General features: G+C 67.9%; 196 protein-coding genes, 1 tRNA gene, 1 other RNA gene, 1 pseudogene and 1 riboswitch (1 of these 200 cut by a window edge). Of the genes and pseudogenes, 94 read left to right on the top strand and 105 right to left on the bottom strand.

Going from position 1 to position 228,837, the window contains the following annotated elements:
- Window positions 1-95: 95 nt before the first annotated feature.
- From C560_RS0119005 to C560_RS0118990, 4 genes are all read left to right on the top strand, one after another.
- The gene (locus tag C560_RS0119005; RefSeq protein WP_026539396.1) at window positions 96-1,595 is read left to right on the top strand and encodes a CoA-acylating methylmalonate-semialdehyde dehydrogenase; all 1,500 of its coding nucleotides are present in this window, start codon (window positions 96-98) and stop codon (window positions 1,593-1,595) included.
- Window positions 1,595-2,764, top strand: coding sequence for an enoyl-CoA hydratase/isomerase family protein (locus C560_RS0119000; RefSeq protein WP_231494398.1), 1,170 nt, complete (start codon window positions 1,595-1,597; stop codon window positions 2,762-2,764). The genes C560_RS0119005 and C560_RS0119000 overlap by 1 nt, the downstream gene beginning before the upstream one ends.
- Window positions 2,757-3,716 (top strand): 3-hydroxyisobutyrate dehydrogenase, encoded by a 960-nt coding sequence (mmsB, locus tag C560_RS0118995; protein ID WP_026539394.1) that lies wholly within the window; start codon window positions 2,757-2,759, stop codon window positions 3,714-3,716. The genes C560_RS0119000 and mmsB overlap by 8 nt, the downstream gene beginning before the upstream one ends.
- 69 nt (window positions 3,717-3,785) lie before the next feature.
- The gene (locus tag C560_RS0118990) at window positions 3,786-4,565 is read left to right on the top strand and encodes an enoyl-CoA hydratase (protein ID WP_026539393.1); all 780 of its coding nucleotides are present in this window, start codon (window positions 3,786-3,788) and stop codon (window positions 4,563-4,565) included.
- 17 nt (window positions 4,566-4,582) lie between these two features.
- Here C560_RS0118990 and C560_RS0118985 read toward each other — a convergent pair whose 3' ends face one another.
- From C560_RS0118985 to C560_RS0118970, 4 genes are all read right to left on the bottom strand, one after another.
- The gene (locus C560_RS0118985; RefSeq protein WP_026539392.1) at window positions 4,583-7,759 is read right to left on the bottom strand and encodes a bifunctional cytochrome P450/NADPH--P450 reductase; all 3,177 of its coding nucleotides are present in this window, start codon (window positions 7,757-7,759) and stop codon (window positions 4,583-4,585) included.
- A gap of 176 nt (window positions 7,760-7,935) precedes the next feature.
- On the bottom strand, window positions 7,936-8,934 hold the full coding sequence (locus C560_RS0118980; RefSeq protein WP_026539391.1) for a zinc-binding metallopeptidase family protein: 999 nt from the start codon (window positions 8,932-8,934) through the stop codon (window positions 7,936-7,938).
- Between the two features lie 57 nt (window positions 8,935-8,991).
- Complete coding sequence (locus C560_RS0118975; protein ID WP_018775963.1) at window positions 8,992-9,498, bottom strand: MarR family winged helix-turn-helix transcriptional regulator; 507 nt, start codon at window positions 9,496-9,498, stop codon at window positions 8,992-8,994.
- Window positions 9,499-9,500: 2 nt separating this feature from the next.
- On the bottom strand, window positions 9,501-11,261 hold the full coding sequence (locus C560_RS0118970) for an AMP-binding protein (RefSeq protein WP_026539390.1): 1,761 nt from the start codon (window positions 11,259-11,261) through the stop codon (window positions 9,501-9,503).
- 348 nt (window positions 11,262-11,609) lie between these two features.
- On the opposite strand from C560_RS0118970, the gene C560_RS0118965 reads away from it, so the two are divergent.
- On the top strand, window positions 11,610-12,743 hold the full coding sequence (locus tag C560_RS0118965) for an acyl-CoA dehydrogenase family protein (protein WP_026539389.1): 1,134 nt from the start codon (window positions 11,610-11,612) through the stop codon (window positions 12,741-12,743).
- Here the strand turns inward: C560_RS0118965 and C560_RS22805 are convergent.
- The 9 genes from C560_RS22805 to C560_RS0118915 form a co-directional block, all read right to left on the bottom strand.
- The gene (locus C560_RS22805) at window positions 12,740-14,554 is read right to left on the bottom strand and encodes a sensor domain-containing diguanylate cyclase (RefSeq protein WP_026539388.1); all 1,815 of its coding nucleotides are present in this window, start codon (window positions 14,552-14,554) and stop codon (window positions 12,740-12,742) included. The two genes, C560_RS0118965 and C560_RS22805, sit on opposite strands and share 4 nt — an antisense overlap.
- A 68-nt stretch (window positions 14,555-14,622) precedes the next feature.
- A complete protein-coding gene (locus C560_RS0118955; RefSeq protein ID WP_026539387.1) occupies window positions 14,623-15,297 on the bottom strand; it encodes a response regulator in 675 nt (224 codons plus the stop codon).
- Entirely contained in the window at window positions 15,294-17,972 is a 2,679-nt protein-coding gene (locus tag C560_RS22440; protein ID WP_043423418.1) for a DUF4118 domain-containing protein, read from the bottom strand. The genes C560_RS0118955 and C560_RS22440 overlap by 4 nt, the downstream gene beginning before the upstream one ends.
- A 12-nt stretch (window positions 17,973-17,984) precedes the next feature.
- The gene (gene kdpC / locus C560_RS0118945; protein WP_026539386.1) at window positions 17,985-18,614 is read right to left on the bottom strand and encodes a K(+)-transporting ATPase subunit C; all 630 of its coding nucleotides are present in this window, start codon (window positions 18,612-18,614) and stop codon (window positions 17,985-17,987) included.
- Window positions 18,615-18,624: 10 nt separating this feature from the next.
- Window positions 18,625-20,763 (bottom strand): potassium-transporting ATPase subunit KdpB, encoded by a 2,139-nt coding sequence (gene kdpB / locus C560_RS0118940; RefSeq protein WP_026539385.1) that lies wholly within the window; start codon window positions 20,761-20,763, stop codon window positions 18,625-18,627.
- Window positions 20,760-22,427: a potassium-transporting ATPase subunit KdpA gene (gene kdpA / locus C560_RS0118935; protein WP_026539384.1), complete on the bottom strand. Its 1,668-nt coding sequence runs from the start codon at window positions 22,425-22,427 to the stop codon at window positions 20,760-20,762. Before kdpA ends, kdpB begins: the two co-directional genes overlap by 4 nt.
- Before the next feature lie 7 nt (window positions 22,428-22,434).
- A complete protein-coding gene (locus C560_RS23140; protein ID WP_018775954.1) occupies window positions 22,435-22,533 on the bottom strand; it encodes a potassium-transporting ATPase subunit F in 99 nt (32 codons plus the stop codon).
- A gap of 264 nt (window positions 22,534-22,797) precedes the next feature.
- Window positions 22,798-24,774 (bottom strand): amino acid transporter, encoded by a 1,977-nt coding sequence (locus tag C560_RS0118920; RefSeq protein ID WP_026539383.1) that lies wholly within the window; start codon window positions 24,772-24,774, stop codon window positions 22,798-22,800.
- Window positions 24,775-24,913: 139 nt separating this feature from the next.
- Window positions 24,914-25,534, bottom strand: a complete 621-nt coding sequence (locus C560_RS0118915) for a hypothetical protein (protein ID WP_026539382.1) — start codon at window positions 25,532-25,534, stop codon at window positions 24,914-24,916.
- A gap of 294 nt (window positions 25,535-25,828) precedes the next feature.
- Between C560_RS0118915 and C560_RS0118910 the strand changes: the two genes are divergently transcribed.
- Window positions 25,829-27,805, top strand: coding sequence for an amino acid transporter (locus tag C560_RS0118910; RefSeq protein WP_026539381.1), 1,977 nt, complete (start codon window positions 25,829-25,831; stop codon window positions 27,803-27,805).
- A gap of 136 nt (window positions 27,806-27,941) precedes the next feature.
- Here the strand turns inward: C560_RS0118910 and C560_RS0118905 are convergent, their stop codons facing one another.
- The 6 genes from C560_RS0118905 to C560_RS0118880 all read right to left on the bottom strand — a co-directional run bounded on the left by C560_RS0118905 (window position 27,942) and on the right by C560_RS0118880 (window position 34,370).
- On the bottom strand, window positions 27,942-28,145 hold the full coding sequence (locus tag C560_RS0118905; RefSeq protein ID WP_009357211.1) for a cold-shock protein: 204 nt from the start codon (window positions 28,143-28,145) through the stop codon (window positions 27,942-27,944).
- A gap of 148 nt (window positions 28,146-28,293) precedes the next feature.
- A complete protein-coding gene (locus tag C560_RS0118900) occupies window positions 28,294-29,241 on the bottom strand; it encodes an alpha/beta fold hydrolase (protein WP_026539380.1) in 948 nt (315 codons plus the stop codon).
- Window positions 29,242-29,328: 87 nt separating this feature from the next.
- A complete protein-coding gene (locus C560_RS22435; RefSeq protein ID WP_043423416.1) occupies window positions 29,329-32,079 on the bottom strand; it encodes a PEP/pyruvate-binding domain-containing protein in 2,751 nt (916 codons plus the stop codon).
- 165 nt (window positions 32,080-32,244) lie between these two features.
- On the bottom strand, window positions 32,245-32,601 hold the full coding sequence (locus tag C560_RS0118890) for a hypothetical protein (RefSeq protein ID WP_231494397.1): 357 nt from the start codon (window positions 32,599-32,601) through the stop codon (window positions 32,245-32,247).
- Window positions 32,602-32,694: 93 nt separating this feature from the next.
- Window positions 32,695-33,750 carry a zinc-dependent alcohol dehydrogenase family protein gene (locus C560_RS0118885; RefSeq protein WP_026539378.1) on the bottom strand — a complete coding sequence of 352 codons (1,056 nt, stop codon included), beginning with the start codon at window positions 33,748-33,750 and terminating at the stop codon, window positions 32,695-32,697.
- Between the two features lie 41 nt (window positions 33,751-33,791).
- Complete coding sequence (locus tag C560_RS0118880) at window positions 33,792-34,370, bottom strand: TetR/AcrR family transcriptional regulator (RefSeq protein ID WP_026539377.1); 579 nt, start codon at window positions 34,368-34,370, stop codon at window positions 33,792-33,794.
- A gap of 97 nt (window positions 34,371-34,467) precedes the next feature.
- On the opposite strand from C560_RS0118880, the gene C560_RS22430 reads away from it, so the two are divergent.
- Together C560_RS22430 and C560_RS0118870 are read left to right on the top strand one after the other, a co-directional pair.
- Window positions 34,468-35,679 (top strand): MFS transporter, encoded by a 1,212-nt coding sequence (locus C560_RS22430; RefSeq protein WP_051533278.1) that lies wholly within the window; start codon window positions 34,468-34,470, stop codon window positions 35,677-35,679.
- A gap of 11 nt (window positions 35,680-35,690) precedes the next feature.
- Window positions 35,691-36,551: a 3-hydroxyacyl-CoA dehydrogenase family protein gene (locus C560_RS0118870; protein WP_026539376.1), complete on the top strand. Its 861-nt coding sequence runs from the start codon at window positions 35,691-35,693 to the stop codon at window positions 36,549-36,551.
- A gap of 122 nt (window positions 36,552-36,673) precedes the next feature.
- On the opposite strand, the gene C560_RS0118865 is transcribed toward C560_RS0118870, so the two are convergent.
- From C560_RS0118865 to C560_RS0118830, 9 genes are all read right to left on the bottom strand, one after another.
- Entirely contained in the window at window positions 36,674-37,477 is an 804-nt protein-coding gene (locus C560_RS0118865) for an SDR family NAD(P)-dependent oxidoreductase (protein WP_026539375.1), read from the bottom strand.
- 10 nt (window positions 37,478-37,487) lie between these two features.
- Window positions 37,488-39,083: a class I adenylate-forming enzyme family protein gene (locus tag C560_RS0118860; RefSeq protein ID WP_026539374.1), complete on the bottom strand. Its 1,596-nt coding sequence runs from the start codon at window positions 39,081-39,083 to the stop codon at window positions 37,488-37,490.
- The gene (locus tag C560_RS23665) at window positions 39,080-39,352 is read right to left on the bottom strand and encodes a hypothetical protein (RefSeq protein WP_197026192.1); all 273 of its coding nucleotides are present in this window, start codon (window positions 39,350-39,352) and stop codon (window positions 39,080-39,082) included. Before C560_RS23665 ends, C560_RS0118860 begins: the two co-directional genes overlap by 4 nt.
- Window positions 39,340-40,377, bottom strand: a complete 1,038-nt coding sequence (locus tag C560_RS22425) for an MFS transporter (protein ID WP_197026191.1) — start codon at window positions 40,375-40,377, stop codon at window positions 39,340-39,342. Before C560_RS22425 ends, C560_RS23665 begins: the two co-directional genes overlap by 13 nt.
- A gap of 170 nt (window positions 40,378-40,547) precedes the next feature.
- Window positions 40,548-41,705 carry a PucR family transcriptional regulator gene (locus C560_RS0118850; protein WP_026539373.1) on the bottom strand — a complete coding sequence of 386 codons (1,158 nt, stop codon included), beginning with the start codon at window positions 41,703-41,705 and terminating at the stop codon, window positions 40,548-40,550.
- Entirely contained in the window at window positions 41,698-41,934 is a 237-nt protein-coding gene (locus C560_RS0118845; protein ID WP_155855831.1) for a hypothetical protein, read from the bottom strand. Before C560_RS0118845 ends, C560_RS0118850 begins: the two co-directional genes overlap by 8 nt.
- Entirely contained in the window at window positions 41,921-43,123 is a 1,203-nt protein-coding gene (locus C560_RS0118840) for an acetyl-CoA acetyltransferase (RefSeq protein WP_026539371.1), read from the bottom strand. The genes C560_RS0118845 and C560_RS0118840 overlap by 14 nt, the downstream gene beginning before the upstream one ends.
- On the bottom strand, window positions 43,120-43,800 hold the full coding sequence (locus C560_RS0118835; RefSeq protein WP_026539370.1) for a CoA transferase subunit B: 681 nt from the start codon (window positions 43,798-43,800) through the stop codon (window positions 43,120-43,122). Before C560_RS0118835 ends, C560_RS0118840 begins: the two co-directional genes overlap by 4 nt.
- Before the next feature lie 83 nt (window positions 43,801-43,883).
- Window positions 43,884-44,618 (bottom strand): CoA transferase subunit A, encoded by a 735-nt coding sequence (locus C560_RS0118830; protein ID WP_026539369.1) that lies wholly within the window; start codon window positions 44,616-44,618, stop codon window positions 43,884-43,886.
- 249 nt (window positions 44,619-44,867) lie between these two features.
- Between C560_RS0118830 and C560_RS0118825 the strand changes: the two genes are divergently transcribed.
- Window positions 44,868-45,641 carry an IclR family transcriptional regulator gene (locus tag C560_RS0118825; protein WP_018775943.1) on the top strand — a complete coding sequence of 258 codons (774 nt, stop codon included), beginning with the start codon at window positions 44,868-44,870 and terminating at the stop codon, window positions 45,639-45,641.
- A 241-nt stretch (window positions 45,642-45,882) separates the two neighbouring features.
- On the top strand, window positions 45,883-46,788 hold the full coding sequence (locus C560_RS0118820; RefSeq protein ID WP_026539368.1) for an NADP-dependent oxidoreductase: 906 nt from the start codon (window positions 45,883-45,885) through the stop codon (window positions 46,786-46,788).
- Window positions 46,789-46,951: 163 nt separating this feature from the next.
- Here the strand turns inward: C560_RS0118820 and nadE are convergent, their stop codons facing one another.
- Together nadE and C560_RS0118810 are read right to left on the bottom strand one after the other, a co-directional pair.
- Window positions 46,952-47,773, bottom strand: a complete 822-nt coding sequence (gene nadE, locus C560_RS0118815) for an ammonia-dependent NAD(+) synthetase (protein WP_026539367.1) — start codon at window positions 47,771-47,773, stop codon at window positions 46,952-46,954.
- Between the two features lie 553 nt (window positions 47,774-48,326).
- Window positions 48,327-49,352 (bottom strand): LacI family DNA-binding transcriptional regulator, encoded by a 1,026-nt coding sequence (locus C560_RS0118810; RefSeq protein ID WP_231494396.1) that lies wholly within the window; start codon window positions 49,350-49,352, stop codon window positions 48,327-48,329.
- A gap of 206 nt (window positions 49,353-49,558) precedes the next feature.
- Here C560_RS0118810 and C560_RS0118805 point away from each other — a divergent pair, with 206 nt between their 5' ends.
- From C560_RS0118805 to C560_RS0118705, 21 genes are all read left to right on the top strand, one after another.
- The gene (locus tag C560_RS0118805) at window positions 49,559-50,407 is read left to right on the top strand and encodes a sugar phosphate isomerase/epimerase family protein (protein WP_026539365.1); all 849 of its coding nucleotides are present in this window, start codon (window positions 49,559-49,561) and stop codon (window positions 50,405-50,407) included.
- Between the two features lie 38 nt (window positions 50,408-50,445).
- Window positions 50,446-51,453 (top strand): Gfo/Idh/MocA family protein, encoded by a 1,008-nt coding sequence (locus tag C560_RS0118800; protein ID WP_026539364.1) that lies wholly within the window; start codon window positions 50,446-50,448, stop codon window positions 51,451-51,453.
- A 315-nt stretch (window positions 51,454-51,768) separates the two neighbouring features.
- Window positions 51,769-53,295: an ABC transporter substrate-binding protein gene (locus C560_RS0118795; protein ID WP_026539363.1), complete on the top strand. Its 1,527-nt coding sequence runs from the start codon at window positions 51,769-51,771 to the stop codon at window positions 53,293-53,295.
- 6 nt (window positions 53,296-53,301) lie between these two features.
- Window positions 53,302-54,243: an ABC transporter permease gene (locus C560_RS0118790; RefSeq protein WP_026539362.1), complete on the top strand. Its 942-nt coding sequence runs from the start codon at window positions 53,302-53,304 to the stop codon at window positions 54,241-54,243.
- Window positions 54,240-56,099, top strand: coding sequence for a dipeptide/oligopeptide/nickel ABC transporter permease/ATP-binding protein (locus C560_RS0118785; RefSeq protein ID WP_026539361.1), 1,860 nt, complete (start codon window positions 54,240-54,242; stop codon window positions 56,097-56,099). The genes C560_RS0118790 and C560_RS0118785 overlap by 4 nt, the downstream gene beginning before the upstream one ends.
- The gene (locus C560_RS0118780) at window positions 56,096-56,971 is read left to right on the top strand and encodes an ATP-binding cassette domain-containing protein (protein WP_026539360.1); all 876 of its coding nucleotides are present in this window, start codon (window positions 56,096-56,098) and stop codon (window positions 56,969-56,971) included. The genes C560_RS0118785 and C560_RS0118780 overlap by 4 nt, the downstream gene beginning before the upstream one ends.
- Window positions 56,972-57,082: 111 nt before the next feature.
- A complete protein-coding gene (locus C560_RS0118775; RefSeq protein WP_231494395.1) occupies window positions 57,083-57,943 on the top strand; it encodes a sugar phosphate isomerase/epimerase family protein in 861 nt (286 codons plus the stop codon).
- A gap of 25 nt (window positions 57,944-57,968) precedes the next feature.
- On the top strand, window positions 57,969-59,135 hold the full coding sequence (locus tag C560_RS0118770; RefSeq protein ID WP_026539358.1) for a Gfo/Idh/MocA family protein: 1,167 nt from the start codon (window positions 57,969-57,971) through the stop codon (window positions 59,133-59,135).
- A 94-nt stretch (window positions 59,136-59,229) separates the two neighbouring features.
- Complete coding sequence (locus tag C560_RS0118765; RefSeq protein ID WP_026539357.1) at window positions 59,230-60,321, top strand: LacI family DNA-binding transcriptional regulator; 1,092 nt, start codon at window positions 59,230-59,232, stop codon at window positions 60,319-60,321.
- Between the two features lie 84 nt (window positions 60,322-60,405).
- Entirely contained in the window at window positions 60,406-61,812 is a 1,407-nt protein-coding gene (uxaC, locus tag C560_RS0118760) for a glucuronate isomerase (protein ID WP_026539356.1), read from the top strand.
- Window positions 61,809-63,242, top strand: a complete 1,434-nt coding sequence (locus C560_RS0118755; protein ID WP_081801764.1) for a mannitol dehydrogenase family protein — start codon at window positions 61,809-61,811, stop codon at window positions 63,240-63,242. Before uxaC ends, C560_RS0118755 begins: the two co-directional genes overlap by 4 nt.
- Before the next feature lie 208 nt (window positions 63,243-63,450).
- Window positions 63,451-65,262: a beta-glucuronidase gene (uidA, locus tag C560_RS0118750; protein WP_026539354.1), complete on the top strand. Its 1,812-nt coding sequence runs from the start codon at window positions 63,451-63,453 to the stop codon at window positions 65,260-65,262.
- A gap of 58 nt (window positions 65,263-65,320) precedes the next feature.
- On the top strand, window positions 65,321-66,745 hold the full coding sequence (gene uidB / locus C560_RS0118745; RefSeq protein ID WP_026539353.1) for a glucuronide transporter: 1,425 nt from the start codon (window positions 65,321-65,323) through the stop codon (window positions 66,743-66,745).
- Between the two features lie 32 nt (window positions 66,746-66,777).
- Window positions 66,778-68,007 carry a D-mannonate dehydratase ManD gene (gene manD / locus C560_RS0118740; protein ID WP_026539352.1) on the top strand — a complete coding sequence of 410 codons (1,230 nt, stop codon included), beginning with the start codon at window positions 66,778-66,780 and terminating at the stop codon, window positions 68,005-68,007.
- Between the two features lie 76 nt (window positions 68,008-68,083).
- Window positions 68,084-70,312, top strand: coding sequence for a gluconokinase, GntK/IdnK-type (locus C560_RS22420; protein WP_197026199.1), 2,229 nt, complete (start codon window positions 68,084-68,086; stop codon window positions 70,310-70,312).
- Between the two features lie 147 nt (window positions 70,313-70,459).
- Entirely contained in the window at window positions 70,460-71,701 is a 1,242-nt protein-coding gene (locus C560_RS0118730) for an FAD-dependent oxidoreductase (protein ID WP_026539350.1), read from the top strand.
- 14 nt (window positions 71,702-71,715) lie between these two features.
- Window positions 71,716-72,294, top strand: a complete 579-nt coding sequence (locus tag C560_RS0118725) for a dihydrofolate reductase family protein (protein ID WP_026539349.1) — start codon at window positions 71,716-71,718, stop codon at window positions 72,292-72,294.
- 105 nt (window positions 72,295-72,399) lie between these two features.
- Window positions 72,400-72,984, top strand: a complete 585-nt coding sequence (gene pyrE, locus C560_RS0118720; RefSeq protein ID WP_026539348.1) for an orotate phosphoribosyltransferase — start codon at window positions 72,400-72,402, stop codon at window positions 72,982-72,984.
- Window positions 72,985-73,080: 96 nt separating this feature from the next.
- Window positions 73,081-73,890, top strand: a complete 810-nt coding sequence (locus C560_RS0118715) for a GAF and ANTAR domain-containing protein (RefSeq protein WP_231494394.1) — start codon at window positions 73,081-73,083, stop codon at window positions 73,888-73,890.
- Window positions 73,891-73,985: 95 nt separating this feature from the next.
- Window positions 73,986-74,531, top strand: a complete 546-nt coding sequence (locus tag C560_RS0118710; protein WP_026539346.1) for a hypothetical protein — start codon at window positions 73,986-73,988, stop codon at window positions 74,529-74,531.
- A gap of 151 nt (window positions 74,532-74,682) precedes the next feature.
- Window positions 74,683-75,711: a thioesterase domain-containing protein gene (locus C560_RS0118705; protein WP_026539345.1), complete on the top strand. Its 1,029-nt coding sequence runs from the start codon at window positions 74,683-74,685 to the stop codon at window positions 75,709-75,711.
- 24 nt (window positions 75,712-75,735) lie between these two features.
- Here C560_RS0118705 and C560_RS0118700 read toward each other — a convergent pair whose 3' ends face one another.
- Window positions 75,736-76,590 carry an HAD-IIA family hydrolase gene (locus C560_RS0118700; protein ID WP_018776140.1) on the bottom strand — a complete coding sequence of 285 codons (855 nt, stop codon included), beginning with the start codon at window positions 76,588-76,590 and terminating at the stop codon, window positions 75,736-75,738.
- A 53-nt stretch (window positions 76,591-76,643) separates the two neighbouring features.
- Here C560_RS0118700 and C560_RS0118695 point away from each other — a divergent pair, with 53 nt between their 5' ends.
- The 4 genes from C560_RS0118695 (at window position 76,644) to C560_RS0118680 (ending at window position 79,773) form a co-directional block, all read left to right on the top strand.
- Window positions 76,644-77,318: a TrmH family RNA methyltransferase gene (locus C560_RS0118695; RefSeq protein ID WP_026539344.1), complete on the top strand. Its 675-nt coding sequence runs from the start codon at window positions 76,644-76,646 to the stop codon at window positions 77,316-77,318.
- 189 nt (window positions 77,319-77,507) lie between these two features.
- Window positions 77,508-78,182 (top strand): DedA family protein, encoded by a 675-nt coding sequence (locus C560_RS0118690; protein WP_026539343.1) that lies wholly within the window; start codon window positions 77,508-77,510, stop codon window positions 78,180-78,182.
- Window positions 78,183-78,325: 143 nt separating this feature from the next.
- Window positions 78,326-79,345, top strand: a complete 1,020-nt coding sequence (gene fbaA / locus C560_RS0118685; protein WP_018776137.1) for a class II fructose-bisphosphate aldolase — start codon at window positions 78,326-78,328, stop codon at window positions 79,343-79,345.
- Window positions 79,346-79,347: 2 nt separating this feature from the next.
- Window positions 79,348-79,773, top strand: coding sequence for a DUF3151 domain-containing protein (locus C560_RS0118680; RefSeq protein WP_018776136.1), 426 nt, complete (start codon window positions 79,348-79,350; stop codon window positions 79,771-79,773).
- A 158-nt stretch (window positions 79,774-79,931) separates the two neighbouring features.
- Here the strand turns inward: C560_RS0118680 and C560_RS0118675 are convergent, their stop codons facing one another.
- Both C560_RS0118675 and C560_RS0118670 read right to left on the bottom strand, forming a co-directional pair.
- On the bottom strand, window positions 79,932-80,564 hold the full coding sequence (locus C560_RS0118675) for a uracil-DNA glycosylase (RefSeq protein WP_026539342.1): 633 nt from the start codon (window positions 80,562-80,564) through the stop codon (window positions 79,932-79,934).
- A gap of 185 nt (window positions 80,565-80,749) precedes the next feature.
- On the bottom strand, window positions 80,750-81,958 hold the full coding sequence (locus tag C560_RS0118670; protein WP_026539341.1) for a cobalamin-independent methionine synthase II family protein: 1,209 nt from the start codon (window positions 81,956-81,958) through the stop codon (window positions 80,750-80,752).
- Window positions 81,959-82,296: 338 nt separating this feature from the next.
- Between C560_RS0118670 and C560_RS0118665 the strand changes: the two genes are divergently transcribed.
- Window positions 82,297-83,586: an adenylosuccinate synthase gene (locus C560_RS0118665; protein WP_018776133.1), complete on the top strand. Its 1,290-nt coding sequence runs from the start codon at window positions 82,297-82,299 to the stop codon at window positions 83,584-83,586.
- A gap of 85 nt (window positions 83,587-83,671) precedes the next feature.
- On the opposite strand, the gene C560_RS0118660 is transcribed toward C560_RS0118665, so the two are convergent.
- Window positions 83,672-84,346 carry a GntR family transcriptional regulator gene (locus C560_RS0118660; RefSeq protein ID WP_026539340.1) on the bottom strand — a complete coding sequence of 225 codons (675 nt, stop codon included), beginning with the start codon at window positions 84,344-84,346 and terminating at the stop codon, window positions 83,672-83,674.
- A 111-nt stretch (window positions 84,347-84,457) separates the two neighbouring features.
- On the opposite strand from C560_RS0118660, the gene C560_RS0118655 reads away from it, so the two are divergent.
- The 4 genes from C560_RS0118655 (at window position 84,458) to C560_RS23495 (ending at window position 87,838) form a co-directional block, all read left to right on the top strand.
- Window positions 84,458-85,468: a 1-aminocyclopropane-1-carboxylate deaminase gene (locus C560_RS0118655; protein WP_018776131.1), complete on the top strand. Its 1,011-nt coding sequence runs from the start codon at window positions 84,458-84,460 to the stop codon at window positions 85,466-85,468.
- 372 nt (window positions 85,469-85,840) lie between these two features.
- Window positions 85,841-86,356: a hypothetical protein gene (locus C560_RS23500; protein WP_026539339.1), complete on the top strand. Its 516-nt coding sequence runs from the start codon at window positions 85,841-85,843 to the stop codon at window positions 86,354-86,356.
- A 130-nt stretch (window positions 86,357-86,486) separates the two neighbouring features.
- Entirely contained in the window at window positions 86,487-87,035 is a 549-nt protein-coding gene (locus tag C560_RS0118645) for an RNA polymerase sigma factor (protein ID WP_026539338.1), read from the top strand.
- Window positions 87,032-87,838 (top strand): hypothetical protein, encoded by an 807-nt coding sequence (locus C560_RS23495; protein ID WP_026539337.1) that lies wholly within the window; start codon window positions 87,032-87,034, stop codon window positions 87,836-87,838. The genes C560_RS0118645 and C560_RS23495 overlap by 4 nt, the downstream gene beginning before the upstream one ends.
- Window positions 87,839-87,953: 115 nt before the next feature.
- On the opposite strand, the gene C560_RS0118635 is transcribed toward C560_RS23495, so the two are convergent.
- The 4 genes from C560_RS0118635 to acs are packed head-to-tail and all read right to left on the bottom strand — an operon-like array spanning window position 87,954 to window position 93,235.
- Window positions 87,954-88,448, bottom strand: coding sequence for a CoA-binding protein (locus tag C560_RS0118635; RefSeq protein ID WP_018776128.1), 495 nt, complete (start codon window positions 88,446-88,448; stop codon window positions 87,954-87,956).
- Entirely contained in the window at window positions 88,448-89,785 is a 1,338-nt protein-coding gene (locus C560_RS0118630; protein ID WP_026539336.1) for an O-acetylhomoserine aminocarboxypropyltransferase/cysteine synthase family protein, read from the bottom strand. The genes C560_RS0118635 and C560_RS0118630 overlap by 1 nt, the downstream gene beginning before the upstream one ends.
- Window positions 89,785-90,999 (bottom strand): dimethylsulfone monooxygenase SfnG, encoded by a 1,215-nt coding sequence (sfnG, locus tag C560_RS0118625; protein WP_026539335.1) that lies wholly within the window; start codon window positions 90,997-90,999, stop codon window positions 89,785-89,787. The genes C560_RS0118630 and sfnG overlap by 1 nt, the downstream gene beginning before the upstream one ends.
- A gap of 10 nt (window positions 91,000-91,009) precedes the next feature.
- Window positions 91,010-93,235, bottom strand: coding sequence for an acetate--CoA ligase (gene acs / locus C560_RS0118620; protein ID WP_026539334.1), 2,226 nt, complete (start codon window positions 93,233-93,235; stop codon window positions 91,010-91,012).
- Between the two features lie 305 nt (window positions 93,236-93,540).
- On the opposite strand from acs, the gene C560_RS0118615 reads away from it, so the two are divergent.
- The 12 genes from C560_RS0118615 to C560_RS0118560 all read left to right on the top strand — a co-directional run bounded on the left by C560_RS0118615 (window position 93,541) and on the right by C560_RS0118560 (window position 103,030).
- Window positions 93,541-93,966, top strand: a complete 426-nt coding sequence (locus tag C560_RS0118615; protein ID WP_026539333.1) for a CoA-binding protein — start codon at window positions 93,541-93,543, stop codon at window positions 93,964-93,966.
- Between the two features lie 97 nt (window positions 93,967-94,063).
- Window positions 94,064-94,153: riboswitch (SAM riboswitch) on the top strand.
- A gap of 139 nt (window positions 94,154-94,292) precedes the next feature.
- Window positions 94,293-95,102, top strand: a complete 810-nt coding sequence (locus C560_RS0118610; protein WP_026539332.1) for a methionine ABC transporter ATP-binding protein — start codon at window positions 94,293-94,295, stop codon at window positions 95,100-95,102.
- Window positions 95,095-95,760: a methionine ABC transporter permease gene (locus C560_RS0118605; RefSeq protein WP_018776122.1), complete on the top strand. Its 666-nt coding sequence runs from the start codon at window positions 95,095-95,097 to the stop codon at window positions 95,758-95,760. The genes C560_RS0118610 and C560_RS0118605 overlap by 8 nt, the downstream gene beginning before the upstream one ends.
- 45 nt (window positions 95,761-95,805) lie before the next feature.
- The gene (locus tag C560_RS0118600; RefSeq protein WP_026539331.1) at window positions 95,806-97,248 is read left to right on the top strand and encodes an LLM class flavin-dependent oxidoreductase; all 1,443 of its coding nucleotides are present in this window, start codon (window positions 95,806-95,808) and stop codon (window positions 97,246-97,248) included.
- A 32-nt stretch (window positions 97,249-97,280) separates the two neighbouring features.
- On the top strand, window positions 97,281-98,150 hold the full coding sequence (locus tag C560_RS0118595) for a MetQ/NlpA family ABC transporter substrate-binding protein (protein WP_026539330.1): 870 nt from the start codon (window positions 97,281-97,283) through the stop codon (window positions 98,148-98,150).
- A gap of 27 nt (window positions 98,151-98,177) precedes the next feature.
- Window positions 98,178-99,488 (top strand): acyl-CoA dehydrogenase family protein, encoded by a 1,311-nt coding sequence (locus C560_RS0118590; RefSeq protein WP_026539329.1) that lies wholly within the window; start codon window positions 98,178-98,180, stop codon window positions 99,486-99,488.
- Window positions 99,489-99,512: 24 nt separating this feature from the next.
- Window positions 99,513-99,923 carry an MmcQ/YjbR family DNA-binding protein gene (locus C560_RS0118585; RefSeq protein WP_026539328.1) on the top strand — a complete coding sequence of 137 codons (411 nt, stop codon included), beginning with the start codon at window positions 99,513-99,515 and terminating at the stop codon, window positions 99,921-99,923.
- A complete protein-coding gene (locus C560_RS0118580; protein WP_026539327.1) occupies window positions 99,920-100,477 on the top strand; it encodes a DUF1990 family protein in 558 nt (185 codons plus the stop codon). The genes C560_RS0118585 and C560_RS0118580 overlap by 4 nt, the downstream gene beginning before the upstream one ends.
- Before the next feature lie 14 nt (window positions 100,478-100,491).
- Window positions 100,492-101,094: a hypothetical protein gene (locus C560_RS0118575; protein ID WP_026539326.1), complete on the top strand. Its 603-nt coding sequence runs from the start codon at window positions 100,492-100,494 to the stop codon at window positions 101,092-101,094.
- Window positions 101,095-101,224: 130 nt separating this feature from the next.
- Complete coding sequence (locus C560_RS0118570) at window positions 101,225-101,542, top strand: putative quinol monooxygenase (protein WP_026539325.1); 318 nt, start codon at window positions 101,225-101,227, stop codon at window positions 101,540-101,542.
- Window positions 101,543-101,655: 113 nt separating this feature from the next.
- Complete coding sequence (locus tag C560_RS0118565) at window positions 101,656-101,949, top strand: DUF503 domain-containing protein (RefSeq protein ID WP_026539324.1); 294 nt, start codon at window positions 101,656-101,658, stop codon at window positions 101,947-101,949.
- Window positions 101,950-102,088: 139 nt separating this feature from the next.
- Complete coding sequence (locus tag C560_RS0118560; protein ID WP_043423413.1) at window positions 102,089-103,030, top strand: hypothetical protein; 942 nt, start codon at window positions 102,089-102,091, stop codon at window positions 103,028-103,030.
- A 70-nt stretch (window positions 103,031-103,100) separates the two neighbouring features.
- On the opposite strand, the gene purL is transcribed toward C560_RS0118560, so the two are convergent.
- Genes purL through purS form a run of 3 tightly spaced genes read right to left on the bottom strand, consistent with a single transcriptional unit; the run spans window position 103,101 to window position 106,442 of the window.
- The gene (gene purL, locus C560_RS0118555) at window positions 103,101-105,434 is read right to left on the bottom strand and encodes a phosphoribosylformylglycinamidine synthase subunit PurL (protein ID WP_043423412.1); all 2,334 of its coding nucleotides are present in this window, start codon (window positions 105,432-105,434) and stop codon (window positions 103,101-103,103) included.
- Window positions 105,431-106,189, bottom strand: coding sequence for a phosphoribosylformylglycinamidine synthase subunit PurQ (gene purQ, locus C560_RS0118550; protein ID WP_026539321.1), 759 nt, complete (start codon window positions 106,187-106,189; stop codon window positions 105,431-105,433). Before purQ ends, purL begins: the two co-directional genes overlap by 4 nt.
- 1 nt (window position 106,190) lies before the next feature.
- A complete protein-coding gene (gene purS / locus C560_RS0118545; protein WP_018776110.1) occupies window positions 106,191-106,442 on the bottom strand; it encodes a phosphoribosylformylglycinamidine synthase subunit PurS in 252 nt (83 codons plus the stop codon).
- A gap of 277 nt (window positions 106,443-106,719) precedes the next feature.
- Here purS and C560_RS0118540 point away from each other — a divergent pair, with 277 nt between their 5' ends.
- The gene (locus tag C560_RS0118540; protein WP_018776109.1) at window positions 106,720-106,905 is read left to right on the top strand and encodes a hypothetical protein; all 186 of its coding nucleotides are present in this window, start codon (window positions 106,720-106,722) and stop codon (window positions 106,903-106,905) included.
- 31 nt (window positions 106,906-106,936) lie between these two features.
- Here the strand turns inward: C560_RS0118540 and C560_RS23490 are convergent, their stop codons facing one another.
- Window positions 106,937-107,074: a hypothetical protein gene (locus C560_RS23490; RefSeq protein WP_155855830.1), complete on the bottom strand. Its 138-nt coding sequence runs from the start codon at window positions 107,072-107,074 to the stop codon at window positions 106,937-106,939.
- 179 nt (window positions 107,075-107,253) lie between these two features.
- Between C560_RS23490 and C560_RS0118535 the strand changes: the two genes are divergently transcribed.
- Window positions 107,254-110,394 carry a S8 family serine peptidase gene (locus C560_RS0118535; RefSeq protein WP_442853172.1) on the top strand — a complete coding sequence of 1,047 codons (3,141 nt, stop codon included), beginning with the start codon at window positions 107,254-107,256 and terminating at the stop codon, window positions 110,392-110,394.
- Between the two features lie 90 nt (window positions 110,395-110,484).
- On the opposite strand, the gene C560_RS0118530 is transcribed toward C560_RS0118535, so the two are convergent.
- The 4 genes from C560_RS0118530 to C560_RS0118515 are packed head-to-tail and all read right to left on the bottom strand — an operon-like array spanning window position 110,485 to window position 112,869.
- A complete protein-coding gene (locus tag C560_RS0118530) occupies window positions 110,485-110,865 on the bottom strand; it encodes a hypothetical protein (RefSeq protein ID WP_018774399.1) in 381 nt (126 codons plus the stop codon).
- Window positions 110,862-111,842, bottom strand: coding sequence for a hypothetical protein (locus C560_RS0118525; RefSeq protein ID WP_051533275.1), 981 nt, complete (start codon window positions 111,840-111,842; stop codon window positions 110,862-110,864). The genes C560_RS0118530 and C560_RS0118525 overlap by 4 nt, the downstream gene beginning before the upstream one ends.
- Window positions 111,811-112,392: an SSI family serine proteinase inhibitor gene (locus tag C560_RS0118520; RefSeq protein WP_018774397.1), complete on the bottom strand. Its 582-nt coding sequence runs from the start codon at window positions 112,390-112,392 to the stop codon at window positions 111,811-111,813. The genes C560_RS0118525 and C560_RS0118520 overlap by 32 nt, the downstream gene beginning before the upstream one ends.
- A 27-nt stretch (window positions 112,393-112,419) precedes the next feature.
- Window positions 112,420-112,869 (bottom strand): MarR family winged helix-turn-helix transcriptional regulator, encoded by a 450-nt coding sequence (locus tag C560_RS0118515; RefSeq protein ID WP_026539318.1) that lies wholly within the window; start codon window positions 112,867-112,869, stop codon window positions 112,420-112,422.
- A 184-nt stretch (window positions 112,870-113,053) separates the two neighbouring features.
- On the opposite strand from C560_RS0118515, the gene C560_RS0118510 reads away from it, so the two are divergent.
- Both C560_RS0118510 and C560_RS0118505 read left to right on the top strand, forming a co-directional pair.
- Window positions 113,054-113,278: a hypothetical protein gene (locus C560_RS0118510; RefSeq protein ID WP_018774395.1), complete on the top strand. Its 225-nt coding sequence runs from the start codon at window positions 113,054-113,056 to the stop codon at window positions 113,276-113,278.
- A gap of 143 nt (window positions 113,279-113,421) precedes the next feature.
- Entirely contained in the window at window positions 113,422-113,616 is a 195-nt protein-coding gene (locus C560_RS0118505; protein ID WP_043423475.1) for a hypothetical protein, read from the top strand.
- A gap of 235 nt (window positions 113,617-113,851) precedes the next feature.
- Here the strand turns inward: C560_RS0118505 and C560_RS0118500 are convergent, their stop codons facing one another.
- The 5 genes from C560_RS0118500 to ffs all read right to left on the bottom strand — a co-directional run bounded on the left by C560_RS0118500 (window position 113,852) and on the right by ffs (window position 120,330).
- Window positions 113,852-115,204 (bottom strand): aspartate kinase, encoded by a 1,353-nt coding sequence (locus C560_RS0118500; protein WP_018774393.1) that lies wholly within the window; start codon window positions 115,202-115,204, stop codon window positions 113,852-113,854.
- A 612-nt stretch (window positions 115,205-115,816) separates the two neighbouring features.
- Window positions 115,817-116,395 carry a GNAT family N-acetyltransferase gene (locus C560_RS22800; RefSeq protein WP_051533274.1) on the bottom strand — a complete coding sequence of 193 codons (579 nt, stop codon included), beginning with the start codon at window positions 116,393-116,395 and terminating at the stop codon, window positions 115,817-115,819.
- A gap of 7 nt (window positions 116,396-116,402) precedes the next feature.
- On the bottom strand, window positions 116,403-117,002 hold the full coding sequence (gene recR, locus C560_RS0118490; RefSeq protein ID WP_018774392.1) for a recombination mediator RecR: 600 nt from the start codon (window positions 117,000-117,002) through the stop codon (window positions 116,403-116,405).
- A 51-nt stretch (window positions 117,003-117,053) separates the two neighbouring features.
- Window positions 117,054-120,206 (bottom strand): DNA polymerase III subunit gamma and tau, encoded by a 3,153-nt coding sequence (locus C560_RS0118485; protein ID WP_081801761.1) that lies wholly within the window; start codon window positions 120,204-120,206, stop codon window positions 117,054-117,056.
- Window positions 120,207-120,233: 27 nt separating this feature from the next.
- An RNA gene (gene ffs, locus C560_RS23125) (signal recognition particle sRNA small type) lies at window positions 120,234-120,330 on the bottom strand.
- Window positions 120,331-121,160: 830 nt separating this feature from the next.
- Between ffs and C560_RS0118480 the strand changes: the two genes are divergently transcribed.
- A tRNA-Ser gene (locus C560_RS0118480) sits at window positions 121,161-121,245 on the top strand.
- A 56-nt stretch (window positions 121,246-121,301) separates the two neighbouring features.
- Here the strand turns inward: C560_RS0118480 and C560_RS0118475 are convergent.
- On the bottom strand, window positions 121,302-122,213 hold the full coding sequence (locus C560_RS0118475; protein WP_026539315.1) for an oxygenase MpaB family protein: 912 nt from the start codon (window positions 122,211-122,213) through the stop codon (window positions 121,302-121,304).
- Between the two features lie 285 nt (window positions 122,214-122,498).
- Here C560_RS0118475 and C560_RS23120 point away from each other — a divergent pair, with 285 nt between their 5' ends.
- From C560_RS23120 to C560_RS0118455, 4 genes are all read left to right on the top strand, one after another.
- Window positions 122,499-123,941: a M23 family metallopeptidase gene (locus C560_RS23120; protein ID WP_155855829.1), complete on the top strand. Its 1,443-nt coding sequence runs from the start codon at window positions 122,499-122,501 to the stop codon at window positions 123,939-123,941.
- Window positions 123,942-124,079: 138 nt separating this feature from the next.
- The gene (locus tag C560_RS0118465; protein ID WP_018774387.1) at window positions 124,080-124,565 is read left to right on the top strand and encodes a glutathione peroxidase; all 486 of its coding nucleotides are present in this window, start codon (window positions 124,080-124,082) and stop codon (window positions 124,563-124,565) included.
- A 221-nt stretch (window positions 124,566-124,786) separates the two neighbouring features.
- A complete protein-coding gene (fdhA, locus tag C560_RS0118460; RefSeq protein ID WP_018774386.1) occupies window positions 124,787-125,998 on the top strand; it encodes a formaldehyde dehydrogenase, glutathione-independent in 1,212 nt (403 codons plus the stop codon).
- A 243-nt stretch (window positions 125,999-126,241) separates the two neighbouring features.
- Complete coding sequence (locus tag C560_RS0118455) at window positions 126,242-127,183, top strand: phosphodiesterase (RefSeq protein ID WP_018774385.1); 942 nt, start codon at window positions 126,242-126,244, stop codon at window positions 127,181-127,183.
- 43 nt (window positions 127,184-127,226) lie between these two features.
- On the opposite strand, the gene C560_RS0118450 is transcribed toward C560_RS0118455, so the two are convergent.
- The gene (locus tag C560_RS0118450; protein WP_231494393.1) at window positions 127,227-128,765 is read right to left on the bottom strand and encodes a stealth family protein; all 1,539 of its coding nucleotides are present in this window, start codon (window positions 128,763-128,765) and stop codon (window positions 127,227-127,229) included.
- A 190-nt stretch (window positions 128,766-128,955) separates the two neighbouring features.
- Window positions 128,956-129,870: a hypothetical protein gene (locus tag C560_RS0118445; protein ID WP_026539313.1), complete on the bottom strand. Its 915-nt coding sequence runs from the start codon at window positions 129,868-129,870 to the stop codon at window positions 128,956-128,958.
- A 195-nt stretch (window positions 129,871-130,065) separates the two neighbouring features.
- On the opposite strand from C560_RS0118445, the gene C560_RS0118440 reads away from it, so the two are divergent.
- Both C560_RS0118440 and C560_RS0118435 read left to right on the top strand, forming a co-directional pair.
- Complete coding sequence (locus C560_RS0118440; protein WP_026266597.1) at window positions 130,066-130,365, top strand: type II toxin-antitoxin system VapB family antitoxin; 300 nt, start codon at window positions 130,066-130,068, stop codon at window positions 130,363-130,365.
- Entirely contained in the window at window positions 130,358-131,035 is a 678-nt protein-coding gene (locus tag C560_RS0118435) for a LytR C-terminal domain-containing protein (protein ID WP_026539312.1), read from the top strand. Before C560_RS0118440 ends, C560_RS0118435 begins: the two co-directional genes overlap by 8 nt.
- Window positions 131,036-131,058: 23 nt before the next feature.
- On the opposite strand, the gene C560_RS0118430 is transcribed toward C560_RS0118435, so the two are convergent.
- Window positions 131,059-131,697, bottom strand: coding sequence for a TetR/AcrR family transcriptional regulator (locus C560_RS0118430; RefSeq protein ID WP_018774380.1), 639 nt, complete (start codon window positions 131,695-131,697; stop codon window positions 131,059-131,061).
- Window positions 131,698-131,866: 169 nt separating this feature from the next.
- Here C560_RS0118430 and C560_RS0118425 point away from each other — a divergent pair, with 169 nt between their 5' ends.
- The 4 genes and pseudogenes from C560_RS0118425 to C560_RS0118410 all read left to right on the top strand — a co-directional run bounded on the left by C560_RS0118425 (window position 131,867) and on the right by C560_RS0118410 (window position 136,306).
- Window positions 131,867-132,829: a helix-turn-helix transcriptional regulator gene (locus C560_RS0118425; RefSeq protein WP_051533290.1), complete on the top strand. Its 963-nt coding sequence runs from the start codon at window positions 131,867-131,869 to the stop codon at window positions 132,827-132,829.
- Window positions 132,822-133,685 carry an SDR family oxidoreductase gene (locus C560_RS0118420; RefSeq protein ID WP_026539310.1) on the top strand — a complete coding sequence of 288 codons (864 nt, stop codon included), beginning with the start codon at window positions 132,822-132,824 and terminating at the stop codon, window positions 133,683-133,685. Before C560_RS0118425 ends, C560_RS0118420 begins: the two co-directional genes overlap by 8 nt.
- Window positions 133,686-133,860: 175 nt before the next feature.
- Window positions 133,861-134,836 (top strand): annotated as a pseudogene (locus tag C560_RS22395) (aldo/keto reductase).
- A gap of 102 nt (window positions 134,837-134,938) precedes the next feature.
- A complete protein-coding gene (locus C560_RS0118410; protein ID WP_026539309.1) occupies window positions 134,939-136,306 on the top strand; it encodes an MFS transporter in 1,368 nt (455 codons plus the stop codon).
- On the opposite strand, the gene C560_RS0118405 is transcribed toward C560_RS0118410, so the two are convergent.
- Window positions 136,221-137,471, bottom strand: coding sequence for an MFS transporter (locus tag C560_RS0118405; RefSeq protein WP_051533272.1), 1,251 nt, complete (start codon window positions 137,469-137,471; stop codon window positions 136,221-136,223). The two genes, C560_RS0118410 and C560_RS0118405, sit on opposite strands and share 86 nt — an antisense overlap.
- A 74-nt stretch (window positions 137,472-137,545) precedes the next feature.
- Here C560_RS0118405 and C560_RS0118400 point away from each other — a divergent pair, with 74 nt between their 5' ends.
- Window positions 137,546-138,088, top strand: a complete 543-nt coding sequence (locus tag C560_RS0118400; protein WP_026539307.1) for an ArsR/SmtB family transcription factor — start codon at window positions 137,546-137,548, stop codon at window positions 138,086-138,088.
- A gap of 51 nt (window positions 138,089-138,139) precedes the next feature.
- Here the strand turns inward: C560_RS0118400 and C560_RS0118395 are convergent, their stop codons facing one another.
- The 14 genes from C560_RS0118395 to C560_RS0118330 form a co-directional block, all read right to left on the bottom strand.
- On the bottom strand, window positions 138,140-139,462 hold the full coding sequence (locus C560_RS0118395) for a nicotinate phosphoribosyltransferase (protein WP_026539306.1): 1,323 nt from the start codon (window positions 139,460-139,462) through the stop codon (window positions 138,140-138,142).
- 130 nt (window positions 139,463-139,592) lie between these two features.
- The gene (locus tag C560_RS22390; protein WP_043423409.1) at window positions 139,593-140,336 is read right to left on the bottom strand and encodes a DsbA family oxidoreductase; all 744 of its coding nucleotides are present in this window, start codon (window positions 140,334-140,336) and stop codon (window positions 139,593-139,595) included.
- Between the two features lie 55 nt (window positions 140,337-140,391).
- Entirely contained in the window at window positions 140,392-140,928 is a 537-nt protein-coding gene (locus C560_RS0118385; RefSeq protein ID WP_026539305.1) for a GNAT family N-acetyltransferase, read from the bottom strand.
- Between the two features lie 10 nt (window positions 140,929-140,938).
- Window positions 140,939-141,976 (bottom strand): Gfo/Idh/MocA family protein, encoded by a 1,038-nt coding sequence (locus C560_RS0118380; protein ID WP_026539304.1) that lies wholly within the window; start codon window positions 141,974-141,976, stop codon window positions 140,939-140,941.
- Window positions 141,977-141,980: 4 nt separating this feature from the next.
- Entirely contained in the window at window positions 141,981-142,898 is a 918-nt protein-coding gene (locus C560_RS0118375; RefSeq protein WP_026539303.1) for a TolB family protein, read from the bottom strand.
- 164 nt (window positions 142,899-143,062) lie between these two features.
- Window positions 143,063-144,058 (bottom strand): sugar phosphate isomerase/epimerase family protein, encoded by a 996-nt coding sequence (locus tag C560_RS0118370; protein WP_026539302.1) that lies wholly within the window; start codon window positions 144,056-144,058, stop codon window positions 143,063-143,065.
- A gap of 1 nt (window position 144,059) precedes the next feature.
- Window positions 144,060-145,253 carry a Gfo/Idh/MocA family protein gene (locus tag C560_RS0118365; RefSeq protein WP_026539301.1) on the bottom strand — a complete coding sequence of 398 codons (1,194 nt, stop codon included), beginning with the start codon at window positions 145,251-145,253 and terminating at the stop codon, window positions 144,060-144,062.
- A 9-nt stretch (window positions 145,254-145,262) separates the two neighbouring features.
- Window positions 145,263-146,405, bottom strand: coding sequence for a Gfo/Idh/MocA family protein (locus C560_RS0118360; RefSeq protein WP_043423408.1), 1,143 nt, complete (start codon window positions 146,403-146,405; stop codon window positions 145,263-145,265).
- Window positions 146,402-147,157 (bottom strand): sugar phosphate isomerase/epimerase family protein, encoded by a 756-nt coding sequence (locus tag C560_RS0118355; protein ID WP_026539299.1) that lies wholly within the window; start codon window positions 147,155-147,157, stop codon window positions 146,402-146,404. The genes C560_RS0118360 and C560_RS0118355 overlap by 4 nt, the downstream gene beginning before the upstream one ends.
- Window positions 147,158-147,244: 87 nt before the next feature.
- A complete protein-coding gene (locus C560_RS0118350) occupies window positions 147,245-148,138 on the bottom strand; it encodes a carbohydrate ABC transporter permease (protein WP_026539298.1) in 894 nt (297 codons plus the stop codon).
- Window positions 148,138-149,097, bottom strand: a complete 960-nt coding sequence (locus C560_RS0118345; protein WP_026539297.1) for a carbohydrate ABC transporter permease — start codon at window positions 149,095-149,097, stop codon at window positions 148,138-148,140. Before C560_RS0118345 ends, C560_RS0118350 begins: the two co-directional genes overlap by 1 nt.
- An 11-nt stretch (window positions 149,098-149,108) precedes the next feature.
- Entirely contained in the window at window positions 149,109-150,434 is a 1,326-nt protein-coding gene (locus C560_RS0118340; protein ID WP_026539296.1) for an ABC transporter substrate-binding protein, read from the bottom strand.
- A 132-nt stretch (window positions 150,435-150,566) separates the two neighbouring features.
- Complete coding sequence (locus C560_RS0118335) at window positions 150,567-151,418, bottom strand: hypothetical protein (protein ID WP_231494392.1); 852 nt, start codon at window positions 151,416-151,418, stop codon at window positions 150,567-150,569.
- Entirely contained in the window at window positions 151,415-152,512 is a 1,098-nt protein-coding gene (locus C560_RS0118330) for a Gfo/Idh/MocA family protein (RefSeq protein WP_026539294.1), read from the bottom strand. The genes C560_RS0118335 and C560_RS0118330 overlap by 4 nt, the downstream gene beginning before the upstream one ends.
- Before the next feature lie 182 nt (window positions 152,513-152,694).
- Here C560_RS0118330 and C560_RS0118325 point away from each other — a divergent pair, with 182 nt between their 5' ends.
- Together C560_RS0118325 and C560_RS0118320 are read left to right on the top strand one after the other, a co-directional pair.
- On the top strand, window positions 152,695-153,906 hold the full coding sequence (locus tag C560_RS0118325) for an ROK family transcriptional regulator (RefSeq protein ID WP_026539293.1): 1,212 nt from the start codon (window positions 152,695-152,697) through the stop codon (window positions 153,904-153,906).
- A gap of 137 nt (window positions 153,907-154,043) precedes the next feature.
- Window positions 154,044-155,228: an MFS transporter gene (locus C560_RS0118320; protein WP_026539292.1), complete on the top strand. Its 1,185-nt coding sequence runs from the start codon at window positions 154,044-154,046 to the stop codon at window positions 155,226-155,228.
- 220 nt (window positions 155,229-155,448) lie between these two features.
- Here the strand turns inward: C560_RS0118320 and aceB are convergent, their stop codons facing one another.
- On the bottom strand, window positions 155,449-157,122 hold the full coding sequence (gene aceB, locus C560_RS0118315) for a malate synthase A (protein WP_026539291.1): 1,674 nt from the start codon (window positions 157,120-157,122) through the stop codon (window positions 155,449-155,451).
- Between the two features lie 250 nt (window positions 157,123-157,372).
- On the bottom strand, window positions 157,373-158,716 hold the full coding sequence (aceA, locus tag C560_RS0118310; protein ID WP_026539290.1) for an isocitrate lyase: 1,344 nt from the start codon (window positions 158,714-158,716) through the stop codon (window positions 157,373-157,375).
- Between the two features lie 167 nt (window positions 158,717-158,883).
- On the opposite strand from aceA, the gene C560_RS0118305 reads away from it, so the two are divergent.
- The 3 genes from C560_RS0118305 to C560_RS0118295 all read left to right on the top strand — a co-directional run bounded on the left by C560_RS0118305 (window position 158,884) and on the right by C560_RS0118295 (window position 163,796).
- Entirely contained in the window at window positions 158,884-160,368 is a 1,485-nt protein-coding gene (locus C560_RS0118305; RefSeq protein WP_026539289.1) for a helix-turn-helix transcriptional regulator, read from the top strand.
- 172 nt (window positions 160,369-160,540) lie between these two features.
- On the top strand, window positions 160,541-162,289 hold the full coding sequence (locus tag C560_RS0118300) for a pyruvate dehydrogenase (RefSeq protein ID WP_026539288.1): 1,749 nt from the start codon (window positions 160,541-160,543) through the stop codon (window positions 162,287-162,289).
- Between the two features lie 238 nt (window positions 162,290-162,527).
- Entirely contained in the window at window positions 162,528-163,796 is a 1,269-nt protein-coding gene (locus tag C560_RS0118295) for a serpin family protein (RefSeq protein ID WP_043423406.1), read from the top strand.
- Window positions 163,797-163,896: 100 nt separating this feature from the next.
- Here C560_RS0118295 and C560_RS0118290 read toward each other — a convergent pair whose 3' ends face one another.
- A complete protein-coding gene (locus tag C560_RS0118290) occupies window positions 163,897-164,793 on the bottom strand; it encodes a hydroxymethylpyrimidine/phosphomethylpyrimidine kinase (RefSeq protein ID WP_051533271.1) in 897 nt (298 codons plus the stop codon).
- Between the two features lie 157 nt (window positions 164,794-164,950).
- Between C560_RS0118290 and C560_RS0118285 the strand changes: the two genes are divergently transcribed.
- Both C560_RS0118285 and C560_RS0118280 read left to right on the top strand, forming a co-directional pair.
- On the top strand, window positions 164,951-166,384 hold the full coding sequence (locus C560_RS0118285) for an MFS transporter (protein WP_026539285.1): 1,434 nt from the start codon (window positions 164,951-164,953) through the stop codon (window positions 166,382-166,384).
- 283 nt (window positions 166,385-166,667) lie between these two features.
- Entirely contained in the window at window positions 166,668-167,363 is a 696-nt protein-coding gene (locus C560_RS0118280) for a queuosine precursor transporter (protein WP_155855828.1), read from the top strand.
- A 208-nt stretch (window positions 167,364-167,571) separates the two neighbouring features.
- Here C560_RS0118280 and C560_RS0118275 read toward each other — a convergent pair whose 3' ends face one another.
- A complete protein-coding gene (locus C560_RS0118275) occupies window positions 167,572-168,513 on the bottom strand; it encodes a type IV toxin-antitoxin system AbiEi family antitoxin domain-containing protein (protein ID WP_026539283.1) in 942 nt (313 codons plus the stop codon).
- 211 nt (window positions 168,514-168,724) lie between these two features.
- Window positions 168,725-169,738 carry a LacI family DNA-binding transcriptional regulator gene (locus C560_RS0118270; protein WP_026539282.1) on the bottom strand — a complete coding sequence of 338 codons (1,014 nt, stop codon included), beginning with the start codon at window positions 169,736-169,738 and terminating at the stop codon, window positions 168,725-168,727.
- 154 nt (window positions 169,739-169,892) lie between these two features.
- Here C560_RS0118270 and C560_RS0118265 point away from each other — a divergent pair, with 154 nt between their 5' ends.
- Entirely contained in the window at window positions 169,893-171,071 is a 1,179-nt protein-coding gene (locus C560_RS0118265; protein ID WP_026539281.1) for a Gfo/Idh/MocA family protein, read from the top strand.
- Window positions 171,068-172,087 carry a sugar phosphate isomerase/epimerase family protein gene (locus tag C560_RS0118260; protein WP_026539280.1) on the top strand — a complete coding sequence of 340 codons (1,020 nt, stop codon included), beginning with the start codon at window positions 171,068-171,070 and terminating at the stop codon, window positions 172,085-172,087. The genes C560_RS0118265 and C560_RS0118260 overlap by 4 nt, the downstream gene beginning before the upstream one ends.
- Window positions 172,088-172,244: 157 nt before the next feature.
- On the opposite strand, the gene tgt is transcribed toward C560_RS0118260, so the two are convergent.
- The 8 genes from tgt to C560_RS23980 all read right to left on the bottom strand — a co-directional run bounded on the left by tgt (window position 172,245) and on the right by C560_RS23980 (window position 179,971).
- A complete protein-coding gene (gene tgt, locus C560_RS0118255; RefSeq protein ID WP_026539279.1) occupies window positions 172,245-173,564 on the bottom strand; it encodes a tRNA guanosine(34) transglycosylase Tgt in 1,320 nt (439 codons plus the stop codon).
- A gap of 33 nt (window positions 173,565-173,597) precedes the next feature.
- The gene (locus C560_RS0118250; protein WP_026539278.1) at window positions 173,598-174,323 is read right to left on the bottom strand and encodes a hypothetical protein; all 726 of its coding nucleotides are present in this window, start codon (window positions 174,321-174,323) and stop codon (window positions 173,598-173,600) included.
- A gap of 52 nt (window positions 174,324-174,375) precedes the next feature.
- Window positions 174,376-175,470 carry a DUF6707 family protein gene (locus C560_RS0118245; RefSeq protein WP_026539277.1) on the bottom strand — a complete coding sequence of 365 codons (1,095 nt, stop codon included), beginning with the start codon at window positions 175,468-175,470 and terminating at the stop codon, window positions 174,376-174,378.
- Window positions 175,471-175,590: 120 nt separating this feature from the next.
- Complete coding sequence (locus tag C560_RS0118240; RefSeq protein WP_018774344.1) at window positions 175,591-176,130, bottom strand: NUDIX hydrolase family protein; 540 nt, start codon at window positions 176,128-176,130, stop codon at window positions 175,591-175,593.
- Between the two features lie 44 nt (window positions 176,131-176,174).
- The gene (locus tag C560_RS0118235; RefSeq protein WP_051533289.1) at window positions 176,175-176,804 is read right to left on the bottom strand and encodes an RraA family protein; all 630 of its coding nucleotides are present in this window, start codon (window positions 176,802-176,804) and stop codon (window positions 176,175-176,177) included.
- A complete protein-coding gene (locus tag C560_RS0118230; RefSeq protein WP_197026189.1) occupies window positions 176,801-177,259 on the bottom strand; it encodes a RidA family protein in 459 nt (152 codons plus the stop codon). Before C560_RS0118230 ends, C560_RS0118235 begins: the two co-directional genes overlap by 4 nt.
- Window positions 177,256-178,644 carry an MFS transporter gene (locus C560_RS0118225; RefSeq protein WP_026539274.1) on the bottom strand — a complete coding sequence of 463 codons (1,389 nt, stop codon included), beginning with the start codon at window positions 178,642-178,644 and terminating at the stop codon, window positions 177,256-177,258. The genes C560_RS0118230 and C560_RS0118225 overlap by 4 nt, the downstream gene beginning before the upstream one ends.
- A gap of 133 nt (window positions 178,645-178,777) precedes the next feature.
- Complete coding sequence (locus C560_RS23980) at window positions 178,778-179,971, bottom strand: PucR family transcriptional regulator (protein ID WP_026539273.1); 1,194 nt, start codon at window positions 179,969-179,971, stop codon at window positions 178,778-178,780.
- 223 nt (window positions 179,972-180,194) lie between these two features.
- On the opposite strand from C560_RS23980, the gene C560_RS0118215 reads away from it, so the two are divergent.
- The 6 genes from C560_RS0118215 to C560_RS22385 are packed head-to-tail and all read left to right on the top strand — an operon-like array spanning window position 180,195 to window position 188,319.
- Window positions 180,195-181,532 (top strand): MFS transporter, encoded by a 1,338-nt coding sequence (locus C560_RS0118215; RefSeq protein WP_026539272.1) that lies wholly within the window; start codon window positions 180,195-180,197, stop codon window positions 181,530-181,532.
- Complete coding sequence (locus C560_RS0118210) at window positions 181,529-183,169, top strand: thiamine pyrophosphate-dependent enzyme (RefSeq protein ID WP_026539271.1); 1,641 nt, start codon at window positions 181,529-181,531, stop codon at window positions 183,167-183,169. Before C560_RS0118215 ends, C560_RS0118210 begins: the two co-directional genes overlap by 4 nt.
- A gap of 12 nt (window positions 183,170-183,181) precedes the next feature.
- Window positions 183,182-184,609 (top strand): gamma-aminobutyraldehyde dehydrogenase, encoded by a 1,428-nt coding sequence (locus C560_RS0118205; protein WP_026539270.1) that lies wholly within the window; start codon window positions 183,182-183,184, stop codon window positions 184,607-184,609.
- 20 nt (window positions 184,610-184,629) lie between these two features.
- Window positions 184,630-186,405, top strand: a complete 1,776-nt coding sequence (locus C560_RS0118200; protein ID WP_026539269.1) for an amidohydrolase — start codon at window positions 184,630-184,632, stop codon at window positions 186,403-186,405.
- A 9-nt stretch (window positions 186,406-186,414) separates the two neighbouring features.
- Window positions 186,415-187,677: a M20 family metallo-hydrolase gene (locus C560_RS0118195; protein WP_026539268.1), complete on the top strand. Its 1,263-nt coding sequence runs from the start codon at window positions 186,415-186,417 to the stop codon at window positions 187,675-187,677.
- 51 nt (window positions 187,678-187,728) lie between these two features.
- Window positions 187,729-188,319: a class I SAM-dependent methyltransferase gene (locus tag C560_RS22385; protein ID WP_269320036.1), complete on the top strand. Its 591-nt coding sequence runs from the start codon at window positions 187,729-187,731 to the stop codon at window positions 188,317-188,319.
- A 1,150-nt stretch (window positions 188,320-189,469) separates the two neighbouring features.
- Here the strand turns inward: C560_RS22385 and C560_RS22380 are convergent.
- Window positions 189,470-190,357, bottom strand: a complete 888-nt coding sequence (locus C560_RS22380; protein WP_043423404.1) for a helix-turn-helix transcriptional regulator — start codon at window positions 190,355-190,357, stop codon at window positions 189,470-189,472.
- A 213-nt stretch (window positions 190,358-190,570) separates the two neighbouring features.
- Here C560_RS22380 and C560_RS0118170 point away from each other — a divergent pair, with 213 nt between their 5' ends.
- Window positions 190,571-191,968 carry an MFS transporter gene (locus C560_RS0118170; RefSeq protein WP_051533268.1) on the top strand — a complete coding sequence of 466 codons (1,398 nt, stop codon included), beginning with the start codon at window positions 190,571-190,573 and terminating at the stop codon, window positions 191,966-191,968.
- 743 nt (window positions 191,969-192,711) lie between these two features.
- Here the strand turns inward: C560_RS0118170 and C560_RS0118165 are convergent.
- Both C560_RS0118165 and C560_RS0118160 read right to left on the bottom strand, forming a co-directional pair.
- Window positions 192,712-193,260: a GNAT family N-acetyltransferase gene (locus C560_RS0118165; RefSeq protein WP_026539265.1), complete on the bottom strand. Its 549-nt coding sequence runs from the start codon at window positions 193,258-193,260 to the stop codon at window positions 192,712-192,714.
- Window positions 193,261-193,865: 605 nt separating this feature from the next.
- Complete coding sequence (locus C560_RS0118160; protein ID WP_026539264.1) at window positions 193,866-194,645, bottom strand: hypothetical protein; 780 nt, start codon at window positions 194,643-194,645, stop codon at window positions 193,866-193,868.
- A gap of 92 nt (window positions 194,646-194,737) precedes the next feature.
- Here C560_RS0118160 and C560_RS0118155 point away from each other — a divergent pair, with 92 nt between their 5' ends.
- Both C560_RS0118155 and C560_RS0118150 read left to right on the top strand, forming a co-directional pair.
- A complete protein-coding gene (locus tag C560_RS0118155) occupies window positions 194,738-195,337 on the top strand; it encodes a YdeI/OmpD-associated family protein (RefSeq protein ID WP_026539263.1) in 600 nt (199 codons plus the stop codon).
- Between the two features lie 89 nt (window positions 195,338-195,426).
- Window positions 195,427-196,209, top strand: coding sequence for a phosphatase PAP2 family protein (locus C560_RS0118150; protein ID WP_026539262.1), 783 nt, complete (start codon window positions 195,427-195,429; stop codon window positions 196,207-196,209).
- Here the strand turns inward: C560_RS0118150 and C560_RS22375 are convergent.
- From C560_RS22375 to C560_RS0118120, 6 genes are all read right to left on the bottom strand, one after another.
- A complete protein-coding gene (locus C560_RS22375; protein ID WP_043423461.1) occupies window positions 196,162-198,123 on the bottom strand; it encodes a glycogen debranching N-terminal domain-containing protein in 1,962 nt (653 codons plus the stop codon). The two genes, C560_RS0118150 and C560_RS22375, sit on opposite strands and share 48 nt — an antisense overlap.
- A 164-nt stretch (window positions 198,124-198,287) precedes the next feature.
- Window positions 198,288-199,325, bottom strand: coding sequence for an LLM class flavin-dependent oxidoreductase (locus C560_RS0118140; RefSeq protein WP_231494391.1), 1,038 nt, complete (start codon window positions 199,323-199,325; stop codon window positions 198,288-198,290).
- Window positions 199,326-199,644: 319 nt separating this feature from the next.
- On the bottom strand, window positions 199,645-200,835 hold the full coding sequence (locus C560_RS0118135) for an ABC transporter ATP-binding protein (RefSeq protein ID WP_026539260.1): 1,191 nt from the start codon (window positions 200,833-200,835) through the stop codon (window positions 199,645-199,647).
- Complete coding sequence (locus C560_RS0118130; protein WP_026539259.1) at window positions 200,832-202,331, bottom strand: ABC transporter permease; 1,500 nt, start codon at window positions 202,329-202,331, stop codon at window positions 200,832-200,834. Before C560_RS0118130 ends, C560_RS0118135 begins: the two co-directional genes overlap by 4 nt.
- A 110-nt stretch (window positions 202,332-202,441) precedes the next feature.
- Window positions 202,442-203,497 (bottom strand): iron ABC transporter substrate-binding protein, encoded by a 1,056-nt coding sequence (locus tag C560_RS0118125; RefSeq protein WP_026539258.1) that lies wholly within the window; start codon window positions 203,495-203,497, stop codon window positions 202,442-202,444.
- Window positions 203,498-203,677: 180 nt separating this feature from the next.
- Complete coding sequence (locus C560_RS0118120; protein ID WP_026539257.1) at window positions 203,678-204,868, bottom strand: glycoside hydrolase family 76 protein; 1,191 nt, start codon at window positions 204,866-204,868, stop codon at window positions 203,678-203,680.
- 194 nt (window positions 204,869-205,062) lie between these two features.
- Between C560_RS0118120 and C560_RS0118115 the strand changes: the two genes are divergently transcribed.
- Complete coding sequence (locus C560_RS0118115; protein ID WP_026539256.1) at window positions 205,063-205,875, top strand: SDR family NAD(P)-dependent oxidoreductase; 813 nt, start codon at window positions 205,063-205,065, stop codon at window positions 205,873-205,875.
- Window positions 205,876-205,970: 95 nt separating this feature from the next.
- The gene (locus tag C560_RS0118110; protein WP_043423403.1) at window positions 205,971-207,167 is read left to right on the top strand and encodes an acyl-CoA dehydrogenase family protein; all 1,197 of its coding nucleotides are present in this window, start codon (window positions 205,971-205,973) and stop codon (window positions 207,165-207,167) included.
- Window positions 207,168-207,199: 32 nt separating this feature from the next.
- Here C560_RS0118110 and C560_RS0118105 read toward each other — a convergent pair whose 3' ends face one another.
- The 4 genes from C560_RS0118105 to C560_RS0118090 all read right to left on the bottom strand — a co-directional run bounded on the left by C560_RS0118105 (window position 207,200) and on the right by C560_RS0118090 (window position 210,404).
- Window positions 207,200-208,060 carry a DUF1684 domain-containing protein gene (locus tag C560_RS0118105; RefSeq protein WP_043423401.1) on the bottom strand — a complete coding sequence of 287 codons (861 nt, stop codon included), beginning with the start codon at window positions 208,058-208,060 and terminating at the stop codon, window positions 207,200-207,202.
- Window positions 208,061-208,076: 16 nt separating this feature from the next.
- Window positions 208,077-208,697, bottom strand: a complete 621-nt coding sequence (locus C560_RS0118100) for a TetR/AcrR family transcriptional regulator (RefSeq protein WP_026539253.1) — start codon at window positions 208,695-208,697, stop codon at window positions 208,077-208,079.
- Window positions 208,698-208,797: 100 nt separating this feature from the next.
- Window positions 208,798-209,391, bottom strand: a complete 594-nt coding sequence (locus C560_RS0118095) for a TetR family transcriptional regulator (protein WP_026539252.1) — start codon at window positions 209,389-209,391, stop codon at window positions 208,798-208,800.
- On the bottom strand, window positions 209,388-210,404 hold the full coding sequence (locus C560_RS0118090) for an aldo/keto reductase (RefSeq protein ID WP_026539251.1): 1,017 nt from the start codon (window positions 210,402-210,404) through the stop codon (window positions 209,388-209,390). Before C560_RS0118090 ends, C560_RS0118095 begins: the two co-directional genes overlap by 4 nt.
- Window positions 210,405-210,568: 164 nt before the next feature.
- Between C560_RS0118090 and C560_RS0118085 the strand changes: the two genes are divergently transcribed.
- From C560_RS0118085 to C560_RS0118075, 3 genes are all read left to right on the top strand, one after another.
- The gene (locus tag C560_RS0118085) at window positions 210,569-211,249 is read left to right on the top strand and encodes an NADPH-dependent F420 reductase (RefSeq protein WP_026539250.1); all 681 of its coding nucleotides are present in this window, start codon (window positions 210,569-210,571) and stop codon (window positions 211,247-211,249) included.
- 238 nt (window positions 211,250-211,487) lie between these two features.
- Window positions 211,488-214,301 carry a phosphoenolpyruvate carboxylase gene (gene ppc, locus C560_RS0118080; protein ID WP_026539249.1) on the top strand — a complete coding sequence of 938 codons (2,814 nt, stop codon included), beginning with the start codon at window positions 211,488-211,490 and terminating at the stop codon, window positions 214,299-214,301.
- Between the two features lie 282 nt (window positions 214,302-214,583).
- Window positions 214,584-214,889: a hypothetical protein gene (locus C560_RS0118075; protein ID WP_018774310.1), complete on the top strand. Its 306-nt coding sequence runs from the start codon at window positions 214,584-214,586 to the stop codon at window positions 214,887-214,889.
- 12 nt (window positions 214,890-214,901) lie between these two features.
- Here the strand turns inward: C560_RS0118075 and C560_RS0118070 are convergent, their stop codons facing one another.
- Both C560_RS0118070 and C560_RS0118065 read right to left on the bottom strand, forming a co-directional pair.
- Window positions 214,902-215,537 carry a DedA family protein gene (locus C560_RS0118070; protein ID WP_043423400.1) on the bottom strand — a complete coding sequence of 212 codons (636 nt, stop codon included), beginning with the start codon at window positions 215,535-215,537 and terminating at the stop codon, window positions 214,902-214,904.
- 27 nt (window positions 215,538-215,564) lie between these two features.
- Entirely contained in the window at window positions 215,565-216,515 is a 951-nt protein-coding gene (locus tag C560_RS0118065; protein ID WP_026539247.1) for an RluA family pseudouridine synthase, read from the bottom strand.
- A 567-nt stretch (window positions 216,516-217,082) separates the two neighbouring features.
- Between C560_RS0118065 and C560_RS0118060 the strand changes: the two genes are divergently transcribed.
- Together C560_RS0118060 and C560_RS0118055 are read left to right on the top strand one after the other, a co-directional pair.
- A complete protein-coding gene (locus C560_RS0118060) occupies window positions 217,083-217,844 on the top strand; it encodes a winged helix-turn-helix domain-containing protein (protein WP_026539246.1) in 762 nt (253 codons plus the stop codon).
- Window positions 217,837-218,529 (top strand): SRPBCC family protein, encoded by a 693-nt coding sequence (locus C560_RS0118055; RefSeq protein WP_026539245.1) that lies wholly within the window; start codon window positions 217,837-217,839, stop codon window positions 218,527-218,529. The genes C560_RS0118060 and C560_RS0118055 overlap by 8 nt, the downstream gene beginning before the upstream one ends.
- Window positions 218,530-218,772: 243 nt before the next feature.
- Here the strand turns inward: C560_RS0118055 and C560_RS0118050 are convergent, their stop codons facing one another.
- Complete coding sequence (locus tag C560_RS0118050) at window positions 218,773-220,341, bottom strand: aminotransferase-like domain-containing protein (protein WP_026539244.1); 1,569 nt, start codon at window positions 220,339-220,341, stop codon at window positions 218,773-218,775.
- A gap of 61 nt (window positions 220,342-220,402) precedes the next feature.
- On the opposite strand from C560_RS0118050, the gene yczE reads away from it, so the two are divergent.
- Entirely contained in the window at window positions 220,403-221,098 is a 696-nt protein-coding gene (yczE, locus tag C560_RS22370; RefSeq protein WP_231494390.1) for a membrane protein YczE, read from the top strand.
- 28 nt (window positions 221,099-221,126) lie between these two features.
- On the opposite strand, the gene C560_RS0118040 is transcribed toward yczE, so the two are convergent.
- The 6 genes from C560_RS0118040 to C560_RS22360 all read right to left on the bottom strand — a co-directional run.
- Window positions 221,127-221,993, bottom strand: coding sequence for a DNA-formamidopyrimidine glycosylase family protein (locus C560_RS0118040; protein WP_026539242.1), 867 nt, complete (start codon window positions 221,991-221,993; stop codon window positions 221,127-221,129).
- The gene (locus tag C560_RS0118035; RefSeq protein WP_026539241.1) at window positions 221,986-227,166 is read right to left on the bottom strand and encodes an Lhr family ATP-dependent helicase; all 5,181 of its coding nucleotides are present in this window, start codon (window positions 227,164-227,166) and stop codon (window positions 221,986-221,988) included. The genes C560_RS0118040 and C560_RS0118035 overlap by 8 nt, the downstream gene beginning before the upstream one ends.
- A gap of 142 nt (window positions 227,167-227,308) precedes the next feature.
- On the bottom strand, window positions 227,309-227,941 hold the full coding sequence (locus tag C560_RS23660) for a DUF4232 domain-containing protein (RefSeq protein WP_026539240.1): 633 nt from the start codon (window positions 227,939-227,941) through the stop codon (window positions 227,309-227,311).
- A gap of 142 nt (window positions 227,942-228,083) precedes the next feature.
- Window positions 228,084-228,218 (bottom strand): hypothetical protein, encoded by a 135-nt coding sequence (locus C560_RS23975; RefSeq protein ID WP_269320035.1) that lies wholly within the window; start codon window positions 228,216-228,218, stop codon window positions 228,084-228,086.
- A complete protein-coding gene (locus C560_RS0118020) occupies window positions 228,205-228,450 on the bottom strand; it encodes a hypothetical protein (protein ID WP_026539239.1) in 246 nt (81 codons plus the stop codon). The genes C560_RS23975 and C560_RS0118020 overlap by 14 nt, the downstream gene beginning before the upstream one ends.
- A gap of 158 nt (window positions 228,451-228,608) precedes the next feature.
- Window positions 228,609-228,837, bottom strand: partial view of an SRPBCC family protein gene (locus C560_RS22360; RefSeq protein WP_043423399.1) — the final stretch only. Its footprint extends 371 nt past the window's final position; the window shows 229 of its 600 coding nt (coding positions 372-600); its start codon lies off the right edge, out of view; its stop codon occupies window positions 228,609-228,611.

Here is a 228,837-nt window from a genome sequence, read left to right as displayed (position 1 = left end):
CAGCCGGCCGGCTCCGTCCTCTGGAAATTAGTAGGAAGTCCGAGTATATTCGGCTGCAGAGATGATCTAGGTCACATGCAAAGGAGCATTCGGTCATGGTTCGAGAACTATCCCATTACGTTGACGGGCAGCGGGTTGACGGCACCTCCGGCCGGTTCAGCGATGTCTATGATCCCTGCACCGGCGAGGTCCAGGCCCGGCTGCCGCTGGCCAGCACGGAGGAAGTGCGCAATGTCATTGCCAGCGCCGAAAAGGGGCAGGTGGAATGGGCTGCGATGAATCCGCAGCGCCGCGGCCGGATCCTGCTCAAGTTCGTGGACCTGGTCAACGAGCACATGGACGAGCTCGCCACCCTGCTGTCCTCCGAGCACGGCAAGACCTTCCCCGACGCCAAGGGCGACATCCAGCGCGGCATCGAAGTCGTCGAATTCGCCGCCGGCGCCCCGCACCTGCTCAAGGGCGAGTTCTCGGACAACGCCGGAACCGGCGTCGACGTGCACTCGATGCGCCAGCCCCTCGGCGTCGTCGCCGGCATCACGCCGTTCAACTTCCCGGCCATGATCCCGCTCTGGAAGTCCGGGCCCGCGCTCGCCGCCGGCAACTCCTTCATCCTCAAGCCCTCCGAACGGGACCCCTCCGTGCCGCTGCGGCTGGCCGAGCTCTTCACCGAGGCGGGCCTCCCCGACGGCGTGTTCAACGTGGTCAACGGGGACAAGGAAGCGGTGGACGCGCTGCTGGAGGATCCCCGCGTCCAGGCCATCGGGTTCGTCGGCTCCACGCCCATTGCGCAGTACATCTACGCCACCGCCGCGGCGAACGGCAAGCGCGCGCAGTGCTTCGGCGGCGCCAAGAACCACATGGTGATCATGCCCGACGCGGACCTGGACATGGCCGCGGACGCCCTCATCGGGGCAGGCTTCGGCTCCGCGGGCGAGCGCTGCATGGCGATTTCGGTGGCCGTTCCGGTCGGCCGGAAGACCGCGGACGTCCTCGTGGAGAAACTTCAGGAGCGGATCGCCGGCCTCAAGGTCGGCCACAGCCTCGCCAAGGATTCCGACTTCGGCCCGGTGGTGGCGGCCTCCGCGAAGGACCGGATCGAAGGCTACATCGCCTCCGGCGTCGACGAGGGCGCCAGCCTGGTGACCGATGGCCGCGGCCTGAAGGTGGAAGGCTACGACGGCGGCTTCTGGGTCGGGCCCACGCTCTTCGACAACGTCACGAAAGACATGAAGATCTACAAGGAGGAAATCTTCGGCCCGGTCCTCAGCGTGCTCCGCGCCGAAGACTACGACGAGGCGCTCCGGCTCTGCAGCGAACACGAGTTCGGCAACGGCGTGGCCATCTTCACCCGCGACGGCGACGCCGCCCGCGACTTCGCCAGCCGGGTCCAGGTGGGCATGGTGGGCATCAACGTCCCCATCCCCGTGCCAATCGCGTACTACACCTTTGGCGGCTGGAAGGCTTCCGGATTCGGCGATCTCAACCAGCACGGGGCCGACGCCTTCCGCTTCTACACGAAGACCAAGACGGTCACCAGCCGCTGGCCTTCCGGCATCCGTTCCGGCAGCAGCTTCGTCATGCCGGAAGGCAGCTGATGGGGGCGGAAGTCTCGCGGGAAGCGGACATCGGAGCAGCGGACATCGGAGCAGCGGACAGCGGAGCAGCGTCCGGCGAACCCTTGACCGGGGACGTGACGTTTGAACGGCGCGGCCGCCTCGGCGTCGTGACCCTCAACCGGCCCGCGGCCGTCAACGCCCTGACGGCCGGCATGGCCGCCGCCATGCTCGAACAGCTCACGCTCTGGGCCGACGACGACGCCGTCGCTGCGGTGCTGGTCCGCGGCGCCGGCGACAGGGGCCTCTGCGCCGGCGGCGACATCGTGGCCATTTACCGGGACATGCTCGACGGCGGGGATGCCACCGCGGACTTCTGGGCGGTCGAGTACCGGCTGAACCTGCTCATCTCCGAGTACCCCAAGCCGTACGTCGCGTTCATGGACGGGCTGGTTCTGGGCGGCGGCGTCGGGATCTCGGCGCACGGGTCCCTGCGGATCGTCACCGAACGTACCCGCACGGGCATGCCGGAAACGACGATCGGGTTTGTTCCCGACGTCGGCGGCACCCTGCTGCTCTCCGGCTCGCCGGGGGAGACCGGCACCCATGCGGCCCTGACCGGTGCCCACCTGAGCGGCGCGGACGCGCTGTTCCTGGGCCTCGCCGACTGCTTCGTGCCTTCCGGCCGTTTGCCGGAACTGGCGGCCGCGCTCGAAACCGAGGCGGCGGAGGCCGCCGTCGCCCGTTTCGCCGAACCGGCACCGACGTCAGTCCTGGCCGGACAGCAGGAATGGATTGACGCCTGCTACTCCAGCGACGACGCCGAGGAGATCCTGCGCCGGCTGCGGGCCTTTGGCGGAGAGCGGGGCGGGGAGGCCGCCGCAGCCGCGGACACCATCGAGGCCAAGTCGCCGACGGCGGTCAAGGTGGCGCTGGAATCCTTGCGCCGGGTCCGCGGACTGAGCCTGGAGCAGGCGCTGGAGCAGGAGTACCGCGTCGGCCTGCGCTTCCTCGCCGGCCCCGACTTCCGCGAAGGCATCCGGGCCCAGGTGGTGGACAAGGACCGCAATCCCCGCTGGAAGCCCGCCACCCTCGCCGAGGTGACCGGGACGGACGTCGCGGCCTACTTCGCCCCGCTGGGCGGGAGCGAACTGATGCTCTCTCCGAAGGAGAAAAACAAGGAGAAAAGCAAGGAGAAGAACAATGTCTGACGCAGGAGCCCCTGAAACCGGCACCATCGCCTTCCTCGGCCTGGGCCACATGGGCGGCCCCATGGCCGTCAACCTGGTCAAGGCCGGCTACCGGGTGACCGGCTTCGACGTCGTGCCCGCGGCCCTGGACGCCGCCCGGGAGCACGGCATTCCCACTGCCGGGACGGCTGTCGAGGCGGCGGCGGGCGCCGCCGTCGTGCTGACCATGCTGCCCAGCGGCAAGCACCTCCTTGACGCCTACCGCGGCACGGGCGGTGCGCCCGGCCTGCTCGAAGCGGCCGCCCCGGGCACCATGTTCCTGGACTGTTCCACGATTAACGTGGACGAGGCCCGCGAGGCCGCAGAACTCGCGGTCGCGGCCGGTCACCGCGCCGTCGACGCCCCCGTGTCCGGAGGCGTGGTGGGCGCCGAGGCCGGCACGCTCACGTTCATGGTCGGGGCCCTCCCCGAGGACTTCGAGGCCGTCCACCCGCTGCTGGAAGTCATGGGCAAGCGGGTGGTCCACTGCGGCGCGCACGGCGCCGGCCAGGCGGCCAAGATCTGCAACAACATGATCCTGGGCGTCTCGATGATCGCCGTCAGCGAGGCCTTTGTGCTGGGCGAGAAGCTCGGCCTGACGCACCAGGCACTGTTCGACGTCGCTTCCGCCGCCTCGGGACAGTGCTGGGCGCTGACCACCAACTGCCCCGTGCCCGGTCCTGTCCCGACGAGCCCCGCCAACCGGGACTACCAGCCGGGCTTCGCCGGGGCGCTCATGGCCAAGGACCTCAACCTGGCCCTCAATGCGCTGCAGAGCACCGGCGTCGCGGCCCGGCTCGGCCCGCTCGCGGCCGAAATTTACGATACCTTTGCCGCGGAAGGCGGTGCCGGCCGGGACTTCTCCGGCATCATCACCGACATCCGTGAAAAGTCGGAAGCAGGCACATCAGAAGCCGGCACGGCAGGGCACTAGCCCCGGACCGGGGCTCTACCCGCAGCAACAGAACCAGAACCAGACGAGCACCACCTAAGGGGACCACCCATGACGGAACAGTACGCAAACATCCTGGTGGAGCGCCGCGGCCGAGTGGGCCTCGTGACGCTCAACCGGCCCGAAGCCCTCAACGCCCTGAACAAGGCCACGATGGACGAACTCGTGAAGGCCGTCGCCGGGATGGACGCGGACCCGGGGGTCGGGGCCGTGGTGGTGACCGGTTCGGCGAAGGCCTTCGCCGCCGGCGCGGACATCAAGGAGATGCAGTCCAAGGGCTACATGGACATGTACGCGGCGGACTGGTTCCGCGGCTGGGAGGACTTCACCCGGCTCCGCATCCCCGTCGTGGCAGCCGTGTCCGGCTTCGCGCTTGGCGGCGGCTGCGAGCTGGCGATGATGTGCGACTTCATCATCGCCGGGGACAACGCTAAGTTCGGCCAGCCGGAAATCAACCTTGGCGTGCTCCCCGGCATGGGCGGCTCGCAGCGCCTGACCCGCGCGGTGGGCAAGTCCAAGGCGATGGACATGATCCTGACCGGCCGCTTCATGGACGCCGAGGAGGCCGAACGCGCGGGCCTGGTCTCCCGGGTGGTCCCCGCCGCGGACGTCGTCGCGGAGGCGCTGAAGGCAGCCGAGGTGATCGCGTCCAAATCCAAGCCGGTGGCGATGGTGGCCAAGGAAGCGGTGAACGCCGCGTTTGAGACCGGGCTTGCCCAGGGCGTGCTGTTTGAGCGGCGCGTGTTCCATTCGCTGTTCGCCACCGAGGACCAGAAGGAAGGCATGGCCGCCTTCACCGAGAAGCGGCAGCCGGAGTTCAACCACCGCTAAGCGGTGCGTGGCCGGCATCAGGTGAAGATGTCGGCCACGTACCTGCCGTGGGTGCGCTCCACGTCATCCATCCAGGCCTCGGCCTCCGCCTTGGAGGCGCCGGTCGCTTCCTGGTATATGAGGGCGCACGTCTGGCGGACCTGCGGCGCCATGTGCTTGCCGTCGCCGCAGACGTAGACCGTGGCGCCCTGCCGGACCAGCTCGACGACGTCGGCCCGGTCTGCCCACAGCCGGTCCTGGACGTATTTCAGGCCGTCCTCGGGTGCGGCGGAAAAGACCGGCCGCAGATCGAGGTTGGCTTGGTCCGCCCACGACGCAAGTTCCGCGCGGTAGAGGAAATCGGTGTCCGGGGCGCGGCAGCCGAAGAACAGCAGGGCGGGCGCCGGCGTCGTGTCCTCGGCCTCGGCCCGCAGCGCCCTGTCCTGGACGAACCCGCGGAACGGGGCCAGCCCCGTCCCCGCACAGACCATGATGAGCGGAACCGCCAGCGACGGCGGCGGGTGGAAGGCCGCGTTCGAGGGGCGGACAGTAACCGCGACCCTTGACCCGGGCCTGGCCTGGGCGAGGTAGGTGGACGAGGCCCCTTCGAAGACTCCGCGGCCGGACCACGCCGGAGCCTGGATGACGGCGAAGGTCAGGGTCACGTGGTCGGGGCTCCAGAGCGGCGACGAGGAGATGGAGTACCGCCGGGGGGTCAGCTGGGTGAGCAGTTGCAGGAACGAGGTGAACGACAGTTGGCATGACGGGTACGTTTCCAGCAGGTCAAGGATGGAAACGCGCTTGTCGAGGATCTCGGCCGCGTACCGCACGCGGTCCTGCGCCAGGGCCTCAAGTTCGGCGCGGTGGGCAGGATCCGCCGCGACATCGGCCAGGTCCTCGAGCTGGGTGCGGGTGGCGGGGACCGCGAGCTCCACGTAGCTGCTCAACAGTTCGCCCACGGCCACCGGTGTGCCCGTGGGCAGGAACGTGTCCCCGCGCTCCATGGTCAGCTGGACGTGCGAGTCGTAGTCGAGGTTGAAGCGGGCCAGGGCCCGCTGCACGAGTTCGCTGGGATTTAGCGGCAGCACGGCCAGATAGTCCCCGGTCCGGTAACTCATCCCCTCGGGCAGGGCGATCTCGACGTGCCGCTTGGACCGGGCGCCGGGTTTGGCCAGGTCGACCAGTTCCCGGTTCGCGACGACGGTACCCAGCGCCAGCCCGTTCTGGCGCAGCATCGGGTCCCTGACGTTGCCGACGAACTGCAGTTCCAGCTCGGGCTGCGCTGTCGGAGGGCTGGTCCGCTGCCCCAGGGCGGCGTCCACCGCGGGCCAGAATCCCGCGTACCACTCTTCGAAATCGCCGAAGAAGTCGCCGCGGGCGTTGGCTTCGCCCCGGGCATAGATCCGGGTGGCACCGGCAGCCTCGAGCCGGGCGTCGATGGCCTTGGGCACCTCCTGATACGTTCGCGCCCAGTCCTTGTTGCCGTTGCCGAAGACCGTGTACCGCACCCCGGCGAGGGTGCCCGGCCGCAGGCCCTCGGTCCAGGCCACGAATTTTCGGGCATTGTCCGGCGGCTGCCCCTCGTAGGAGGAGGTCACGATCGCGACGAGCCCCTCCGTTGGCAGCCCGCCGGCCGCCTCGTCGAGCGGGCCGATGGTGGGGCTGTAGCCGCGCCGTCCGGCGTCGTTGGCGAGGCGCTGGGCGAAGTCCTTGGACGTTCCCGCGTTGGAACCGTAGAGCACGCGGATCGGGACGCCGTTGGGCGCGGCGGCCGCCGCTGCGGCTTCGGCCTGCCGCGCTTCGACGGCGGCCGTGGGGCCGGCCGCGATGGTGACGTCCCGCCTGCGCACGTGGATGAACAGCCCCTCAGGCTTCATCGTCAGCGTGTGTTTGATCTGCAGCTCATAGCCCGGGTCCGCCGCCGTGACCTCGAAGCGCTGCAGGAGCTTGGCCAGGAAGAGCATGGCCTCCTGCAGGGCAAATCCCCGGCCGATGCAGGAGCGCTGCCCGTTGCCGAAGGGCTTCCAGGCATTGGCGGGGATTTCGGCGGCCCGGACGGGGGAGAACCGGTCCGGATCGAAGATCCCGGCGTCCTCGCCCCACGCTGCCTTGTCCCGGTGCAGCTGCGGGATCAGGACCAGGATGGGCTGGCCTGCCGGGACCTCGTAGCGGCCGCCAAGTGTCGTGTCCTCGTACGGGGCGACGTTGAACGCCGGGGCGGTGGGCCACAGCCGGAGGGTCTCCTTGAGGACCTGGTCCAGGTACCCCAGCCGGGGCAGGTGCTCGAACCGGGCGCTTTCGGTGCCGAGGACCTCGTCCACCTGGGCGCGCGCCTTGGCGAGGACCTCCGGGTGGCGCAGTAGTTCGTACAGCGCAAAGGAGAGCAGGCCGCTGGTGGTCTCATGCCCGGCCACCAGGAAGGTGACCATCTGGTAGCGGACGTTTTCCTCGTCCAAGCGCTCGCCGGTCACCGGATCCGCGGCGTTGAGCATGGTGTCCAGGATGTCTTCGCTGCCTGCCGGGCTGGGGTTGCGCCGACGGTCTCTGATCATCTGGTCGGCGACCTCGAACATGAGGGCGTGGTCTTCCTCGAGCTGGTGGCGTCGGCGCAGCATGATTTTGTTCTGGACCGGCAGCCGGCGGGCCCGTTCCCCTGATTCGACGAGGGAGCGGACCATGGCTCCGACGAAGGGATGCATCTCTTCGCGGTAGAGGCTGTTGAAACGGTAGCTGAACGAGCACAGGGCAATGGTGTCCAGGGTCAGCCGGGTGGTGTTGTCCGGAACGTCGATCCGGGCCGCGGGGCCGAGCCTCTCCCATTTCAGGAGCAGTTGCTCGGCGATGTCGTCCATGCCGGTGAACATCCGTTTCAGCGCGGCGGGCCCGAATGCCGGCATCAGGATCCGGTGGGCCTTTTGCCAGTTTGGTTCTTCGGTTCTTGCCGTGAAAAGGCCGTCGCCAATGAAGTCGCGTACCTGCCGCAGGGAGACGCCCAGCACCTTGCCGAACCGGGACTCGTCGCACACTTCGTTGACGAGTTCCTGGGAGGAGATGGCGATGACGCTGCGGTTGAAGAACTGGATCCGCACAATGGGGCCGTACCGCTCGGCCACCTCGACTATTCCCAGGATTCCCTTGCTGGAGTCGATGTCGGCCAAATTGCCGACCACCGGCTTCGTGGGAGGCTGCGGTATGGGGACGCTGGGCGAAGTCATGGCCACTCCTGGGCGATCGCCAATGGACGCGCTGTGAGCACTGCTTGCTGCGTGGCCGGACGGCACTGTCCGGCTCCGCACCACGATACTCCGGTCCGATCCCGCACAGAATAGCCCCTGCCCGGCATCCTGCCCGGACGCCTAGACGCCTTGGTTGTCAGCGGGCGGGGCGTTCCTTAGCCGGCGGCCGTCGCGGGGGTGCGCAGCCCGTGGACGAACTCAAGCTTGTCGATAACCGCGGCGGAAAGGACGAAGGGGTAGAGATCATCTTTTCCCATGCTGCGGTTGACCTGGTTCAGGGCAAGGGAGAGCGGCAGCCATTCGGTTTCCACACGTTCCTGGAAGGAGGTCCCCCGGGGAGTGCCGGGGATGAGCCCGAATTCCCGGGCGGTGTCGAGGGTGTCGCAGATGTGAAGGTAATGGGCGAACGACTCCGCAAAGTCCTCGTAGGGGTGCATGGTTGCGTACTTTGAGATGAACCGTTCATTCCAGTCCGCCGGGGCGCCTTCGCTGTAGTGGCGGTCTATCTCTGCCTGGTAGTCCTTGGTGTCGTCGCCAAAGAGCTGTCGGGCCTCGCGCGTCCGTCCGTCATCGCTGAACACCATCACCGTCTCAAAATAGTGCCCCACTTCATGCCGGAAATGCCCGAGCATGGTCCGGTACGGCTCATCGAGTTGGGTACGCATCCGTTCCCGATAGGCATCGTCGCTTTCGGCCAGATTGATGGTGATCACACCGTCAGCATGACCGATCACCACATTTTCCGTGACACTGGACAGCAGGTCGAAAGCCAGTCCCCCGTCAGGGTCTTCTGCGCGCGTGATGATCGGCAGGCCCAGCCCATCGAGCTCAGCAATGAGATGACGCTTGGCCCGCTCGGCCGCAACGAACTGCGACAGGCCTTTGGCGTCGCTGTCGTTGGGTCGAGTCCGCGTGAGTTCACAGCTGAAGCATTGGCCGCCGCCCTCCGGGGCAAGCCAAGTGCAACCGGAAAGCAAAGAATTGGCGCACCGGTGCCAGGTTGCTCCCGAAGCATCGGTGTACTGTCCCTGATTGCCTGTCGCGACTATGGCGCGGGCGTTCCGCAGGTAGGCCAAGTCAGTTCCGCAGTGCAGGCAGACCGAATTTTCAAAGTACACGCTCGAACCGCAGACACCGCAGGATTGTTTTTTCACTTCATGATCTTAGCCGCGGCCACCGGGCTTCACCCGTTGCCCGCCATGGCCCGGGCGTCAGCCGCTGAAATCACCGGCGTTCCGGCGGAAGGTGCCCAGGATCCGGATCAGCTGGTCCACGTCCTGGTCTCCGAAGCCGGACTGGCCGAAGACCTCGGAGTTCAGCACCGCCGTCGCGCGTTTGGCCAGGGCGCGCCCGTCGGAGGTGAGCTCGATCAAGGTGGTGCGGCCGTCTGTCGGGTGCGGCGAGCGGATCACCAGCCCGGCCTCCTGGAGCCGGTCCACGGCGTTGGTGACCGAGGTGGGATGGACCTGCAGCAGCGCGCTCGCCTTGTTCATGGGCAGCGCCCCGCTGCGGGCGAAGCTGAGCAACGCGAGCAGCTCGTACCGGGCAAAGGTGAGCCCGAACGGCTTGAGCACCGCCTCGATCCGGCCGAGCAGGATCTGCTGGGTCCGCATGATGGCGGTGATGGCGGCCATCGGGGCGGCGACGTCGGACCAGCCGTGGCGCTCCCAGTTCAGCCGGGCGTCGGCGATCGGATCTCGCGGCAGCGGTGTTCCCATCTTCAGCCCTGACCCTTGAGCCCGGGGAAATCGGAGTCGGAGTACTCGACGCCGAGGCCTTCCGGGACGGCCCCGCCGCCGTGGCGCACTTCCTCGCTGTGCCGCAGCTCCACGCGCCGGATCTTGCCGGAGATCGTCTTGGGGAGCTCGGCAAATTCCAGCCGGCGGATCCTTTTGAACGGCGCCAGGTGCTCCCGGCAGTACCGCAGGATGTCTTCCGCCAGCTCAGGTCCCGGCTGGTGCCCGGCCGCCAGGACCACAAACGCCTTCGGCACCGACAGCTTGAGCGGGTCAGGGGAGGGGACGACGGCGGCCTCCGCCACCGCGGGGTGCTCAATCAGCACGCTCTCCAGCTCGAACGGGGACAGCCGGTAGTCGGAGGACTTGAAAACGTCGTCGCCGCGGCCCACATACGTGATGATGCCGCGCTCGTCCCGGCTCGCCATGTCCCCTGTGTGGTAGTAGCCGTCACGGAACGCCTCCGCCGTCTTGTCCGGGTCGCCGTGGTACGCCTTCATGAGCCCCACGGGGCGGGGGTCGAGGCGCAGGCAGAGCTCGCCGTCGTCGGCCTCCTCACCAGTGGCGGGGTCCACAAGCACGACGTCGTAGCCGGGCAGTGGCCTGCCCATGGCGCCGATCTTGATCGGCTGGCCCGGTGTGTTCGCGATCTGCACGGTGGATTCGGTCTGGCCGAAGCCGTCCCGGATGGTCTGGCCCCATGCGCGGTGGACCTGGTCGATCACCTCGGCGTTGAGTGGCTCGCCGGCGGACACCACCTTGGTGGGCGGATTCTTCAGCAGGGTCAGGTCGGCCTGGATCAGCATCCGCCAGACCGTGGGCGGGGCGCAGAAACTCGTGACCCGCTCGCGGTCCATCTGCTCCATGAGCGCCCTGGCGTCGAAGCGTTCGTAGTTGTAGATGAACACGCACGCCTCGGCGATCCAGGGGGTGAACACATTGGACCAGGCGTGCTTGGCCCAGCCCGGCGAGGCCACGTTGAGGTGCACGTCGCCCGGTTCCATCCCGATCCAGAACATCGTGGACAGGTGTCCCACCGGGTAGGAGGTGTGCGTGTGTTCCACGAGTTTGGCCTTGGACGTGGTGCCCGAGGTGAAGTAGAGCAGGAGCGTCTCGTCGGCCAGGGTGGGGGCGTCCGGGGTGAAGTCCGCACCGGCCGCGGCCGCGTCGGCCCCGTAGTACTGCAAGGCATTGTCCTGGTCATTCTCCTGGGCAGCGGCGGCGGGGTGCCCGGCGCCGCCGCCGATTTCAATCAGGGTGTAGTCGCCGGCGACGTCGGCGAACTTCGCAATGTTGGCACTGCCGACGGCGGCCCAGGCCGCGCCGCCGCGCTCCACCCGGTCCTGGAGGTCGGCGGGCCCCATCAGTGTGGTGGTGGGAATCATGACGATGCCCAGCTTGATGCCGGCCAGCATGAGTTCCCAGAGTTCCACCTGGTTGCCGAGCATGATGATCATCCGGTCCCCGCGCCGCACACCCGCCCCGCGCAGCCAGTTGGCCACCTGGGACGAGCGCCGGGAGAGGTCCGCGAAGCTGCGCCGGGTCGCGGACCCGTCCTGTTCGACGATCACCAGCGCAGGCTTGTCGGCCTTGGCAGGGTCTGCGGCGAGCTGGTCGAACCAGTCCAGTGCGAAGTTGAACTCCTCGAAGCGGGGCCATTGGAATTCGCTGCGGGCGCCGTCGTAGTCCCCGCGCAGGGCCAGCAGCCGGTCCCGCGCGGCCCGGAATTCCTCAGTCACGGTCATGGTGCACCTTTCGAAGTCCTCTGGCGCTGCCGTTCCGGGCGGTCGGTGGCACGGCGCCGTTGCCTGGGTTCCGCCGGCCGGCAGTGCCTGCCTAGTGATCCCCGTCACTGTGCAATATACTAGGACATCCAAGGGTTTGGAAGGGCGGCGCTGCTCTGCAGGCGTTGCATGACGAAGGGATACGTGCCCGTGCAGCCACAAGGACGTGCCAGCGGACCGGTCGCGAGAGCGGAAAATACAGCCGAATTAGACAGAGCGGAAAACACAGCCGTAACAACAGCGGAAACAAACACCGGATCGAGCGCAGCCGTTGCCGCACCGCAGCCGCCGTTTCCCGACGCCGACCTCATGTACATCGTGGACCTGCTGCCGCCGGACGAACAGCTCCGCTACCAGGAGGTCCGGGAATTCCTCCAGTCCCGGATCCGGGCCGCGTCGATCGACTACTGGAACCGCGAGGAGTTTCCCTTCGGACTGCTCGCCGAACTCGGCAAATACGGTTTGGGCGGGCTGCAAACGGACGGCACGTCCAAGCTCTTCAAGGGGCTCATGTATGTCGAGGTGGCCCGCGCCGACGTCTCCCTCTCGGCGCTCGTCGGCATCCACAACGAGCTGATCGTCGGCATGATCGACGAGCTGGGCTCGGCGGAACAGAAGGCACGCTGGCTCCCCGGCCTCACCGCGTTCACCCAGCTCGGGGCGTTCGCCCTGACGGAGCCGGACCACGGCTCGGACATCGCCGGCGGCCTGGAAACAACCGCGCGGCTGGACGGCGACGAGTGGGTCATCAACGGCGCCAAGCGTTGGATCGGCGCCGGCACCATCGCGGACTTCGCCCTCGTTTGGGCCCGGGACGTCGCCGACCAGCACATCAAGGGCTTCATCGTGGAGACGGACCGGCCGGGCTACACTGCCACGAAGATCGCCAACAAGATCGGCCTGCGCATCATGCAGAACGCGGACATCGTCCTCGACGAGGTCCGCATCCCGGCGGCCAACCTGCTCCCCGGCGCCACCAGCTTCTCCAAGGCCAACGAGCTCCTGCGCGATTCGCGGGCCTGGGTGGGCTGGCAAGGTGCCGGCATCCAGCTGGCCGCGTTCGACGTCGCGCGCGCCTATTCGCTGCAGCGCCGCCAGTTCGGCAAGGAACTGGCCCGGTTCCAGCTCGTCCAGCAGCAGCTCGCCGAGATCCTGGGCAACGCGACCGCCTCCCTGGCCCTGATGGCCCAGCTGGCGCGCATCCAGGAGGAGGGCAAGCTCGAGATGGTCCAGGCCGCCATGGCCAAAGCGACCACCACGCGGCTGGCGCGCGCCTCGGTGGCGATGGGCCGGTCCCTGCTGGGCGGCAACGGCATCAGCACCGACTACGAGATGGGCAAGCTCTTCGGCGACGCCGAGATCCTCTACACCTATGAGGGCAGCTACGAAATCAATTCACTGATCGTGGCGCGGGCCGTGACGGGAAAGTCCGCGTTCGTCTAGGCTCCCCGCGTCTGAGTGCCGTCCTGCGCCTGGCCTGCCTGGGTCTGCGCGGCCGGGCTGGCGTGGCCGTAGCGGGACGTGCGGTTGCGGCCGCCGTTCTTGGCCTCGTACAAGGCCCGGTCCGCGCAGTCCAGGAGCGAGCCGGCCGCGGCGTCGCTTTGCTCGCAGACTCCGGCGGAGATCGTCAGGAAACCAACGTCGCCGAACGGTTCTGACGCGATGGCCTCGCGGGCGCGTTCGGCGGCGCGCAGGGCCTCGGCGCCGTCCGTCTCCGGAAGCAGCCACACGAACTCCTCGCCGCCGAACCGGGCGACGATCTCCTTGGCGCGGGCGACTGTCCGTAGCCTCGCCGCGACCTCCGCCAGGACCACGTCGCCCGTCAGATGGCCGTGGGTGTCGTTGACCCTCTTGAAGTGGTCGATATCCAGGACGACGGCACTCAGGCGCGTCCCGCGGCTCGCGGCCTGCGCAACGTGTTCGGCGAGGTGTCGTTCCAGGGCCCGCCGGTTGGGCAGGCCGCTGAGGGCATCGGTGGTGGCCTGCTGCTCCAGGTCGGTCCGTGCCTCCGTGTTGCCGATGGCGATCTCGACGAGCTCCGCGAACTGGGCCAGCCGCTCCGTCATCGCCTCCGTGACCCCGGTGCGCGACTTCGAGGTCAGGCTCACCGCGCCCCACAGGCTGCCGCGGACCCTGATCGGTGCCGCTGCCGCGGACTGGAAGCCTCCGGCGCGCATCTGCTCCGCGGCCTGTCCGCCTTCCGCCCCGTAGACAACCAGGGCCGGTTTGCCGGTCACGGCCACCCGGACGGTGGCGGACTCGTCCGTCGGTGCGAAGATCTGCCGCCGGCTCAGCGTCGGCGGGAGCGTCGGCGCCATGGCGACGATTTCCGCCGAGGTCGCGCCCGTGAACCGGACGACGGCGGCGGAATCGACGTTGAACAGGTCGCGGACAATCGCGGCCACCCGCTCGGAGATGGCTGCGGGGGCGGCGTTGCGGGCGACCTCGGTGGCTATCTCATGCAAAGCCTCCCAAACCTTTTGCTGCTGCAGGCGCTCGGTGATATCAACCGCCACCACCATGCCGGCCGCGGCCTCGTCGTCGGAGAAGACCGGCCCGGCGTTCAGCCGGTACGTGCGGTGGCCGATCTGCCGGTTCCAGGACACGTCGCGGCCGGCGAGGGCCGCCCGGTAGCGCGGCTCGAGCTCGCTGGCGAGATCGCCCTTGAGCACGTCCTGGATGCGCTGGCCTTCGAGTTCTTCCCTGCGGTAGCCGAAGGTCTCCAGCTCCTGGCCTTCGGCGATCAGGTAGCGCAGCTCGGCGTCGAAGAGGAGGACGAAGACGCCGGGGACGCTTCGCGCCAGGGCACGGTACCGGTCCATGTCCTGTTGCCGGCGCCGGTCGGCCAGCACCCGCCCGGTGATGTCCGTGACCACGACGAAGAAGCCCTGCACCACGCCGTCCTGGGTATCGGGGGTGTAAGTCACCTCGGTGAACCGGGACTGGCCCGCGGCATCCACCAGGGTCCGGTCAAACTGCTGCGGCTCCCCGGCGAGCGCCCCTTCGATGTGCGGCCGGTTGGCCTCGAGGACGGTCTCGCCGAGCACGTCCCGGACGTGCATGCCGTGAAGCTGCCGGGGCGCGAACCCGAACCACTCGCAGTAGGCGTCGTTGGCCAGGCGGTTGCGGAGTCCCGTGTCCCAATAGCCCACCATGGCCGGGATCCCGTTGAGGACGGCGCGCAGCTGCGCCGGAATCTCCGGCAACGGCGATGTGCCGGCATCGTCCCTGTTGAGCGGGCTGCGATTAGTCATTGCCCCAGTATCCATGCCCGGGTTGCCTGGAGGGAAACGGCAGTATCACCGGCCGTCTGCGGGCTGGATCAGGGCATGAACCGGTAGCCGATGCCGGCCTCGGTGAGCAAATGCCGCGGGCTGGCGGTGTCCGGCTCCAGTTTGCGTCGCAGCTGAGCCATGTAGACCCTGAGGTAGTTGGTCTCTTTCGCGTAGGCCGGACCCCAGACCCTGGAGAGCAACTGCTGCTGGGTGATGAGTTTTTCCGGATTCCGGACCAGAACCTCCAGAATTTTCCATTCTGTGGGCGTGAGCCGGACGTCCCCGCCGTCCTTGGTCACCCGGTGCCGGCCCAGGTCTACGGTGAAGGCTTCGGTCCTGACCACGGCTTCCCGTTCAGCTTCGACGCTGCGGCGCAACAGGGCCCGAATCCGGGCGAGGAGCTCGTCCAGGCCGAACGGTTTGGTGATGTAGTCATCGGCGCCGGCGTCGAGCGCCTCAACTTTGTCTTCGGATCCGTGCCTGGCGGACAGCACCAGGACCGGCACGCTGCTGAAGCCGCGGAGTTCCTTCAGGACGCTGGTTCCGTCAATGTCAGGCAGGCCGAGGTCCAGGATGACGAGGGAGAGCGGGTTCTGGGTGGCTGCCAGCAGCGCCGAGGTCCCGTCCACTGCAGTGGTGACGGAGTAGCCGTGGGCCTGGAGCGTGATCCGGAGGGCCCTGAGCAGATGCGGATCGTCGTCGACCACCAGGACGGACGTCATGCTGCGTCCGGCCCGGACGTAAGGGGCAGCGCATGAGCCCTGCGCGCCACCTGCGACCGGGGCTCGAACGGAGCCTGGGCGCGGTGCCCGTCATACGGGGTCCCCGTGGACAACGGAAGCCGAATAATCATTGTCAGCCCTCCGCCCGGTGTAGCTTCCGCGGTCAGGCTGCCACCCATGGCATCCGTGAACCCTTTCGCCACCGCAAGCCCGAGCCCGATCCCGGTGGTCTGCGGGGCGTCGTCGAGCCGCTGGAAGGGCCGGAACATTTCCAGGACTCTCTCTGCCGGGATTCCCCGGCCGTGATCGATGATCCGCAACTCGCCGGCGGGGCGCCCTCCGAGTGTTGCCGGGCTCAGCCCGCCGGCCGCCCCGACAAGGACGATGTCCGAATCGGGGGCGTACTTCACGGCATTCTCGACGATGTTCGCAATCACCCGTTCCAGCATTCCAGGGTCGGCTTCAATCTCCGGCATGTTGGGGGGCAGGTCCACGCGCACCCGCCCCGCGGGGACGGCGCTTAGGGAACCCGGGATGACCTCGTACCACCGCACAGGTTTGAGCAGGGGATTGACGGCATCCGAGGTGATCCTGGACATGTCCAGCAGGTTGCCCACCAGGGCGTCCAGCCTGTCCGAGCACTCCTCTATCGTAGCCAGCAGCTCCTGCTCCTCTTCCTTGGTGAAATGAACGTCGTCGTGCCGTAGTCCGCCGACGGCAAGCTTGATCCCGGCCAGGGGGGTGCGCAGGTCGTGCGAGACAGCGCGGAGGATGGAGGTGCGCATCGTATTGCTCTCGGCCAGGCGCAGCATTTCCCGCCGGCTGGCCACCAGTTGCTGGCGTTCCAGCTGCGCTGCCAGATGAACGCCGAACGCCCCGAGCAGGCGCCGGTCGCTTGCCGGCAGAATCCGACCGAACAGCACGAGGCGCGTGGAGGCGTCGATTTCTTCCACATTGTCGCCGGCGGCATCGTCCCCTTGCGGGCCGGCGGACAGGGCTGGAATATCTCCCACGGCGGCCTGAAGTTGCCATCGCCGGTCTGGTCCTGCGCCGCTTGCGCCGCCCCCGGTGCCGTGGCCGAGGCTGAAAACAGCGGCACCCCGCACCTGGAAAACGCTCAGCGCTTGTTCCAGTAATGCCTGAACCGTGTCCTCCGAGCCGGCTGCACTGCGCGTCAGGTCACCGAGCGTCGTGGCTTCGGCGCGGGCTCGCGCGGCCTCTTTGGAGCGGCGGGCCGATAAGTCGACCACAACGGCAACTGCGGCCGAGACGCCCACAAACACCAGCAGGGCCAGGAAGTTCTGCGGATCGTTGATGGTGAGGGTGCCCAGCGGCGGGGTGGAGAAGTAATTCACCAGGAGGCTGCTCCACAGCGCGGCCAGGATGGCCGGCCACAACCCGCCGATCAGGGCCACCGCCACCGATCCGGTGAGCTGGACCAGCATGGCGGCGGCCACATTCTGTTCCGGGTTCAGCAGGGACAGCAGCAACTGCAGGACCATGGGCAGCAGCACGGCGAGGCCGAACCCGACGGTGACCCGGAGGCGGCCGAGGTCGCGCACCCGGGCCGGGCGGGTGCCGCGGCCGCCCAGCGGATGGGAGACCATGTGGACGTCGATGTCCCCGGAATCGCGGACGACCCGGGTGCCGACCCCACCGCCGAGCAGGTTTCCGATCAGGCCGGCGAGTTTCTTGTGCCGGGAGATGCCGACGACGATCTGGGTCGCGTTGACGCTGCGGGCGAAGTCCAGGAGCGCGGCGGCCGGATCCTCTCCGGCCACGATGTGGTAGCTGCCGCCCAGGTCCAGGATCAGGCGGCGCTGGGCCTCCAGCGCCTGGGGCGACTCCTCGGCGAGACCATCGGCGGACCGGACGTGGACCGCCAGCAGGTCCCCGCCGCTGACGCGGTTGAGGATCCTGGCCCCGCGGCGGATCAGGACTTCCCCTTCGGGGCTGCCGGTCAGCCCGACCACGATGCGTTCCCGGGCCGGCCAGCTGGCCTCGATGCCCTGTTCAGCCCGGTATTTGGCCAGGCCCTCGTCCACCCTGTCGGCCAGCCACAGCAATGCAAGTTCGCGCAGTGCCGTGAGGTTGCCCAGGCGGAAATAGTTCGAGAGGGCGGCGTCGATCTTTTCGGCGGCGTAGATCTTGCCGTCGCTCAGGCGCTGGCGGAGCAGTTCGGGGGAGATGTCCACGAGGTGGATCTGATCTGCCCGGCGGACAATGTCGTCCGGCACCGTCTCCGCCTGGTGGACGTCGGTGATGGCGCTGACGACGTCCCCAAGGGACGCCAGATGCTGGATGTTGACGGTGGAAAGAACGTTGATGCCGGCATCCAGGAGGGCATCAACGTCCTGCCAGCGTTTCTCGTTGCGGCTGCCGGGGATGTTGGAGTGGGCGTATTCGTCCACGATCGCGGTCCCCGGGGCCCGGGCCAGGACGGCGTCGAGGTCCATCTCCTCGAACTCCGTGCCCCGGTACGGCAGCTTTCGGGGCGGAATGACCTCGAGTCCCGCCAGGAGTGCCCGCGTCTCGCTGCGTCCGTGGTCCATGGCGAACGCGACCACAACATCCTCGCCGCGCTTGCCGAGCCGGTGGGCTTCTTCGAGCATCTCGTAGGTCTTACCCACCCCCGGCGCGGCGCCCAGGAAGATCCGCAGCAATCCACGTGCCATGCCGTCATTCTCTCACTTGGATTGAGCCGGCTGCGACGGCTGGGCGGCCGCCGCCACGGCGAGGTTGAGGGCGGTCACGTTGACCGACGGCTGGCCGAGAAACGCGACCAGCCCGCTGCTGGTGTGTTGCTCCACCAGGGAGGCGACGGCGTCGCGGCTCAGGCCGTTCGCTGCTGCCACCCGCGCAAGCTGCAGTTTGGCGTACTCGGGTGAGATGTCCGGGTCCAGTCCGGAACCGCTGGCTGTCACGGCGTCGGCCGGCACCGCTGCTGCATCCACGCCCTCAGCCGCGGCGACCGCGGAACGGTTGGCGGCAACGGCGTCGAGCAGTTTCGGGTCGTTGGGACCCAAGTTGCTGGCCGAGGACGACGCCGGGTCCCATTTCACGGCAGAGGGCCGGGCGTGGAACCAGCGCGGATCCTGGGCGCCGGAGTCGTCGGCCGCGGCCTGGGCAATCAGGGCGGACGCGGCCGGGGCGCCGGTGCCGTCTTTGATGATGGAGCCGTTGGCCTGATACGGGGCGATCAGTTGTCCTGCGCCGAAGACGGCCAGGGGGTAGGCGACGCCGAGGACCAGTGTGGCGAAGAGCAGGAACCGCAGGGCGGTGCCCAGTTGACGGAGGTAGGCGGTGAGGATGTTCATGGGGATGTTCCTAGCCGATTCCGGGGATGAGCGAAATCATGAGGTCGATGATCTTGATGCCGATGAAGGGTGCGATGAGGCCGCCGAGCCCGTAGATCAGCAGGTTCCGGGCCAGCGCCTGGTTGGCGGAGACGGCACGGTATTTGACGCCGCGGAGCGCCAGCGGCACCAGGGCGATGATGATCAGGGCGTTGAAGATCACTGCGGACAGGATTGCCGAGGACGGGGTGGCCAGGCCCATGATGTTCAGCAGTCCAAGCCCCGGGAAAGCAGCGGTAAAGAGCGCCGGGACGATCGCGAAATACTTGGCGACATCGTTGGCCACCGAGAAAGTGGTCAGTGCGCCGCGGGTGATGAGCAGCTGCTTGCCGATGCCGACGATGTTGATCAGTTTGGTGGGGTCGGAGTCAAGGTCCACCATGTTGGCAGCGTCCTTCGCGGCCGGGGTTCCGGAGTTCATGGCGACGCCGACGTCGGCAGCGGCCAGGGCCGGGGCGTCGTTGGTGCCGTCGCCGGTCATCGCCACCAGCCGGCCTGCGGACTGCTCCTTTTTAATGACCGCGAGCTTGTCCTCCGGGGTTGCCTCGGCCAGGAAATCATCGACGCCGGCCTCGGCGGCAATCGCCTTGGCGGTGATGGGGTTGTCACCGGTGATCATCACGGTCCGGATGCCCATTTGCCGGAGTTCGGCGAAGCGGGCGTGCATGCCGGGTTTGACGACGTCGGCGAGGTGGATCGTTCCCAAGATGTCCGCCCGGCCGTCCTTGTCCGCCTGGGCGACCAGCAGGGGGGTGCCGCCCTGGGCCGAGATTTCCTGTACCCGGTGCTCGACCTCCGCCGGGGTGTGCCCGCCGAAGTCGGCAACGAATGCCGCCACCGTGGTGGCAGCACCCTTTCGGATCTGCAGCCCGTCAAGGTCTAGCCCGCTCATGCGGGTGCTGGCGCTGAAGGGGACCACGGCAAAATTGCCGGAGGAGCGTTCGAGTGTGGCCAGATCGGCCCCGGTCACGCCCTTGTCCGCGGCGAGGTCCAGGATGGAGCGTCCCTCGGGGGTTTCATCGGCCAGGCTGCAGACCCGGGCCGCTTCGATCATCCGAGTCCGTTCCACATGGTTGGCGGGGAAGAAATTGACGGCGCGGCGGTTGCCGTACGTAATCGTGCCGGTCTTGTCCAGCAGCAGCGTGGTGATGTCCCCGGCGGTTTCCACGGCACGGCCGGAGGTGGCCAGCACGTTGTGCTGGACCAGGCGGTCCATCCCGGCGATCCCGATCGCGGGCACTAGGGCACCGATGGTGGTGGGGATCAGGCAGACGAGCAGGGCGACCAGCACGATCGGGGACGGGGTGGCGCCGGCAAGGGCCGCGAACGGGGCCAGCGACATGGTGACCGCCAGGAACACGATGGTCAGGGACACCAGGAGCACGTGAAGGGCGATCTCATTGGGCGTCTTTTGCCGCACAGCACCCTCGACCAGCTTGATCATCCGGTCGATGAACGTCTGTCCCGGCTCGGCGGTGATACGGATGACAATCCGGTCCGAGAGGACCCTCGTGCCGCCGGTGACGGACGACCGGTCACCGCCGGATTCGCGGATCACCGGGGCTGATTCGCCGGTGATGGTCGATTCGTCGACGCTCGCCAGGCCTTCGATGATTTCGCCGTCCGAAGGGATGACGTCCCCGGCCTCGCAGATCACCACGTCACCCCGCCGCAGCTCCGTGCCGGGGACGTCGCGGGTGCTGCCATCGGGCTGGCGGAGCCGGGCGTGGACGCCTTTGCGGCTGGCGCGGAGGCTGTCGGCCTGGGCCTTGCCGCGACCCTCGGCGATGGATTCGGACAACGTGCCGAAGAGGACGGTGAGCCACAGCCACGCCGTGACCGCGATGCCGAACACCGAGGGCCGGTACAGGGAGATCGCCGTGCACAGGGCGGCCCCGACCAGCACGGTAAACATGACCGGGGAGTGGACCATCTGCCGAGGGGAGAGTTTGCGGACCGCGAGCGGCAGGGCAGCGATGACGGACGTGAACGTGAGTTTTGCCGGGGCCTTGGTGTGGTGCTTGTGTTCGCCAGGGGTGCCGAGGGGGTTGCCGTCGGCGTAGGTCTGGGCGTCGGTGTCCGTGGCTAATGCCGTGTGGGACCGGGTCATTTGAGGAGTCCTTCTGCGAGGGGGCCCAGGGCAAGGGCCGGGAAGTAGCTCAGGGCAGTCATGATCACTGTCACGCCGAGCAGCAGCGAGCCGAACAGCGGGCCGTGGGTGGGGACGGTGCCTGCGGAGGCGGGAATCTTGCCCTGACGGGCGAGGGAGCCGGCCAGGGCGAGCACCAGAACGATGGGGAGGAACCGGCCCAGCAACATGCCCAGGCCCAGCATGACCGACATGAAGGGGCCGGAGGTGGTGATGCCACCAAACGCGGAACCGTTGTTGTTGGCCCCGGAGGTGAAGGCGTAGAGCACTTCGCTGAACTGGTGGGGACCGGTTGCCGGCGCGTTGGCCATGATGTCCGGCAGCAGGACGGTGATTCCGGACAGGGCGAGCACCAAAGTCGGCGTGACCAGGATGTACATGGCGGCAAGCTTCATTTCCGTCGGGCCGATCTTCTTGCCCAAATACTCCGGGGTGCGCCCGACCATCAGCCCGGCGATGAAGACGGAAATGATGGACAGGATCAGCAGGCCGTAGAGTCCTGAGCCGGTTCCGCCGGGGGCGACTTCGCCCAGCATCATGTTCACCATGGCCACCCCGCCGGCCAGCGGCGGCAGGGAATCGTGGGCGACGTTGACGGCGCCGGTGGAGGTCAGCGTGGTGGAGGTGGCGAAGATCGCGCTAGCCACCGGACCGAAGCGCTGTTCGAAGCCTTCGCCCAGCCCGCCGGCGGCTGCCGTCGCCGTGCCCTGGCCGGCGGCGACGGCCCAGCCCATCAGGGCGATGGAAGCCAGCCAAAGGGTGCCCATCACGGCGACCACCGTATAGCCCTGCTTCTGGTCGCCAACCATCCGGCCGTAGGCGTAGGGCAGCGCTGAGGGGATGAGCAGGATCAGGAACACCTCAAAAAGACTGATGAGGGAGTTGGGGTTTTCGAAGGGGTGGGCCGAGTTGGCATTGAAGTAGCCGCCGCCGTTGGTTCCGAGGATCTTGATGGCTTCCTGGGACGCCACGGGACCGCCGGGAATGGTCTGGCTGACCCCGGACGCCTGGTTGACGACGTCCGTAGGCCAGAAGTTCTGCACTACACCGCCGAGGACCATCACCAGTGCCGCGACGAACGCGATCGGCAGCAGGACCCGGAACGATGTCCGGGTCAGGTCCACCCAGAAGTTGCCCAGCCGGTCGGTGCGGGTCCGGGCGATGCCCCGGATGAGGGCGACGACGACGACGATGCCGACGGCGGCGGACAGGAAGTTCTGCACCGCAAGCAGGGCCATCTGCACAAAAATGCCTACCGTGGTCTCCGGTACGTAGGTCTGCCAGTTCGTGTTGGTCACGAAGGAAATGGCCGTGTTCATGGCCACCCACGGATCCACGGGAGGCAGGGAGCCGCTGCCGGGCAGGACGCCCTGAAGACGTTGGAGGCCGAACACGGCCAGAATGGACACAGCCGAGAACGCCAGGACGCTGCGCAGGTAGACGGACCAGGTCTGCTCGGTGTCGGCGTCGATCCCGGACAGCCGGTAGAACAGACGCTCGGGCCGGGACGACGTTTTGCCCTCGAAAACCCCGGTCAGGTAGATCCCCAGGGGCTTGTGCACAGCCGCCAGAACGATAAGGAGTGCCGCCAGCTGGACAGCGAAGGATGCGGGGTTGAAGGTCATGATCCGCTCACCACTTTTCCGGATGGATCAGGACGGCCAGCAGGTAACCGAAGAGGCACAGCCCTGCCAGTAACAGAACGAGCCACATCACTGCATCGGCGCTCACTTGCCACTCTCCGGCCGGTCATCGGCACTGCCGACCATCCCGGCCAGGACGTGGCCGATCCACATAACAAACCCCATGGCAACCATGAGGATTCCGAGAACAGCCAGGTCGGCCATTGCAGGTTCCTTTCATCCGCGCCCCGTTTGCGGGGCTACTGAAAGTCAACCCCTCCCCAGAGGCAAAAGGCCGGTTACTGATGGTTTCTTAACGCCCGGACGGCGGATCTTGATGCCGTCTTAACAGGCGCGGAAACCGGCAACAGGCTCAGCCGACGTGGACCCAGGGCCGCCGTGTGACGTCCGGCTCGGCCTCGCGCAGCACTTCGCGCGTGACTGGGGCGATCTCGCCTTCGCCCAGGAACAGGAACCGTAGGAGGTTCACTACCGGGTTTCCTTCTGTCCAGCGGAAGTAGATGTGCGGCATCAGCCCGGTCACGTCCCTGATGTGGAGCAGCACCGAGGCGATCGTGTTCGGCACGACGGGTCCGTGGACCTCGAGGATCTGGTAGCCGTGCCGGACGATGCCCCGGACCTCCAGCGCCGTTTCAAAGTCGGAGGAATCGTCCACGATGACTTCCAGGAAGAGCGCCTGTTTGTCCAGCGGAAGGTGGCTGACCTCGATCGCGGAGGTCAGTTTGTCCCGGTAGGCCTCAGCACTAAGCCGCAGGGGTTCGTGGGCGATCAGCGAGATGGGCCCCTCCAGGCTGGAAGACATGAATTCCAGCGCTTGACGGTCCAGATGGACGTGGGTGGCATGGAGCTCAAAGGAGCGCCGGACGCGCGAGAGCAGGGAGATCACGATGATCCCGAGGATGAAGAACGAAGCGATCCGGATGCCTTCGGGGCGTTCGAAGATGTTGGCGACCGTGGTGTAGATGAATACGACGGCGATGATGCCGAATCCGGTGGTGCGCTTGCGCTGCTGGCGGCGGCGGGCGGAAAGCGTCACGGCGACGGCGGCGGAGGTCATCAGGACCAGGACGCCGGTGGCGTAGGCGCCGCCCTGGGCGTCGACGTCGGCGTCGAACAGCCACGTGATCAGGAACCCGACGGCGGTGAACACCAGCACGAGCGGCCGCACGGCGCGGGCCCACTCCGGGGCCATGCCGTAGCGGGGCAGATAGCGCGGCACGAGGTTCAGGAGCCCGGCCATGGCGGAAGCGCCCGCGAACCACAGGATGGCGATCGTGCTCAGGTCATAGACCGTGCCAAAGCCGTTCCCCAGGTATTCGTGGGCCAGGTACGCCAGGGCGCGGCCGTTCGCCGGCCCGCCGGGTTCGAAGTCCTGCTCCGGGATCAGGACCACCGTGGTGAAGCTGCTCGTGATGAGGAAGGCGCTCATGATGCCGGCGGCTGTGGTCAGCAGCCGGCGGGCACCCTTGATCCGGCCTGCCGGTTTCTCCTCGGTGTCACCGGGGCGTCCCTGGATCTGCGGCATGACGGCGACGCCGGTCTCGAAGCCGGACAGGCCCAGGGCCAGCTTCGGGAAGACCAGCAGGGCGATGCCCACCACCATCAGTGGGTTCCCGTGCTGGGTGGTCAGGGCGGCCCACCAGTCGCCCACGGCAACCGGGTGGGTGAACGCTTCGAAGAGGGTCGTGATCACCACCACGACATTCAGGCCCAGGTAGATGCCGACGAGGACGACGGCGACGCCGATGGCCTCCTTGAACCCGCGCAGGAACACGGCCCCGAGCAGGGCCAGAAGGAACAACGTCACGGCGACGTTTTGGCCCTGCATCCAGGCGGGGGCGAAGGGGTTTTCGATGGCGTGCGCGGTCGCGTCTGCGGCGGAGAGCGTCATGGTGATCATGAAGTCCGTGGCCGCGAAGCCCAGCAGGACCAGCACGAGGAGTTTCCCGCCCCAGCGCGGCATCAGCCGTTCCAGCATGGCGATGGATCCCTCGCCGCGGTGGCTTTCGCCGGCGACCCGGCGGTACACCGGCAGCGCCCCGAGCAAGGTCACGGCCACCAGCACCAGGGTGGCCAGCGGGGAGATCACGCCGGCGGCCAAGGCCGCAATGGCCGGCTGGTAGCCCAGCGTGGAGAAGTAGTCCACGCCGGTCAGGCACATGACCTGCCACCACGGATGCTTCTTCAGGTGGGAGTCGCTGACCGCGCCGGGGCCCTGGTGGATTCCCTTGGCATCCTGCAGGCCGAACAGCAGCCATCTTCTGAAGTTATCCCCGGCTCCCGGCCGTGCCGCTGAGGGATCCGAAGGCGGCCTGCTCATCGTGGTCATCTTTGCCTCTCCGCGCGATGCCCACCATCGTGTTTACTGCCGACGATAACACCGGGGCCGGGAGCCGCTCCCGGCCCCGGGGCGATCTTGACGGATCCTTAACACGTTCCCGCCGTCGGCGGGCGGCGGAGGAGCGGTCTCAGCGGGCTGCTGCGGCGGCGGGGATTTCGATGTAGAGGATGAATCCGGCGGCTGCCGGCAGATACCAGTGTCTGCGGCGCCTCGCTGGCCGGTACAGGTGCCCGAAAGGATCCGTCACGTGGGCATACCCCAGCAGATCGTGATGCTGGAGCCGGCGGTCGATGTCCGCCATGCCGGACGGGTGCGAGGCAACGCCGTTGATCTCGAGGGACCAGGCGCCCCCGACCGGTTCAGTCCCGCGTTCCAGGGCGAGGGTTTCGAACAGGTCCGAGACCACTTCTTCCCTGGTCAGGGGGTAGAAGCGGCGGAGCCGGTGCCCTTCCGGGTGCGCGTTTTGCGCGTCCAGCCATGCGTGGCGGAGCCAATGGAATTCCACCGGCCCGTAGGTGGGCCCGAGGACCAGGCGACGGTTCGGATCCAAGGCCAGGCGGTGGGCGCTGCCGCTGCGGTCGAGGATGCACGCGGCTTCCCCGACGTACTCGAAGGCCGTCAGCAGTTCCTGTTCCGACCGGTGATACGAAAAGTCCCCGCCGTCATCGACGGCGACGAAATCCCTGGCCGTAGCGGCCCGGGCCGGAAGGCCTGGGCTGTTCTGTGCCGGCCGGGATGTGGAGTTCATGCGGTTAGCTCCTGCTGAGGATCGGATTGCGGTCACTGTGGCGGCAGCGTCCTCGTGCTCCATGACATCACCGGCGGCGCCCCACCGGAACGGTCCTTAACGCTTTCCATATGCCTGCAGGTCACAAATTTGCGTTCCCTTAATGCGTCGGCTCATCCCGGTCCGGCGGGGGCGCGTATCCGAAAGGCCGCGTTAAGGAACCGTCAGGATTGTCCGCCGGAGGGCCGTGGCGGCTGCGGGCGCTGGTACTCTCGCGGACGGAAGCGGCGCGCTGCGTCGCCTGGAAAGGACTACATGACCACCCTCAGCCGGCCACCGGCAGACCCCTCGGCACTGCGGCCCGGCGCCGGGGAGCACTTCAGGAACTGGCTGCTGTTCGGCCTCCAGGACGCCAAGGGAATCCATCAGGGGCCCGGGGCCGTGAGCGACAGCCACCTGAAGAAACATCCGTGGTGGCAGGTCATGTGCCTGACCGGCGTGGACTACTTCTCCACCCTGGGCTACCAGCCCGCCATTGCCGCGCTCGCGGCCGGTGTGATTTCGCCGCTGGCCACCCTGGTCCTGGTGGCCGTGACCTTGCTCGGGGCGCTGCCGGTGTACCGCCGGGTGGCCGGCGAGAGCCCGCGCGGTGAAGGGTCCATCGCCATGCTGGAACGGCTGCTCCCACGCTGGGGCGGGAAACTCCTTGTCCTGGTGCTGCTGGGGTTCGCGGCCACGGACTTCATGATCACCATGACGCTCTCCGCCGCAGACGCGACCGCGCACGCCATCGAAAACCCCTTCGCTCCCGACTGGATGCACGGCCAGAACGTCGCGGTCACGCTGGTCTTCCTGGCCCTGCTGGCCGCCGTGTTCCTGCGCGGGTTCAAGGAGGCGATCGGCGTCGCCGTCGTCCTGGTCGCCATCTACCTCGGACTAAACGTCATCGTCGTCATCACAACGATCATCGAGGTCCTGCAGCAGCCGGTGGCGGTCGACAACTGGTGGCTGGCCCTGACCACGTCCCACGGCAATCCGCTGATGGTGGTGGGCATCGCGCTGCTCGTCTTCCCGAAGCTGGCCCTGGGCCTGTCGGGCTTCGAGACCGGCGTCGCCGTCATGCCGCAGATCCGGGGTCACGCCACGGACACCGAGGAGAACCCTGAAGGCCGGATCAAGGGTGCCCGCCGGCTGCTGACGACGGCGGCCCTCATCATGAGTGCGTTCCTCGTCACCACGAGCTTCACCACGGTGGTGCTGATCCCGGCGCAGGAGTTCCAGCCCGGCGGCCAGGCGAACGGGCGTGCGCTGGCCTACCTCGCGCACGAATACTTGGGGGACGGCTTTGGCACCGTCTACGACATCAGCACCATTGCCATCCTGTGGTTCGCCGGCGCCTCCGCCATGGCCGGGCTCCTGAACCTCGTGCCGCGCTATCTGCCCCGGTACGGCATGGCTCCGGAGTGGGCCCGCGCCGTGCGGCCGCTGGTCCTGGTCTTCACGCTCGTGGGGTTCCTGATCACCTGGCTGTTCGACGCCGACGTCGACGCCCAGGGCGGCGCCTACGCCACCGGCGTCCTGGTCCTGATGACGTCTGCGGCGATTGCCGTGACGCTGTCGGCGCGCAGCCGCCAGCAGCGCAAGCGCAGCATCGGCTTCGGCATCATCGCCGTCGTATTCATCTACACCACGGTCGCCAACATCTTCGAACGCCCCGAAGGCATCCGGATCGCCGCGTTCTTTATCCTCGGGATCATCGTGATCTCCCTGCTCTCGCGCGTCCGGCGCTCCTTCGAGCTCCATGCCACCCATGTGCGCATGGACACCCCGGCCCTGGAATTCCTGGCCGCCAATGAATCCGGCCCGATCGCGATCATCGCCCATGAACCGCTGCGGCTCAGTGCCCAGGCTTACCTGGACAAACTGACGTCCGCGATCGAGGTCAGCCACCTTCCGGTCGACTCCCAGGCGCTGTTCCTCGAAGTGGTGGTGGACGACTCCTCGGACTTCGAGACCGCGCTCGAGGTCCGCGGGGTCACCCGGCACGGGTACCAGATCCTGGAAGTCCACGGGCCTGTCGTGCCGAACACGATCGCCTCCGTGCTGCTGCACATCCGCGACGTCACCGGGCTGATGCCGCACATCTACTTCCGCTGGACCGAAGGCAACCCGTTCACCAACCTGCTGCGGTTCCTGGCCTTCGGCGAAGGCGAGATCGCCCCGGTGACGCGCGAAGTGCTGCGCGAGGCGGAGCCGGACGTCACGCGGCGGCCCTGGGTGCACGTCGGCTGACACCGCGCCCGGCAGCAGGGCCGGCGAGGACAAACACCTGGAGCACAAACGCCCCTCCGGAGGAATCCTCCGGAGGGGCGTTGTGGTCTTCGGGGAAAGTGTCCCGGCCAGGCGGCCGGGGCTTTTTCCGGAGTACTTAGAGCGGGCGGATGTTCTCAGCCTGCGGACCCTTCGGGCCCTGCGTGACGTCGAATTCAACCTTCTGGTTCTCGTCCAGCGAGCGGTAGCCGCTGGTAGCGATTGCCGAGTAGTGGGCGAAAACGTCGGCCGACCCGTCATCCGGGGCAATGAAGCCAAAACCCTTTTCGGCGTTGAACCATTTAACTGTGCCTGTAGCCATGCCTTTATCCTTCTGAAATGCTGCTGATCTCCGGCGGCCATAAGGCCAACGGCTGCGGAGACATTCGTCCGCTGTCCCCAACGTACGGTGCCACGGGCCGCGGTGCAAGGGTCTGACGGGGGTCTTCGTCCCGAACCGGCCGCTTTCGTCAGGCCGAGACGGTGGCGTCGAACAGCGCAATCAGGTCCCGGCTGATCTGGTACGGCGAGGTCTCGGACGGGCTGTGGCCCCCGCGGTAGACCGAAATCCGCGCACCGATTGATTGCGCGAAGCTCCGATGCAACGCCAGCGGCCAGAGGTCATGTTCGCCGACTGCGACCAGCTTTGGCAGCGTCGCGGCCGCCAGCACCCGCCGCAGATCCGGGGTGCGCTTCATGAGGCCGATGATGTCTACCACCGAGGCGCGGCGCGTGAACGCGAACCGGCTCCTGACAAACCGCAGCCGCTGCGGCGCCACCCGCGCAATATTCCTGCGGATGCCCCAAATCATTAATGCGGTGCCGACCCTGGAGCTGACCCAACAGCTGATCCAGCCTGCCAGGCGCACGTAGCGCAGGCTCTGGCCCGGCGCCGGCGGGCAGCTGATCAAGGTCAGGCTGCGGAACTTTTCTGGCCGCTGGGCGAACGCCAGTTGGGCAACGACCGCCGCGAAGGAGTACCCCACGACGTGCACCGCGCCTTCTGCGGTGTCCAGCATGGCCAGGAGATCGTCGCGGAACAGCTCGTAGTCGTAGCAGTTCCGGGGCGGAACGAGGTTTTCGGGCCCGGCCTGGGCGGATTCATACTGCCCGGCAATGTCGCAGCTGAGGACGAAGTAGCCGGCCGCGGCGAGCTCGGGCAGCATGAGAATGAAGTCTTCCTTGGAGCCGGTTGCGCCTGGGACGAGCACGACGCGCGGCTTGCCGGGATCTCCGGCGGCGATCGTCGCCAGGGTCCCGCTCGGTGCCTCGAACTCGCCGCGCATCACGCCTTCCGGAAGGACGGCCCAGTCGAAGTCGGGCAACGCGGCGTCCCGGCGGGCGGCATCGTCCACCAGCCCCGAACCAAAGCCCTCGGGAACCTGGCCGCCCTGTGCGTTACTGCCGGCAGACACCATCTATCTAACATAGCCCCCTGCTGGCGGCGTGGCGGAGGTCCCGCCGCAATTCGACGGCCGGGCACCGGCACGGTCCGAGGTTGACGCTCAGCCGGCCAGGCTGCCGGCGGCCTTCGCGGGCGAGAACGGGGCATCCACCTGCCGCACCGTTCCGGCCGATCCGTCCACGGTCACGGTCTCTCCGGTCCGTAAACGGGTGGTCGCGTCCGGCACGCCCACCACCGCCGGGATGCCGTATTCGCGGGCCACCACGGCGCCATGCGAGATCACCCCGCCCATTTCCATCACCAGGGCGCCGGCTGTCATGAACAGCGGCGTCCAGCCGGGGTCGGTGGAGGGGGCCACGAGGATTTCCCCGGGCTCGAGGTGGGCACCCACCGGATCCAGGATGACCCGGACCGTTCCGGTGGCGCTGCCGGCCGACGCCGGAGTCCCGGTGAGTGCGTCGGAAGCGGGGGACTTGGCCATTACCGCGGCCTCCACATCCGTGCCATCGGAGAGCAGGACCCGGGGAATCCGGCGCCGGCGCAGTTCGACGTCGTAGAGCCGGCGGCGGTCCGCCACGACACCTCTGAGATCCGCACCCCGCAGACCCACACGGACCTCGTCGAATTCCAGGAAAAACACGTCGTCCACGGCGGCGATCGCTCCGGACCGGGCCAGTTCGGCGCCGACTACTTTGAGTTGGCGGCGCATTTCCGCGAGCGTGAGGATGATGTAGAACTTAGGCAGTTCGCGCAGTCCGGACAACTCGCGGGTCCGGCGCAGGCAGAACTCCACCGCCCGGGCGCGGATCCGGCTCCGGACCTTGGTCCGTTCCACCAGGCTGCGGATCCTGGCCTCGGCATGTTCCTCCGCGCGGGCGAACTGCCGGTCGGGCGCCTGCTCTGGATCCTCGACATGGAGATAGTTGGAAATCATGCCGAGGATGTGGTCCGGCTTCTCCGACCACCGCGGCATGCCCAGGTCTATCTCCGCCACGGCGCGGTGGCCGTAGCGGTCCAGGAATCCATGCAGACCGGTCTGCGCCACCGCCGGCAGCGCGCCGGCGGCGTACATGGCGGCCAGTTCGCCGGGTCCGTGGGCCAGGAACACCTCGCGGGACGCGTCATGCGCGCGGATCGTGACGGCCAGTTGCCAGAGCTCGAGGTCCATCTCGGTGGTGACGTTGTTGGGCAGCCCCCGCAATACCGCCTCGAGTTCCCGCGGTTCCGCGATGCCCCGCAGCAGCCGGCGGGCGGCGGCGAGGAGCAGGTAACCAACGGACGGCCCGGGCAGTGTTGCCGGGATCAGCTCGTCCGTGGTGCGCGCCAGGATGCGCACGACGTGGTCCAGCCGGCCGAAGGCGGTTGCGGGTTCGGGCAGGACCAGCTGTGCCTCAAGCCGCTTGCCATAGTCGAAGGCGTGGCGCAGTTCGGCGGAGGGCCGTACCGCGGCCCGCAGCAACGACGGAATCACCCGGACGATCAGAGCCAGATTGGCCATGTTGTCCGTGCTGCGGGCTGCAGCGGGGCCCTTCCCCGTCCTTGCCGGGGCTGCCGTTCCCGCGCCGCCGGCACGCGCCGTGCGCCGCGGCCGTTCCCGGAGGCCGAACCGTGGATCGTCGAGGAGTGCCGGAAAAACCGCGCCCGACCGCCCGTCCGCCAGCGGGAGTATCCGCAGCAGATAGCGGCGGCCGTACTTATTGCGCACCATGAACGTCATGTCGACATACATGCGCAGCCCCGGGTTGACGTATAGCCACGGCCCCTTGCCGTTCCGCATTGAGCCCAGTACGTAAAGCCCCATCGGGGTGAGCGGCCGGGTCAGGCCCTGGAGCAAGGTGCCGCACAGGTACACGCGGGTGTCGGTCGCGGCCCCCAACTCCGCGCCCAGGGGTTCGGGCGCGGCGGGGTCCGGCAACGGATACAACGTGGTGATAGGCCGCGACTGCGTCACCCAGATCCTGCCCGCGGCGTCGATCACCCATTCCACATCCTGGGGTGCACCGAAGAGCTGCTGGACGGTGTCGCCCAGGGCCGTGAGTTCGCGGATCCGGGCGTCGTCCAGGCTCGGCCGCCGCCGGCCCGCCGTCCCCTCCGGTGAACGGAGGAGGATGCGTCCCGTGGCCGTATCCACGACGAAATGGTCCGGGTTCACGCTGCCGGAGACCACCGCCTGGCCGGGCCCGGCGCTCGCATCGATGACCGTTTCGGTCCGGGTGCCCGTCACGGGATTGGCGGTGAAGAGCACACCGGCGCTGGTGGCGGTGATCAGGTCCTGGACGACGACGGCGAGCCCCACGTCACGGTGGCTGATCCCGTTGGCGGCGCGGTAGGCCACAGCCCGTTCGGTCCAGAGCGAGGCCCAGCAGCGCCGGGCAGACTCGACGACGGCATCTGCTCCGGAGATGTTGAGGAAGGAATCCTGCTGGCCGGCGAAGCTGGCGAAGGGCAGGTCCTCGGCGGTGGCGGAGGATCTGACTGCCACTGTGGCCCGGCTGCCCAGCGCGGCATACGCGCCGCGGAGGGCGGCATCGACGTCGGCGGGAATCGGCGCGGTCACGATCATTTCACGCGCCTGCCGGGCGAGTTCGCCCAAGTCTGGTCCGGGCTGGGCCGACCCGGGGCGGCCTGGTTCGCCGTCGTCTGGTTTGTCGTCGTTCCACGAGCCGTACTGCGCACTGTCCAGCCGGGCTGCCAGCGCGTCCAGTTCGGCCGGGGCCGCCTTTCGGTAGGCAACCGTGGTGAGGCAGAATCCGCGGGGTACGCGGAACCCGGCGGTCGTGAGCTTGCCGAGGTTCAGGGCCTTTCCGCCCACGAGCGGCAGGGGAGCGGAACCCAGTTCGCTGAGATCCATGACGAGACTTTCCGGCGCCCTGCCATCTGCAGAACCCATTTCCCTGCTCCCACGTCCTGTCCGCGTCTTCAAGCCACGTGGTCAAGCCACGTATTCAAGCCGCGGGCCGCCGCCGGCCCTGAGTCCGGCGGCGCAGCGGCACCTCTGCCAAGCGAGCCTGCCGGCCTACTGGCCGGCGTCGGCCTCGCCGGTGTCCTCCCACATCAGATCCAGGTTGCGGAAGACCGGAGGGCCGTCACACAGGGCGGCCATCTTCGCGGCGAATTCGGAGGTCTCGGGCCGGTTGGAGTTCTCCATGGCCGACTCGTAGGAGTCGAATTCCACGATCGTGTAGTAGGTTCCGGGGCGGTCGCGGTCTGCGGTGGCCATGATGCGGCGGAAGGTCGGGGCAGTGGATCCCTCCGTCCTGGAGGGCCGGCCGAGCTGCTCGATCTCCTCAATGCGGGAGGACTGAAATTCGATGATCTGCACGAACCTGGCCATGACGGCTCCTTGACGGCGGCGGATGCTGATGCGCTTCACGCTAGACCCTCGTCCTTGCCCGTGCAAGGGCGGGAGCCAGGGCCCGGCGCAGGCGGCCGCGCGGCTAAAGGCGCGGCCGCCGTCGAGACACTGTTACGGGGTCAGGAGGACCTTGATGGCGCGCCTTTCGTCCATCGCGCGGTAGGCCTCCGGCGCCTCCTCCAGCGGCATGACCGAGTCGAACACGCGGCCCGGATTGATGGTGCCGTCCAGCACGTCGGCCAGCAGTTCCGGGATGTACGTCCGGGCCGGGGCCATGCCGCCGCCGATCGAGATGTTGGTGTCGAACAGGAAGCGCAGCGGGGCCTCGGCGCCGCCGGTGGGGACGCCGACAAAGCCGAGCGCGCCGCCCGGGCGGACGCTGTTCAGGGCCTGCTCCATGGATTCCTTGGTCCCCACGCACTCCAGCACGGAATCGGCCAGCACACCGCCGAGCAGTTCGCGGACCTTGGCGACGCCCTCGTCGCCGCGTTCGGCGACGATGTCCGAGGCCCCGAATTCGCGGGCGATCGCCTGGCGGTCGGCGTGCCGCGACATGGCGATGATCCGCTCCGCGCCGAGGCGCTTGGCGGCCAGGACGCCGCAGAGCCCGACGGCGCCGTCGCCGACCACCACGACCGTCCGGCCGGGGCCGGCCTTGGCGGCGAGGGCTGCGTGGTGGCCGGTGGCCATGACGTCGGAGAGCGTGAGCAGGCTGGCGCGGAGGGCGTCGTCCGGGTCGGTGACGCCCGGTACCTTGACCAGCGTGGACTCGGCGAGCGGTACGCGGACGGCCTGGCCCTGGCCGCCGTCGATCCCGTGACCGGTGTCATCCTTGCCGCCCCAGCCGGCGAGGTGGTCGCAGGCCACCGTGACGCCGTTGAGGCACTGCGGGCACGCGCCGCAGCTGACCACGAACGGTGCGATCACGAAGTCGCCCACGGCGAGGTCCTTGACATCCGCGCCGACGCTTTCGACCGTCCCGATGAACTCGTGCCCGATCGCGGACGGTTTGTGGGTGGGCTTGACCCCGCGGTACGGCCAGAGATCCGAGCCGCAGACGCAGGAGGCGGTGACCTTCACGATCACGTCGGTGGGCAGCTGGATCGTGGGGTAGTCGCGGTCTTCGACTCGGATGTCGCCGGGGCCGTGGATGATGGTGGCGCGCATGGGTGCTCCTCGCATTGGTGGTGGATGGGCTGGGAACGATTTTAGTCCCGCGGCGCGGCCGAGGATTCCTCGGGGCCGAGCAGCCGGGCAATCCTGTCCCGGACGCGCAGTTCAGGAGCGGATTCGTGGTTGAACAGGATCCGGTAGATCACCGGCGCCACCACGACGTCGATGATCTCCTGCGCCGTGGGTGCGCCTTCTCCGCGTGTCCGGGCAAGATCCCTGATCTCCTCGACATGGCCCCGCATGAGGGCGAAGTAATCCCGGGTCACCGCGCCGTCGGCGAGCATGTCCCGCAGCACCTGGCGGCCGAGCGGCGAGGAAAACTCCTCGACGTAGGGCTCGAACCAGGCCTCCATGTCCCCTCTCAGCGATCCGGTGTCCTCCACCTGCTCGGGCAGCATCCGGTTGGAGGCGACGGCGGCGAGCAGCCGCTGAAGGTCGCCCCAGCGCCGGTAGATCGTGGACGAGTTCACGCCGGCGCGTTCGGCCACCAGGGGCACCGAAAGAGCCGTGCGGTCCCCGCCGTTCTCCTCCAGCAGGGATCGGACAGCCTCGTGTACTGCCTGCTGGACCCGGGCGCTGCGGCCGCCGGGCCGTGGTGTTGCTGTAGCCATCATCACACCATGTTAATGCAGATTATTCGCTTTAGTGACCCCGCGGAGTGCTAGCCTCTTAATGCACAGATTGTGCGTTTAGCAGGTTGGGAAGAGAGCATTGAAGAACACCGGCACCGCGTTCTGGCTGCACGCAGCCCTCCTGACGGTCTTCATAGGGGCCTCCTCGGCCCCGTCGCCGTTGTACGAGTTTTACGCCCGGGAATGGGGCCTCGGCTCGGCTGCCGTGACGGTCGTCTTTGCCGTCTACGCCGTGGCGGTGCTGCTGACGCTGCTGATTGTGGGCTCCCTCGCGGACCACGTGGGCACCCGGCCGGTCCTCCTGGGGGCGGTGGGGCTGCAGGTGGCGGCCATGATGACGTTCGCCTTCGCACCCGGGCCGGCGGTCCTCATTGCGGCCAGGGCCCTGCAGGGGATTGCCACGGGAGCGGCCATGGGTGCCGCCGGGGCGGCGCTGCTTGCCTTCGAAGGCGCCAGCAGGCGCGGCCGGGGATCTCTGGTGAACAGCGCGGCCTCTCCGGTGGGGTTGTCCGTGGGGGCGCTCGGTTCGGCGTCGCTGGTGCGTTTCCTGCCCGAGCCCACCAAGGCCGTGTACTTCCTCGTGGCCGCGCTCCTCCTCGGCCTGGGGGCAACCCTGCTGTGGCTGCCCAGCGCGGGCCGCAAGGCGCCGGGGGCGGTCCGCTCTTTGGTCCCGGAGGCGAGGATTCCCGTCGCGGCCCGCCATACCATGGCCGCCACCATGCCGGTCGCTGCCGCGACCTGGGCACTTGCGGGGTTCTACCTCTCGCTGGGGCCGGTTCTCGCGCACGCCATGACCAAGAACAGTTCGGTCCTGGTGGGCGGCCTGGCGCTTTTCGCGCTCTTCGTGCCCGGTGCACTGGCCATCTTTGTAGTCCGGCGCTGGTCGGACCGGACCACGCTGCTCACCGGCGTCATTGCGTTGATTTCGGGGATTCTGGTCACCGTGCTGGCGGTCCAACTGGGTTCTGCGCCGCTGTACTTCGCCGGCACGGCCGTGGCAGGCGTCGGGTTCGGCAGCGGCTACTTCGGCGCGATGCGCATGACCCTTCCCTTGTGCGATCCGAACGAGCGCATCGGCATGCTTTCCAGCGTCTACGTCATCTGCTACCTCGGCTTCAGCGTCCCGGCCGTGGCGGCGGGCCTGCTGGTCCCGGTTGCGGGAATGAAGAACACCACACTGATCTACGGGATGGCCCTTGTGCTTGCCGCGGTCCCCGCCCTTGTATTGATCGCCAAGGGCACCCGCGCGGACCGCTCTAACCCGGCCGTTGCATCGGCAGCAGCCTCCTGAAAGGAATCGACATGACCTACACGCTCCCAGCCAACATCGCGGACCGGCCCATGACTGTCATTGGCGGCGGCACCCTGGGCCGCCGGATCGCGTTAATGCTTTCACTCCAAGACGCGGAGGTGCGTGTCTTCGACACGGACCTCGCAGTGGCCAAGGCCGCCATCGAGTTCATTGCAACGCAGCGCCATCGTGCTGTGGAAGAGCTCGGCGGCAACCCGGCAGTCCGGCTCGCGGCCAAGGACGATCTCGCCCGGGCCCTCCAGGATTCGTGGCTCGTGGTCGAGGCGGTCCCTGAGAAGCTTGGCCTCAAGCAGGCGATCTTCGCTGACCTGGATCACCTCGCGGCCCCAGACGCCGTGTTGGCCAGCAACTCCTCCTCGTTTGCCTCCGCAGAATTCATCGGCGGCGTGAGCAAGCCGGAGCGGGTCCTGAACATGCACTTCTACATGCCGCCAGCTGTCCGTTCAGTAGAGCTGATGTCCAGCGGCCACACCGACCCGCAGCTGATGGAGTTGCTCATGGCAGAGCTGCCGAAATACGCCCTCGTGCCGCACCTGGTGCGCAAGCAGAGCACCGGATTCATCTTTAACAGGATCTGGGCGGCGATCAAGCGCGAATCCCTGCTGGTCGTCGCCGAGGGCGTCGCGGAGCCGCGGGACGTGGACGCCTTGTTCGCCGACGTCTTCAAGTCCGAAACCACACCTTTCCGCTTCATGGACGAGGTGGGCCTGGACGTGGTCCTGGATATCGAGAACCACTACTGCGAGCTGGCCGGTGTCGAGAACAAGTCCGCTTCCATGCTGCAGGAGTTCATCGCCAAGGGCTGGCTGGGGGTCAAGAGCGGCCGCGGCTTCTACAACGACTACTCCTGACCCAACAACGACCAACAACGCGGGGTCAGCTACCGCCTGTGAAGCCCCCCGGAATGGGCCGTAGCTGACCCCGCGTTGACTTGGCTAGGTGGCTTCGAGCGCCGGTGGCTGAGACGCCGGGCTCAGAAGCCCAGCGAGATGCCGCCGTCGACCCGCAGTTCAATGCCCGTCACGTAGGCGGACTCGTCGCTGGCCAGGAAGACCGCAGCGTTCGCCACATCCCAGGCCGTGCCCATGTGCCCCATGGGCACCTGGGCGTGCCGCTTCTTCAGCATTTCCTCGCGCTGACCGGCCGCATAGGCGCCGGCCAGCTCTGCGGACTCGGTCACCATCGGTGTTTCCATCAGTCCGGGGAGAATGGCGTTGACCCGAACGTGCCTCGCGGCGTATTCCGCCGCCGTCGTGCGGCTCAGATGGTTCAGCGCCGCCTTGGAGGAGTAGTAGGTGGAGTACGGCACACCGGTCCAGCGGATGCCCGCCAGTGACGAGATGTTGATGATGGAGCCGCCGCCCTGGGCAAGCATGTGCGGAATAACGTGCTTCATGGTCAGGAACGGGCCCTTCAGGTTGATCGCGTGGACCCGGTCCCACTCGGCCTCATCCAGTTCCACCACGCCGCCCACCTTGGCGATGCCGACGTTGTTGTCCAGGACATCGATCCGGCCGAACTCGCTCACGACAGACGCCACAGCGCTGCCCACCTCGCCGGAGTCCGTCACGTCGAAGGCCAGATGCCGCGCCTGGCCGCCCTCGGCCAGGATCAGGGCCTCCGTCTCCTTCGCCGCGGCCTCATTGACATCCGCGCACACTACCGTGGCGCCTTCGCGGGCAAAGGCGATGGCGGTGGCCTTGCCGTTGCCCGTGCCCGGGGCGCTGGAGCCGGCCCCTACCACCAGGGCAATCTTTCCCTGCAGTCTCTTCGTCATCAGTGTTCTCCTAGATCCTTGATTTTTCGTTGCGCCAAAAGGCTTCGCGGATGCTCTTCTTCAGGACTTTCCCGTTGACGCTGCGCGGCAGCGCCGGCACCAGATGCACGGCCTTCGGGGCCCGGATGCTGCCCAGCTCCTGCTTGCACAGGGCAATGACTTCCGCTTCCGTGACGGTGCAGCCCTCGTTCAGTTCGACGACGGCGGTCACCGCTTCGCCCCAATCCGGGTGCGGGGAGCCAACCACCGCACAGTCGCGGACGGCCGGGTGGCCCCAGATCACCTGCTCGACCTCGCTCGGGTAGACGTTGAAGCCGCCGGAGATGATCAGGTCCCGCCGCCGGTCAGTCAGGTGCAGGTAGCCATCATCGTCGAAGACGCCGATGTCTCCGGTGTGCAGCCAGCCGTCCCGCAGCGCCTGGGCCGTCTGCTCCGGGTTCTTGTAGTAGCCCTTCATGACCAGGTCCCCGCGGACGCAGATCTCGCCTGGCGTCCCGGCCGGAAGGGCCCTGCCGTCGTCGTCGCGGATCTCGACCTGGACCAGTGGATACGGCCGGCCGCAGGAGGAGAGCCGGGAGTCCGGGGCGATCGCGCCCGCCACGAAGTGCTCATCCGGGCGCAGGAAAGTGACCGACGCCGGCGCCTCCATCTGTCCGTAAAGTTCCATCATCACCGGCCCGATGACGGCCAGTGCCTGGCGCAGTTTCTCGACCGACATCGGCGCGGCGCCGTAGATCAGGTAGTGCAGCGAGGAAAGATCCCGCGCTTGCTCCTTGAGCACCTCCAGCAGCCGGTAGATCACGGTGGGAGGCAGGAAAAGATCCGTCACCGCGTACTTTTCGATCGCGTCGAGCACCGCGTGCGGGCTCGCTTTGGGAAGGACCACCACAGTCCCGCCACGGGCAGTGGCGGCCAGGCTCAGCAGGCCCGCTGTGTGGGTCATCGGCGCGGCGGCGAGATTCACCACGGCATCCTCGGAGCCATAGTGGGCCGCCATCATCAGGTGCACCACGAAGGCCGACAGGCTCCGGTTCGTGTTCATCACGCCCTTTGGCAGGCCAGTCGTGCCGCCGGTGGGGGCCAGCGAGACCACGTCCTCCGGGGAGGCCTTGACGGCGGGCTTGGTCGCCGGCTGGGCTGCGATCCACTGGCTGAAGGCGGTTGCCGCGGGCGCCCCGGGCCCCTCGGCGTCGGCAGTGCCCGGCCCTGCGGGGTCCGCCCCGAACCGGATCCATCGCCGGACACCTGGCAGGCGGTCCTGCAGCTGCCGGACCGCCTCGTCGAGGCCGGCATGGAAGATCACCAGTTCGGCGTCGAAACCGGCCAGCAGCTGTGCGGTTTCACCCGCGGGGCTTGCCGGGTTGGCCGGGATCCACGTGAGCCCGGCCCGCCAGATTCCTAGCACGCAGATCCAGGCGAGGGGATCGTTCGGGGAGAGTACGGCGACCTTGGCGTCGGACGCCAGGTCCGAGTCCAGCAGCCCGTTGGCGATCCGGCAGGACAGTTCCCCTGCCTCTGTGAAGGTGTAGGCATTCCCCTCCTGGACGTACGCCACCCCGTCGGGGTTGGCGCTCCAGCCGCGGTCAAAGAACCCAATCACGCTCACTGCGGCAGCCCCGTCCGGTAGCTCTCCTTGAGGCGCAGGAAGACCACGGTCGTGATCGCCGCGAGGATGGTCAGGTACCAGCCGAAGGCGTCGATCATCTTCGCGTCGGCCAGCCAGGTGGCCACGTACGGTCCCGTGCCGCCGACGAGCGCCACGCCGAGGGCGTAGGGAAGGCCGATCCCGGCGGCCCTGATCCGGGCCGGAAAGAGCTCGCACATGACCGCGGAAGTGATGGAGGTGTAGCAGGCGAGCAGGGTCAGGGCGGCCATTTGAACGAGCAACAGGGACAGGAAACTGTTCTGCAGCGCGCTGAGCAGGGGATGGTCAGCACGGTGAAGCCGCCGCCGAACGCCAGCAGCAGCGGCTTGCGGCCGATCCGGTCCGAGAGGACGCCCATCAGCGGCTGCAGGACGGCGAAGTAGCTCAGCGAGATGAGGCCGACGAAGAGCGCGTTCTTCATGTCGAAGCCCACGGTGATGTGCGCGTAGGTGGGCAGGTAGGAGGAGAAAACGTAGAAGAACAGGGTGGGTGCGGCGTTGATGCCGAACACCAGCAGGCATTCTTTGGGGTGGGTGCGCATGAACTCGAAGGCCGAGGGGCGGGTGGCCCTGGCGCCGGGATCCGACGGGTCGGCGGCGTCGTCGACTGCCAGGGTTTCTTCGGCGAAGCGGCGGATGAACAGGCCGGCCACCGCGCCGAGGGTTCCGATGGCGAACGGCACGCGCCAGCCCCATTCGTGCATGGCGTCGTCCGGGAGCCCGGCCACGAGGAGCGCCACGGAGCCGATCGCCACCACGTTGCCGAGCGTCGCGCCGATGTAGAGGAAGCTGGAGAAGAAGCCGCGGCGGCCCGCCGGAGCCGACTCGACCAGGAACGTCGAGGAGGCAGCAAATTCGCCGCCGGTGGAGAGGCCCTGCAGGAGCCTGGCCACCACCAGCAGGATCGGCGAGAGCACGCCGACCTGGTCGTAGGTGGGCGCCACGGCCACCAGCAGGCTGCCGACGCCCATCAGCATGACGGTCGCGGTGAGCGCCTTCTTCCGTCCCAGGCGGTCCGCCACCATGCCCCCCAGGAGGCCGCCGAGCGGCCGCATGAAGAAGCCGACGGCGAAGATCGCCATGGCGCTGAGCAGCGGGACCACGGGGTCGCCGGTCTTGGGAAAGAACTGGCTGGAGAAGTACAGCGCCAGCATGGAATAGACGTACCAGTCGAACCATTCGACGATGTTGCCGACCGTGGCGGCCGCGAGTTGGCGGGTCCTGCTGACAGGTGGTGCTGCGGTGATGACGCTCATCCGGTGACTCCCAGATCCGTTGGGCCCGGACGAGGGATGCAGCATCGTCCGGCCCGTGGGGGCGCAGGGGGCAGCGGTTCGTCCGGCTGTGATGCAGACCACGTTACGGAGGCGCTGCGGCCCCGAACATGGAGCCAGCTCAAAGGGAAGCCGGCGGGGGTTGTGGATTCCTACAACGGGCCATCGACGGGCATGGCTGTCCCGTCCTGGCAGGCCTCGAACGCCCAGCAGAGCTCCACGAGGGTCCCGGTCGCGTCGAGCCGGGTGCCGGTGAGCTGCTCGAACTTCTGCAGCCGGTAGCGCAGCGTGTTCTCATGCACAGACAGTGCCCGCGCGGCTGCGGATATCCGGCGGTCGCTGGCCAGGTAGGACCGCACCGAGTCCAGCACGATCCGGCCGAACTCGGTGTCGTCGGCAAACGGTGCCAGATAGCGCCGGCGCAGCACCGCGGTGACATCCGGATCGGCGGCCGCGGTGCGCCAGGTCAGGTCCTCCAGGCAGAACGAGCCCCCGTCCGCCCGCCGCCAGGCGGCGGTGAAGACGCGATCGGCGACGGCGTCGGACTGGGCCAGGGCGGTGAGGGGACGCGGGGGCCCGACGGCGATGGTTGCCGCCGCACCGCCGGCCGGGGGCTTGGCAGCGAGGAAGCCGACGACGTCGCCGGCCAGGACGGTCAGCACCCCGTCGCCGCTGCGCAGCGGCGCCACCAGCTCGCCGAGAAGGTCGTCCGGGGACGTCCCTGGCCTGGCGCGTGCGCGCAGGGCGCGGAATTCGCGCCGCGGATCGATCCCGAAGTCGGCGGAACGGGACACCAGTTCCGCGCCGGCGAGGGTTCCGGCCAGCACGGCACGCAGGTAGCCCTGCCGGAGTTCGTGGTCGCGCACGGCCTGCTGGACACTGCTTTCGCGGTAGGAATGCACCAGGGCGGCCGTGTAGGAATCGCTGACGCCCCAGAGCACCCGGTGCGCGGCGAGGACTTCCCGGTCGCCGAGCCGTAGCTCCTGGGCGATGTCGAGGAAGCGGTCCTGGATCACGGCCATGGAGAGGCGGTACCCGCGCAACACGTCCTCGATCCGCAGGCCCTGGTGGAATCGGACCTGCGCCACTCTGGCTTCGAGGGCGAGCTGCGATGACTCCGGCACGGTCCCGGATTTCACCGCCTGGATGGCCATCCGAAGGTTTTGTTCCACCGAGGAGCTGATGTCCGACTCGGCCACGTCCCGGTACCCGGCCACGTCGGTGACGCAGCGCTCCACGCTGCTGGCCTTCAAGTACTGCAGGTCGCGAAAGAGCAGGTCGGCCACGCTTTCAATGCTGGACTCAGCCAATGTTCGCCTCGCACCACACTTGGGTCCCGTCGGCCTTGTGGAGCATGGCGCGCTCGGCCGAGGTCCAGTACCTGACCCAGAGGATCTTTCCGTCCGGGGTCGCGATTTCCACCGTTGCGGCGGCCGGGACACGGCGCGGCCGGCGCACCATCACGGGTGCGCCGGCCGCCAGGCCAAGCCAGTTGGTGGCCCGCACCATGTCCGCGGGCGGCGCCTCAGACGGCTTCAAGCACGCTGACGTAGTTTGCAATACCCACGCCGCCCATGTTCTGCACCGCGGCCCGGCGCGGGCTGGCCAGCTGCATGTCGCCGGCGGTGCCGGTGAGCTGCATGGCCGCGATGACGTGCTGGGAGACGCCGGTGGCGCCGACGGGGTGGCCCTTGGCCTTGAGCCCGCCGGAGACGTTGACCGGCAGCTTGCCGTCCTTGAAGACCCAGCCTTCCTCGAGCGCCCGGGCGCCCTGGCCCGGCTCGGTCAGGCCCATGGCCTCGTACATGAGCAGTTCGGCGATGGTGAAGCAGTCGTGGACCTCGGCGAAGTCGAGGTCCTCCAGCCCGACGCCGGCCATCGCCAGGGCGCGCTGCCAGGAGGCGCGCGTGGCGGCGAATTCGGTGGGGTCGCGGCGGTCGGCCGGGAAGAAGTCGTTCGCCTGGCCGAAGCCGGCGAGCCGCACCGGAGCGGTGGCGCCGCCGGTCGGGGCGACGCTGAGGACGACGGCGGCGGCGCCGTCGGAGACGGGGGAGCAGTCGGTGCGGCGCAACGGATCGGCCACCATCGGGTTCTTTTCCGAGACGGTGCGGCAGAACTCCTCGCCGAGGTCCTTGCGGAGCTGGGCGTAGGGGTTGTCGACGCCGTTGCGGTGGTTCTTTGCCGCGATGGTGCCCAGGACATCGCCGAGACTGCCGGGAGCAGACCCAGCGCCGTAGCGCTTGCCGTAGTGCTTCGCGACCTCCGCAAAGAGCCCAGTGAAGCCCGTGCTGGAGGGCTTCCCGGCCATGTCATAGTCCGCGCCGAGCAGGGCGGCGCCTACGACGTCGGCGCCGGCCTGGGTCATCTTTTCGGCCCCGATCACCAGGACCGTCTTGGCGGTACCCGCCAGCAGCGATTTGGTGCCCTGCTGGAACGCGGCCGAGCCGGAGGCGCACGCGTTCTCCACCCGTGTCGACGGGACGTTGGCGAGCTGCTCCGAGACCTGCAGCGCGAGCGAGGACGGGAACGCCAACGGCATCATGCCGGAGTTGAACTGGCCCAGGTAGATCTCGTCGATCTGGCCGGGTTCGATGCCGGCGTTGCCAATCGCATCGGTGGCGACCTGCACGATCAGGGACTCGAGGGTCTCATCCGTGAGCTTGCCGAAGCGGCTGTGGCCCCAGCCGGTGAGCAGGACATCCTTGCCGAACTGGTCCTTGAGGCTCATGCCGTCGCTCCCTCAAATTCGAGCGCGACATCGAAGTCGGCCTCGGTCTTTTCGCGGATCTCCTCCACGGTGACGCCGGGCGCGAGGCGGGTGAGCGTGAGCTTGCGCCCGCCGCCTGTTGCGGTTTCCTGCTTATCCAGATCGAAGACCGCGAGGTCGCTGATGATGCGGTCCACGCAGCTGAGCCCGGTGAGCGGCAGCGTGCATTCCTTGACGATCTTGGCGGTGCCGTCCTTGGCGTTGTGCTCGGTGAGGACCACGACGCGCGGGGTGCCGGCCACGAGGTCCATGGCGCCGCCCATGCCCTTGACCATCTTGCCGGGGATGGTCCAGTTGGCGAGGTCGCCGTTCCCGGAGACCTGCATGGCGCCCAGGATCGCGACCTTCACGTGGCCGCCGCGGATCATGCCGAAGGACGTCGCGGAGTCGAAGATGCTGCCGCCGGGCAGGACCGTGACGGTCTGCTTGCCGGCGTTGATCAGGTCCGCGTCTTCCTCGCCCTCATAGGGGAACGGGCCCATGCCGAGCAGGCCGTTCTCGCTCTGCAGGACAACGCGGACGCCTTCGGGCAGGTTGTTGGCCACCAGCGTGGGGATGCCGATGCCAAGGTTGACGTAGTCGCCGTCGTTCAGTTCTTCGGCCGCGATTGCGGCCATTTCATCTCGGGTCCAGGCCATGGTGGTTCTCCTTGGAAAGTCAGGGTGGAAAGGGTGGGGCGCCAATGCCGGCGCGCCCGGGGCGGGCGGTGCCCGGGGCCGGATTAGACGGTGGAGCCGGCGTGCGCCGCTTCTGCTTCGAGCCGGGGGCGGACGGTCCGCTGTTCGATGTCCTTGACGCGGCCGCTGGCCTGGACCAGGCGCTGGACGAACACGCCGGGGGTGATGATGTGGTTCGGGTCCAGCTGGCCGGGCTCGACGATCACCTCGGCCTCGGCGACCGTCACGGCTCCGGCGGTAGCCACCACCGGATTGAAGTTCTGCGCGGTGTACCGGTAGATCAGGTTGCCGTCGGTGTCGGCCGTGTGGGCGTGGACCAGGGCGACGTCGGCCTTGATGGCGCGTTCCTGGACATAGGTCTCGCCGTCGAACTCCGCCAGCGGCTTGCCTTCGGCGACGAGGGTGCCCACGCCGGTCTTCGTGTAGAACGCCGGGATGCCGGCGCCGCCGGCGCGCAGCCGCTCGGCAAGGGTGCCCTGCGGGGTGAACTCCACCTCCAAGTGGCCGGCGAGGTACTGCTCGGCGAAGAGCTTGTTTTCCCCGACGTAGGACGCGATGACCTTGCGGACCTGGCCTCCTTCGATCAGGACGCCCAGGCCCTTGCCGTCCACGCCCATGTTGTTGGAAACGACCGTCAGGTCCTTCACCCCGGAGTCCCGCACTGCCTCGATCAGGTCAGCGGGGATGCCGCTGAGGCCGAAGCCGCCGACGGCGAGCGTCATGCCGTCCCGGAGTACGTCCTGCAAAGCGGCCGCTGCCCCGGATTTCACCTTTGACATTGCATCTCCTCATTGAGCTCGTCTTGCTATCCACGCCGGCAATCCACTTTGTGGACTCCGTGTCTGAGGAAGGAGCCTATGGTGTGTCGCAGACCACTGTCAATGCGAAGTTTCCCTGCGAACTGGCGGAGTTTATAGTGTGGACGCTATCCTTGGGACTATCCATTATGTGGACAGTCGATGCGAGAGTTTGGCTAAAAGCAACTTGGCAAAGGCGACGTTCAGTTCCCGGCCGACGTGAGGCAAGCAATGACTACAACACCTGTCCAGGGCGCCCAGGTGGTCAGCCGGGCAGCCAGCCTGCTGCGCCTGGTCGGCCGGAAGCCGGAGGGTTGCCCTCTGGTGGAGCTCGTCCGCGAATCGGGGCTGACCCGCCCCACCGTTCACCGGCTGCTGAGCTCGCTCGCGGCCGAGGGGCTGCTGGACCAGGACCCGGGCAGCGGCAACTGGGTCCTGGGACCGGAGATCCTGCTGCTGGGGTCTGTGGCCTCGGCGCGCTTCCCCATGGAGGACCTCGCGAGGCCGAGCCTGCGCCGCCTCGCCGAAGAGACCGGCGAAAGCGCGTTCTTCTCCATCCGCCGCGGCAACGAGACCGTGTGCCTGCTCCGGGAGGAAGGCAGCTTCCCGGTCCGTTCCTTCGTGCTGCACGAGGGGGTGCGGTTCCCGCTGGGCGTCGCTTCCGCCGGCACCGCCATCATGGCCTTCCTGCCGGCACAAGAGCAGGAAGAGCTGCTCGCCAACTGGGCCGCCCACGCCGGCAGCTTCGCGGCCGCGCACACCGAAGCCCTTGTCAGGGAGAACCTCGAAGCGACGCGGCAGGCCGGCTATTCGGTCAATCCGGGGCTGGTCCTGGAAGGCAGCTGGGGGATGGGTGCGGCGGTCTTCGACCAGCGGGGGCGCCCCGCCTGGGCACTGTCCCTGACCGGCATCGAGCCGCGCTTCCGGGAAGACCGGCGCCCGCAGCTGGGGCGGCTGCTCATGGATGAGGCCCACCGGATCTCGACGCTGCTGCAGGGCGCCTGACCCTGGTCAAGGGCCTGGACCTCGACCGTGGTGCCCCGGTGCCCGGCCATCGCGGGGCACATTGCCACGGACACGCCGGCAATTGAAGCCGAAAACGGTCCAGCCAAGGCTCAAAGCGCCCCGGTTCGGCTCAGGCCGCCTCGGGCAGTTCATCTTCTCGGGAGACTCTTGCGCAGCCGCCGCGGGTGCCGGAAGCTGGCAGCACAGGCCGCATCGGGTCGAGCCGAAGGAGCAACACCCCATGAAGAACATCAAGATCTCCTTCGATCACTATGGCGGCCCGGACGTCGTCACCGTTGGCGAAGAGGAACTGCCGGTTCCGGGGGAGAACGAGGTCCAGGTGGGAATCCGCGCCGTCGGCGTCAACCCGATGGACTGGAAAGTCGTGGCCGGCTACCTGGAGCGGTACCTTCCCCTGGACTTCCCGGCAGTTCCCGGCTGTGAGGCGGCGGGAATCGTGACCGCCGTCGGCCCCGACGTGACCGGCTACGAGGCAGGCGACGAAGTCATCTGGAATGGCATTTCCGGGGGCTACCGTGCCGTGGCCAATCTTCCGGCCAACCAGCTGATGCCTAAGCCCGCGGGCATCGATTTTGAGCAGGCGGCGTGCGTCGCGATAGCTGGCGGCACAGCGTATTCGGCGCTGGTTCAGCTTGGCATTGGCGCCGGGGACACGGTCCTCATCCACGGCGCAGCGGGCGGGGTCGGCTCGGCGGCAGTCCAGATCGCGCGGCACCTCGGCGCCCAGGTCATCGGCACCGCTTCAGAGCAGAACCATGACTATTTGCGCGGCCTGGGCGCCGAGCCTGTGGCCTATGTCGAAGGGCTCGTGGAACGCGTCCGCTCACTGGGCACCATCACCGCCGTCGTGGACACCTTTGGCGGGGAGGAGGCGACGACGGCGACGGTCCATTTGCTCGGCGGCCACGGCGCCGCGGTGACCACTGTGCCTGGAACGGAGGCCAATGCCGCCGGAATTGCACCGGTCAGGCTGCTGGACGGACGGGTAGCGGAGGCGGCCCGGCTGTCGGCCGATGGAAAGCTCCGCTTCAACATCCAGGAGCGGATTCCCCTCACCGATGCGGCCCGGGCACTGGGCATCAGCCGCGCAGGCCATGTCCGGGGCAAACTTGTGCTGATCCCGTAATTGGAACCCAGCAGGGCCAGAACACTTGGAAGCCTGTCGTGGGGCACTTTGACAGGGACACGCCGGCCGTTGAGGTCAAAAAGGGCCCGGCCACTGTTCAAAATGCCCCGTTTCGGCCCGCAGCCCCGGCCCGGGGCTCGCGGCCTGGGACGCTCGGCTCAGGCTATTTCCACCAGGTGTCGAAAATCGTCACCGGGACCGTGCGCTTGTGGCGGGTCCGCAGGTACATCGCCTCGATCCGTTCGGCGGCGGCATCGGGGACGTCGCGGCCCTCGAGGTAGTCATCGATCAGGTCATAGCCCAGGCCGAGTTCGTCCTCGTCGGTGCGGCCCGGCTTGCCGTCCAGCAGATCCGCCGTCGGAACCTTTTCCCAGATCCGGGCCGGCGCGCCGAGTTCCGCCAGCAGCGCGCGGTTCTGGCGCTTGTTGAGGCCGAACAGCGGCAGGATGTCCGCGCCGCCGTCGCCGAACTTGGTGAAGAATCCCGTGACGGACTCGGCGCCGTGATCCGTGCCGATCACCAGGTAGTTGTGCTCGCCGGCCAAGGCGTACTGGGCAATCATCCTGGTCCGGGCCTTGGTGTTGCCCTTGTGGAAATCGGAGATCTCCGTGCCCACGGTCTTCTCGAACTCGTCCTCGAAGCCATCCACCGCGGCTGAGATGTTGAACGTCCATTCGGTCTTGGCGCGCACGAAGTCAAGGGCGGCCTGGGCGTCGTCCTCGTCGTGCTGGACGCCGTAGGGGAGCCGCACGGCCACGAAGTTCGCCTCGGTGCCCTCGGCCTCGAGTTCCTCGACCGCCAGCTGGGCCAGCCGCCCGGCCAGGGACGAGTCCAGGCCGCCCGAGATGCCCAGGACGAAGCCCTTGGTGTGGGTGGCCGTCAAGTACTCCTTCAGGAACGTCACGCGTTTGCGCACCTCCCCGGCAGGGTCGATCCGGGGCTGCACGCCCATTTCCTCGATGATCTTCGCCTGGAGTTCACGCATGCCTCACAGCCTAGTCAGCACTGTCAACCACGCTCAACTGTTGCAGCCGGACCGGCGGCTGAGCCCGCTGGTGATGGGCGGCGCCGAGCGCTCCGCCGACGGGCGAGGTGCGGCTCCGACCGTTGAGGCGGGGATCCGGCGTCGAAGATACGGCCTCGGACCACGGCTACTTTTTCGGACCGTCGCGCCGCGGATCCCTGGGGCGCAGGTCCGATTTCGGCGCCTGTGTCCGGAACGGCAGCGAAAACCGCACCTCGAGCCCCGTGCTCCGCCGTTGCGCTTGGCTCAAGGATGCCGCTCCGAGTCGCGGAAATGCGCTGCGGCCTCGGACCACGGCTACTTTTTCGGACCGTCGCTACGCGGATCCTAGGTGGGCAGATCCGATTTCGGTGCCTGTGTCCGGAACGGCGGCGACAACCGCACCACTCCGCGCCGACAAACCCACTCCGCGCCGACGAACCGACGCTGCGCCGTCGAACCCACTCCGGCGCCTGGCCAACGAATCGCCCGGCCGGCCGCGCGCTCCAGCCGCGCCGGCTGGTGGACGCCTGGCCTAGCGCTCCTGCCGCACCGGGCCGGTGGAGCCGCGGACCGTGAGGTGGGTGGGCATCACGGACCGGTTTCGGGTGCCGCCGCCGGCGAGCGGGTTCAGCTGGGCCAGCAGCATGGACACCGCCACGCGGCCGGCCTGCTCGATCGGGGAGGCCATGGTGGACAGCGGCGGATTGCAGAAGTCGGCGCCAAAGATGTCGTCGCAGCCCACAATGCTCATGTCCTGCGGGACGCGGATGCCGCGTTCGCGAAGGCGCTGGAGCATGCCGATGGCGATGAGGTCGTTGAACGCGAGGCAGGCGGTGACTCCACTGTGGACGGCGGCGTCCGCGGCTGCAGCGCCGGACTGTGTCTTGGGGGCGAACGGACCGAGCCGGCGCACGTCCACGCCGCGCTCCTCGGCTGCCGCGGACAATGCGGTCCACCGCCGCTCGCTGGACTGCGACGTCGTCGGGCCGGCGACGTAGGCCACCCGGGTGTGTCCCAGCGAGATCAGGTGGTCCAGTGCCTGGCTGGTGCCGGACGGGGTGTCGATCAGGACCGCGGGAACGCCGGGCACGTCACGGTTGATGGCGACCATGGGCATTTTCGCCGCCGCGTCCAGCAGGGCTTCGTCGCTGAGCCGGGATGCGGCAACGATGATGCCATCAGCGCTCTTGCGCAGCTGCTCCACGGTGCTGGCCTCCACCTCGTCGGATTCTTCCGTGTCCACCAGCAGCTGGGTGTACCCGGCCGCCTTGAGCTGGAGCTGGGTGCCCCTGATGAGGTCGAAGTAATAGGGGTTGGTGATATCCGGAACCAGGACTCCCACCGCGCCCGTGCGCCCGGAACTCAGCGCCTTCGCCTGGCTGTTGGGTGTGTAGTGCAGCTGGGCCGCGGCCGCCTCGATCCGCTGCCGCGTCCTGATGTTGACCCTGTCCGGGGTGGAGAGGGCGCGGGAAACCGTGGAGGCCGCCACGCCGCACAGCGCGGCGATGTCGTGGATGGTGGCCGGGCGGTCCACTGCTGCTGGTTGCGTCGTCGCCACGGCGCTCCTCTCTGAACGTGGTGGGCCGGGCTGTGATTGCCGCCACAGGACCGGTCAGCAAAGAATGCCACAGATTGTCAAAGGTTGGCAACCGGTTGTCATTGGACGCGAGCGCTGGCTAGACTAGGCCTACACCGTTTGTGAACTGCGTCACCGCGCCGGAGCCGGAAGCTGCCCGCGGCGGCCGCGAAACCCAGGAGATCCGCGTGAGCAAAACACCACCCGCAGTCTGGTCGCTGTCAGGCTTCGGCGACGAAATAGATCCGGACCCGGCAGTTCAGGCCGCCGTGCTCCTGGCGCTGGGCGCAAGCCACATCGAGGTTCGCAGTGCCTGGGGCACCAACGTCTCCGAGCTGGAGCCCGAGCAGGTCGCCCGACTCAAGGACATCCTGGATGAAAAGGGCCTCAAGGTCTCGGCCGTGGCCAGCCCCATCGGCAAGGTGGACGTGAGCCTGCCGGTGGAACACGAGCTGGCACGGCTCCGCCAGATCATCTCGGTGGCCAAGGGGCTGGATACACAATACGTCCGCATCTTCTCCTTCTTCCGGGCCGAAGGACGCAGCGCGGAAGACATCCGCGAGGACGTCCTGGACCGCATGGGCGCCCTTGCGGCACTCGCCGCGGAAGCCGGCGTCGTGCTCCTGCACGAAAACGAAAAGGGCATCTATGGCGATACGCCGCCGCGCGTGCTGGACATCATGGAGTCCGTGAATTCGCCCGCGCTCCGCGTCGCGTGGGACAACGCCAACTTCGTCCAGGTGGGCGTCAAGCCCTACACCGAGGGCTACGCCCTGCTCCGCCCCTACCTCGAGTACTTCCAGGTCAAGGACGCGCTCGCCACCACCGGGGAAGTGGTCCCCTCCGGCGCGGGCGACGGCGAACTCGACGCCACCATCGCCGCCCTCAAGGCGGATGGTTTCGCCGGTTTCGCGTCGCTGGAACCCCACCTGGCCAGCGCCCACGAACTCGGCGGCTTCTCGGGCCCGGCGGCCTTCGGCGCCGCGGCCCGTGCCTTCGCCGCGCTGGCCGCGAAGAACCAGATCGAACTCGTTTAGCAGGAACGCACCACCACTACGGAAAGAGGGAGCTCCGGATGCCAAAGGCGGCAATCATCGGCTGCGGCGACGTGTCGGTCGTTCACTTTGAAGCACTTGCAGGGATGGACGACGCCGGATTGGTGGCTGTCTGTGACACGGATCCGGGCCGCCGCGCCGCGGCGCAGGAAGCCCACGGCGTCCCCGGCTTCGAGGACTACCGCGACATGCTCGAGGCGGCCGCTCCCGACGTCGTGCACATCACCACCCCGCATCACGAACACGCGGCGATCGCGATCGAATGCCTGCGCCGCGGCGTCAACGTGGTGCTGGAAAAGCCCCTGGCGCACACCCTGGCGGAGGGTGAAAGGCTGCTGGCCGCGGCTGCCGAAAGCACGGCGAAAATTGGCCTGTGTTTCCAGAACCGCTACAACGCCCCGGTGCAGGAAATGCGCCGGCTGCTGGACTCGGGCGAACTGGGCCAGGTGCTGGGGGCCTCGGCCACGGTCATGTGGCACCGGCAACCCGATTACTATCTCAGCCGGCCCTGGCGCGGAAGCTGGGGCGAGGGCGGCGGCGGCCTGATGATGAACCAGGCCATCCACACCGTGGACCTGCTGCAATGGCTGGTGGGCGACGTCGTTTCGCTCGCCGGCAGCGCCTCGACCCATGCGCTGGCTGAGGCCATTGAGGTGGAGGATACGGCGGAGTTCGCCGCGCTGCACAGCAACGGCGCGCGCAGCGTCTTCTACGCCACCCTCGCCAACACCCGCAACGCGCCCGTCACGCTGGACATCAGTACCGAGGCGGCAACACTGAGCCTGCGCGGGGACCTGACGGTCACTTACGACGGCGGGCGCAGCGAGGTGGTGCGTGAGCGCGCCGCCGGATCGGGCGGCCGCTCCTACTGGGGTGTTTCGCATGCCCTGCTGATCGCAGATTTCTATGCCGGGCTGGCGCACCCGGGCCCGTTCTGGATTGACGCCGCCGAAGGGGCGAAGTCGCTGCGGATCGTGAAGGAACTCTACCGGCAGTCCTACCCCGGCTCTGAGGAAAAGGTGTCCTAACCGAAGCCGCCTCCGCGGCCGCGCGCACTGCCCCTGCGGCCGCGCGCGGGCTCCCTACCGCTTTTCCGCTGCGAACGTCGTGCCTGCGAACGTCGTGCCTACGCACTGCGTGCGCGCCTCAGGCGCGCCGTCTTGCGCCGTCGTGCTGCCCGGCCATGCCCCAGCCGCAATAATTCAAAAAGAAATGACAACCGATTGCCAGAAGTGGCAACCCAACGTACGCTGAACCCACAGGCGGCAGTGTGGCTCAGGCCACATTGCCGCCACCATCGTCCGGGTAACGGACCTCGAGAAGCGATCCAAAAGGAGCCAACAATGAAGTTCGGTCCCAAGGCAGCAGCTGCTGCCCTCATCCTCAGCGCGTCCCTCGCGCTCACCGCCTGTGGCGGCACCGCAGCCGGCGGCGGCGCCGCAGGCTCCACGGCCACGTCCCTGACGCTGGGCACCATCCAGGACGTCCGGTCCTGGGACCCGGCCCAGGCGCACGTGGGCCACGTCCTCCAGCCGTACCAGGCCGTCTACGACACCCTGATCCTGCGCGAGCCCGACGGCAAGCTCAGCCCGATGCTGGCCACGGCTTGGAAGTACAACGCAGCCAACACCAAGCTGACGGTGGACCTGCGCTCTGATGTCACGTTCAGTGACGGCGCCGCGTTCGACGCCGCGGCGGCCAAGGCCAATATGGACCACTTCAAGAAAGCCAATGGGCCGCAGATGGCCCAGCTCAGTGCGGTCAAAGACGTGGCCGTTGTGGACGCCGACACCATCGACATCAACCTCAGCACCCCGGACCCGGCCCTGGAATACTTCCTCAGCCAGGCGGCCGGCCTGATGGGCAGCCCGAAGGCGCTGGGGACCGAAGGCATCAAGACCGAACCGGTCGGCTCCGGCCCGTACGTGATGGACAAGGCCGCGTCCGTCAAGGATTCCCAGACGGTGTTCACGGCGCGCAAGGACTACTGGAACAAGGACCTGCAGAAGTTCCAGAAGCTCACCTTCAAGATCCTGACCGATCTCACCGCCCGCACCAACGCCCTCGTCTCCGGCCAGGTGGATGCGACGATCCTGGACCCCAAGAACGGCAAGCAGGCCGAGGGCGCCAAGATGAAGCTGGCCGCCAACGAGGTTGACTGGCAGGGCCTGCTCCTCCTGGACCGCGACGGTGCCAAGAACCCGGCCCTGCAAAACGTCAAGGTCCGCCAGGCCATCAACTACGCCTTTGACCGCAAGACCATCCTGGACCAGGTCATGCTGGGGCAGGGCACGCCGACGTCCCAGCCGTTCGGTAAGGCCAGCGGGGCCTGGACCGAAGAGCTGGAGAACTACTACAGCTACGATCCTGCCAAGGCCAAACAGCTCCTCAAGGAAGCCGGCTATGAAACAGGCGTAACCCTGGAAATCCCCAGCGTCCCCGGGTTCGAAACCCAGATTTCCGTTGTCCAGCAGCAGCTGGCCGACGTCGGCATCACCCTCAAGGTGGGCGCCGCGCTGACCAACACCTTCACATCCGATGTCGCCGCCCAGAAGTACACCACCATGTACTTCTCCCTCTTCCAGGGTGAACCGACGGTCGCGGTCAACCAGATTATCTCCACCAAGGCGCTCTACAACCCGTTCAAGAATGCGACGCCGGAGCTGGACGCCAAGATTGAGGCCGTGCGCGCCGGCGGAGCCGACGCGGGCAAGCTGGCCCAGGAAGTGAACAAGTACGTGGTGGAGCAGGCCTGGTTCGCGCCGCTGTTCCGCGTCAACCAGATGTACTACCACAACGCCAAGGTCAACGTCACGCCCCAGATCCAGCAGGCCGTTCCGTCCATCTACAACTACTCACCCGCCAAGTAGGACACCATGATCAGGTTCATTGCGAAACGACTGGGCAGCGGGCTGGTGGTGCTGCTTGTTGTCTCGGCGCTCACCTTCTTCCTGCTGTATATGTCCAGCGGGAGCATCGCCCGGAACATCCTGGGCGATCAGGCCACCGCTGAGCAGGTGGCGATGAAGGAACACGAGCTGGGGCTGGACCAGCCCCTGCTGACCCGCTACTTTGCCTGGGTGGCCGATGCCCTCAGCGGAAACCTGGGTGCTTCCTGGTTCTCCTCGGAACCGGTGGCTAACTCCCTGGCCACCCGGATTCCGGTGACCATGACCATGGTTTTCGCCGCAATGATCCTGATCGCAATTTGTGCGGCACTCATTGGTGTCATCGCCGCGGTCAAGCGCGGCTGGGTGGACAGGGTGGTCCAGGTTGGCGCCATCGTCGGCGACTCCGTTCCCGGGTTCGTGATCGGCGTCATCCTGGTCACCATCCTGGCCATCCAGCTGGGCCTCTTCCCGGCCACGAGCACCATTTCCCCGGATTCCGGGGCCGACGCGTGGGTCTATTCCATGTCCCTTCCGGTGATCGCCCTGCTGATCAACGGCGTCACCGGGGGCGCGCAGCAGATCCGCAGCGCCGTCATCAAACAACTCGAGCGGGACTACGTCCGCACCCTGCGCAGCCGCGGGATCGGCGAGCGCGAGATCCTGTTCAAGCATGTCCTGCGCAGTGCCGCGCCGGCCGGCCTGACCGTGCTGAGCCTGCAGCTGATCGGCATGCTGGGCGGCGTGGTGATCATCGAGCAGATCTTCGCCCTTCCCGGCATGGGTCCGCTGGCGGTCGCCGCTACCGGGCAGTCGGATCTTCCCGTGGTGATGGGCGTCGTGATGTACACGGTGGTCGTGGTCATTGTGGTGAACCTGCTGGTGGACATTCTCAATGGCTGGCTCAACCCGAAAGTACGTGTGTCATGAACAATTCTTCCGAAGTAGCCGCCGCCCCCGCCACGGCGATTCCCGCCGGGCAAAGCGGCACGGTGGTCCGGTCCACCGTCATCCGGCGCCTGTTCAAGAACCCGCTGGGCATCGTTGCCATGACCATCCTGCTGGCGGTCTCGCTCCTGGCGGTGCTGGCCCCGGTCCTGGCGCCCTTCGACCAGAACTACGCCAACATCGCCAAGACCCTCGCCGCCCCGGACTCCGTGAACATCCTCGGAACGGACAGCGCCGGGCGCGACGTCTTCAGCCGGCTGCTGTACGGCGCGCAGCTGACGCTGCTTTCCGCCCTGCTCTGCGCGGGCGTGGCCATTGCCATCGGCCTGCCGGCCGGCCTGATCGCCGGGTACTACGCCGGTAAATTCGAGGCAGCCTCCAACTGGGTGGTCGGCATCCTCATGAGCCTCCCGGGCCTGATCGTGCTGCTGACCATCCGGGCGGCCTTCGGCCCCTCGGTCTGGATGTCCATGGTCGCCTTCGGCATCCTGATCAGCCCGTCCTACTTCCGGCTGACCCGCACGGCCGTCCAGTCGGTGCGCAACGAGCTCTATGTCGACGCCGCACGGGTCTCCGGGCTGTCCGACCTGAGCATCATCGCCCGGCACATCTTCTCCGTGGTCCGCGCCCCCATCATCATCCAGACCGCGGCGATCGCCGGCGTGGCCATCGCCATCCAGTCCGGCCTGGAATTCCTCGGTCTGGGCGACCCCACCAAGTCCACCTGGGGCGTCATGCTCTCGGAGGGCTTCAAGAACGTCTACCTGAACCCGACGCTGCTGTTCTGGCCGGCACTGGCCATGGCGCTGACCATCGGCGGCCTGGTCCTGCTGGGCAACGCCATCCGCGATGCCCTCGAGGACGGCGAAAAGATCAAGCCCCGCCGCACCAAGGCGCCGGTCACGGTCCCGGTTACAGGCCGAGCGGCGGCGCCGGCCGTCCGCCCGTCGCGGAAGTCCGTGGCCGCCGTCGACCCCGGAACCGAACACCACCTGGTCAAGGTGACCAATCTCGGCGTCGGCTATCCGCAGGCGGACGGCTCCATCAAGAAGGTCGTCGACGACGTCTCCTTCCACGTGGACCGCGGCGAGATCCTGGGTATCGTGGGCGAATCCGGTTCGGGCAAGTCCCAGACCGCCTTCTCCATCCTGGGGCTGCTGCCGGACAATGCCCGCATCGTGGCCGGCTCCATCCAGTTCGACGGCAGCTACACCGTGGCCCCCGGCGAGGAACACGTCAGCCAGGAGCGCCTGTCCAAACTCCGCGGCAGACGGATTTCCTACATCCCGCAGGAGCCCATGAGCAACCTGGACCCGGCCTTCACCATCGGCTACCAGCTGGTCACTCCCATGGTGCGCGTCCTCGGCATCTCCAAGGCCGAGGCCAGGAAGCGGGCGCTGAAGCTGCTCACCGACGTCGGAATCGTCAGCCCGGAACGGACCTTCAACGCCTACCCGCACGAAGTCTCCGGCGGCATGGCCCAACGCGTCCTGATCGCCGGCGCCATCAGCTGCGAACCGGACCTGGTGATCGCCGATGAGCCCACCACGGCCCTGGATGTCACGGTGCAGGCGGACGTGCTGGACCTGCTGCGCGAACTCCAGCAGCGCCTGAACATCGGCGTCATCCTGGTGACCCACAACTTCGGGGTGGTGGCGGACCTCTGCGACCGTGTGGCTGTCATGCAGAACGGCCGGCTCGTAGAGGAAGGATCCGTCCGCGACATCCTGCGCAATCCGCAGGAACCCTACACGCAAACCCTCCTTGCATCGATGCTTGAAGGCAAGGAACCCATGTCCATGCTCGTTTCCACCGGCCAGAAGGAGCCAGTCGCATGAACCCCACCGAAAGCGCTCCGCTGCTCACAGTGGACCAGCTGGTGGTCGAGTACCCCAGCAAGAAGTTCCGGGCCAAACCCTTCCGCGCCCTGACGGACATCAACATCAGCATCGGCCGCGGCGAAACCCTCGGCCTGGTGGGGGAATCCGGTTCCGGCAAGACCACCCTGGGCCGCGCCATCCTGGGGCTCGCCCCGGTGACCGGCGGGAAGATCAGCTTCGACGGCAAGGACATCAGCCACGCCACCCGCAAAGACCGGCGGGTCCTGAGCCGGGACCTGCAGGTGGTGTTCCAGGATCCCTACACCTCGCTGAACCCCGCCCTGGAGATCGGCGACATCCTCGCCGAGCCACTGGGCGTGCAGGGCATGGAGCCAGCGGCGGCCAAGAAGCGTGTCAAGGAACTGCTGGACCAGGTGGGCCTGCCCGCCGACGCCATCCACCGGCTGCCGCGCGAATTCAGCGGCGGACAGCGCCAGCGCGTGGCGATCGCCCGCGCCCTGGCCCTCTCGCCCAAGCTGATCGTCTGTGACGAGCCGGTCAGTGCCCTGGACCTCTCCACCCAGGCCCGGGTGCTGGACCTTTTCCTGCAGATCCAGAAGGACACCGGAGTGTCCTACCTCTTCGTCTCCCACGACCTCGACGTCGTCCGGCACATCAGCCATCGCGTCGCCGTGATGTACCACGGGGAGATTGTCGAACAAGGCCCGTCCGGCGTCGTCACCACCGACCCCGACCACCCCTACACCCAGCGGCTGCTGCTCGCCTCCCCGGTCCCGGACCCGGACCGGCAGGAACAACGCCGCGCAGACCGGCACCGCCTGCTCGAAACGCAGCGGATGCAGCACGAACAAGCGGGTGCCCTCGCCTGAGGAAACCCGCGCCGTCAGATAGAACGGCCGGCTACAACGGCCGGCGCCCTGGCGGCAGCACCTAACCGGCAACGAGGGCCCTAAGGGTCCGGAACACCACGGAGGAATACAGTGGCCAAGATTGGCGTACAAGCGATGATGCTGAGAGAGAGCTTCGCCGAAGTGGGGGCGTTCGAGACGCTCCGCAAGGTGAGCGCGATCGGATACAACGCCGTCGAGATCTCCCAGATCCCGATGACCCCGGAGAACGTCGCCGAGCTGGACCGCTCCCGGAATGAACTTGGCATGGACATCGCGGCACTCTCCGTCGCGGTGGAGACCCCCAAGGGCCGTCCCGGAGATTCGCTGGCGGAACACTTCGACAAGATCGTGGAGGAGGCCAAGCGCCTGGACTCCAACCTCCTGCGGATCGGCATGCTGCCGTTCCCGGCCATGAAATCGATCGCGGCAGTCGTTGATTTCGCCAAGCAGGCCAACGAGTACGCGGAGCGCCTGCAGGAACACGGCCTGAGCCTGTACTACCACAACCACCACATCGAGTTCGCGAAGTTCGACGGCACCTACATGCTGGACATCATCGCCGCGAACTCCCCGGCCATGGGCCTGGAAATCGACGTGCACTGGGTGCAGCGCGGCGGCCTGGACCCCGTCCGGACGCTGCAGAAGTACGCCGGCCGCACGGCCATGGTCCACCTGAAGGACTACCGGATCGGCCAGCTCCCCGAACGCGCCTTCGGGCTCCTGGAAACCGGGGACATCAAGGGCTTCATGGCCGAGTTCAAGGACGTGGTCCAGTTCGCCGAAGTGGGCGAAGGCAACCTGGACTTCGCCTCCATCATTCCGGCCGCCCAGGCCGCCGGTGCCGAGTACCTGCTGGTGGAGCAGGACGAACTCTACGGGCGCACCGTGTGGGACGCGCTGCAGACCTCCTACGACAACCTGGTGGCGCTCGGCCACGCCGACCTTTTCTAACCCCCTGACTATGGAGAATTCACTCATGAGCAAGAAAGTACGCCTCGGCATCATCGGCCTGGGCCAGCAGGGCGGCGCCTACGCCCAGTTCATCACCGACGGCCTGGTCCCGAACATGGTGATCGGTGCCATTTGCGACACCGACCCCGCGAAAAAGGAACTGGCGGCCGCCAGGTACCCCGACGCACCCTTCTACGACGACTACATCGCCATGCTGGAAAGCGGCGACGTCGACGCGGTCGTGACGTGCGTGCCGCACTTCCTGCACCCGGAAATGGGGATCGAGACCCTCAAGCGCAACCTCCACGCCCTCGTGGAGAAGCCGGCCGGCGTGTACACCAAGCAGGTCAGGGAGCTCAACGAATTTGCCGCTAGCAAGCCCGAGCTGTCCTTCGCCATCATGTTCAACCAGCGCAACAACCCGCTGTACCAGAAGCTGAAAGAGATCGTCGACGGCGGCGAGATCGGCGGCATCCGCCGCACCAACTGGATCATCACCAACTGGTGGCGCCCGCAGGGCTATTACAACTCCAGCGAATGGCGCGCCACCTGGGGCGGCGAGGGCGGCGGCGTCCTGGTCAACCAGGCCCCGCACCAGCTGGACCTGTGGCAGTGGATCTGCGGCGTGCCGAAGTCCGTGTACGCCAAGGTTGCCTACGGCTTCCGCCGCGACATCGCCGTGGAGGACGAAGTCACGGCCGTCGTGGACTACGGCAACGGCGCCACCGGCGTCTTCGTCACCGCGACGCACGACCTCGTGGGTACCGACCGCTTCGAGATCCTGGGCGAGAAGGGCAAGATCGTGGTGGAGAACAGCAAGACCGCCACCGTGACCCGGCTGAAGAAGCCCGAGCGTGAACTCAGCGACGGCATGGGCATGGACGATGTCCGCAAGCTCTTCATGGGCGAGCTGGACCCCGGGGAGTACTACACCACCGAAGTCATCGAGTTCGAGTCCGCCTGGGGCGCGCAGCACTCCGGCGTCCTGGCGAACTTCGCCGCCAACATCCTGGACGGGACGCCGCTGCTGGCCCCGGGATCGGACGGCATCATGGGTGTCCGCCTGGCCAACGCCATCCACTTCTCCAGCTGGACCGGCACGGAGGTGGCGCTGGACTTCGACGAGGACGAGTTCCTCGCCGAGCTGAACAAGCGCATCGCGGAGGAGGGCAAGTTCCCCGAGCGCTCCTAGCCCACCCGACCCAGTCGCGGCAGGGGCCGTTTTGAACGCTCAAAACGGCCCCTGCCGCGAGCTGGTTGGGTTGTTTCCTCGTTAGGATGGGGCGGTGACTGAACCCAAGACGCCGGACGCTGCCGCAACAACAGAGCCGGCCAAGAAGCATTCCCGGTCCGGAAAGTCCCACGCCACCATTTACGACATTGCCAAGGTTGCCGGCGTCAATCCCTCCACCGTCTCGCGGGCGCTCAGCAAGCCCGGCCGGGTCAGCGCCAAGACGCAGAAACTCATCGAGGACGCCGCCGCCGAGCTGAACTACCAGGTCAACCCGTTCGCCCGCGCGCTGCCCACGGGCCGCACCAACACCTTCGGGCTGATCGTCGCGGACATCACCAACCCGACGTTTTTCGACATCATCCGCGGGGCGGAAACGACGGCCACCCTGCGGGACTACACCCTGGTGCTGGCCGAGTCGGCCGAGTCCGGCGTCACTGAACTGACGGCAGCACGCCGGATGATGGCCACCGTGGACGGACTCATCCTGGCCAGCCCCCGCATGGACGACGACGACATCCGTGCCATCGCCCGGGACAAGCCGGTGGTGGTCATCAACCGCGAGGTCGACGGCGTGCCGTGCGTTGTTCCCGACGTCAACAAGGGCATCAGCGAGGCCGTCCGCAGCCTGGCCGCCAACGGGCACCACAAGGTTGCCTTTGTTGCCGGGCCGCCGCAGTCCTGGATGTCCGCGCGCCGCTGGGAAGGCGTGCAGGCGGCCTGCGAATGGTCCCGGCTCGAGGCCGTGCGGCTGGAATCCGCCAAACCCACCGTCGACGGCGGCCGCCAGGTGGCGCGCGACGTCCGGGCCAGCGGGGCCACGGCCGTGCTGACCTACAACGACCTCCTGGCCATCGGGCTCATGCAGGAACTCCAGGCCGCCGGCATGGTGGTCCCGGACCAGATCAGCATCGTGGGCTTCGACGACATCTTCGGGGCGGATTTCACCACGCCTCCGCTCACCACCGTGCGCTCGCCGCTGGGGGAGTGCGGCTCGGGCGCCGCCACGCTGCTCCTGGATCTGCTGCACAGAGATGTCCTGCACAGTGATCTCCCGCGCAGCGCGGGGGAACCTTCCGCCACCCTGCGCGTCGAGACGGAGCTGGTGCTGCGCGGCTCGAGCGGGCGGCTGCTGCCCGCGGGCTAGCCGCGCCTGGGGGCCACCCGCAACCAGGTGGCAATTTTTGGCAACCGGTTGACAAATGCCGGAGGCAAGCCGGACCATTGATCTATGTCACAGTCGATTGCCGCCAACCCAGACCGGCTCCTGCCCGCGGATCCCGGAACGCGCAGCATTGCGCGCGACCTCCTGCAGCGCGTCCAGGACCTCCCCATCATTTCCCCGCACGGGCACGTTGACGCCGCGGTCATCGAGCACAACAGCCCCTTCCCGGACCCTGCAGCGCTGCTGGTCAGCCCGGACCACTACGTCACCCGGCTGATCCACGCCAGCGGCGTCCCGCTGGACCGGCTGCGGGGCTCGGCAGCGGCGGAGCCGGACTCCCGCACGGTCTGGCGCGAGTTCTGCAAGGCCTGGCCGCTGTTCGAAGGCACGGCCTCTGGCTACTGGCTTCGCACCCAGTTCAGCAGCGTCTTCGGCCTCCGGCAGGAGATCAGCGCCGAGACCGCCGATGCCAGCTACGATGCGATCTCCGCCAAGCTGCTGGAGCCCGGCTTCCGTCCCCGCCAGCTCTTCAAGGACTTCAACATCGAGGTGCTGGCCACCACGGACGACCCCCTGGACAGCCTCGCCAGCCACGCGGCGATCGCCGAGGACCCCACGTTCCACGGCCGCGTCCTGCCCACCTTCCGCCCCGACGCCTACCTCAACATCGCGCACCCCACGTGGTCCGCGAACGTGGACCGGCTCGTCGCGGCAGCGGGCGACGGCGCCACCGGCTATGCCGGCTACATCACCGCCCTGGAAAACCGGCGCCGCTACTTCGTGGACCATGGCGCAGTCTCGGCCGACCACGGCGTCCGGACCCCGGCAACGCTCAAGCTCGACGCCGGCGACGCGGCCAGGCTGTTCGACCGCGCCCGCTCGGGCCAGGCCACGGCGGCCGACCGCGACGACTTCGAAGCCCACATGATGTACCAGATGGCCCGGATGTCCGTGGAGGACGGCCTGGTCATGACCATCCACCCGGGGTCCTACCGCAACCACCACGAACCCACGTTCAACGCCTTCGGCGCCGACACCGGCCACGACATCCCGTTCGCCGTCAACTACACCGAGGCGATCCGTCCGCTGCTGCAGGACTTCGGCACCGCCAAGGACTTCCACCTGGTGCTCTTCACCCTCGATGAGACCGTGTTCTCCCGCGAACTCGCGCCGCTGGCAGGCTTCTACCCCTCCGTCTACCTCGGCGCCCCGTGGTGGTTCCTGGACGCACCCGACGCCATGCTGCGCTTCCGCTCGGCCGTGACCGAAACCGCAGGATTCTCCCGCTCGTCCGGCTTCATCGATGACACCCGCGCCTTCTGCTCCATCCCCGCGCGCCACGACGCCTCCCGCCGGATCGAGGCCTCCTTCCTGGCGCGGCTGGTCGCGGAACACCGCGTCAGCGAGGACCGCGCCCATGAACTGATCGTCGACATCGTGGACGGCTCGCCCCGACGGGTGTTCAAACTGTGAGCGTCGAACAGCACACCGGGGCCCCGGCCGGCGTGGAACTTCCCCGACTGAGCCGCCGCCTGCGCCCCGGCGCCAAGGCACCCGTGCGGATCGTCCACCTGGGCCTGGGCGCCTTCCACCGCTCGCACCAGGGGTGGTACACCCACCAGGCGTCCGACGCCGCGGACTGGGGCATCGCGGCCTTCACCGGGCGCCGCCCCGACGCCGCCCTGGCGCTGGCCGAACAGGACGGGCTCTACACGATCGTGAACCGGGCCGACGGCGGCGACTCCTTCACCGTTGTCAGCAGCATCGTCGAAGCCGTGGACGGGGCGGATGTGCAGCGGCTCGCGGAGCTGGTCGCCGCGCCGGCCACAGCGGTGATCACCCTGACCATCACCGAGGCTGCCTACCGGCTCCGCGCCGACGGGCGGCTTGACCGCACCGCGCCCGACGTCGCCGCCGACCTTGCGCTGCTGGCGTCCGGCAGCGGAAGCCCGGCGACGCCGCTGGGCCGGCTGGTGCTGGCCCTCGCAGCCCGCCGGGCTGCCGGGTCGGGACCGCTCGCCGTCGTCTGCTGCGACAACCTTTCCAACAACGGCACCGTCGCGCACAACGCCGTGGCAGGCATGGCCGGGGCCTGGGACGCGGGACTGGCCGGATGGATCGACGCCAACGTCAGCTTCGTCAGCACCTCGGTGGACCGCATCACTCCCCGCACCACGGCCGCGGACATCGCCGCCGTCCAGGCCGCGTGCGGCTACCGCGACAATTCGCCCGTGGTGGCCGAACCCTTCTCCAACTGGGTGCTCAGCGGGGAATTCCCCGCCGGGCGGCCGCGCTGGGAAGACGCCGGTGCCGTGTTCGTCGCCGAGATCGAGCCGTACGAGAACCGCAAACTCTGGCTCCTGAACGGCGCACACTCCCTGCTGGCCTACGCCGGGCAGCTGCGCGGCCACACCACCGTGGCCCAGGCCCTGGCGGACCCGCTGTGCCTGCGGGCCGTTGTGGAGTTCTGGGACGAGGCGGAGGCAAACCTGTCCGGGCCGGAGGGACATGCCGCGGACCTGCAGATCCCGGCCTACCGCGCCGCCCTGCTGGAGCGATTCGGCAACGCCCGGATTGCCCACCACCTCGCACAGATCGCGATGGACGGCAGCACGAAGCTGCGGATGCGCGCCATTCCGGTGCTGCGGGCCGAGCGTGCCGCGGGCAGGCCCGGCGCGGCGGCCGCGCTCATGATTGCCGCCTGGATGGACTACAGCGCCGCCTCCGCCGCGTTCCAGGATCCGCTGGCCGGCGAGGTGGCCGCAGCCAACCGGCTCGCGGGCGCCGAGCGGACCCGTGCCTTGCTGGCCCTGGTGGATCCTGCCCTGGCCGGAGACAGTTCCGCCGTGGACCTCATTGAAGGCTTGCGCGGAACGTTCGGGGAGCAGGCTGTCTCCCCGTAACGCCCTGCGTGCAAGGACTGCTGCCCGGCCCCCCGACCACGGGGAGCCGGGCAGCAGTGTTCCGATGAACTTTCACAAAATTATGGCAACCGCTTGCCATTTGATTGCCAAGTGATTAGGATTACAGCAAGAGCACAAACCGGCCCCGCGGCCGGACCCCAAAAAATACTCCCCGGCACTGCCCGCAAAGACGCGATAGGACCTCCCAATGCTCAAGCCCCAGGCCAGCGAAACCCGCGAGATCGTCAATCTCGACGGCCTGTACCGCTTCAAGGTCGACTTTGACCGCTCCGGCCACCGGGACGAATGGTTCAAGGCGCCCCTGGAAACCGGGCTGGAAATGGGCGTCCCGGCCAGCTACAACGATGTCTTCCCCGACAGGGCCGTCCGGGACCACGTGGGCTACGTCTGGTACCAGCGCGACGTCCGGGTCCCGCGCGGCTGGGCGGGGGAGCGGATCCACATCCGCCTCGACTCGGCCACGCACGAGGGCATGGTGTGGGTGGATGACACCCTGGTGGCCCAGCACACCGGCGGGTACATGCCTTTCAGCGCGGACATCACAGACCTCGTGACACCGGGGCAGATCTTCCGCCTGACGGTCTCGGTCAACAACGAGCTCACGCAGGCCACCATCCCGCCCGGAACCATCACCGTCACCGGGGACGGCCGCCGCCAGCAGAGCTACCTCCACGATTTCTACAACTACGCCGGCCTGCACCGCAGCCTCTGGCTGTTCAGCACCCCCGCGGTCACGGTCGATGACATCACCGTCGTCACCGGCTTCGAGGGAACCACCGGCAGCGTCGGCTATACGATTGCCACCGCCGGCGGGACCGGCAGCGAAACGGTCACCGTTTCCCTCCGCGACGCCGACGGCGTCGAGGTCGCCCGCGCCGACGGTGCCCGCGGCGCGCTGGCGGTCGCCGACGTCGTGCTCTGGAAGCCCGGCGCCGCCTACCTGTACAGCCTCACCGTGCAGATCCGCGACGGCGGCCGGCTGCTGGACAGCTACACCCTGCCGGTCGGCGTCCGCACCGTGGAAGTCAGCGGCAAGGAATTCCTCATCAACGGCGAACCGTTCTACTTCACCGGCTTCGGCATGCACGAGGACCACGTGGCCATCGGCAAGGGCCACAGCAACGCCCAGATGGTCAACGACTTCCAGCTCCTGGACTGGGTAGGCGCCAACTCGTTCCGGACCTCGCACTATCCCTACGCCGAGGAAGTCATGGAGTTCGCGGACCGGCACGGCATTGTGGTGATCGACGAAACCGCCGCCGTCGGGCTGCACCTGGGCTTCGGCGCCGTCTTCGGCGGCATCGCCAAGAAGACCTACGTCGAGGGCGGTGTGGACGCCAACACCGCCGCCAACCACCGGCAGGCGATTACCGAACTCGTCGCCCGCGACAAGAACCACCCCTCGGTCGTGATCTGGTCGATCGCCAACGAACCGAACGGTTCCGAGGAAGGCGCCCGCGAGTACTTCGCACCCCTCGTGGAGCTGACCCGCAGCCTGGACCCCACCCGGCCCGTCGGCTACGTCAACGTCCTGTTCGACACCCCGGACAAGGAACTGCTCGGGGACCTGTTCGACGTGATCATGCTCAACCGCTACTACGGCTGGTACGTCGACAACGGCGACCTCGAAACCGCCGAACAGCACCTCGAGAAGGAGCTGCGCGAATGGGAAGCCAAGTACGGCAAGCCCATGATCATGACCGAATACGGCCCGGACACCATGCCCGGCTTCCACTCCATCTATGAACAGCCCTGGAGCGAGGAATACCAGGCAGCGTTCCTGGCCATGTACCACCGGGTCTTCGACCGGGTGGACGCCATGGCCGGTGAACAGGTCTGGAACTTCGCGGACTTCCAGACCTCCAACGGCATCATGCGCGTGGACGGCAACAAGAAGGGCGTCTTCACCCGGGACAGGCGGCCCAAACCCGCCGCCTATGCCCTGCGCCAACGGTGGACGGCACTGGCCGGCACCAAGAACAGCACCTCCAAGGCGTAGGCCTTAACGCACATTTTTCGCCGGACCCAGGTCCGGCAACGGGTAAAGGAGCCCAATCATGAAAAAGCTGAACAAGCTCAGCATCATCGGCTATGGCGCCGGCGACGCCGCAAACAATCTGGCCTTCACCACCGCCACCATGTTCCTGCTCGTGTACTACACGGATGTGGCCGGGATCTCCGCCGCGGCCGCCGGCACCCTGCTGCTGGTGGTGCGGATCTTCGATGCCTTCGCGGACGTCTTCGCCGGCCGCGTGGTGGACCGGACCTACAGCAAGCGGTTCGGCAAGTTCCGTCCGTTCATCATGTTCGGCTCCATCCCGCTGCTGCTGCTGAGCGTGGCCACCTTCTCCATCCCTGAGCTCGGCGAGTCCGGCACCCTGCTCTACGCCTACGTCACGTACGCCGCCCTGGGCCTGGCCTACAGCCTGGTCAACATCCCCTACGGCTCCCTCGCCGGCGCCATGACCCAGGACCCGGCGGAACGCGCCAAGCTCGGCTCCGCCCGGATGATCGGCGCGCTGCTGGTCGGCTCCGCCCTGGGCATCTTCGTGGCCCCGCTGATCAAGCCCGGCGCCGACCTGCAGGCAACCTTCACCACCATCACCCTGTCGTTCGTCGTCATCGGTGCGGCCCTGTACTTCTTCACTGTCCTGACCGCCAAGGAGCGGGTCTACCGCGCCGTCCCCAACGTCACGTTCAAGCAGAGCATGGACACCCTCAAGGGCAACCGGCCGCTGCTGATGCTGTGCCTGAGCTCCTTCTTCTTCCTGACCGGCTACCTGGCCCTCACCTCGGTCCAGCTCTACTACCTCCGCGATGTCCTCGGACGGCTGGACCTGTACCCGGTGCTGTCCATCATCCAGCTCGTCCTCACCTTCGTGCTGGCCGCCTTCATGCCCAGGCTGGTCCGCAAGCTCGGCAAGAAGCGGGTCTACATCCTCTCGTCGCTGCTCACGGTGATTGGCGGCGCCGTCGTCTTCTTCACCCCGGCCAGCCAGGTCTGGATCGGTTTCACCGGCCTGGTGGTCAGCCTCGTGGGCGTCCTCGCGGTCAACATCGTGGTGTGGGCCCTCGAAGCCGACACGGTCGAATACGGCGAATGGAAGACCGGCGTCCGCACCGAGGGCATCACGTACGCGCTGTTCTCCTTCACCCGCAAGACCGGCCAGGCAGTCGGCGGCGCGCTCGCGGCCTACGCCCTGGCCCTGGGCGGCTACAAGTCCGGCGCCGTCCAGACCCCCGACGCCGTCTTCGGCATCCAGCTCGCCGCCGGCGCCCTGCCGGCGGTCATGACCATCCTGGCCGTGATCGTCATGGCCAAGTACACGCTCACCGATACCATGCACGCCCGGATCCTCACCGAGATCCAGGCCCGCCGCACCGGCGGCGAAGGACCGTCGGCCGGCGACCGGCCCTCCGGTTCCGACGGCGCCGCCCCCGCCGTTTCGCCCGGCGCCGCGCCGTTGGCGCCGGGCAATTAAGACATCCCCGTTAGAGCAGATAAGGACCTGTTGTGAAAATCATTGCCGCTGAAGTGTTCGTCACCAGCCCCTCCCGGAACTTCGTGACCTTGCGGATCACCACCGAGGACGGTGTGACCGGGATCGGGGACGCGACCCTGAACGGGCGCGAGCTGGCCGTGGCCGCGTATTTGAAGGAGCACGTCGCGCAGCTGCTGATCGGCAAAGACCCGCACCGGATCGAGGACACCTGGCAGTTCCTGTACCGGTCCTCGTACTGGCGCCGCGGCCCGGTCACGATGGCCGCGATCGCCGCGGTGGACATGGCGTTGTGGGACATCAAGGGCAAGCTGGCCGGGATGCCGGTCTACCAGCTCCTGGGCGGGGCGTCCCGGAACGGGCTGCGCGCCTACGGGCACGCTTCCGGCGCGGACCTGCCCTCGCTCTTCGACTCGGTCCGCGAACACCTGGAGCTGGGGTACAAGTCGATCCGGATCCAGACCGCGGTCCCCGGGATCAAGGCCGTTTACGGCGTCGCGGCCCAGGCCCAGGCCTCCGGGGAGCGCTACGACTACGAACCGGCCGGGCGCGGCGCGTTCCCGCAGGAAGAGGACTGGGACACCCGCGCCTACCTCCGCCACCTGCCGACCGTGTTCGAGGCGGTCCGGAACGAGTTCGGCCCGGAAATCCCGTTGCTGCACGACGGGCACCACCGGATGACCCCGATCCAGGCCGCGAAGCTGGGCAAGGCGCTGGAACCCTACGACCTGTTCTGGCTCGAGGACTGCACCCCGGCCGAGAACCAGGAGGCCCTGCGCCTGGTCCGGGCGCACACCACCACCCCGCTGGCGATCGGGGAGATCTTCAACACCGTGTACGACTACCAGGCCCTGATCAATGAACAGCTGATCGACTACGTCCGGGCCGCGTCCACGCACTTCGGCGGGATCAGCCCGCTGAAGAAGGTCATGGACTACGCCGCGCAGTACCAGATCAAGTCCGGCTTCCACGGCCCCACCGACATCTCCCCGGTCGGGTTCGCCGCGCAGCTGCACGTGGGCCTGGCGATCCACAACTATGGCATCCAGGAATACATGCAGCACTCGGACAAGACCAACGAGGTCTTCGAACAATCCATGACGTTCGTGGACGGTTACCTGCACCCGGGCGACAAGCCCGGCATCGGCGTCGAATTCAACGAGGAAGCCGCCGCCGCGTTCCCCTACCAGCAGGCCTACCTGCCCTACAACCGCCTCGTCGACGGCACCGTTCATGACTGGTAACCCGGCCATGAAAAGTACCCCGGCCACGACCGGTGAGCTGAAGCCCGCCGGTCCCGGCCGCCGCCACCTCGTGGTGATGGGCGTGACCAGCTGCGGCAAAAGCACCGTGGGCGCGGCCATCGCCGACCGTCTCGGCGCGGAATTCCTCGACGGTGACTCGCTGCACCCGCAGTCGAACATCGACAAGATGGCCTCGGGTACCCCGTTGGACGACGACGACCGGGCACCCTGGCTGGCCGAGATCGGCAGGCGCTTCGCGGCGTCGGACTCCGGCCTGGTCATCGCGTGCAGCGCGCTCAAGCGTTCCTACCGTGACATCATCCGCAGCGGGGACTCCTCCGTGGTGTTCGTGCACCTGCACGGGACCCGGGAACTGCTCAGCAGCCGCATGGCCGCGCGTCCCGGGCACTTCATGCCGCTCTCGCTGCTGGATTCGCAGCTGGAAACCCTGGAAGAACTCCAAACCGACGAAGCGAGTGTTGTAGTGGATATCGCCACGCCAGTGAACCAGATCGTTGACGACACCGTTGCGGCCCTCGACGGGCTGCAGGGTGGGGCTCCCCGGTTCCTGGTGGACCTGAAGACCGCGCCGTTCAACCTCGACGATGCCGCGATTGCGTGGGTGGAGTCCACCATCGGCTCCATGTCGGATGAGGAAAAGATCGGCCAGCTGTTCATCAACCACAACAACGACTACTCCCCGGAATACCTCGACGGTGTCCTGGAGCAGTACCACGTGGGCGGCATGCGGTACCGGCCGGGGCCGTCGGCCGAGGTACAGGAACACATCCGCTACGCGCAGTCCAAGGCACGGGTGCCGCTGCTGATCGCGTCGAACCCCGAAATGGGCGGCGCCGGCAGTTGCGACGACGGGACGTTCGTCTCGACCCACCTGCAGGCTGGCTCGCATCCGGACAAGGGCATCGCCCGCCAGATGGGGCGCGTTGCCGGGGTGGAGACAGCCGCGCTGGGCTGCAACTGGGCCTTCGCGCCCATCGTGGACATCCACTACAACTGGCGCAACACCGTCATCTCCACCCGGGCCTTCGGCAACACCCCGGAAATCGTGGTGGAACGGGCCAAGGAATACTTCGACGGCATCAGCGAATCGCCCACCGTGTGCGCCATGAAGCACTTCCCCGGTGACGGCCTGGACGAACGCGACCAGCACGTGGTCACGTCCTACAACACGTTCGGCTACGAGCAGTGGAACCAGACCTACGGGCACGTATACCGGGAGATGATCGGGCACGGCGTGCAGTCCATCATGGTCGGGCACATAGGTGCGCCGGACCTGTCACGGCATTTCCGCCCGGGCCTCGCGGCGCAGGACATCCTGCCCGCGACCCTGGCGCCGGAACTCCTCCAGGACCTGCTGCGCGGCGAGCTCGGCTTCAACGGGCTGGTCCTCACCGACGCGTCCCAGATGATCGGCCTCACCCAGGCCATGAAGCGCAGCGAGCTGGTCCCGGCCACCATTGCGGCCGGGTGCGACATGTTCCTGTTCTTCCGGAACCCGGCCGAGGACTTCGGGTACATGCTGGACGGCTACAAGTCCGGGATTATCACCGAGGCGCGGCTGCATGACGCCCTGCGCCGGATCCTGGCCCTCAAGGCCTCGCTCGGACTGCACCTGAAGTCCCGGGAGGCGCTGGTTCCGCCGGTGGAGGCGCTGGCACGGATCGGCAGCGAGGCGCATTTGGCCATCGCCGCCGAAGTTGCGGACAAGACCGTCACGCTGGTGAAGGACACTGCGCAGAACCTGCCCATCACCCCGCAGACGCACAAGCGGATCCGGCTGTACGGCATTTCCGGCGGCGCGGACTTCACCATGGCGGATCCTCTGGCCTACCTCGATGTGGTGGCCGGGGAACTGGAACGGGCCGGTTTTGAGGTGCACCTCTTCAAGACGGCGGCGCAGCGCAAGGCGGCAGGGGAGGAAGGCGTGAATTTCATGTCCGTCATCTCCGAGGAAGCCACCGGGGACTACGCGGACAAGTATGACGCCGCGTTTGTGTTCGCCAATGTGAAGGGCTTCGCGCAGGAGGCCGCGATCCGGATCAAGTGGTCAACGCCGATGGCCGCCGAGATCCCCTGGTACACCACCGAGGTCCCCACGGTATTCGTCTCGCTCAACCAGCCGAACCACCTCATTGACGTGCCGATGGTCAGGACCGCCATCCACGCCCACGCGGGCACGCCGGCAGCCATCCGGGCCGCGATCGAGAAGATCCAGGGCAAGTCGGAGTTCCAGGGCACGTTCAACGAGAACGTCTTCTGCGACTCCTTCGACACCCGGCTCTAAACCACGCTGCGTTTTTGACCTGACGCGGCGCCAAATACCCTGCGCTAAGAGGATTCTCGTAGCGCAGGGTATTTTGCGCCGCGGACGCCCGAAACTGGCCGCGAAAACCCTCTCCCGCGGCACCCCGCGCAGGCGTAGCGTGGGGCCATGGAGAAGACCGGATGCGCGGTGGTGGGCGGTGGACCTGCGGGGATGATGCTGGGCTTGCTCCTGGCACGGGCCGGGGTGCGGGTGACGGTGTTGGAGAAGCACGCCGATTTTCTGCGCGACTTCCGCGGCGACACCGTGCACCCGTCCACCATCCGGCTCATTGACGAACTCGGACTCGGCCAGGAGTTCCGCCGGCTGCCGCAGAGCCGCCTGAAGAATGTCGTTTTCCCGGTCCCGGGCGGGGCGGCCGTGACCATGGGCGACTTTGACGCCCTGCCGCCGCCGTACAACTACATCGCCATGATGCCGCAATGGGATTTCCTGAGCTTCCTCGCCGACGCCGCGGCCCAGGAGCCGGGGTTTACGCTGCTCATGAGCCACACCGCCACGGGCCTGGTCCGCAACGGAGGCCGTGTCCGCGGAGTCCGCTTCCGGACCGCCGACGGCACGCAGGACGAACTCCTGGCGGACCTGGTGGTTGCCACGGACGGCCGCCATTCCGTGCTGCGCACCGCGGCCGGGCTGGCGCCAAAGGAGTTCCCGGTGCCCTTCGACACCTGGTGGTTCAGGCTGCCCCGTTATCCCTCCGAAACGGGTGAGGTGGCCGGGCTCGTGCCGGCGTTCGGCCCCGGCGAGGCGCTGCTGGCCCTGTTCCGCAACGACTACTACCAAATGGGCTACCTCGCCGCCAAGGGCGCCGACGCCCGGATCAGGGCGGAAGGCGTCGAGGGCTTCCGACGGCGGGTCGCGGCCCTCCGCCCGGACCTTGCGGACCGGGTTGACGCCATCGCGTCCCTCGATGACCTCCACTGGCTGGACGTGCGCCTGAACCGGCTGCACTCGTGGCACATCAACGGGCTGCTGTTCATCGGGGACGCCGCGCACGCGATGTCCCCGGCCGGAGGCGTCGGAATCAACCTCGCCATCCAGGACGCGGCAGCCGCCGCCGAGTACCTTGCCCCCGCACTGCTCCGGGGCCGGGTGACCACGGCAGACCTGGAGAAAGTCGAACGACGGCGCCGGCTGCCCACCGTCATTGTGCAGAGCGTCCAACGGCTCATGCAACACGCGATCTTCGGCCCGATCCTGACCGGGAAGCGGACAAAATTTCCGGCGGCGGCACTCTTCTTCGCCCGGCACGTTCCGGCGTTCCGCAAGATCATTCCCCGCTTCATCGCCTTTGGTCCGCGCCCCGAGCACGCACCCGCCTTCGCGCGGCGTGCCCCGCAACACAGCTAGCAGAGGAACCGAACGTGGGGCAACTGGTAGTCCAGGAATTCGTCACGGCCGACGGGTTCGCGGCCAACACCAACAATGAGTTCACGGCCTACGAACTGATAGAAGGCGGCACCGCCGAGCTCGACCAGAGCCAGCTCGCGTGGCTCGAGACCGTCGACGCGATGGTCCTCGGGGCAACCACCTACCGGATGTTTGCTGAATTCTGGCCGACTCCCGCGTCCGAGGGGGAGATCATTGCGCCGGCGATTAACGCGCTGCGTTGCTACGTGTTTTCCCGACATCTCCGGAGCGCGCCGTGGGGCGGCTTCCCCGCGGCGACCATTGAATCGGGCGATGCGGTCGCGGCGATCCGCCGGATCAAAAGCGAGGTCAGGGGCACGATTGTGGTCTGGGGAAGCCTGACCCTGAGCGAGGCGTTCTTCGCGGCCGGCGAAGTGGACGCCGTGCGCCTCGTTGTCCTGCCGGTTGCGACCGGCGCGGGGCGCGGCGTTTTTCCGGCCGGCCAAGACCCGACCTTGTTGAGGCTGCTGAGCGCGAAGACGTACGACGCCGGGCTGATCGAGCTCGAATACGCCGTTAGTGCGGGCCGGTAGGTCTAGGGCGTAGGACATCGAGGCCACCGCTGACATCTGGCCGTCCGCCGACATACACGGCTCCGGCTGGGAATCCGCGGCGGACCACCCACTAAACTGGGTGCCATGACTGCCACCCGTGACTTCGCAGCCGACGCTGCCACTGCCCGTGCCCGACTCCTGGAACTGATCAAGGAACTGGCCGTAGTCCGCGGCAAGGTCATCCTCTCCAGCGGCGCCGAGGCCGACTACTACATCGACCTGCGCCGCATCACCCTGCACCACGAGGCGTCCAAACTCGTCGGACAGGTCATGCTCTCCCTGATGGAGGACGCCGGGATCGATTTCGAGTGCGCCGGGGGACTCACCATGGGGGCGGACCCGGTGGGCACCGCCGTCATGCATGCCGCCGTCGACGCCGGCCGCCCGGTGGACGCTTTCGTGGTCCGCAAGGCGCAGAAGTCCTACGGCATGGGCCGCCAGGTGGAAGGCCCCTCGGTCGAGGGCCGCAAGGTCCTGGTCCTGGAGGACACGTCAACCACCGGCGGGTCCGCGCTGACCGCCGTCGAGGGCGTCCGCAAGGCCGGCGGCAACGTGGTGGCCGTCGCCGTGATCGTGGACCGCGACACCGGGGCCAAGGAAAAGATCGAGGCCGAAGCCGGTGTTCCGTATCTCTTCGCCTTCGGCAAGGGCGAACTGGGCCTTAGCTAGGGTTTCGGCGCCCGACGCCAAAGGTGGACTGGGTATGGGCCGTGACTTATCATTTGTCCCATACCCGTCCATCCTTTTATCTGGAGAACACGCGCCATGCTCCCGTCCGAAAAGTCCCTGAACAGCGGTGTGAATCGCGGCCCTGAAGGGCAGGGCGCCGACATCTCGGTGGGCACGGTCGACCAGATCCAGAACCTGATCCTGGACAGCGCGGACTTCGAAGAGTTCCTGAACGAACTCGCGCGTTTTTCCGCGCACCAGGTGGCCGGGACCGGCGACGACGCGCTGTGCGGAATCACCCTGCTCCGGGACCGTAAGGCTGCCACGATCGGGTGGAGCAGCGACTCGGCCCGCGAAGTGGACGAGATCCAGTACTCCCTGTCCCAGGGCCCCTGCCTGACCGCCGCCAAGGAAGAACGGGAAGTCTACGTCCCGGACCTCTTCGACGAGGACCGCTGGGGTCCTGACTACGCCTCCGCCGTCGCCTCGCATGGCTTGCGCTCGGTGTTGTCGGTGCCGTTCCACCTCCAGGGCGAGGCCCAGGCGGCGCTGAACCTGTACTCCGATGTCCCGCACAAATTCGACGGCGACGTCGCGATCCGGGCCCGCGGCTACACCCGTGAAATCTCCCAGGCGCTGCGGCTGGCAGTGAGGTTCTCACTGCACACGGACAGTGCCACGAACCTGCGCGCCACGCTCGAATCCCGGACCGTGATCGACATGGCGATCGGGATCGTCATGGCGCAGAACCGCTGCGACCAGGAAACCGCGGTCCGGATCCTCACCGACGCCTCCAGCAACGGCAACGTCAAACTCCGCGACATCGCCGCCTCACTGGTGCAATCCGTCGGCGGAACGGCTACCCGGACGCACTACGAAGAGCCGAACCGGCGACAGGCTGGCTGAACCGGCAGCGGCCTATGACTTGTGTGCGACCACAAGCGCGGATACGCTGAATGCGGTTGAGCCGTCGGCCATAGACATCCTTATTTGGAGTACCTATGGACCAAACACTGCAAGCCCACGTCAAACTCGATGTCGTCGCCGACGTCGTCCGGATTAGTGTCCGGGGGAGCCTCACGCAAGCCTCCCGCCCCGCCCTGATGCAAATTATCCAGCGCGTTCGCCGCATGGGGATCATCTCGCACATCCGCGTCGATCTCGGCCTGGCCGCATTCGTGGAATCTTCGGCGCTGGCCGGCCTGCGCAACGACCTCAACGCGATCGACGGCGGGACCCCCGGCTCGGAGGTCGCCGGCATGCCGGCCCCCGGCGGCGTCTCCCTGGAACTGACCGCGCACCGCGACGATTCCGCCGGATTGCCCACACTGGACATGGCCGGGGAATTCATGGCTTCGATCGATCCCTCAGGCACCCGGAAGCTGACCCGGTTCTCCGACGACGAACTCTTCGCCGCGAGCGACTCGGTGTTCGGCCTCCTCGATGATCCCGCTGACATGGCCCGCTCGGAACTCCTGGCGACCTATGACGAGATCGGCATGGAAATCAGCCGCCGCGAGGTTGGCCGCGAGCCCGAACCCGCGTAGCCGGCAACGGCGCCAACCGCGCGCCAGCGGCCCTCCAACCGCGCTCCAGCCGCGCGCCAACCGCGCTTCCAGACTGACCTGCGGGCCCGCCGGATGGTCCGGTTTCTCATCCCCGCCGAACCGTGGATACGGTAGAGATGTGCCGGCCGAGATGGATCCGAACCATCCGCGAGGCCCCGGTGCGTCCGAGGCCCGCATGCTCCGCCGCGCCGTCGAGCTTAAGCGGGTTTCCCGGCGATCGTTCCTGATCGGCGCCGGGTCCGCGTCGCTGCTGGCGGCGGACATGCTGTTCACGCAGCGCGTGCAGGCCGAACGGCGTGCCAGCCGGATCCTCGAAGTACCTGATGACGTTGCCGAACTGTATTACCCCCACGCCAGCTGGATCCTGTTCCCCGGCTACAAAACGAGCTGGGAAGAAGCCCTGTGGATCCTGAACGCCCTGCGCGGCTCCCTGAACAAGAGGGGCCAGCTCGCCGCCGTCGGGTATTCCAACGAAGGCCTGGACATCGACGAGGTGGTCATCGCCGTGATCGAGCACGTCCGGGCCCACAATCTCACCACCCTCTACTTCTACGGCCATAGCTTCGGCGGCATGGTGGCAACCCAGGTGGCGGCCCGGCTGCGCGAACTGCACGGCGTCGAAGTGGCGTTCATCCTCCTCGACTCCAGCCCGTCGAGCCGCCACGACGTGCTGGATCAGAGCTGGTTCGAGGGCGTGGTGCTGCTCTACGAAAGCGGGTTCCGGTTCCCCACAGTGCTGCGCGGCGGCTACGAGCTCGGCGAGCGGATGCTGCACAAGAATGAGCGCAGTTGGGGCCAAGTGGTGGACCAGACGCTGGAGCAGCTGTCCCCGATCGCGCCATCCAGCGTGCTGATCCAGTCCGAATCCGCCTACATCTATCACTTTGAGGCCAGCCGTTTCATCGGGAAGCTGGGCGAAACGAAGATGGCGTTCATCGGCAACCCCCGGGACAAGACGGTGGATTACGAGACCGCCCGGGACACCTGGTCACTGTCCTTCAAAGCCAACATGGCCTCGGATGACCTGCGCACCGACGGGGCGAGGCCGGAGCACGCGAGCCCGGGCTGGAGCCCGTTCATCTACCGGCCCATCATCGAAAAACTCCAGGACGGCCTCTTCCCGCTGCCGGGCGGCGGCGGGAAGAAGACCGCGTTCTGAGGTATTGCGTTCCGGGGGTGTTGCTCAGATCTGGTTCTTGAGGTCCGCCACGGAATTCAGGATCTGGTTCGGCCGGAACGGGTACGCGGCGATGTCGTCCCGGTGGGTGATGCCGCTGAGCACCAGCACCGTGTGCAGGCCCGCCTCCATGCCGGCAATGATGTCCGTGTCCATGCGGTCGCCGATCATGGCCGTGGTTTCCGAGTGCGCGTCGATCTGGTTCATCGCCGACCGGAACATCATCGGGTTGGGCTTGCCCACAATGTACGGTTCCCGGCCCGTGGCCTTGGTGATGAGGGCCGCAATGGCCCCGGTGGCAGGCATGGGGCCGTCCTTCGAGGGCCCGGTGGCGTCCGGGTTGGTGGCGATGAAACGCGCGCCGGCGAGGATCAGGCGGATGGCCATGGTGATGGCTTCAAACGAATAGGTGCGGGTCTCGCCGAGCACCACGAAGTCGGGGTTCTGGTCGGTGAGGATGAAGCCGGCCTCGTGGAGCGCCGTCGTGAGTCCTGCTTCGCCGATCGTGTAGGCGCGGTTCCCCGATTCCGAACCGCGGACCTGGTCCTTGAGGAACTGGGCCGTGGCCAGGGCCGAGGTCCAGATGTTCTCCTCCGGGATTTCCAGGCCGGAGGAACTCAGCCGGGCCGCGAGGTCCCGGGGCGTGAAAATCGAGTTGTTGGTCAGCACGAGGAACCGCTTGGAGGTGTCCACCCAGCGCTGGATCAGCTCCGATGCGCCCGGGATGGGCTGGTTCTCGTGGACCAAAACGCCGTCCATGTCCGTGAGCCAGCATTCGATTTCCTGGCCGCTGCGGTACATCGAGGCGTATGAACGGCCTTCGTCTGAATCGGTACCCTGCTCTTCGCGCTGATCTGCCATGCTGTCCTCCGCCTAAGTGTGCCGCTTCCTGTCACCCAGTCTAATGTTGAGGCGTGACTGAACCCGAGATCCCCGCCCCTGCCCTTCCCGCCGCAGAGGAAGGGCCGGAACCGAAAGCGGAGGTCGGCGTCGGACCCTGGGAAGGCGAAGTTCCCCAGGGCGAGCACTGGGACCCGGACCTGCTGGCGGACGGCGACCGGCGCAACGTGGTGGACAAATACCGCTACTGGAAGCACGAGGCGATCGTGGCCGACCTGGACTCCAAGCGGCACAACTTCCACATCGCAATCGAGAACTGGCAGCACGACCTGAACATCGGCACCGTGGTCCGGACCGCCAACGCGTTCCTCGCCAAGGAAGTCCACATCATCGGACGACGCCGGTGGAACCGCCGCGGAGCCATGGTCACCGACCGCTACCAGCACGTCCGCCACCACCCCACCGTTGAGGACTTCGTGGCCTGGGCGCAGGGGGAGGGGCTGGCGATCATCGGGATCGACATCTTCCCGGACTCCGTACCGCTGGAGACCTACGAACTGCCCAGGGACTGCGTCCTGGTCTTTGGCCAGGAAGGCCCGGGCCTGACCCCCGAAGTCCACGAAGCTGCGCTGGACACCCTGTCGATCGAGCAGTTCGGCTCCACCCGCTCCATCAACGCAGCCTCCGCCGCCGCGATCGCGATGCACGCCTGGATCCGCCGCCACGTGTTCGGCCAACTCCCGGGCTAAAGCCACTCTTAGGCGTCCGTAGCCACGGGGGTTCCGTACCGACAAGCTAGCCGTTGACTTGGGTCACAAACCAGCAGACGCTGTCGGTGCAAGGCGAACGCGCGAGGAGGAGGATGTGGAGCAGCACCGAGGACATCACCGTTGCACGTCGGATGAGGCCGTCCCGTTCGGCAGGGGAGCGGAAACCCGGTGAGTGGATTTGTGGACAGTGTCCTGAATGTAGACCCGCGGCTGGCCCTGATCATCGTGGGCCTGCTGGTCTTCGCCGAGGACGCCCTCTTCGTCGGCTTCGTTGTCCCCGGGGAGACCGCCGCGGTTCTGGGCGGGGTCGTGGCCAGCCGCGGGGTCCTGCCCTTGTGGTCCGTGATGGTCGTGGTCGTGCTGGCCGCAATCATCGGGGACTCAGCCGGATACGAGGTCGGCAGACACCTGGGACCGAGACTTCTGAGTCTGAACGTCATGAACAGGCGTCTGGCCAGACTTGAAAAGGCCCAGGAATTCCTGCGCCTCCGAGGCGGGTCGGCGGTGTTCCTGGGCCGGTTTGTGGCATTTTTCCGCGCCGTCATGCCCGCACTGGCCGGCAGCTCACGGATGCCCTACCTGAAGTTTCTGGCCTTCAACGCCGCCGGCGGCCTGGTGTGGGGTGCAGGATTTGTCCTGCTCGGTTACCTGGCCGGGAACTCCTACGACGCGGCAGCCACAACTGCCGGACGCGGCGTCACCGCGGTGGTCGCGGTAGTCGTCGTGGCCGCCGTGATCACGTGGCGGGTCCGGAAAGCCCGTGCCACGCGTAACGCCAGCGCCCGGCGCAACGCCAGCGGCGAGGCCGGCGCCGGGCAGTCCGCCGGCAGGCCGGAACAATGACCGAAGTGCCCGGCCGCGAGTGTTACAGGGCCCACGTGACCGGAGACACGGCCCCGGCGCAGGAATGGCTAGGATGGTTCCTAGCCGACGAGGTTCCCTCCAGGATCACCAGCCCGTAGACGAAATTCACATGAGGAGTCAGCATGCCCATTGCAACCCCAGAGATCTACTCCGAGATGATCGACCGCGCAAAGACGGGCGGCTTCGCCTTCCCGGCGGTCAACGTCACGTCCTCCCAGACCCTGAACGCCGCCCTGCGCGGCTTCGCCGAGGCCGAGTCCGACGGCATCGTCCAGGTCTCCACCGGCGGTGCGGCCTACTGGTCCGGCGCCGCCACCAAGGACATGGTTGCCGGTTCCCTCGGCTTTGCCGCGTTCGCCCGCGAGGTCGCGAAGAACTACGGCGTGAACATCGCCCTGCACACGGACCACTGCCCCAAGGACAAGCTGGACGGCTTCGTGCTCCCGCTGCTCGCCGCCTCCGAGGCCGAGGTCAAGGCAGGCCGCAACCCCCTCTTCAACTCGCACATGTGGGACGGCTCCGCCGAGACCCTGCAGGAAAACCTGCGGATCGCCCGTGAACTGCTCGAGCGCACCGCGGCCGCCAAGATGATCCTCGAAGTCGAGATCGGCACCGTGGGCGGCGAGGAAGATGGCGTCGAGAACGCCATCAACGACAAGCTCTACACCACGGTCGAGGACGCCCTGGCCACCATCGACGCGCTCGGTTCCGGCGAAAACGGCCGCTACATCACGGCCCTGACCTTCGGCAACGTGCACGGCGTCTACAAGCCCGGCGGCGTCAAGCTCCGCCCGGAGATCCTCAAGGACATCCAGGAGCAGGTCGGCGCCAAGATCGGCAAGGCCAACCCGTTCGACCTCGTGTTCCACGGCGGCTCCGGCTCCTCGGACAAGGAAATCGCGGACGCCGTCTCCTACGGCGTCATCAAGATGAACATCGACACCGACACCCAGTACGCCTACACCCGCCCGGTGGTGGACCACATGTTCCGCAACTACGACGGCGTGCTGAAGGTCGACGGCGAGGTCGGCAACAAGAAGCTCTACGATCCCCGCGTCTGGGGCGCTTCGGCCGAGGCCGGCCTGGCCGCCCGCGTGGTCGAGGCCGCCCAGCAGCTGGGCTCCACCGGCAAGACCTTCTAGCCATGTCCGACGAGTTCCGCAAAAACCTGATGGGTCCCGAACCCACGCTCCTGCCTGCCGAGAGCGAGATCTACCAGCATCTCGCGCTCGGCCAGGAAGCCGTGGACCTCGTGGCGAAGCACCCCACCTCCTCGCTCCTGTGGGCCATCCTCGCCGAGGAGGCCTGGAACGAGGGCCGCACCATCGATTCCTACGCGTACTCGCGGGTCGGCTACCACCGCGGCCTGGATTCGCTGCGCCGCAACGGCTGGCGCGGGGTCGGGCCGATCCCGTGGGAGCACGAACCCAACCGCGGCTTCCTGCGCTCCCTCTACTCGCTTGGCCGCGCGTCCGCGGCGATCGGCGAGGCCGAGGAGCCGGAGCGGATTGAAAAGTTCCTGAAGGATTCCGATCCCGGCGCGAAGGCGGCCATCGAAGCCGAAGGCTGAGGCGGGCAATCAACCCCAACGCGGGGTCACTTACGGCCCATTCCACCCCGGTGGATGGGCCGTAAGTGACCCCGCGTTGGGGTTTAAGCGGCGACGGCGGGCTCCCACCTTGAGGTGGAAGCCCGCCGTCGTTTAACTGTTCAGGGTGCGGGTGGGGACTAGCTGGCTTTGGTCAGGCCCGTGCGGGCCATGGCATCGGCGTACGCGGTGTGCATCTCCGCCAGGTATTCTTCCTGCCGGGCCGGGGTACCGGCGAACGCCCGGCCGCTGAGCGAGCGGACCTTGTAGGTCTTCAGGCCGCGGCGCCAGATCATGGGCACTTCGGTCTTGAGCAGCAGGTTGGCCAGGCGGTTGGCCTCGGTGCCGTGGGCCACGATCACGGAGGCGCGGGGCACGAGGGCCAGGAACTTCAGCAGCGGCTTCAGGCCCGCCGAAATCTGGTCCGGCGTGAACTTGCCGTTCGGCTCGCCGGGGACGTGCCACGGGTGGACGTTCCACGGCATGACGAATTCGGGGCGCAGGCCCAGCTTCCACTGGATGCCCAGCATGCGGGTGGCGGCCTCGTCGTCGCCGGCGGTGATGAAGCCTGACGCGTCCGCCGTGCCGATGTTGGAGTACAGGCTGATGATCCGGCATTCGTCGACGTCGTGCATGGGGTCCACGTAGGGGACAGCGGTGCCAGCTTTGGTTGCCTGGAGGACGTCAAGGAGCTCGTTGACGGGGGCGACGTTGGGTTCGTACCGGCGGCTCAGAAGCTCTTCGCGGAAATTTTCGGTGGCCAGGGCTGTCATATGTTGCTGGGTCTCCTGCGGGATTGGCAAAGCTGCCACACCGGATGCAGGCACGCCGAATACGGGCATGCGGAGCAATGGTGTGGTTTGAAAATGTGGTGTGGACCGATTCCTGGTCGATCCTTATCAGTCTATCAAGCCCCGCGAAATGCAGCGCCGGACGGGGCCCTGCCGCCTCCGCGCTGCTACCAGAGCCGCTTGGTGGCGCGGCGTGCCCCTTCGCCGAGGGCGTCCAGCTTGGCGTACGCGATTTGGGGATGCACCCTGCCGCCCAGTCCGCAATCGGTGGACGCAATCACGTTTTCACGTCCCACGAGCTCGGCGAAGCGCACGATCCGGTCGGCCACGAGGTCCGGATGCTCCACGACGTTGGTGGCATGGGAGACGACGCCGGGGATGATGACCTTCCCCTCGGGAAGCTTCGCATCCTCCCAGACGCGCCATTCGTGCTCGTGCCGGACGTTGGCCGCCTCGAAGGAGTAACCGCCGGCATTGATCTGCAGGACTGAGTCGACGATGTCCGCGAAGGGGATGTCCGTGGTGTGCGGGCCGTGCCAGGAACCCCAGCAGACATGCAGCCGGATCTGCTCCTGGGGAAGGCCGCGCAGCGCCCAGTTGGTTGCTTCGACCCGGAGCTGGATGAACTTCAGGTAGTCCGCCAGGCTCGGCTCGGGGTTGATCTGGTCCCAGCTCTCGGCCAGGGAGGGGTCGTCGAGCTGGACCGTCAGGCCCGCGTCGATGATGGCCTGGTATTCCTCGCGCATCGCGTCGGCGCAGGCGTAGAGGAGTTCCTCGTCGTTGCCGTAGTACTCGTTGGCCACCCGGGCGCACGAACCGGGGGAGAGGGAGGCGATGAACCCCTCGGCGAGCCCGGCCGCGGCCAGGCCGGTCTTGAGGTTGGCAATGTCCGAGGCCACGAGCTCCTGGCCCGTGTACGTCAGCGGCCCGGCGATCTTCGGCTGCGTGACGGCCTTGCGGTGGGCCAGGATCCCGGAGGAGGGGTCGTCGTAGGCGTCTTCGAACTTCTGCCGGTCCCGCCGGTCGGTGAAGGAGGTCAGGACGATGTGGCCGGGAGAGGAGCGGTGCACCCTGGCGTCGGCCCAGCGGTCCACGTCGGTCGGTTCCAGGCCGCCGAGCCTTGAGAAGGAGTAATTCCACCAGGCGCCGTAGTCCACGGAGCTGGACATCGTGTGCCCGTACTCGCCGTCATTGGGGATGTCGATGCCCAGGTCCTTCTGGTGCTGGACGATGTCCACCACCGAGGTTTCGAGCAGGTCCAGGAATTCGGGCGTGATGCCGTCAGTTTCCTTGGCCTCGTTCGCGGCGATCAGCTCCGGCGTGCGGGGCAACGAGCCAGCATGGGTCACACGGATGTGGTCGGTGGTCCGGGACATGGCGCGGTTTCCTTTCAGCCGTTCGGGATTCTCACTCCCACTCAATTCCACACCGCGCGGTCCCGCAAGAGGTGCCCGCTATGTGTCGGCCGCGGCGTCGCCCGCCCTCGCGGAAGCCGCCCTGGCGTTCACCACCGGCCAGGCGGCGCGTCCAAGCAAGGACCCAAAGCGATGCCAGCCACCGATTTCGGCTAAACTTGGGTGGTAAGAGCCCCGGAACTCTGGCGTTGGATACGAACACAGCGATAGATTCGGGGCATTCTCATGAACGGCGCTGAGCTGCCGTGACCGCCTGGTCATTAGACGCAGTTCGGCCCGAACGAATGGGGGAGGATCCCATGCCAGCAATCGTGATCGTCGGAGCCCAATGGGGCGACGAAGGCAAAGGTAAGGCCACTGACCTGCTTGGCGGCCGCGTTGACTATGTCGTCAAGCCCAACGGCGGCAACAACGCCGGGCACACCGTCGTCGTAGGCGGTGAGAAGTATGAGCTCAAGCTCCTTCCGGCCGGCATCCTGAGCCCGAACGCGATTCCGATCATCGGCAACGGCTGCGTGGTGAACCTGGAAGCCCTGTTCCAGGAGATCGACGGACTGGAGGCCCGCGGCGCGGACACGTCCAAGCTGCGCGTCTCCGCCAACGCGCACCTCGTGGCGCCCTACCACCAGGTCCTGGACAAGGTCACCGAGCGGTTCCTCGGCAGCCGCGCCATCGGCACCACCGGCCGCGGCATCGGCCCGGCCTACATGGACAAGGTGGCCCGCCTCGGCATCCGCGTCCAGGACGTCTTTGACGCCTCGATCCTGCGCCAGAAGGTAGAGGGGTCGCTGCGCCAGAAGAACGAGCTCCTGGTCAAGGTCTACAACCGCCGCGACATCGAGGTGGACGAGATCGTGGAGTACTTCCTGTCCTTCGCCGAGCGCCTCCGCCCTCTGGTGATCGACAGCACCTACGTCCTGAACACCGCCCTGGACGAAGGCAAGGTGGTCCTCATGGAGGGCGGCCAGGCCACCTTCCTGGACGTTGACCACGGCACCTACCCCTTCGTGACGTCCTCGAACCCGACCGCGGGCGGCGCCTCCGTGGGCTCCGGCATCGGCCCCACCCGGATCTCGCGTTCCATCGGCATCATCAAGGCCTACACCACGCGCGTGGGCGCGGGTCCGTTCCCGACGGAACTGTTCGATGAGATGGGCATGTACCTGCAGAAGACCGGCGGCGAGTTCGGCGTCAACACCGGCCGTCCCCGCCGCTGCGGCTGGTACGACGCCGTGCTCGCGCGGCACGCCTCCCGGGTCAACGGCTTCACGGACTACTTCGTCACCAAGCTGGACGTGCTGACCGGCATCGAGCAGATCCCGGTCTGCGTGGCCTACGACGTCGACGGCGTGCGGCACGACGAAATGCCCATGACCCAGACCGAGTTCCACCACGCCAAGCCGATCTTCGAATACTTCGAAGGCTGGACCGAGGACATCACCGGCGCCCGCACCCTGGAGGACCTGCCGGAAAACGCCCGGAACTACGTCCTGGCCCTCGAAAAGCTCTCCGGCACGCGGTTCTCCGCGATCGGCGTCGGCCCGGACCGCGACCAGACAATCGTGGTCAACGACCTCATCAACGATTAGCACCGACTGACACCAACTGACGCGTCACCAGCTGGCGCACGACGGCGGCGGGCCACCTGACAAAGGCGGCCCGCCGCCGCCGCAGTTAAGGCCGGGTCTCAGCGGGGTCCTCCGCGGACGTGAACTGCAGCGAGAGCCAGTTCTCCCGGCATGCCCTGGCGGCGGCCTCGGCGTCGCCAAGGCGGGCGAGCCGGATGATTTCGGCGTGCTGCGCCACCGATTCCCGGGCGGCAAAGGAACCGAAGCGCATCCGCTCCACCCGGCGCAGCACGGGGGTGGTTTGTTCCAGGAGTTCCTGGAGCACCGGGTTGCCACTGACCGTGACAAAGACGGCGTGGAAATCGTCATCGGCCTGCAGCGCCGACTCGACCTCCGCGGCCTGCAGGGCCTGTTCGAAGCGCGCATTGGCCTCGGCCATGGCGGAGAGGTGCTCCGCCGACAGGAGCGGGACGGCCAGGCGGGCGGCCAGTTCGTGCAGTCCTGCCACCACCTGCTGCGTGCTCAGGGTCGACGCCTGGTCGCAGGGGGCGACGATGGTCGCCTTGCCCGGCAGTGCAACGATCAGTCCGGCGCGTTCCAGCCGCAGCAGCGCCTCCCTGATGGGTGTCCGGCTCACGCCCAGCCAGGCTTTCAGTTCTGTGTCTTTCAGCCGTTCGCCGGGTTCGAACGTGCCATCGACGATCGCGTTCCGGATCGATTCAAAGACGTTGTCCCGCAGCAGCGGCCGCTTGTGGACTCCGGCGAGCGAGGGAACGGGCATGCAACATATCGTATATTGCCCTTGCCCTCCCCGGGCAGGTATCCGACAATGCAATATATTGCATATTTGTTGCTCACCCAGCCGTTTCCCACCGCGAGCGAAGGACCGACGATGGCCATCACCGATTTTGAGCGCTACCCCCTGATGTTTGGACCGAGCCCCATCCACCCGCTGCCGCGGCTCAGCGCGCACCTGGGCGGGGCGCAAATCTGGGCGAAACGGGAGGACGTCAACAGCGGCCTCGCGTTTGGCGGGAACAAAACGCGCAAGCTTGAATACTTCGTCCCGGATGCCTTGGCGCAGGGTGCGGACACCCTCGTCTCGATTGGCGGCTACCAGTCCAACCACACCCGTCAGGTCGCGGCGGTGGCCGCGAAACTTGGCCTCAAAGCCCGCCTGGTTCAGGAAAACTGGGTCGACTGGCCGGATCCACTGTCCGACCGGGTAGGCAACATCCTGCTCTCGCGCATCATGGGCGCCGACGTCCGGCTGGACAGTGCGGGCTTCGACATCGGCATTCGCAGCAGCTGGGAGACCGCGATCGAAGAGGTTGAGGCCGCCGGTGGCAAGCCGTACGCGATCCCGGCCGGCGCGTCCGACCACAGGCTGGGCGGGCTGGGCTTCGCCAACTGGGCCTACGAGGTGGAAGAGCAGGAGCGCGAGCTCGGCATTTTCTTCGACACGATCATCGTCTGCACCGTCACCGGATCCACCCACGCCGGGATGATCGCGGGTTTCGCCGGCCAGGACAAGCCGCGCCGCGTGATCGGCATCGATGCTTCCGCGACGCTGGCGAAGACCCGCGACCAGGTTGAACGCATCGCCCGGAACACCGCCGAGCTGATCGGCCTGGGCCGGGAACTCCGCGACGACGAAATCAACGTCATGGAGGGTTGGGCCGGGGACCGTTATGGAATTCCCGTCGAGTCCACCCTGGAGGCCATCCGCCTGGGCGCCTCGCTCGAGGCCATGATCACCGACCCCGTCTACGAAGGAAAGTCCCTCGCCGGGCTGATCGACCTCGTGAAAAGCCGGGAGATTCCGGCCGGCAGCAATGTCCTCTACGCCCACCTCGGCGGCCAGATCGCCCTCAACGCCTACAGCGGCCTCTTCCGGTCCTGACACGGCGCACGACGGCGGCGGGTTCCCTGGCGGGGCCCGCGGTCGTCGTTATGCCCCGCCAGCGCCGGCTAAAAAAAGAAATCAAGAAAATTCCGATCGGTGCGTAACCTTTCGAGCCCGCCCAGCGATTACCTCTTTGTAAGCGCCGCCGGAGTTCGGACCCCCCACCAGACACCGGCTGGCCTTCCACCGTAAGCGCCGACCGGCGCCTTCCCCCCATCTGGTCTCCGGTCGGCCCTTAACCGTAAGCGCTTGCCGGCGCCTGTCCCCATCGGGCGCCGGCCAGCCTTCCATGGCGAGAGCGGGCTGTCGACTGCCCCCATGGGGCCTCAGCCCGCCTTCCACCAAAAAAACAAAGGATGTACTGCTGTTATGAAGAGTGTTAGCAAGACCACCAAGATTGCTGTCGGCGCCGCCATCCTGGCAGTCGGAGGTTTCTCCGGCATCGGACTGGCCAACGCGGCCCAGGTCTCCAGCACCGAGCAGACTGAAGTGAAGCACGCTACGCCCGCCGCGCCGGCTGTCCCGGCGGTCCCGGCCACTCCGACGCTCCCGGCGAAGCCCGCCGTCCCCGCCATCCCGGCCACTCCGTCCACTGACGGCTCCGCCAAGGGCCACAGCGACGCCGACGCCGACGCCGACGTTGACGGCACCGAGGGTGCCGGCGAAGGCTCCGTCGATGCGGACCAGGAAGGTGCCACCGTCAAGGGCGGCGCCAGTGTCAAGGGTGCTGCCGGCGAGGCGCACGCCAACGCCAACTTGAACGCCGCAGTTCCGGCAACCCCGGCCGTCCCCGCGGTTCCCGGCGCCAACGGCGTTCCGGCAACTCCCGCCGTGCCGGCCGTTCCGGCCCAGCCGTCCGTCGAGCTGCCCCAGCACGACAAGTAATTTTCCGGCTGGTTAGCCTGGACCCGGCACGGGTCTGAAAGCAAGGAGGGAGTCCTCATTTTGCAGGGCTCCGGGGTGCGGCCACTAGACTTGCGGGGCCGCACCCCAGCAGTAACGGAAGGACAGCCTCTTGGCGCAGCAGCTAAGCGACGACGAATTGTCAGCCGCCTTAGCTGGTGACCCCTCTGGATTCAGCGCCGTGTACACGGTGATTTCCCCGGCCGTGCTGGGCTACTTCCGGGCCCGGGGCGTGGACGACGCCGAGGCCCTGACCCAAGACGTGTTCGTGGACGTCCTGCCAAAACTGGCCGGCGTCACCGGCGGCCACGCAGGTCTCAGGACATTCATTTTCTCCGTCGCCCACGCGCGGCTGGTCGACTACAGGCGGCGGGCAGAACGCACGCCGCAGCTGGCCGAATACGACCCCCTGAACGACGCACGGTACTCGGCATCGGCCGAGGATGAAGCGCTCGGATCCCTGGGCGGTATCTCGGACACTCTCGCGAGGCTCAACGAGGAGCAGCGCGAAGTTCTGGTCCTGCGGATCGTCGCGGACCTTTCCATCGAACAGGTGGCCGGCATCATGGACAAGACGCCGGGTGCCATCAAGCAGCTTCAGCGCCGCGGGCTCAGTGCCCTGCGCGAACTCGTAACCGAAAAGGACCACGCAGCATCATGACCGGCACCCGCGACCCCCAGCAGGATGGCACCATCCAGGCGATGCTGGGCGACTCCGGCCTCGAATCCGCGGCCGAGCTTCGGAGCGCGCTGGAACAGCTCCGCGCCGTGGTCCCGGATGCGGCTCCCGCACCCCGCGCCGACCTCGCGGCCCTGCTCACCGCCGGAACGGCCGGAGCAGCCGGTCCAGCCGCCCCTGACTCAGCCACGACGACGGCGCTGCCCACGGTCGCGTCCGCGAAAAATGACGCCGATGCATCGCTGCCAGCCGGGGTCACGAGCCTCGCCGAGCGCCGCGGCCGGAAGCGTCGGCTGGCCATCGTTGGCGGCGCCGTCGTGGGTGCCATGACCCTTGGTGCCGGCGCCGTGGCGGCATCCAGCGAGGACTTCCGGCACAGCGTCAGCCACACCGTCGGGGTTATCTTCCAGCCCCCGGGCCACGGCGCGCCGGCCCCGGAGCATGTCCAGCCCTCGCCGTCCACCATCCCCGCCCTTCCCATGCCCGGCGCCACGCCGGGTCCCGGGACGCCCGGCGCCGCCCCGTCCGGAGCATCGACGCGCAGCAGCTCCAGCACTCCGGGCTCCCCGGCGGCCGGACACAAGCCGCCCGCCACACCGCCCGCCGGCGGCCGCGACGGCATCCTGCCCACCCCCGGCCAGCAGCCCGGAGCGCCGGGACTGCCGGCATCACCCGGTCTTCCGGGCGGCGGCGGAAACCCAGACAAGGACCTGCCGCGCGTTCCGGGCCACATCACGCCAACCCTGCCCGGCGTCGTTCCGACCAAGGCCCCCGGCCAGCCATAAACCGCCCTTAGACCCCTTTGTTAACCCGGTTGCGCTATCACGTAGGGCGGTCATCAGCGCTGAGAACGACCCTAAGTGATAGCGCAACGGGTGGGTTGGCGCAGGTGGGTTGGACTTAGGCCAGGACCTGCCGCTTGGAAGAGATGACGCCGGTGTCGAACCCGGCCAGGTGCAGGCCGCCGTGGAACCGGGCATGCTCAATCTTCACGCAGCGGTCCATTACGACGTCGAGCCCGGCGGCCTCGGCCTCCTTGGCAACGTCCTCATGCCACGAGCCCAGTTGCAGCCAGAGAGTCTTGGCGCCGGCGGCGATGGCCTCGTCCAGGACTCCCGGCAAATCACCGTGCTTGCGGAACACGTCCACAATGTCCGGGCTCTCCGGCAGGTCCGCGAGCGACGCATACGTCGGCTGACCCAGGATTTCCTTCACCACCGGGTTCACGAAATAGACCTTGTACCGGGTGGAGGACTGCAGATAGGTGGCCACGAAATAGCTCGCCCGCGACGGCTTGTCCGAGGCGCCCACAATCGCGATCGACTTCGCCTGCCGCAGCAGGTTCAGGCGCTCCGGCGCCGACGGTCCGGTCCAGGTCCGTTCTTCAACGCTCATCAGTTCGCTCCGATCGTGCAGGCTTCAGCCTCTGATGCATCCGGGGCTGCTGCCTCCGAAGCGGCGTCCAGCGCCTGGTCCAGGTCCCAGAGGATGTCGTCGATGTCCTCGAGGCCCACGGAGATGCGGACCAGGTCCTCGGGGACACCTGCTGACTCGAGCTGTTCGGGGCTCAGTTGCTGGTGGGTGGTGGACCCGGGGTGGATGACCAGGGTCCGGGAGTCGCCCACATTGGCCAGGTGCGAGGCCAGCTGCAGGGACTCGATGAACTTCTGGCCAGCGGCCCGGCCGCCCTTGACGCCGAAGGAGAACACCGAGCCCGGACCCAGCGGCAGGTACTTCTTCGCCCGCTCGAAGTGCGGGTGCGAGGGCAGGCCGGAGAAGTTCACGTAGGCCACGCGCTCGTCCGCTTCCAGCCATTCGGCCACGGCTTGGGCGTTCTTCAGGTGCGCGTCGAGGCGCTGGGGGAGCGTCTCCACGCCCTGCAGCAGCTGGAACGCCGACTGTGGGGACAGCGCCGGGCCGATGTCGCGCAACTGTTCGCAGCGCAGCTTGGTGAGGAACCCGTACTCGCCGAAGTTGCCCCACCAGGACACGTCTCCGTAGGAGGCCACGGGCTCGGTCATGGTCGGGAAGTTGCCGTTGCCCCAATCGAAGCGGCCGCTTTCGACGATCACGCCGCCCAGGGTAGTGCCGTGGCCGCCGAGGAACTTGGTGGCGGAGTGGATCACGATGTCCGCCCCGTGCTCGATCGGCCGCACGAGGTAGGGCGTGCTCAAGGTGGCGTCGACGACGAGCGGTACGCCGGCGTCGTGCGCCACCTTCGCGAGGGCCGCGAGGTCCTGGACCTCCGAGGATGGGTTGGCCACCACCTCCACGAAGATCGCCTTGGTGTTCTCCCGCACGGCGGCGGCGTAGTCCGCCGGATCGGTGCCGGCGACGAAGGTGGTGTCCACGCCGAAGCGTCGCAGCGTGACGTCCAGCTGGGTCACCGTGCCGCCGTAGAGCTGGGAGGCGGCCACGATGTGATCCCCGGATTGCGTCAGGGCGGCGAACGTGATGAATTCCGCGGCCATGCCCGAGGACGTCGCCACCGCGCCGATGCCGCCCTCGAGGGAGGCGATGCGCTCCTCGAACGCGGCCACCGTGGGGTTGCCGATCCGGGAATAGATGTTGCCGTATTTCTGCAGCGCGAAGAGGTTCGCAGCGTCCTGGGTGTCCTTGAACACGAAGGAGGTGGTCTGGTAGATCGGCACGGCCCGGGCGCCGTGCTCGGCGTCGGGCGTGCCGCCGGCGTGCAGGGCGCGGGTGCGGAAACCGAATTTGCGGTCAGCCATTACGCGTTCACCAGCTTGCTGGTGGTGCCGGTTGCCGCCGGGGTCCGGGACAGGTCCAGCTCGACGCCGTTCTTCCGTGCGAGGTCGGCCTCGAGTTCGCGGACAATCGGCAGGACGTCCGCACCGAACGCGGCGACTTCCTCCTGGAAGTGCAGGTAGCCGGTCAGGAACAGGTTCACGCCGATCTTCTTGTACTCCACGATCCGCTCGGCGATCTGCTCCGGGGTGCCGATCAGCTGGGTCTTGAAGCCGTCGTTGTACTGGACCAGGTCCTCGAAGCTCGAGTCGGCCCACATGCCCTTGCCGTCCTTGGTGGACGCCCCGGCTTCCTGGACGGCGGCGCGGAATCCCTCGACGGCGGGCTTGTGCGCCTTCTCGACGATCTCGCGGAGGGTGTCGCGGGCGTCCTTCTCGGAATCCCGGGCGATCACGAAGCCGTTCAGGCCAAACCTGGGAGAGGGGAGTGTGGGCAGGGCGTTCCCGGCCCCGCGTCCGCTGTCGCCGGCGGCGGCGACGACGCCGGCGATGTTCTCCTTGAACCCCTCGAGGTCCTTGCCGTTGGAGAAGTACCAGTCAGCCACCCGGCCGGCGGTGGCCTGCGCGGCCGTGGAGTTGCCGCCGAAGAAGATCTCCGGGTGTGCCCGGCCCGGCACGTCCACCGGTGCCGGGTTCAGGGTGAAGTCGGTGATGTTGTAGTACTTGCCGGACTGGCTGTAGTCCTGCTCGGTCCAGAGCCCGCGAAGGACCTTGATGAATTCCTCGGTGCGGACGTAGCGCTCGTCGTGTTCGAGCCATTCGAGGCCGAAGTTGGTGAATTCATCCTTGAGCCAGCCGGAGACGATGTTCACGGCGGCGCGGCCGTTGGAGATGTGGTCCGCGGTGATGATGTACTTCGCCAGCACGCCGGGGTGCCACATGCCCGGGTGGACGGCGGAGATCACCTTGAGGCGCTCGGTGGCGGCCAGCAGCGCCAGGCTGAACGAGGTGGCCTCGTGCTGCTTGTCCGCGCCGTAGGATGCGGCGTACCGGGTTTGGGTCAGGGCGTATTCGAAGCCGGAGTCTTCCGCGATCCTGGCCAGCTTCTTGTTGTACTCGAAGTCCCAGCCGGTGCGCTGTTCGATGGTGGACACCACCAGGCCGCCGGAGACGTTGGGGACCCAGTAGGCGAACTTGAGCGGTTCGGAAAGACGGGCGACGTTGCTGATCTCAGTCATGGGTGTTCCTTTACTTCCGGGTGGGGCTTGCTGTTGCCAGGAATTCCGCCGCGCGGTCGCGCAGCACATCCTGGATGCCCGCGATGGATGGTTCGTTCTGCAGCGAGGTGGTGTCACCGAGCGTTGTACCTTCGAACAGCTGGGTCAGCAGCCGGCGCATGATCTTGCCGCTGCGGGTCTTCGGCACATCGGGAACGACGACGACGTCCCGGGGCTTCGCGATCGGCCCGATCTGCTTCGCGACGTGCGCCTTCAGGACACCCTGGATGTCGGGGGTGGCCGCCGAATCCTTCAGCACCACGAAGGCGACGATCGCGTGGCCGGTCTTTGGGTCCGCGACCGGGCAGACGCCGGCCTCCACCACGTCCGGGTGGGAGACGAGCGCCGATTCGACCTCGATCGTGGAGAGCAGGTGCCCGGAGACGTTGAGGGTGTCATCCACCCGCCCGAGGATCCAGATGTCGCCGTCGTCGTCATACTTGGCGCCGTCACCGGCGAGGAACCAGCCCTGCTCGGCGTATTGGCGCCAGTACGAATCGAAGTACCGGCGCGGGTTGCCCCAGACCGTCCGGGCGATCGCGGGGCCGGGGGAGTCCACCACGATGAAACCCTGGACGCCGGGCGGCACCGTGTTGCCGGCGTCGTCCACGATCCGCGTGCTGACGCCGGGCAGCGGGCGGGCCGCGCAGCCGGGTTTGAACCCGGGGTCCGTCGGCGCGGGGGAGAGGATGGTGGCGCCGGTTTCGGACTGCCACCAGGTGTCCACCACCGGGGCGGTGCCGGCGCCGATGTTGGCCCGGAACCAGCGCCAGGCCTCGGGGTTGATGGCCTCGCCCACCGTGCCGAGCAGACGGATGGAGGAGAGGTCGTACGAGTCCGGAACGCCGTCCGGGAACCAGCCCATGAGGGAGCGGACCAAGGTGGGCGCGGTGTAGTACTGCGTGACCGCGTAGCGTTCGATGATCTCGAAGTGCCGGCCCGGGTGCGGGGTGTTGGGTGAGCCCTCGAAGATGACCTGCGTGGCGCCGTTGGAGAGCGGGCCGTAGAGCTCGTAGGTGTGCGCGGTGACCCAGGCGAGGTCGGCCGTGCACCAGTGCACGTCCTTCTCCCGCAGCGCCGGGTCCGGGTTGCTGAACAGGTGCTCGAAGCTCCAGGACGCCTGCGTGAGGTAGCCGCCGGAGGTGTGGACCAGACCCTTGGGCTTGCCGGTGGTGCCGGAGGTGTACATGATGAACAGCGGCGTCTCGGCGTCGAACGCCTCGGCCTCGTGAGTTTCGGAGGCGGACCCGACGGCGTCGTGCCACCACACGTCGCGGCCCGCGGTCATCGGGACCGTGTCCAGTTCGCCCGCGGGAGTGGTCCGGTTGACCACCAGGACGTGTTCGATGGCGTTGTCGCCCGAGACGGCGGCGTCCGCGTTGTCCTTGACCGGCACGGCGGTGCCACGGCGGAATTGGCCGTCGGTGGTGACCAGGAGCTTGGCGCCGGTGTCCTCGACCCGGAACTTCAGGGCCTCCGCGGAGAACCCGCCGAAGACCAGGGAATGGATGGCGCCGATGCGGGCCACGGCGAGGGTGATGATGACGGTTTCGGGGATGACGGGGAGGTAGATGACCACCCGGTCGCCCTTGGTGATGCCCAGGTCCAGGAGGGCGTTGGCGGCTTTGGAGACCTCGCGCTGGAGGTCGGCGTAGGTGACGGCACGGCGGTCACCGGGCTCGCCCTCGAAGTGCAGGGCCACCTTGTCCCCGCGCCCCGCCGCTACGTGGCGGTCGACGCAGTTGTAGGCGACATTGAGTCTGCCCCCTTCGAACCAGGTGATCTGCGGTCCGACGCCGGCCTCGACGTCGGCCGGGACCCGGCGGTGCGCGGTGTGCCAGGGCTTGGCACGCTCCGTTGCGGCGCCGGGCACGTCGGCCCAGTCGAGGCGGAGAGCCTGGGTTTCCCAGAACGCAACCGTCTCTGCCTGGGCAGTTCCCGCGGTCGCGGCGGCGCCGTGCCGGGGAGGGTGGTTTCCGGGGGTGGTGCTGCGGTGACGCGCCGGCCCGTCGGTGGGGACGCCGTGCACTGCGTCGTCCGTGGGCTCGTTCAGGGACCATCCCGAAGAGCCGCGAGAGGAGCCGGGCGCGTCACGCGGCCCTGCTTCGTTCGCCGTCGCGTCCGAAGTGGTTTGTGGGAATGCCTCGGACGCAGTCCGGGCAAAGGTGGGCAGGGCGGAATAGTTCTCAGGGGTCATTGCTGCACTCCATCGGTCCTGGCAGTAGCACCCTTGGTCCCTCCGGTTCCCTCGAATTTCCTCGAAGGAGGGCGGAACAGTTCCGTGGGAATGGTCGTCTCACGTCACCGGGGGTTGCTGCGGCGTCATCGATCCAGGTCTCTCGGCCGCTCGGGATGGTCATTACCTACTAGAGCCGAGATGCGGGATTCCACAAAATCGACGCCCGGGACCGCTGTAATATTCGTTCACCCGGCCTGCGCGCGGTCGAAATCATTCATTTATTCGACGATTGTCCGCAAAGGCCGCAGGAGTAAGGTTGATGCATGGCCCATGTTAACGATCCGGCAGTCATTGACCGCCTCATGCGAACCAAAGGCACGTGGGCGGTGGTGGGCCTGACCACCAACGAATGGCGCTCGGCGTACGAAGTCTCCCTCTATGTCCGGGACCGTATGGGCATGACCATCATTCCGGTCAACCTTCCCGGCGACGACGTCCACGGGGAGAAGGGGTACCGTTCCCTGGCGGACATCCCGGCGGAGAAGCACCCGATCGACGTCGTGGACTGCTTCGTCAACTCCCACAGGGTGGGGGCAGTCATAGACGAGGCCATCGCCGTAGGCGCCAAGGCCGTCTGGCTGCAGCTGGGCGTCTTCGACGACGCCGCGGCGGACCGCGCCAAGGCCGCCGGGCTGGACGTCGTCGTGGACGCGTGCCCGGCCCGCGAAGGCTGGCGCGTGGGCATCTAACGGCCCGGGAATGACGATCAACAGGTTGGGAAGAGTCGGTTACAAAATGTGACCGGCTTTTTCCGTATCCGCCGCATTGCCGTGTGAGATGGACTCGTAACCATCCCGAGCGGCTGAGAGATCTGGCTCTGTGACGCCGCAGCAACCCCCTCTTTGAGGACGGTGCTACCGCCAGGACCGATGGAGAACCACTGTGTTCTGAGGCTCCGCGGCTTCGCTCAGCGCTGCCCGGACGCCAGGACCCAGGGCTTTCCTCGGGCGAGCCCGGAGGAAATCATGAACACGCAGACAGCGGCAGCGCCGCGGCCCCGAGCAGGTGGGGGCCAGTGATCGAGATCCAGAATGTCAGCACGTCCTTCGCTTCGGCCGCAGGCCCTTTCACGGCCGTCGACGACGTCAGCCTGCACATCAGGCGGGGCACCATCCAGGGCATCATCGGGTTCTCCGGCGCCGGCAAATCCACGCTGCTGCGCAACATCAACCTCCTCGAGCGCCCGACGTCGGGACGCGTCCTGGTGGACGGCGTGGACCTGGTGACCCTCTCCGACGCCGAGCTCCGGACCAAGCGGCACGACATCGGCATGATTTTCCAGCACTTCAATCTCCTCAACAACCTCACGGCCCAGGAAAATGTGGAGCTGTCCCTGAAGTTCGCCGGCGTCGGGAAGGCAGAACGCCGCCGGCGGGCCGCCGAAACCCTGGAAATCGTGGACCTCGCCGACAAGGCGGGGACATATCCGGCCAAACTCTCCGGGGGCCAGAAACAGCGGGTGGCGATCGCCCGCGCCCTCGCCACCGGTCCCAAGGTGCTGCTCTGCGACGAGCCGACGTCGGCCGTTGATCCTCGGACGACGTCATCGGTCCTGCAGTACCTGGCCGACGTCAACGCCGAATTCGGCATCACGATCGTGGTGGTCACCCACGAGATGAACGTCATCAAGGCCATCGCGGACAACGTCGCGGTCATGGAAGAGGGCCGGGTGGTGGAGCAGTTCGATCTCACCGAACTCCAGCGCCCCGGCTTCCACCCGGCGACGTCGATCGGCCGCTACCTGGTCTCCGATGAGATCCAGCTGGACCGCTCCGGGAGGGGCACCCACACCACAGCCGCGTCGGAGGGCCTGATCAATGTTTGACCGCATCCTGGAAGTCCTGCCCGAAATCGGCGTCGCCATGGGGCAGACCCTGACCATGCTGCTGGTGGCCATCCCGCTGGCGGTGCTCCTCGGGACACCGCTGGGTGTCCTGCTCTACACCATCGGTCCCAACGGGCTCAAGCACCGGCCAAAACTGCACCGCGTCCTGGACGGACTGGTCAACCTGCTCCGCTCGTTCCCGTTCCTGATCCTGCTGATCGCGATCATTCCCGTGACCAGGTTCATCGTCGGCACGACCATCGGCACGGCCGCCGTCATTGTCCCGCTGACTCTCAACGCCATTCCCTATTTCGCCCGTTTTGTGGAACAGAACCTGAGCCAGCTCGGCGGCGGAGTGGTCGAAGCGGCACGGTCCATGGGCGCCAGCCGGTCCCAGATCGTCCGGGACGTCCTGATTGTGGAGGCGAAGCCCGGACTCGTCAGCTCCATCACCATCATGACCGTCAGCTTCATCTCCTACTCGGCGATGGCCGGCCTGGTGGGCGGCGGCGGAATCGGCGACTTCGCCATCCGGTACGGCTACTACCGCTACGAAACTCCGCTCATGATCACCGCGATTGTCCTGATGATCCTGCTGGTCACCATCGTTCAGCTGGGCGGGTCCTATGTTGCCCGGCGCCTGGACAAGCGCCTCTGAGCGCCCGCAGCACCCTCTTCCCACCTCCCCAGCGGAAAGCACCCCATGACTTCAACACCCAGTACCCGCTTCGACGGACCCCGCCCCCGCCTGCTGATCAGCGCCTTCGTGATGAACACGTCCAGCCACATCATGGGCGGCCAGTGGCGGCGCCCGGAAGCCCAGCAGCACCGGTTCAACGAACTCCAGCTCTGGGTCGACCTGGCCCGCCAGCTCGAGGACGCCAAGTTTGACGCGATCTTCTTCGCCGACGTCGTCGGTCTCTACGGCGACTACGACGGCGGCTGGGCGTCGCTGCTGAAAAAGGGCCTGCAGGTGCCCTCCAACGACCCCCTCATCCTGCTGTCCGCGCTCGCCACCGGAACGCGGGAGATCGGACTGGCCGCGACGTCGTCGGTGATCCAGAGCCACCCGTTCCAGTTCGCCCGGCAGATGTCCACGCTGGACCACATCAGCGGCGGCCGCGTGGCCTGGAACATCGTCACCAGCGTGCTGGAAAACGCGCACCGGAACTTCAACGCCACCGAGCTGACCAAGCATGACGAACGCTACGACTGGGCGGACGAATACGTCGAGGCAGCCTACAAATTGTGGGAAGGGTCCTGGGCAGACGATGCGCTGCTCCGGGACAAGGAGACCGGAGTCCACGCGGACCCGGAGAAAGTCAGCAAGATCTACCACCGCGGACCCCGGTACTCGATCGACGGGCCCCACCTCGCGGCCCCGTCGCCGCAACGCACCCCGGTGCTTTTCCAGGCCGGGAGCTCCGGCCGCGGCCAGCAGTTCTGCGCCGCCAACGCCGAGGCCACCTTCACGCTCGCGCCGAGCACCGAGGTGGCCGCGAAGTACACCGCGGCCGTCCGGGAACAGGCCGTTGCCGCCGGCCGCCATCCGGATGACGTGAAGTTCCTGCAGGGTATGCACTTCGTGGTGGGCGGCACCGAAGCCGAGGCGAACCGCAAGGCCGACGAACTCGAGGACAGCCTGGACATTGAGGCCCTGCTGGCCCACGTGGGCGGCGGATTCGGCGTCGACCTCGGCGGCCTGCCGCTGGACACCCCGCTCGGGGACCTGGAGACCGAAGGCAGCCAAGGCCATCTCACGGCCATCCGCGCCTCGGTCCGCGGCGGCAACCCCACCCTCCGCGACATTGCGCTCTACCGCAGCCGGGCCAACCGGGTGGTGGGAACGCCGGATCAGATTGCCGACCGCCTCGAGCAGTGGCAGGACGCCGGAATCGACGGCATCAACATCATCAACCAGACCATCCCCGGCTCCTACACCGACTTCATCGACGGGGTGCTGCCGGAACTGCGCAGCCGTGGCCTGGCCCAGACCGGCTACGCGCCGGGAACCCTGCGCGAGAAGCTCTTCGGCGCCGGGCCGCGCCTCAACGGCCGCCACCCCGCCGCCGCCTTCCGGGGAGCCTTCACCGAATTCTCCGCGGCGGCCGAAAACCAGCCCGCGACCGTCACCGCCCAGTCATAGCTCAGCGCGAACCACCACAAAGGACCAAGACCATGCAGCGTAGAAATTTCCTCAAGTATGCCCTCGCCGGCGCCGGCGCAGTGTCCGCCGCCGCACTGACCGGCTGCGGCCTCACCAACCCGGGCGGTGCCGGCGCCAGCGGCGGCAAGACGATCAAGATCATCGTCACCGAGTCCGCCCCGTACCAGGAACCGACCAAGCTGGCCCAGAAGCTGCTCGCGGCCCAGGGCTGGACCCTGGAGCCCACGTACGTCACGGACATCATCCAGCCCAACCTGGCCGTGGCCAACGGCGAATTCGACGCCAACTTCTTCCAGCACAACGCCTACCTGAAGCAGTTCAACCAGGACAAGGGCCTGGAGAACGTGGGCCTGTTCTACGTCTACAGCGCGCCGGGCGGCATCTGGTCTGACAAGTACAAATCCCTGGACGAGCTCCCGGACGGCGCCAAGATCGGCATCCCCGTGGACCCGGCGAACAACGGCCGGGCCCTGTTCATGCTGCGCGATGCCGGCCTGCTGGAGCTGTCCGACGCAACCGTGATCCACACCTCGCAGAAGAACATCACCGCCAACCCGAAGAAGCTGCAGTTCGTGGAAGTGGACCAGCAGTCCCTCGCCAAGACCCTTCCCGACGTCGACGCCGGCTTCCTCGTCGCCCGGATGGCCGCCGACGCGGGGCACAGCAAAGACGACGCGCTGGCCTTCGAAACGGATGCGGACCAGGTCCCGTTCCGGATCGTGGTTGCCGGGCGGAAGGATTTCGCCGGGTCGGAGAAGGCCGCGGCCCTCAAGGCCGCCTTCCAGTCCCCGGAGGTCAAAGCCTGGTTTGCCAGCTACCAGAAGGGCATCCTGCCCACCCCCTGGGACCAGGATCCCGCCGCCGACGTCGCCAAGCTCTAGTCCGGCCACCAGCAACCGAGGGAACGCATGTCCTACGCACCAGAGACCACAGCCCCCGCAGCGCCACCGGCCGCCCCGGCATCGGCCGGAGCACCTTCGGCTGAAGCGGCTTACGAGACGCTCGCGCAGCGTTTCCGGCCCGTGTTTGCCCGGATCGCGGAGGGCGCGCTGGCCCGTGAGCAGGACCGGGTCCTGCCCTTCGAACAGGTCCGCTGGCTGAACGAGGAAGGCTTCGGCCGGCTGCGGGTGCCCACGGAACACGGCGGCGACGGCATCGGCTTCGAGCCCTTCTTCCGGCTGCTCATCGAACTCGCCGCGGCGGATTCCTCCGTGGCCCACCTCTACCGCTCCCACTTCGCCTTCGTGGAAACCGTCGGGCTGGAATCAGTGGCTTTCCGGAACCGCTGGTACCCGAAGGTGGTGGCCGGCGAGATCTTTGGAAACGCCGCCACGGAGAAGTCCGGAAATGTCCTCGGCACCACCGGGACCAAGCTGACGCGCCACGGCGGGGACTGGCTGCTCAACGGCAGAAAGTATTACACCACGGGCACCATCTTCGCCGAGTGGATTGCCGTCATGGCCAGCACCGAGGGCGTGGAGGGCCGGCAGTACGCCGTGGTCAGCACCACCCAGCCGGGGGTTGAGATCCTCGACGACTGGGACGGTTTCGGCCAGCAGCTGACCGGCACCGGCACCACGATTTTCCGCGACGCCGTGGTGCCGGACGCCAACATCATCCGGCGCTCGGAATCCACCACGCACGAGCCGGCCTTCTTCCAGCTGGTCCTGCTCGCCGTCCTGGCGGGCATCGGCCGGGCGGCACTGGCCGACGCGAAGGCACTCGTGCGCGACCGCAAGCGCACGTTCAACACCGGGTCCGGCGACCTGTTCCGCAGCGACCCGCTGATCCTGCAGCTCGTGGGCCAGCTCTCGGCCAAGGTCTTCGCGGCGGAATCCGTGGTGCTGGCCGCCGCCCGGGAGCTCGACGCCGGCGCGGACCGAAACCTGGATCTCACCCGGGAGCAGCGCTACGTCCGCGGCGAGATCGCCGTGGAAAAGGCCCAGCTGCTGGTGCCCGAACTCGTCCAGTCCGCGGCCCAGCAGCTCTTCGACGTGACCGGGGCATCCGCCACGTCGAAGTCGAAATCCCTGGACCGGCACTGGCGCAACGCCAGGACCGTTTCCACCCACAACCCCGCCGTGTTCAAGGCGCGCACCGTGGGCGACTACGAAGTCAACGGCACCACTCCCGAAGGGCTGCACAGCATCGGCGACGCCCGCACTGCCGGGCAGGCTGCAGCCGGGCAGGCTACAGCGGGGCAGGCCGCAGCCGGATAGCCCGCAGCCGGATAGGCTCGTGCCATGGACGTTGCCACCCTCCGTGAGATCTGCCTGAGCTTCCCCGGCGCCTTTGAGGACTTTCCCTTCGGGCCGGAGACATCCGTCTTCAAAGTGCGGGCTGCCGTCGCAGGCGGCGCGCGGCAGGATGCCAAGATGTTCGCGGCGTCGGCCATGGACCCGGCCGACTGGTCCGTGAGCCTCAAATGCGAGCCGGCCCTGGCCGAACAGCTGCGCGCCCTCCACCCGGAAATCACCGGCGCCTGGCACATGAACAAAACGCACTGGAACGGGGTCCGGCTGGACGGCTCGCTGCCGGATGACATGATCCGGGACATGGTGGAGGACTCCTACGACCTGGTGGTGGCATCGCTCAGCCAAAAGCAGCGGGAGCAGCTGGGCTGGGCGGGCCTCGCCCGGGGCGACGGCGCATGAGCGGCAACCCCGCCGGCCGCATCGCGCGGGGCGCGCTGAACTATCCGGGCATTGGCTCCACCGAGCACGGCCAGGCCCCTCCGGGATACCCGTCCCTAGTGTCCCGGACCTACCTCGGCGACGGGCCGGAAACCTATCGGAGGGTGGCGCAGGGAATCCTTGCCTGGGAGCTTCAGAAGCGGTCCGGGCTGCGCGTCCGCACCACCTCCGACGCCGTGGTGCCCGGAGCGCGGGTGGTGAGCGGATTCGGCGTCGGGCCCTTCCGGATCAACGCGCCCTGCGAAGTGGTGTGGGTGCGCCGGCCGGTGCCCGGCGGCGGGCCGCAAAGCGCGGGCTTCGGGTACGGCACACTGCCGGGTCATCCGGAGCGCGGCGAAGAGGCGTTTGAAGTGGAGATCGACGCTGCGGGGCTTGTTTTCCTGACCATCACCGCCTTCAGCCGGCACTCCAACTGGTTCTACGCAGCCGGCGGCCTCCTGGCCCGGTCGGCGCAGCGGCACATCACTTCCCGATACATTGAAGGGGCACGTCAACTCGCCGCAGGTGAAAGCTGATCAGGAGCAGATGGATGCTGGAACAGAAAACCCTTGACCAAATGTGGAACTTCGAGGACCCCGCCGGGTCCGAAGCCCGGTTCCGGGCGGCCGCGGCGGATGACAGCTACGACGCCGACGAACGCGCCGAACTCACCACCCAGCTGGGGCGGGCCATCGGGCTGCAGGGCCGCTTCGAGGAAGCCGACGCCCTGCTGGATTCGGTCGACGCCGACGAGCCTACCGTGGCCGTGCGGGTGCTGCTGGAACGGGGCCGGGTGCTCAACTCCAGCGGCCACCCGGAGATGGCCGTGCCGCTCTTTGAACAGGCGGCCGAACTGGCAGACCACCTGGGCGAGGAATTCCTGGCCGTGGACGCGCTGCACATGCTCGCCATCGCCGACTCCGCCCACGCCGAGACCTGGACCCGGAGCGCCCTGGAGTATGCCTCCACGGTCCACGACGAGCGGACCAAACGGTGGGTGGTCTCGCTGCACAACAACCTCGGCTGGACGCTGCACGACGCCGGCCGCTGCACCGAGGCCATGGTGGAGTTCCAGCTCGCCGAACAGTGGGCCGACAGGATCGGCACCCCGCGGCAGCAGGAACTGGCCCGCGAAGCGATCAAGGCCTGCTGATTCCGCCCTTCAACTGCAACGCGGGGTCACTTACGGCCCATAGATGCCCCCGGAATGGGCCGGAAGTGACCCCGCGTTGGGTTGTTGCAAGAATGGAAGACCGTCCCGCCGCACCGAAAGGCTTCAGCCAATGATCTTCATCGTCGTCAAATTCAAGGTCAAGCCGGACTGGTCGGAGCGCTGGCTGGGACTTGTGGACGGTTTCACCCAGGCCACCCGCCAGGAGCCCGGCAACCTGTGGTTCGACTGGTCCCGCAGTGTGGAGGACCCGAATGAATTCGTCCTCGTAGAAGCCTTCAAGGACGACGCCGCCGGGGACCACGTGAACAGCGCCCACTTTCAGCAGGCAATGGCGGACATGCCGCAGGCGCTGGCCGAGACGCCCCGGATCATCAGCCGGCAGATCGACGGCGACGGCTGGGACCGGATGGGCGAGCTCACCATCTGACCCCAACTCACCCATCTCGCCCGCCTCACCCCGTCGATTGCTCCGTAACCGCCCTTTTGAGGCCTGAAAACGGCGTTGGGCCGGTGGGGAGCAATCGATGGGAAAATTCAGGCATGTGGATCGGCTGGATTGAATTCGACATCCTTCTGGGCGACGTTCACAGCCTGAAGGAGAAGCGCTCCGCGGTGCGGCCGCTCCTGGCCGAGCTGAAGCGCCGCTTTGATGTCTCCGTGGCCGAGGTCGGGGACCATGAGCAGCACCGGCGCACGCAGTTGGGCGCCGGCCTGGTGGCAGCAGACCGGGCACACGTCGTGGAGGTGCTGACCGCCGTCGAACGCTTCGTGGCAGCCCGGCCCGAACTCGAACTCCTCAGCACACGGCAACGGGAGCTCCGCAGCGACGACTGATCCCCGCGGATTGCTCCGCCACCCCCGTCGATTGCTCCGTAGTCGCCCTTTTGAGGCCTCATAACGGCACTTATGGAGCAGTCGATGGGCGTTGTGGATAACTCCTGCGGCGTACGCGCCGAACTGGTCTGATGAAGCCATGAAGACCGCGCGCCCGCTGCCGGACGATTTCCGGCGACGCCCCTTTACCGTCGTCGAAGCCGCTGCGGCCGGTGTGTCCCCGAAAAGGCTCCGCCACCGGTCCCTGGCCGCGCTGGGCCGGGGAATCCGGGTGCAAAGCCCGACGCCGGGGCTTCCCCTGTGCGTGCGAGTGCGGCCATTCATTGAGGTCAATGAGCGATGCGCCGCGTCGCACCTCACCGCGGCGGAGCTTGGTTCGCTTCCCGTGCGGCAGCAGAAGGAGGCACCACCGATGTACCACGTGATCAGGCCCGAGGGCGCGGCCCATCTCAACCGGCCACACGTAATCGTCCACCGCATGAAGCTCTACGACGACGAGGTCACGCTGCTGGACGGGATTCCCGTCACCACCCCGGAGCGGACCTGGCTGGATCTGGCCGAAATGCTGACCGTAGACCAACTCGTCGTGGCCGGCGACAGCTGCGTCCGGATGCCCCGGCCTGAGCTCGACGGCAGGGATGCGCCGCTGTGCAGCCTGCAGGATCTGCAGCGGATGATCGACCGGCACAAGGGAAAACGCGGGCTCCGCAAGGCGAAGGAAGCCATCGCCCTCATCCGGGTGGGCTCGGATTCGCCGCAGGAGTCCTTGCTGAGGCTGGCCATAGTCCGCGCCGGTCTTCCCGAACCAGAGCTGAACGTGCCGATCATCGACGATGCAGGAACCCGGCACCACGAACCCGACCTGTCCTACCGGAAATACAGAATCGGCATCGAGTACGAGGGCGAACTCCACGGTGAGGAGGGCCAGATCGTCCGGGACATCGCCCGTTCGGAGAAGTACACGGCCCTCGGTTGGACCGAAGTCCGGATCTCCAAGCGGCACATGCACGATGATGCCAAGGCCGCGGTGGCCAAGGTCCGTGCCGCGCTCCTGCAGGCGGGCTGGCGGCCCGGCCGTTAACGAACGATTGCTCCGCAACTGCCGTTTTGAGGGATCAAAAGGGCAGCTGCGGAGCAATCGATGGAACTTGTTAGCCGAAGTACTTCGGCAGGGTCGCCTCGTGGGCTTCGCGGAGCGCGTCGAGGTTCATGGTCTCGACGCCGTTGATCTCCAGCGTGCCGCCTTCGGCGTCCACCACACCGATCCGGACATGCGCGAAGCCGCGGGCAGTGCACATGTCCGTGAAGCGGATCTCCTCAGAGCGGGGCACAGCGACGACGGCGCGGCCCTGGGTTTCGGAGAACAACGCCGTGAACAGGTCCACGCCGTCGCGGTCCAGGACGTCCTGCAGGGCGATCCGGGCGCCCACGCCGTAGCGCAGGGACGACTCCACGAGGGCCGCGGCAAGGCCACCTTCGGAGAGGTCGTGGGCTGAATCCACCATGCCGTCGCGGGAGGCGTTGATCAGGATCTGACCGAGTTCACGCTCGGCGTCGAGGTCAACCTTCGGCGGCAGGCCGCCCAGGTGTCCGCGCATGTTGGACCATTCCGAGCCGTCCAGTTCAGCCGCCGTCGTGCCCAGCAGGTAGATGGCCTGGCCGTCTTCCTTCCAGCCCGACGGGGTGCGGCGGGCGACGTCGTCGAACTTGCCCAGCACAGCCACCACGGGGGAGGGGTGGATGGGGGTGGTCCCGGTCTGGTTGTACAGCGAGACGTTGCCGCCGGTGACCGGGATGCCGAGGACCATGCAGGCGTCGGACAGGCCGCGGATGGCTTCGGCCAGCTGCCACATGACGTCGGGGTCCTCCGGGGAGCCGAAGTTCAGGCAGTCGCTGACGGCCATCGGCACGGCGCCGGAGGTGGCGACGTTGCGGTAGGCCTCGGCCAGGGCCAGCTGCGCGCCGTGGTACGGGTCCAGGTAGGTGTAGCGGCCGTTGGCGTCGGTGGCCAGGGCCACGCCCAGGCCGGTTTCCTCGTCCACCCGGACCACGCCGGCGTCGTCCGGGAACGCCATGGCGGTGTTGCCGCCGACGTAGCGGTCGTACTGCTTGGTGATCCAGGACTTGTCGCACATGTTCGGCGAGGCGACGAGTTCGGTGATGGCGGCGGCCAGCTCCGCGGGGGCGGAGGGGCGTCCGGCGTCCTGCACGGACCCGGTGAAGGAGTCGGCCTGGACGGCGTCCTGCCATTCGGGGCGGGCGTACGGGCGGTCGTAGACCGGACCGTCGTGGGCCACGGTGCGCGGGTCGACGTCGACAATGACTTCGCCTTCCCACGTGATGATGAGGCGGCCGGTATCGGTCACCTCGCCCAGCCAGGAGTACTCCACCGCCCACTTGTCCATGACCGCTTCGAACGCGGCGATGTTCTCCGGGGTGACCACGGCCATCATGCGTTCCTGCGACTCGGACATCAGGATCTCGCCCGGGGTCAGGGTGGGGTCGCGGAGCAGCACGGAGGTCAGCTCGACTTCCATGCCGCCGTCGCCGTTGGAGGCGAGCTCGGACGTGGCGCAGGAGATGCCTGCGGCGCCGAGGTCCTGGATGCCTTCGACCAGGGATCCCTTGAACAGCTCCAGGCAGCACTCGATCAGGACCTTCTCGGCGAACGGGTCGCCCACCTGGACCGCGGGGCGCTTGGACGGCTTGGTGTCATCGAAGGACTCCGAGGCCAGCACGGAGGCGCCGCCGATGCCGTCGCCGCCGGTGCGGGCACCGAACAGCACCACCTTGTTGCCCTTGCCGGAGGCGTTGGCGAGGCGGATGTCCTCGTGTCGCATCACGCCGACGGCCAGCGCGTTCACCAGCGGGTTGCCCTGGTAGACGGAGTCGAAGACCATCTCGCCGCCGATGTTGGGCAGGCCCAGCGAGTTGCCGTAGCCGCCGATCCCTGCCACGGCGCCGTGCATGACGCGGGCGGTGTCCGGGTGGTCAATGGCGCCGAAGCGCAGCGGATCCATCACCGCGACCGGGCGGGCGCCCATGGAGATGATGTCGCGGACAATGCCGCCGATGCCGGTTGCGGCGCCCTGGTAGGGCTCCACGAACGACGGCGAGTTGTGGGACTCGATCTTGAACGTCACGGCCCAGCCGTCGCCCAGGTTGGTGACACCGGCGTTTTCGCCGATACCCACGAGCATGTCCTTCTTCATTTCCTCGGTCACCTTGTCGCCGAACTGGCGCAGGTGGTTCTTCGAGGACTTGTAGGAGCAGTGTTCGCTCCACATCACCGAGTACATGGCGAGTTCCGCGCCGGTGGGGCGGCGGCCCAGGACCTTGACGACCTCGTCGAACTCGTTCTGCTTCAGGCCCAGTTCGGCCCAGGGGAGTTCGGTGTCCGGGGTTTTGGCCGCGTTCTCGACGGTGTCGATGTTGAACTTCCGGGCGGTCTCCGCGGGCGCCGCCACTGCGGGTGTCTCCGTCATTTGTTGTCTCCCACGATCTTGTTCAGGACAGAGGTGAAGAACCCGAGGCCCTCGGTGCCGGAACCGAGCTCGGGGCCGAAGCCGGCCTCCACGGCGTGCTCGGGGTGCGGCATGAGGCCCACCACGTTGCCGGCGGCGTTGGAAATGCCGGCGATGTCGCGGCGGGAGCCGTTCGGGTTGAAACCGACGTAACGGAACACCACGCGGCCTTCGGCCTCAAGCGCATCCAGGGTCTTCTCGTCGGCGATGTACTGGCCGTCCTGGTTCTTCAGCGGCACGGTGATTTCCTGGCCGGCGGCATAGTCCCCGGTCCAGGCCGTCGTGTTGTTCTCCACGCGCAGCACCTGGTCGCGGCACATGAACTTCAGGTGGTCGTTCTTGATCATGGAACCGGGCAGCAGGTGCGACTCGGTCAGGATCTGGAAGCCGTTGCAGATGCCCAAAACGGGCAGCTTGGCCTCGGAATTAGCGGCGTCGATGATCTTGGACATCAGCGGCGCGAAGCGGGCGATCGCGCCGGCGCGGAGGTAGTCGCCGTACGAGAACCCGCCGGGAATCACGACGGCGTCAACGTCACCCAGGGTGGTGCCGGCGTGCCAGAGCTCCACCGGGGTGGCGCCGGCCAGACGGACCGCACGGGCGGCGTCGCGGTCGTCGAGGGTGCCGGGGAAGGTGACGACGCCGATCTTCGCACCGGCCAGCCGGGGGTTGGCGGCGACGGCGACGGCCTCGCCGATCAGGGGGAGTTCAGTCATTTCAGGCCTCAACGACCTCGACGTTGACGACGTCCTCGATGACCGGGTTGGACAGCAGGGTCTCCGCGGCGTCGCGGGCCTGGGCCAGGATCTCCTCGGTCACCTCGCCGTCGACCGTGAGTTCAAAGCGCTTGCCCTGGCGGACAGAGCTGAATGCGGTGAAGCCCAGCCGGGGCAGAGCACCGACGATGGCCTTCCCCTGCGGGTCCAGAATCTCGGGCTTGGGCATGACGTCGACAACGATCCGGGGCATCCGGCAACTCCTGTGCGTGAGCGTTGGGTAAGGGCGCAGCGGAGTGGTGCCGTCTCACGCCGATCCGCTGTGTGTTGAGGACTGCCTGGTGAATACAGCGTGAAAGGGCGCTCCGCGAGCTTGCATGCCCATTCTACCGGCCACGGAGCGTCCGGCCGTATTCGGGCTGGGAGTGTGAACGCAGCCTCCGTGGCAGGGTCTTGAGCTGGAGAAACGGCGTCGCGGGGGCCGGCTGCGCCCTATGGTCGGGGCTGCCGCGGGTCAGTAGGATGTGCGCATGGCTGAGAATCCGAAATCCGTGGTGTTGTCTGTTGTGGCCGTCGCAGTGTTCGCCGGGCTGGGCCGGATGGTCCTGCAGAAGATCAAGGCCGACCGTGCGGCGAAGGCGACCAAGGTGGCCGGGCCCCTGGATGAGAAGACCCGCGCATGGATCAGCGACGTGGTCCGGACTCCCCGAAAATAGGCCAGCGGGTCACGAGCGGGTCACGAGCGGGTCACGAGCGGGCCGGCGGCAGGCCCTGGGCCATGACGGGCCGGTTCCCTGCGCGCCGGGTACCGCGGGGTGCGGCCGCACCCGGCCGGACCTTCCAATTGACGCAGTTCAGCGACGTCGCCGTCGCGTCGTGTCGCATTGCGTGACAAATTTTAAATACCCCCTTGTGGTCTATGTCATATCTCGCTCTCAGTCTGTACTGTATGAATCGGCTGGTATCCGTGGGGGCGGGCCGGGCGACCGCCCGGTGAGTTCCCGCCAGTCCGTTGGGCCCGGTGTTGCAGCCGGGCCGTTCCTTTACGAAAGGTTCAAACACTCGTGACATCACCAGGAAAGAGCTTCCTTCGAAGCGGGGGACTCCGGAGGGCCGCGGCACTGACCCTGGGCTTGCCGGTTCTTCTGTCCAGCATCGCGATCGCCCCGGCCAACGCTGCCCCGGCGCAAGGCCAGACCGTGGCCGGCGTCGCACAGAAGAATGTTGATCCCAACAACTACAAGGACGGCCGCTACATCGTTGTCCTGACCGAAAAACCGGCTGCCACGTATGCCGGCGGGACGGCCGGCATGCCGGCCACCAAGCCCGCGCCCGGCAAGAAACTGGATGCCAACCGGGCCGAGGTAAAGAAGTACGAGGCTCACCTCGAAAAGAAGCAGGCCGACGTAGCAGGCAAGCAGAACGTCAAGATCAATCGGCAGTTCACCGCTGCCCTCAACGGATTCAGCGCAAACCTCACCGCGGATCAGGCCATCAAACTGGCCAAGGACCCCAGCGTGCTGACGGTTGCCCCTGACACGGAAAACGCTCCGGACTACTCCAGCACCGATTTCCTGAAGCTCAGCGGGCCCAACGGAACCTGGAACACGAAGTTCGGCGGCCAGGACGGCGCCGGCAAGGGCGTCGTCGTCGGCGTCATCGACACCGGCTACACCCCGTCCAGTGCGTTTTTCGCCGGGGAAGAGGTCAAGCCCCTCGTCGGGAAGCCCGTCGTCGGTGTGCCGTACAGGATGGCGGACGGCAAGATCGCAATGCTCAAGTCCGACGGCGACACTTTTATCGGTGAGTGCCAGAAGGGCCAGGACTTCGACGGATCTGCCTGCAACTCCAAGGTCCTGAGCGCGCACTACTTCGCCGAGGACTTCCTGAAGTACGTACCCCCGGGCGACCGTGCTCCGGAAGAACTGCTGTCCCCGGTCGATGTCGCCAGCCACGGCACCCACACGGCCAGCACCTCGGCGGGCAACGCCAACGTCGAGACCTTCGTCGACGGGCGCAGCTTCGGCCTGACCAGCGGCATCGCGCCGGCCGCCAAGCTCTCCGTGTACAAGGTCTGCTGGGAAGACACCGACCCCGACACGGGTGGCTGCTATAGCTCCTCGTCCGTTGCCGCCGTCGACCAGGCCGTCAAGGACGGCGTCGACGTGCTGAACTACTCGATCTCCGGTTCTGCGACGTCAGTTATCGACCCGGTCTCGATTGCCTTCCTGAACGCTGCCTCCGCAGGCATCTTCGTCGCAGCATCGGCCGGAAACTCCGGTCCGACGGCGAGCACCGTCAACCACGGGGGCCCCTGGGTCACCACGGTTGCGGCCAGCAGCTTCTCCCAGGAGCTTCAGGGCACTGTTGAATTCGCAGACGGCACCAAGTTCCGCGGCGCCAGCATCATGAACAAGGAAGTCAAGGACGCCGGCGTGGTGCTTGCCGCCAACGCTGCCGTGGCGACCCCGCCGTCGAGCCCTGCACTGTGCGGGCCCGGCACCCTGGACCCGGCGAAGGTCGCCGGCAAGGTCGTCGTTTGCGACCGCGGCGTTGTCGACCGCGTCGCCAAGAGCGCCGAGGTTGCCCGCGGCGGCGGCGTCGGCATGATCCTGGTGAACCTGAGCAATTCCTCGCTGGACACCGATCAGCACGCAGTCCCGACCGTGCACGTGAACCCGCCGGCCACCGAGGCCATCAAGGCCAAGGTAACCGCCGCCCCGGATATCAAGGTGTCCCTTGTCAACAAGGACACGACCGGACTGCCGCTGGAGGCGCAGCCGCAGATTGCCGGGTTCTCCTCCCGGGGCCCGCTGCTGGCCACCGATTCGGACCTGCTGAAGCCGGACGTTACCGCGCCGGGCGTTGCAGTCCTGGCCGGTGTGTCGCCGATTGGCGCTGGTGGTGCAAAGTTCGGATTCTTGTCCGGCACCTCCATGGCGGCACCGCACGTTGCCGGTTTCGGCGCGTTGCTCCTGGGCAAGAACCCGAACTGGTCCCCGGCTGCGGTCAAGTCCGCCATGATGACCACGGCAGGCAACGTGGTGAACGCCGACGGCTCCAAGAACACCGACGTCCACGCCACCGGCGCCGGCCAGGTGGATCCGGCACGCATGGTCGACCCGGGTCTTGTCTACGACGCTAACGAAGAGGACTACTGGAAGTTCATTCAGGGCACGGGGATCAACCTCGGCCTGGCGTCCAGCACCCTGCCGCGGGACATGAACGTCCCGTCCTTCTCGCTCGGCAACCTCACCGGCAAGATCACCGTGACCCGGACCCTGACCGCCCTGACTCCGGGCGTCTACAAGGTCAAAGCCGATGTACCCGGAATTCAGGTCAACGTGGCTCCGGCGGCCCTGAACTTCAAGGCCGCTGGCGAGAAGAAGACCTTCAAGGTCAGCTTTGAGAACAAGAGCGCTGCCCTGGGCAAGTTCGCCATGGGTTCACTGAGCTGGGAGGGTGCAGGCAAGACCGTCACCTCGCCGATCGCAGTCCGGCCTCAGTCTGTCGTCGCCGCGAAGGATGTCTTCCTGAGCACCGAATCCGGCACCGGTTCGGGCGACATCAGCGTTGTGTCCGGCACCAACTTGCCCGTAAACATGACGCTGGACGGCCTGTCCAAGGCGGATTCTTCTGCCGTGGAGCTGGTTCCCGGTCCCTTCGCGGGCCGCGCCGATGCCTCGACGTTCGTCAAGACCGTGAAGGTCCCGGCGGGTGCTCCGCTGGCCAAGTTCTCGGTCATCTCCTCTGACCCGAACTCGGACTTCGACATGTGGGTTGTCACGCCACAGGGCGTCGAGCAGGTGGCGACGTCGTCGTCCAGCGAGACGCTCTCGATTGCGGATCCCGCTGCCGGCACGTACACGATCTACGCGAACCTGTACTCCAGCCCGGGCGGCAAGGCCACGAAGGCAAGCGTTGATGCCGCGATTCTCGGTGCCAACGAGAACAACGCGACCATCTCGCCGAACCCCCTGGTGCTGCCGAACGGTGAGACGGGCAAGATCACGCTGAACTGGACCGGCCTTAAGCCTGGCTCCTACATTGGCCGGATCACCTTTGCCGGTGCGAGCGAGCCGACGTTCGTCAGCGTCGTCGTGAACGCTGCAGGGGTTGCCTCGGTGGCGCCGACCTCGGAAGGCGCGGCCCCGCAGTCCAAGTTCCAGAACCAGGAGCTTGAGCGTCCCAACAACGCCATCTAGGCGCAGCTCAACCTGACAACAAAGGCAATGGCCGGCGGTTCGCACCGCCGGCCATTGCTGTTTCGTGACGCCTGTGAGGTTACGTGTGGTTCAGATTGCCCCGGTGGAACCTGCAACCCCGCCCAGCAGCGGCGCCATCGCCCGCCAGCGGGCGATCTCGCAGCCATCGGTGCGGCTAAACGTGCTGTGGACTTCCCGGCCCAGGAACCAGCCGGTCACCACGGCGACCTGCGGACCGCCGTACTGCTGCGTGCACATCTTCGGCGGTCCCGGCTTGGGAAAGAAGATGGCCTCGCCGTGCTGCGTGACCGCCGCGAGGGCGGCCGCCGAATCCGGCAGCGTGGACGCCGGGGCGACGCTGCCGCCGTCGGCCGCCAGGCGGAAGGTGTACTCCGGCGCTTCCGGGGCCTCCCTCAGCAGGACGGTGAGATCGATGTCGTGGCGGCTGTGACGCTCGTGCGTAGCGTTCATTGCTGTCCTTCCGTGCGTTCGGGGGCAGGGCCGGAACCCATCGACTGGAGCAGGGGAGAAAGCTCCTGCAACAGCCGCTGCCGCAGTTCTTGTGATTCGGCGGAAAACCCCCGCTGGTGCTCAACGTACTCGGCTTTGCCCTCCGGTGTCTCGATCCGGATCGCCGGATACCCCCAGTCGGCGAGGTCGTAGGGCGAGGCCTGCATGTCCATGGCCCGGATCCGCCACGACAGTTCGAAACAGTCCATGACGAGCTCGCTGGGCAGCAGCGGGGACAGCTTGTAGGCCCACTTGTAAAGGTCCATGTTGGCGTGCAGGCAGCCCGGTTGCTCCATGGCGCGCTGGTTCTCCCGGCTGGGGACCATGCTGTTCAACGGAACGGCGTCCGGGGTGTAGAAGCGGAAGGCGTCGAAGTGCGAGCACCGGATCCGGTTCTCCTCCACCACCTCGTCGGTGCGCCCGGACCCCAGCCGCAGCTGCAGGTACTCGTGCCGGAGATCGAACTTGTCCTGCCGGTAGACCATGGCCCACTCGTGCAGCCCGAAGCAGCCGAACTGGGCCGGCCGCGCGGCGGTCCCGGCCAGGATAATCCCTGCGAACTGCAGTGCCTCCCGGCGCTCCCTCAGGAAGGCGTCGACGTCGACCGTCACGGCCGGCGACTCCGCCGGCAGTCCGGCGGCTGCGAGTTCCGCGGCATCGGCCGCGCGGTAATACTTCCACCCGGTCCGCGCCACAGCCTCGGGGCCGGAGAGCACGACGCCGGCGCCCGGGTGCCAGCGCAGCAGCTGTCCGGGCTTCTGGGTGTAGTAGGTGAAGAGGAAATCCTCCACCGGGTGCTTCCGGCCGGCGGAGCGCCGCTCGAGGTAGGGGTCCGCGTAGCGGCGGACACGTTGGACGTGGGCGGCCTGGCGCGGCAGCCACTCTTCCTGCTGGAGGTGCAAGGGCTTAGCTCGCCCCGCCGGATGAGCCCAGAACATCTTTGGCGGCGTTCCAGGCGGCGATTTCACAGCCGTTTGTCAGGCTGAAGCTCGCCTGAACCGCCCTGCCATCCACGACGCCGGTGACGGTGGCCACCTGCGGGCCGCCGTACTGCTGGGTGCAGGTCTGGTTCTTGGCGGGCGGGGCGGGGCTGAGGATGGCCGGGTTGTTCTTGATGGCGATGCACGCGGCGGCGGCGTTGGGGTGCTGGCTTTCGGCCGCCGGAACCCCGTTCTGGCAGACCAGCGTGAGGTTGGCCGCGGTGCCGGTTTCGGACGGCTTGACCATGATGGCGAGCTCGGCGTTGCCCTGGCCCGGGCCGGACGGCAGCGGGACCGCGGACGGGGACGGGGCCGGCGAGGTCGTCTCCGTCTCCGGGGACGGGGAACCGGACGGTGCTGTGGGTGACGGGCTGGAGGGGGTGCCCGTCGTGGTGCCGGAGGAGGGAGAAGGGGTGGGTCCGCCGTTCGGCGTGCAGGCGGTCAATCCGGCCACGGCCATCAGGACGGTCGCCAGAACAAGTGCCGGGCGGCCCGATTGCGTGCGCATCAGCAGTCCTCCTCTGTTTTGCCCAGTCTACCGCCGGGGCGCGTCGTCCGGGCCTGGCCGCGTGGCAGCGATGAGGTCCATCATGGACGCATGCAGCTGCCCGACCTGTTCGCGTGTCAGGCCGAGCCGGGCCATCATGATGCCAGGGACTTCGGTGGCCTGCTCCCGAAGGGCGGCTCCGCGCGGCGTCAGCCGGACGTCCAGGGTGCGCTCGTTGCCTTCCATCCGCTGGCGGGTGATGAAACCGGCAGCCTCGAGCCGGCGCAGCAGAGGCGAGATGGTTGCCGGCTCCTGGGCCAGGGCCTCGCTGATGTCCCGAACCGACCGCGGGCTCGCTTCCCACAGGCACAACATGACGAGGTACTGCGGGTGGGTCAGGCCGAGCCTGTCCAGGACGGGTTTGTATGCGCCCACGACGCTTCGGGAGGCAACCGTCAGGGCGAAGCAAAGCTGTTGTTCCAGCAGGAGGTCGTCCAGTGCAGCCTGTGCTTCCTGTGATTCCTGTGATTCCTGTGCGGCCGGGGAGTCCGGTGCTCCCGGCGTGACTCGCTTGTCCTGGATTGCTGGGGTTCCTTCGGTCACACCGACTCCTTCGAATGATTAGTGCACTAATGATTAGCGTACACTGGGAGCATTGTCTTGTTCCCAGGAAAGGATAGCCATGGCCAAGGAGAATGCCGCCGAGAGGTTCATGCGGGCAACCGGTAAGCTACGGGCGGTGTTCGGGCCGGCCAACCGCAGTTCACTCGGCCACGAGATGACCGACCAGAACCAGCGGCTGCTGGCGATGCGGCAGGCCGAGACGGAACAGTGGGAGACGCTGCACCGGCCCGATGGCAGCACCTATGTGGTGCCCCGGAACCCTGACGACAAATCCCTGCGCTAGGCCCCATTTGGCGGCACCCCACCCGGGCCATTTCCCGCCGTCGGGCGTAAAATGAGGGCACTGACACACCGCAGTGCAGGATCCTGAACGACCCGGGACGAGGAAAGGGGGTGGGACTAGTGACACGTGCTGTCAGAGCTTTTATGGAAAAGACAGACAAGCTGAGGCTACTGTTCGGGCCCGCAAATCGGGGCGATACGGCGGCGCCCGTAGTTCACAAGCACGACGACTTCGAGCACGCCTCGGAAGACGACCTGGCCGGCTTCGAGGTCGAGACGGATGATCAGGGACACCACTACGCTGTCCGTAAGACGGATCTCGGGAAAGAAGAGGTCTGACGAGGCCCGCTTCGCCGATTCCGACGGTTCCGGGGGACCCTGGTGCCGGGGGCATCCGGGGCGGCCGCGCAGTACGCGGCCGGAAACGCGGGAATTCGGCCGGAGATGTGGGGACGCGGCCGACGACGGGCGGAGATGGGGAAGGGAGCGGCAGGCGCCGCTCCCTTCCCCATTCCTTTTTGTTGCCTGTGTGCTGCCTATGCGGTCCGGGATTCCGCCCAGGTTGCGGCGCGGCTTAGCGGCCCGTGCCGCCGTAGACCGTGGCCTCGTCCTCGCTGTCGAGGTCAAACGCCCTGTGGATGGCGCGGACGGCGTCGTCGAGCAGATCCGCGTGGGTGACCACGGAGATGCGGATCTCCGAGGTGGAGATCATGTTGATGTTGATGCCGGCCTCGGAGAGGGCCGCGAAGAAGCGGGCGGACACGCCCGGGTGCGAGCGCATGCCGGCGCCGATCAGCGAAAGCTTGCCGATCTTCTCGTTGTATTCGATGCTCTCAAAGCCGATCCGGTCCTGGGCGGCGTGCAGCGCGGCCAGTGCCTCGGCGCCCTCGACGATCGGGAGGGTGAAGGAGATATCGGTCCGGCCCGTGCCGTGGGTGGAGACGTTCTGGACGATCATGTCGATGTTCGAGTGCGCGTCCGCGATGACCTGGAAGATCGCCGCTGCTTTGCCGGGGATGTCAGGTACGCCGACAACCGTGACCTTGGCTTCGGACCGATCGTGTGCAACACCGGAGATGATTGGCTGCTCCAAGGCAACTCCCTCTTGAGTCGTGATCTTGTCGTCGGCGCCGGGCAGGACCCAGGTGCCTTCGTTCTGGCTGAATGAGGAACGGACGTGCAGGGGCACCCCAAAGCGGCGGGCATATTCGACACAGCGCAGGTGCAGAATCTTAGCGCCGGACGCGGCCAGTTCCAGCATTTCCTCGCTGGAGATGCGGTCGATTTTCCGGGCCGACGCGACCACGCGCGGATCGGCCGTGTAGACGCCATCGACGTCGGTGAAGATCTCGCACACGTCGGCGTCAAGCGCCGCGGCGAGGGCCACCGCCGTCGTGTCCGAACCGCCGCGCCCGAGCGTCGTGATCTCGTTCGTCGTGTGGCTCATGCCCTGGAACCCGGCCACAATCGCGATATGCCCCTTGTCCAGGGCGGTGCGGATGCGGTGCGGGTCGACGTCGATGATTCGGGCCTTGCCGTGGATGCCGTCGGTGATCATGCCGGCCTGGGACCCGGTGAAAGACTGGGCCGAGGCGCCGAACTTGTTGATGGCCATGGCCAGCAGCGCCATGGAGATTCGTTCGCCGGCGGAGAGGAGCATGTCCATCTCGCGGGCGGGCGCGGAATCGGTGACCTGGCCGGCGAGGTCAAGGAGCTCATCGGTGGTGTCGCCCATGGCGGAAACCACCACCACCACCTCGTCGCCGGCGTTTTGGGCGTCCACCACCCTCCGGGCGACGCGCTTGATGCCTTCTGCGTCCGCCACCGAGGACCCGCCAAATTTCTTCACGACAAGGTGCTTGGTGGCGGCGGCCGAGACGGGCAGCGTCTGCGATCCGGGCTGGACTTCGGTAGTGGGCAAACTCATTCGCGCACCCTCACTGGATCATCGGGGTTCTGGGCCAGGCAACCAAACGGCGCGACGGCGTAACTTCTCACCCCAGTTTATCGCCGTGCTGCCCGCGCCGTTGAATTGTGACCGAATGGCAGACACTCCCGGTCTGTCTCCACGGGACATGCCCAGTGCTGCGGGCAAGGGGTGGGCATGTTCACCGGTTCCGTGGGGCATGCTCATTCTTGGCGGCCTGGAGTGGACATGAGGGCATTGTGTCCATTCCTGGGTGCGGGCGCTGGACATGTCCGCCGGGCCGGGTGGGGGAGTGCGGGCAAGGGGTGGACATGTGCACGGGTGCCTTGGGGCATGCTCATTCTTGGCGGGCTGGAGTGGGCATGAGGGCATTATGTCCGTTGGCGGGCGCGGGCGCTGGGCATGTCCGCTGGGCAGGGCGCGGGCGCGGGGCATGTCTGCTGGGCCGGGTGGGGGAGTGCGGGCAAAGGGTGGGCATGTTCACCGGCGCCCGTGGGACATGCTCATTCTTGGCGGGCAGGAGTGGGCATGAGGGCATTATGTCCGTTGGCGGGCGCGGGCGCTGGGCATGTCCGCTGGGCCGGGTGCGGGAGTCGGCGCGGGGCACGTCCGCTAGCCGCGGTCCAACCGGTAGCGCCAGGATGGCAGCTGCTTACCCGCGGTGTCCTCGGCAACCGGGAAGAAGCGGTCCTTCCGGAAGCCCAGGCCCTCGAGGAGCCTGCGTGACGGGAGGTTGGGTTCGTAGACGCCCGCAAAAATGGTCGAGCTGTCGCGGCCGCCGAAAAGCCAGTCGACCAGGGCGCCGGCGGCCTCCCGGCCGAGGCCGAGCCCGTGGTGTTCCGGGTGCAGAACGTAGCCCAGGCTGGCTGAGTTTGCGGGAATCCGGCCTGGCGCCGGGGGTTCCTGCGTGTTCCAGGTTCGGGCGTCCCCAATGACTTCACCAGTAGCCCGGAGCTCGATCGCCCAGCCGAAGTGAAACCACTCGGCTGTGGAGGATGCTGCAGCGGACAGCGCCTGCTCAAGCCGGGCGCTGTTCTGCGTCGGAGTGAGCGGACCATGGGACAGGTAGCGAGTAGCTGCCGGGTGGGCACGGAATCGAAGCAGGGCGTCGGCGTCGTCCGCGGTCAACGGACGCAACAGCAACCGCCCGGTGAGGAGCGGGGCCCGGGTGTCGCCGCCGGTGGCTGCCACGAGTCCGTCAGCTCAGGGCGTTGCGGCGGCCCTCGAAGGCCCGGCCGAGCGTGACTTCGTCGGCGTATTCCAGGTCCCCGCCCACGGGCAGGCCGGACGCCAGCCGGGTGACGGCGATGCCGATCGACTTAAGCATCCGGGCCAGATACGTCGCCGTGGCCTCGCCCTCGAGGTTGGGGTCGGTGGCGATGATGATTTCCTGGATGGCGCCGTCGTTGAGCCGGGTCAGCAGTTCACGGATCCGGAGTTGTTCCGGACCGATCCCGGCGATCGGATTAATCGCGCCGCCGAGTACGTGGTACCTGCCGCGGAAGGACCGCGTGCGCTCCACCGCCAGGACGTCCTTGGATTCTTCGACGACGCAGATCACCGTGGGGTCCCGGCGCGGGTCACGGCAGATGTTGCACAGTTCCTGCTCCGTCACGTTCCCGCAAACGGTGCAGAACTTGACCCGTTCCTTCACGGTGGTGATGGCATCGACAAGCCGTTTCATGTCCTGGGGATCGGCCTCGAGGATGTGGAAGGCCAGCCGCTGGGCTGACTTGGGCCCCACCCCGGGAAGGCGTCCGAGCTCGTCGATCAGCTCTTGAACTGCGCCTTCGTACACAATGTCCTCGTTCGTTTGGAGTGGGGCCGGTGCCAGCCGGCTGGGGGTCTGCTAGAAGCGGGGCGGCAGGGGGCTTCCGTCCAGGGAGCGCTCCTCCACCAGTTTCCCGCCCAGAATGCGTTCGACGGCGGCCCGGCCGAAGACGCCCGATTCCTCGATCGTTTCGTCGTCGGCGCTCGGGATGTCCTGTACGTAGACGGTGGTCGCGGTAGTTGCGCGGGCGGGGGCTTTCGCCCGCCCGGCCTCGGCCTCGGGGCTGTTCGACAGCCGCTGGTACAGGCTTTGCCGGCCCGTCGGGGCAGCAGCCTCCGGAATGGCGGCCACGGCAACAGCCTCCGCAACGGCAGCGGGGGCTACCCGCGGCGCAGCAGGCTCGGCAACGGCCGTAGCCGCTTCGGCCCGGGCCGGGTGTTCCGAGGACAGTGCCGACGGCGCGGACACGACGCCGGCATACTCCGGGATCTGTGCCGCCGCCGGCTCGTAGTGCACCGGAGCCGGTTCGGGCTCGGGCGCCGCGGGCTCGACTTCCGGCGTCGGGTACCGGCCGAGGTTCGACTCTGTGCCGACCGTCCAGACTCCGGGTGACTGCTCGACGGCGCGGGCCCACGCGTCAGCCGACGCGTCAGGGCTTGCGGGCGAGGTCCCGGCCAGGGAGCGGGCAGGGTTGGATGCCTGCGCGGCCGGGGACTTGCGGGCCGGAGCCGCGGGTGCAGCCGCGGACTCGGCGCGGCGCGGCGGGGCGGCGGGTGACGGGTCCCAATCCAGCGGCGGTTCTTCGTCGAGCGGAGGGGCGTCCTCGTCCCGGGGCGGTCCCCAGTCGTCGTCAGGGGCGGAATAGGACCCGGAAGGCTCCGAGGGGCCGTCCGATTCGGCTGCCGTCGCGACAGCGCGGACCTGGACCGCGGGGGCAGGCGCCTGCCGCTCCGCTGCCGGCTCGGCTACGCGGACCTGGACCGCGGGGGCGGGCGCGTGCGGTTCGGCTGCCGGCTCGGCTCCCGTGGGGGCCGGAGAGGGTTGCGCCGATGGCATTGGGGCGGCGGGAACGGGGGCCTGGGCTACCCCCGAGGGGACGGCTTCAGCAGTTTCGTTGGCCGGCGCTGCCGGCTGCTGGGGGGCCGGGCTCAGGCCCCAGGCGACGTCGGCCGAAGTCGCCTGCGTCGCAGACGATGCCGGGGTCTCCGGGCTAGCCGGCGCTTTTGGGTTTGGCTCAGAGCTCGCTGGGCTGTTGCTGCCGCCGGCCACGGCCCGGATCTGGCAATCGATGCCGATCGTCTTGTGGATCGCCTGCCGGAGGTTCTCAGCGTGGTCGGCCCGGCCGAAGGCACCCGCCAGCCCCGTGGTGGTAAACGCGAGGGTCAGGACGTGGTCTTCGAAATGGCCCACCTGGGCGTTGGGTTCCACCAGCGCCCAGGTGCTGCGTTTGATCTTGGTGAGCGTTTGCAGGATTTCGGGCCAGGCGCGGCGCAAAACCTCCACGTCGGCCCCGGGGCCGGCGGCAGGGCCGGGCGCAGGGCTGGGAACAGCGGCAGGCGCCCTACCCGGCTCGGCAGGTTCGGGCCGCGCAGGCATGGAGGGCGTGGGGGCAGGTGCCGTGGCGGCGGAAGATGCGGCGGCGGACGGGGCCGCCTCCGGTGTAGCCATACGTGCGGGCTCGGCTGCCGGGGCGGCAGCCACCGGGGCAGTCCCTGACGCGGGCAGGGACGGAGCCGCGGCTGCGGGACCTGCAGCGGGGGCGAGCCGGCTGGCCGCCGCGGGTTCGTCCACCGGCCAGTCGCTGGTGCTGACCCGTGGTGCCGTCAGCGGTGCACGGACGGGTTCGTCCCGCCGAGCGGGCGCGGTGGCTGCGGCTGGCGTCTGCTCGCCCCGGGGCGGGGCGGGTGGGGCGTTGGTGGCTGCGGCAGCCGGTGCCGCGTGTGACGGCGCGGCGGCCACGTGCGCTGCCGGCAGCTGTGGCGCGACTGCCTGCTCCGTGCGTGCAGGCGAAACGGCGGCAGGTGCGGGGGCGCCGGCGAGGGGAGCTCCGACGTCGTTCCCGGCGTAGTTCAAACGACGCTCGACGCGGTCGATCCGCGCCGCGATGCCGCGCTCGGTCTGTTCGGAGCTGGGCAACAGGATGCGGGCGCACAGCAGTTCCAGGTGCAGGCGCGGCGAGGTGGCCCCGGTCATGTCAGTGAGGGCGGTATTGGTGACGTCCGCGGCGCGGGAGAGTTCGGCCGCCCCGAGGTTGTGCGCCTGGTTCTGCAGCCGGGCGATCTGGTCCGCGGGCATGCCGCGGAGGATGGACTGGGCGCTCTCGGGCATGGCCTGGACGATGATGAGGTCGCGGAAGCGTTCCAGCAGGTCCTCGACGAAGCGCCGGGGATCGTGCCCGGTCTGGATGACGCGGTCCACGGCGCGGAACACCGTGGCGGAATCCGACGCGGCGACGGCCTCCACGACGTCATCCAGCAGGGAGGCGTGCGTGTAGCCCAGGAGGGCGACCGCAAGCTCGTAGTCCAGTCCGTTTGGTCCGGCGCCGGCCATGAGCTGGTCCAGCACGGAGAGGGAGTCGCGAACCGAACCGCCGCCCGCGCGGATGACGAGCGAGAGCACGCCGGGCGCCACGGGGACGTTTTCCTGGGTGCAGAGCAGCTCCAGATATGCCATGAGTGGCTCCGGTGGCACCAGCCGGAAGGGGTAGTGGTGCGTGCGGGAGCGGATGGTGCCGATGACCTTGTCCGGCTCCGTGGTGGCGAAGATGAACTTGATGTGTTCCGGCGGCTCTTCGACGATCTTGAGCAGGGCGTTGAATCCGGCCGACGTGACCATGTGGGCTTCGTCGATGATGAAGATCTTGTAGCGGTCCCGGACGGGGGCGTAGGTGGCCCGTTCCCGGAGGTCGCGGGCGTCGTCGACGCCGCCGTGGCTGGCGGCGTCGATCTCGATGACGTCCAGGGAGCCCGAGCCGCCGCGGGCGAGTTCCACGCAGCTGGGGCACTTGCCGCAGGGGGTGTCCGTGGGGCCCTCGGCGCAGTTTAGACAGCGGGCCAGGATGCGGGCCGAGGTGGTTTTGCCACAGCCGCGGGGGCCGGAAAAGAGGTAAGCGTGGTTGACGCGGTTCTTGCGCAGGGCCGTCATGAGGGGGTCAGTGACGTGCTCCTGCCCGATAACGTCCGCGAACGAATCGGGGCGGTATCGACGGTAGAGGGCGGTAGTAACAGTCACAGATAAACCCTACCAATCGGCACAGACATAAAAGACCCCTCATGCACCCGCCAGAGCCCGTTTACCCTTGCTACCTTCCGGTCCTGGGGGAGTTCAACAGGATGACGCCACATGAGGGGCCGTCAGCAATATTACCTGACGATTGGGTGTGCCTCGAATTGGCCCGGTTTGGCCCCTCATCCCCGGCGGGACATGCCCATTTTTCGCGCGAAGGAGTGGGCTGGTTAGGGCTATGTCCAGGGCTCGGGCTGGCGGGGGGGGGGGGGGGGTGGGGGGGGGGGGGGGGGGGGGGCATGTCCGGTGGTTAGAAGTGGGCAGCGCGGGGCATGCCCATTTTTGGCGGGCAGGACTGGGCTGGTTGGGGCTATGTCCAGCGCTCGGGCGGGCCGGTGGACATGTCCGGTGGTTAGGAGAGGGCAGCGAGGGGCATGCCCATTTTTGGCGGGCAAGAACGGGGATGGGACAGGGCAGTGTGGGCTGGTTGGGGCCATGTCCAGGGCCTGGAGGGAGCTGTAGGGCATGTCCAGTGGCGGGAGGGGGCAGCGAGGAGCATGCCCATTTTTCGCGCGAAGGTGTGGGCTGGTTGGGGCTATGTCCAGGGCTCGGGCGGGCCGGTGGACATGTCCGGTAGTGGGAGTGGGCAGCGCGGGGCATGCCCATTTTTGGCGGGCAGGAGTGGAGGTGGGACAGGGCGTCGCGGGCAGGTGTGGGCTGGTTGGGGCCATGTCCAGGGCCTGGAGGGAGCTGTAGGGCATGTCCAGTGGTGGGAGTGGGCAGCGCGGGGCATGCCCATTTTTCGCGGGAAGGAGTGGGCTATTTGGCGCTATGTCCAGCCCTCGAACGGGCCGTGGGGCATGTCCCGCGGAGGAGCCGCAGGCCGGGGCGGGGAGGCTCAATTGGGCGAAGCTGGAAAGTTCAGGTATTCTAGTATCTGCTTTTGATTCAGAAGCAACTGGAGAATTCGCCTAGCGGCCTATGGCGCACGCCTGGAACGCGTGTTGGGTTAACGCCCTCGGGGGTTCAAATCCCCCATTCTCCGCGGTTGGCCCCGGTCCTCGGACCGGGGCCTTTTTGCGTTCCCGGGCCGCCGCTGGCTCAGGCCCGGTAGCCCAGCCGGCGGAGCCGGGCCCGGGCAGCTTGCTCGCTCGGACCCGTCCGGCCCAGCGCCACATGCACCACGCCGAGCGTGACCCGGGTGGCCAGGGTTACCGGCAGCGGAATCGGGCCCAGCCGCGCGGTCCGCAGGCCCAGAAGATCGCGGTACTTGGGGTCGAGGCTTGCCACGGCGGCCGCGAACAGCACCCGGTAGCCAGGCTTGAGCGCGGGGTGCAGGGGTGGGTCTCGAATGAACGCCACCGTCTCGGTGACCCGTTCGTCACAGCGGAGATCGCCGTCGTCGTACCAGCGGTCCAACTGCTGCCGCATTTCCGCTTCGCTTAGCGGCGGGGCCTCGACGCCCATCAGCCGGCCGGCTTGGGCCCACTCTCGGACGTAGGCATCCGGTCCGCCAGGAATCGGCCGCCCCCACAGCTTGTGGGCAGAGGGGAACGCGTCTGTGAAGGCAATGTGAACCCACCGGAGCAGTTCGGGGTCGTTGGCCGCGTAACTGCGCCTGATGCCGTGGCCGTCCACGAATTCTCCCCGCACCGTCCGGTGCAGCCGAAGGACCCAGTCCGACGCCGCCTTGGCCGTATCGGTGGAGCCATAGGTCACGGTGAAGATCCAACGGATCGTGCCAGCCAGCCGGCCCAGCGGGTCTTCGCGGAAACGGGAGTGATCGTGGACTCCGGCCAGCGCGCCTGGATGGAGCGCCTGCATCAGCAGCGCCCGGATTCCCGCCACGATGGTGGGCATGTCCCCGTGTACGGCCCAGACGGCCGAGCCGGGCAAGTGGTAACCGGCGTCGTCCCCCTCGGCGAGGCTTGGCACCCACTCGGGCACGGAATCGCGCGTCCCCGTGAACGTTTGTTTGAGTTCGGCCTGCCATTCCCTGAGGACATTGCGCATCCTCTATTCTTACCCGGCCCGGCGGCGCGCGGCACCTGCAACGGTGCGGAGAACTACTGGGCCGCCACCCGCAAGCTACTGGGGACATCCGCGGATCGCCGATTGGTCCCGCAAAAGGAGCGCGCTGACGGTTCACAGACCCGGCCGTCTGTGGTCACATAGGGAGGTAAGTCCGTGAAGATTGGGGTCTGGCGGACATATTGCGGGAGTCACGTCGTGGGAAAACACTGGGGAAACTCATCGAGTGAGCAGTCAGCGAGGGCACGGACGATTGCCGTGCGCTGCGTGTCCGGAGGCCTGTGCCTGTCCCTGGCCGTACTGGCATTCGGTGGCTTTCAGGGACTGAGCGCCTTTGCGTCCTACGGCGCGCCCACCGCCGTCCCGACGGCCGCCATGCCGCCCGCCGGGGACGTGGGGCCGGAAGCCCTGGACCCGCTGGCCCACTCCGCGGTCACTGCGCCCGCAGGGACTCCCGGCACCGTCACCGCCGACGCCCAGGCGCTCGTGGCCTTCAGCCGGAGCACGGTGGACACGGCCACCCGGGAAGGGGTGCGCGGCGAGCTCAATGTGGCCTCGGCCGCCCTGAGCCGGCCCGCGCCGGGTTTCCTCATGGCTCCGCTGGAATCGCTGGTGCCATCGTCCCCGTTCGGGTTGCGTACCAGCCCCCTGACGGGATTCGCGGGCGAATTCCACTGGGGCCAGGACTTTGCGGCCCCGTGCGGCACGCGCGTGTACTCCGCCGACGCCGGTGTGGTGCGGGCCGTTGGGTGGCACCCGTGGGGCGGCGGAAACCGGGTGGAAATCGATCACGGCAACGGTCTCATCACCACGTACAACCATCTGGAGGCGATCGCGGTCAAGAAGGGCGACTCGGTACGGGTGGGGGAAGTTATTGCCCGGGTAGGTACCACCGGATCTTCCACCGGCTGCCACCTTCACTTCGAAACCATCCTCAATGGCTCCCACACTGATCCGCGCGATTGGACATTGCTCCCCATCAAGCAGGTGGATCAACTCGGGCCCATCGAAATGACCAGCTACGCACCCGACGCCGGTAAGGCCACCAATGCGGGGATTGGCTGGGCGATTCCTGTCCGGGAGGACCTGACCCACGTGGTGGCCGGCGGCGTTCAGGAACAGCCTGCCGCGGTGGCCGCCAAGCCACCGGCGAGTGCCTCACCTGCGGCTACCGAAGCCGCCGCCGACAAACCGTCGGCGACTCCTTCCGCCACCCCGACGCCGACCGGGAGTGCGTCCGCGACCCCGACGCCGACGCCGTCGGCGACTGCAACCCCAACTCCGACGCCGAGCGGGACGCCGACGACGACGGCACCTGCCGCGCCGACCGGGAGCACGCCGACGACGCCCGCCGCACCCGCCCCGACGCCGTCGGCAACCGCCACGCCGACGCCGTCGGCAACCGCCACGCCGACGCCGTCGGCAACCGCCACCCCGACGCCGACGGGAACAGCCTCCGCCAAGCCATCAGCACCGTTGTCGGTCCCGCCGCCGGTGGCACCGCCGCCCTCCGCGCCTGCGTCGGCCTCCGCAACCGCGACGGAGGCTGCCGCTAAGACGGCCACCCCGGTGCCGGCCCCGATCACTCTGGAGCCGGACCCGGTCACCGCGCCGGCCGAAACGCCGAAGCCAAAGACGGCCACGCAGTCGGCCACCACGGCAGTGACAACAAAACCCTCAGCGACGACCTCGACGACGCCCAGCGGCTAGCCCCCGCCGCGCCCCAGGCCGCCGTTCCGGCGCCTTGTCCGGGAGGCGCACCCATACCCGCACGCCCCGGTGCCGAATAATGGAGTGACCAGTTCAGATTCCCTGCTCCGGACCATCGACACCGCAAGGACGCGCCCCATGACAGCTCTGCACTCCATTCCCCTGACCCTCATCGACGGGACCGAGACCGATTTTGGCCGTTTCAAGGGCGAGGTGGTCCTGGTGGTCAACGTGGCGTCCGAGTGCGGTTTCACACCCCAGTACGCTGGACTCGAGGCGCTGCACAATAAGTTCCGGGGCCAAGGCTTCCAGGTCCTCGGCGTCCCCTGCAACCAGTTCGCCGGGCAGGAGCCCGGCGGCGACGCCGAGATTGCCGAGTTCTGCCAGCGCAATTTCGGTGTGACCTTCCCGCTGACGGTCAAGGCCAACGTCCGGGGAAAGAACCAGCACCCGCTCTACGCCGAGCTCACCAAGTTCAAGACCGGCATCCTGCCCGGCCTCGTGAAGTGGAACTTCGAGAAGTTCCTCGTGAACCGCGACGGCGAGGTCATCGCCCGCTTTGCGCCCACCGTTGAGCCGGACGCGCCGGAGATCATCGAAGCTGTTCAGTCCGCCCTCGACTGACCCGACCGGCCCGGGGTCCAGAGGAACTCAGCCCTATCCCTAAGCATGCTTAGCGCCTAGACTGGCCGGACCCTCCAAACATTCCGGGCATCCCCACGGCGCAATCAACTCTGGCCGCCGTCGGCAGTGTCGCCGGGTGTTCCTGCGGAGGGCGCATCAAAGAACTTCGTGAATCACACTAGGGCGCCCACCGCGGGGCCCGTGAAAGCAGGAGGAAATAGATGACAGGGAACAAAGCCGTTGCCTACAAGGGGCCGGGCAAGGTCGAACTGATCGACATTGACTACCCCACCTTCGAACTCAAGGACGGTCCGGGGGTCAACCCCGCCAACGTGGGCCGGCAGGTGCGCCACGGCGTAATCCTCAAAACCGTGGCCACGAATATTTGCGGCTCGGACCAGCACATGGTCCGGGGGCGCACCACGGCTCCCGCCGACCTGGTGCTCGGCCACGAGATCACCGGCGAGGTGGTCGAAGTGGGCCCGGATGTTGAATTCATCAAAGTGGGGGACATCTGTTCGGTCCCCTTCAATATCGCCTGCGGGCGCTGCCGGAACTGCAAGGAGCGCAAGACCGGCATCTGCCTGAACGTCAACCCCGACCGGCCAGGCAGCGCCTACGGCTATGTGGACATGGGCGGCTGGGTAGGCGGCCAGGCCAACTACGTCCTTGTGCCGTATGCCGACTGGAACCTGTTGAAGTTCCCGGACAAAGACCAGGCCCTCGAAAAGATGATGGACCTGACGATGCTCTCGGACATCTTCCCGACCGGATTCCATGGTGCGGTCACCGCAGGCGTCGGCGTCGGGTCCACCGTCTACGTGGCAGGCGCAGGGCCTGTGGGCCTGGCCGCGGCGACCAGCGCCCAACTCCTGGGTGCCGCCGTCGTGATTGTGGGGGACATGAACGCGGACCGCCTGGCGCAGGCACGCAGCTTCGGCTGCGAAACCATCGACCTGAGTAAGGGCGGCCCTGCCGAGCAAATCGAGCAGCTCCTCGGCGTCCCGGAAGTCGATTGCGGCGTGGATGCGGTGGGATTTGAGGCCAAGGGCCACGGGGCCGGAGCCCACGAAGCCCCCGCCACCGTCCTGAACTCGCTGATGGAAGTAACGGCCGCCGGCGGTGCCCTGGGCATCCCCGGGCTCTACGTCACCGGCGACCCGGGCGGCGTGGACGAGGCCGCGAAGAAGGGCTCGCTCTCGCTCAGCCTCGGAACGGGCTGGGCAAAGTCGCTCAGCTTCACTACGGGACAGTGTCCGGTCATGAAATACAACCGGCAGCTGATGATGGCGATCCTGCACGACAGGGTGCACATCGCCAAGAACGTCAACGCGAAGGCGATTTCCCTGGAGGACGCGCCGAAGGGCTACGCGGAATTCGACGCCGGCGCGGCGACGAAGTTCGTGCTTAACCCCAACGGGTACCTGAGCTAGCGGAAACCGTGAACCCGGCGGCACTGTCCGTCCCGCCCCGTTGACCCGGGGAATCGGGAGTGCCGCCGGGCGGCCGCGCCTTGTATATGCCGGCAAGTGCATGTGAGGGTGGGCCACCTGTTAACGCCCACTTTTCCAATATGCCTATCGCAGTTTTTACATTGTTTGCCTAATGTCTGGTTGGATAGTTGTTACTGAGAGGGACACTGGAGGCACCGCTTCCACCCAACCAAGAAGGCAGCAATGGAGCGCATCGAGGCCGAGCACCCCCGGCCACGTCATTTCCTACTTCACCTGAGCGACCCCCACTTGCTGGGGGGTCCGCAACCCCTGCACGGCGTCGTGGACAGCGAAGCCCTGCTCAGGCAACTCTTCGAGGAGGTCCACGCCTCGGGGGCACGCCCCGAAGCCGTGATCTTCACGGGCGACCTGGCTGACCTGGGGGAACCCGAAGCGTATGCCAAGCTCCGCGCCATCGTGGATCCGGCGTGCGAGGCCCTGGGGGCCAAGGTCATCTGGGCGATGGGCAACCACGACGACCGGGCCAATTTCCGGGCCGGGCTCCTGGACCAGGCCGACAATGACGCGCCACTGGACCACAGCTACTTCGTCAACGGGCTGCGCATCATCACCCTGGACACCTCGGTGCCCGGGTTCCACCATGGCGAATTGAGCCACGACCAGCTGGACTGGCTCGCTGCTGAGCTGGCCACACCGGCCCCGGACGGGACCATCCTTGCCCTGCACCACCCGCCGGTACCGTCCGTCCTGGATCTTGCCGTGCTCGTGGAGCTCCGGGGCCAGTCGGCGCTTGCCGGCGTCCTGCGCAATTCCGATGTCCGCGCCATCCTGGGCGGCCACCTGCACTATTCGACGACGGCAACGTTCGCGGGCATCCCGGTGTCCGTGGCTTCAGCCACCTGCTACACCCAGGATCTGAACGTTCCTGTCGGCGGCACCCGGGGCCGCGACGGCGGGCAGGCGTTCAACCTGGTCCACGTCTACGAACATACGATCGTGCATTCCGTGGTGCTGCTCGGCGACACCCCGGCGGTGGGGGAGCTGGTCTCTCCCGAGGAAGTCCAGCGCCGGCTCGCGGCCGCAGGGATCCATATTCCTGAGAAGGCCAAGCTCGAGGCCCCGTCCCGGACGCCGGCGCACCGCAGGTACACCACCCTGAACTGATTCACACCCGGGCTGACGCGGCGCCCGCTTTGGTCACGGTTCGTTACTTCTCCCAGGGTGCCTTGATGGGGTAGTACTTCTCCAGGAAGTCCGTGACCAGTTCGGCCCGCTCTTCCGCCGGGACCTCGGGGAAGCTGCCGTCGTTGAGGCAGAAGAAGTCCATGTTCCGCTTGGCCAGAAGCTTGGGCAGGTAGTTCAGGCCGGCCCGCGCCGTCGTGTCCACATACCTCACCTTTGCGGCCGTCTGGGTCACGGCCCGGCCAGTGAGCAGCGCGTAGTAGTGGTAGAACGAGTTGGTCACGGAGATGTTGTCCGCTGCCCGGAAGGTGCTCGCGGCTGTCTTGGCAAACTCGGCCGGGAACTCCTGCTCCATCTGCTCGACCACGCTGCGGCGCAGCGGGGCCGCCGTGTGCTCCAGGTGACGGGTGGTGATGCGGCCGAAGCGGTTCCAGAGCAGCTTGCGGTTCACCCGGGCGGCGTTCTCAAAGCCGCTGCGTTCGGCGTCGTTGTCGCCCAGCCCGATCCGGGTCTCGGCCTCGATGAACTTCGTGATGCCGCCCGGGGTGAAGAACATGTCCGGGCCCACGGCACGGCCGAAGAACATGTCGTCGTTCGAATAGAGGAAGTGCTCTGAGAGCCCCTCGATGTGGTGCAGCTGACACTCCACGGCCTGCGAATTGTGCGTGGGCAGAACCGACGTGTCGGCGAAAAACTCTTCGCTCCGGACAATCGTCACACTCGGGTGGTCGGCCAGCCACGACGGTGCGGGGGAGTCCGTGGCGATGAAGATCCGGCGGACCCACGGCGCAAACATGTACACCGAGCGCAGGGCGTACTTGAGCTCATCGATCTGGCGGAAGCGGGCCTCGTGGTCATCCCCCTCGCCCACCACCACGCCGGCCATGCGGGCGCGGCGGGCCGCGATGTACTCGGGGGAGCTGCCGTCCACCCATGAGAACACCAGGTCGATGTCGAAGCTGATGTCGCTGGCGTGGTCGGCGAACATGTTCTCAATGGTGGGCCACGTGTGGCCGTAGCGTTCCACGGTACCGCGCACTGCGTCCTGGGCCAGCATGGTGCGGCGCGTCAGGGAGTTCTCGATCGGCAGGATCAGCTGGTCGCCTTCGAAGCTCCACAGCTCCAGCTGGACGCCGGCGGACGCCCCGAATTCAAAACCGCCTTCGGGTTCCACCCGGGGCCGGTAGAGCCGGAAGATCCGGGCCTGGCGGTTCGGCGACAGCTCGCCGTCGGCCACCAGCACAGAGGACTTCTTCTTGGCGTCCACGGTCATGGAATACAACGGCTCGTCGCGGCACGCCTCCACGAGGGCGTCGCGGAGTTCCTTGCGGTCTTTCCAGTCGACGGCGACGACCGGGCGGTGGTTGTTGCCGCGGACCAGCAGGTAGCCGATGCCGGCGCCGGCCAGAACGGAACGCAGGAACATCAGGTCCTCGACCATGGCCTGGTACGGCGTGCGGTTTTCGTTGATCAGCGCATAGCGGCCGCGGTGGCGGACAACGTCGGAGCGGGTCCGGAATCTGGCGACCGCGGCCGCCGACGTGACCTCGGCGTGGGCGTCCACAGATGCCTGGCTGCCATAGTAAATCTCGTCTTGGATCGCTGCTTCGGTAATGTCTGAGCTCCCGCTTCTATCAGTGCGTTGGTGTCTACTTGCATGATAACGCGGGGCTCAAAATTGCCGCGGAAAACCGGCCGCCACGCGGCGGACGTGCCGGCGAAACGCCACGGGCAAAAAACGGCGGCAGGAGGCCTCAGCCGGTGACGACGGCCAGCCAGTGGTGCAGGAAGGCGGCACCGGCGTCGTCGTGGATCACGTCTTCGCCGAGCCCCAGATCGGCGGCGGTGAGAACCTCGTAGGGTTTGACCGGGATGCCGTCCGCGGGCCGGACGTCGACGTGCTTCACGGCGTGGTCGTTGTGGTGCAGCCAGTCGGCCATGGCGTAGTCCGTGCGGGAATCGCCCACCGTGCGCCAGGCCTGCGGCGTGATGCCCTGCGCAGCCAGGAACTCCACGGCCCGGCTGGCGCCCAGGTCCTTGCCCAGCCGGACCGATTCGATATCGGTGGAAATGATGGTCGGATCGACGCGGAAGTCGACCTGGTCATCCGAATCGGGGACGTGGTGGTCCAGCCGCACCACGCCGAGGCCGTGCCGGGCCATGATGCCCATGGCGTCGGCGTCGAAGAGTTCCTGCTCGGCCCGGTAGTCCGGGTTGGCGACGGCAATGTGCTGCTCCACGGAGACCATGGCCCGCTTGGTTTCGTCGTAGAACATGTGGGCGGAGTAGTCCTCGGCCACCAGGCGGCGGACGTCGTCGCCGAAGGCCTGCGGAATGGCGAGCTCGTGGTCCACGTGGACGGGGCCGGGGCCTTCCGCCGTGTAGCTGAACCAGACGGCGCCCTTCTCGCAAATGGCGTGGATCAGGGTGCCGGCGGGCATCCCCGCGGCGATCATCGGTTCCATGACCTGCTCGCGGATGAACGCGTCCGACCGGCCGGTGTTGAAGATGACCGGCACGCCGGCGGCGGCGAGGGCCACCAGGTCGGCGATGATGCCGGGCTGCACCTCGCGGGTGACCGGGCTCGCGACCGGACCGTCGACGTCGAGCAGCAGCGCCAGCACGGGGGCCGACGACGACGGAACAGGGACAGTCTCGGGTGAAGTCATACGGCCATTCTGTCAGCCGCACGGGACGTTTGGGTGAACCGTGCAGCAGATCGACGGCCCGGCGCCGGATGTGACAGGCGGCAGTCGCTGGTCGTGTCAATGCGCCGTGTGACAAATGGTTACCGTTTGGCCACAACCTCACGCCGCCCGGGGACATTCATTCCTTCGGGCGTCGAAGTTCCCTAGGCTGGCATGGTGATATTCAAAGCTGTGGGCGAGGGACGCCCTTACCCCGACCATGGTTACACCACGCCCAAGGACTGGGCGGCCCTGCCGCCGCGGCCTGTCCGGCTTGATGAGCTGGTGACCACGAAGCGCACACTGGACCTTGAAGCCCTGCTGGCCGAGGACTCCACGTTTTTCGGCGACCTCTTTCCGCACGTCGTGGAATACCGCGGCGTCCTCTACCTTGAGGACGGCCTGCACCGGGCAGTCCGCACCGCGTTGCACCAGCGCACCGCAATCCACGCGCGGGTCCTCGTGATAAATGGCTAGGAAGCCGCCAGACGTCAGAGTCCTGCACGGGCACCGCGTCATCAGTGGCTCCGAGCTGCGGGCCACGTTCGTGGAGCAGGACAATACGGCAGAGAACCCGGTTCGGCTGCGGCGCAGGATCCTGCACGGCGTTGTCCTGGTGATGCTTGTCGGCCTGATCGTGGCCGCGATCGTGGTGGCCCTGGCCATCATGAATGGCCAGATCAAGATCCCCGGGGCGGAGCGGAGCAAGGCGGCTGTGTCGGTGTGCCCGGCGGCTACCTACGACTACGCGCCGCCGGAGAAGGTCCACGTCAACATCTACAACTCCACGAGCCGGCCGGGACTGGCCCGGAGCGTGGCCGACCAGCTTGCCGCCCGGAAGTTCCTGGTGGGTGCCGTGGGGAACACGACGTCGAGCTACCGCGGCGTGGCGCTGGTGGTCTCCGGTGCTGCCGGCCAGTCGGCCGCCTTCAGTGTCCAGCGCCACGTGCCCGGTTCGGACTATGTCCAGGACGGCCGCGCGGACCCGAGTGTGGACGTGATCATTACGGGCGATTTCAAGGAACTGGCCAAGCCGGAACTCGTGGACCAGACGCCGGGCCAGCTCAGCTGCCCCCGCGAGAACCGGCGCATCGTGGATGAGGCCACGTTGCCCGCCGTACCGACGGCGACGCCGGGCAAGGGCTAGGCGCGTACCCCCGGCGCTGCAGCCTAGCGGATGGTGCGGACCGGCCGGCCGGCGTCGTCAAACCTGGCCCCGGCTCCCAGCTGGACAAACCGCACCGTCCGGGCGAGCCGCGCCTCGGCCTCCGCGTCCTGGCCCGCACCGTCGCCCCGCGCAGCGCTTGAGGAGAGCGTGCCGTGGATGAGCTGGGCCAGCTGGGCAATGTCCGACTCGGGCAGGTACCCCTGGGCCATGCCGTCGCGCAGGATGCCCCGCAGGAGCACGCTGAGCTCACCCACGTGGTCGGCGAGTTTGGCGAACGACGACGGCGAGAGCACCGCCGCCATGGCCGGCCCCGGCGGCAGGTGGCGCCGGCTCAGGTCCTCCACCTGGGCACGGACGTAGACGGCCAGGCGCTCCACCGGGTTCTCCAGTGCATCGAGGGACTCGCGCAGATCGAGCAGGAACCGCTCGGTCTCATCCAGGGCGTAGGCGATGAGGAGCTCTTCGATGTCTGCATAGTAGTTGTAGACGGCGGTCCGGCCGATCTGGGCGTGGCGCGCGACGTCCGTCATGGTCAGGCCGGGAAGCCCGTGGGTGAAGAGGAGTTCCCCGAATGCGGTCAGAATGCGGCGCTGGGTCTCGGCACGTTGGGCGGCGTTGCTCGCGGCCGAAATCCTAGGCATACGGACACTTTAGCGCGATCTGTCACCAAAGCAGCCGGGTGGCGGACTATGACACGGACGGCCATAAATATCGACCGGTTCTGAGGGGCCACGTCTGTATCCACCACCTCAACTGGGGGTGTCTGACAGACACTGCCACCGCCCGTCCGGCCTGCGTAGCGTGGTGGATGTGGAAAGAAAAGACGAAATCCGAGACTTCCTGATCTCGCGACGGGCGAAGATCACCCCAGAGCTGGCCGGCCTGCCCAACTACGGCGAGCTGCGCCGCGTGCCGGGACTGCGTCGGGAGGAAGTGGCACAGCTCGCCGGGGTAAGCACGGACTACTACACGCGGCTGGAACGCGGCAGCATCCGCGGCGTCTCGGACTCGGTCCTCGACGCTGTGGCCTCCGCCCTTCAGCTGGACGAGGCAGAGCGGACGCATCTGATGGACCTGGCGAGGACGGCCAACACGCCATCATCGCGGCGTCCGGCGCGCCGGCCACCGCAGCAGCGGGTCCGTGCGGGAGTTCTGCGTTTGCTTGACGGGATGACCGGCGCGGTCGCCCTGGTGCAAAACGGACGCTCGGACGTGCTGGCCGCCAATGCCCTGGGCCGCGCGCTGTACGGGCCAGTGTTCGCGTCCACGGCAGCCGCCCGTCCGGAGGCCCCGGGCCAGTTGCCGAACCAGGCACGTTATCTCTTCCTCGATCCGGGCGCCGGGGACTTTTACCCCGATTGGCGCGCAATCGCCGCCACCACAGTGGCGATGCTCCGCTCGGAAGCGGGCCGGAATCCCCATGACCGCGAATTGAACGAGCTGGTCGGTGAGCTGACCACACGCAGCGGGCACTTCGCCGCATTGTGGGCCGGCCATGACGTACGGATCCACACCACGGGAACCAAGCGCTTCCACCATCCGGTCGCAGGGGACGTGTCGCTGCAGTTCGAGACGCTTCACCTTCCCGGCGATGAGGGACAGACCCTCTTCACCTTCACCGCGGAGCCCGGCTCCGCGTCCGAAAACGCGCTGGCGTTCCTTGCCAGCTGGGCGGCATCGCCCCCAACCACCACCAGCGACTCTTCCATCCCGGATCTGCGCTCCCACGCGCGGCCCGGAACCCCTAACCCAGGAAAGACAGAACATGACTGAGCAAAACGACGCCAAAACCGAGCAGAAAGTCTGGTTCATCACCGCGGCAGGCCGCGGTATGGGCACCGACATCGCCAAGGCGGCCCTGGCCGCCGGCCACGCGGTGGTCGGCACCGGCCGCAACCCCGACAGGGTGATCCGGGCCGTAGGCGACAGCGAGGACCTGCTGGCCGTGAAACTCGACGTCACCGACCCCGCGGACGCCACCGCAGCCATCCAGGCCGCCGTCGACCGGTTCGGCCGGATCGACGTCCTCGTGAACAACGCCGGCAACTTCTACGCCGGGTTCTTCGAAGAAATCACCCCGGAAGACTTCCGGAAACAGATCGAAACCACCATGTTCGGGCCCATGAACGTCACCCGCGCGGCCTTGCCCGTCCTGCGGGCCCAGCGCTCGGGCCTGCTGGTCACGATCTCCTCGACCGCCGGCATCGCCGGCGGGGAGTTCCTTTCTGCCTACGCCGCCTCGAAGTTCGGCGTCGAAGGCTGGGCCGAGTCCCTGGCCCCCGAAGTCGCCCCGTTCGGGATCCGCACCATGATCGTGGAACCGGGGTTCTTCCGCACCGAGCTCCTCACCCCGGAATCCACCAGCTACGCAGCATCCACCATCGAGGACTACGCCGAGCGCACCGAGCAGACGGTCACCGCGTGGAAGGGCATGAACGGCCAGCAGGGCGGGGACCCGGCCAAACTCGCCAACGCCCTCATTCAACTTGCCGAACTGGATGAACCGCCGCTGCGCTTCGCCGCCGGAGCCGACGCCGTCGGACTCGTCGAGACCCGGGCCAAGGACCTCCAGGCCCAGGCCGACGCCCACCGCGAACTCTCCAGCAACCTCGCCCACGACGACGCCTAACACCGACGCCTGACACCTACGCAAGCGGACGACGGCGGGAGCCTCCCGCCGTCGTCCACCAGGTCCGCACATACCAGCTGGACGCCAATGGCTGCCGGCTGCCCAAAACCCCTTGCCGGGCTGTGGGCCATGCCCACGTCCCAGGCCCGGGAACCACACTCAAAGGAAACACAACATGAAGAACGCACGCCTCGGAGGCCTGGAGGTCTCCCGTATCGGACTCGGCGCCATGACCATGGCCGGCACCTACACCAGCGAGGGCGCCCTGGATAACGCGGAGTCGATCCGCACCATCCACCGGGCCCTCGACCTCGGGGTCACCCACATCGACACCGCGGAGATCTACGGGCCGTTCCTGAGCGAGGAGATCGTCGGCCAGGCCGTCAAGGGACGCCGCGACCAGGTCAAGATTGCAACGAAGTTCGGCCTGGTCTCCCATTCCGGCGGCGGCCCCGGCGTGGTCGACAGCAGCGCGGCGAACGTGAAGGCCGCCGTCGAGGGCTCCCTCAGGCGCCTCGGCACGGACCACATCGACCTGTATTACCAGCACCGGATCGACCGGAACACCCCGATCGAGGAGACTGCCGGGGCGGTTGCGGACCTGATCGCCGAGGGCAAGGTGCTGCACTTCGGGCTGTCCGAGGCCTCGCCGGAGACCATCCGCCGGGCACACGCCGTGCAGCCGGTCTCGGCATTGCAGACGGAGTACTCGCTGTGGACCCGGGACGTGGAGGCGGAGATCCTGCCGCTGCTGCGCGATCTCGGAATTGGTTTCGTTCCGTATTCGCCGCTCGGACACGGGCTGCTGACCGGCCAGATCCGCTCCGTCGACGACTTCGCCGATGACGACTGGCGCAAGACCAACCCGCGGTTCACGGGCGAGAACTTCCGCCGCAACCTCGCGATCGTCGATGAGGTAAAGGCCATCGGCGATCGGCGCGACCCCCGCTCAGACCGCCCTCGCGTGGCTGCTGACCCGCGGGATCGACATCGCCCCGATCCCCGGCACCCGGCGGGTCTCCCGGGTCGAGGAAAACACTGCGGCCGAAGGCATCGAACTCACCCGTGACCAGCTGGAGCGGCTGGACTCGCTCCGGCCCGCTGCGGGGGAACGCCACGACGAGGCCAACATGGCCTCGATCGACAGCTGACAGCGACTCAAGACCGAGCAAGGGGCGCGGATGCCCGACCCGCGCCCCTCCCCGTCCGCCTCCTTGCCGTCGTCCCGCCCCCTCCCAAGAAGCAGGAAGACCATGACCAAGTCCGCCGCGCCCCTCACCGAACCCGCCGCTCCGCTCCCGGAAGCGGCGGGGCCCACGGAACCGGCGGCGCCCACGCGGTTCCCGTGGGCGCCGATCCTCGTCCTCGGATTTGCCTGGTTTCTGGCTGTCGCCATCGAACTCAGTCCTGCCGGGCTGCTCGGCGGCATCGCTGCCGACTTGAACATCAGCACCGCGGCCGCCGGAACACTCACCACGTTTTATGCGCTCGGCAACGCGATCCTGGTGCTCCCGCTGACCGCACTGGCCCTCCGTTTCTCGCGGCGCAGCGCACTTAACGTCGTCATGGCCGCGTTCGTCGCCAGCAACCTCATCGTCGCCGTCGCGCCGACCCTGGCCGTCGCCGACGCGGGCCGGTTCCTGGGCGGCGCCTGCTACGCACTGATCTGCACCCTCTTCCCGGCAGTCGCCGTTCGCATCGCCGGCCCGCGGCACGCCGGGAAAGCGATCACCGTCGTCTTCGCCGCCACCAGCCTGGGGGTAGCGCTCGGGGCACCCCTCGCGTCGTTGGCGGGGGACGCCTTTGGCTGGCGGGTCACGTTCGTCGCTGCTGCCGCGCTGGCCCTGGTCGCCGGCATGCTGATGTCCTTTACCGTTCCCGCAGTACGGGAACGCAGGCAGAAGGGCCCGTCGTTTATTCAGACAGCCCGGATCCCTGGAGTAATGCGTGTCGCGATCGGGTGGGCGCTGGTCATGCTCGCCCACTTCGTCGTCCTGACCTACATCGACGCCTACCTCGAGGACCTGGGCGTCCCGAAGTACGTCACCAGCGTCACCCTGTTCCTGATCGGGGCCAGCGGACTCGTCGGCACGATCCTGATCGGCCGGCTCACCTCCCGTTCGGTGTACGCCGCCCTCCTAGCGGCGCCCATCACCGTCGCCGTCGGGTTCACCGTGCTGTTCCTCAGCGGCGGGAACCTCGCCATCGTTCTCCTCGCCGTTGCACTGTGGGGGCTCGGAATCGCCGCCGCAGTCGTCGTCTACCAACAAGCCCTCCTGCTCACCGGCCGCCGGGCACCCGAAACAGCAACCAGCATCGGGGTGCTCCTCGCCCAGGCCGGCTTCGCCGCCGGCGCCACGGTCGGAGGCGTCACCCTCGACTCCTTCGGCGTCGCCACCATCCCCCTGGTCGGCCTCGCCTTCGTCGCCGGGTCGATCATCATCGCCACGACCCTTCGAAACACCATCCGCAACTCGCCCGCACAAGCTGCTGGCGCAGGACCGTCCTGCCCAGACCTCTCCGGAAGGCAGCAACCTAGGATTCGCCGTCGGCCGCGGCAATTGCCTTGTCCGTCAGGACGGGCATCATCCCCAGCAGCGCTAGGGTCAGCACTCCCATGATGCCGAACATGACCTGCAGGCCGAGCCATTGGGCCAGTAGGCCGCCGGCTGCCGCACCGAGGGGCATGGTGCCCCAGGCCAGCAGGCGGTAGGCGCTGTTGACTCGGCCCAGCAAGCGGTTGGGAGTAATGCGCTGGCGCAGGGATACCGTGATGACGTTCCAAAGCACGATCAGCATGCCGCCCACAAAGAAAATTGGGCCAAGAACATAGGGATTGTCGGTCATGGCGGGCGCACCAACGAACAGCGCGGCCCCGAAGATCGTGAGCATCAGGGACTTCGACCGGCCCAGCCTGGCCTCCACCCGCTCGGAGATGAACGAGCCAACGAAGGCGCCGAGCGCGGAGGTGGTCAAGAGCAGGCCGAACCCCACTTCGGACAGCCCCATCTGTGAAGCCGGCCCCACGGCAAACAGCACCAAGACCGCGAATGCCGCGCTGGATGCGAAGTTGAACACCCCGGTCATCACAGCGAGTGTGCGCAGGATCTTCTGGTTCCAGAGGAACCGCAGACCCTCGCCAATATCGAATCGCAGTGTCGTCTTCTGCTCACGCTCTGTGCGAAAAGCCCCCGGGACCAGGAACAGGCCGCCGACGGCCGCAAGCCAGAATGCCGCCGGCACGGCAACGCCCGCAACGGCGCCGACGGCCACCAGCAGCCCGCCCAGCGGGGGACCAATGAACTGGTTGGTGGTCAGCTCGACGGCGTAGAGCCGGCCGTTGGCGCGCGACAGCTGATCCCTGTGCACCAGCTGGGGCATGATCGACTGCGCGGAGGTGTCGTAGAGCGTTTCAGCCACACCCACCATCAGTGCGACAACGTACAGAGCCCACATGGAGCCCAAATCCAGCACAACGACGGCGGCCAGCAGGGCGGGCAGCATCGCCCGGCTGAGGTTGGCCCACAACATGAGCTTGCGCCGGTCCAGCCGGTCGGCCAGCGCGCCGGCAGTGAGGGCGAAGAGGAGCCAGGGAAGCGTCGCTGCGACGCTCAGTCCGGCAACGAGGGTGGGTGACTGGGTGAACTGAATGGCCAGCAGCGGCAGCGCGATCTTGAAGACGCCGTCGGCGAGGTTGGAGAGCCCGGATGAGGCCCACAGCTTCCAGTAGGACGCACCCAGCGGCGCACGATGCCGTTCCTTCGCCTGCACAGCGTGATTGGTCATAGGTGGACCATTCCATAGCGATTGAGAAAATTCAAGGTGGTTGAATCTAGTACATCCGATTGTAGGATTGGGGCATGACGGATGCAGAGCAGGCGAGTGCGGACCAGCAAAGACCCGTCGCGAGCGCCCGGGAGATCAAGGCGCTGGCCCATCCGCTGCGCCTGAGGATCCTGCGCCTGTGCGGGCTTCACGAACTGACCAACAAACAACTCGCCGACCGGCTGGGCCAGGATCCGGGGACGGTGCTCTATCACGTGCGGCAGTTGCTCTCGACGGGATTCCTTGAACCCGCCGGGGTCCGCACCGGAGAGAGCGGCGCGCTGGAGAAGCCGTATCGTTCCACGGGGCGGTCCTGGAAGCTGGACACCGCATTGGGTGAAGCCGGTCCCGCCGGTCCGCTGGCACCGCTCGAGGCGTTCCGGGAAGAGCTGACGGAAGCAGGGCCGGATGCACTCGCCAGCCTCTCACGCTTCGTCCTGCACCTCTCCGAGGAAGATGTTGAGGACCTCACCACGCGTATCCACGCTGTGCTGAGCGAATATACCGACAGCGATCGGCAGCGATCGGACCAGCCCGCCTACGGCGGCATCTTTGTCCTGCACCGGACGACAGACTAGGTCCCGGTCCTTTCGGAACGGGATTTGGGTCTTGCGTCGCTTTGGCCGGCTCTATTCGTAGATGGTGGGGATGGCCGGCTCGCCGGGCTGCAGTCTGTCCACCACCCGGGGCAGTTCCGCCATGGAAGCCGTGTGCCGGTCCCGCGCCCGCCCCACCGCGTCCGGGCCGGTCCAGCCGGGCAGGATTTCGCCGTCTTTCATGAACTGCTGCAGGAGGGGACGCCCCTTTCTTCCGGCGGCCGGCGGGTGGCCCACGCCGAGGACCTCGTGGGTGGCGGTGCCCCGGTCGTCGAGGCGGCGCACGGCGAACTTGCGCCCGCCCACGTTGATTTTGTCCTTCGAGGTCTTCGCCACGGCGGTCAGCTCACCGGAGTCCCCGGCCCGGCTCACCAGCTTGTAGACCATCCCGGCCGTGGGCGCCCCGGATCCGGTCACCAGCGACGTGCCGATGCCATAGGAGTCGGCCGGGGCAGAGCGGAGCGCGGCGACGGAGAATTCGTCCAGGTCCGAGGTCACCACGATCCTGGTGTGTACGTTGCCGAGGCTGTCCAGGAGTTCGCGGACCCACCGCGCCTGGGCCACGAGGTCTCCGGAGTCCAGCCGGATGGCGCCGAGTTTGTCTCCGGCGAGGTCGACGGCGGTGCGGACCGCCGTGTCGACGTCGTACGTGTCCACGAGCAGCGTGGTGCCGGGCCCGAGGGAGGCCAGCTGCGCCGCGAAGGCCTCGCGCTCGGAATCGTGGACCAGCGTAAAGGAGTGGGCCGCGGTGCCGATGGTCCGCAGGCCGTAGCGCCGCCCGGCGGCCAGGTTGGACGTGCCGGAAAAGCCGGCGATCACGGCCGCGCGGGCCGCCGCGGCGGCCGCTTCCTCATGCGTGCGGCGGGAGCCCATCTCAATGCAGGGCCTGCCGCCGGCGGCACTGATCATCCGGGAAGCGGCCGAGGCGATGGCGCTGTCATGGTTCAGCACCGACAGGACATAGGTCTCCAGGACGCAGGCCTCGGCGAACGTCGATTCCACGATCAGGACGGGGGAGTGCGGGAAATAGGCTTCCCCTTCCGGATAGCCCCAGATGTCGCCGGAGAACCGGAAGTCGGCCAGGTGCTCCAGCGTGTCCTCATGGACCACCCCGGCCCCGGCCAGAAAATCGAGGTCGTCCGCCTCGAAACGGAAGCCCGCGATCCCCTCCAGGAGCCGTCCGGTGCCGGCCACGATCCCGTACCGCCGCCCGCCCGGCAGCCCCCGGGCGAAGGCCTGGAAGACGGACCGGCGGTGTGCCGCACCCGAGTGCAGCGCCGCCTGGAACATCGTCAGCTCATAGTGGTCCGTAAACAGGGAGGTCCGGGGCCAGTCCGGTCCGGCCGAAGTGTTCATGATTCACTCTAGGCCGGGCCGTCCGAAGCCGCAGGATGCCGCCAGTGCCGGGAGTTCGCCGGGAACGCCCCGAGTCGCCGGAAATTTCCGGCGACTCCGGGAGTTTCCCGCGACTTCGACGAGGCCGGGCTCAGACGGGGCAGCCGTCCGGGCCGCAGGCGCCCGCGGCACTATCCGTTCCGGCGACACTATCCGTCCCGCCGGCGGCACCCGCGGCGGCGCTCACCATGACCAGCGGGTGGCTGTCCTGCCACGCCTGCTCGAGGGCCGCGCTGAAGGTCTCCGCGGGCTGGGCGCCGGAGAGCCCGAACTTCCGGTCAATCACGAAAAACGGGACGCCGCTGATGCCCAGGGCGCGGGCCTCGGCGATGTCGTGGCGGACGTCGTCGGCGTAGGCGTCGGTGCTGAACAGTTCCGCCAGGTCGCCGGCGTCGAGTCCGAGGTCCAGGCCCAGGGCGGTCAGGTAGTCCTGGCTGCCGATGTCTTGGCCGTGCTCGAAGTGGTCGCTGAGCAGGCGTTCCTTCGCGGCGTCCTGCTGGCCGTGGGCGGCGGCGAGGTGGATCAGCCGGTGGGCCGTGAAGCTGTTGGCCACCACGACGGCGTCGAACCGGTAGTTCAGCCCCTCGCCCCTGGCCTGGGCCGCGACGTGCTCGAACATCTGCGATACCTGCGCCGGAGCCATGCCCTTGCGGGTGCTGAGGTAGTCCAGTTCGGTGCCGTCGTAGTGCTCCGGGAGCGTGGGGTCCAGCTGGTAGCTGCGCCACTGCACCTCCACGGAATCGCGGTGCGGGAAGGCCGCGAGGGCGGTTTCGAATCGGCGTTTGCCGATGTAGCACCAGGGGCAGGCGACGTCGGACCAGATCTCAATCTTCATGCCCGCCACAACCGTGCCGCCGCCGGGTCCATTCCCCGGCGGTCTGTCGGCTTCGTCACGGTGTGACCGGGCGCTCCATCACGAAGTCGTGTTCCACGGTGCCGCCCAGCCGGAAGGACTTGGTGCCGACCTTGCGGAAACCGGACTTCTCGTAGAACCGGATGGCACGGGCGTTTTGGCTGTTCACGCCGAGCCAGATCCCGCGGGCGCCGGCCGCCGCTGCCGAGCCGATGCTGGCGTGCATCAGTTCGGCCGAGGCGCCGAGCCCGTGGTGCGCCGGGTGGACGTAGCACTTGCTGAGCTCGGTGCACGGCAGTTCGCTCAGGACAGCGGCCACCTCCGGGTCCTGGGCGGGGCGGGCCACCAGCAGGCTGTAGCCGCGGAGCTCGCCGTCGGCGTCGATCACCAGCACGGTTACCTCGGGATCGGCCAGATAGGCCCGGAAATTGGCCTCGCTCAGGGTGCTGGCCAGGTGGGCCGCGATGTCCTCCGGCCGGGACTCCGGCGGGCACGCCAGCGGGAAGGTGACGGCCGCGAGCGCAGCCAGCCTCCCGGCGTCGTCCGCGGTGGCTGTCCGGATCTGGTGCGTCATGGCTAAAACCCTAGCCCGTCCCCACGCCCTTAGCCGGTGTGGAGTCGGCGTCGTAGCTGAGGCCGATCTGGCGGCGGATTTCGTCCATTGCTGCCATGACGGCCACTGACTCGCGGGGCGGAAGGATGGTGCCGGCGGTTCCGCCCTCCCTCACCAGTCGTTCCAGTTCGGCGGCCTGGTACTGCATACCGCGGCTGGTGACAGGCTGCTCATAGCGTTCAACAACGCTGCCATCCACTGCATGGACGGTGAAGGGCGTGGGGTTGTACCAAGTGGATTCGATATCGATCCACCCTTCGGTCCCGATGACCATGGCCCGGTTGGCGCTGGCGGCGTCCAGCTCGCAGTCCACTATGGCCTGCTGACCGCCAGCATATTCAAAGATGGCCGCAGTCTGCCGGTCTACCCCGGTGGCGGTCATGGACGCACTGGCGCGGATGGTCTCCGGGGTGCCGAGGATGTCGAAAGCAAAGGAGACCGGGTAGATGCCGAGGTCCAGCAGCGCTCCGCCGCCCAGTGCAGGATCGTTTAGCCGGTGGGCAGGGTCCTTGGGCAGGCTCTGGTTGTGGCCGGCGACCACCTTCCGGACCTCGCCGATGGTGCCTTCCTCGATGATTGCGCGGATGCGGACCATGTGCGGGAGGAATCGCGACCACATGGCTTCCAGCGCCACGAGGCCTTTGGCTTCCGCGACGTCAACAATGTCCTGGGCTTCGCGGGCGTTCATGGTGAACGACTTCTCCACCAGCACATGCTTGCCGGCATTCAACGCCAACAAGGCATTGGCGTGGTGGAACGGATGCGGCGTGGCGATGTAGACCACGTCAACCAGCGGGTCGGCCACCAAGTCCTCATAGCTGCCGTGCGCGGTTGCCACACCGTGCTCATCAGCGAACGCCTTGCTCGAATTCAGCGTCCGGGAGCCGACGGCCTGGACAGTGAAGCCGTTCTCGATCAGGTCCTGCGTTTGCAGCCCTGCGATGAAACCGGTGCCGAGGATTCCCCATCGGATGCGGCCGTCAGAGGTGCCGGTGGGCTGAGAAGTCACGTGTTTAGTCCTTTGGTGTGTCGGTGTCGGCGAGTGGGTAGGCGACGTAGGCGAAGCGAGCGGAATCGGGCGACCAGCTGTTGACGTTGAGCGTCCCCTGGCCATCGAAGAGGGGCCACACGTGCAGGGGTGCGGCCCAGTCGACGGTGGAGACCAGCACGACGTCGACCGGCAGGTCCGCGGGGTGGCCCTCCGTGCCGGCGGGGAAGCGGATGTAGCTGGCCAGCCGCCCGTCGGGAGAGAGATGGGGGAACCAGTCGACGGTTTCGCTCTCAAGGAGGCGCTCGAAACCGCTTCCGTCAACCTGCACGCGGGCAAGCTGCGCGTGGCCGCGGAGAGAACTGAAGGACTCCGTGTTCAGGTAGAGATACTTTCCGTCGGGCGAGTATTCCGGTCCGTCGCAATGGCCGGGGCCGACATCGACGCCGGCGGTAGCGCCGCCGTCGGACGGTATGGTCCTGAGGCGGCCCGGCTGCGTAAAGTCGCCGGCCTCAATGCCAACGTATGCCAGCTGGAACCCATCCGGGCTGACGCCGTGCAGGAAGTGGAAGGAGCCGTCGTCGTCGGTGATCCGCTCCGCCGGACCTCCACTCAATGCTGCCCGGTAGACGTGGCCGTCGTTCGCCGAGAGGAAGATGCCGGTGCCGTCGGGCGCCAGGACATGGTCGTTGTTGAGGTCGGGGATGCCGGTCAGCGGGACATGGCTGATGGTCCGGTCGGTGAACTCAAACCGCCAAAGCTTCCCGTCCCCGTTGAGGAGGAGGGCCGAGCCGTCAAGGGTCCAGTTGGGCGCTTCGAGGAGGAGCTCGTCGGTGCTGTAGACAAGTTCGGATTCGCCTGTGACGGACGCTAGCCAGACCTCGCAGCGCTGGCCGGGCCGCAGTTCCCGCGGGGCGATGGTGTTTTCCGGGATGTCCGGCACTCGAAGCTCCTGACGATGACAACTTTGTGGACGGTTGAGTTTTCGCTACGACATCAGACCAGGGCCACGCAATCGGTCCGGCGCGGCGTGGATCCGGGGTGCGCCGGACCGGTGTCGCCGCGACTGTCCCGAAGCATAGCGAATCCTGACTTGCGGCGCCCCGCTTACTGCTTGAAGGCGGCGTCGAAGGAGGTGTTCGAGGCCGGGAAGTCGAACCTCTTCAGCGCTGCGAGGGCTTCGGGGGCGCCGTGGAGACGGTCCATGCCCGCGTCCTCCCACTCGATGCTGATGGGGCCGTCGTAGCCGATTGCGGTCAGGGCGCGGAAGGACGATTCCCAGGGCACGTCGCCGCGGCCGGCGGAGACGAAGTCCCAGCCGCGGCGCGGGTCGCCCCAGGGCAGGTGCGAGCCCATGACGGTGTTCCGGCCGGTGGGGCGGAGCTTGGTGTCCTTGCAGTCCACGTGGTAGATCCGGTCCTTGAAGTCCCAGATGAAGGAGACCGGGTCGATGCCCTGCCACATGAAGTGGGACGGGTCCCAGTTCAGCCCGAATGCCTCGCGGTGCCCGATCGCCTCGAGGGTGCGGACGGTGGTCCAGTAGTCGTAGGCGATCTCGGAGGGGTGGACCTCGTGCGCGAAGCGGACCCCGCATTCGTCGAAGACATCCAGGATGGGGTTCCAGCGGTCCGCGAAGTCCTGGTAGCCGGCCTCGATGACCTTCTCCGGCACGGGCGGGAACATCGCGACATACTGCCAGATCGAGGAGCCGGTGAACCCGACCACGGTGTCTACGCCGAGGGCCTTGGCGAGCCGGGCCGTGTGCTTCATTTCCTCCGCGGCGCGTGCCCGGACGCCTTCGGGCTCGCCGTCGCCCCACACCCTGGCCCCGACGATGGCCTCGTGCCGGAAGTCGATTGGGTCATCGCACACCGCCTGGCCCTTGAGGTGGTTGGAGATGGCCCAGACCTTGAGGTTGTACTTGTCCAGCACGGCGAGCTTGGAGTCGACGTAGCCGGGTTCGTCCCAGCGCCAGGCGTCCAGGTGGTCGCCGGAGACGGCGATTTCCAGGCCGTCGTAGCCCCAGCCGGAGGCCAGGCGGGCGACTTCCTCGAAGGGCAGGTCGGCCCACTGGCCGGTGAACAGGGTGTAGGGGCGGGGCATGTCAGGCCCTTTCGGTAGCTGTTTGGGTTGTTGGTGCGGACGGGGTGAGCTGGATGAGCGAACTCTTGGCCGCGGCGCTCTCTTCCACGGCGGCGAGGATCCGCTGGACGTTCAGGCCGTCCTCGAACGACGGCGAAGGCTGGGTTCCGTTGCCGACCGCGACGAGGAAGTCGCTGATCTCGTGCGTGAACGTGTGCTCCCAGCCGAGCACGTGGCCCTGCGGCCACCATGCTTCCAGGTAGGGGTGCCCGGGTTCGTTGACCAGGATCCGGCGGAAGCCCTGTTCGCGGACCGGCAGTGTGGCGTCGAGGAAGCCGAGCTCGTTCAGGTCCTCCAGGTCGAACAGCAGGGCTCCCTTGTCGCCGTAGATCTCCAGCGTGAGCGAGTTCTTCCGCCCGGTGGCAACCCGGGAGACCTCGACGGAGGCGATGGCCCCGGAGGCGAGGGTCAGCGTTGCCCAGGCGGCGTCGTCGACCGTCACGTCCTCCAGCCCGGCAGCGCCGGGACGCTGCGGGGTGAAGGTGTGCAGCCGGCCGGAGACCTCGGTGACCTGCTCGCCCAGGAGGAACAGCACCTGGTCGATCGCGTGGGAGGCGATGTCCCCGAGGGCCCCGGAGCCGGCGGTTTTCTTGTTCAGCCGCCAGGTCATGGGCGAGTCCGGGTCCACGAGCCAGTCCTGCAGGTAGGCCGCGCGGACGTGCCGGACGGTGCCGAGCCGGCCCTCCGTGATCAGCTCACGGGCCAGCGCCAGGGCAGGGACCCGCCGGTAGTTGAAGCCGATCATGGACTGCGCCCCGCGCTCCCGTGCAACACGGGCTGCCTCCGCCATGGCCTCCGCCTCGGCCAGGGTGTTGGCCAGCGGCTTCTCGACCAGGACGTGCTTGCCGGCCTCGAGCGCGGCGATGGCGATTTCCGCGTGCATGAACCCCGGCGCGCAGATGTCGACGATGTGGATGTCATCGCGGGCGATCACTGCACGCCAGTCCGTGGCGGACTCGGCCCAGCCGTACTTTGCGGCCGCCTCGGCGACCCCCTCGGGATCGCGGCCGACCAGGACGCGCCGTTCGAAGGCCGGGACATCGAAGTAGCTGGCAACATTCCGCCAGGCGTTGGAGTGGGCCTTGCCCATGAACGCGTACCCGATCATGGCCACACCCAAAGGGGGAGGGCCGGGGCTGGTTTCTTGGGAGTTCATTGCTGGTTCCTAGAGTGTGGAAGCGGTGGGGTCCCAGTCCTCGGGGAGGGCTGCGGAGGTGGGGGCGGAGCTTTCCACATCGATGAACGTGCCGGAATCGACCGACTCGGAGATCGAGACCATGGTGTCCAGGACGTGGTAGGCGAGGTTGCCGGTGGCGCGGTGCGGGACGCCGGCGCGGATGGAGCGGGCCATGTCCAGCACGCCCATGCCGCGGCCTTGGCTGGGGCCGGTGGCCGGGATGACGGTCCATTCCTCGTCCCCGGCGCGCCAGAGCCTGATGTCGCCGTCGAAGTAGTTCGGATCCGGCAGCGAGATGGTGGCCTCGGTCCCGGTGATCTCCACGAAGCCCATCCGTAGCCGCGGGGACTCGAAGCTGAACACGCTGTGGGAGGACGCGCCAGACTCGAACTGGGCCATGGCGGAGACGTGGGTGGGGACCTCGACCGTGAATTCCTCGCCGGCCTTGGGCCCGGAACCGATGACCCGGACCGCCTTGGCCTTGGACCCTGTCGCGGCCACGCGGCGCACGGAGCCGAACGTCTGCACCAGGGCCGTGAGGTAGTACGGGCCCATGTCGAACAGGGGCCCGGCGCCGTGCTGGAAGAGGAACGCGGGGTTGGGGTGCCAGGATTCCGGCCCGGGCGTCTGGAACGTGGTCATGGCCGTCAGCGGGGTGCCGATGTCGCCGCGTTCGATCAGCCGCCGGGCGGTCTGCAGCCCGGCGCCCAGGAACGTGTCCGGAGCGCAGCCGAGCCGCAGCCCGGCGGCGGCGGCCGTTTTCAGCAGGCCCAGGCCCGATTCGCGGTCCAGCGAGAACGGCTTTTCCGTCCAGACGTGTTTGCCGGCGTTGACGGCGGCCGTGGCCACTTCCACGTGCGCGGCCGGGATGGTCAGGTTGACGATGATTTCGACGTCGGGGTGGTTCAGGGCCGCGTCCACCCCGCCCCACTCCGGGATGCCGTATTCCTTGGCCCGCGCCTCGGCCGCCTCTTCGAAGAGATCGGCGATCACGTGGACCTTGAGGTCGGGGAAGACGGTCAGGTTGTCCAGGTACTGCTTGCTGATGTTGCCGGCGCCGATGACGGCGACGCCCACCGGGCCGCGGCCGGTCACACGGGCTGCCGGTCCACGGTTCGCTGCGGCGCTCATGCGTTCACGCCCTGCGCGCTGGCGGAACCGCTCTGCAGGTAGCCCAGGGACTGGGCGATGCCCTCGAAGATGTCGCCGGAGTAGTCGTCGAATTCCACGACGCCGACTTCGAGGGACTGCGCCGCGGCGATGACGTCCCACACCGCGATCTTGCCCTGCCCGGCCGGCTGCTGCGCCTTGGTGTCCGTGGAGACCGGGCCGTCCTTGATGTGGATGAACCTGACCCTGTCGCCGAGGCGCTGCAGCAGCTGCACCGGGTCCTGGCCGCCGACGGCGGCCCAGTAGGTGTCGACTTCCAGGACAAGTTCCGGGTCGAGGAGTCCTTCGAAGTACTCCAGGGCGGTCTGGCCCTCGATGCTGGACTCCAGCTCCCAGGCGTGGTTGTGGTAGCCGACGCGGATGCCGTACCCGGCGCCCTTCCTGGCGGCGGCGTTGAGCTTCGCGGCGGTGGCCTGGATGTCCTCGGCGGACTGCCAGTGCTCGGCCGGGAGGTAGGGGTCGATCACCGTGGTGATGCCGAGTTCCTTGGCCGCGGCGAAGATTTCGTCCTGGTCCTGGCTCAGCAGCGGGGCGTGGCCGGACGGGGCGGTCAGGCCGTTTTCCTTCAGGGCGGCGCCGAGCTCGGCGGCCGTGGCGACGAAGTTGTAGGGCTCCACCTGGGTGAAGCCGAGTTCGGCGACTCGTCTGATGGTGCCGGGCAGGTCTTCCTGGAGGGCGTTGCGGAGGGTGTACAGCTGGATTGAGTAGGACATTGCGTTCCTTTGCGGGGAGTCGGTGGTTCTCAAGGAGGTGGGCGGCCCGGCGGTTAGCCGGCCGGCGTCGGGGTCGGGGTTCGGTGCCTAGCGGCCGGCGAGGGATCCGCCGATGCCGCCGACGCTGAAGTACTTGTTCAGGGCGGCGAAGACGATGATGGGCGGGAGCATCATGATCACAGCCAGGGCCATGACGGATGTCCAGTCAGTTTGATTCTGCTGGAAGAAGGACTGCACGCCCATGGGCAGGGTGAAGATTTCTGTGGAGCGCAGGAACACGATGGCAACCAGGTAGTCGTTCCAGGCCAGCAGGAAGGCGAAGATCGCTGTGGAGAGAACGCCCGGGAGCGAGTTCCGCAGCACCACCTTCGTGAAGCTGCCGAAGACCGAGCAGCCGTCGATCCAGGAGGCTTCTTCCAGGCTGATGGGGATGGAATCGAAGTAGGCGGCCATCATCCAGGTGGCCACGGTCATGGTCGAGCCGACGTAGATGATGGTCAGGCCCATCAGGTTGTCCACAAGGCCCATGCCGGCGAACAGGATGAACAGCGGCACCACCGAGGTGATGATGGGCAGCGACTGCATGACGAACAGGAGCAGCGAGTAGCCGGAGACTGCCTTGGACCGGCCGCGGGAGAGGACGTAGCCTGCCGGGGCGGCGACGGCCACGGCGACCACCACCGTGCTGAGCGTGGTGATGAGGCTGTTCTGCAGCCAGGTCGAGGCGAGCGTCTCGGAGAACACAGAGCTGAAGTTCTCCAGCGTGAAGCCCGTGGCTGTGCTGGTGGGTCCGGGGGTGAAGGCGAGTACGACGGTGACCATGATGGGGACGAGCACGACGGCGGTGATGGCCAGGATCAGGGCGAAGCGCCACCAGCGGCCGCGCAGGCCGGCGTCGGACAGGGAGCGGTTGGGCTTGCCGGTATCGGCGACGCCGAGGACAGGGCCGGACTGGGGGTGGGCGTGGACTACTGCGCTCATTATTCGACGCTCGACTTTCGGATCTGGCGGTACAGGATGACCGAGACCACCACGAGGGTAATTGTCATTAGGAAGGCGATCGCGACGCCGGGGCCGGTCTGGAAGTCCTGGAACACGGTCCGGTAGGCCAGCACCACGAGGGACGTGGTGGCGTCGACGGGGCCGCCGCCGGTGAGCAGGTAGATGGTGGGGAAGTCGTTCACGCAGAAGATCGTCATGAGGATCCAGCTGATGTACGTGGACCGGGCGATCAGGGGCAGCGTGATCTGGCTGAACTGCTGCCAGCGGCTGGCGCCGTCCATGCTGGCGGCCTCGTAGACAGTGGTGTCCACGGACGCCAGGGCCGCCGAGGTCATCATCATCATGAACGGGAAGCTGATCCAGACCTTGAACACCATCACGGTGATGGCCGCGAGGGTCGGGTCCGCCAGGAACAGCGGGGTTCCCAGTCCGAGGTTCCGGAAAATGCTCGGGACGAGGCTGTCCGGGGTGCCCACCAGCCAGTTCCAGGCGGTGGAGGACACCACGATCGGGACCACCCACGGCAGGAGCAGGAGAATCTTGAAGAGTCCGCCGGCCGGGATCTTGGTGCGCAGCAGCAGGGCCAGGCCCAGCCCGAGGAGCCAGGAGCCGAAGACTCCCACGATCGTGAACAGGAGCGTGAAGCGGGCGGCCTTCCAGAAGGCGTCGGAGGCCAGGACGTTGGCGAAGTTTTCCAGGCCGACGAATTCGCCGGTCTCGATCAGGGACCCGTCATGTGTGGCCTGCACCCCGGCGTATACGAGCGGGTAGCCGTGGATCAGGACGAGCAGGATGACGGAGGGCAGCAGGAGCCAGAAGAAGGTCTTGCGGGTCTGCGAGCTGAGCTTGCTCTTGCGGTTTGCGGGCTTGCCGGGCCCGCCGGGGGCAACGCCCCGGCGGGCCCGGCTCAGGCCGGTCTGGGCTGTGGTCAATGCCATGGAAGGCCCGCTTACTTCTTCAGGACGGATTGCAGTCCGGACTGGAACGTCTGCAGTGCGGACTTGGCGTCGGTCTTGCCCGTGAGGATGGTCTGGGTGAACTGGTTGAGGGCCTGGCCGCCGTCGAGCACGGCAAGGTTGGCATTGAGCGTGTTGCCCTGCGAGGCGAACGTCTTGGCGATGGGCTGCCATTCTTTGACGATCTTGACGTTGTTGGGGTCGTTGGCAAACTCGGGGAGCTCGGTGATGGACTTGAACACAGGCAGGGCGGACATCAGCTTCTGCTGCCACAGCTGCTTCAACTGCCCCAGGTAGGCGACCAGGAAGGCCTCGGACGATGCCTGCGAGGGCGTGTTTGTGTACATCATGATGTTGTTGGGGAAGACAATCGTGGCCTTGTCCCCGTGCGGGCCCGTGATGGGGTCCGCGACAAGAAGGTCTCCCGAGGTGTCGCCGACGCGCTGCGGGACGTTGACCTGAAACAGGCCGAAGCCTGCCTTCTTGTCCTTCCACTGGGCGGACATGTTGTCGGTGGTGTAGCTGACCGCGGCGGGGTCCACGATGCCGTTGGAGACGAGTTCCGAGACGAACTCGATGGCCTCGACGTTGCGGTCGTTCATGACGTCCAGTTCGCCGTCCTTATTGAACACGCCGCCGCCGTTGTTCACCATCATCATGATCATGGAGTGGTTGCCGTAGTTGTTGCCGGCACCGGAGCCGGTGGTGAAGCCGAAGGCGCCGATCTTCTTCAGGGCCTTGCCTGCCTCCAGCAGGGTCGGCCAGTCGGTGGGGAGGGCCACTCCGGCCTTCTCGAACAGCGACTTCCGGTACCAGAACACGCGCATGTCCAGCTGCCATGGGACGGCAACGTAGCCCTTGTCCGACTTGAAGGGATCCAGGACGCCCGGCAGGAAGTCGTCGTACATGCCGTTCTTCTTCAGCTCCTCCACGACCTTGTCCGCGTAGGCGATCTGGCCCTGCTGCTCAAACTGGAAGGCCTGGAAGCCGCCGCCGGTGGATACCGCCGGTCCGGTCTTGGAGGCGATGGCCGAGGAGAACGTCTGGTAGAAGTTGTTCCACTGGATGGTCTGGTAAGTGGCCTTGAGGTTGCCCGACGCCGGTGCGTAGCCCTCTGCGATCTTCTTGGCGGCGTCGTTGTAGGCCGGCGTGGCCCACGGCATGTCCCAGAACTTGATGACGCCGCTGCCGCCCCCGGACTGGGATGCGGAGCCGCCGCCGCACGCTGCGAGGAGCGGTGCGCTGGCCGCGGCTGCGGCGAAGCCCAGGAATCCCCGGCGGGAGAATGCGGTGGAGGTAACAGAGGACTTGATCGTCACGATGATTTCCTTTCATGACCGGGCCGCGGCGTCGCGGACGGTCTTCTCGACAGTGAGTTGATGCGGAAGGACTTGCTGGCAGTGCAGGTGAGGCTGGCAGTGCAGATGAGGCTGGCAGTGCAGATGGGGCAGTTAGTGCGGTTGTTGCGGTGAACGCGGTGAGTCGTGGAGCTTCCCGACGAGGTCCGTCAAGGCGGCAAACCGTTCCAGGTCGGCCTCCGGGGCGCCGGAGTCGACGGCGGCGCGGAGCCGCTTCCAGCTGTGCCGGTGGGCCGATTCGTAGGTGGTGGGGAACGTGGTGGCCCCGGCGGCGGTGACCGACCGGACCTCCGCCGGCCAGCCTGCGGAGGCGTCCGGGAGGGTGATGTCCGCCCGTCCGGTCGAGGTCAGGACCGAAACTGTGGCCGTCGCGGGGAGCGAGGACGTGGTGATGCCCTGCAGGGCCGCCGGCGCCCCGCCCGGGAGGCTGCCGATCACGGTGTAGCCGTTGGCGTTGCGCTGGATGACCCGAAGGTCTTTCAGCTCGACACCGACGGCCAGGACCGCGCCAAGATGCCGGGTGAGCAGCACCTCCGGGTCGGTTCCGGGGACGCCCCACGCCACGGAGTCCAGCAGCACGGCGTCGGCCAGGGCGTCGGCGATGGCCGTCCGGACCGCGGCCCGGGACTCCGTGAGGATGGGGTTTGACGCCCATGTCTGGTCAAGGACCACCGCGGTGCCCGCCCCGGCGGCTGCCGCGGCCAGCGCCGCGGGGTCTTCCGCCACAGGATCAACGACGACGACGCCGCGGACTCCGCTGCGGACCGCTTCGGTGGCGGCAGCGGTCCAGCCGGCGGTGCCGGCGAGGGCGACGACGTCCGGCCCGCCGTCGGCCGGGGCGAAGGAAACCGGCAGGGATGCGATGACGGCGCCGACGGTGCCGGCCCGTTCGGCGTCCGGTCCGGCCTGGACCAGGAGCGGCGTTGTCATCAGCGGGGTGCTCATGCGCTGGCCTCCGCGTAGGCGGCGTCGCCGGCATCGACGCAAGCGGCGGCGGCGTCGGCGATCGCGAGGGCGAATTCCAGATCGTGGATCAGCGTCTCCGGGCCGGGGGCCGTTCCGGTGCCGTTGGCGATTTGGGCGAGTTTGCGCCATTCGCCCTCGTAGCCGTTGTGACCGAAGGGGCCCAGGACCGTGGTGCTGGCGGCGGTCCGGATCCGGGCGGTCGCCGAGCCGGCGTGGACGTAGGACGGAGTGAAGTCGATAGACAGGGAGGCGTCGTCACCGATGGCCTCGAACGTCCAGGACGGTTCCCAGGTGCCGTTCATCGCGGCGCGGAGTTCGATGGTCACCGCGCCGGCCCGCAGTGAGATGACGTAGCCGAACGGCAGGACGGTCTGCGCGTGCAGGACCTCGACATCCCGGAAATCCGGGGCGAACAGGCGGACCAGGGGCAGGTCGTGGATGGCCAGGCCCATGACGCCGCCGGTCAGCGTGGCTTTCACGGCGGCCGAATCAGGGCCGGAAGCCTTGCCGGCGGCGGAGGGCGCCGCGGGGCCGCGGCCCACGATCTCGGTCGCAAAGTCCTCGAAGCGGGGGTTGGGCGGCAGGACGATCGAGGACCGGACGGTGTGGACCTGTTCCGGCAGGCTGCCCCACGCCGCTTCCGCCGCCAGCCAGCCCGGGTCAAAGGTGTGCATGGCGCCGACGACGATCGGCACCCCCGTTTCGGCGGACACGGCGGCGATGGCCGCGGCTTCCTCGCCGTTCATGGCGAAGGGCTTTTCGCACAGGACAGCCTTCTTGCCGGCACGGCAGGCGGCGATCACCTGGACGGCGTGGAACTGGTGGGGGCTGCAAATCGCGACGATTTCGACCGCGGGATCCGCCAGCAGCTCCTCCATGTTGGTACTGAAGCGGGCCCCGACCCGGGCGGCCACGGATTCGGCGACCGCCGGGTCGACGTCCATGATGTGACGGACTTCCAGGATGTCCCGCAGCCTGGCGAGGGACGGGAGGTGGATCGCCTGCGTGACGGGGCCGGCACCCAGGATCCCCACGCCCAGCGGCGCCGGCGACGCATGTTCTTGGCTCGACAAGTTCGTTCATACCCCTTCGTAGTCCCGGAACCGGCCACTGGCAGCCAGGCTGCCCAGGCCGGTGATCTGGCTCACAGCCAAAGCTAGAGACACTTTTGCCGGGCGTCAAGCAAAAGTTGAAAACTACGTGTCAAACTTTGTGAAGCGTGACATGCAGAAGATCTTCGTGCTATCACTTACTCATGAGTACGCCCCCCGGCACCGAACCCCCAGCCCCCGAAGTCGGCGGCAGCCTGTCCCGCGCCGGAGACCTCTTCCAACTCCTGCGCGACGGCAAGGCCCGGACCCGCGCGGAACTGGCCCTGACCACCGGGCTGGCCCGGTCCACCGTTGCGTCCCGTATCGACGCGCTGATGGTCTCCGGGCTCGTTGGCCCCGCGGGGGAGGCGAGTTCCAGCGGCGGCCGCCCGCCGTCGCGCTTTGCCTTCAACCCGGCCGCCCGCGTCGTTCTGGCGGTCGACGTCGGCGCCACCCATGTGATCATCGCCGTGACCGATCTCAACGGAAAAGTGCTCGCGGAGCGCCGGCTGGCACAGGACGTCGCCGACGGCCCGGTGGTTGTCCTGGACCGAGTGGTCGAGGAAGGGCTGCAGCTGCTCGGCGGGGCCGGCCGCGGCGCCGCGGACCTGGCCGGCGCCGGGATCGGGCTGCCCGGACCCGTGGAACACGCCACCGGCATGCCGGTGAAGCCGCCGATCATGCCCGGCTGGGACGGGTTCGACGTCGTCCGTCATGTCCAGCGGTCCCTTCCGGTGCCGGTCCTGGTGGACAACGACGTGAACATCATGGCGCTGGGGGAGCGCACGGCGCACTGGCCCGACGACGAAAACTTCCTGTTCATCAAGGTGGCCACCGGCATCGGGGCGGGCATCATCAGCAGCGGCCAGCTCCAGCGCGGAGCGAACGGGACGGCCGGCGACCTCGGACACGTCCGGGTTCCGCGCGGCGATGACGTGCTGTGCCGTTGCGGGAACTACGGGTGCCTCGAAGCCCTGGCGTCCGGGCCCGCCGTCGCCAAGACGCTGACGCAGCAGGGCCTGCCGGCGCACGACGGCGGCGACGTGCTGCGCCTCGTCGCGGAGGGCAACCTGCAGGCCATCCAGGCGCTGCGGCAGGCCGGCCGGGATCTCGGCGACGTCCTCTCCACGGTCGTGAACCTCCTGAACCCCTCGGTGATTGTGATCGGCGGCAGCCTCGGCCAGGCCGGAGAGCATCTGATGGCCGGCGTCCGCGAAGTGGTTTACCGGCGCTCGCTGCCGCTGGCCACGACGCATCTTCGGATCGGCGTGTCCCGGGCCGGCGACCAGGCCGCCATCCTCGGCGCCAGCCAGATGGTCACGCAGCACGTGCTCTCACCCGCCGTCATTGAGGCGACCCTGCAGGCCACGGGCTAGGGGTGTCCCGGGAAGCAGCGCGCCCGGCAGGGGTGTCCCGGGCAGCGTCACATTCCGCGGGCGCGGCAGGGGCCCGTGATAGCAATGGGACTGATGAAATCATATTTCAGCCCGCCCGCCGCGCACCGGCCCACCCCATGAGCAATCTGGCCCGGGAACCGCGCGGCTGGCTCCTCATGCTCGCGATCGGACTCATCGCGCTGAACATGCGCGGCCCGTTGGTGGCCGTCGCCCCGGTGATCGCCCAACTGGAGGACGATCTCGGGTTCACCCCGGTGGAATTGGGATTCCTGACCGGCATCCCGGTGCTGTGCTTTGCCCTGGCCGCGCCCCTGGCCTCGCTGGCCGGGCGCAAGCTGGGGCCCGAGTTCGCCATCACCCTGACCCTGCTCGGCGTGCTCTTCGGCGTCGTGGTCCGCTCGGCCGGCGGGGGAGCCCTGGTCATGCTGGGCACGGTGATCCTCGGCGTCGCCATCACGATCGGCAACATCGTGGTCCCGCTGATCATCCGGCGTGACTTCACCCCCGCCCGGCAGGGTGCGGCAATGGGCACTTACACCGCGGCGCTGAATATCGGCTCGTTCCTGACCTCCATGGTGTCGGCGCCGCTGGCTGAACTCCTGGGCTGGCGGCCCGCGATTGCCGCGAGTGGCCTCTTCGCGGTCGCGGCCGCCGCCGTGTGGGTGATCGCGGTTGGCCGGCGGGCCTTCATTCCTGCCGCCGTCCCCGCGGCAGACCCGCGGCGGCCCGGCAAGCTCACCTCCCGGTGGATCACGGCGGCGCTGACCTTCGGGTTCGCCGGGCAGGCGTTCTCCTACTACGGAGTGACCGCCTGGCTGCCGAGCCTGCTCTCGGACGAACTCGGCATGGCGCCCGCGGCCGCCGGGGCAGGGTCCTCGCTCTTCCAGATCCTGGCCATTGTCGGCGGACTGGGCGTGCCGCTGGCGGCCCGGTTCGCCAGTACGACGGCGGTAGGCCTCGCCCTGGGGCTGCTGTGGCTCACCGTACCCGTGGGCCTGCTGCTCGCGCCGGAGCTGTGGTGGCTGTGGTGCTCTTTCGGAGGTGTGGCCCAGGGCGGCGGCATCACCCTGATCTTCCTGGCCATTATCCGGCTGGCGCGGGACCAGGCCTCGGCGGCCCGGATGTCCGCCGTCGTCCAGGGCACGGGATACTCCTTCGGGGCAGTGGCGCCGACCCTGCTGGGCTATGTCCATGGGACCACCGGCGCCTGGACCGGACCGCTGCTGATGATCCTGTGCTCCGTGGCCGCGTTCATCCTGGGCACCGCGCTGTCCCTGCGCCGGGTGCCGAAACCACACTGATTCGCTGTCGCATACAGGGGTGCCTTCACCCCGAGATGACAGATAAGGCCCATGTTCGCGAGAAACATGGGCCTTACCTGTCATCTCGACGCCGTTGTCGAGTACGTGGTGATATTCCGTTGCTGGACTGCCACCCGGATTTCGGGGTGCCTGTTGCGAAGGGCCTGGCAGCCCAGCCAACGGAAATCTGTGCGGACCCGGTTGCCCGGGACGCGGAGTCCTACGCCGGAACCAGCGCGGTGTCCCCGGCGGCGACGTCGGCGCCGTCGCGCCCCTCATGCAGGAAGCGGTCGTAGGCCGGCAGCGTCAGGAACGCCGGGAACTCGCTGCTGAGGGTGACTTCCTCGAAGATGTCCCGCGCGTCGGCGAAACGGTCCCCCTCGAAGCGCTCCAGCTTGGCGAATTCCTCGTCCAGCATGTCCTCCACCCACTCCCGGGTGACCACATCGCCGTGGTCCGTGATGGCCCGGGCGAAGATCCACTGCCACAGCTGCGAGCGGGAGATCTCCGCGGTGGCGGCGTCCTCCATCAGGTTGTGGATGGCCACCGCGCCGTTGCCGCGCAGCCACGACTCGATGTAGCGGATCCCCACTTCGATGTTGTTCCGGATGCCCTGTTCGGTGATGGTCCCGGTGGTAGCGGAGATGTCCAGGAGCGCACGGTCGTCCGGCGTGACGTCCTCGCGGAGGCGCTCGAGCTGGTTCGGGCGCTCGCCGAGGACTGCGTCGAACACCTCGCGGCAGACCGGCACCAGGTCCGGGTGCGCCACCCAGGAGCCGTCGAAGCCGTCGCCGGCCTCGCGGGTCTTGTCCGCGCGGACCTTCTCGAAGGCGATCGCGTTGGCAGCCTGGTCTTTGCGGTTGGGGACAGCCGCGGCCATGCCGCCGATCGCCATGGCGCCGCGCTTGTGGCAGGCCCGGACGAGCTGTTCGGTGTAGGCGCGCATGAAAGGCTGGGTCATGGTGACCTGGCCGCGGTCCGGGAGCACGAAGCGCGGTCCCCGGGTGCGGAAGTTCTTGATCAGGGAGAAGATGTAGTCCCAGCGGCCGGCGTTCAGGCCAGCGGCGTGGTCCCGGAGCTCGTAGAGGATCTCCTCCATTTCGAACGCCGCGGTGATGGTCTCGATCAGCACCGTGGCGCGGATGGTGCCCTGCGGGATGCCCAGCAAGTCCTGCGCCAGGACGAAGATGTCGTTCCACAGCCGCGCCTCGAGGTGGCTCTCGATCTTCGGCAGGTAGAAGTACGGGCCCTTGCCCTGGGCGATCAGGCGGCGGGCGTTGTGGAAGAAGTACAGGCCGAAGTCCACGAGCCCGCCGGCAACTGGCGTGCCGTCGATGAGCATGTGCTTTTCCGGCAGGTGCCAGCCGCGGGGACGGACCACCACGGTGGGCAATTCCCCGGCCGGGCGCAGCTTGTACTCCTTGCTGTTATGGCCGTCGGTTGACGTGAAGTCGATCCTGCGTTCCAGCGCGTCCGTCAGGTTCAGCTGGCCCTGGATCACGTTGCGCCAGGACGGGGTGGAGGAGTCCTCCATGTCCGCGAGCCACACCTTGGCGCCTGAGTTCAGCGCGTTGATGGTCATCTTCTTATCGACCGGCCCGGTTATCTCCACGCGGCGGTCCTCCAGGCCCGGGGCCGGCGGAGCGACGCGCCAGTTCGGGTCGTTGCGGACGGACTCGGTCTCGCGCAGGAACCGAGGGTCCTGGCCCTTGGAGATCTGCTGGCGGCGTTCCTGCCGTCCCTGCAGCAGCTCCCGACGGCGCCCGGCCGTGGCCTTGTGCAGCTTGGCAATAAACGCCAGCGCGTCCGGCGTCAGGACCTCGCTCTGCCGGCAAATCGGCTGCGCGGTCAACGTGATCCCGTTGATAGTGAAGTTGTCAGTGAAGCTGTTCATTTCAAATCTCTCCTCGGAGAAGCAAGGTCGACGGCGGTCGGGGCTGGTTGGGGCCGAAAAAGGCAATCCTCCGCGTGCTATTCCCCATCCCCGCCCCAGGCCTCGCAGAGCTCGGCCGGGCGGGGACAGGGCCCCTTTTACGCACGCTTCCGGATTACCTTTCCCGGCCCCCGGTGGCAGCGGCGCCATGGGTGCCGGCCGCCGTCGTGCCTTCGGGTGAGCGGAATCAACAGCTCACCGTGGGCGGGGATTAGTGGAACTGGCCCTCTTCTGTGGATCCCACCAGGGCCAGGGTGGACGCGTTCGGGTTGAGCGCGGTGGCGATGTCGTCGAAGTAGCCGGTGCCGACTTCGCGCTGGTGCTTGGTTGCGGTGTAGCCGCGGGACTCGGAGGCGAATTCCTTCTCCTGCAGCTCGACGTACGCGCTCATGCCTTCCCGGGCGTAGCCGTGGGCGAGGTCGAACATCGAGTAGTTCAGGGCGTGGAAGCCGGCCAGGGTGATGAACTGGAAGGTGAAGCCCATGGCGCCGAGTTCGCGCTGGAACTTCGCGATCGTGGCGTCGTCCAGGTGCTTGCGCCAGTTGAACGACGGCGAGCAGTTGTAGGAGAGCATCTGGTCCGGGAACTCGGCCTTGACGGATTCGGCGAACTTGCGGGCCAGCTCCAGGTCCGGGGTGCCGGTCTCCATCCAGATGAGGTCGGAGTACGGGGCGTAGGCCTTGGCGCGGGCGATGCAGGGTTCGATCCCGTTGCGGACCTTGTAGAAGCCTTCCGGAGTGCGGACCGGCTGGCCGCCTTCGCGGAGGATGAATTCCTGGTCGCGCTCATCGACGTCGGAGGTGATCAGGGTGGCCGCCTCGGCGTCGGTGCGGGCGATGATGACCGACGGGGTGCCGGCGACGTCGGCGGCGAGCCGGGCGGCGTTCAGCGTCCGGACGTGCTGCTGGGTGGGGATCAGGACCTTGCCGCCGAGGTGGCCGCACTTCTTTTCCGAAGCGAGCTGGTCCTCCCAGTGAACACCCGCAGCGCCGGCCTGGATCATGGACTTCATCAGCTCGTAGGCGTTCAGCGGGCCGCCGAAGCCGGCCTCGGCGTCGGCCACGATCGGCACCAGCCAGTCCTCGACGCTCTGGATGCCCTCGGAGAACTCGATCTGGTCGGCGCGGAGCAGGGCGTTGTTGATGCGGCGGACCACGGTGGGGACCGAGTTGGCGGGGTAGAGCGACTGGTCCGGGTACGTGTGGCCGGAGTTGTTGGCGTCCGCGGCGACCTGCCAGCCGGAGAGGTAGATGGCGCGGAGGCCGGCCTTGACCTGCTGCACGGCCTGGTTGCCGGTCAGGGCGCCAAGGGCGTTGGTGTAGCCGCCGGTCTTGTGCTCTTCGGTGAGCTGCTTCCACAGCTTTTCGGAGCCTCGGCGGGCGAGGGTGTGTTCTTCGGAGACGCGGCCGCGGAGGCGGATGACATCCGTTGCCTTGTAGTCCCGGGTCACACCTTCCCAGCGCGGGTTGGCGGCCCACTCGAGCTCCAGTGCGGCGGCCTGCTCTGTTGTGTCCTGGCCGGACGGCTGCTGGGTGGGCTCAAATGCTGCAGTCATCTTTGTCTCCTTGGTGGGGCCGGGCCCGGCCAGTCTGCGTCTCTGCAGATCCTGGCCGGTTGTTCCGGTTGCGAATCTTTCCGTGAGATCTACTTTTCTTCACTTTCCGAGGGGTTACTAGACCGAAACTATGGAAAGAAACGCACTTCTTCGCGTATTCTCAAGAAATGCACTCAGCCAGCTGGAACCGCCAAGCTCTCTCTCCTTCCGCGCCCGCAGCGCCGGAGGTGGATGTCATCAGCATGGGCCGCCGGGTCCGCCACCTGCGCAAGGCCGCCGGACTGACGCTCGATGACCTGAGCGCCGCCGTCGGGACCGCCCCGAGCCAGCTGAGCCTGATCGAAAACGGCAAGCGCGAGCCCAAGCTCGGCCTGCTCCAGCAGCTCGCCGCGGCCCTTGGGGTCAGCATCGACGAGCTCCTCGGCGCCGAGCCGCCCAACCGCCGCGCGGCACTGGAGATCGAGCTGGAACGGTACCAGCGCAGCCCCATCTACGAGTCCCTGAACCTGCCGAAAATCCGCATCAGCTCGCGGCTTCCGATGGATGTGCTGGAGTCGATGGTGGGGCTGCAGCATGAGCTGGAACGCCGGCTCAACGAGCAGGTGGCGACGCCGGAGGAGGCCCGCCGCGCGAACGGTGAACTGCGGGCGATGATGCGTGAGCGGAACAACTATTTCCCCGAGTACGAGGCTGAAGCGCAGAAGGTCCTGGCCTCGGTGGGCCACACGAGCGGTCCACTGTCGCATCATGTCATCTCGGACATTGCCGGGCACCTCGGATTCAGCCTCCACCATGTGGGCGACCTCCCCCATTCCACGCGTTCGGTGACGGATCTTAAGAACCGCCGAATTTATCTCACGCAGAACGCACGCAGCGACCACGACCCCCGTTCGGTGCTGCTGCAGGCGCTGGGCCACTACGTCCTGGGCCACCAGACCCCCAACAACTACGGGGACTTCCTGATGCAGCGGGTGGCCACAAACTACTTCGCCGCGGCACTGATGCTGCCCGAGCAGGCTACCGTGGCATTCCTGCAGGAGGCCAAGCAGGCCAAGGAAATCGCGGTCGAGGACATCCGGGACGCCTTTGCCGTGTCCTACGAGACCGCCGCCCACCGCTTCACCAACCTCGCCACGCAGCATCTGGGCATCCGCACCCACTTCCAGAAGACGCACAAGAGCGGCATCATCTACAAGGCCTACGAGAACGACGGCGTGACGTTCCCGCAGGACCACACCGGCGCGATCGAGGGCCAGTTCTCGTGCCGGAACTGGACGTCCCGGGTGGTGTTCGACGTCGCGGATAAATTCAGCGCCTACAACCAGTACACCGACACCCCGGCCGGGACGTACTGGTGCACGGCCCGGACGGAACGCTCCGCAAACGGGGAGTTCTCGCTCTCCGTGGGTGTCCCGTATGCGCATGTGAAGTGGTTCCGCGGCCGGGACACGACGGAGCGGTCCAAGTCCACCTGCCCGGACGAAAGCTGCTGCCGCCGCCCGCCGGCGTCGCTGACCGCAGAATGGGCCGGGAACGCCTGGCCCTCCGCCCGGGCCCACTCCCACCTGCTGGCCGCCATGCCGCCGGGCGCTTTCCCGGGCGTGGACGAGACCGAGGTCTACTCCTTCCTGCAGGCGCACTCGGGGAACTGACCTCCCCTCAGCTTCTGCAGGTTTTCCCGGGACGCTCCCTCAGGTCCTGCGGTTTCTGGCGGGACGCTCCCTCAGATCAGCCGGCGCGGCGTTCCCTGGATGTGGCTGACAGGGGCGCGGACTATATTGGCCTGTGTCAGCTCATCGATCCATCTCGCGGGAGCGTGCGCCCATGGCCAAGGAACTTGCCACCCAGCTCATCGAACAACTCCAGGCTGCCGGCGTGCAGCGGATCTACGGGATTGTGGGGGACAGCCTCAACCCGATCGTCGACGCCGTTCGCAAGACCGGCGGCTCGCAACAGGGCGGCATCGACTGGATCCATGTCCGGCATGAGGAGGCGGCCGCGTTCGCCGCGGCGGCGGAAGCCCAGCTGACCGGCCGGCTCGCGGTGTGCGCCGGCTCCTGCGGGCCCGGCAACCTGCACCTGATCAACGGCCTGTACGACGCCAACCGCTCCGGGGCGCCCGTGCTGGCCATCGCCTCGCACATCCCCAGCAAGCAGATCGGCAGCAGTTTCTTCCAGGAAACCCACCCGGACCGGCTCTTCAACGAATGCTCGGTCTACTCCGAGCTGATCAGCACCGCGGAGCAGGCGCCCCGGGTCATGCACAGTGCCATCCAGCACGCCGTCGGCCTCCGGGGCGTCGCCGTCGTGACCCTTCCGGGCGACATCGCCGGCCTGGAGGCGACGGCCGAGACGCCGGCGCCGGCAACCTTCCGGCCGGCGACGCTGATGCCGGACCCCGCGAGTGTGCAGGAACTGGCCGACGCCATCAACGCCGCCGGCAAGGTGGCCATCTTTGCCGGTGCCGGCGTCGAGGGCGCGCACGACGAGGTGATTGCGCTCGCCGGGCTGATCGCGGCGCCGATCGGACACTCGCTTCGGGGCAAAGACTTCATGCAGTACGACAACGCCTACGACATCGGCATGACCGGGCTGCTGGGCTACGGCGCCGCGGCCGAGGGCATCGAGGACGCGGACCTGCTGATCCTGCTGGGCACCGACTTCCCGTACGACCAGTTCCTCCCCGGAACCCGGACGGCGCAGGTGGACCGGGCCGCGCACAAACTCGGGCGGCGGACCGACGTCGACATTGCAGTGCACGGCGACGTCCTCCCCACCCTTGCCGCCCTCATGCCGTTGGTCAAGGCCAAGAAGAGCCGCCGTTTCCTGGATGCGATGCTGAAGAAGCACGACCGGCTCATGAACAAGGCCGTGGGGGCGTACACCCGGAACGTCGGGACGAAACAGCCGATCCACCCGGAATACGCGGCCTCGCTGCTGGACCAGGTGGCGGCGAGGGACGCCATCTTCACGGCGGACACCGGCATGTGCAATGTCTGGACCGCCCGGTACATCAACCCGCTGGGCACCCGCCGCCTGATCGGCTCGTACCTGCACGGGTCCATGGCCAATGCGCTGCCGCACGCGATCGGCGCCCAACTGGCCTACCCCGGCCGGCCGGTGGTCTCGGTCTCCGGCGACGGCGGCCTGTCCATGCTGCTGGGCGAGCTCATCACGGTCGCCGCGCACCGGCTGCCCGTCAACGTGGTGGTCTTCAACAACTCCACCCTGGGCATGGTGAAACTCGAAATGCTGGTGGACGGGCTCCCCGACTTCGGCGTCGACGTCCCGGACGCCAACTACGCGGACGTTGCCCGCGCCCTGGGCTTCCACGCCGAGCGCGTCACGGATCCGTCCCGCATCGAGGCAGCGTACCGGGAAGCCTTCGCCCACCCCGGCCCGTCGCTCGTGGAACTCATCACGGACCCTAAAGCGCTGTCCCTCCCGCCGAAGATCAAGGGCGCGCAGGTCCTGGGCTTCGCCACGGCCATGTCCAAGGTGGTCCTGAACCGGGGCGCCGGCGAGGCCGTCAGCATGGCACGGAGCAACCTGCGGAACGTCCCCCGGCGCTGACGCGGGTCGAGTTCGCCGGAAACCTGCCAGTTCGCCGGAGGTTCCCGGCGAACTGGAGCGCTTCCGGCGAACTGGGCACCGCGACGCGGGTGGACGGGCCGGGACTGGCGTTTATTGAGAAAACGCCGTCAAATCGTGACTCATGCGTGGTCGCGCTTTGCCGGGCCCGGTGCTTGACTGGCCCTAGGCGGACCCCCGCTGTTTTACTGTCGCTGTTGTGCGGGCCTTGGGGAGCGCGATGAAACAGAAGTCTTCGGCACGGATTGTTGCGGCCGTTGCCGCAGCGGCGCTGTCCTTGACGGCCTGCTCGGCATCGCCGCCGGCGCTGTTGAAGGCCGACGGCGTCGAACGAGTTTCGGTGGAACGGTCCGCCTACCCGGCAGAGCTGGCTAAGCTTCGGGTGTCGGCGCGGAAGCTGGGCGCCGCCCTCCTGGCAGACGGCGGCGACCCCGGAATCGGCAATGTGGTTGCGTCCCCGGGCAGTCTGCTGGTTGCCCTGGCCATGCTGCGGGCGGGGGCGACCGGGAAGACGGCTGCCGAGATGGACAAGGTGCTGGGGCTCCCCGCGGACCACCGCGACGAAGCCATGAACGCGATGCTCGCATCCCTCGACGCTTTCGACGGCGATCCCGGCGCGGTGGACGAAAAGGACCCTCCGCGCAGGCCGGTCCTGCGCAGTGCAAACGGCCTGTTCGTGGACAAGGGTGTGCCCACCGGACAGAGCTATCTACGCTCCCTCGCCCGGTATTACGGGACCGGCGTGTACCCGGTGGATTTCATGGACGAGGCCACCACCAAACCCGCGATCGACGCCTGGGTGGACAAGAACACCGGCGGACGGATCAAGAAAGCGCCCGCGGAGTACGATCGCAAAAATACCTTCAGCGTGCTTAATGCGGTGTATTTCGCCTCGGCCTGGGAGGTCCCCTTCGACCCGGCCGACACCGCCGAGCTGCCCTTCACAACGGCGGACGGCAGGCAGGTTTCCGTCCCCACCATGTCCGGCGTTCAGGACGTTGTCTCAGTTCAGGGTGCGGGCTGGCAGGCAGTGCAGCTGCCCTACGCCGAGGGTTTCGTGATGCGGCTCGTGCTGCCGGATTCCGGGGCTGCCGCGCCCGGGGCAGAGGTCTTGGCGGATGCTGCCGGGGCCCTTGACTCCGCGGCCCCGTCGCCGACGCAGCTCTACTTGCCGAGGTGGGACCAGAAGAGCAACTTTGAGCTGCGAAAGGTCTTCGGTTCCCTGGGGCTGCGGGAAATGCTCCAAACCGAGTCCGACTTCGATTCGATCCAGTCCGGCCTCATGATCACGCAGGCCGGGCAGTCCGCCAGCATCACCGTCGCGGAGAAGGGCACCGTTGCCGCCGCCGTGACCCAGATCAACGCGCAGGCGGTGAGCGGCACGGTCCCGATGAAGATGATCCGTTTCGACCGGCCGTTCCTATACGAAATCGTCCACCTCGAGACCGGGCTCCCGCTCTTCATGGGGAAGGTCTCGGACCCGCGCTGACGGGCGGCCCACGGGGGGCCCAGATCGCCGGAAGCCCTCCAACTCGCCGCAATATTCCGGCGAATTGGAGGGACTCCGGCGAACTCGGCGGTTTAGGGCGTTAGCGCGGACCGCCCTGCCACAAGGCATCGAACGGGGCGCCCGAGGCCACCCGGTTCCGGATGCCGGCGGTCACAAACGCCTTCGCCGTTCGGGCGGCGGCCAGCGGCGTCGCACCCTTGGCGAGCTCGGCCGTCACCGCCGCGGCCAGCGAGCACCCGGCGCCCGAGACGGCCACCTCGCCCACCTTCGGGGCTGAGAGGACTTCCAGGGTTTCGCCGTCGTAGTAGACGTCGACGGCGTCGGGGCCAACCAGGCGCACGCCGCCCTTGGCCAGCACCGCGGCGCCGCTGATCTCGTGGATGCGGACCGCGGCCGCCTTGAGGGACTCGACGTCGGTGATCTCCAGCCCGGAGAGCGACTGGGCCTCGAAGTGGTTCGGCGTGACGAAGGTGGCCAGCGGCAGGATGTGGGCCTTCAGCGCTTGGTCAGTGTCCAGGGCGTGGCCCGGCTCCTGGCCCTTGCAGATCAGCACCGGATCCAGCACCACGTTGGCGAACTGCCCATCCGCCAGCGCCGCGGCCACGGTCGAAATCGTCGCGGGGCTGCCCAGCATGCCGATCTTGACGGTGTCCAGCACAGCGGCCGCGCCGGACGCGGCACCGTAGGCCGCCGTCGTTGCTTCCAGCTGGTCGGCGATGACCTGCTGATCCACCGGGACGAAACGGTGGTTCCAGTTGTCCTTGGGGTCGAAGGACACGATGCAGGTCAGATTCGCGATCCCGAAGACGCCGAGTTCCTGGAACGTCTTCAGGTCAGCCTGCGCGCCGGCGCCGCCGGTCGCTTCGGAGCCTGCGATGGTCAGCGCGACGGCGGGGGAAGAGACGGCGTCGGAGGCTGGGGCGGCAACTGTGTCGGAAGCAGTCAAGGCGGCGGAATCGAATGCGGTAGAAGTCATGGTCCCATCCTGCCATTGCGTCGAAGCCGCCCGCATTGTGCTCATGAACAAGCATTCCATGAACAGTATGAACAAAACCTGAGTGTTCCGGATCACGCGGACTAAGGTGGCGGACGGTGTTGCTTACAGGCGGCGCCGGATCCAGGAAGGTTCATTGATGAGCACCCAACTGACCGAAGCGGCCCAGACCCGGAAAGCCGTCGGCAACATCCTCAAAGGCTCGGCCGGCAACCTTGTCGAGTGGTACGACCTCTACGTCTACACCGTCTTCGCGGCCTACTTCCAGGCGCATTTCTTCAACTCCAAGGACGAGCTCCAGGCCGGCCTCGAGGCGATGGCCGTGTTCTCGACGTCGTTCCTGATGCGCCCGATCGGTGCCTGGTTCTTCGGCCGGTACGCCGACCGCAAGGGCCGCAAGGCCGCGCTGACGCTGAGCGTGACCATGATGTCCGCGGGCTCCTTCGCGATCGCCGTGCTGCCCACCCAGGACGTGATCGGCCTGTGGGCCATGATCCTGCTGGTCCTCATCCGTGTGATCCAGGGCTTCTCCGTGGGCGGCGAGTACGGCACCAGCGCCACGTACATGTCCGAGGCGGCCACCTCCAAGCGCCGCGGCTTCTTCTCCAGCTTCCAGTACGTCACGCTGATCGGCGGCCAGATGCTGGCCCTGCTGGTCCTCGTGGTCCTGCAGAACGCGATGCCCAAGGCCGAGTTGACCGAGTGGGGCTGGCGGATCCCGTTCGCGATCGGCGGCGTCGCGGCCCTTGTGGTCCTGTGGCTGCGTCGCTCCATGGAAGAAACCGTCTCGGCCGAACAGATCGAGGCCGCAAAGGCCCCCGCGGTTCCCGGCCAGGCCCAGCCCGGGACCATGAAGCTGCTGTTCACCAGCTACTGGAAGCCGCTCATGATCTGCATCGGAATCACTCTTGGCGGCACGGTGGCGTTCTACACGTACACCAACTTCATCCTGAAGTTCATGAATGACACCTCCGGCATCGCCAAGACCGACACGTCGGTGATCAACTTCTGGGCACTGTTCATCTTCATGCTGCTCCAGCCGGTCTACGGCATCATCTCGGACAAGGTGGGCCGCAAACCACTGCTGCTGTGGTTCGGCATCACCGGCGTCCTGTTCACCTGGCCGCTCCTTTCCGCCCTTGCCGGGACCAAGGATCCGATGACCGCGTTCCTGCTGATGATGGGCGGTCTGCTGATCGTGGGCGGCTACACCTCCATCAACGCCCTGGTGAAGGCCGAGCTCTTCCCCGCGTCCATCCGCGCCCTCGGCGTGGGCCTGGGCTACGCGATCGCCAACTCGCTCTTCGGCGGCACCGTCCCGCTCATCGGCGCGGCCCTGCAGAAGGCCGGGCAGGAAGAGCTGTTCTTCACCTACGTCACCGTGGCCATCGGCATCTCCCTGCTGGTCTACATCTTCGCGCTGAAGAACAAGAAGTCCACGCACCTGGACCACGAGCAGGGCCACGCCTGGGCGCCGGGTGCGGCTGCTCGTCCGGGCGACGGCGCGGCTGCTCGTCCGGGCGACGGTGGCAGGGACGAGGACAAGGACCTCATCGACGCCTCTCGCCGGTAGGGCCCAGACCGCGGCGCTGTCAGGGGCTCGTCCTCGAATTCGCCGGTAACGCGCCGGGTCGCCGTATATTTACGGCGACCCGGCGCGTTTGCGGCGAACCCGCGGCCCACCGTGCCCCCAGACCACCGCCCTGTCCGCCGGGCACGCACCGCCGGGTGCGAGAATGGAGGCGGTTCCGGCGGCTTGTGTCACCGGGGCCGTCCAGTGCTAATACAGCCGGCCGCCCAGCGTGTTCCCCTTGCGGGTGCGGGCCGCCGAGCGAACCACTATGAATGGAATGCCCATGACTTCCGCCAAGACCTTCCCGGCGTCAGCCGCGCCGAGGTTCGCCTCGATCGGCTCCCCATATTTCGGCATCATGCTCGCCGTCATGGCCGTGGTGCTGATCCTGTCCAACATCGGTGCGTCCAAGGGCGTGGCGATCGGCCCCGTCATTACCGATGGCGGCTTCTTCCTCTTTCCGCTGGCCTACATCCTGGGCGACGTCATCAGCGAGGTCTACGGCTTCAAGGTGGCCCGCAAGGCCATCATCACCAGCTTTGCGCTGTCCGTCTTCGCGTCGCTCTGCTACTGGGTCATCATCGCCCTGCCGGGGTTCGACGACGAATACGGTTCCTCCAAGCAAGCAGCTCTGGAAGGCGCACTTGGACCGGTCCCGCAGATTGTGCTGGCATCGCTGCTGGCCTTCCTCGCCGGCCAGACCATCAACTCGTGGATCCTCGTGAAGATGAAGGCGCGGACCGGGGAAAAGTCCCTGTGGGCGCGCATCATGGGCTCCTCCGTGGCGGGTGAGTTCGTGGACACCCTGATTTTCTGCAGCATCGCCGCATCCGTGATCGGAATTACCGACGCCGCGATGTTCGTGAACTACGTCCTTGTGGGCTTCCTCTACAAGACCCTCGTGGAGTTCGCCTTCGTGCCGCTGACCACGCTCGCCATCGGCTGGGTCAAGAAGCGCGAACCGAGCTACGGCGCCTAGGACTCCTCCTCCTCCTCCTCCTCCTCCTCCTCCTCCGCCGCCGGCGTCGGTATCCAAGCAGCAGCCCGCCCAATTCGCCGGAAACCTGCGGGGTCGCCGTAAGTTTCAGACGACGTGGCAGCCTACCGGCGAATTCGACGCGGGGGTCGGGGGTCCGGGGTGCGGGGTGCGGGATCGGGGGTGCCGGCCGCCGCAGCGCATTCGACGCTCAGGGGTGCCGGCGGCCGGCCAGCGCACGAAGCAGGCGGCTCTTGAATTCCTGCTCGCGGAAGAGATCCTTCCACTCCACGCGGACGAACCGCCAGCCCTCTTCAACCAAGGCCTTCTCCCGGCGCCGTTCCTCGAAGAGCACCTCGGCCGTGGGACTGTAGTCGAAGTACTTGATTTTGCCGTCGAACTCGAGGGCGACCTTCTCCTCCTTCCATGCAAAGTCCAGGCGGTGGCGCCCGGCGCGGCTCGACACCTCCACCTGCGGCTCAGGGGGTCGGATCCGCAGCCGCAGGATCAGGTCGCGGGCCAAGGTCTCGCCGGGGGATTCGGAGCGCGGATCGGCCGCGGCAAGGACGCGGCGGAAAGTCCGAATTCCCCGGCGGCCGTCCAGACCATCTGCCAGTGCTTGCAGGGCGACCGGGTCCGCGCCGAGCCGAAGCGCGTGGTCGGTGAGGATCAACGCCTGCCGGTAGGGCAGCAGCATGGCGCAGTCGGCCGTCGTGCGCTCCAGGGAAGTGGTCCGGAGACCGTTCACCACGGCGACGTCGTGGTCGGCGAAGGGACGCGTGTGGCAGCGGACGTCCCTGCCGTGACGCTCGTTCGAGGGGCGCACCTTCTGGAGGATATGGATCGCGTCATCCACATCCCACAGGTAGAGGAGGCGGAGGCGCGCTGCGGAGGTGTGGCTGTAGTGGAAGGCGCCTGTCGACGTCGTGAGTGTTCCGTGGGCATGCGCGTAGATGAGCTGCCTGCTCCGGACAGTGGGGGACTGCGCGTTCCAGAGGCTGGCGCGGATGTAGCAGCCATGGCGGAGCCGGACGAGGGTGCCTGAATCGAGGAGTAAGCGGATGGCGCGCGAGCCGAAGCCGAGATCCAGGAGCTGTTCGGTGCGCCAGAGGTTACCGGTCGGCGGCAGCTCCAGCAGGGGGTTATGGGTCATGCGACCAGCTTCGGCCGCTAAAGGAGCGGGCGGGAGCCCCCGCCGTCGCCATGTGGAAAACACGAGGGCGCCGCACCTAGGCTTTTTTCGGGGACGGCTGTCTTGGACAGCGCCCATTTCGCCGGAACGCTGCGGAAGCGCCGCAAACTTACGGCGAACTCGGTGGTTTCCCGCGATTTCGACGGCAGGCGGACGGGGACCCGCCGGCGCGTCAGCCGGAAACGCGGGCCGTGGTGCCGCGGACGATGAGGTCCGGCTCGATCAGCTTGCGCTCAGGTTCGAGGGTGGGGTCCTGGATCCGTGCCAGCAGGGCGCTTGCGACGCCGGAGCCGACAATGTCGCTCCGGTTGTCCACGGAGGTCATGTCCAGGTACCGCGACTTGGCCAGCGGGGAGTTGTCGTAGCCGATCACGGACAACTCCGCGGGGACGGACAGGCCCCGGGCCTTGGCCGCGGCTAGAGCACCCAGGGCCATGGTGTCGTTGGCGGCGAACAGGGCGGTCGTGTCGGGGTGGTGGTCAAGGACCCAGCAGGCTGCCGCGTAGCCGTCCTCCTCGGAGGTCCCGTGGGACTCGCCGGCGATCCGGACCTCGACGCCGGCCTCCAGGATGCGGCCGCGGAAGCCCTCCCGCCGGTGGGCTGCGGCGCCGCCGGAGCCCGAGAGGTGTCCGATGCGCGTGTGGCCGAGCCCGATCAGGTGCTCCGCCGCCATGCGGCCGCCGCCGTCGTCGTCGTTCGTGATGAGCCCGGCGCCGGCGGGAACCCCGTTCCGCCAGCCTGCAACGACGGCGGGAACCCAGGTCCCGGCCATCATCGACTCGCTCGGCTCGGCGGCGATGACCAGGCCCTCCACGTGCATGGACAGCAGGCCGTCCACAGCTTCCGTGATGCGGTTCTCGCCCGGGCGGGAATCGGCCAGGGTGACCTGGTAGCCGTGGGGTGAGAGCACGGATTCGATGCCGCGCAGGAGGTCCACAAACCAGGGGTTCCGGAAGTCGTCAATGACCAGCCCGATGCTTTTGGTCTGGCTGCTGGCCAGCGTGGTCGCCGCCCGGCTGGGACGGTACCCCAGCTCCGACATGGCCGCCCTGACGGCCTCCCGGCGCTTCTCGCTGACCTTGGACGGGTTTTGGAGCACGAGCGAGACCAGCGACGGGGAGACGCCGGCGCTCTTGGCGACGTCGTAGATCGTCGGGCGGCGGGTTCGAGGGGTATTCAACGACATCTGCAGAGCCTTTCACGTCTCATCCGAGGATAACCGGTCAACCATTGACAGGACATATGCACATAGCTACGCTTTTGTTCAGCGCCAGTTTTTGTAGCGCTCCAATTTTCTAGCGTCGGGCCATCGGCCTGGCCGAATTTCAAAGGAGAAATCGATGGCTGACAGTTTGGGAGTTGCCGTAATCGGCGCGGGAATGGCAGGAAAAGCGCATGCGGCCGCCTACCGTACGGCGTCCGCGCTCTACAGCCCGGTTCTTCCTCCAATCCGGCTGGTCTCCATCGGCGACGTCAATGCCGAGTTCGGTTCCCTGGCCGCGAAGCGTTTTGGCTACGAACGCAATGACACCTCGTGGCAGGCGATCGCCGAGGCCGACGACATCGACGTCGTGAGCGTCGTAATCGCGAACTCCCTCCACCGCGAAGTCGTGGAAGGCCTGCTGGCCGCCGGCAAGCACGTGCTGTGTGAGAAGCCGCTGAGTGACTCGATCGAGGACGCCCGCGCCATGGCCGAGGCGGCTCGCAACGCCGCCTCGATTGCCCGCATCGGGTTCACGTTCCGCCGCACGCCGGGCATCGCCTACATCCGCGACCTCATCCGCACCGGGGTCCTGGGCAACGTCCTGCACTTCAGCGGCCGTTACTGGACCGACTACGGATTCAGCCCCTCGGCGCCGATGAGCTGGCGCTACAAGGGCGGCCCCGGTTCCGGTGCGCTGGCCGACGTCGGCAGCCACTTGACGTACGTCGCCGAGTTCCTCTGCGGCGACATCAAGTCCATCAGCGGCGGACGGCTCAGCACCGTGATCGGCAAGCGCCCGCTGCCGCTGGGCGCCGTCATGGGCCACGACCACGCCGCGGTCAGCGACACCTTCGAGCCGGTCGAAAACGACGACTACGCGGTGTTCTCCGCCGAATTCGAGAACGGTGCGGGCGGCTTCGAGGTCTCGCGGGTCGCGGCAGGGCACGCCAACAGCCTCATCTTCGAGGTCTTCTGCGAGAACGGCGCAGCCCGGTTCGACCAGCGCCGCCCCGCGGAGATCGAGCTGTTCCTCAACGATGGCCCGGCCAACGAAAACGGCTACCGCCAGGTCATCCTCGGCCCCGGACACCCCTACATTGCGGGCGGGCTGGCCATGGACGCGCCCAGCGTCGGCTTCGGCCAGAACGACGCTTTCGGCTACCAGGCCCGGGCCTTCCTCGAGGAGGTCGCCGGCCTCAGTGAGGCGGACTCCCTGCCCCGCTGCGCCACGTTCGAGGAGGGCGTGCGCAACATGGAGCTGCTCGGCGCAGTCACCGAATCCGCCCTCAACAACGGAAAGAAAATCACGCTATGAAACTCGGCGTCTACAACGCAATCCTGCACGACCGGCCCCTGCCCGAGGCGCTCAAGGTCATCGCCAACCTGGGACTGACCGGCATCGAAATCAACACGGGCGGGTTCTTGCCGGCCGTCCACGTCCCCACCATGGACCAGATCCTGGAAAGCGATGCGGCCCGCGATGACTACCTCGCGATTTTCGAGGGCACCGGCGTCTCGATTGCCGGCCTGAACTGCAATGGCAACCCGCTGCACCCCAAGCGTGAGATCGGCGAGAAGCATGCCGAGGACATCCGCCGCTCCATCCGGCTGGCGCAGCGGCTGGGACAGGACCGTGTGGTGACCATGTCCGGCCTGCCCGGCGGCGAACCCGGGGCCACCACGGTCAACTGGGTCGTCAACGCCTGGAACTCGGCGGCCCTGGACGTACTCGACTACCAGTGGGGCATCGCGGCGGACTTCTGGAAGGAAACCGACCGCCTGGCCGCCGACCATGGCGTGAAGGTGGCCCTCGAACTGCACCCGCAGAACATCGTGTTCAACACCGCCGATGTCCGCAAGCTCATCGAGCTCACCGGCGCGACCCACGTGGGCGTCGAGCTGGACGCCTCGCACCTGTTCTGGCAGCAGATGGATCCGGTCGCGGTGGTCCGCGAACTCGGCCCGCTGGTCTTCCAGGCGGCCGCGAAGGACGTCCGCGTCAACACCGCGAACGCAGCGCTCTACGGTGTCCTCGACAACAGCTTCCGGCGGCTCTCCCCGGATGAAAACCGCACGAACCTGGGCGGCGACGAGTGGGCCAATGAATGGCCCAAGGACTCCGCCTGGGACTTTGTGGCCCTGGGCCGCGGGCACGACACCGCCTACTGGACCGAGTTCCTGCGCGCGCTCTACGAGGTGGACCCGGACATGCTGGTCAACATCGAGCACGAGGACGTCTCCCTGGGCCGGATCGAGGGCCTCCAGGTGGCGGCCAAGGTCCTGCGGGACGCCGATTCGGCACTCGCGGCGTCGCTGCACCTCACCAACTGACGGCCCTGCGACCAGCAACCGACTTCTGCGCCGTGCCGCCGGAAACTCGAGGTCGCCGGAAAGCTGCCAGATCGCCGGAAACTTCCGGCGATCTGGCACGGTTCCGGCGACCCCGACACCGGGTCGCCGCGGCCTCGACGCCGGGACGCCCCGACGCCTAGGAGTAGTAGTTCGCCAGGGTTTCGGCCTTGAATTCGAAGAAGTTGCCAGCCTCGATGGCGAGCCGTGCGTCGTCGACCATCTTCACCACGAAGCGTTCGTTGTGGATCGAGATCAGGGTGGCCGAGACCATCTCCTTGGCCTTGAACAGGTGATGGATGTAGGCCCGCGAGTAGTTCAGGCAGGCGTAGCAGTCGCAGCCTTCCTGCAACGGGCCGAAGTCGCGTTTGTACTTGGCGCCGGAGAGGTTGTACCGGCCGGTGGGGTGGTAGAACGCTGAGTTCCGGGCCACCCGGGTGGGGGAGACGCAGTCGAAGGTGTCCGCGCCGTTCTCGATGGCCGTGAAGATGTCGTCCGGTTCGGAGATGCCCAGCAGGTGCCGCGGCTTGTTCTCCGGCAGCTCCTCGTTGCACCAGCGCACGATCGTGCCGAGGTTCTCTTTCTCCAGCGCTCCGCCGATGCCGAAGCCGTCGAAGTTCATGGCGCCGAGGTCGCGGCAGGCCTTGCGGCGCAGGTCCTCGTACTGGGCGCCCTGGATCACCCCGAACAGGGCCTGGTAGGGCTTGCCGGCGCGCTCGTCCGTGAGCCGGAAGTGCTCGGTGATGCACCGTTCGGCCCAGCGCCGGGTCCGCTCCAGGGACTCCTCCTGGTAGCCGCGGGAGTTCTGCAGCGTGGTGAGCTCGTCGAACGCGAACATGATGTCCGCACCGATCTGGTGCTGGACGTTCATGGAGATCTCGGGGCTGAAGCGGTGCCGGTCGCCGTTCAGGTGGCTCTTGAACCACACGCCTTCCTCGTCCACGTGGGCCAGGCGTTCTTTGCCGGGGGCGACGGCGTCGTCGGGGACCGCGGTGTCCGCAACAGGCGCAGTCTTCATGTCGATGACCTTCTTGAACCCGGAGCCCAGGCTCATCACCTGGAAACCGCCGGAATCGGTGAAGGTGGGACCGCGCCAGTTCATGAAGGCACCCAGGCCCCCGGCCTCGTCCAGGATGTCCGCGCCCGGCTGCAGGTACAGGTGGTAGGCGTTGGCCAGCACCGCCTGCGCGCCGAGTTCGGCGATGGACTCCGGCAGCACCGATTTGACCGTGGCCTTGGTGCCGACGGCGATGAACGCGGGGGTCTGGATCTCCCCGTGCGGGGTGGCGATGGTGCCGGTCCGGCCCAGGAACTCACCGCCGTTGGCGGCAATCTGCGCGGCCGACGGCGGGCACGCCTCGCTCAGGCGTTTGCCCACGCGGAAGGAGAACTCGGACTGCCGGGCAGGCGCGGGGGGCAAAGACTCGGACGAAGACGCGAAGTCAGGATTGGCTGGCACGGTTCAAGTGTGCCAGCTAACCCTGCCCAAGACTCAGTGGACGGGATCCGATGTGGGATAGTTCTCAGCCCGCCACTTGTCCCAGTAATTGCGGACCGCCTCCAGCTGGTGGGCCCCGAGGTCGTAGGTGGAGACGATCGCGAGGGATCCGCCGTCGGGCCGGACGTCGGCGATGGCGGGCTGGTCCGCCACGATCAGCAGGCCGTCCCCGTGCTCGGCGTAGTTGTGGACCGTTAGACCCACCTGGTGGTTGCTGCGGAACCACACTTTGCCGGAAACTTCCTCGCCGGTGGGCAGGGTGAGCGAATACGGGTCCCCCGGCGAGGGGACATCGCTGAGCCCCAGTTTCTCCATCGCGGACCCGCCGGAGCCGGGCACGGAGAAGAAGAAGGTCCGGCGCTTGCCGTGCGGGTGCCGTTCCAGGGCGAAGCGCAACTGGTGGAGGAACGTCAGCCAGCCCTGGGTGATGTCCTCGTCCCAGGCCGCCCACTCGGAATTGTGGTCGATTGCCGCCCGGGTGACGCTGACCTCGGTGCCCGTGGGGACAGGTTTCAAGGTGAAGACGTCGCCGCCGTCGACCACCAGGGAGGTGTGGTCGGCGCCTTCGACCACATTGGGGCCGAAGTAGATTTCGTTGATTTCGGCCTCTTGGTCATCGGCCACCCAGCCGTGCCATTGGGCGATCTTGGCGGGTTCGCGCAGCATGGTCCAAACTTGCTGCGCGTCGGAATTGATCACAACGCTCAGATTGTTCGTCATGGGGTGAATCTACAACTCCGTGCCCGCCACGGGTAGGGCCCAACGCAAGACCTCAGGCGCGGACTGATTCGAGTTCGTTGCCGATCCGGCGTTCCAGCTCGGCCGCACCAATCGTTTCGGAGCCGCCGTGCGCGCGCAGGAACAGGAGCGCCTCCAGCCGCAGCAGGCGCCAGTCGCGCTCCGCGTCCGGGTTCGCATTGTCGATCGAGCGGAAGATTTCCTTGTCGTACAGGTTGGGCTCGTTGAGCGAGCGCTGGCGCACTTTGGCGTTGATCCTGGCCTTGAACGGGTCCGTTTCCATGGCCTCGGGCGCCCGGAGCAGTTTCTCGTAGATCCCGGCGCGCTGGTCCTGCCCCAGCTGGCGGCAGATGTAGCTGGAGAGCGCCAGGGCTGCCTCCACCGACGCCCAGCGGTCGGGGTTGCCGTCGAACGGCAGGACGTTGAGCAGGTCCGCGACCGCCAGGGCGTTGTCGGGGTCCTTGAGGGTGACGAAGAGTTCATGCGCGAGGTCGCTGAGATCCTTCAGGCAGCTCCCGGACTTGGTGTTGATGCCCTTGGCGAGCCGTTCACTGAGCAGGAGCACCCCGACGGCGCCCGGATGGGCCTCGGCCGCGGCCTCCACCACAGACTCCGGCGTGCCGTCGGGGGCCGGGATGAGCGCCAGGTCCGCTTCGCTGGGTCCGCTCACCGCGGGCGGCGCAACAGGCTGGGGAGGGACGACGACGGCGGCGGCCGCCGTGTTGTCGGGCTCAGTTTTTTCTGACCTAATTGTGTTGGGCCCGGGTGCGTCGGGGTTGGCTGCGTCGGGGGCGGCCTCGTCCGGTTCGGGGGACGGGCCGGAAGCCGGAACTTCGGGCGCGTCCGGGCCGGAAGGAGCTGGCGTGCCGGGCGCGCCGTCGTCGGAAGCTGGGGTGCCGGGCTCGGCGTCGTCGGTGACGCGGACCAGTGATCCCGCGGCGATCCGCAGCACACCGCCGCCGCTGAGGGTCGCCAAGACCATGGCGGGAGTACCAAAATCGTCGGTTTCGACATCCACGCGATGGATCTCGGCGGAGCGGTTTCCGTCGGGCAGAATCAGGTGGTTGCCGGCCCGCAGAGATCCAGCCTGCTGTTCACTGTAGTTCCGGGAGGCTGGGGGGTGGGTCATCGGGAGTCCTTAAAGTTCTCTTGCGGTCCGCCCAACAGTCTACAAAATCGGGTGCGTGAAGTCGGGGACGCCGGGGACGCCGCGAGCGTCCCCGGACGGCCCGGGACCCCAGGGTGCCGGCTAGTTGCCGACTCCCGCGAAGGCCAGCGCCTGCCGGATCAGGGCCCCCCGGCCGCCGCTGAATTCGAGCTGCACGTCCGTGCTCATGACCTCCTGCGGGGTCATCCAGGTCAACTCGAGGGCGTCCTGCCGCGGGGAGCATTCGCCGGTGACAGGAATGATGTACGCCAGGGCAACGGCGTGCTGGCGGTCGTCCGTGAAGCCGGTATGGGACGGGGACGGGAAGTACTCGGCCACGGTGAACGGGACCGGACTGACCGGAAGCTGCGGGAAGGCGAGCGGGCCCAGGTCCTTCTCCATGTGGCGGAGCAGCGCGGCGCGGATGGTCTCGCGGTAGAGCACGCGGCCGGAAACCAGGGACCGGACCATGGTGCCGTCCTCGTCGGCCTGCAGGAGGGTGCCGACCTCGTTCACGAATCCGAGGGGGTCCAGCCGGACCGGAACGGCCTCGACGTAGACCATCGGCAGCCTGCCCCGCGCTTCGAACAGGTCGTCGTCGGAGAGCCAGCCGGGATTCGGGTCAGGGGTGCGCACATTCATGGTTAAGTTCTACCCCATCCCGTCCCCGAACCCCGCGCCGTCACTCAGATCGCCAGCACCGATTCCAGCGGCTCGCCGGCGGCAATCCGTGCCAGCAGTGCCGGTTCGGCGGCGTCCGAGGCCAGGGCCTGGCCCAGGACATCGGCTGCCGCCTCCGCGGACAGGATGATCACGCCGTTGTCGTCACCGAGCACCCAGTCGCCCGGATTGACCTGGACGCCGCCGCACCGCACCGGGACATTGACGGCGGAGCCGGCGCTGCGGACCCGTTTGGTGGTCAGGCACGAGGTCCCGCGGGCGAAGACCGGCAGGCCGGTCGCACGGAGTTCCAGGATGTCGGTGGCCACGCCGTCGACGACGACGCCGGCGGCGCCTTGCGCGGTGGCCGCTGCGGCGGTGACTGCGCCCACCGGCGCGTGCCGGTGGTCACCGGACATGTCCACCACCAGCACCGCGCCGGGGTACAGCTCCAGCACGGCACGGTTCATGGCGTAGGCGTCGTGGTCCGCGATGCGAACCGTGACCGCGGGGCCGGCCACCTTGACGCCGTCGAGCAGCGACCGGATGGCAGGCTCCACGAATCCGTCCTCCAGGAAGTGCCCGATCGTGGGATAACTGACGGCGGCGAGCCGCTCGCGGAGCCCGCCGGCAAGCCCGGCGTTCACCGCGTTCACGGAGCGTCCGGCGCCGTGGCGCCGGGAACCACGGCCACGCACTCGATTTCCAGCGCCACGCCCCACAGGCTCACGCAGACGGTGGTCCGCGCCGGCTTGGCCGCGCCAAAGAACTCCGAGTAGACCCGGTTGTAAGCCTCCAGCTGGCTGGGATCCGTGAGGTAGCCGTTGACCTTGACCACATGCTCCAGGCCGGACCCGGCCGCCTCAAGCACGGACCGGAGGTTGATGACGGTCTGGCGGACCTGGTCCTCGAATGTGTCCGGCTGGTCATCCAGCCCGCTGATCGCGGGGATCTGGCCGGCGGTGAACACAAACCCGTTGGCGACGACCGCCTGGGAGAAGGGGCCGACGGCGGCCGCGCCGCCCGGGATCTGCGCGATCCGGCGGACCGCCCCGGTTACGGGATGAACCGCGGGATCGACAGTGGGGAGCACGGCCTGCGGCGCCGTCATTTGGCAGCCACCGCTTCGGCGGACGGGCCCGTGCTCGCGTCGGTAGCCGCGTCGGTGGGGGCGGAGTCGACGGCGTCAATGTTGCCATGGCGGGTCTCGGTCAGGACGAACAAGGCACCGAGCGAGATGAGGGCGGCGGCCATGATGTACCACGCGATGGAGGAACTCTGGTGGGTCATGCCCAGCAGCCAGGTGGTGATGAACGGCGTGGCGGCGCTGCCGAGGAGCCCGGAGAGCATGTAGGCCACGGACAGTCCCGAGTAGCGGACCTTGGAACCGAAGAGCTCGGCGAGGAACGTGGCGATCGGGCCGTAGTTCGCGGCGAAGGCCGTCATCATGGCGAGGTACGCGACGAAGAGCAGCGGCACGGACTTGGTGTCCATGAGCCAGAACATCGGGAACGCCAGGGCTGCCTCGGCGGCAACACCTGCATAGATGATCGGCTTGCGGCCGTGCTTGTCAGAGAGCCGGCCGAAGAAGGGGATCAGGACAAAGCACAGGGCGCAGGCGGCCAGCACGACCCACAGCATCAGGGCCTCCGAGTGGCCCAGTTCCTTCTTGCCGTAGGAGACGCCGGAGGCGACGAGCAGGGTGAAGGTGCTGCCGGTGGACAGGGTGGCAACGCCGCCGAGGATGACCTGCTTCCAGTACTTGGCCATGAGGGCCGCGAACGGCAGCTTGGCCTTGGCGCCGGCTTCCTTGACCGCCTGGAAGGACGGCGTTTCCTCGATGTGCAGCCGGATGTAGATGCCCACGGCCACGAGCAGCGCGGAGGCCAGGAACGGGATGCGCCAGCCCCAGGCAAGGAGCTCTTCGGTGCTGACCGTCGAGGCGACAATGAGGAATGCCACGTTGGCGATCAGGGTCCCGGCGGGCACGCCCACCTGGACCAGCGAGCCGTAGAACCCGCGCTTGGACGCGGGAGCGTGTTCCACCGTCATCAGGACGGCGCCGCCCCATTCGCCGCCCAGGGCCAGGCCCTGGATGACGCGCAGGAAGAGCAGCAGCAGCGGCGCCATGATCCCGATGCTGTTGTAGTCCGGCAGCAGGCCGATGGCGAACGTGGCGGCGCCCATGGTCAGCAGTGAAATCAGGAGCATGGATTTGCGGCCCAGGCGGTCGCCGAAGTGGCCGAAGATGATGGCGCCGACCATGCGTGCAATGTATGCGGAGGCGAAGGTTCCGAAGGCGAGCATGGTGCCCACGATGGGGTCGAAGCTGGGGAAGAAGATCTTATTGAACACCAGCGCGGACGCTGTGCCGAAAACAAAGAGGTCGTACCACTCGACGGTGGTGCCGATGACGCTGGCAAGGGCGATCTTACGCATCTTGGCCAAGTCCAGACGGGCAGCCGCGTGTGAGGTGGTTTCTACCGATTGAGCCATCAATATCTCCAGATGGGGGTGCGGGGACGAATGTCCAGTGCAAGGTAGTAGCCCACTATTCTGTGTTCGGGATCACAGCTCAATGGCGAAAACCCCACCAAAAAAGGCCCCGCAGTGTGTGTTCACACAACTATCAGGCCCAGGCGACCACCAGCCGCGCGGCCTGGGCCGGAATGGTCAGGTCGATCCCGGTCAGTTCCTGGAAGCGGTTGAGCCGGTTCAGGATGGTGTTCCGGTGGCAGAACAGTTGTTCCGCCGTGGCCGTGATGTTGCCGGTGGAGAGATAGTGCTGCACCGTTTCCCGGAGGCGCTCCCGTTCCCCGCCGCGGCATTCCTCCATGGCTTCCTCCAGTTGGGCGGCGAGGTCGAGCCCGGCGTCCTGGAGGTTTTGCTGGGCAAACCGGGCCCATGCGGCATCCGCGGACAGCGGGCCGGCGTCGCTGGGGCGCAACAGGGCCGCAAGGCTCTCTGCGGTCCGGGCGGCGGCGGGCAGGCCGCGCAGCCCGTGCACCTCCGGGACATAGCCGGAGGGAATATCCGCCATGAGCGGCGGCGGCTGGGGCACGTTCCGCGTGTCCCCGGGCCTCCCCGACGGTGTCCACGACAGGAGCGGCCAGAACAGGTACGTGTTTCCGCCGGATTCGTGCAGGAAGATCTTTTGGCGGCGTTGGGCGGCGCCGAACTGGGTTGCGGCCGCACGGAGGCGGGCGCCGGCGTCGCCGCTGGCAGCCACGAGGCCGCAGCGGGCATCCGGCCCGATGCCCAGGGCGGAGCCAACCTGCGCGGACGTCTCGGCCGAGGGCGTGCTCTGGTTGAACAGCCGGGCGATGAATTCGTGCTGGATGCTGGACTCTTCCTGGGCCATGCGCACGCGCTCGGTCAGGTAGCTCATGTGGGTGCGCGTGGCGAACTCGTCGACGACCCGCCAGACCTGGTCCACTCGGGAGGCCAGCAGCCCGGCATCCTCCGGTGCGGCGATCTCCAGGAGGTCTGCCCACAGGATGCTGAAGTCCAGCCGCACCGCCGACGTCAGGGACTCCGGCGGTATCCCGGCCCTCGCCCGTTTGGACCCGAGGTCCGAGGCAAAGGCGAGCAGCCCGTCCCGTGCAGTGTCCGCCGGGCCGCCCCGGAGCCCATGGATGAGCCGGCGGAACGTTTCCCGCGCAGTGTCCCGGATTTCCAGGACAGTCACCTGGCTGTCGCCGTATTCCGGGATTTGCCGGACCCGGGCGGTGAACGCCTGGGCCAGGAGGTCCAGCCGGTCTTCGAGCTGGTCCACCAGCTCACTCCAGCGGAAAGCGTCGCCCGGCGATTCAAAATTGTGCATTCTCACATTCTAGGGTCTACAAAGCGTGGCGCACTGCTAGTTATTTTGGAAAAAGCTACTGGCACAATGGAATGAAGCACCAAGCGTGAGCCCACTCACACCCGCCGGAAGCGTCGGCTCCCGAATCGTCTCGGCCCGAATCGTCACGGACGGAACTGTCCCCGGATGGGGGTGACCGCACAGGGGCCACCGTCAAGACCAGTCACATTTCTTTGGAGTAATCATGGCAAGCAGCGCAAGCAACGCCACTACCACCGCCAGTCCGCAGTTGCCCGGGGTTGTCGATGAGAGCGTGGCCAAGAAAGTCGCCCTCGCGGCCCTCGTCGGGACCGCGCTGGAGTGGTACGACTTCTTCCTGTTCACCACCGCCGCGGCGCTCGTGTTCAACGCCCAGTACTTCGTGTCCCAGGACCCCTTCGTCTCGGCCATGAGCTCCTTCGCCACCCTGGCCGTGGGCTTCGTGGCCCGCCCGATCGGCGGCTTCATCTTCGGCGCCCTGGGCGACAAGGTGGGGCGCAAGAAGATCCTGATGGTCACCATCGTGGGCATCGGCCTCGTGACCGGTCTCATCGGCCTGCTGCCGAACTACATGACGATCGGCGTCGCAGCCCCCATCCTGCTGGTCGCGCTGCGCATCCTGCAGGGCCTCGCCGTCGGCGGCGAGTGGAGCGGCGCGGTGATCATCGCCGTCGAAAACGCCCCGGTCGCCAAACGCGCCCGCTACGCCGCCCTCCCGCAGCTCGGCTCGCCGATCGGCACCATCCTGTCCTCCGGCGGGTTCTTCGGAATGCTGTACCTGGTGGGCCAGGCCAACTTCGACGTGTGGGGCTGGCGCATCCCGTTCATCGCGGCGATCCCGCTGCTGGCCGTGTCGATGTGGATCCGCAGCAAGCTCAGCGAGTCCCCGGAGTTCGAAGCCCTCGTGGAGTCCGGCGAGACCGAGCACGCCCCCATCCGCGGCGTCCTGACGAAGAGCTGGCGCCAGATCCTGGTGGGCATGTGCTCCGCGCTGCTGGGCATCGGCGGTTTCTACCTCATCACCAGCTTCGTGGTCTTCTATGGCACCAAGGTGCTCAAGATGCCCTACGAAACGCTGCTGCTCGGCTCGCTGCTGGCCGCCGTCGTGGAAATCTTCGCGCTGGTCTGGGCCGGACGCATGGGCGAGAAATTCGGCGCCAGCAAGGTCATCCTCTGGGGCGGCGTCGCCTCCGCCGTCATCGCCGTACCCGTCTTCCTGGCCATCGACACCGCCAACCCCGTCCTGGTCATCGTGGCCATGATCGTCGGAGTGTCCACCCTGTCCGTCCCGTACGCGGTGTCCGGAACGGCCCTGACCGCACTCTTCGCCACGAAGGTCCGGTACACCGGCGTCGCCATCACCTCCAACAGCGCGGGCGTCATCTCCGGTTTCGTGCCGCTGATCGCGACGGCCCTCGTGGCCGCCAACGGCAATTCGTTCTGGCCCGGCGCCATCATCTTGCTGGTGGTGTCCGCGCTGACCGCGCTGTCCGGCCTGTTCCTCCCCGCGCTGAGCATCGAAGAAAAGGGAATGAAGCATTGAGCACCACAACCACCGCCGGGCACCTGATTGTTGCCCAGCTGGAACGAGCCGGTATCCAGCGCGTCTACGGCGTCCCCGGGGAGAGCTTCCTGGATGTGCTGGACGGCCTGCACGGATCCTCCATTGAAACCGTGGTGACCCGCCACGAGGGCGGCGCCGGATTCATGGCCCTCGCCGAAGGCCGGCTCACGGAGCTTCCGGGCGTGGCCATGGTGACCCGGGGTCCGGGTGCGGCCAACGCCTTCATCGCCATCCACACCGCGCACCAGGACGCCACGCCGATGATCCTGTTCGTGGGCCTCATCCCGGTCGCGGACCGCGGCCGGGAGTCGTTCCAGGAATTCGACATCAACGCCTGGTTCGGCAGCACCGCCAAGAAGGTCGTGACGCTCGACGACGCCGCCTCCGCCGCCCGCGTGGTGGACGACGCCATCTTCACAGCCCTCAGCGGCCGGCCGGGTCCCGTGGTGATCGGCCTCCCCGAGGACGTGCTGGTCCACGCCATCGAATCGGCCACGGTGGAGCCCCGGACCGTCGCCCGCCCGGCACCTGCGGCCGCCGATCTCGCCGGCCTCGAGAAACGCCTGGCCGCGTCCCGGAAGCCCCTGATCGTGGTGGGCGGCGAAGGCTGGGACCAGGCATCCTCCGACGCGCTGGCCGGCTGGGCCGCCCGCCACGGCGTCCCCGTGCTCGCGGATTTCCGCGCCTACGACGCCGTCCCGCACGGCAGTGACGCCTACGCCGGCTACCTCGGCTACGCCCGCAGCGACGCCAACGCCCGCCGCCTCGACGAGGCCGACCTGCTGGTCTTCGTCGGCTGCGTCCGCGCCGACGTGCTCTCCGACGGCTACAAGCGCGGACTGGATGCCGTCACCGTCGTCGTCCACCCCGGCGCCGATCTGCTCGGCCACTTCGGCCGGCTGGACCAGCACATCCCGGCCCACGTCGCGTCCTTCGCCACGGCACTCGCCGCCGCCGATTCCGCGGTGGATCCCGCGGCCGGCTGGCTGGCCGGGGCCCGCGCAGACTATGAGAAGTTCTCCACCGCGCAGCCGGACAGCGGCAACGGGGTGGACTCAAAATACGTGGACCTCGACGTCGTCATGGAAATCCTCAAACAGGAAATGGACGACGACGCCGTCATCACCTACGGGGCCGGGAACCACTCGCTGTGGCCGGCCCGCTACCTGAAGCACAACACCGCGAACTCGCTCGCCGCACCCCGCAACGGGGCCATGGGCATGGGGATCCCGGCGGCGGTGGCTGCCTCACTGGCCTACCCCGGCCGGCAGGTGATTTCTGTGGCCGGCGACGGCTGCTTCATGATGAACGGCCAGGAAATGGCCACGGCCATGGGCCACGGCGGGAAGTTCATCGCCCTCGTGGTGGACAACGGCATCTTCGCCACGATCCGTGAGCACCAGGAAGGCCACTACCCGGGCCGGCCCTCGGGCACCCACATGACCAACCCGGACTTCGCCGCACTCGCCCGGTCCTATGGCGGCTACGGCGAACGCGTCGAGAAGGCAGAGGACTTCGGTGCCGCTTTCCGCCGCGCCGTCGAATCCGGGCTGCCGGCAGTCCTGCACCTCCCGCAGGACCCCGCCACCCGCTCACCCAAGACCGCCAGCAACTGACCGGAGCCCGTCATGATCACCCTGCACAACATCATCAACGGTGAGACCGTCCCAGGCAGTGCCGCCGACGGTTCGGACGCGGCCACCCTGCCGTTCTTCGACCCCGCCACCGGAGTCCAGCTCGGCACCGCCCCGGACAGCGACGCCGCCACCGTGGACCGCGCCTTCCAGGCCGCCCACACCGCCTTCCAAAGCTATAAGCGGACCACCCCGGCCGAACGCCAGGCCATGATGCTCAAACTCGCCGACCTCATCGAGGCCAACGTCGACAGGCTCCTGGACGCCGAGGTGGCCTGCACCGGCAAGCCCCGCCAGATCACCCGCGAGATCGAGATCCTCCGCGGCGCCGACCAACTGCGCTTCTTCGCCGGCGCCTGCCGCGTGGTGTCCGGGACCGCGCAGACCGAATACGTCCGCGGCTTTTCCTCCACCGTCCGGCGCGAACCCCTCGGCGTGGTCGCCCAGATCACCCCGTGGAACTACCCGTTCATGATGGCCATCTGGAAGATCGGACCTGCGCTCGCCGCCGGCAACACGCTCGTCCTGAAGCCGGCCGACACCACGCCCTGGTCCACCCTCGTGCTGGGCGAGCTGGCACAGGAGGCCTACCCGGCGGGCGTCGTCAACGTCATCTGCGGCGGCCGGGGGACCGGCGCCGCCATGGTGGATCACGAGATCCCGGAAATGGTGTCCATCACCGGCTCCACCCGGGCCGGGGCGCAGGTGATGTCCGCGGCGTCGAAGACCCTCAAGGACGTCCACCTGGAACTCGGCGGCAAGGCGCCGGCAATCGTTTTCGCCGACACCGACATTGACCTGGCCGCCAGGGAGATTGCGCTCGGTGCGTTCTTTAACGCCGGGCAGGACTGCACCGCCGTGACCCGTGTGCTCGTGGAGGAACCCATCCACCAGGAATTCGGTGCCGCGCTCGCCGCGGCGGCCGCAGCACTGCAGGTCGGCGGCGACGCCGCGGACCTCGGTCCGCTGAACAGCGCCGCCCAGCTGGACCGGGTGGAAGGCTTCATGTCCCGGCTGCCCGCGAACGCCAGGGTCCTGGCCGGAGGCAAGCGGACAGGCGCCGGCTTCCACTTCGAACCCACCGTGATCGACGGCGTGTTCCAGGCCGACGAGGTGGTCTGCGAGGAAATCTTCGGACCCGTCGTCACCATCCAGCCCTTCCGGGACGAGGCCGAAGCCGTGGAACTCGCCAACGGGACCAAGTACGCGCTGGCCTCCAGCGTCTGGTCCAACAACCACGGTGTTGTCACCCGGGTCTCCAACGAACTGGACTTCGGCGCCGTCTGGATCAACTGCCACCAGGTGATCCCGGCCGAGGCCCCGCACGGCGGTTTCAAGCACTCCGGCACCGGCAAGGACCTCTCCGTCTTCGGCCTGGAGGACTACACCCGGATCAAGTCGGTCACCACCTCCCACCGCTAAAGAACCACGCTAGGTAACCAATGAAACTCGATCTGCTGCTGCGCAACGCGGACATCATCACCATGGATGAGCGCCGCCCGCATGCCACGTCGCTGGGGGTCTGGCAGGGCCGGATCGTGGGCCTCGACGATGACCTGGACGGGCTGGAGACCGCCGAAGTCTTGGACCTCGGCGGCGCCACCGTGACCCCCGGGTTCATCGACGCCCACTGCCACACCACCTGGTTCGGGCTGGGCCTGGGTGAACTGGACGTCTCCGGCGCGCGCGGACTGAACCAGCTCTACGCCCTGCTGGAGGCCGGCATGGCGGCAGACAGCAATGCAGATCCAGATGCTGAGGCAGGGGCAGGGCCAGAGCCGGAGCCCGGGACCGGCCAGGCGCCGGGCTGGCTGCTGGCCACCGGCTTCAGCCAGACCCAGCACGGCGGCGAGTTTCCGGACATCACCGTCCTGGACCGGATCACGGGCAACCGGCCGCTGTTCATCCGGCACAACTCCGGCCACATGGCCGTGGTCAACACCGCCGCGCTCCGGCTGGCCGGCGCGGAACCGGCGTCGTTTCCGGATCCCGACGGCGGCGTGATTGTCCGCGACGCCGACGGCCGCCCCACCGGGCTGGTCCAGGAAACCGCGCAACAGCTGATCCAGCAGCTGATCCTGCCGTACCCGTCCGACGCGATCGAAGCCGCACTGGACCGGGCCACCCGCCACTACGCCGCAGAGGGCATCACGAGCTTCACCGAGGCCGGGATCGGCGGCGGCTGGATCGGCCACAGCCCCGTGGAGCTGGCCGCCTACCAGCGGGCGGCGGCCGCGGGCAGGGTCCACGCCCGGGCGCAGCTGATGCCCGTCCTGGACGTGCTCCACCCGCTCGGCGGGGAGCACCCACAGGACGCGGCGCCGGCCGGACTGGACCTGGGCATCGCCAGCGGCTTCGGTGGCGACTTCCTGTCCCTGGGCCCGGCGAAGGTGTTCCTGGACGGGTCACTGCTCGGCGAAACGGCCGCGGTCAGCCAGGACTACTGCAGCCACGGCGGGACGGACAACACCGGCAACACCGGCTACTTCCAGGCCGAGCCGGAGGCGCTGCGGACAAAGATCGAGGCCGCCTACGCGGCCGGCTGGTCGATCGCGGCGCACGCCATCGGCGATCGCGCCGTTGACCTCGCGATCGACATCATCACCGCCTGCGCCGCCAAATACGGCCCCCGGGCCGTGCCCAACAGGATCGAACACGCCTCGATGACCCGGCCGGAACAGCTGCAACGGCTGGCCGCCGCGGACATCGCCGTCACCCCGCAGGCCAGCTTCTTCGCCGGAGGCGGGGACGGCATGACGCTGTCCCTCGGCCCGGAACGGCTCGGCTGGGCCTACCGTGCGGCGTCGTTCCTCGCTGCGGGGGTGACCCTCGCCGGCAGCTCCGACCGGCCCGTGGCGGACGGAAACGTGCTCCGCGGGATGCAGGCCTTCGTGGACCGGCGCACCGCCTCCGGGGCCGTGTTCGGGAACCCGGACGAGCGGCTGGGCCCGCTCCAGGCCCTGGCCGCCTACACCACCGGCGCCGCAGCAGCCACGGGCGCCTCCGCCGTCAAGGGTTCACTGACCGCCGGGAAGCTCGCCGACTTCACCGTCCTGTCCGGGTCCCCGCTCACCGCGGCCAGCATCGCCCAACTCCAGGTGCTGGCCACCGCCGTCGGGGGGAACTTCACGTTCCGGAGCCCCGGCCTCACGTCCCCGGTTGCGGTCGGTTCGGCCGCAACCGGTCCATTCTTCAGCGCAGCCACCAACCGTTCATAGGGGAACACCGTGACCACTCAGACCTCTTTCAGCACCCGCGACGCCGCGTTCGTGCGGGACTTCCACATCATGAGCGAATTCGGCGCGACCGAGAACGGCGGCGTGGAACGCCAGGCCGCCAGCGTGCCGGACGGCCAGCAGCGGCAATGGCTCACCGGCCTGCTGGAGGCCAACGGCTTCACCGTCCGGTTCGACCGGGCCGGCAACCAGTGGGGCCTGTATGAGGCCGTGCCGGGAGCCCCGTTCGTCGTGGTGGGTTCCCACATGGATTCCCAGCCGACGGCGGGACGCTACGACGGCGCGTACGGCGTGCTCGCCGCAGCCCACGCGGCCTTCCGGCTCGTGGAGCAGTGGGCCGCGGCCGGAGACGCCGGGCAGCCCCGGTTCAACATCGCGGTGGTCAACTGGTTCAACGAGGAGGGCTCCCGCTTCAAGCCGTCCATGATGGGCTCCTCCGTCTACACCGGAAAGCTCGAACTCGAAACCGCGCTGGCCACCACGGACGCGGCCGGAGTCACTGTCCGCGAGGCCCTGGACGCGATCGGCTGCCGGGGCAGCTACGAGGGCCCCGAAGCCGCGTACTGCGCCGAAATCCACATTGAACAGGGCAGGAGCATGGAACGCGAAGGCATCACCATCGGCCTGGTGAACTCCAACTGGGCGGCCAACAAATACGAGTTCGTGGTCCACGGCGAGCAGGCCCACACCGGCTCCACCGTGATTGCCGACCGGAAGGACGCACTGCTGGGCGCGTCCATGATGGTGGTCGCCGCCCGGGAACTCGCCGACACCTACCCCGGTGTGCTGCACACCTCCGTGGGGCAACTGAACGTCTACCCCAACTCGCCCGTGGTGGTGCCGTCCCGGGTGAGCCTGCTGCTGGACCTGCGCAGCGCCGACGAAGCTGTCCTTGCCGAGGCCGACGCCCTGCTGGACGAGCGGATCGCCGGGATCGAACGGCTGGCGAACGTCACGGTGGAGCGCAACCACGCCCACACCTGGCCCGTGACCCCCTACCAGCCCGAGGGCGTGGAACTCGCGGCCAAGGTGGCGGCGGACCTGGGCCTGGCCAACAAGCAGGTCATGACCCTGGCCGGGCACGATTCGACCAACATGAAGGACCTCGTCCCGACGGTCATGCTGTTTGTGCCCAGCGTCGACGGGATCTCCCACAACGAGCACGAATACACCACGGACGAGGACATCGTGGCCGGCCTGGCGATGCTCACCGAGGTAGTGAACCGGCTCTGCAACGGGGCGCTGGAGGACTGACTGCGGACCCGGGGGTTCCTCCGCGGATTGCAGCACAGCGAGCTGCGAATTGTGGCTCCCAGTAGAACGCGCCTGACGGAGGGACGCACTGTTGTTGGCATAGACCCGTCGGAGACGATGCTTGCGTTCGCGCGACGTCGGCAAGGAGCGGACGCGGCGGACTGGATCCTCGGCGACAGCCGCGCCATCCCTCCCAGGAACTTCGACGTCGCCGTGCTCACGGGCAACGTCGCCCAGCACATCCTCGACCCGGAGTGGCAACGGACGTTGCTGGATCTCCGCGCTCATCTGCGAACAGGTGGAGTGCTGGCCTTTGACAGCAGGAACCCCGAAGCCCGTGCGTGGGAAAACTGGGGGACGCAGGAGCGCGCTCGCCGCATGACCCAGCATGGGCCGCTCGTCGAATGGGCAGACGTCGCCGAGCCTGACGATGGCGTCGTTACCGCCAGGTTCCACAACCAGTTCCTGCGAACCGGTGAAAGTGTGACCGAGACGGCGCGCTTCGCTTTCCGCCAGGCTGACACCCTTGGACAGCAGCTCGCTGCAGCCGGCTTCGAGGTCGATGCCGTGTACCAGGACTGGGCGCGCACGTCATTCACCCCAGACGCATCTTTCATGGTGTTCATTGCCCACACCCGGTGAAGGATCTGCTTGCGGGCGGCCTGTCTCGTAACCTCGGTGTGTCTCGAAACCCATGGGATTAGAGGCATTGAAGTTACGAGACACAGGGATCCAGCCGTCCTATAAGGGAATCCCCAACTGGCCGCAATGCCCAAGGACTCCGTCGTGCAAGAATCGCCGCATGGTGAGGACGAGAGGCACACGAGGGAAGAACTGATGATCCTCGATGCTCTACTGCGGGCGATGGATCGGCGTGACGAGGTCTTCCAGATGATTGAGGACTCAGAGAACGTAGACGAAGCAAGACGTGGGGTGGGCCAGCTGTTGGGTGTGGGCGAGTTGGGCAGCCGGGCAGTCCTCGACCTGCAAGTTAGATGGCTCACCCGAGACCAGCGTCAGAGGCTCGCTTCCCGAGCAGCAGAACTTAGATCGCAGTTGCCTGATGACCGCTGAGGAAGTGGAAGTTTGGAACCACGAGCGGTCTCTCCCTCGTCTAATGGGCAGCGCAGAATCGCCATAAGGCATCCAGGTGGGGATCCCTCTGCGAACGCGGACACAGTTGGCTTCGAGGACGATCCTAATTGGCGGTGCGTTTGATAGGCCCTAGAAGCTTGATCGAGCCCACTGCTCTCCCAGCGCGGATCGCTCCGCTTCTTCGTTCGGACCTAGGTCGAGGACCTCAGAGACTGACGGGTCGCTGTCGATTACATGGCCGATGCCAACGACTCGGTATACGCTCGCATCATCTGGATGCTCATCACCGCAGAGCGCGCACCAATCCCCGTCTGGCCGAGCGACAAAGAGCACGGGCCTAATTCCGTCGAAGACATCAATGCACACGTAGCACTTCGTCTCATAAGGCGGACCCTGCTGTAGCGGTGGGTGTGTCACAGATATGCGCCCCTCGTCGGGGGTACTGGAATGCGCCCTACCGACAATCCGTTTCCCCGGCTTCATGCCGCAACTATCGCACGCGTCAATCTTCTGGCGGCTCAACGAAGTCGTGACGCGCGGGCCACAAATGCACACTATTCGCGCATGGGCTTCCCCCTCTTGCCTTCCCTAGGGCGTCCGTAAGCCGGTCCCTTACCGGACGCATTGCCGTCCGCATAAGCCACCGGCTTACGGCGCGGATACAAAAAGCCGTCCTTCGCGCTTGGATAATCGCCAGCTAATTGATCTGGAGGCGGGCAAGCCCGTCCTTGCGGTGTGCTGTCTTCGAGGTTGTGGCCAGTAGTTGCAGGCCGGCGGCGGCAGGGCTGTCCTCGTCGGCGGTGTACATCAGGATTCGGTGTCCGGATTCGTCAGGTTGGGCAAGGACCTCGAAATTCAGTTCCAGGGTCCCGACCTCTGGGTGGTGCATCAGTTTCAGGCCTGACATGCAGTTCTGTACCGGGTGTTTGGCCCAGAGCTTGGCGAACTCGGGGCTTTTCAGTGTCAGTTCACCAACAAGCCCAGTCAGTTCCGGGTCCTCGGCTGACTTCCCTGCAAGCAGTCGCAGCGACGACACGGCGCGGGCGGCTTCTTCGGGCCAGTTCACGTAGAGGGCGCGGGTGTGCCCGTCGAGGAACAACAATTTCGTCATGTTCGGCCGTTCGGCCAAGTCGTTCGGGCTGTCAAAGTCCAGGTGCCCGGCGACGAGCTTGTGCCCCAGGGCATTCCAGGCGAGCACTTCGCTTCGCCGGCCCAGGACAACAGCCGGCGTGCTAGTCATCGAGTTGATCAGCAGCACTGTTCCGGGGCGGGCACGGTCCGGCCGCGCCTGAGGCCGGCGCTTGGACTTGCCCGGCCGAGCGAGGTTGAAAAGGTGTGCCCGTTCGTCTTGGTTGAGGTTCAGCGCCCGGGCGATCGCATCGATCACCGCCTCGGAGGCGTTGTTGCTCAGGCCCTGCTCCATCCGGGTGTAGTAGGTGTTGCTGACCCCGGCGAGCATGGCGAGTTCTTCACGGCGCAGTCCGGGGACTCTGCGGACACCGTAATTCTTGATCCCCACGTCCTCGGGCTGCAGTGCCGCCCGCCGGATACGAAGGAATTCCCCCAGCTCACTCACGTTGCTCATTCCCCCAGTCTTCCCGGGCAGGAGCTGATTGTCCTGTCCCTGCCAGTGCTACCCACAACGTGGTGTGGTTGTCGATTCCCTTTGGGCCCACGCTGAAACGGACAGCATTCAGCACCTCACCTTCACACCCAAGGAATACCTGTGACAACCTCGAACGACGTAGACATTCCACAAATCGGGGTCGCGGCCGCGCCCGCACCGCCTGCATCCGGTATGACGGGCAAGCAACGGCTGACCCTCATCGTCCTGCTCACAGCCAGCTTTACCCTGGCCGTTGACTTCTCCATCCTGAACGTCGCCCTGCCCACTATCGGCGCCGATGTCGGGTTCAGCCTCGAAAACCTGCAGTGGATCGCCACGTCGTTCGCCTTGTGCGCGGCGGGGCTGACGCTGCTCTTTGGCCGGGTCGCGGACCTGGTTGGCCGCCGCCGGATGTTCATCACCGGCATGGCCCTGCTCGGCGCCGGCTCGCTGCTCGGCGGTATTGCCACTGAACCGATGCTGCTGATCACCGCCCGCGTCGCCCAAGGTATGGCGACTGCCATTGTGGTTCCGGCGGCTTTGTCGCTGTTGCTGTCTTCCTTTCCTGAAGGCAAGCTGCGGGAGAAGGCACTGGGCCTGAACGGCGCGCTCATGGCCGCGGGGTTCACCACGGGCGCGATCCTCGGTGGCCTGCTCACGGACCTGTTGAGCTGGCGCTGGGCCTTCCTGATCAACGTCCCCGTTGCGGTGGCCGTCCTGGTGCTGGCCCCGATGGTTCTGGCCGAAAGCCAGCGCACGGAGAAGACCCGCCTGGACGTGCCGGGCGCCGTCACAGTCACCCTGGGCCTGCTCGCACTGGTCTTCGGACTCACGCACGCCGCAGAGTCCTCGTGGACCGACGCGACCACGCTGGCGGCTTTCGCCGCGGCCGTTGTTCTGCTGGCCTCCTTCGTCGCGGTCGAACGCCGCGCAGCGTCACCACTGGTTCCCCTGGGCATCCTTAAACGGTCCACCGTGGCATGGGGCAACATCGCTGGGACCCTGGCATTCGTCACCGAAACCTCACTGGTTTTCCTGCTGACCCTGTACCTGCAGCAGGTCCTCGGGTACACCCCGCTCGGGGCGGGGCTGGCTTTCGCCGTCCTGGGCTTGGGCACTGTCCTCGGCGGTGTCCTCGGGCCGAAGGTGATCGGCAAGGTCGGCAACAAGCGCGCCATCGTGTATGGGTTCATCGTCCAGGCCGTTGCGACAGCCTCCCTGGTGCTGCTCAGCAACGACCCCGCGGCCATCGTCCTGCTGCTAGTCGCGACGTTCATTGGGGGCGTCGCGAACCTGGTGGTCATTGTCGGTTTCATGGTCACCGCCACCTCCGGCCTGCCAGGGGAAGAAACAGGGCTCGCCACCGGACTGGCAACCATGAGCCAGCAGATCGGCATCACCATGGGCATCCCGGTCATGAGCGCAATCTTTACCGCCCAGATCGTGGCACTTGGATCGTCCGACAGCCCGGCCGTCCTCACCGGCGTCATCCTGGCCATCTGGGTCAACGCCGCACTGTGTATCGCGACAGCACTGGCAGTGGCAATGTTCCTGCGCACGTCGACAACCGAAAAACCCTCAGCCCCCTAGACCACACCCAGCAGCCGTTGAGGCAAGCCCGCTCCAATTGCCCTTCCCCCCTCACTGCGAGCAGGCTTGCCTCTTCTGGTTACATTCTTCATCTGCGTCACACCAAGGCGTCGCCGTCCGTCAAGTCCAGCGTCCGGCTAAGGATCCTTTACCGGACGCCAGCGCGTTGGAGTCTTTCGGATGCTTGCCAGGTGAGCGCCTGCAAGGCGACAGGCGGTGATTGGAAGAGGCTCTCGCCCCTGGCATTGTGTAGCCCGGCCAGAGGCTCGCAGCCCAGGCAACCTCACGCTCTTCAGCGGTGAACACTTGGCCTCTCGCCCGTTCATAGCAATCAATGAATTCTTCCGAAGCTTCCAAGGACGCAAGTGTCGGGACCGTAGTGCTGGCGAATGCTCCCGAGGCTGCACCGACAATAGCTGCTGCCGGAAGGGCCACGAGGCTGTCCCAATCGTGGACCGCCCAAGGGACGGCACCTTCCCAGCGAAGATTCTGGCTCTCCCAGTCTCCATGGCCGGCAACCAGGGGAAGCGCCGCTCGGGCGAGCCGATCGGAAACGGTGCGGGCTATCGCGTGCACGTGTCCGGGCACGCGGTCCTGGTCCATGGTGTCCACAACTGGATTTGGAGGCCACAAGCTTGCTTGGACATCAATCGCGGCGCGGCCTACTTTGAACTGAGCACCGCGAGATCGGGGTAGCCTTCTGGCTATGCGGCCACTCGCGACCACTTGCATCCACGGCCGTTTTATTGGGGAAAAACGTCTTCGCGCAAAATGGAATAGAGCATGGAGTCCCGACGGACTCCCCGTACCAGTCGGTGGGAACGAAGCCGTCCCTCCAGGGAGAAACCGCTCTTCTCCAGGACGCGAATTGAGCCAATGTTGCCCGGGTGGCACGTGGCGCTGATGCGCTCGAGGTGGAGCGTGTTGAAACCAAATTCAAGTAGCTGACTGACGGCTTCTGTGGCGTACCCGTTTCCCCAGTAGGCGCGGTGGAACGTGTACCCAAGTTCTCCGTTGCGGTCGTGGGGATCGGTGGTCCACACGGCCACCGATCCAATGAGCTTTCCGTCCAAGACGGCGGCGAGCGAGTAGGCGGACCGATCCGCTTCCAAGTGTGCTCGGGCGGCATCATCGATGAAGGCCGTCGTCTGTTCCAGAGTGTTTGGGCCCCAGGCCGACCAGCGGGTGACCTCGGGATCTGAGGTGTAGTCGTGAACGTCTGCGATGTCCGCTGTTTTGAAGTCTCGGAAGCTTAGCCGAGGCCCGCGTGGATAGGACGTTGAAAGACTCACGATTCACCTTTTCAGCCGGTTGCCAAGCTACAAGCTTAATGACTTAGTAGGTTGCCATTAATACATGACAGATGGCGCGACGCCGTTATACGGACTGTTCCCCTTCTAATCCGTTGGATCGTCCCGTAAACCGGTCGCCTAGCGAGCAACCAGGATTGAATTCTTCCCTCGGCGCTGTTGCTAGCCTCTGTAAGCACGTTTACCCCGTACGATGAAATGCACGGTGAAGGCGCCCTAACCGCTACGCTCCAGACTGTCTCAAAACCCTTGAGATACGAGGCGTCTCGTCCAGGGGAAAGCAACGCGTCCGTAGGGTTCTAGTTCCCGTGCAATCACATGGCTTTCCCAAGCACCAGGCCATTCTCATAAATATGTCTAGAAACCCTCTGCTCGAATCGGCATAACAATCATTAGTTACAAGACATACTCGGAGGCAGGCATGTCGAAATCTATTGGCCATGCGGGCGTTTCGTCGAACGGAACTTCAGCATCTTCAAGCACTGGCGGGCCCCGGCAACCCGCTACGACAAACTCGCACTCACCTACCGCGGCGGAGCAGTTCTCCGAGCAATCAGTATCTGGCTGACCGCTTTAGGAGACACGCCCTAGGTGCCTTCGGGCTTGTGTGAGATCCAGAGCATCGCCCCGTGGGGGTTCTCCGGCAGGTCGGCCGCGTCCGGGTTGGCCACGTGCAGGGTCCGCCCGAAGGCCTCTTCCGTCAGGCTGACACGGTGGCCGGCGGCCGCGAGGCGGTCCCGCAGGGCGGCGAGGTCGCCGGTGTATTCAAACCCCAAGCCGGTTCGGGCGGCGCCGCTGGCGGGCCGGACCATCAGCACGCCGCCGTTCTTCGCCGTGAAATCCGCGGTTTCGTCATCGTCCGGGGCCGGCCGCAGCCGGGCGCCCATGTTCCGCAGGGTTTGCGCGGCGGCGGCCGCGTCCGGCGTGAACCAGACTTCGACGACGGCGAGGGCAGGATCGGCGTCCGCGCACTGCGCGCCGTGGGCGGCCTTGTCCGCGAAGAAAGCGAACCCGTCCTCGCCCGTGATGCGGCAGGTATCGCCGTGGCGGGCGCTGACCAGCTCGGCCGGGGCGGTCCCGTCCTCCCCACCGGCGGCGTTGGTGCGGCGTGCGAACTCCGCCAGATCCCCGACCTCGACGCCGAAGTCCGTCTTTCCATCCAGGGCGGTGCCGTCCTGACCGGCTCCGTCCCCGGCATCCGCCCCGGCGGCGACCGCCGCTACCCGGTGCAGCGCGAGGCGGCCCGAGCCGGCGTCGAACTCCTGCCAGTCGCCGTCGTCGACTGTCCGTACCATGCCGAGGGCGGACAGCAGGCCCTCCCACTGGTCCATGCGGGAGGTGTAGTGGATCGGGCGGACGCGCAGCATGGGATCTCCTTGCGAGGGACGGTTTTTGGCTCCTCCTGTCATGGTGCCACCAAAGCACCCCTCCGGTCAGCCCAGCAGGGCACAATGGGCCCATGGCTGTTGAACTGGAGGAACTGCTGGTGAAGGACGCCGCCGAGTGGCGCGCCTGGCTGGAGCAGCACCACGCGCAGAGTCCCGGCGTGTGGCTCGTGCTGCACAAGAAGGGCGGATCGGTGACGGAGCTGGACTACGAGGCCGCGCTGCAGGAGGCGCTGTGTTTCGGCTGGATCGACGGGCAGGGGCGGCGCCGGGACGAGGAAAGCTCGTTCCAGCGGATGACCCGGCGGGGACCCAAGAGCGTGTGGTCGGCCCGGAACGTGGAGCGGATTGACCGCCTGGAGGCGGCGGGACGGATGGCACCCGCCGGGCAGGCGGCCGTCGCCGCCGCCAAGGCGGACGGGCGCTGGGAGGCCGCCTATTCGGGCTCGGCGACGGCGGAGGTCCCGGATGACCTCGCCGCCGCCATCGCGGCGGACCCGCGGGCGCAGGCGATGTTCGAGGTCCTGACGTCCGTGAACCGGTTTGCCCTGATCTACCGCACCAACTCGGTCAAGCAGGCCTCGACCCGGGAGCGGAAGATCGCCGGGTTCGTGGCGATGCTGGCCCGGTTCGAAACGCCGTACCCGCAGGCCCGGCGGCCCGGAAAACCGTAGCAGAGAACCGTAGCCGCCCCGGGGCGCATCCCAGAGAATTCCCAGCGGCCCTCCGGGCTGCAGGGAGTTGAAGCTGGCAGGATTGGGCGATGCTCCTTGCCCAGCGTGCCCCGCGACCCACTGCCCGCCTGCCGCTGCCGTCCCAGCGGCGGCTTTTCTTCGTGGCTGCGGGCCTGCTGATCGCCGGGGAGGCGATGTTCTGGACCGTGCTCGCCGCCGTGCAGTCGAACAGCGGCGTGGCCGACCTGGACGCGCCGGTGCACGACGGACTCGTGGCGTCCCGGAACCCCCTGGCCACCGCCGTCCTGGCGGCCGTGACCAAGGTGACGTCGCCGCTGTGGATGACGGTGATCGGCTGCGCCGTGGCACTGGCATGGGCTGTCTTCAAGCGTGAAGTCTGGCGTCCCGCCCTGCTGGTCGGCGCCATGGCAGCAACCTTCGCGGTGTCCACGCTGGTGAAGCACGACGTCGGCCGGAGCCGGCCGGCCGCCAGCGGCTTCATGCTGGGACCGGACGACGACGTGTCCTTTCCCTCCGGCCATACTTTCGGGGCCGGCGTCTTCCTGTGCGTCCTCAGCTACTTGCTGCTGGCGGCCCGCGGCACGCGGACGGGCAAACGGTCGACGTCGGTGCTCGGCTTCGCGGCAGCGGCTGCCGGGACACTGGTGGTTGCCTTCAGCCGCCTGTACCTGGGGTACCACTGGCTGACCGACGTGCTCGCCTCCATGGGCCTGGCGCTCGCCGTGACCGGCGTCGTCATCCTGGCCGACGGGCTGCGCGCCGCCGCGGCCCCGTTCGGGGAACATCCAGCGGCAGCGGGCCCGTCAGAGCCCGACGCCCATCGCCTGGGCGATCACCACCGCCGAGGCTGAGGACCACGCCTGCGGGTGGCAGGACGCCGGATACGGCACCGCGACGCCCGAGTCCTCGGCCCGCACCCCGGCGAACACCTCCGGCAACCGGTGCCCGAAGGAGGCCGCCGCCGCGAGCAGGCCGTCGGCGAGGATCCGAGCCTCGGCAACGAAACCGTCGGCCAGGAGGCCACGGATCGCGATGGCGGTGTCGTGGCTCCAGACCGAGCCGCAGTGGTAGCTGAAGGGCCAGAACCCTGCGGCCCGCCGCGAAATGGTGTGCACGCCGTAGCCGGAGAACAGCTCGGGGCTCACCAGCCGGTCCGCGACGATCCGGGCTTCGGCCGCGTCCAGGATGCCCGTGCCCAGCAGGTGTCCCATGTTCGAGCCCGGGATGTCCAAGGGGACCCCGTGCCCGTCCAGGGCCATGGCGGGGAACGGCCCGCCGTCGTCCTCAACCCAGAAGCGCTCCCGGAACCGGAGCCGGAGGGCCGCGGCGAAGTCGCGCAGCGCCTGGGCGCCGGGTTCCCCGAACGCGTCGAACAGTTCGGCCGTCCCCATGGCTGCCTGGTACGCGTAGGCCTGCACCTCGGACAGGGCGATGGGCCCCTCCGCCTGCCGGCCGTCGCGGAACTGCATGGCGTCCCGGGAGTCCTTCCAGCCCTGGTTGCTCAGGCCGTGGCCCGTGGAGTCACGGTAGCTGAGGAACCCGCCGTCCGCTGCGCCGTCCGCTGAACCGTCTACTGAACTGTCCGCTGCGCCGTCCGTTCCGGTGGCGCCGGCGGCGAGCAGCCACTCCGCGGCGCGTGCCGCGTTCGGCAGCAGCGACCGGACGGCGTCCTCGTCCCGGCCGGTGCGCCAGAGTTCCCCGAGCAGGCAAAGCCACAGCGGGGTGGAATCCACGGCCCCGAAGTACACCGGCGGCAGGCGCAGGTTCTGGCTCTCCAGCACCAGTTCCTTGGACCGCAGCTCGTGCAGGATCTTGCCGGGTTCCTCGGCGGCCGCCGCGTCCGTCCGGGTGCCTTGGAAAGCCGCCAGCGCGCGCAGGGTGCCCGCCGCCAGCCCGTTGTCCGGGCCGCTGTCCAAGGGCAGCAGCAGCCGCGCCGCCCACAGCGAATCCCGCCCGAACAGCGTGAAGTACCACGGCGCCCCGGCGGCGATGAACGGGGCGTCCGGCAGCTGGCGGGTCGCCAGCCGGAGCCCGGCCACGTCATCGAGGGAGTTATCCAGAAGCAGGCCCAGGGCCCCCACCGGCCCGGTCCGCGGGGGCCGGGCCGCGGGCGGGCGGGCAGCCACCACGGCGTCGTCATGATCGGTCAGGACGGCCTGCCATTCGGCCTCGAACGGCCGGCCCCGGCCCAGGGTACCGCGCCAGGCGAGGTGGCCTTCCGGGGTGACGGCGCCGGCGGCCGCGACCGCCAGGGTCTTGCCGCCCTCCTGCCAGCGCAGCGTGGACTCATCGGCGGAGACCGGCCCGGACGCGTCACGGAAGCGGCTGAGGCGGATCTGGGCCATGTCGGTGAAGTCGGCGGCGAGCTCGACGTCGACTTCGACGTCGAGGGAATCCAGGGAGGTGCGCAGCTGCAGGGTGTGGCGCACCAGGCCCGGCGTCACGGTCCAGGTCTGGAGGAGCTCGACGGCGGGATCCTCCGTGGGTCCCGGGATGCCCCGGACCAGGCCCCGGACGCGCAGGACGCCGCCGGGCTCCGTCTCGACGGCCGCCGGTTCGGGTTCCAGGCCGTTGACGCGCACGAGCGCCCGGCAGAGCATCCGGGTGTCGCCGTGGAGCAGCCCGGTGAACCCGGCCGGCTCAGCAGGGTCGCCGGCGCCGGGCGGTTTGACCTCGCCGGCCAGGCGGCCGTCAGGATCGAGCCACAGCTGGGTGGGGGCGGCAACGGAGCAGTGTTGGCGGTGCAGGCCTGGCTGAACAGTCATCCGCCTACCCTATGCCGGGCACTGGGCGGTCTCAATCCGCCACAGCCCGCGGCCGGGCGCCCAAGAGGTCATGGCGTCGGCCGCCGGCGGCCAGAAGGCCCGACTGTGGCCGGGCGGCCGAGCTTAACCGCGACTGCAGTGCCCGGGGAATCTGTCACGAGGGGTCAGCGCCAGCCCAGCTGCGGCGCCACATACTTCAGGATCGACTCGATGACGTGGGCGTTGTAGTCGACACCGAGCTGGTTCGGGACCGTGAGCAGCAGGGTGTCTGCCGCGGCGATCGCCTCGTCCTCGGCCAGCTTCGCGGCCAGCTCGTCCGGGGCACCGGCGTAGGAGCGGCCAAAGACGGCGCGCGTTTTCTCGTCGATGTTGCCCACCTGGTCGGAGCTGTGGCGGTCGCGGCCGAAGTAGTGCCAGTCGCGCTCGTCTGTCAGCGCGAAGATGCTGCGGCTGACCGAGACGCGCGGCTCCCGCTCGTGCCCCGCTTCCTTCCAGGCCTGCCGGTAGTGCTCGATTTGCTCGGCCTGCTGGACGTGGAAGGGCTTGCCGCTCTCATCATCCTTCAGCGTGGAGCTCTGCAGGTTCATGCCGAGCTTCGCCGCCCAGATGGCCGTGGCGTTCGAGCCGGAGCCCCACCAGATGCGCTCGCGCAGGCCCTCCGAGTGCGGCTCCACGCGCAGCAGGCCCGGAGGGTTCGGGAACATCGGGCGGGGGTTCGGCGCCGCGAAGCCCTTGCCGGTGAGCACCTCGAGCAGTCGCTCGGTGTGCCTGCGGCCCATGTCGGCGTCCGACTCGCCCTCGGCGGGGGCGAAGCCGAAATGACGCCACCCCTCGATGACCTGCTCGGGTGAACCCCGGCTGATGCCCAGCTGCAGCCGCCCGCCCGAGATCAGGTCGGCCGCACCGGCGTCCTCCGCCATGTAGAGCGGGTTCTCGTAGCGCATGTCGATCACGCCGGTGCCGATCTCGATGCGGCTTGTCCTAGCCCCGATCGCAGCGAGCAGCGGGAACGGTGAGGCGTATTGCTGCGCGAAGTGGTGGACTCGGAAGTAGGCGCCGTCCGCACCCAGATCCTCGGCCGCGACCGTGAGGTCGATCGCCTGCAGCAGCGCATCCGACGCGGTGCGCGTGCCGGAATCCGGGTGGTCGGTCCAATGGCCGAAGGACAGGAATCCGATGTTCTTCACACCGGAAACGAACATGGTGGCCGCGGTTCTTATTCCCGCGGGGCCTCAGCCTCGCCCCCTGCCGCGGCACGGGCCGCCATGCCCGCCGGGGCGAAGAGACGCCTCGCATCCCTAGGGTTGTGAGACAACCCGCATCCATGGTGCGATTCTTCCCTGCACGGCCATTGCCGGAGGCGGGGACCTCCGAGGGCGGCGCAGCGCACGTGATGTGCAGGCGGATCGACTATCGGACGCACGCTCCGGATGTATGTCGCTCGTGGGTTGGGTCCAGCTGTGAGGGATGACGACGCCAGGCCCGTTGACCTGCACGACCACGTCTGCCTAAAGCAGCGGACTATTGGGACTGCTGCTCTTCCATCGGGAAGGCGACGGCCTCGCCCACCACGCGAAGCCGCAGCTCCGTGCCGGGGCGGGCGATCGAGGCGTTCCAGTGCCGGATGGTGATGATTTCCCCGCCGCCGGGGTAGCGGTGGTCCGGGATGGCGCCGGCGGCAAGGACCGGCGGGACGGGGAGTTGGAGCCGCACCGTGGTCTCGGGGCCGAAGTAGTCTGTGTCCACCACAGTGCCGCGGATGGGGCCGTCCTCGGAAATGCGGATCTGCTCGGGCCGCAGCATCAGCTGGACCCGGCCCTGGGCCGGCGGGCGGCGCACGGGGATCCCGCCGAGCGAACACGTGGCCAGGGAACCTTCCATCCAGGCATCCAGGATCACGGCGTCGCCCAGGAACTCGGCGGTGGCACGGTCCGCCGGGCGCGTGTAGACGACGAACGGGTTGCCGATCTGGGCCAGCTTGCCGCCGCGCATGACGGCCACCTGGTCGGCGAAGGACAGCGCCTCGGCCTGGTCATGCGTGACGAGGATCGTGGTGACGCCGGCGTCCTTCAGGACCTGGGCCACGGCGCGGCGGGTGGCCACGCGCAGGCCGGCGTCCAGGGCGGAGAAGGGCTCGTCCAGCAGCATGAGCGCGGGCTTGCGGGCCAGCGCCCGGGCCAGGGCGACGCGCTGCTGCTGCCCGCCGGAGAGCTGGTGCGGGCGGCGCTTGGCCATGGCCGGGTCCAGGGAGACCATTTCCAGCAGCTCGCCCACCCGCGCCTTGACCCCGCGGCGCCCGCCGGGGAGCTGGGCGGCGTCCAGCCCGAAGGAGATGTTCTGTCCGACCGTCAGGTGCGGGAACAAGGCGCCGTCCTGGGCGACGTAGCCGACGTGCCGCTTGTGGGCCGGGACCCAGGCGTTCTCCCCGGCCACTTTGATCCCGTTGAGTGAGATGCTGCCGGTGTCCGGGTGTTCGAAGCCGGCAATCAGGCGCAGGAGCGTGGTCTTGCCGGAGCCGGAGGGTCCCACGATCGCCGTCGTTCCGCCCTTGGCGACGGAGAGGTTGACACCCTTGAGGACGGCCTGGGGCCCAAAGTTTTTGGTGACCGCGTCGATTTCCAGGTGGCTGTTGGTGCTGGTGGCCACGGAAGCCGCGACCCGCGGCTCGGGGAGACGCGAGGGGGCCTCACGCGACGGGTAAATATCGGTCACTGTCCGGCTACTTTCTTGGACTGCTGGAAGAGGAGATAGGTCATGGGCGCCGAGATCAGGATCATCAGCAGCGCATAGGGGGCGGCGCCAGCGTAGTCGATCTCGCTGCTCTTGCTCCAGAACTCCGTGGCGAGTGTGCGGGTCCCGTTGGGCGAGAGCAGGAGGGTGGCGGTGAGCTCGTTGACAATCCCCAGGAACACCAGGGCCGCGCCGCCTGCCGCGGCGGGGGCCGTGAGGCGCAGCGTCACGCGCAGGAAGGCCAGCAGCGGCGGCTTGCCGAGCACCTGGGCGGCCTCGTCGAGTTCCTTCGGTGCCTGGGACAGCCCCGAGCGGATGTTCACGAGGGCCCGGGGGAGGAACAGCAGCACGTAGGCCGCGATGAGCAGCGCCGAGGTCTGGTACATGCTGGGCACCATCCGGATGCTCACGGTCACGAAGGCCAGGCCCACCACGATCCCGGGCATGGAGCTGGTGATGTAGTTGGACAGCTCCAGGGACTTGCTGAACCAGCCGGGCCGCCGCACGGCCAGGTAGGCCATGGGGAACGCGACCACGGTGGTGGCGACGGCCGCCGCGAGGCCGTAGGCCAAGGTCTGCAGCAGGGCCGGCATGAATTCCTCGGCAGCCCAGATTTCCGGGCCGCCGGCGACGATCCAGCGCAGCACAAACGTCAGCGGCAGCCCGAAAGCCAGCCCGGTGAGGGCGATCAGGGACAGCTGGGCGGGGAGCTGGTAGGCGTGCAGGGGCAGGCGCAAGGCGCGTGCCTGGGCCCCGGAGCCGATCCTGGCGTAGCGGGCGCTGCCGCGGCTGCGGACCTCCACGAGCAGCAGGATCAGGCAGAGGAACACCAGGACACTGGCCAGCATGTTCCCGGCGGTGCCGTTGAACGTGGACTGGTACTGCACCATGATCGCGGTGGTGAAGGTGTCGAAGCGGATCATCGCGAAGGCCCCGTATTCGGCCAGCAGATGCAGGGCGACCAGCAGCCCGCCGCCGGTCATGGCGATGCGCAGCTGCGGGAGCACCACGCGGAAGAACGCGCGCCAGGCGCCGAGGCCGAGGGAGGCGGCGGACTGTTCGATCGCCGGATCCAGGCGGCTGAGCGTCGCGGCGGCCGGGATGTACACGAGGGGGAAATAGGACAGGGTGGCGATCAGGACCCCGGACCACAGCCCGCCGAGGGACGGCACGGCGGAAACCCACGCGTAGCTGTTGACGAACGCGGGGATGGCCAGCGGGGCGGCAAGCAGCACGGCCCACCACTTCCGGCCCACAAGGGACGTGCGTTCGACGAGCCACGCGCCGCCGACGCCCAGGACCAGGCACAGCGGCACCGTCACCACGGTCAGCAGCACCGTGTTCAGCAGGAGTTCGCCCACGCGCGGGCGGATAATCAGGGCCATGGCGGTGTCCCAGCCGGTGGAGGCTGTCATGAAGACCACGTAGGCCAGGGGCACCAGGGAAAACAGGGCGATCAGGACCGCGATGATGGACACGACAGAGACGCCGAAAGGCGGGCGGGGGCGTTTGCCCCTGCCCGCCGTCGTCGTGTCAGTCGTCAAATCCGCAGAGGGACCGGAGACCGCCAGCTTGTTAGTCACTGCTGCTACAGCAGTCCTGCCTGGGTCATCAGTTCGGTGACCTTGGCGGAATTGAGTTTGGCGGGATCCACGGTGGGGGCCTGCAACTCCTTGAGCGGAACCAGCTTGTCGTTGGACGGGACGTCCGAGCCGACGGCGTATTCGAAGGAGGTGCCCTTCTGGAGCACTTCCTGGCCCTTCTTGCCGGTGATGAACTTCAGGAAGGACTGGGCGGCTGCGGCGTTCTTCGAGGACTTCAGCACGCCGCCGCCGGAGATGGAGACGAAGGCGCCCGGGTCCTGGTTCTTGAAGTAGAACGGCGTGACGTTGTTGGAGTTCTCGCCGGTCTTGGCCTGGTCGCCGTAGTAGTAGTAGTGGTAGATCAGGGCGGCGTCGACCTCGCCGGCGTTGACGGCCTTCATGGCCGTGCTGTTGCCCTTGTACGGCTTGGAGTTTTCCTTCATGCCCTTGAGCCATGCCTCAGTGGCGGCTTCACCCTTGAGTTCCAGCAGGGCCGAGACGATCGCCTGGAAGTCGGCGCCGGACGGCGAGGCGGCCCACTTGCCCTTCCACTCGGGGTTGGCCAGGTCCAGCATGGACTTGGGCAGCTTGTCGTCGCTGATCTTGTTCTTGTCGTAGACCAGCACGGTGGAGCGGGCCGCGATGCCGGTCCACTTGTTGGTGGAGGGGCGGAATTCGGCGGGGACCTGGTCCACGGTGGCCTTGTCCACATCCGCGAAGAGGCCGGCGTTTTCGACCTGGGCCATGGCGGGGGAGTTCTCGGTGAGGAAGACGTCCGCCGGTGAGGCCTGGCCTTCCTGGACGATCTGGTTGGACATCTCGGTGTCGTCGCCCTGGCGCACCGTCACCTTGATGCCGGTTTCGGCGGTGAAGGCGTCGATCCACTCTTTGGTCAGGGATTCGTGCTGGGCGTTATAGACCGTGATCTCGCCGGCGGAGGAGCCGTTGCCGGCTGCGCTGCTGCCGGCCGGGGCGGAGGAACCGGAGCCGCAGGCGGCCAGGCCCAGGGCGGCAGTGGCGGCCAGAGCGATGCCCGCCAGCGCGTTGGTGCGGATCTTCATGGGGCTACTTTCTGCAAGGAAGTCGTCGTAGTGCCCTGCCCCCCGTGAGCGGGGAAGTTAGGGCATGCTCACTAAGAAAGACTGTAGGTTAGCCAAACCTAAGCGACCAACCTGAGGCTGGTTTAAGTGATGAGGATCACATGAATTACGATACTGTTGCGTGACGTAATTGTCGCCAGGTTACGGGGCGGGCGCCGGGGCGATCGATGCGGCCGCCTCCAGCACCATCCAGGCCTGGAGCTGCGTGGAGAGTTCGACGGCGGCGCCTTCCGGGTAGCTGCGGCGTGCCGGCGCGTCGGTGCGGTCGGAGAAGACCAGATGGCTGCCGGGGCGGGCGAGGCGGTCGTGCGGGGGGAGGATCCGGCGGCCTTCCCAGAGGGCCTCGGCCGTATCGTTCACGAGTGCCGCCGCCGTGGCCCGGGTTTCGGCCGGGAGGCGTTCGTCGGCGGCGGCCAGGGCCAGGTAGCGGACGAGGATCCCGGTGAAGAGTCCGCCGTCGCCGGTTCCCTCGCAGCGCAGCACCGCGGCGGTGCGGCCCAGCAGCGGTGCCGGCTGCGTCAGGTTGCGCGCCACGGCATCGACCAGTGCGGCCGCGCGCCCGAGGTTGGACTCGCCCCCGAGTTCGAGCAGGGCGCCGAGGACGGGCCCCTGGTTATAGGTGTAGATGGTCTCTTCCAGCACGGCGTCGCCCGTCCCGGAAATCCGCAGGCCGTCGCGGTAGAGGCCCTGTTCAGGCTCGTAGAGCCTGGCGTCCAGCCAGTCCAGCAGGGACTGCGCCTTGGCCCGGTTTCCGGTCCGCGCGTAGTAGAGGGCCACGGGTGCGGTGGCGGGTGTGTTCTTGAAGTCGCGCTTCGTGCTCCAAAACGTACCGCCGCCCAGGTCGTCCGTGGAGGCGGAGTCGAACTGCAGGGTCAGGCTCTGCAGGACCTTGGCGTTGCGCTCCCGGCCGGTGTGCTTGCGGGTGTCCTCGGCGAGCTTGTCCAGCCGGAGGGTGGCAAGGGCCAGCCAGGCCATGTCGTCGTAGTAGTTGTTGACCACCGTGAGGAAATTGCGCAGCCGGATGCCCGTGACGAGCCGGGAGGCGAGCCGGCCGGCGCTGGGCCGGTTCTCGCCGTCGAACTTGGCTCCCGGATTCCCGGGGGATCCCAGTTCCCGGCGGCCGGCGTCCACGAGGCAGTCCAGGTAGTGTGCCTGCCACCAGTAGTGCCAGGGCTGGGAGAGGTTCTTCAGCCGGCCCGAGGGCCGGAGGATCGCGGCGATGTGGGTGCCGGGCAGGAAGAAGAGCCGCTGCCCGAAGAGCCTGGTTACCGAGCGGGCGGCCTCGTCCGCGCGGAAGGACCAGTTGGGGGCGGAGGCGTCGGCTCGGGTCATGGCTCAAGCCTAATCGCGGGAGCCCGTCCGGACCGCGACCGTGACCGCGCCCCCGGCGGGTGCGGCCCAAAGGTGCGCATTGGCCGCATTCCAGTTAACATTCACTAACTAATGTTCCCCGCGGGCCGCCTCTGCAGGCGCCGCCCACGTCGAGGCTTCGCGGCCGGGGTTCGGTTCCACATCAAGGAGGATGGATGGACATCAAGGGTACTGTCGCGCTGATCACCGGCGGGGCCTCCGGTCTCGGAGCGGCCACGGCCAGGCGCCTGTTCGACGCCGGCGCGTCGGTGGTGCTCGTGGACCTGCCGGGTTCCGCCGGGGACGCCTTTGCCGCCGAACTGACCGCATCAGCCGCTGCCGGCGCTGCCGCCGGGGGCGGGCGCAGCGCCGTCTTTGTCCCTGCCGACGTTACGGACGAGGCGCAGGTGCAGGCCGCCGTCGACGCCGCCGCCGCCCTCGGCGCGCTGCGCATCGTGGTCAACTGCGCCGGGATCGCGACCCCCGGCAAGGTCCTGGGCCGCGACGGCGTGCTCCCGCTGGAGGCCTTCAACCGCGTCATCCAGATCAACCTGGTGGGCACCTTCAACGTGATCCGCCTCGCCGCGGCCGCCATGGCAGCCACCGAGCCCGCCGCCACGGAACTCGGCGGCCCCGAACGCGGCGTCATCATCAACACCGCCTCCGTCGCCGCGTTCGACGGCCAGATCGGCCAGCCCGCCTACGCCGCCTCCAAGGGGGCCGTCGCCGCCATGACGCTGCCGATTGCCCGCGAACTCGCGCGCTCGCTGATCCGGGTGGTCACCATCGCGCCGGGCATCTTCGAGACCCCCATGATGGCCGGCCTGCCGCAGGAGGCGCAGGACTCCCTCGGCCAGCAGGTGCCGCACCCCTCGCGGCTGGGCCGGCCGGCCGAATACGCGAACCTCGCCGCGCACATTGTGGAGAACGCCATGCTCAACGGCGAGACGATCCGCCTCGACGGTGCCATCCGGATGGGCCCGAAATGACCGGGTCCGGGATGAGCGCTGCCGGGCCGGCCGCCGCGGCCGCGCCGTCTGTGTCCGCGCCGTCTGCGGCTGCACCGCCTGTGTCAGCACCGCCTGTGTCAGCACCGTCTGTGGCGGGGCTGCCCACGGCGGACTTCTTCGACTACGAAGCCCTGCTCAGCACGGCGGAGCGGGCCAAGCTGGCACAGCTGCGCGAGTTCCTGGCCGCCGAGGTCGCCCCGTTCGCCACGGACTGGTGGAACAAGGCCGAATTCCCGGCCCACATCCTGCCCAAGCTGGCCGCCCTGGAGCTCAGCGCCCCGGCCCAGCGCGGCTACAGCAACCTGTTCGCCGGGATCGTCATCGCCGAGATGACCCGGGTGGACACCTCGCTCGCCACCTTCTTCCTGGTCCACCATGACCTCTTCGTGGAATCGCTCTACGGCTTCGGCTCCGAGGAGCAAAAGGCGCGCCTGCTCGAGGACGCGGCAAGCCTGCGCACCACCGGCGCCTTTGCCCTCACCGAACCGGACCACGGCTCGGACGTTGCCGGCGGGATGGAAACCCGGGCCCGCAGGGTCCCCGGCGGCGCGGCCGGCGGCGGCGACGCCTGGGTGCTCAACGGCGCCAAGCGCTGGATCGGCAACGGCACGTTCTGCGACTACATGCTGGTCTGGGCCCGGGACGAGGCCGACGGCGGCATCCGCGGCTTCATCGTCGACGCCACCTTGCCGGGCGTGAGCCGGAGCCGGATCGAGAACAAGATTGCCCTGCGCACGGTGCAGAACGCGGACATCGTCTTCACCGACGTCCGGGTGGCCGAAACGGACCGCTTCACCGGGATCAGCAGCTTCGAGGACACCAACGAGCTCCTGCGCGGTTCCCGGATCATGGTGGCCTGGCAGGGCGTGGGGCAGCAGCTCGCGGCGTTCGACGTCGCCCGGCAGTACGCCGTCGAACGCCAGCAGTTCGGCCGCCCGCTGGCGAAGTTCCAGCTCGTCCAGCAGCAGCTGGTGACAATGCTCGGCAACGCCGTGGCCAGCATGGGCATGATGGTCCGGATCGCCCAGCTGCAGGACGCCGGCGCCGCGGACATGCCGCAGGTGGCCCTCGCAAAGTCCTATGTCAGCGCCCGGATGCGCGAAACCGTGGCGATGGGCCGGTCCCTGCTGGGCGGCAACGGGATCGTCACCGACTACCGGATGGCCAAGATCTTCTCGGACGCCGAGGCGATCTACACCTACGAGGGTTCGTTCGAGATCAACACCCTGATCACGGGACGCGCCGTCACCGGCGTGTCCGCGATCGTCTAGAAGACCGTCTAGAAGACCGCTTAGGACACCGCCTAGAAGAGGCCGGGTTCCTTCTCGCCGGCCTCGATCTTCGCATCGAGGCTGTTGTTCCGCACCGGCATGGGGCAGGTGCCGTATGGGGTGAAGGCGCTGGGGTAGTTGATGGCCCGGTTGAAGTCCAGGATGACGGAGCCGTCTGGCCGCGGCCCTGCGGTGGACACCTTCCGCCACTCGTCCGTACTTTCCCCGTTGGTCTCGTCGTGGAACGTCACCGTCAGGGCGCCGAGCTTCTCCTCCTCGGCCTGCAGGTGGAACTCGTGGTCCGTACCGGGCAGCCGGAAGACCAGCTCGCCGACCGAGCGGTGGACCCCGTCCACGAGCGGGTTGGCCGTGCCGATCGGGACATCCACGGGCTCGGGATAGGGCATGAACCGGGCCTCGATGACCAAGTCCGGGCGGAAGCCGAAGGTGGGCACGCCGTCGAACTCCGTGAACACCGGAGACTGGGAGTCGCGCGTGCGGATGGCGTACTTGTCCGCCCGCATGGCGAGCTCCACCACCACCTGGCGGCCGTCGTCGCCGCCGTACTGGACCCACATCAGTGATTCTTCGTCGGCGAGCACGGCGCTGATGGTCCCGTCCACGGGTTCGCCGGTTTCCACGAGGGTCAGACCGTCGGACGCGGCGGCGGTGAGGAAGGCAGCGGTGCCGTCCGTGGACCAGAGGCCGGGGGCGAGCTCGACGGCGGCCGGCTCGCCTTCGAGCCACTGGAAGGAGGTCAGCGTGAGCCAGCCGTGCTCGCTGGCAAGGGCCGCATTGCGGCTGGTCCGGAAGCGCTGCCAGCGGGCCAGTTGCGGGTTCTGCGCTGCATCGGGTGTGGACTTCGAGCCAGGGCCGGGTTCAGGAGCGGTCATGGGCACCTCCAGGGGATCAGTTGGGGGCGTGCGGTGTCTTGAGGCTGGCCGCCACGAGTTGGGCCGCGGTAGTTCCGGCTGCGGCGGCCGCGTCCGGGTCGCCGTCGAGCACCCCGCTGGCCAGGCCGCCGTCCAGCAGCAGGGTCAGGCTGCGGGCGAGCTGGTCCGGGTCCCGGGCACCGGCGCGGGCGGCCAGGTCCCGGATCCAGGCGCGGATCTGCTGCTTGTGGGCCACGGTCCGGTCGTGGACGCGGGTGCCGGCGGCCGACTCGGCGGCCGCGTTGATGAAGGCGCAGCCGCGGTAGCCGTCGCGCCGGCAGGCGGCCGTCAGGGCATCGAACAGGCCCACGAGCTGCGCGGCCGGGTTCTCGCCGGCGGCCTCGGCGGCGGCGTGCAGCTGCCCGGTCCAGACGCCGTCCACCTTCTCCAGGTAGGCCAGGATGAGGTCGTCCTTGGCCGGAAAGTACTTGTAGAACGTGGCTTTCGCGACGCCGGACTCCGCGATGATGGTGTCGATGCCGGCCGCCCGGAAGCCCTGCGCGTAGAAGAGCCGGAAGGCGGTGGCCAGGATCTTCTCCCGGGCGTGCCCGGCGGGGGTGCGGGCAGCCGGCGGGGCGGTTGCTGCTGGCGAGGTCATGGCTCAATCGTACACAGACAAGTCTGTCTATGCCGCTTTGCCAATCGCTTCGTGCCCCGTCAGTGACGTACCTCCGGCCCGCCCCCGGCTGATCAGGCGGCTACGGGCGGGCGGCAAGGCCCCGCACGAGCAGCCGCCAGACTTCCCGCAGCTCGGACCCGATGGCCGGGTCCGCCCACTCCGCTGCGTGCAGCGGGTGGTGGAACCGCGCCGTGGCGTGCAGGACGGCACGGCCGGCCGGCACCGGATCCGGGACGGCGAGTTCGCCGCTGCTGACGCCGTCGGCGATGATCTCCGTGAGCGCTGCGGCCAGGTGGTCAACGTGGGCCGCAACCACTTCCCGCGCCTCGGCGGTCAGCTGGCCGAACGTGGCAAACAGCTCGGGATCGTTCAGTGCCATGCCCTGCTTGATTGCCGCGAGGCGTTCGAGCCAGCGGAGCAGGCGTTCCGCGGCAGGGCCGTCCGTATCGCGGGCAGGATCCAGCGGCTCCGCGAGGCGGTCCAGCCAGCGCCGGGCCACCGCGTCACGCAGCGCCACCTTTGTGGGGAAGTGCCGATAGACGCTGCCGTGGCTGACGCCCAGGGCCTTCGCGACGTCCACCACCGTGGCCTTGGCCGGTCCGAAGCGCCGCAGCACATCCTCGGCGGCATCGAGGATGCGCTCCTCGGTCAGGACGACGGCCACAGGGGTCACCGGCGTTCGCTGTCGAGCATGGCCATCTGGCCGGCGTCGTAGCGGGTGCCCGCGGCCGCGTCGGCGGGGACGGCGGCCTCGATTGCTGCCAGGTCCTCGGCGGAGAGGAGCAGATCGACCGCGCCCAGGGACTCGGCAAGCCGTTCGCGGCGGCGGGCGCCAACGAGGGGGACGATGTCCTCGCCGCGGGACAGGACCCAGGCGATGGCGAGCTGGGCGACGGTCGCGCCCTTGCGGTCGGCAATCTCGCGGAGCCGTTCGACGAGTTCGAGGTTCCGCTGCAGGTTCTCGCCGGAGAAGCGGGGCAGGTGGGCTCGGAAGTCGCGCCGGTTCCCGGTTCCGGCGGCCGGCCAGTGGCCGGACACCAGGCCGCGCGACAGCACGCCGTACGCCGTGATGCCGATGCCCAGTTCGCGGGCCGCCGGCAGGATGTCCTGCTCGATGCCACGGGAGAGGAGGGAGTACTCGATCTGGAGGTCGGAGACCGGGTGGACGGTGTTGGCGCGGCGCAGCGTGTCGGCGCCGACCTCCGAGAGGCCGATGTGGCGGATCAGGCCCTGCTGCACGAGCTCGGCCAGCGCTCCCACGGTTTCTTCCACCGGGACGGACGGATCCAGGCGGGCCGGCCGGTAGATGTCCACGTAGTCGGTGCCGAGGCGGCGGAGGGTGTAGGCCAGGAAGTTCTTGATGGCCGCGGGGCGGGTGTCCACGCCGTTCCATCCGCCCCGGGCATCGCGCAGGACCCCGAATTTCACGCTGATCTGGGCGTTCTCGCGCCGCCGGCCGCGGATCGCGTCGCGCAGCAGCATTTCGTTGTGGCCCATGCCGTAGAAGTCCCCGGTGTCCAGCAGGGTCACGCCGGCGTCGAGGGCGGCCTGGATGGTGGCGACGCTCTCGGCGTCGTCGGCGGGGCCGTAAAGATCGGACATGCCCATCAGGCCGAGGCCGATGGCGGCGGTGCTGGGACCGGTGGAGCCCAAGGTGCGGGTGGTGCCGAGAGTAGAAGTTGTCATGGAATGACGATACAACAATCAGCTGACAGATTTCAAACTTTGTCAGTCGTTGGTGGCCGAGTGCTCGTGGGCCTGCGCTTATTGCCGTAGACAGATCTGTCTGATAGCGTCGAGGCCACACGTAGACGAACCTGTCTACTCCACGACTTCAGAACGAGGACACCATGAAGATTGCAGTACTGGGAACCGGCATGGTCGGGCGCACGATTGCCGGCGCACTGGCGGGTCTGGGTCACGACGTCGTGATCGGTACCCGCGACCCGCAGGCAACGCTGGCCCGGACCGAGCCGGACATGATGGGCACCGGGCCGTTCGCCCAGTGGCACGCCGCGAACACCGGAGTCGGTGTCGCCGCCTTTGCCGACGCCGCGGCCGGCGCGGAGCTGATCGTCAACGCCACCAACGGCGGCGGCTCGCTGGCGGCCCTGTCCGCCGCTGGTACCGAAAACCTGGCCGGCAAGGTCATCATGGACATCTCCAACCCGCTGGACTTCTCGCAGGGGATGCCGCCGTCGCTGAACCCGGTGAACACGGACAGCCTGGGCGAGCAGATCCAGCGGACCTTCCCGGAGGCCAAGGTGGTGAAGACGCTGAACACCATGACGGCGTCAGTGATGGTGGATCCGGCGCGCGTGGCCGGCGGCGAGCACTCGGTGTTCGTCTCCGGGAATGACGCCGACGCCAAGGCGGCCGTGACCGACATACTCAAGGGCTTCGGCCACCGCGACGTGATCGACCTCGGCGACATCACGAGTGCCCGCGGCGCGGAAATGATCCTGCCGATCTGGTTGCGGCTCTGGGGCGCGCTGGGCACCGGCGAGTTCAACTTCAAGATCGCGCGCTAACCGCTTCACCCGCCAAGCCCGCAGCAGGGGTCGTTCTGAGGTTCAGAACGGCCCTTGCTGCGGGCTGGTTGGGGGTCGGGGGAAAAGACGTCATGGCGCCGCGGCGGGGCCCGACACTATCTGAGACGGAATTCCGGCCGGGAGTGCCTGCGGGTAACATCCCATGGGAAGAAGTAATCAGGCTCACAGTATCCAGCGCAGTGTACGAGCCACGTCGAACCCTCGAAAGATAGTTTCCATGGCTGACACTGCAATGCATTCCGACACCGATCTTGCCGCCGAACTCCGGGCCGATGTCCGCCGGGTCTCCACCCTTCTCGGCGAATCCCTGGTCCGCCAGCACGGCCCCGAACTCCTGGACCTGGTGGAGCAGGTGCGCCTGCTGACCAAGGAATCCAAGGAAGCCGCCCGCGGCGGCGCCGACGCCACCGGGCCGTGGAGCTCGTACGATGTCGTCGCCCAGGTCCGCGAACTGCTCGGTTCCCTGCCGCTGGAGCAGGCCACCGACCTGGTCCGCGCCTTCGCGTTCTACTTCCACCTGGCGAACGCCGCCGAACAGGTCCACCGGGTCCGCGGGCTGCGCACCCGGCAGGAGAAGGACGGCTGGCTCGCCAAAGCCGTGGAGGAGATCGCGGACCAGGCCGGCAACTCCGTGCTGCAGGAAGTCGTCAACGAGCTCGACGTCCGGCCCATCTTCACCGCGCACCCCACCGAGGCCTCGCGCCGCTCCGTGCTGGATAAGATCCGCCGGCTCTCGGACATCCTGTCCGAGTCCACGGGCGAGGGCACGTCCGCCCGCCGCCGCCAGGACCGCCACCTGTCCGAAGTGATCGACCAGATGTGGCAGACGGACGAGCTGCGCCAGGTCCGGCCCACCCCCGTGGACGAGGCCCGGAACGCCATCTATTACCTCACCGGGATCCTCAGCGACGCCATGCCGGAAATGCTCTCGGACCTCTCCGAGCTGCTTGCCGAGCACGGCGTCACGCTGCCGCCGCAGAAAGCCCCGATCCGCTTCGGCTCCTGGATCGGCGGGGACCGGGACGGCAACCCCAACGTCACCGCCGCCGTCACCCGCGAAATCCTCCAGATCCAGAACCAGCACGCCGTACGGATCAGCATCGGCCTGATCGACGGGCTCATCTCCATCCTGTCGAACTCGACCGCGCTGGCCGGGGCGGACCAGGAACTCCTGGACTCGATCGACGTCGACCTGGGGAACCTGCCTGGCCTGGACCGCCGCGTCCTCGAGCTGAACGCCCAGGAGCCCTACCGGCTCAAACTCACCTGCATCAAGGCCAAGCTGATCAACACCGGCCGGCGGGTCGCGGCCGGATCCGCGCACGAGCCCGGCCGCGACTACACCGCCACCGCGGAGCTCCTCGCCGAGCTCGGCCTGCTGGAACGGTCGCTGCGCAACCACCACGCGGCCCTCGCCGCCGACGGCGCCCTGTCCCGGGTCCGCCGCGCCATCGCCTCCTTCGGCCTGCACCTGGCCACCCTCGACATCCGCGAGCACGCCGACCACCACCACGACGCCGTCGGGCAGCTCATGGACCGCCTAGGCGGACCCGGTGTCCGGTACGCGGAACTCAGCCGCGCCGAGCGGCTCGAGGTGCTGGGCTCCGAACTCGCGTCCCGGCGCCCGCTCTCCGGCCACCCGATCAAGCTCGACGGCGTCGCCGACGGCACCTACGACGTCTTCCGGGAGATCCGGCGGGCCCTGCGCACCTACGGTCCCGACGTGATCGAGACCTACATCATCTCCATGACCCGCGGCGCGGACGACGTCCTGGCCGCGGCCGTGCTGGCCCGCGAGGCCGGCCTGGTCAGCCTCTTCGGCGAGGCGCCCTACGCCAAGATCGGCTTCGCGCCGCTGCTGGAGACCGTGGACGAGCTCCGCGCCTCGGCCGAGATCGTGGACCGGCTGCTCTCCGATGCGTCCTACCGCGAACTCGTCCGGCTCCGCGGCGACGTGCAGGAGATCATGCTCGGCTACTCGGACTCCAACAAGGAATCCGGCGTCATGACGAGCCAGTGGGAGATCTACAAGACCCAGCGCAAGCTGCGCGACGTGGCCGCCAAGCACGGCGTCCGCGTGCGCCTCTTCCACGGCCGCGGCGGCTCGGTGGGCCGCGGCGGCGGGCCGACCTACGATGCCATCATGGCCCAGCCCAACGGCGTGCTCGAGGGCGAGATCAAGTTCACCGAGCAGGGCGAGGTCATCTCGGACAAATACTCCCTGCCGGAACTGGCCCGCGAAAACCTCGAACTCTCCCTGGCCGCGGTGCTGCAGGGCTCGGCCCTGCACCGGACGCCGCGCACCTCGGAGGACCAGCGCGTGCGCTACGGCCACGTCATGGAAACCGTCTCTGACGCCGCGTTTGCGCGCTACCGCAGCCTGATTGATGACCCCGACCTGCCCGCTTACTTCATGGCGTCCACCCCGGTGGAGCAGCTGGGGTCCCTGAACATCGGGTCCCGCCCGTCCAAGCGGCCCGATTCAGGCGCCGGGCTGGAGGGCCTGCGGGCCATCCCGTGGGTGTTCGGCTGGACGCAGTCGCGGCAGATCGTGCCGGGCTGGTTCGGTGTGGGCTCCGGCCTCAAGGCCGCGCGCGAGGCCGGCAACTCGGCCCAGCTCAAGGAGATGATCGAGGGCTGGCACTTCTTCCGCTCGGTGCTCTCCAACGTTGAGATGACCCTGGCGAAGACGGACATGGACATTGCCGGCTACTACGTCTCCACCCTGGTGCCGGCGGAACTGCACCACCTGTTCCGTGCCATCCGGGCCGAATATGAGCTCACCGTCGAGGAAATCCAGAACCTCACCGGCGAGCACGTGATCCTCGATGCCCAGCCCACCCTGAAGCGCTCCCTCGAGATCCGGGACCAGTACCTGGACCCGATCAGCTACCTGCAGGTGGAACTGCTGCGCCGCGTCCGGGCCGAGGCCGCGGAGGGCATGACCGGGGCCGAGATCGACGAACGGCTCCAGCGTGCCATGCTGATCACGGTCAACGGAGTCGCCGCCGGGCTGCGCAACACAGGGTAGCCCCTCCCGACGCTCCCTCAGGTGTGGCGGTCTTTCCGTCGACGCTCCCTCAGGTGTGGCGGTCTTTCCGCCGACGCTCCCTCAGGTGTGGCGGTCTTTCCGCCGACGCTCCCTCAGGATCTGCGGGAGGGTCCGTGTGAAACGGGCAGGATCTGCGGGAGGGTCCGTGTGAAACGGGCAGGATCTGCGGGAGGGTCCGTGTGAAACGGGCAGGATCTGCGGGAGGGTCCGTGTGAAACGGGTAGGATCTGCGGGAGGATCGGGGGCGGCTAGGGTTGTTCCATGCCGTCGTTCCAGACCAGACTGAAGATCACCGGGCTCAAGCCGGGTACCGCTCCTGAAGCCGTCATGGCCGCGGCCATCGAGGCGCTCGGGACGCGGCACCACGTCGAATCGCACCAGCTTGAGCTCGCCGGGGGCGTACCCCAGCTGAACCTGCGCTTCCTGGTCGATGCCACCGCCTACAGCGCCGAAAACAGCCAGGCGCTGGAGTCGGCAGCCATGATGCGCGACGCCGTCGAACGCGTTGCGCTCACCGGTGCGCTGACCGTGCTGCGCCGCAGCCGCGGCCGCTGGGCGCCTGTTTAAAAAGTCGGGCGTCTAAAAGTCCAGTTCCTCGTCCGGGTCGACCGCGGCAGACTCCACGGGGGAGGGACTGCCCCGGCGCCGCGTCACGATCACCCCCACGACCGCTCCGACCAACAGCCCGACGCCGACGCCGATCAGGGAGCTCGCCCAGAACGGCAGCCCGGTGGCGGAGCCCATGAAATAGCCCAATGCCACGGACCAGACTGCCCAGAGCAGGCCGCCGAGGGCCGCGCAGAGGCTGAACCCGCGGGTGGAGACGTTGGCGATGCCTGCCGCGGCCGTCGTCGCCAGCCGCCCGCCGGGGATGAAGCGGAGGCCGATGATCGCACCGTAGGTGGAGGACCGGCCGGCTTTCGCGATCGCCGCGTGCACGGCCGCGTGGAACCCCAGGCCCCATTTCCAGCGGTCGAGCACGTGGCTCAGCCGGCGCTTGAAGAGCTGGAAGACGAGAAGATCACCAAGCCAGGAGGACGCGGCGGCGAGGAGCACGACGAGGAAGCCATTGATGCGGCCCTCCGCGGACAGCGCACCGCCGGTGATGACCAGCATTTCCGAGGGGACGGGCGGGAAAATAGCGTCGCCGACCACAAAGGGGAAGATCCAGAAATAGATCGCGGCGCCCCAGCTGTCCGCATTTCCGAAGTCCATGGGCACAAGGTACCGCACTTCCAGCTGCTAGCGTGCCTCGCTGAGTTCCAGCCTGCTGCGGTATTCCACCGGGCTCCCGGAGATGGGGTCCATGAAGCGGATCCCGCGGGCCAGGAGCTGCAGCGGCTTGGCGTAGTTGTCCGGGGCCTTGTCCAGCAGTTCCGGGTAGAACGCATCGTTGACGATCCCGAGGCCCAGTGAGGCCATGTGCACACGGAGCTGGTGGGTCTTCCCGGAGTGCGGCTCCAGCCGGTACAGCGCGCGGCGGTGGGGGCCGCCGTCGACGCCGGGCGCGCCGGAACCGTCAAAAGTGTGCAGCCGCTCGATCCGGGTTTCCGCGTTGGGTTCGCCGTCGACCACCTCGGCCAGCAGGTAGCTGCGGGACTTGGTCATCCGGTTCCGCACCACCAGGGGGAAGTCCACCGCGGGATGGCCCGGTGCGGGCTCCGCGGCGGAGACGCACTCATATTCCTTCTGGACCTGGCGCTTTTCGAAGAGCACCTGGTACTTGCCCCGGGTTTCGGGGTTCGTGGAGAGCAGCAGGATGCCGGCGGTCATGCGGTCCAGGCGATGCATGGGGATCAGGTCCGGGAGGCCGAGCTGGTTCCGGAGCCGGACCAGGGCCGATTCCTGGATGTACGTCCCGCCGGGGGTGGTGGGCAGGAAGTGCGGCTTGTCCACCACCAGCAGGTGATCGTCCTGGTGCAGGATGTCCAGCTCCACCGGGATCCGGGTCTCCGGCGGCAGGGTGCGGTAGTACCAGATGAAGGTGTGGTCCTGCATCGGCGTGCTGCGGTCCAGGGCGATCCCCGCCTCGCCGACGATCTCGCCGGCGTCGAACCGGTCCTCGATGCCCTGCGGATCAATGTGACCCCAGCGGTGCATCATGTAGTCCAGCGCGGTTTCCCAGGGGCCCTCGTCCGGCAGGCGCAGACGCGTCGCGTTGACGCCGTCGCGCACGGGAAGGGGGGATTGCATCACCTGACCATTCTACGGGCCCGGCCTCTTCCGCCCCGCCCCCGAGCACCGCCCCCGAGCACCGCTCCCGTGCCCGCGAGCCGCGGACTCCGCTCCCGTGCCCGCGAGCCGCGGACTCCGCTCCCGTGCCCGCGAGCCCCAGTTCGCCGGACGCGTGCCAGGTCGCCGGAAAGGTCCGGCGAATTCGGAGGCTTCCGGCGAACTCGCGAGGCGGCACCCCTGCCCACGCCCCGCCCCCGCGACCGCCCCTCCCTCCCCCCCCCCTTTGGCCTCAGTTCGCCGGACCCGAGCCAGTTCGCCGGAAAGGTCCGGCGACTTCGGAGGCTTCCGGCGAACTCGCGAGGCGGCACCCCAGCCCACCCGCCTGCGCCCGCCCCGCCCCCGCGACCGCCCCTCGCTCCCCGACCCTCGTGGCCCAGTTCGCCGGACCCGTGCCAGGTCGCCGGAAAGGTCCGGCGACCTTGCAGGCTTCCGGCGAACTCGCGGGATGACGCCCACCCGCCACCCAGCGAGCCGACGAGAAAAAAGTTCTTGACAAATAAAATTGTCGGCAGGCAGACTTGAAGCATGTTGGACATTGGAGTGATTGAGGATCCGGCCGCAGCTGAGGCCTCGCTGGATCCGATCCGGACGCGGATCCTGCGCGAGTTGGCCGAGCCCGGCTCCGCAACCCAGCTCGCCGCGAAGGTGGGCCTGCCGCGGCAGAAAGTGAACTACCACCTCAAAGCACTCGAACGGCATGGGCTCGTCGAGCTCGTCGAGGAGCGGCGGCGTGGCAACGTGACCGAACGCATCCTGCAGGCGACGGCGGCGTCGTATCTAATTTCGCCGGCGGCGCTGGCCTCGGTGGCGCCGGACCCGCACCGGTTCTCGGACCGCTTTTCCGCCTTCTGGCTGCTGGCGCTCGCCGCCCGCATGGTCCAGGAGATGGGGCAGCTGATCGCAGGGGCGGCAGCGGCAAGGCAGAAACTCGCCACGTTTGCCATCGACGGCGAGATCACCTTCCGTTCAGCGGCGGACCGGGCAGCCTTCGCCGAGGAGCTCGGCCTCGCCGTGACCCGGCTCGTGGACAAGTACCACGACGGCGGACGCGACCTCCCGGCAACTCCGGCTGGTTCCCCGGCAGATTCGCCGGGGGCGCCGCACGGTCGCCGGCCGGAGGGACGCAAGCACCGGCTGGTCGTCGCGCTGCACCCGTCGCTGAAGGCTCCGCAACGCAAGGAAGCGCACGCAGACCCACAAACAGCCAGCCCGCCAACAAACCCACAAACCAGCCCACAAGCAAACCGACAAACAAACCGACAAGCCAAGGAGCAGGACAATGACTGACCAACGGAAATTTGAAATCGTCTACGACACCGAACTGCCCGGCACCCCGGAACGGGTATGGGAGGCCGTCACTAAGGACACTCCGGCCTGGATGTTCCCCACGGACCAATGGCCGGCGGTCAGGACCGTGGACGAATACCCCTCCCACCTGGTGTCCCGGATGGACGGTCCCGACGGCTGGTTCAACCAGCTGGAGCACGTCCTGGAACCGCTCGACGGCGGCCGGGCCCGGCTGCACTATGTGCACAGCGGCATCTTCGCGGACAACTGGGATGAACAGTACGACGGCGCCAGCAAGCACACGGCCTTCTACCTGCACACCCTGGGCCAGTACCTGAAGTACTTCGACGGCAAGCCCGTGGTCTTCACGGACATCCAGGCACCCGCCGCTTCACAGACCCCGGACGGCTTCGATCGGCTGAAGAGGGCCCTTGGCGTCGACACTGCCGCCCAGGGGGAGACGGTGGAGCTGGAGCTCGACGGCGTCGGGCCGCTCACCGGCGAGGTCGACTTCGCCAACGAGAACTTCCTCGGCCTGCGGACCGCGGACACGATGTACCGCTTCTTCGGGCGCAACGCCTTTGGCGCGCCCGTGGGCATGACCGTGCACGACTTCAGCGGCAGCGGGGACGCCGGGGCGACGGCCCAGGCGTGGTCAGGATTCCTGGCGAAGGTCTACGCCTAGGCGCTGCGACGCGGATCCCGTCTGGCGACGCGCATGCGCCCTGGCGATACCCGGATCCGGGCGTCGCCAGGGCACAGGCGCGTCGCAGGAAACGTTGCGCGTCGCAGGAATCAAGGGGCGTCGCCAGGGCACATGCGCGTAGCAGGATTCAACGCGCGTCGCAGGGCACATCCGCGTCGCAGGAATCAAGGGGCGTCGCCAGGGCACATGCGCGTCGCAGGTCGGGTTCGCGGCCGCCCAGTCTCAGGCGATGGCCGCGGCCGGCGGGGCCGACAGGTTGCGGCGAAGCTGCGGCGCGGCCTCCAGCCGGTCCTGCGCCGAACGCAATGCCAGCACGGCCGTCTCCAGATGCTCCGGAGGCAGCGTGAACGGCAACCTCAAGTACTGCTCAAACGCGCCGCCGACGCCGAACCGGGGCCCCGCGGCGAGCCGGATCCCGACGTCGGGGGCCACCACTGCCAGGGCCGTGCTGATCGGCGCCGGGAGCCGGCACCAGACGGACAGGCCGCCGTCGGGCCATTCGGGCTCCCAGCCCGGCAGGTGCGTCCGCATCAGTTCCACCAGTGCGTCCCGGTTCTCGCGCAGCGCGGCCAGCCGGGCGGGGAGCGGCTCCGTCATGGCGTTGACCAGATGTGCCGCCGCGAGCTGTTCCACCACCGGCCCGCCCAGGTCCAGGGTGGTGCGGGCAGCGGCGAAGCGCTGGATGAGGGGCTCGCTGGCGCGGATCCAGCCGGTGCGCAGCCCTGCCCAGTGCGACTTGCTGAGGGACCCGAGGGAGACCACCGCCGGGCTGAAAGCGGCCATGGGGGTCGATGCGGCGCCGTCGAGGTTCAACTCCCGCAGCGTCTCATCCGCCACCAGCACAGTGCCCGACGCGGCGGCCGCCTTCACGAGCCGGCGCCGCTCGGAATCGGGCATCAGCCGGCCGGTGGGGTTGTGGAAGTCCGGGACCACGTAGGCCATCGCGGGCCGCTGCTGCAGCAGCGCCGTTTCCATGGCCTCGAGGTCCCAGCCGCCTGCGCTGTTGTGGGCAGGGCCGCTGCGGGCAGGGGCGCTGTGGACTCTGCCGCCTTGGCTTCTGCCGCTGGGGCGTGCGCCGCTGGCGGTTGCGGCAGGCATGGCCACCGGGACCGGGCGGCAGCCCGCAGCCCGGATCGCGTCGAGGGCATTCGGGTAGCTCGGATGTTCCACCAGCACCTTGGTCCCGGACCGCCCGGCCAACGTGCGGAGCACAATGTTCAGGGCATGCTGGGCGCCGGAGGTGACCAGGATCTGTGCGGCCGTTGTTGGGACCCCGGCGGCGGTGTACCGGGCCGCTATGGCTTCCCGGAGCGGGCCCACGCCCAGGGCGTCGTAGCCGAAGCCCGGCAGCAGGGCCGGCAATTCGGTCAGGGCCGCGGCAAAGGCCCGGTGCACCACTTCGCCGCTGGCGGGCAGGGAGGCGTAGGCCAGGTCCAGGATGCCCTCCGGCACGGCCAGTCCGGGCGCGCCGCTCAGCCGCAGGGCGCCGTCGTGGCCGCCGGCATGCCCGGGCCCCTGGCTCGGGATGCAGCTCCGGCTCCGGCTGCCCTGGCCGCTGCTGAGGAAACCCTGCTCGCGCAGCAGGGCGTAGGCCGCTGTCACCGTGGTGCGGCTGATGCCAAGGGCCGCCGCCAGCGAGCGCTCGCTCGGCAGGGCGACGTCGAGCCCGACGCGGCCGTCGAGGATGAGCAGGCGGACGACGTCGGCCAGCTCGCGGTAAGCGGGGGCGGCGCCGACGTTCCACTCGCCCAGCAGGCGGGCCAGCGACCCCGGAGTCAGTGAGACGGACATAGAGCCAGTATTTCAAACTGGCTATGGATTGCAAGGCCAGTTTTCGTGGAGGATGGAGACCATGTTGACCCGCAGACTCCTCCAGCTCCTGATCGGCCTCGCCCTGTACGGCATCTCCCTCGCCATGGTCATCCGTGCCAGCCTCGGCACGGCGCCGTGGGACGTGCTCCATCAGGGGCTGGCGGCCCGGACCGGGCTCAGCCTCGGTACGGTGGTGGTTGTGGTCAGCTTCCTGGTGCTGCTGCTGTGGATCCCGCTCCGGCAGTGGCCCGGCGTTGGAACCCTGTGCAACGCAGTGCTGGTGGGGGTCTTCGCGGACGTCGGGCTGGCCCTGATTCCTCGGTTTTCGCATTTGGGCGGCCAGATCGGCCTGCTCGTCGGGGCCGTGCTGCTCAACGGCGTCGCCTCCGCCTGCTACATCGGCGCCCGCCTGGGCCCCGGCGCACGGGACGGGCTCATGACGGGCCTCGCCCGGCGGACGGGATGGCCGGTCCGGGTCTGCCGCACCGGCATTGAAGTGGTGGTCCTTGGCGCGGGCTGGCTGCTGGGCGGCTCGGTCGGTGTGGGCACGGTGCTCTACGCGCTGGCCATCGGCCCCCTGGTGCAGTTGCTTCTGCCGCGGTTCACCGTTCCGGAAGCGCGTCCCGTCCCGGCGGCCGGAAGTGCGGCGGCCGGAAGCGAAGCGGCCGGTGCTGCAACGGAAACCGCCGTTGCCCGGACGGCCGTCCCTGCGGCGGCCAGCGGTCCGGCCGATTGATTCCAGCGGGCCCTTCCAGCGGGCCCGGTCAGCTAGCGCCTTCTGTTCCCGGGCCCAGCAGGGGCTGGCAGGTGGGGCAGTAGTAGATGTCCCGTTCCTCGGTGAACGTGCCGGCGCCGTTGTCCTTGCCAAGGACCCCGCGGCGGATCGGGGCGCCGCACTTGAGGCACGGCTGGTGCTCGCGGCGGTAAACCCAGTAACCGGGGCGCCCGGCGGTGCGGCCCACCGGCACGCCGCGCGCGTTCAGCACGGTGGTCCGGCGGCCCGGCCCGAGGTTGGCGGAGAGCAGGACCTGGGCGTCGGTGATGATGGCGGCCAGATCCTGCACCGCCGAGACGGGCGACGCCGGATGGACCCCCGCGAGGAAGCAGGCCTCGCACCGGTAGATGTTTCCGATGCCCGCCAGCTTGCTCTGGTCCAGCAGGGCCACGCCGATCGGAACGTCCGGGGCCGCGAGCAGCCGGCGTTCGGCCTCGGCAGCATCCCAGTCCGGGCCCAGCAGGTCCGGGCCGAGGTGCCCCACAATGGTGTCCTCCTGGTCGGTCCGGACCACCTCAAGGATGCCCAGGGAGAACCCGACGGCGTCGGCCGTGGCGGTGCGCAGCACACAGCGGGCCGTGAAGCCGGGCTTCCGCCAGCGGCCCCCGGGCGGGTAGACCTGCCAGCTGCCCTCCATCTTCAGGTGCGAATGGATGGTGAGCCGGTCTCTCGGCGTCGGGCCCTGGACCCGCATCAGCAGGTGCTTGCCGCGGGGCACCACCTCGGCCACGGTCCAGCCGCCGAGCTTCAGGGTGGCGAAGCGCGGGACCCGGAAGTCGGACGAGACCAGTTCCTTCCCGGCCAGTGCTGCGTGCAGCTGGGCGGCGGCGCGGAAGACCGAATCGCCCTCAGGCACGGATCCTCAGTCCCTTTGGAGTGGAATAGGCTCCGGCCTGGGCGAGGGCGGCCGCCACCGGGGTGTCCAGGATGCCGTGGCCGTTGACCTTTTCCATGATCAGTTTGTCCACCGCGCCGCGGGTCACCACGCCCACCAGGGCCGAACCGCCCGCGGCCAGGATTTCGGGGTCGTCGCTGAACGCGAGCAGGGTCTTGCCGCCGCGCTCGACGTACAGCGCCAGGGCGCCGTCGACCAGGACCACGAGGGCCCCGGCCTTCCGGCCCGGGCGGTGGCCGGTGCCGGCGTCGACGTTGAGCGCAGGCCACGGCAGCGCGGCGCCGTACGGGTTGGCAGGGTCGGTGGCGGCGAGGGCCAGGGCCACCGGCTCGGCCTTGTGCAGCTCGGCGTCCTCGACGTAGGACCGCAGCCGGTCCACCGTGGCCGGGACGGCGAACTGCGCCGCGCCGAGGTGTTCGATGAAGTAGCCGCGGCGGCAGCGTCCGGCTTCCTCGAGCCGGGCCAGGACCTTGTACATGAGGCCGAAGCCGCCGAGGATGTTTTCTGCCATGACCGAGCCGCGGGTGACTACGCCGTAGCGGTCCAGGAGCAGCTCCGCGGTGGCCCGGGCGTGGATGGTGGGATCGAGCTCCGGGGCCGGCAGCGCGGACCAGCGCCCCGCGGCGAGCGGGGGAGCGGGCGCGGTGCCGGTCACGGATCCATACCGGCCGCCGGTGAGTCCCGGTGATCCGAGCAGGCCGGTGCCGTGCGCCCGTCCGAGCCGGCTGAGCCGCGGCGCGCGGGCCCGAGGGGCGCGCCCCACCTGCCGGTGCGCGGTGTGGCCGCCGGCGATCAGGGCCCTGACGGGGGCAAACGTGTCGCCGGTAATCCGGCCCGCCCAGGCGAGATCCCAGAGCGCGGCCACCACATCCTGGTCGCTCAGCACCGAATCCATGCCACCGGCAACCTCGGTCAGCTGCCGGAAGAAGTAGCCGCCGCCGTTGTTCTGCAGGTGCTCGAGGAGCCGTCGCTGCGCGTCGCCGGGTTCGAAGTCGATGGACGGGTTCAGCGTCAGTTCGGCCGAATCGGCGAGGTGCAGGCTCACCCAGCCGTCGTTGCCGGGTAGCGAGCCGGCACCGGACCAGAGGACCTCGCCGGCGGCCATGAGCTCGTCCAGCATGGCCGGCTGGTAATTGGAGACGCGGCTGGCCAGGACAAGCGGCTCCCATGCCGAGGCCGGAATGGGCACGCCGGAGAGCTGGTCGATGGCCGTGATGATGCCGTCCAGGCCGCGGAGCGCGGACTGCCCGCGGCCGCCCGAGGTCCGCACGTTCTGCCAGGCGGGTAGGAACCGGCCGTACGCGGCGGCGTCCACCGGCTCGACTTCGGCGCGGAGCGCGGCGAGCGAGCGGCGGCGCAGCTTGCGGAGGACCTCGGCGTCGCACCATTCGCTCACGGCGGCCGAAGGCAAAACGACAGGCAGAACGACAGGCAAAACAGCGGGCTGGAACGCCTCCTCGCCGGGTTCTTCAACACCGGCCTCTTCAACACCGGATTCTTCAACGCCGGCTGCCGGGCTGCCCGCCGTGACTGCCGGCGGCGCAGCGTGCGGGCGGAACTCTCCTTCCACCACGCGGCCGTCCGCGGCCAGCCGCTTCAGTGCCGTGCCGACGACGGCGACGCCGAGTCCCAGCCGCGCCGCGGCCTCGGCGGCGGTGAAGGGCCCGTGTGTGCGGGCGTAGCGCGAGACGAGGTCGCCGAGGGGGTCCGCGACCGGTTCGATGAAGGCCAGCGGCACACCCATGGGCAACGGTACGCCGAGGGCATCCCGGAGCCGGGCGGCATCCTCGACGGCCGCGAACCGTTCGACGCCGCCGATGTTGACCTTGATCGCCCGGTTGGCCCGCTGCAGCGCGGTGAGGTGGGCGGCGGCGTCGGCCTCCGTCGCCGGGGTTTCGACGGGCAGGCTCCCTTGGGCGGTCTCAGCGGTCTCTGCGGTTTCGCTTGTCTGGGCCGGGCCCGCCGCCGGCTCCAGGCGGGCGGCGACCTCGTCCGGCGCGAGCGGTCCCAGGAGGCGCAGGAGGTCCGCGACGCCTTCCAGCCCGCGCACCTGGCGGTCGCGGGCCAGCCGTTGCAGTTCGCGCTCGGTGGCCTCGATGACCTTCACGTCCAGTAGTTCGCGCAGTTCCACGCGGCCCATGAGCTCATTGAGCAGGGTGGAATCGAGGGCCAGGGCGGCGGCCCGGCGCTCCGCCAGCGGAGAGTCGCCTTCGTAGAGGAACTGGGCCACGTAGCCGAAGAGCAGGGACTTCGCGAACGGGGAGGGCTGCTGGGTGGTGGTCTGGACGATCCTGAGCTCGCGGCGCTCCACCGACGCGGCGATGTCCTTCAGCGCCGGCAGGTCGTAGACATCCTGCAGGCACTCGCGGACCGTCTCGAGGACAATCGGGAACGTCGGGTACTTCCGGGCAACATCCAGCAGCTGGGCCGAGCGCTGCCGCTGCTGCCACAAGGGCTGCCGCTTGCCGGGATTCTGCCGGGGCAGCAGCAACGCGCGGGCTGCGCACTCGCGGAACCGGGAGGCGAACAGGGCGCTGCCGCCGACCTCCGCCGTCACGATCTGCTCGATTTCCTCCGGGTCAAACAGGAACAGCTCGGCGCCCGGCGGCTCATCCTCCATCATGGGCACGCGCAGCACGATGCCGTCGTCGGCGGCCATGGCCGAGCCGTCCATCCCGTAGCGCTGCTGCAGGCGCTGGCCCACGGCCAGGGCCCATGGTGCGTGCACGGGCATGCCGAAGGGGCTGTGCAGCACCACGCGCCAGTCGCCGAGCTCGTCGTGGAAGCGCTCCACCACGAGGGTGGTGTCGCTGGGGACCACCTCGGTGGCGAGCCGTTGTTCGGCGAGGTACTGGATCAGGTTGTTCGCGGCGTAGTCGTCCAGTCCGCTGGCCTTGCACCGCTCGGTTGCCGGCCCGACGTCGGACGCCGCCAGTTCGCGCATGAACGCGCCGAGGGCGCGGCCCAGGTCCACCGGCCGGCCCAGGGAGTCGCCCTTCCAGAAGGGGAGCTTGCCGGGCTGGCCGAACGCCGGCGAGACCAGGACACGGTCGTGCGTGATGTCCTCGATCTTCCAGCTGGTGGCGCCGAGGGCGAAGACGTCGCCAACCCGGGATTCATAGACCATTTCCTCGTCGAGTTCGCCCACCCGGCGCCCGCCCTTGGCCGCGGCGGCGGCCGGGCTGGCTGCCCTGCCGTCCGCACTGGCACCGCCGGAGGAGCCGCCACCGCCGGTGCCCTCGACTTCGGTGCCGATGATGTAGACGCCGAACAGTCCGCGGTCCGGGATGGTGCCGCCGGAAGTGACGGCGAGCCGCTGCGCGCCGGGCCTGCCCTCGATGGTCCCGGCGTTCCGGTCCCAGATGACCCGGGGGCGCAGTTCGGCGAATTCGTCCGAGGGGTACCGCCCGGCCAGCAGGTCCAGGGTGGCCTCGAACGCGGAGCGGGGGAGCGAGGCGAACGGCGCCGACCGCCGGACCGTGCTGAACCAGTCCTCCACGTCGATGGCGCCCAGGGCGGTGGCGGCGACGGTCTGCTGGGCCAGGATGTCCAGCGGGTTGGCCGGTACGCTGAGCCGTTCGATCTTGCCCGCGAGCATCCGCTCCACAGTGATGGCCGTGTGGACGAGGTCTGCCCGGTGCTTCGGGAACAGGACGCCCTGGGAGATTTCGCCGACCTGGTGGCCGGCACGGCCCACCCGCTGCAGGCCGCTGGCCACCGAGGGCGGCGATTCGACCTGCACGACGAGATCCACGGCACCCATGTCGATGCCAAGCTCGAGTGAGGACGTGGCCACGACGCAGCGCAGCCGCCCGGATTTCAGGTCGTCCTCGATCAGGGCGCGCTGGTCCTTGGACACGGAGCCGTGGTGGGCGCGGGCCAGCACGGGATCGGCGCCGGCGGTGCTCCCGGCCTGGGCCATCATGTGCGCCGGCGTGGCGGTGGATGTGGGCTGCGCGGCAGCGCCGCCGGACGGCACGCCGACGCCGGATGGCGCGGCAGCGCCGCCGGATGGCACGGCATTCGGCACGGCATGCGGCACGGCGTTGAAGTCCGGGGCGCCGGCGCCAAAGTCCGTCCAGCCGCCGCCGGCTGCCAGGAGCTGGCGTTCGGCGTAGATCTCATTGAGCCGGGCGGTCAGCCGTTCGGCGAGGCGGCGGGAATTCGCGAACACGATGGTGGACTGGTTGGCGAGCACCAGGTCCACGATCTTTTCCTCCACATGAGGCCAGATGGAGGCCTGCGGCTGCAGCCCGGAGGCCGGGCCGGAGTCGAAGGCCCCGGCGGCCCCCTGGAGATCGGACATGTCCTCCACCGGGACGGAGACGGTCAGGTCCCAGTTCTTCCGTGACGGTGGGGCGACAATTTCCACCGGCGCCGAACCGGCGAGGAACTGCGCCACCAGCTCCTTGGGTTCCACGGTGGCCGACAGCCCGATCCGCTGGGCGGGCTTGGGCAGCAGTGCGTCCAGCCGTTCCAGCGACACCGCCAGATGCGCGCCGCGCTTGGTGCCGGCGACGGCGTGGACCTCGTCGACAATGATCGTGTCCACCTCGCTGAGCGTCTCGCGGGCCTTGGACGTCAGCATCAGGAAGAGCGATTCCGGGGTGGTGATGAGGATATCGGGCGGGTGGCTGAGCAGCGAGCGGCGGTCGGACGCCGTCGTGTCCCCGGACCGGACGCCCACGGTGATGAGCGGGGCCGGCAGGTCCAGGCGCTTGGCGGTCTGCGTGATGCCGATCAGCGGCGCGCGGAGGTTGCGTTCGACGTCGACGCCGAGAGCCTTGAGCGGGGAAATGTACAGCACCCGGGTCTTGCGCTTTGGCGTCTTGCCCTGGGCAGTTTTCCGGCGCCCGCCCTTGGCCGCCGGGTCCAGACCGGGCAGGGCCTCGGGCTCTGCGGGGGCGGAGACGAGCAGCCGGTCCAGCGCCCAGAGGAACGCGGCGAGCGTCTTGCCGGAGCCCGTAGGTGCGACGACCAGGGCGTGCGCCCCGGAGGAGATGGCATTCCAGGCGCCGTTCTGGGCCGGGGTGGGCGCGGAAAAAGCGCCCAGGAACCAGTCCCGGGTCGGCCGGCTGAACCGGTCCATGGCGTCGGCCGCGAGTGTGCCTCCGGCGAGCTCCTGCCCCTTCATTCCTCCATCATGCCCTACCCCGCCGACAGTATTAGCCGGGCCCCATCCTCGGCCCCGGCGGGCCCCGGCGGGTCCCGTAGGGGCCAGGTGTCCCGGGACGGACGGGCGCGCAGACGCTTGAGCAGAGACGCCGGGACCGGCGTTACTTGGGCTGGAAGGCGCCGATGGTCAGCAGGTTGATCTCTGTGTTCGTGCAGGCGTCCAGTGGCTGCGGGATGAACAGCGACGCGGTGTCGTTGGGCGGGTAGACCCGGAGTCCTGCCGCCGGCGTCTGGGTGCAGTCCGGGTAGTTGGCGGCCTGGGTGTAGCGCAGGGTGGCAGTGCCGGCCTTACCCGGGGCAAGCGTGACGTCGGTGACCGGGCCCGAATCGTCGCGGGTGGCGGCGGCGCCGATCGGCTCACCGTCGGCCCCTGCTGTGAGGGAGACGCCCGCGAAGCCCTTCAGCAGGCACGGTTCGGTGCCGGAGTTGGTCAGGATCAGCTGCATGTAAATGCTGCCGGCCGCGCCGCCGCCCGTGGCGTCGGTGGTGCCGGTCAGGCTTGCGGCCTTGCACAGCTCGGGGCCGCCCTTGGCGGTGGACGGTGCGGCGGCCGCAGGGGATTCCGGCGCGGCGTCAGACGTCGCGGGCGGCTGGCTTGTTTCGGTGGCAGACGGGCTGGGCGGGGACGTGGCCGACTGGGCCTGCGTCGAGCTGCCCCCGCAGCCGCTGAGAAGGAGGGCCGCCGCGGCAGCCGTTGTCACAACCAGTGCGTGCTTCATTCGCTGAGACCTCATGGCTCAACCATTATGCCCGCCGTTGCCTTAGTCAACGATGCCACTGCGGCGGAGCCCGATTGATGTCCGGATTGTGATTTCCCCGGCATTGGCCGAGGTCAACTGCGTTGCGTGCTGTTTCCCGGAGCCGGGGGCCGCTGCCTTAGTCGGTCTCGGGTCCCGAGCAGTAGTGGCAGTCGTCGGGGCAGGAAGTGGCCCAGGGGTCCGTCCCGGCTGCGGAGCCGGACAGGATTTCCGGCTGCCGCGCCAGGGCCGTCGGCCGGTCAGTTGCCAGCATGGCCGGCTCCTTCGGGGTCTGCCACGCTCAGTTCGAAGCCGTCGGCAACGTGGAACAGCTGCCGGTGCCCGCCGTCGGAGAGCACCCATACGACGTCGCCGTCGGGCGTGCGGTTGTCGACGAGGCCCGCGTGCTCAAGGCGTCCGCCCCGGTGGAGGTGGACGGCGTCGCCGATCTCGACGTCGTCCCAGTGGGTGGTGCTGCCGGAAGGCCGGTTTTTCTGCAAGGTCATGAGGAGTCCTGAACGGTCACGGGAAACGAGGATGTGACTTAGCTAACCGTGGAATGCCCTCTGGCCTCAATGGTCGATTGTATGAGTCACCCCCGTCCCGTTGTGCACAAGTCCAAGGGCGGAGAGCCCGGGCAGGCGTCCGGACGCTATGCGGCCGGCTACGTATCTGTGCGGGCTGCGCGCCGGGTCAGCCAGGCAAAGGTGGGCGGCGGCGGCGGTGGAACAGCCGGCGCCCCGGGCGCCGTGCGCCCCGCGGTGCTCCCCGTGGTGCTCTGCGCTGTCGCGCGGCGGCGGCGCAGCTCCAGGGCGAGGCTCTCCTGGCCGCGGGCCATCGCCCAGCGGTGGTTAGCGGCGAAGGCCGGCTTCAGCAGCCAGCTCAGCCGCCGC

Origin of the sequence: Arthrobacter sp. 9MFCol3.1, assembly GCF_000620385.1 — a bacterium.
GTDB lineage: Bacteria > Actinomycetota > Actinomycetes > Actinomycetales > Micrococcaceae > Arthrobacter.
This window is presented reverse-complemented; position numbering and strand designations above follow the sequence as displayed.

What these genes read in the sequence shown, in the direction of transcription:
- C560_RS23665 (WP_197026192.1), bottom strand. Translation starts at nt 39,352, where the DNA reads ATGGCCGCCCTGACCCTGCTCGCCTGCTACACCTCCATCACTTCCGCG.
- C560_RS0118170 (WP_051533268.1), top strand. Translation starts at nt 190,571, where the DNA reads ATGACGGGCAAGCAACGGCTGACCCTCATCGTCCTGCTCACAGCCAGC.
- C560_RS0118370 (WP_026539302.1), bottom strand. Translation starts at nt 144,058, where the DNA reads ATGCCCCGCCCCTACACCCTGTTCACCGGCCAGTGGGCCGACCTGCCC.
- C560_RS0118715 (WP_231494394.1), top strand. Translation starts at nt 73,081, where the DNA reads ATGCTCCCGTCCGAAAAGTCCCTGAACAGCGGTGTGAATCGCGGCCCT.
- C560_RS0118275 (WP_026539283.1), bottom strand. Translation starts at nt 168,513, where the DNA reads ATGACCCATAACCCCCTGCTGGAGCTGCCGCCGACCGGTAACCTCTGG.
- C560_RS0118055 (WP_026539245.1), top strand. Translation starts at nt 217,837, where the DNA reads ATGACTGACCAACGGAAATTTGAAATCGTCTACGACACCGAACTGCCC.
- C560_RS0118060 (WP_026539246.1), top strand. Translation starts at nt 217,083, where the DNA reads ATGTTGGACATTGGAGTGATTGAGGATCCGGCCGCAGCTGAGGCCTCG.
- C560_RS0118160 (WP_026539264.1), bottom strand. Translation starts at nt 194,645, where the DNA reads ATGCTGCGCGTCCGCCCGATCCACTACACCTCCCGCATGGACCAGTGG.
- C560_RS0118225 (WP_026539274.1), bottom strand. Translation starts at nt 178,644, where the DNA reads ATGGCTCAATCGGTAGAAACCACCTCACACGCGGCTGCCCGTCTGGAC.
- C560_RS0118575 (WP_026539326.1), top strand. Translation starts at nt 100,492, where the DNA reads ATGCTGGAACAGAAAACCCTTGACCAAATGTGGAACTTCGAGGACCCC.
- uidB (WP_026539353.1), top strand. Translation starts at nt 65,321, where the DNA reads ATGAAAAAGCTGAACAAGCTCAGCATCATCGGCTATGGCGCCGGCGAC.
- C560_RS0118510 (WP_018774395.1), top strand. Translation starts at nt 113,054, where the DNA reads ATGGCCAAGGAGAATGCCGCCGAGAGGTTCATGCGGGCAACCGGTAAG.
- aceA (WP_026539290.1), bottom strand. Translation starts at nt 158,716, where the DNA reads ATGACTGCAGCATTTGAGCCCACCCAGCAGCCGTCCGGCCAGGACACA.
- mmsB (WP_026539394.1), top strand. Translation starts at nt 2,757, where the DNA reads ATGTCTGACGCAGGAGCCCCTGAAACCGGCACCATCGCCTTCCTCGGC.
- C560_RS0118505 (WP_043423475.1), top strand. Translation starts at nt 113,422, where the DNA reads ATGGAAAAGACAGACAAGCTGAGGCTACTGTTCGGGCCCGCAAATCGG.
- C560_RS0118965 (WP_026539389.1), top strand. Translation starts at nt 11,610, where the DNA reads ATGTACATCGTGGACCTGCTGCCGCCGGACGAACAGCTCCGCTACCAG.
- C560_RS0118350 (WP_026539298.1), bottom strand. Translation starts at nt 148,138, where the DNA reads ATGAGCGCAGTAGTCCACGCCCACCCCCAGTCCGGCCCTGTCCTCGGC.
- C560_RS0118230 (WP_197026189.1), bottom strand. Translation starts at nt 177,259, where the DNA reads ATGACGGCGCCGCAGGCCGTGCTCCCCACTGTCGATCCCGCGGTTCAT.
- sfnG (WP_026539335.1), bottom strand. Translation starts at nt 90,999, where the DNA reads ATGACTGAGATCAGCAACGTCGCCCGTCTTTCCGAACCGCTCAAGTTC.
- C560_RS0118910 (WP_026539381.1), top strand. Translation starts at nt 25,829, where the DNA reads ATGACCACCCTCAGCCGGCCACCGGCAGACCCCTCGGCACTGCGGCCC.
- C560_RS0118120 (WP_026539257.1), bottom strand. Translation starts at nt 204,868, where the DNA reads ATGACCCGAGCCGACGCCTCCGCCCCCAACTGGTCCTTCCGCGCGGAC.
- C560_RS0118595 (WP_026539330.1), top strand. Translation starts at nt 97,281, where the DNA reads ATGCAGCGTAGAAATTTCCTCAAGTATGCCCTCGCCGGCGCCGGCGCA.
- C560_RS0119005 (WP_026539396.1), top strand. Translation starts at nt 96, where the DNA reads ATGGTTCGAGAACTATCCCATTACGTTGACGGGCAGCGGGTTGACGGC.
- C560_RS0118200 (WP_026539269.1), top strand. Translation starts at nt 184,630, where the DNA reads ATGAAACTCGATCTGCTGCTGCGCAACGCGGACATCATCACCATGGAT.
- C560_RS0118870 (WP_026539376.1), top strand. Translation starts at nt 35,691, where the DNA reads ATGACCTACACGCTCCCAGCCAACATCGCGGACCGGCCCATGACTGTC.
- C560_RS0118635 (WP_018776128.1), bottom strand. Translation starts at nt 88,448, where the DNA reads ATGAGCGTTGAAGAACGGACCTGGACCGGACCGTCGGCGCCGGAGCGC.
- fdhA (WP_018774386.1), top strand. Translation starts at nt 124,787, where the DNA reads ATGACAGGGAACAAAGCCGTTGCCTACAAGGGGCCGGGCAAGGTCGAA.
- C560_RS0118365 (WP_026539301.1), bottom strand. Translation starts at nt 145,253, where the DNA reads ATGAACTCCCAAGAAACCAGCCCCGGCCCTCCCCCTTTGGGTGTGGCC.
- uxaC (WP_026539356.1), top strand. Translation starts at nt 60,406, where the DNA reads ATGTCACAGTCGATTGCCGCCAACCCAGACCGGCTCCTGCCCGCGGAT.
- C560_RS0118150 (WP_026539262.1), top strand. Translation starts at nt 195,427, where the DNA reads ATGCTCCTTGCCCAGCGTGCCCCGCGACCCACTGCCCGCCTGCCGCTG.
- C560_RS0118880 (WP_026539377.1), bottom strand. Translation starts at nt 34,370, where the DNA reads ATGATGGCTACAGCAACACCACGGCCCGGCGGCCGCAGCGCCCGGGTC.
- C560_RS23980 (WP_026539273.1), bottom strand. Translation starts at nt 179,971, where the DNA reads ATGCACAATTTTGAATCGCCGGGCGACGCTTTCCGCTGGAGTGAGCTG.
- C560_RS0118585 (WP_026539328.1), top strand. Translation starts at nt 99,513, where the DNA reads ATGGACGTTGCCACCCTCCGTGAGATCTGCCTGAGCTTCCCCGGCGCC.
- C560_RS0118065 (WP_026539247.1), bottom strand. Translation starts at nt 216,515, where the DNA reads ATGCAATCCCCCCTTCCCGTGCGCGACGGCGTCAACGCGACGCGTCTG.
- C560_RS23660 (WP_026539240.1), bottom strand. Translation starts at nt 227,941, where the DNA reads ATGAGGTCTCAGCGAATGAAGCACGCACTGGTTGTGACAACGGCTGCC.
- fbaA (WP_018776137.1), top strand. Translation starts at nt 78,326, where the DNA reads ATGCCCATTGCAACCCCAGAGATCTACTCCGAGATGATCGACCGCGCA.
- C560_RS0118820 (WP_026539368.1), top strand. Translation starts at nt 45,883, where the DNA reads ATGAAGAACATCAAGATCTCCTTCGATCACTATGGCGGCCCGGACGTC.
- C560_RS0118615 (WP_026539333.1), top strand. Translation starts at nt 93,541, where the DNA reads ATGGCCCATGTTAACGATCCGGCAGTCATTGACCGCCTCATGCGAACC.
- C560_RS0118920 (WP_026539383.1), bottom strand. Translation starts at nt 24,774, where the DNA reads ATGACCACGATGAGCAGGCCGCCTTCGGATCCCTCAGCGGCACGGCCG.
- C560_RS0118885 (WP_026539378.1), bottom strand. Translation starts at nt 33,750, where the DNA reads ATGCGCGCCACCATCATCCACGGCCCCGGCGACATCCGAGTCGAAGAC.
- yczE (WP_231494390.1), top strand. Translation starts at nt 220,403, where the DNA reads ATGTTGACCCGCAGACTCCTCCAGCTCCTGATCGGCCTCGCCCTGTAC.
- uidA (WP_026539354.1), top strand. Translation starts at nt 63,451, where the DNA reads ATGCTCAAGCCCCAGGCCAGCGAAACCCGCGAGATCGTCAATCTCGAC.
- C560_RS0119000 (WP_231494398.1), top strand. Translation starts at nt 1,595, where the DNA reads ATGGGGGCGGAAGTCTCGCGGGAAGCGGACATCGGAGCAGCGGACATC.
- purL (WP_043423412.1), bottom strand. Translation starts at nt 105,434, where the DNA reads ATGACGGAGACACCCGCAGTGGCGGCGCCCGCGGAGACCGCCCGGAAG.
- C560_RS0118070 (WP_043423400.1), bottom strand. Translation starts at nt 215,537, where the DNA reads ATGGACTTCGGAAATGCGGACAGCTGGGGCGCCGCGATCTATTTCTGG.
- C560_RS0118500 (WP_018774393.1), bottom strand. Translation starts at nt 115,204, where the DNA reads ATGAGTTTGCCCACTACCGAAGTCCAGCCCGGATCGCAGACGCTGCCC.
- C560_RS0118455 (WP_018774385.1), top strand. Translation starts at nt 126,242, where the DNA reads ATGGAGCGCATCGAGGCCGAGCACCCCCGGCCACGTCATTTCCTACTT.
- C560_RS0118140 (WP_231494391.1), bottom strand. Translation starts at nt 199,325, where the DNA reads ATGTTCGTTTCCGGTGTGAAGAACATCGGATTCCTGTCCTTCGGCCAT.
- C560_RS0118865 (WP_026539375.1), bottom strand. Translation starts at nt 37,477, where the DNA reads ATGACGAAGAGACTGCAGGGAAAGATTGCCCTGGTGGTAGGGGCCGGC.
- C560_RS0118590 (WP_026539329.1), top strand. Translation starts at nt 98,178, where the DNA reads ATGTCCTACGCACCAGAGACCACAGCCCCCGCAGCGCCACCGGCCGCC.
- C560_RS0118525 (WP_051533275.1), bottom strand. Translation starts at nt 111,842, where the DNA reads ATGTTCTGGGCTCATCCGGCGGGGCGAGCTAAGCCCTTGCACCTCCAG.
- C560_RS23975 (WP_269320035.1), bottom strand. Translation starts at nt 228,218, where the DNA reads ATGCTGGCAACTGACCGGCCGACGGCCCTGGCGCGGCAGCCGGAAATC.
- C560_RS0118800 (WP_026539364.1), top strand. Translation starts at nt 50,446, where the DNA reads ATGCCAAAGGCGGCAATCATCGGCTGCGGCGACGTGTCGGTCGTTCAC.
- C560_RS0118155 (WP_026539263.1), top strand. Translation starts at nt 194,738, where the DNA reads ATGGCTGTTGAACTGGAGGAACTGCTGGTGAAGGACGCCGCCGAGTGG.
- C560_RS0118360 (WP_043423408.1), bottom strand. Translation starts at nt 146,405, where the DNA reads ATGAGCGCCGCAGCGAACCGTGGACCGGCAGCCCGTGTGACCGGCCGC.
- C560_RS0118660 (WP_026539340.1), bottom strand. Translation starts at nt 84,346, where the DNA reads ATGCCCGTTCCCTCGCTCGCCGGAGTCCACAAGCGGCCGCTGCTGCGG.
- C560_RS0118700 (WP_018776140.1), bottom strand. Translation starts at nt 76,590, where the DNA reads ATGGCAGATCAGCGCGAAGAGCAGGGTACCGATTCAGACGAAGGCCGT.
- C560_RS0118435 (WP_026539312.1), top strand. Translation starts at nt 130,358, where the DNA reads ATGGCTAGGAAGCCGCCAGACGTCAGAGTCCTGCACGGGCACCGCGTC.
- C560_RS0118260 (WP_026539280.1), top strand. Translation starts at nt 171,068, where the DNA reads ATGAAACTCGGCGTCTACAACGCAATCCTGCACGACCGGCCCCTGCCC.
- C560_RS0118675 (WP_026539342.1), bottom strand. Translation starts at nt 80,564, where the DNA reads ATGACAGCCCTGGCCACCGAAAATTTCCGCGAAGAGCTTCTGAGCCGC.
- C560_RS0118605 (WP_018776122.1), top strand. Translation starts at nt 95,095, where the DNA reads ATGTTTGACCGCATCCTGGAAGTCCTGCCCGAAATCGGCGTCGCCATG.
- C560_RS0118975 (WP_018775963.1), bottom strand. Translation starts at nt 9,498, where the DNA reads ATGGGAACACCGCTGCCGCGAGATCCGATCGCCGACGCCCGGCTGAAC.
- C560_RS0118915 (WP_026539382.1), bottom strand. Translation starts at nt 25,534, where the DNA reads ATGAACTCCACATCCCGGCCGGCACAGAACAGCCCAGGCCTTCCGGCC.
- C560_RS0118665 (WP_018776133.1), top strand. Translation starts at nt 82,297, where the DNA reads ATGCCAGCAATCGTGATCGTCGGAGCCCAATGGGGCGACGAAGGCAAA.
- C560_RS0118670 (WP_026539341.1), bottom strand. Translation starts at nt 81,958, where the DNA reads ATGTCCCGGACCACCGACCACATCCGTGTGACCCATGCTGGCTCGTTG.
- C560_RS0118600 (WP_026539331.1), top strand. Translation starts at nt 95,806, where the DNA reads ATGACTTCAACACCCAGTACCCGCTTCGACGGACCCCGCCCCCGCCTG.
- C560_RS0118280 (WP_155855828.1), top strand. Translation starts at nt 166,668, where the DNA reads ATGACTTCCGCCAAGACCTTCCCGGCGTCAGCCGCGCCGAGGTTCGCC.
- C560_RS0118295 (WP_043423406.1), top strand. Translation starts at nt 162,528, where the DNA reads ATGAAACAGAAGTCTTCGGCACGGATTGTTGCGGCCGTTGCCGCAGCG.
- C560_RS0118710 (WP_026539346.1), top strand. Translation starts at nt 73,986, where the DNA reads ATGGACCAAACACTGCAAGCCCACGTCAAACTCGATGTCGTCGCCGAC.
- C560_RS0118075 (WP_018774310.1), top strand. Translation starts at nt 214,584, where the DNA reads ATGCCGTCGTTCCAGACCAGACTGAAGATCACCGGGCTCAAGCCGGGT.
- C560_RS22375 (WP_043423461.1), bottom strand. Translation starts at nt 198,123, where the DNA reads ATGACTGTTCAGCCAGGCCTGCACCGCCAACACTGCTCCGTTGCCGCC.
- C560_RS0118420 (WP_026539310.1), top strand. Translation starts at nt 132,822, where the DNA reads ATGACTGAGCAAAACGACGCCAAAACCGAGCAGAAAGTCTGGTTCATC.
- C560_RS0118395 (WP_026539306.1), bottom strand. Translation starts at nt 139,462, where the DNA reads ATGAACACTTCGGCCGGACCGGACTGGCCCCGGACCTCCCTGTTTACG.
- C560_RS0118630 (WP_026539336.1), bottom strand. Translation starts at nt 89,785, where the DNA reads ATGGCTGACCGCAAATTCGGTTTCCGCACCCGCGCCCTGCACGCCGGC.
- C560_RS0118540 (WP_018776109.1), top strand. Translation starts at nt 106,720, where the DNA reads ATGGCTGAGAATCCGAAATCCGTGGTGTTGTCTGTTGTGGCCGTCGCA.
- C560_RS0118520 (WP_018774397.1), bottom strand. Translation starts at nt 112,392, where the DNA reads ATGCGCACGCAATCGGGCCGCCCGGCACTTGTTCTGGCGACCGTCCTG.
- acs (WP_026539334.1), bottom strand. Translation starts at nt 93,235, where the DNA reads ATGACCCCTGAGAACTATTCCGCCCTGCCCACCTTTGCCCGGACTGCG.
- C560_RS0118240 (WP_018774344.1), bottom strand. Translation starts at nt 176,130, where the DNA reads ATGAATGTGCGCACCCCTGACCCGAATCCCGGCTGGCTCTCCGACGAC.
- pyrE (WP_026539348.1), top strand. Translation starts at nt 72,400, where the DNA reads ATGACTGCCACCCGTGACTTCGCAGCCGACGCTGCCACTGCCCGTGCC.
- nadE (WP_026539367.1), bottom strand. Translation starts at nt 47,773, where the DNA reads ATGCGTGAACTCCAGGCGAAGATCATCGAGGAAATGGGCGTGCAGCCC.
- C560_RS0118090 (WP_026539251.1), bottom strand. Translation starts at nt 210,404, where the DNA reads ATGACAACTTCTACTCTCGGCACCACCCGCACCTTGGGCTCCACCGGT.
- C560_RS22420 (WP_197026199.1), top strand. Translation starts at nt 68,084, where the DNA reads ATGGGCGTGACCAGCTGCGGCAAAAGCACCGTGGGCGCGGCCATCGCC.
- C560_RS0118215 (WP_026539272.1), top strand. Translation starts at nt 180,195, where the DNA reads ATGGCAAGCAGCGCAAGCAACGCCACTACCACCGCCAGTCCGCAGTTG.
- C560_RS0118020 (WP_026539239.1), bottom strand. Translation starts at nt 228,450, where the DNA reads ATGACCTTGCAGAAAAACCGGCCTTCCGGCAGCACCACCCACTGGGAC.
- C560_RS0118780 (WP_026539360.1), top strand. Translation starts at nt 56,096, where the DNA reads ATGAACCCCACCGAAAGCGCTCCGCTGCTCACAGTGGACCAGCTGGTG.
- C560_RS0118430 (WP_018774380.1), bottom strand. Translation starts at nt 131,697, where the DNA reads ATGCCTAGGATTTCGGCCGCGAGCAACGCCGCCCAACGTGCCGAGACC.
- C560_RS22435 (WP_043423416.1), bottom strand. Translation starts at nt 32,079, where the DNA reads ATGGATCTCAGCGAACTGGGTTCCGCTCCCCTGCCGCTCGTGGGCGGA.
- purQ (WP_026539321.1), bottom strand. Translation starts at nt 106,189, where the DNA reads ATGACTGAACTCCCCCTGATCGGCGAGGCCGTCGCCGTCGCCGCCAAC.
- C560_RS22805 (WP_026539388.1), bottom strand. Translation starts at nt 14,554, where the DNA reads ATGACTAATCGCAGCCCGCTCAACAGGGACGATGCCGGCACATCGCCG.
- C560_RS0118990 (WP_026539393.1), top strand. Translation starts at nt 3,786, where the DNA reads ATGACGGAACAGTACGCAAACATCCTGGTGGAGCGCCGCGGCCGAGTG.
- C560_RS23495 (WP_026539337.1), top strand. Translation starts at nt 87,032, where the DNA reads ATGACCGGCACCCGCGACCCCCAGCAGGATGGCACCATCCAGGCGATG.
- C560_RS0118100 (WP_026539253.1), bottom strand. Translation starts at nt 208,697, where the DNA reads ATGACCTCGCCAGCAGCAACCGCCCCGCCGGCTGCCCGCACCCCCGCC.
- C560_RS0118830 (WP_026539369.1), bottom strand. Translation starts at nt 44,618, where the DNA reads ATGTCAAAGGTGAAATCCGGGGCAGCGGCCGCTTTGCAGGACGTACTC.
- C560_RS0118270 (WP_026539282.1), bottom strand. Translation starts at nt 169,738, where the DNA reads ATGTCGTTGAATACCCCTCGAACCCGCCGCCCGACGATCTACGACGTC.
- C560_RS22380 (WP_043423404.1), bottom strand. Translation starts at nt 190,357, where the DNA reads ATGAGCAACGTGAGTGAGCTGGGGGAATTCCTTCGTATCCGGCGGGCG.
- C560_RS0118300 (WP_026539288.1), top strand. Translation starts at nt 160,541, where the DNA reads ATGGCCAAGGAACTTGCCACCCAGCTCATCGAACAACTCCAGGCTGCC.
- C560_RS0118560 (WP_043423413.1), top strand. Translation starts at nt 102,089, where the DNA reads ATGAAGACCGCGCGCCCGCTGCCGGACGATTTCCGGCGACGCCCCTTT.
- C560_RS0118900 (WP_026539380.1), bottom strand. Translation starts at nt 29,241, where the DNA reads ATGGTGTCTGCCGGCAGTAACGCACAGGGCGGCCAGGTTCCCGAGGGC.
- kdpB (WP_026539385.1), bottom strand. Translation starts at nt 20,763, where the DNA reads ATGACCCGGTCCCACACGGCATTAGCCACGGACACCGACGCCCAGACC.
- C560_RS0118835 (WP_026539370.1), bottom strand. Translation starts at nt 43,800, where the DNA reads ATGGCCTGGACCCGAGATGAAATGGCCGCAATCGCGGCCGAAGAACTG.
- C560_RS0118115 (WP_026539256.1), top strand. Translation starts at nt 205,063, where the DNA reads ATGGACATCAAGGGTACTGTCGCGCTGATCACCGGCGGGGCCTCCGGT.
- C560_RS0118570 (WP_026539325.1), top strand. Translation starts at nt 101,225, where the DNA reads ATGATCTTCATCGTCGTCAAATTCAAGGTCAAGCCGGACTGGTCGGAG.
- C560_RS0118245 (WP_026539277.1), bottom strand. Translation starts at nt 175,470, where the DNA reads ATGACCCACCCCCCAGCCTCCCGGAACTACAGTGAACAGCAGGCTGGA.
- C560_RS0118285 (WP_026539285.1), top strand. Translation starts at nt 164,951, where the DNA reads ATGAGCACCCAACTGACCGAAGCGGCCCAGACCCGGAAAGCCGTCGGC.
- C560_RS0118290 (WP_051533271.1), bottom strand. Translation starts at nt 164,793, where the DNA reads ATGACTTCTACCGCATTCGATTCCGCCGCCTTGACTGCTTCCGACACA.
- C560_RS22440 (WP_043423418.1), bottom strand. Translation starts at nt 17,972, where the DNA reads ATGGCACGTGGATTGCTGCGGATCTTCCTGGGCGCCGCGCCGGGGGTG.
- C560_RS0118795 (WP_026539363.1), top strand. Translation starts at nt 51,769, where the DNA reads ATGAAGTTCGGTCCCAAGGCAGCAGCTGCTGCCCTCATCCTCAGCGCG.
- C560_RS0118410 (WP_026539309.1), top strand. Translation starts at nt 134,939, where the DNA reads ATGACCAAGTCCGCCGCGCCCCTCACCGAACCCGCCGCTCCGCTCCCG.
- C560_RS0118785 (WP_026539361.1), top strand. Translation starts at nt 54,240, where the DNA reads ATGAACAATTCTTCCGAAGTAGCCGCCGCCCCCGCCACGGCGATTCCC.
- C560_RS0118790 (WP_026539362.1), top strand. Translation starts at nt 53,302, where the DNA reads ATGATCAGGTTCATTGCGAAACGACTGGGCAGCGGGCTGGTGGTGCTG.
- kdpA (WP_026539384.1), bottom strand. Translation starts at nt 22,427, where the DNA reads ATGACCTTCAACCCCGCATCCTTCGCTGTCCAGCTGGCGGCACTCCTT.
- C560_RS0118345 (WP_026539297.1), bottom strand. Translation starts at nt 149,097, where the DNA reads ATGGCATTGACCACAGCCCAGACCGGCCTGAGCCGGGCCCGCCGGGGC.
- C560_RS0118400 (WP_026539307.1), top strand. Translation starts at nt 137,546, where the DNA reads ATGACGGATGCAGAGCAGGCGAGTGCGGACCAGCAAAGACCCGTCGCG.
- C560_RS0118355 (WP_026539299.1), bottom strand. Translation starts at nt 147,157, where the DNA reads ATGTCCTACTCAATCCAGCTGTACACCCTCCGCAACGCCCTCCAGGAA.
- C560_RS0118970 (WP_026539390.1), bottom strand. Translation starts at nt 11,261, where the DNA reads ATGACCGTGACTGAGGAATTCCGGGCCGCGCGGGACCGGCTGCTGGCC.
- C560_RS0118465 (WP_018774387.1), top strand. Translation starts at nt 124,080, where the DNA reads ATGACAGCTCTGCACTCCATTCCCCTGACCCTCATCGACGGGACCGAG.
- C560_RS0118770 (WP_026539358.1), top strand. Translation starts at nt 57,969, where the DNA reads ATGAGCAAGAAAGTACGCCTCGGCATCATCGGCCTGGGCCAGCAGGGC.
- C560_RS0118405 (WP_051533272.1), bottom strand. Translation starts at nt 137,471, where the DNA reads ATGACCAATCACGCTGTGCAGGCGAAGGAACGGCATCGTGCGCCGCTG.
- C560_RS23490 (WP_155855830.1), bottom strand. Translation starts at nt 107,074, where the DNA reads ATGCGACACGACGCGACGGCGACGTCGCTGAACTGCGTCAATTGGAAG.
- C560_RS0118905 (WP_009357211.1), bottom strand. Translation starts at nt 28,145, where the DNA reads ATGGCTACAGGCACAGTTAAATGGTTCAACGCCGAAAAGGGTTTTGGC.
- kdpC (WP_026539386.1), bottom strand. Translation starts at nt 18,614, where the DNA reads ATGAACATCCTCACCGCCTACCTCCGTCAACTGGGCACCGCCCTGCGG.
- C560_RS0118035 (WP_026539241.1), bottom strand. Translation starts at nt 227,166, where the DNA reads ATGAAGGGGCAGGAGCTCGCCGGAGGCACACTCGCGGCCGACGCCATG.
- C560_RS0118085 (WP_026539250.1), top strand. Translation starts at nt 210,569, where the DNA reads ATGAAGATTGCAGTACTGGGAACCGGCATGGTCGGGCGCACGATTGCC.
- C560_RS22390 (WP_043423409.1), bottom strand. Translation starts at nt 140,336, where the DNA reads ATGAAGATTGAGATCTGGTCCGACGTCGCCTGCCCCTGGTGCTACATC.
- C560_RS0118825 (WP_018775943.1), top strand. Translation starts at nt 44,868, where the DNA reads ATGACTACAACACCTGTCCAGGGCGCCCAGGTGGTCAGCCGGGCAGCC.
- C560_RS0118730 (WP_026539350.1), top strand. Translation starts at nt 70,460, where the DNA reads ATGGAGAAGACCGGATGCGCGGTGGTGGGCGGTGGACCTGCGGGGATG.
- C560_RS22425 (WP_197026191.1), bottom strand. Translation starts at nt 40,377, where the DNA reads ATGAGCGTCATCACCGCAGCACCACCTGTCAGCAGGACCCGCCAACTC.
- C560_RS0118265 (WP_026539281.1), top strand. Translation starts at nt 169,893, where the DNA reads ATGGCTGACAGTTTGGGAGTTGCCGTAATCGGCGCGGGAATGGCAGGA.
- C560_RS0118705 (WP_026539345.1), top strand. Translation starts at nt 74,683, where the DNA reads ATGGATCCGAACCATCCGCGAGGCCCCGGTGCGTCCGAGGCCCGCATG.
- C560_RS0118050 (WP_026539244.1), bottom strand. Translation starts at nt 220,341, where the DNA reads ATGTCCGTCTCACTGACTCCGGGGTCGCTGGCCCGCCTGCTGGGCGAG.
- aceB (WP_026539291.1), bottom strand. Translation starts at nt 157,122, where the DNA reads ATGAACAGCTTCACTGACAACTTCACTATCAACGGGATCACGTTGACC.
- C560_RS0118840 (WP_026539371.1), bottom strand. Translation starts at nt 43,123, where the DNA reads ATGAGCCTCAAGGACCAGTTCGGCAAGGATGTCCTGCTCACCGGCTGG.
- C560_RS0118305 (WP_026539289.1), top strand. Translation starts at nt 158,884, where the DNA reads ATGCACTCAGCCAGCTGGAACCGCCAAGCTCTCTCTCCTTCCGCGCCC.
- C560_RS0118205 (WP_026539270.1), top strand. Translation starts at nt 183,182, where the DNA reads ATGATCACCCTGCACAACATCATCAACGGTGAGACCGTCCCAGGCAGT.
- C560_RS0118475 (WP_026539315.1), bottom strand. Translation starts at nt 122,213, where the DNA reads ATGCGCAATGTCCTCAGGGAATGGCAGGCCGAACTCAAACAAACGTTC.
- ppc (WP_026539249.1), top strand. Translation starts at nt 211,488, where the DNA reads ATGGCTGACACTGCAATGCATTCCGACACCGATCTTGCCGCCGAACTC.
- C560_RS0118320 (WP_026539292.1), top strand. Translation starts at nt 154,044, where the DNA reads ATGAGCAATCTGGCCCGGGAACCGCGCGGCTGGCTCCTCATGCTCGCG.
- purS (WP_018776110.1), bottom strand. Translation starts at nt 106,442, where the DNA reads ATGCCCCGGATCGTTGTCGACGTCATGCCCAAGCCCGAGATTCTGGAC.
- C560_RS0118530 (WP_018774399.1), bottom strand. Translation starts at nt 110,865, where the DNA reads ATGAACGCTACGCACGAGCGTCACAGCCGCCACGACATCGATCTCACC.
- C560_RS0118385 (WP_026539305.1), bottom strand. Translation starts at nt 140,928, where the DNA reads ATGACGCACCAGATCCGGACAGCCACCGCGGACGACGCCGGGAGGCTG.
- C560_RS0118105 (WP_043423401.1), bottom strand. Translation starts at nt 208,060, where the DNA reads ATGACCGCTCCTGAACCCGGCCCTGGCTCGAAGTCCACACCCGATGCA.
- C560_RS23500 (WP_026539339.1), top strand. Translation starts at nt 85,841, where the DNA reads ATGAAGAGTGTTAGCAAGACCACCAAGATTGCTGTCGGCGCCGCCATC.
- C560_RS0118985 (WP_026539392.1), bottom strand. Translation starts at nt 7,759, where the DNA reads ATGACTTCGCCCAGCGTCCCCATACCGCAGCCTCCCACGAAGCCGGTG.
- C560_RS0118445 (WP_026539313.1), bottom strand. Translation starts at nt 129,870, where the DNA reads ATGACTTCACCCGAGACTGTCCCTGTTCCGTCGTCGTCGGCCCCCGTG.
- C560_RS0118335 (WP_231494392.1), bottom strand. Translation starts at nt 151,418, where the DNA reads ATGAGCACCCCGCTGATGACAACGCCGCTCCTGGTCCAGGCCGGACCG.
- C560_RS0118565 (WP_026539324.1), top strand. Translation starts at nt 101,656, where the DNA reads ATGTGGATCGGCTGGATTGAATTCGACATCCTTCTGGGCGACGTTCAC.
- C560_RS0118955 (WP_026539387.1), bottom strand. Translation starts at nt 15,297, where the DNA reads ATGACGTCCGTCCTGGTGGTCGACGACGATCCGCATCTGCTCAGGGCC.
- C560_RS0118325 (WP_026539293.1), top strand. Translation starts at nt 152,695, where the DNA reads ATGAGTACGCCCCCCGGCACCGAACCCCCAGCCCCCGAAGTCGGCGGC.
- C560_RS0118655 (WP_018776131.1), top strand. Translation starts at nt 84,458, where the DNA reads ATGGCCATCACCGATTTTGAGCGCTACCCCCTGATGTTTGGACCGAGC.
- C560_RS0118580 (WP_026539327.1), top strand. Translation starts at nt 99,920, where the DNA reads ATGAGCGGCAACCCCGCCGGCCGCATCGCGCGGGGCGCGCTGAACTAT.
- C560_RS0118125 (WP_026539258.1), bottom strand. Translation starts at nt 203,497, where the DNA reads ATGAAGATCCGCACCAACGCGCTGGCGGGCATCGCTCTGGCCGCCACT.
- C560_RS0118680 (WP_018776136.1), top strand. Translation starts at nt 79,348, where the DNA reads ATGTCCGACGAGTTCCGCAAAAACCTGATGGGTCCCGAACCCACGCTC.
- C560_RS0118250 (WP_026539278.1), bottom strand. Translation starts at nt 174,323, where the DNA reads ATGACGAACAATCTGAGCGTTGTGATCAATTCCGACGCGCAGCAAGTT.